The following is a 188,555-nucleotide window of genomic DNA, read 5'->3' on the forward strand; positions in this document are numbered from 1 at the left end:
ACGTATCGCAACCACAGCCGGTTCCCAGCATTTGGTTCAGAAGTCCTGCGGCATTTGCCTGGCTACACACAAACGCGAGCACCAGCGTTGCCAAGAGAGTGTTCAATTTCATCGAGTCATTTCTCCTTCTGAGTGGTGACTTTCAGATTCCAATATGCTTTGTCGCCAGGCCGGCGCTCTCGTGAACAATCACGGTATGCGACTACCACGCCGCGATTGCTCGCACCTCTGGGGCTGTCCATTTGGCGGGTTGGACAACATGGCCTCGGAAGATTGAGCGTGTAGTCGAACCTATTGATCAAAGCTTCTTGGTTTCTTTCGTCTCCACAGTCCTCTGCCTAAGTTTCGTCGAGCCAATCCTTGACCCGAATGTTCCCCATCAAAACTTGACAGCCCCTCGTGATCCGCCAGAGGGAATTCCGTTTGATAGACATCCATGTAGGTATGTCTGGAAATCGGTATCGGCGGATTAGATAGGTGGGCTTGATCGCTCAGAACCAATTTCAGCTACTTGGTTTACCTCTTCGATTGCGCGAACTTTTCCCACCACGAAAGACAGGCAAGCCTTGACGATTATGCAGCCAAGCCAGTCGTTACAGATTGCCACGCAAGGCCGGAGAGTCACCGCTAATCGCTACAACTTAACGCCATGCTATCGGTGGCCCCTCATCCACGTGGGAGGTAGAATATGCGGCATAAAGCGTCCAAATTTCTTCTTTCAGTCAGCCACTTAGCGGAAGCAATATGAACTCGACCCCATCAATTAAGGGATATGAAGTCGTTGATTTTGCCACTATCCCAGGCGTCCCCTGCCCCTGTGGAACCGCCAAACGTGGCTTGGCCGAGGTCGACGACTATCCCGGGACAATCCACGTCACCGAAATCTCTACGGATGCCAAGATCCACTACCACAAAAAGCTGACCGAAACCTACTTCTTTTTAGAATGCGGCGAAGACGCGCAGATGCAACTCGACGACGAAATCATTCCCGTTCACCCAGGAATGTGCATCATGATTCGCCCTGGCACTCGACATCGGGCCCTCGGAAAGATGAAGATCGTGAACATCGTGCTTCCCAAGTTCGACCCTGCAGATGAGTGGTTCGATTGACCTCCATCTGCGGCTTTTCCCTCCCCTTTTGCGATATCTAAGTGCCCTTGGTGCGTAAAATCGGCTGATTTTACGCTAGCAACCGCACGATTCCCCCCATTCACCTGGGCTATGTGACCGGGAGATTCCTTGCATAGACGTTTAAACAGGTATAAGCTTGAAGCTGCGTTATAACCCTCCCCCCAACGATTTAGAGATCCCTATGTTCCGGCCCTATGCACATCGGCTCCATCCAACGATGGCCTCGGCAACGTTGGTGTTCATCCTTTCGCTGACCATCTTTGCTGTTGGCTGCACGCCACCCCCGACCGGGCGGCCATCGACCAGCAACACGACCCTCAATCCAAATCCCAATACGACGGTCTCTGATTCGACCGTAACGACTCCGGCCAAGCTGCCGGAACCGGACGAAGTGCCTGTCGACGAAACCAAAATGGCCGTCGAAGCTTCCAACGTCGTTCCGGCCAAAACCAGTGAAGAACTGACCCCTGTCGTCACGCCGGATGAAAAGCCAGGCAAGACGCTGGTCGACACCGTCGAGACCACCCCCTCGAAGACTAGCGATGAACTCACGCCGCCAGCGGTGACCGACACGCCTGCCGATGCCGCCATGAAAGAAGAAGCGGTTAAAGAGGAAGTCACAACGGAAGCCAAAGAAGAGAAGCCGGTACCGAAAGAGATGACCAAACAGGAAGAGCCTGCCAAGCAAACTCCACCTGAAGAAGCTGCGGCGAAAAAAGAAGAGGCCAAACCGGTCGCGGAAGTCGCTTCGGCCAAGAAAACCACCACAGCCGCTTCCACCACGCAAAGCGAAGCCGATCCCCAAGACTGGCTCTTTTGGCGTGGTCCTGAGTTCAACGGCATCAGCCGTGCTACTGGACTGCCTGATAGCTGGGACCCTGAAGGTGGCGAAGGCAGCAACGTCTTGTGGAAGCGAGACGACCTGGGTACCCGCAGCACGCCAGTGGTCATGAACGGCAAGCTGTTCATGCTGGCCGCCGCCGAACAAGGCACGCCTCGTGAAGGCGAACGCGTTGTCTGCGTCGACGCCAAGACCGGCGAAACGATCTGGGAAAACCGCTTCAACGTTTATCTATCAGACGTTCCCGTCGAACGGGTTGGCTGGTCTTCCGTCACGGCGGATCCAACCACCAACACAGTGTTCGCACTGGGCGTATGCGGTCATTTTCAATGTATCGACGCCGATACGGGGAAAACGATCTGGACGCATAAGATGCATGAAGAGTTCGGTATGCTGACCACATACGGAGGTCGAACCAATTTTCCCTTGGTCTTTGAAGACCTGGTAATTATCAGCGGAATTGTTATCGGCTGGGGCGACTACGCCAAACCGGCCCACCGCTTTCTGGGCATCGACAAGGAAACGGGCGAAGTCGTTTGGTTCACCGAGACGACACCACTTCCTTACGACACCACCTACAGCACGCCGACCATCAAGATCGTCGATGGCATTCCCCAATACATCATTGGTGCCGGCGACGGAAAGATCTGGAGTATCCAGCCACGCACTGGCCAACACAATTGGAGCTTTTCGTTCGCCGCTCGTGGTTTGTTCAGCACGCCATTGATTGAAGGCGATCGGGTCTTCATGGCTCAAGGCGAAGAGAACGTAATCACCACCGAAGAGGATGGCAAAGTCAATGTCCAGGTCGACAACACCATGGGTGCGGTCGTTTCCGTAGATGCCACCAAGCGAGGCGATATTTCAGTCTCGGGCGAGAACTGGAAAATCGTCGAGCTGGTCGCCAACCGCAGTGCACCTGTCATTGTCGATGGCAAGATGTACCTGATCGACGACCGGGCCAAGATGTTTATCCTCGATCCCGAAACGGGCGAAGAGCTCTTTGATAAAGTCCGACTCGGCAGCAAGATGTTCGGCTCGCCGTTGTACGCCGACGGCAAGTTCTACCTGATGACCGAGAATGGCCGATACTACGTGCTTGGGCGACAAGACGATGGCAATATCGAGATCCTCTCGAAGGGACGCCTGCCTGACGGTGATGGGATCGCTTCGCCCATCTGTGCCCAGGGGCGACTCTACTTTCCGACTTCTGCGGCTCTTTACTGCGTAGGAACCGAAGATCAGAAAACGGGCTTCAGTGGCTTGCCGGAACAACCCACAGAAGACCCCGTCTCGGAAGATCCCAAGCCGGCCCACGCTCAATTGATTCCGGCCGAAACGTTGATCTACCCCGGTAAGGAAGTCGACTACCGCGTTAAGCTCTTCAATGCTCGTGGTCAGTTCGTCAAGGATGCCGAGAAGGTTGATTACAGCGTTGAAGGTCCCGCCAAAATCGACCAGACCGGTAAACTGACCGCCAACGAAGACGCCGGGCATGCCCCGGCCTACGTCACGGCGAAGGCCGGCGACCTGACCGGTAACTCTCGCTTACGAATCATCCCGGCACTGCCGTGGAGCTTCGACTTCGAGAACATCACCGTCGACGAGAAAACGGGCAAAGGTGAACCACCCATTACCTGGATTGGTGCTCGCTATCGCCACGTGGTTCGTGACGTTGACGGCAACAAAGTCATGGTCAAGATCACGACCATCCCCAAGGGTACCCGCAGCCAAGGTTGGATGGGCCACTCAGACTTGCATGACTACACGATCGAAGCCGACGTGATGGGTCACGAAAAAGATGGCCAACTTCCCGACATCGGCGTCACCGCCCAAGGCTATATCTTCATGCTGATGGGGAACGAGTCGAAGGCCCGTGCGTTGACCTGGATCACCCAGCAGCGGATCGCCAAAGATGTTGACTTTACCTTAGAACCAGGCGTCTGGTATCACATTAAGTTCAAAGTTTCCAATCAGGATGACGGAACCGCCAAAGCCCAAGGCAAGGCCTGGAAGAAGGACGAGCCGGAACCGGAAGCTTGGATGGTGGAAATTGTGGACGCCGTTCCTAACACGACCGGCAGCCCGGGCCTCTTCGGCAATGCGAAGACTGGCGAAATCTACCTGGACAATATCAAGGTGACCCCGAATAGTTAACTGTCGGGCTCCCTCCTCATTTCCCCCCTCAAATCAAACAGTTCACGTGCGAGCATAAAACCTATGAAATCGACGTATGCTTACTTGGCTATCGTAGGCTCAGCCTGCGTTGGCATGACAATCGCAGGCCTTTTGCCAGCAGGGCGCGCCGTCGCTCAGGATGAAGTGGCCAAGGCTGAAGTCACCAAGGATTGGCCCCAATGGGGTGGTGACTCGAAGCGAAACAATGTCCCGACTGCCGCCAATATCCCCACGACTTGGGATATCGGCGGCTTCGACCGCTCCTCCGGCGAGTGGCAAAAGGAAGATGCCGAGAACATTAAGTGGGTCGCTGCGCTGGGTAGCCAGTCGTATGGCAACCCGGTTGTCGCCGACGGCAAGATCTTTGTTGGCACCAACAATGGAAGCGGTTACATCGACCGTTATCCGTCGAAGGTCGACCTCGGTTGTTTGATCTGTTTCGACGAAGCCACCGGCGAATTCCTGTGGCAGCACTCGAGCGAAAAGCTACCCACCGGGCGCGTCCACGATTGGCCTCTGCAGGGTATCTGCTGTGCTCCATACATCGAAGGCAAACGCCTTTGGTTCGTCACCAGCCGCGGCGAAGTTCGCTGTCTGGATACCGAAGGCTTCCGCGACGGTGAAAACAATGGTCCTTACAAGGACGAAGAATTCACCGGCGAAAAAGAGGCCGACACGATCTGGATTTACGACATGATGAAAAACCTGGGCGTGTCGCAGCACAACATGTGCAGCTGCTCGGTGACTTGCCTGGGCGACATCCTGTTTGTGAACACCTCCAACGGTGTCGACGAGTCGCACATCGTGATTCCTTCGACGGAAGCTCCTAGCTTCATCGCCATGGACAAAAACACCGGCGAAGTCCTCTGGACCGATAAGTCACCCGGCACGAACATTCTGCATGGTCAATGGTCGAGCCCGACCGTAGCCGAGCTGGGCGGCGTCCCGCAAGTTATTTTCGCTGGCGGCGACGGCTGGGTATATTCCTTCAAGGCAGACAAAGGGACCGACGGCAAGCCGGAACTGCTGTGGAAGTTCGACGGCAACCCGAAGACCTCGAAGTGGGTTCTCGGCGGTCGTGGTACTCGTAACAACATCATCGCCACACCGGTTGTCTACGACGACAAGGTCTACGTCGCGGTTGGCCAAGACCCGGAACACGGCGAAGGGGAAGGTCACCTGTGGTGCTTAGACCCAACAAAACGCGGTGACGTCAGTGCTGAACTGGCCATGAAAATCGAAGGTAGCCAGCGTGTGCCGATCGAGCATCGCCGCATTCAAGCTGTGATCGAAGAAGATAGCGAAGTCGCCGTTCCCAATCCCAACAGCGCCGTCATCTGGCACTATTCGACCTTCGACCAGGACGAAGACGGCGAAATCGGATTCGAGGAAACGATGCACCGCAGCATCGGTACCTGTACCATCAAGGACGACATCCTGTACATCGCCGACTTCAGCGGACTGCTGCACTGCTTGAACGCCCAGACCGGTAAGCTGAACTGGACGTACGATATGTTCGCCGCTGCCTGGGGTTCAGCCTTGATTGTCAACGATCACGTTTACATCGGTGACGAAGATGGCGACGTCGCGGTCTTCAAGCTGTCGGCCGATCCCGACGATGCCGAACCGCTGGAAGAGATCAGCATGGGCAATTCGGTCTACTCGACACCCATCGTTGCCAATGGCGTCTTGTACATCGCCAATAAGACGCACCTCTTCGCAATCACCGAGGGTGGCGAGTAACCTTCGCACCCAATCACGCATCCAAAACGCAGGAGTGACTCCTTGTCGCCCCTGCGTTTTTTTATGTGAACAGCACCCACGGATTAACCCCAACCAGGGTGGCCCAAAGTTTCATCTCTGGGTGGCCGAAGGCCACAAGCGGCTAGTGAATGAATGTTGCCTAAGATGGAAACGTTCCACTTCGTACAAGCCTGATGCATTAGCCGCTTGTCGGCGATGCCGACCCAGAGATAAATCTCTGGGCCACCCATTGGATCGCGTGCTGAACCATCCTGTCTCCCTATTAGTGTTCATCCTTGTAATCCGTGGTTAACTCCGTTTTCCCTTAGGAACCCAGAACATGCCTAAACAAGTTCTCGATGTCGGCAACTGTGGTTACGACCATAGTTCGCTGAAGAACCTGATTGAACGAAACTTCGACGCAAAGGTCCTTCAATCGCACGGTCCGACCGACACGCTGAAGATGTTGCGCGAACAATCCTTCGCCCTGGTGGTCATTAATCGTAAGCTCGACCGCGATCACTCTGACGGGATGGATATCCTCAAGGACATGAAAGCGGACGAGCAGTTGCAGGATATCCCGGTCCTGCTACTCTCGAACTTCGAGGACGCCCAAGCCAACGCCCAGGAAGTGGGTGCCGTTCCCGGTTTTGGTAAGCGTGACCTGGGCAAGGAGACGACCCTGAAAAAGCTACAGCCCTATCTAGGATAGCCATGACAAAAATTACCTGGAACGACTTCGAGGCCGTCGAGCTACGCGTCGGTACAATCGTCGAGGTCGAAGATTTCCCCGAGGCTCGCCGTCCTGCTTATAAGCTGAAAGTCGACTTTGGCGAGCCGCTCGGCATTAAAAAGTCGAGCGCTCAGATCACGCAGCTCTATACGCGAGAAGAGCTGCTGGGCAAACAAGTCATCGCCGTCACTAACTTCCCTCCGAAACAAATCGGCCCCATCCGCAGCGAGGTCCTCGTCACCGGTTTCTACGGCGAAGACGGCGCCGTAACCCTTGCTGTGCCTGACAAGCCCACCCAAAACGGCAATCGTCTGGCTTGAGGCATCTACCAGGGGCATTGGCCGCCCCTGGCTATATTCGGTCGGGCCTTAAGAATTTTGTTCTAATTGTTTCGCCTACTTCATAATCTGCTGTGAAATGCAGTGGAAAGCCCCTAAGCCCCATACCAAATCGATCGCTTCGATTGGCACGACCTTGCGGTCGGGGAAGCACTTGTCGAGCGTCTCGCAGGCCTTCTCATCGGCATCGTCACCAAACTGCGGCACGATGACAATGTCGTTGGCGATGTAGAAGTTGCAGTAGCTGGCCGGCAAGCGCTGGTCGTCCTGGTATTTGGCCTTGGGCATAGCCAGCGGAATGACTTCCAATGGCTGCTCATTCAGGTCAGTCATCGCTTCCAGATCTTGGAAGTTCTGCCGAAGCGCTTCGTAGTTCTCGTCGCTCTTATCTTCTTCGTAGGCGGCAACGACGGTCCCTAGCCCCACGAACCGGGCCAGTTCGTCGATGTGACCATCGGTATCGTCCCCGGCGATCCCATGATGCAGCCACAATATTTTCTCGGCGCACAAGTAGTCGCACAAAAACTTCTCGGTCTCAGCCTGCGAAAGATGCGGGTTTCGGTTCGGGTTCAATAGGCACTCGGTCGTGCTCAAGACGAGCCCAGCCCCATTGCCATCGACGGCTCCTCCTTCCATGACAATGCCTGGCTGAAAGCGGCCAAAGCCCAGCTTCTCGGAAAGACGCTCCGGCACGGCTTGGTCGTCATCCCACGGCGGATACTTGCCACCCCAGGCATTGTAATTCCAGTCGACCGCCATCCACGGCTTACCTTGCGGTGCCTTCAGGAAGCTCGGCCCATGGTCGCGGGCCCAAGCATCGTTCGTGGGGATCGCATGAATAAACACGTTAGGAAGATGCCCTACCTGGTCTTCGGCCTGGGTTAGCACATCTCCGGCAGCCGCCAGAATATGAACGTCCTCGACCTCGCACAAGGCCGTCACTAGCTGCTTGTACACGCCAGGGACAGGCTCGAACTTCCCGGGCCACGACTCGCGGTTATGGGGCCACGAAAGGAGCGTTCCGACGTGCGGCTCCCACTCGGCTGGCCAGCGATACGCTTGTTGTTTGGGCGTCAGCCGATCGTTCATGAGGTGATATCCCCATCGATAAATCGCTTGGTCAGTCCGCTATAGGCATCAATGCGACGATCACGTAGGAAAGGCCAATGCGTTCTCGAGAATTCGATCTGAGCCAGGTTGCACTCGACGACTAAAATCTCTTCCTTATCGTGCGAGCCGACCTCCAGCAGCGTGCCGGTCGGGTCGACCACGAACGAGTGCCCCCAGAATTCGATGTTGTCTTCAATGCCCACGCGATTGGGTGCGGCCACAAACACACCGTTGGCGATTGCATGACTCCGCATCATCGTTTCCCAGGCAGACACCTGGGCGGGGCCGTACTCTTGCTTCTCGGGATGCAGCCAGCCGATCGCCGTAGGGTACACCAAAATCTGAGCCCCAGTCAGCGCCGTCAAGCGAGCCGCTTCGGGGAACCATTGATCCCAGCAAATACAAACGCCCACGCGGCCATACTTGGTGTCGAACGTGCGGAAGCCGATATCGCCCGGTGTGAAATAAAACTTCTCGTAATAGTGCGGATCGTCAGGGATGTGCATTTTGCGGTACATGCCCAGAAACGCTCCGTCGGCGTCGAAGACGGCAGCCGTGTTGTGGTAGACGCCTTCGGCACGCTTCTCGAACAACGAGGCCACTACGACCACGCTGTGCTCCTTTGCGGCGGCTTGAATGCGTTCGCTAGTCGGGCCGGGGATTGGTTCGGCCAGTTGAAACTGAATGTGGTCCTCGGTCTGGCAGAAGTAGAGACCGGGGAACAGTTCCTGCAGGCAAACGATGTTCGCTCCCTGTTGGGCGGCCTCGGCGATCTTGGCAACCGCCTTGTCGACGTTCTCTTGCTTATTGCCGCTGCACGTCATCTGCACAACGGCCACGTTGACCTTGTCCGGTTTGCTCATATTTCTGACTGCTTACTACCCTGAAGCGATGCTGGGATGCGAACTGGCAAAATGGTACTATTTCCCCTATGAACGGAAAAGCACCACGAGGACTCTTCATTACCGGAAATAATACAGGCGTCGGCAAGACCCACGTAGCCGGTTTGATCGCCCAGAGCCTGCAAAATGCGGGCCTCCGCGTCGGCACATACAAGCCGGCGGCGAGTGGATTGGTCGAAAAGGAGGGCCAGTGGATCTCGGAAGATGTCCAAACGTTGTGGGAAGCTTCCGGCAAAATGTGGGACGCCAAGCACATCTGCCCGCAAACGTTTCATGCTCCGTTGGCCCCCCATCTGTCGGCTCGGGCCGAAGGGAAGGATATCGACACGACCCTTTTGCGAACCGGCTTCGACCACTGGAAGCAGCAGCAAGCCGCCGGCAAATGCGACTTCATTCTGGTTGAAGGGGCCGGAGGTCTGCTATCGCCCATGTCGGACGAAGACTACGTCGCCGACCTGGCCTTGGAATTCGGCCTGCCGCTGATTGTTGTAGCGGCCAATCGGCTGGGCATGATCAACGAGACGCTACAAACGCTTCTCACGGCCCAATCTTACCAGGCAGGTGTTCTCGTTGCAGGCATCGTTTTGAACGACTTGGAAGCGGATACCAGCGACATCAGCCGAACCACCAACCGAGGCGAACTGGCCCGCCGCAGCCACGTGCCGATTTTGACGCACGTACCCTTCGGAGCGAAGCAACTGCCGGAAGAAGTCGACTGGCAATCGCTGGCCAGGGGATAGTCCACCGTCTGTTGGCTTCGTCCAACCACCTGGAGTGGCCCAGAGATTCATCTCTGGGTAGCAGCTGGCTACAAGCGGCTAGTGAATGGAGGTTACTAAGGTAGAAACATTCTACTTCGTACTGGCCTGATGCATTAGCCGCTTGTCGGCTACACCGACCCAGAGATAAATCTCTGGGCCAATCGTTACGTCTGCGATGATAGGCCACGAGTGACCCCCACGGGCAAAAAGTTGGAAAAAAACTGCCTTTCTGCAAATCGCTGGCGGAAAGTGTCTCGTCTCTCTGGGTGAGCTCAGCAGATAAGTAACACGCAAAACACTCATCTCCAACCGAAATGTGCGGGTCAAAAACGATGAAAAAAACATGGATTCTTACGCCACTGCTGCTAGGTGTGGCGATGATCGGATGTAGTGCCCAACCAGGCTCTGTTGCTGTTGAAAGCGAACGAGCCTCAGGGTCTGCGGATGCAACGCAAACCAAACTAAGTTCCGTCGACGAGTCACTCACCCAGGTTCCGCTGGAAGAATACGAACGTCCTACAGCTTCCACCATGACCGCGCCGGCCGAAGCCGTCGAAATGCAACTGGGTCTGCCTAGTCAGTCCAACGGATCGGGGGCTGCGTCTACGCCAGCGGACGCCTACGGCGGCAAAGCGATGCAGACCGAAGAAAGCGCTCCTGGCGTGGACAGCCTGAGCTCGAAGCTCGATGGCCAACCGATGTCGGGCGAAGGGGAAGAGCTTCAACAACGGGAAAAGAACGTTAAAGACAACATGTTCCGTGAGAACGCCCCTGTCTTGGATAGCAAGCGACAAGACGCCACCAAGAAGAAAGCCCTGCCAGCAACGCCTGGGATGCAAGGTCTGCCGGCCGCCGAGCCTGCGGCCCGGGTTGCCAGCAATCCAGCGCCGACGGCCAAGCCAGGCGATCATATGGATTTGCGTCGATCTCGAATGGCTACCGAACTCAAATTGGCTGAGCAGGACGACGTCGGTGGCCCCGGCGGCGTTGGACCTGGCGAAGGTGGCGATAAGTTTGAGCCGATCGAAGAGAACGACTTCATCGCGGTGGCTGATCAACCACTGTCGACATTCTCGATCGATGTCGACACGGCCAGCTACTCGAAGATTCGTTCGTACTTAAGCCAGTTCGGTTCGCTCCCACCGCGCGATGCGGTCCGTGTGGAAGAACTGGTCAACTACTTCACCTATGACTACGCGACCCCCACCGACGCGCACCCCTTCGCGGCCAACGTGGAAGTGGCTAGTTGCCCTTGGAACCCCACCAATCGCCTGGTTCGCGTCGGCATCAAGGGCAAAGAGGTCGCCACCGAAGACCGTCCTGCCAGTAACCTTGTGTTTCTGCTGGACGTGTCGGGCTCGATGAATAACGCCAACAAACTGCCTCTGCTGAAGAAGGGCATGAAGATGCTCGTCGATCAGTTGGGCGAAAATGATAAGGTTTCGATCGTCGTTTACGCCGGTGCCGCTGGCCTGGTTTTGGAGCCGACCTATGGCTACGAAAAAGCAACCATCCTGGCAGCGCTCGATCGCCTGCAAGCTGGCGGTTCGACCAATGGCGGCCAAGGCATTGAGTTGGCTTATAAAACGGCCACCGAGAACTACATCAAAGGGGGCACCAACCGCGTGATCCTGTGCACCGATGGCGACTTCAACGTTGGCCAAACGAGCACCGGCGGGCTGGTCGGTATGGCCGCCGAGCAAGCCAAGAAGAACATTTATATGAGCGTGATGGGCTTCGGTATCGGCAACCATAACGACTCGATGCTCGAACAGCTCTCGAACAAGGCCAACGGCAACTACTCGTTCATCGACAACGAGAAGGAAGCCAAAAAGGTTCTCGTCGAACAAATGAGCGGCACGCTGCTGACGATCGCCAAGGACGTGAAAATCCAGATCGAGTTCAACCCGAACAAGGTCGCTTCCTACCGCCTGGTGGGCTACGAAAACCGCTTGCTCGCTGCTCAGGATTTCAACGACGACAAAAAGGACGCAGGCGAAATCGGTGCCGGGCACACGGTCACGGCGTTCTATGAAGTTGTGCCTGCGACCGGCGATGGGGATACCGAAGTCGCTTCGGTCGATCCAAAAGTCGACGAGCTAAAGTATCAAACCAAACCGGAAACCACCGAAGCGGCCGACACCAACGAACTGATGACCTTGAAGCTGCGATACAAGCAGCCGGAAGAGGACGTCAGCACGCTGATGACCTACCCGGTGGTTGATAACGGCAACGCGTTCAACCAGTCGACCGGCGACTTCCAATTCGCCTCGGCGGTGGCCATGTTCGGCTTGAAGCTTCGCGGAAGCAATTTTCATCACGAAACCAACTTCGCCGAAATCGAAGAGCTAGTCGCGTCCAACGTCGACGGGCCTGGTTCTTCGTACCGCGAAGAATTTCTCGATATGGTTCGCCAGGTCGAAAAACTTCAGAAGTAAGCTGGCAAGGCAGTTAACCACCGGCACATGCCCAGGCGATTTCGCTTGGGCATGTTGCGTTTCGAAGGCACTCCCTACCCATCGTTCAATTCTTCAAGTTCCGAAGCTACAATCGAAACGCCTCACATCTTAATCACGGACCAAGGAATGTTCCTCCATGACCGATTCCACCCACGTCGTCGAATCCTCGCCCAATGCCGATACGATGCAGTTGATCGATCTAGTGGCAAGCGAGGCGGCAGAAATTTTAGGGGTGTCGCTCAGTGATCCGCCGCCAGTTATTCTCGCCGCCGTGAATGGGTGCATTCGTGATCTTCAACAAAGGGGAGGACCATCGCTAGATGGGGGCGAGGATATCGTCATGCTGCTGGGAAGCCTGTGGGGTGCTCAGGTCGTCAACGGCATGTCCTGGCAGTGGGCCAATATCGATATCAACGATCAAGAACCGCCCTTTAGCGCGATCGGCGTTGTTTCTCCTTCGCGCGAGATGGTGATCTACCCATTCAACTTCGTCGCATCTTGCCTGGAGAAAGACCTCCCCTCGACGATCTTGCTTGCGTACAACATGCTCAGCGAGAAAGCCGATTCGCTGGTATTTGAACCCCATGCATATGAAAACGTGATGAGCCACGTCCATCATATCGTCCCGCCTGAGTAAGCTTGGGACGCGCGGCACAGGTTCACGATACAGATGAAAAACGCCCGGCCCGCAAGCCAGGCGTTTTTAGTCATTCAATCTTTTGGAAGCGTCGCGATTACTTCTTCACGCGTTCCACGTACGAACCATCGCGGGTGTCGACCCGGATGATATCTCCTTGGTTCACAAACGCCGGGACCTGAAGCTCTGCGCCCGTTTCAATGGTCGCTGGCTTGGTCACGTTGGTGGCCGTGTTGCCTTTGGCACCAGGCTCGCAATAGGTGACTTCCATTTCGACTTGGGTCGGAGGAGTCATGTCCAACGGGTTGCCGTTGAACAGAGTCATCATGCATTTCATGCCGTCTTTGAGGAACTTCCAACCGTCACCCATGGCGTCGGCATCGAGTTCGTACTGCTCGAACGACTCGTTGTCCATGAAGACCCACGTGTCGGCTTGCTTGTAAAGGAACTGCACGTCGGTTTCCTCGACGTCCGCCGATTCCAGCGTTTCACCACCGCGGTAAGTACGGTCCAAGTTGCTTCCGCGGATCAGGTTTTTGAGTTTGCACTTGTACAATGCATTTCCCTTGCCCGGCTTCACGAAGTTGCACTCGGACATGACGTAGGGCTCGCCGTCGATCTGGACCTTCAAACCTTTACGAAAATCGCTGGTACTGTATTGCACGTGGGAACTCGCTGAAAAAAGATATCCGTCGTCTATCCAAGGGTTCAGGGCATCTACCGCCCCTAGCCATTTCGGTAAAATGGAAAGATGAACATTGTAACTACCGATTCGCAATCTGCGAGTAGCAATTGTATCGCGAACCCCGCCACGTCGCCTAGCGAGGGTTGGAAAGCATCGATGCGCGGTGCTTTTCGCCGCCTGGACGCGCTGGCCGACTACCTTCAGCTGCCCAAAAACAGCTGGCAAACCGGTCTGGCAGCCATCGACGACTTCCCGCTGTTCGTCCCCCGCGAGTTCGCCGCCAAGATGCGTCCCGGCGATCTTGCCGATCCGCTGCTACGCCAAGTGCTTCCAGTCGAGCAGGAAACCATTACTACCAAAGGCTTTACGTCGAACCCCGTCGGCGACGACGAAGCCACGCTCACGCCTGGGCTGCTGCAAAAGTACCACGGCAGGGCCCTGATGGTGACCACCGGGGCCTGTGCGGTGCATTGCCGATATTGCTTCCGGCGGCATTTCCCATATGGGGAAGGCCCCAAGGGCATCGATGCCTGGAACTCGGCCTTAAAGGCGATCGGCCAGGACAAAACGCTTCACGAAATCTTGTTATCTGGCGGCGATCCGCTGACCCTCACCGATGGCATTCTGGGACAATTGGCCGAAAAAATCGCTGCGGTGCAGCACATTCGAAGACTTCGCGTCCACACGCGGCTGCCGATGATGATCCCCAGCCGGGTGAACGAGCCGTTTTTGGCCTGGCTGACCGGCACGCGGCTGAAGCCGTTTGTCGTCATCCATGCGAACCATCCGAATGAGCTGGGCGAGGATGTCGCTGCAGCATTGGGTCGGCTGGTCGAAGCCAAGGTTCCGCTGCTCAATCAAAGTGTGCTCCTTCAAGGGGTGAACGACGACGCCGAGACGCTAATCGAACTGTCGGAAAAACTGCTTGACTTGAATGTGATGCCGTATTACCTGCACCAGTTAGACCGCGTGCAAGGCGCAGCCCACTTCGAGGTCCCGCGTAGCCGCGGACTTCAAATTCTGGAAACGATGCGTGGTCGCTTGCCAGGTTATGCAGTGCCGCGCTATGTCGAGGAAATCGCCGGCGATACGAGTAAGCGGGTAATCGTTTGATTTTCCGATGAGTAAACACACGCCCAAGAAGACTTGGGACGTGGCACACGATTCCTGGAAAACGAAGGGAATTCCTGCTGGTGTTTCGATGCTGCCGGTCAACAAAAAAAGGCCCGAGCCTATCGCATTGGATAGACTCGGGCCCCTCGTGTTTCAGCAGTAAGTCGGTGCTTACTCTGGTGCTGGCTCGGCCAATAATTTTTTGATCTCTTCTTCCAATGCTTTGGCTCGCGATTCACTGATGCCGCCGCTGACCTTGTGGATCTTGCCATCGCGGCCGATCAGCACGAAGTGCGGAATGGCGGAAACCGCGTAGTAGCTATAGAACTCGTCGGGGTCCGCGACCAACGCCGTCGGATGCTTCAGTTCAAACTCAGCCGTAAACTTGTCCAGCATGGCTTGCTCTTGAGCCGGCGGAACTTCACCTTCTGCTTGCCCAGGGCCTTCGGCACCTTCGGGCCAATCGAAATTGAAATAGCGAGTGATACCTATAATCTGCAGGCCCTCGTCACCGTACTTCTCTTGCCATTCGACCAGATGCGGAAAACTGGCAACGCAGGGACCACACCAAACGGCCCAAAAGTCGAGCAGGATCACTTTGCCTTTTAGCTCTTCAGAAGTGAAACCATCGCCGTTAACCCAGGCCTCGGCGTCGATCGGCTTCATCGGCTCGCCCACAATCTTCTCGTACGCTTTCAAACGCTCGATCTCTTGGGCTGCCGACTGCAGGACCACGGCGGCCTTCTGATAGGCGATTTTCACTTCCGACGCTTCGGCGTTCTCGGCACTGGAGACAATAAAATCCGCTTCCGTCTCGACCTGCGATTCCATCTTCTCGATATTGCCAACCAGGTCTTCCGAGAGCACCATGCCAATCTTGGTTGCGTACAAGCTGATCGCTTCCACGTCGTTAGGGCTGTCGGTCACTTTCGCTTTGACTTCGTCTAAGGTGAGCCCCTTGGCGAGCAAGCGAAACTCGAACATCTCGAGCGAGCGGTCGATACTGTTGAGTAGGCCAGCGGCTTGTTCGTTTTCGCCAGGGTCGACGTTAGCCAAACTTTCGCGGATGCCGTCGATATGTGTCTGAGCAACATCGCCGGCCTGGGACATCTCTTTCATCAAGGCCTCGAAATTGGCATTGGCGAAGTCCATCAGCGGTTGGGTGTTGGTCGAGTCATCGATGAAGGTCTGCAGGCTATCCTTGGCGAGCACTTCTCCCTTGGGGGCATCGGCGCTAGATTGAGGATTGTCTTCGGCGGCACGGCCACATGCCATGAACGAAAACAGCGACAAGACGATACATGTGGATAATACGGTTCGTTTCATCAACATTTAGGTTCCCAGAAAATCAGAGAGATTTTGGCGTGCGAAAAGTGGGGAGGTGAACGGGTCCGACAGGCAAGTGTCGGTCCCGCGTCGCTGGGCGACAAAAAGCGGGACAGTGTATTATGGGCCGTCAGAGGGTAGAAGAAAGATGTCTACCCTGGAATCCATTGGCAGATTTACACCGAACCACCCGACCGGCGATGGTAAGACTGGGTTGGGTTAGTCGGCCAATTTTTTCAGTGCTTCATCGATCAGTGCCTGGATGTCGAGATGCCCAGAATCGATACTGTCCATGATGGAATCGACCTGCGTTTCGGCCTCGTAATCCTGGACTTCGGCAAGGATGTGGTTAATTTCCACGTCCGAGTAGTTCTGACCTCGCAGATATTCACGAAGTTCCGGGTATTTGTCGTTCTCGGTCATCAATATCCCCCGTCGTCGCCCCTTCTCGTCTGCGCAAACCATTGGCAGACCATTGCTGTTAGAAATTCTCGATTTCGCTGCGGCCACGTGGTAAGTTAGAGCAAGCACTCCTCCTTTCCACTCCCCAATCTTACCCCACAAATCATGATGATCGAAATTTCTATTCCGGCTGTTCGCTTTTGCTGGACTCTTTTTCTCGTACTCTTCATCGTTCCTGCGGCCCTACAAGCGGACGAATCGGCCTGGAAACCGCTTCTGCAGGGCAGTCCCAGTGACTGGCCTGCCTGGCGTGGCCCAGAAGGAATCGGCTTCAGCCCGGCCACCACCGCACCGACTAAATGGGGCGAACAAGAGAACGTGGCCTGGAAGACTCCGCTGGGTGGCTGGGGCGATTCGACCCCGGCGATCGTGGGCGATCACGTCTTTGTCACGCTGCAGAACGAAGCCAACGAGCTGCGTCTGGTGCGACTCGATGCCAAAACCGGCCAGATCGAACTGAACATCCTGGTCGATCAAGCCGAAACGCCCAGAAAGGCCCCCAAGCGTAAAACGCAGAAGTTTCACAATCTGCACAACCTGGCCAGTCCCTCGCCGGTAGTCAGCGGCGAGCATGTCGTCGTGCACTTCGGCAATGGTTTGCTGGCGACCTACAACCTCGATGGCGAAGAGCTGTGGCGTCATAACCTGCAAGAAGAGTACGGAACCTATTCAATCTGGTGGGGTCACGCGAACAGCCCTGTGGTTTTCGACGGCCTGGTGATCTCGGTCTGCATGCAAGACTCGCTGTCCGATCTGCAAGACGAACCGGCCAAAAGCTACCTGATCGCCCACGACCTGAAGACCGGCGAAAAGAAGTGGATGACGCTACGCATGACCGGTGCCCCGGCTGAAGAGGCCGACGCCTACACGACCCCACTGCTGCTGAAAAAAGATGACCAGGTGCAAATGGTCGTTATGGGTGGTAACACGCTCGATGCTTACAATCCGCTGACCGGCAAGCGGCTGTGGAATTTGCCAGGTTTGGTCGGCGGCCGTACGGTGACCGGCCCGATTTCAGCTGAAGGAAAGATCTTCACTACCCGTGGCATGCGGAAGCCGCTGTTGTCGGTGAAGCTGGACGGCAACCAGGGGGAACTGACCGAAGACGCGATTGTGTGGGAAATCGAAAAGTCGACGCCTGATACCCCTTCGCCTGTGTATGCCAACGGCATGCTCTTCACGGTGACCGACGATGGCATTGCCCACTGCTACCGCACGCAAGATGGCGAACTGCTGTGGCGTGAACGCTTAGGCGGCAACTTCAAAGCTTCCCCAATTGTCGCTGGCGGCAACGTCTATTACACGAACATCGACGGCAACTGCAAGGTCGTCGCCGCGAAGGACATGTTCGAGCTGGTTAGCGAAAACGAAGTCAAAGACACAACGATCGCATCGCCGGCCATCGCCGGCGGCAAGCTGTTTTTGCGTGGGAAAGAGCATCTGTACTGCATCGAGAAGTGAGTCAGGCCGCGCGTTGCTCGCACTACTTCTTCTCGGTCCGTTTGATCTGAACCTGAATTGTGCCTAGGTTGTCGCCGAGTTGATCGGGGCTTTCGTTCACTTTCAGAAACAACACGCAAGGGCCTTCGGGATAGAGGGAAGTCCCCAGACCCACTTCGTTGGTTTGGGCCAGTGGCGTGATGGCCCCGCCTCGCCAAGGCTCGGCTCGCAAGGATCCGACGAGCTGGCCTAGCGGTTTTCCTTTCCAATAGTGGATGGTCACACCGTTGGGCTCGCACATCCATGGTTGGCCGTCGTTGCGGATGACATACTCGCCGTTAGCGGTGACCTCGAAGTGGGAATCGGTATCGAGCAGAATGCCGGTCGATTGCCAGCCGCGGTCGGTACTGATTTCGGCGGTCATCACTTCGCCGCTGAAGGGAACCGGCTCGCGGTACTCGACTTCGTTGCGCTGCCAGTTGTAGCCATATTCGGCATTGGTGACGAACAACTCCCAAGATTCGGCGAGCTGGGGAATCACGTCTCCCAGTTCGCTCATGAGTCTTTCGCTAAAACCGCCGGTCAGACGTGCCTGGGTGACCATGTCGCGAAACGATTCCTGCGACAGGCTGTGATTGTCTAAAAAGGCACATGCGCCCCAACACCACGCGTAGGGCCGGGTCTGGAGGAACTCTTTCTGGGACGTCCCCATGATGCGGGTCAGCGATAGGGCGCTACCACCGCTGACTTCGTCTTGAATGATCTTGATGCGTCCCCACATGGGGGTCGCTTCTTTGGATGCCGGCATCACGCGGGTTTCCAGCTGGCCGTTTACCCAGCGATGGGTACCGAAGTGCTCGGCCATACCTTCCATGTACCAGGGAGGTCCTGCCCCGCCTAACAGGTTGAACATGAACGCGTGCGTACCCTCGTGAATTAAGAGATGGCGGCGATAGTAATCGCTGGGCTGATCCAACAGCCAGATGGCGTCTCCTTGGTAATAGCCGTGCAGAAACTCAGGTAACGTCTCGGGAAAGAGGCCCGCTTCGCGGAAGGTCCGCTTGTTGGACATCAGCACGGCTTTGATCTTCCAGTCGTCGTTGGCGACTGGATCGACGCGGAAGTACTCGCACCACTGCAGATAGGCTGCGTCGAAGACCATCGGAAGTTCGTCGATCTCCGGCGAAGACGGCAAGTCGGTATACAGCGTGACGTGCTTCCCTTCGAGGGTGCGAATACCGTGGGCCTCGATTTGGGCTGGGTCGACTTCAAATTGAACTTCCGGTTCAACGCGGCCGACCTTCAACCGCTCGCGAAGCCCCGCCCCGCTGAAGAAGCTATCCCCCAACGCGTCAGCACCATCGGACGAGGGCTTACTGAAGGTCGTCTCGCCCGAGCGCATTTTGGGTGGTGGCGTTTTCTGCTTGGATGGCTGCTGCTTGGGAGGCTGGGCCTGGGCAGTTTCCGCAGGTGGTGGCGTAGTGGTAGGCTTGGCCGTCGGTTCGGACGAACCGCAGCCTGGCAGTAAAAATGCACCAACGATGATTGCAACGAAGAATCGAACCATGGGCCGCCTTTGGCCGAAGAGAAGACAAACAAACCATTTGGTGGTATTTTAGACGAAAAGTGATTTCACGTCTTTGTTCATGTTGCGATCCATGCAGGACCATACGTCCCCCGGAAAATCTGGTTTACCCAAAGCTCACGCCGCTTGTGCCCTGGTTTGCTTTGCTGGCGCCCTAGTGACAGGGCTCGACTGGCCTACACCGGCCCCACAGCATGCGGCGGTGATGATGCCGGCGCTGGTAATATGGGGCATTGCGGTACTTTATCAATTCTTGCTGGCGGCAGGTCATCTGCGAACGTCGATCTTGGATCATCAGCACCTGTTCAGCAGTAGCCATTACGAACGCCAGTCTGACCTGGGCTGGATTGTCGCCAACGTCGTGGTGCTGGTCGTTGTTGCTTTGTTTTATGTCCAGCGGTCGAATTCCATTCCCATTCTCACCGGCCAGACGACCACACTGGTCGCGCTGTTGGTCACGAGTCTCGTTTCTCTGGCCATTTGGAGCATTCGCTGGAAATTAACCCCTCGCAAGCCGAAAGCCGCTTCTTGAAATGCTTGTTCCTGCCCGGCGAAGCTGCCTGTCTTTACTCGTCCTTTCCCTTTGGATGGGCCTGACCGCGACCGCTTGCCGACCTGCGGCGCAGCAGGAGGTTGTCGTCTACACGGCGCTCGATCAGGAGTTCTCGGAGAGCCACTTCGATACCTTTCACAAGCAAACAGGCGTGGAGGTCGTCGCCAAGTACGATACCGAGGCCAACAAGACCGTCGGCCTGACCGAGGCGTTGCTGGCCGAGAAAGATCGTCCGCGATGCGATGTCTTCTGGAACAACGAGATCCTCAACACCTTGCGGCTGCAGAAAGCGGGCCTTCTCGCTGCGTATCAGCCCAAGCACCAGGACCAGTACCCTGCGTCGTTCCGTTCGGCCAACGGCTTCTGGTTTGGCTTCGCGGCTCGGGCACGCATTCTGCTTGTGAATACCGACCTTCTCGCCGAAGGAAAACGGCCCACGTCGGTCTTTGATCTTGCAGATGAAAAGTGGAAAGACCAAGGAGGCTACGCCAAGCCGATGTTCGGCACGACGGCCACCCATGCGGCTGTCTTGTTTGCAGAACTGGGGGAAGATCGCGCCAAGGAGTTCTTCACGCAGCTGCAGAGTTACGCCAAGATGCTGCCAGGCAACAAGCAAGTCGCTCAGGCAGTTTCCCGTGGCGAAATCGCTTTCGGCCTGACCGACACGGACGATGCGATGGTCGAAATTCAATCGGGGCGGCCGGTCACGATCGTATATCCCGATCAAGCAGACGACGGGCTCGGAACGCTCTTCATTCCCAACACGTTGGCCATCATCCAAGGTGGCCCCAACCCCGAGGCCGCCCGGCAGCTGGTCGATACGCTACTTTCAGCCGAAGTGGAAACCACGTTGGCGCGTGGGCCCAGCGCCCAGATCCCCTTGAACACGCAATTGGATATCCCACTTCAGGTCGAGTCCCCCAAGACCATTCGGGCGATGGAGGTCGACTGGGAAGCCTCGGTCGACCAATGGGATAATGCCGCCGAGTTTTTGCGTGAGAAGATCTTAACGAACTAGAGTGCCCGGCGGTGGCGACGACGAGGCGTCTTCTTGGGTGGCTCTTTCTTCTCTTCTTCGGCTTCCTTCTGCGCACCGTCCACATCGCGAGCGTGGGTCGGTCCGGTTTGTACCGACGTTTTGACGTACGGATCGAAACCTTCGATTTCGTCGCGAATGAGCAGCTTATCGATCCGAATTTCGATCCGCGTTAGCTGGTTGCCTTCCTCAGGGGTAACAAAGGTGTAAGCGACCCCTTCCTTGCCCATTCGACCGGTACGGCCTACGCGGTGGACGTAGTCATCGGAGTATTCCGGCACGTCATAGTTCACAATCAGCGTCACGTCCGAGATATCGATCCCGCGGCCCACCACGTCGGTGGCGATTAAGATGCGATACTTGTTGGCTTTAAAATCGCTGATGGTGCGGTTTCGGGCGCCTTGCTGCAAGTCACCGTGGATGCAGCGGACCATCTTGGTCTTTTTCTGCAGGCGTTGGAAAAGCTTTTCCGTGCCGCGTTTGGTGCGGCAGAAGACGATGCACTTGGTGGGCTGCTCGCGGCGAAGCAGCCGGACCAGCAGTTCCATCTTCTTGGGCCCATCGACGGTAAAGTAATGCTGCTCGATCGTGTCGGCCGAGATGTTTGTCGGTGAGAAGTCGACCTTCACCGGATCGTGCATGTAACGCGTGGCCAGACGTTCGATCGGAGGTGGCACGGTAGCACTAAGCAGCATCGTCTGGCGATCTTCGGGACAGCGCCGCAAGATCTTCTCGATGTCGGGCCGAAAACCGATATCGAGCATTCGATCGGCTTCGTCCAGCACGACCACGCTCAGGTTATCGAACGAGAGCGATTTCCGGGTCATATGATCGATGACTCGGCCTGGGGTTCCGACCACGATATCAGGGTTTCGCTTGAGCTTGTCCATTTGCCCTTTGATGGGCTTGCCGCCATAAATAGCGACCGTTTGAATGCTCATCCCTTTGGAAAGCTTGGCGATCTCGTCACGTACCTGGACGGCCAATTCACGGGTAGGCACCAGGATGAGCGCGTGCGGCCCTTTTCCGGAAGGGAGCGTTTCAATGATGGGGATACCAAACGCGGCCGTCTTGCCGGTACCGGTCCGGGCCTGACCGAGGATATCTTTCCCTTCTAAGGCCAGCGGAATGACCCCGGCTTGAATCGGCGAGGGGACCTCGTAACGGGCCTCTTTTAGCGCCGCGAGCATCTTTTCGGACAGATCGAGGTCGGTGAATCGTTTTTCGGGGGATTCTTCAGTGGTCGACAAGGCTCAGACCGTTTCTGGATAGGACGTCTAAGGAGGAGCAAGACGTCGTTGGTGTCGTCGGCGGTTTCTATCGCAGGTCCTAACCGACTGAGCATGGCTACCACTTGTCAGCCCCAAGGGGGCGACCGCTAATTGATAACGATCGCTCCATCGGGGCCGGCACCGGGTGATGCTATGCCGCTGGTTGGGAACAATAAGCTGCTGCTACCGCATGCTCTGCATTAAAACAATAAGCCCTAACGATAATGTACAAACGGCGATAGGACAATCGAGCGTGCCCCTCAGAAGTTCCGTATGCGCAAACAAATAGGCCGAACCTCTAGCTCGTAGGAAGATCCTACGGGACAAAGGTCCGGCCTTTCTCGTCGTTATATGCCAGGCCACCTCGGGGGGGACCTCGTCGAAAAAAACCAGATCGGCCGAGTAAGGACCTCGGCCGTCAGCCGTTAGGTGGCCGGAGTTGCCGGAGCAGCGGCAGTCTTCTTAGTGGTTCTTTTCTTAGCAGCTTTTTTAGGCGAAGCGGCTTTCTTAGGTGCTGCGGTCTTCTTGGCGGCCTTCTTAGGCGAAGCTTTCTTCGCGGCAGCCTTCTTTACCGTCTTCTTCGCGGCCTTCTTGGGGGAGGCCTTCTTGGCAGCAGCTTTTTTGACCGTCTTCTTAGCAGCCTTCTTAGGCGAAGCCTTTTTGGTGGTTGCTTTCTTGGCGGTCTTCTTCGGTGCAGCTTTCTTCTTGGTTGCCATCGTTAAGTGGGCTCCTCAAGATTCTATGCCCGGGGTTTTTATAGAAAGAACTTTCGGGGCATCACAAAAGTCCTCTCGAATCTGCTTAGGCAGCTATGCCGAACTCTCGCACGCATGCAAGAGATTGAACATCCATTTTCATCCGTCCGAATGCATGGCAGATTCGATTGGGACCATGGCGATCAGGTCGCTGTATCCCTTTTCGACTCGGCATCCTCGCGGGATTTTTCAAGCCGGAGTTTTTCAGTATGTCATCGCTTCAACGCGTCACCAAACTGCCTAAACGACGTGAGGCAATGACAGAAAAACTACATCTCGCAAATTGAATCAACTTTGCCTTTCTTTCGTCAAGGTGAATTATCGAACCTCGAATCGAAATTGTTCAGAAAAACTTCATCACCCATGGCACACTTCCTGGAAATACTTGCCTATCACCTTCGCGCGCTGATCCGATGCGAACCACCGCATCCTGCGTTGATGGTGGTCGCGACAGGACGCGTTGCCCTTTAAACTAGTAGATGGACCAGGTTGTTGTCCGCCGTTCATCTATGCGAAAGTGAAGTCCATGTCGGATCGATTGAATGCCGTCCTCAGTGGCTGGCTGGAAGGAGATCAAACACTCGAAGGATTGGTCGCCCATAAGGAAGCGTTGCTCTGGATCCTGAGCGCCGAAGAGCTAGAACTCTCGGGTATTTTGCGGTTTTTAGAGGCCGTGCCGCCTGAGATTACCGACGCTCAAAGGCGTTTTCTCGATCGCGTTTTGAACCTCCTGGCGATCCGCTTGCGCGACGTCGAAGACCTCGAAGCGGACGATCTCAATCGCATCGCCGCCGCCTATCGCAAGTGGGGCACGCCGCATCGCATGGGGCATCTACTGCTCGCGTTGTTATCGGCTACCGGCAGCGAGGCGTCGCTCGAAAGGTTCGCTGAGTTGATCGTTGAACAACCACCTTCCAATTCCAACGCTGCGGCAATTGCCTTTGTTCCCCTTTTGCGCCAAGACGATCTGCCGACCGAGACACTTTTTCCAAAATTGTTGGAAGCGCTGTCGCATCTCTCGGTCGCCTCGTTGGTGTTGGACCTGGCCAACTACGTCACCCGGCAAGGCATGGTCGACAAGCACCCAGCATCCGACCGCGTCGATGCGTTGGGCGAACTATTCTCGGGTTTGATCGCGCGGCTTTCCAAGTTTGAAGCCGAGCCGCCCAAAGATGCCAAAGACTTCGCCGCCGCTAAGGTAGCCGTCACCGAGGCAACCTCCATTGCATTGGCCATCTGCGATGCATTTGCCCTCATCGGCGATGACAAGGCCGTCGGTAAACTCAAGACAGCACTGGACTTAAAACATAGAAAACTTCGCGCGGACGCCGCCATTGCCTTGGCCAAACTGGGCAACGAAGAAGGCAAAGAGCTGCTGATCGAGTTGGCCGGAGAGCCTGTCTGCCGGCCCCGCGTGCTGGTCGTGGCGGAAGAACTGGACATGCTCGCAAAGATTCCGTCCGAGCATCAAACCGAGCAAGCCCAAGTCGAAGGAGAGCTCGCCGCGTGGTTGGCGATGGATACGCAGTTCGGCATGCCGCCGCATGAGGTACAGCAGGTCGATAGCCGCACGCTCGGCTGGCCTGGGTTTGAACAGGCTCAGCAATGTCACTTGATTCAGTACGCCTATCACATGCCTGGCGGAACATTTCAAAGCGTGGGCATTGTGGGACCAGTGATCCAAAGCTTCGCGGTCGATCTGGGCTCGCTCCCACTGCCGGACATCTACGCGGCATTTGCCGGCTGGCAGGCCGATCATCCGGAAGTCTTCGAGGTCGAGCCAGATAAGTGGCAGCCCAATCAACACGAACTGGCCAACAGTTTGCTGCAGCGTGTGGCCAGCGAAGGCTACGAAACGCCCCAACCGGCCATGCTAGGCTTCTTCTTCGGTGATGTGCGGCTGATAGCGGCCACCCGGCGTGACGGCCAGCCTGGTACAGCCATCGCAGACCTCCGCAACACGACCTTCTACCCTGCCGGAGAAAGCCGACACCCCATCAGCCCCCGCGAAGCGTACTACATCCACGCTGGCCGCGAATATTTACAGGCTTTTAACAAAGATCGACCTGAGTGGGTCTCGCTGCACGAGAGCTTGGGGGACAAGGAAGAAGCCGAGTAGGGTCCTCTTTGCAGTCGCGGCAGTACTTTTCTCTGGTCCCCTCGCCCCTGCGGGGAGAGGGTTTGGGGCGAACCCGGTACCTGCTTCTTCAACCCTCACTTGTTCCCTCTCCCTTGGGAAGGGAGAGGGAACAAGATGATCTAGCTCGTCACCTTCTTGATGCCTTCACAGAGGCGGTCGACGTTGGCTTCGCTGATGCCAGCCACGTTGATGCGACCGGAACCGACGATGTAAATGCTCATCTCGCTGCGGAGTTGGTCGACCTGCATCTGGTTTAGGCCTGAGAAGCTGAACATGCCGTTCTGCTGCTGGATGAAGGAAAAATCCTGGTCGATGCCGCAGGCCGAGATCTTGTCGACAAACAGCTTGCGAATGCCGTTGATGCGATTACGCATGTGGGCCAGCTCTTCTTCCCACATCGTGCGGAGCGAATCGTCGGTGAGAACCGTCTCGACAACCGCAGCACCATGCGTGGGCGGGTTCGAGTAGTTCGAGCGGATCACCTTCTTCATCTGGCTCAGCACTGCGATAGCTTCCGCCTGGCCAGGGGCAACCGCCGTCAAGGCACCTACACGTTCGTTATACAAGCCGAAATTCTTGCTAAAACTGCTGCAGATGAGCATCTCTTGCCCAGACCGGGCAATCTCGCGGAGGCCGGATGCGTCTTCGCTGAGACCTTCGCCGAAGCCTTGGTAGGCGAAGTCCAGCAGCGGCAGTAGTTCTTTTTCCTGGATCAGGTCGGCGATTGTTTTCCACTGCTGGGGCGTCGGATCGATGCCGGTCGGGTTGTGGCAGCAGCCATGCAGCAGGACCACGTCTCCCTTGTCGGCCCCCTTCAAAGCGCTGAGCATGCCGTCGAAATCGAGACCATTGGTCGCCTTGTTGAAGTAGGCATACGTTTTCAACGGAACGCCAGCGGCCGTGAAGATATTGGGGTGGTTAGGCCAGGTAGGTTGGCTGAGCCACAACGACGCACCGGGGAAGTTGGCCGCAATGAAGTCGCCGGCCACACGCAGCGCACCGGTACCGCCGGGCGTTTGCACGGTGACCGCACGATTGGTGGTGACCACTTCATGCTCGGTGCCAAAGAGCAACGATCGGACGGCGCTGTTGTAGCTGGCCCGACCATCGATTGGCAGGTAGCTTTTGGTGCTCTCCGTCTCCAGCAAGCGTTTCTCGGCTTCCTTCACGCACTTAAGGACCGGCGTTCCCCCTTTTTCGTCTTTGTAAACGCCCACGCTCAGGTTGATCTTTTCGGGGCTTGGATCGTTGCGGAAGGCTTCATTAAGACCCAAGATTGCGTCAGGGGGAGCCGTTTCGACGTGCTGGAACATACTCTTCCATGGGGTAAAAGGGGCAGAAGCAACCAAACGCGTTCATTTTACGAGATGCCAGGGCCGTCTAAAAGTTCGCCAAGGCGTCCGAAAAGTACCAAACATGAAAAAATGCAGCCGATTCTTCGCCGACCTGCCCCTTTAACGGGGTGAATTTCCAGCCCAAACCGATCATAATGGTAAGCTTCACCCTTCCTCGCGATGCCTGCCTGGTTTGTTCCCTCCTGAATTTGTGGAACTGGTCGTAGCGAATCAACGAGCCCATGCGGCCCGATGACGCTCCATTATTGCCAGGTCATTCATAGGCAGCGCGAAGAATTGATTATTTGCCTCTCGATTGGAAAGAAACTCAAAGATGGCAGGCTCGCGCACCGGGATCTGGCTGATTGGCGCTAAAGGCGGCGTCGCCACCACCACCATTGTTGGACTGCTCGCGCTGAAGAAGGGCCTGACCGAGAACGTCGGCCTGGTCAGCGAACTAAAGCAGTTTGATCATTTGGATTTGGCCGACTGGAATAACATCGTCATCGGCGGCCACGATATTCGCGACGTCAGCTTGCTCGACGAAGCCTACAAGATGGTCTTCGAGAGCCGGGCCATCGACGGCCGGCTGGTTGAAAAGCTCAAGGACGACCTGACCTCGCTCGATGCCAACATTCACGACGGCACGCTATATAACGCCGGCAAGAAGATCACCGAGTTCGCCCACGCCAAGTTGCAAGCACTTCAAGAAACGCCTCGCGAAGCGGTTGATCGTTTGAAGGGGCATATCGCCGACTTTGCAAAAGCCAACAGCCTGGACAATGTGGTTGTGGTGAACGTCTCTTCGACCGAGCCCTCGGTCGATGGCGAGTTGTTCCCGAAGACCTGGAAAGAGCTTGAGTCGCAGCTATCGACCAGCGATTGCAAGCTGCCAGCCAGTTCGCTGTATGGCATTATGGCGCTGGAACTCGGTTACCCGTTCATCAACTTCACGCCATCGCTGGGCACGGCGATTGATGCCCTGGACGACCTGGCCAAGTCGAACAGTACCTGTCACATGGGGCACGACGGCAAGACAGGCGAAACGCTCCTGAAAAGCACGCTCGCCCCCATGTTTGCTAACCGTAACTTCAAAGTGATGAGTTGGGTCGGGCACAACATCTTTGGCAACATGGACGCCAAGGTGCTAGACGATCCAGAGAACAAGAAGACCAAAGCGGTCAGCAAAGATCGCCTGCTCAGCAAGATCTTCGGCTACACGCCGCAAACGCTAGTCACCATCGAAAACATCGACAGCATGGGAGACTGGAAGACGGCCTGGGATCACATCCACTTCCAAGGCTTTTTGGGCACGCCGATGGTCATGCAGTTCATCTGGCAAGGAGCCGACTCACTGCTGGCCGCCCCGTTGGTGATCGACCTGGCCCGCTTCGGCGACTTGGCCAAACGCCAGGGATGCACCGGCCTGCAACCGCAACTCTCGTGCTTCTTCAAGTCGCCACTGGGGACCGAAGAAAACGACTTCGCCAAGCAGTTTCAGATGCTCGAAGCATGGACGGAGTCGATTAAGAGCTAACGACTCTAAAGCCCTGTAAGGGCGGTAGATAATAGCCAGGGGCGCGAAGCCCCTGGTAGAGAACTTAAGAACTTAGTACCAATCTTTTGAGGGTGAATGCCGCATTTGGTGCGATTCGCTGCACTGCTCGCCCCCTTCGTGGAATCTCTGGTACGAGACCTCCTCGACCTTGGGTTCCTCTTTCATTTCTGGTTCGCCTGTGGGACGGGTTAGCTGGTAGATGCCCCAAATCGACATCAGGCTTAATAGCACCACCAGCAAGGCGTCGGGCTCGATGATCGAGTACTTCTTTTCGGCCCGGTACAGGATGCCCATTGTCGCTACGCACGTCAGCAGAATAACCGCCACGCCTGTCATCGCGTGCACTGGGCTGGCATCGGCCAGCAGCGAGCCTTGGGTGTAGATCGCATCGACCGGCAGAAGGATCGCAATGTTAAACGTGTTGCTGCCAAGGATGTTGCCGATTGCCATATCGGCCGCGCCAATACGAACCGCCACAATCGTGGTGACGAACTCAGGCAGGCTGGTCGTAAGCGCGAGCAGCGTGCTGCCGATAAACGTTCCGCCCAGGCCGGTAATTTCCGCAATGCGATCGGCCGTCGGTGCGAGATAAGCAGCCGCGATGAAAATGACGACGGTCGTGGCCAGATAAATGCCAATCGCCACGGCCAACGACATTCCCTGCTTAGCCGGTTCTTCCTCGGGGCTCTGCTTCTCCTCCTCCAGCTTTGCAGCCATATGCTGATCGAGATAGATCAGTCGGATCGAGAAGAGATAAAACACGCCGCACGCGATCGTCCCGATGCCCATATGCCAGAAATGGAGCGGAATGCCTACGCCGTCGCGTTCCAGCAAAAGGAACAGCACCACGATGGCGATCAGCGCCATACTGACCATCGCCGACAAGGCATGGGCCGATGAAACGGACGAAAACATCCGGGCCTTCGAGTGAAAGATTAAGTCGACGATTCCCAGAATCAGAAGATTAAATAGCGAACTTCCCAGCACGTTGCCCAGCGCCAAGTCGACCCCCTGGGTGCTATCGGGCAGACGAACCGCGTTGATATTGATTGCAAACTCCGGCAAACTGGTTGCCGCCGCTAACAGCACCAGGCCGGCCAGCGAGGCCCCCATGCCTGACTTCTCGCCAATCACATCGGCGGCCTTGGCCATGAAATTGCCTGCAAAGACAATGACGATGGCGAGTCCCAGAAAGATCAAGCTTAACGTTGCCAGTTCGCCGCCCATGGTTCTCTATTCATAAATGGGAAAGAAGGTATTAAAGGCCGCCTCACAAAAATCGCCAGGGTCGTTGAAGCGGCGATTCTGGTTCAATGCCGACAGCCTGGTCATCTGGTCTTTCGTCAAATCGAAGTCAAATATTGCCGAGTTTTCCTGCAAATGTTGTTCGGAACTCGCCTTGGGAATGACGATCGTCCCGCGCTGCACGGCCCATCGTAGCAAGACCTGACCAGGCGTCTTCTCAGTTTCATGCGCGATGCCTTGGACGATCTCGTGATCGATCAACGATTCGCTTTCGTCTGCCATTCCTAGTTGATAGTAAGAACTGGGGCCGAACGAAGAGAACGCAGTCACCGCGATATTTTCCTGGGCGCAGAAACGCAGCAGCTTTTCCTGCGCGAGTCGCGGATGCAGTTCCACCTGAAGCACGCTCGGGCGAATTTTTGCGTAGGAAAGCAAGTCCCGAATGAGCGACACACCGAAGTTGCAGATGCCGATATTCTTCGTCAGGCCGGCATCGACGAGGGACTCCATCGCCGTCCATGTTTCGCGAATCGGAACCGGCTCGGTCACCAGTCCTGGCTTCTCGGCCTTAGGGTCGTGAACCCACTCCGGCGGATAGCGATCTTCGAACGCCACGAACTTCAGCGCGATCGGGAAGTGAACCAGATACAAGTCGACATAATCGAGCCCCAGATCGCTCAGCGTTTTCTCGCACGCCGGCCGCACGTGCTCTTTCGCGTGGTAGGTGTTCCACAGCTTCGAGGTAATCCACAATTCTTCTCGCGTGGCGATTCCCTCGTTGATGATTTGCTGAATACCCTGGCCGACCTCTATTTCGTTTCCGTAATCACAGGCGCAATCGAAATGGCGATACCCGGCTTTGCCTGCGGCGACAATCACATCGGCGCAGTGTAACTTGTCGATCTTCCAAGTACCCAGTCCCAGCATGGGCATAGGGGAACCGGTATTAAGCGTCTGCGAGGTCATGGGGCCAGCCTAGAGGAAAGGATCGTTGAGCGTGGGCCACTATAACACAATCAAATGCCCCTGTCGGCGAAGATCGAAAGGGATTGTCAGGGTGGGATAACTTCTGCGGATGAACCCGCGAACTTCATCGAGAACTCGCACGACCCGCGTAACAATCCTTCGTTCGATTGCGACTTTGCCGGGAATTCGCACTCCGGCTTGCATCTTGGCGTTTTACGAGCCAAAATCGTAATATCTCGCCCAAATTGCCAAAACTCGGAGAGCGTCTCGCTCGAAGGGTGCGGCCCTTCCCGATGTCGATCCCATCGCCAAACGTCACACGACGAGGTAGCCCATGTTTTCCCGAATTGTTTTGTCCGCTTGCTTTGCTTTGGTAGGCCTCGCTTACGTCGCCCAGCCTGCGTATGCCGTTCCGTTCTTCTGGGAAGTCTTCAACGAGAAGGTCGTCCCGGCCGATCCGAAGGAAGAGCCAGCGAAGAAGTTTGCTGCGACGGCCACCGAATCGAAGTGCAACGTGTGCCACATCGACGGTCAAAGCAAGAAAGAACGCAACGCCTACGGGGCAGCGCTCGACGAGCTTCTCGACAAGGCTAAATTCAGTAAAGACCGCCTGGAAAAAGAGAAGGACAAAGCCACGGCAGAAGTGGTCGCCGCGCTCGAAAAAGTAAAGACCATGAAGGTCAACAAGGACGATGAAAAGTCCCCGACCTTCGCCGCGAACATCAGTGCTGGCAAATTGCCATTCGAGATCGCTAAAGCCGAGCCGAAACCAGAACCCGCCCCAGAACCCATGCCAGCGGAAACGACCAGCGACAAAGCTACGGGCCTGGTTCTCGATCAAGCGGCGCTCAACAAATTGAAAGCGGACATCCGAAAAGAAGTCAAAGCGGAACTCTCGACCGCACTTCGTAAAGACATGGCCAATGCGATCAAGACCCAGCTGAAGGTCATCGAGATCGTCGAAGCTCATCCCCTGGCCCCGGTAGACGACGCCACCGAAGAGGAAGCGATCAAGCAGATCGCGGCCCGTGGCGGCCGTGTTAACTTGCTGGCGCAAAACTCGGACGAGAAGGTCGTCTCGTTTCATCTGAGCGATAAGCCAATCGACGACAAGGCGTTGGCGTTAGTTCGCAAGCTGCGAAATGTGGTGGAGATCAATGCCCAGGGAACGGACATTACCGACGAAGGGGTCAAGCAGTTGGTCGGTTTGCCTAAACTTCAGCGCTTGAATCTGGCCAAAACAGGCGTGACCGACGCCGCACTCATTTACCTGGTGCCGCACACAGGCCTGCAATACCTGAATCTCTACGGCACGAAGGTCACCGACCAGGGAATTGATGTCTTGGCGAATGTGACCAGCCTGAAGAACCTTTATCTCTGGCAAACGGGCGCTTCGCAGAAAGGTGCCGACGAATTGGAATCGCAGCTGACGGGTCTGGAAGTGAACCTGGGCAGTTAGAGTTCTGATTTAAAACAATGGGTTGCTCAGAGATTTATCTCTGAGTCACCCGATAGGAAGAATACAGGTCCTTCGGTTGACGCATTAGCACGAACCCAACGTTGAAGACTAATCCTCTTCTGGATTCAACCGGGCGTAGGCTTCGTCGGCCCATGGGGAATCGGGGTTCAGCTCTAGGCATTTTTGCCAGTGGCTGGTCGCTTCGCGTTGTCGTCCCAGTTCGTCCAGGGTTCGGGCCAGGTGATAGTGGGCATCGCAGTAGCCGTCGTATACCTCGATCGCATCCCGTAAGGCCGAGACCGCTTCGACCAGCTGCCCTGTTTCGGCTAGCACGCAGCCGAGATTGGCCCTGGCTTCGATCATGTCAGGATCGAGTTCAATCGCAGTGTGATAACGCTCGACGGCCCCATCGAAGTGGCCGGCCCGGTAAAGCAACTCTGCCAGACGAAATGAACGCTCGGCGCTGGCCCCGCCGATTGTCAGCGAGGACCTCAGGCAGCGGATCGCTTCTTCTAACTGCTCGTCATCTTCGTAATCGGCGGCCCGGGTATCCCACTGCTCGGCGGTCTCTGGCTCGTCACTTCCAGGATCGACGATATTAAACACATCCGAAAAGTCGTCGTCGCGATCGAAATCGAAACGCATCTGGCCGCCTGGCTCGACAAGCCCTTCCCCCTGCCGCAGCAGAATGTCTCGGCCTTCGACCATCACCGAGAGCTGCACCAGAGGCCGTTGCACGTCGGGCAGATACTCGGAAATCGCCGAGAGCTGACGCTCGATCCGATCAGGGGACAAGCCTGAGGCCAGCATCGCGGCCAACTGTTTGGCCGTGGCGACTTCGCGGTAGTCAAAGTAGGGCAGGCTCCGAACCTGGCGGGCCGGGACAATCAGTCCGCGACGATGCCAGCGACGAATAATGGATTTAGAGACCCCCAACAGGTCCGATAGCATCGCAGGCGTATAAAGCCGATGCAGCTTTTGATGGGGTTCGATCAGCCCGAGCCACTGCCAGAGGGTCGTTTCGCTAATGAATTTTAGATCGCCAGCGGCCGCTTTATCTTGCAGCTCGACGGTAACGCCTTGATCGCCGAGACTGCTAAGATCATTCTCGCCAAAGACGATGACATCGACTCGCTGGTCGACTTTTTCACTGGGGGTAGCGTCGGCTTTACGCAAGGCCGTAAAGACCTCGCGCCGCGTCATTCCGGCCAGTTTGCCGACAATCGCGACGCGTTTGCCCGACAGATCGCCGGCTTCGTTTCGATTGGCCCAGTCCGTTGCCACGTGCCACTATCCCAGAATGCGGGTCGACACTGCAGGCTCCCATCGCGGGAAATGCTTGAGCCAACCCTTTCGTTCTCTTCGGTTTAAGGTACTGCAACGAGGCCTGGCAGACTAGGCCTGAAAGCGCCGTAACCTTGTTTCCTCGCACAAGATCGATTACCTATGGAGGCTCTCCATTCACTTTCCTGCTCGCGAGTTAGCTATGCATCGGATCGGAATTCACGTCGTCTTATTGCTCTTCGCGTGGACGGCCAGCGCGTCGGCCGAGAACAATTACAACGTGTTGTTTATCGCAGTAGACGACCTTCGCCCAGAGTTGGGCTGCTACGGGCGATCTCCGACAGTGAGTCCCGCGCTGGATGAACTTGCCCAGGAGTCGGTCGTCTTTCGCAATCATTTCGTCCAAGTCCCCACTTGTGGTGCCTCGCGTTATGCCTTGCTTACCGGACGCAGCCCCGGCAAGACCGGCGCGTTAGGGAACGAAGCGCTGTATCGCGGTAAAGTGGCCTTATCCTCCCAACAATTGCCGGGGGCACAGTCACTGACAGAGATGTTTCGACGTAGCGGCTATCACACGACACTGATCGGCAAGATCTCGCACACGGCCGACGGCAAGGTGTACGCTTACAATGGTCAAGGAGACGGGCGAGACGAAGTGCCACATGCCTGGGATGAGCTGGCGACCCCCTATGGCCCGTGGAAGCGTGGCTGGGGGATCTTCTTCGCCTATGCCAACGGAAAACACCGCGAGGACGGGGACGGGCATCTAGACCTGATGGAGTTCACCGCCGAGCAGGACAACCAATTGCCGGACGGCATGCTAGCCGAAACGGCGATTGAAAAGCTGCAAGCCTACGGCAAAAGTGGCGAGCGTTTCTTTATGGGACTGGGGTTCTTTAAGCCCCATCTTCCTTTCGTGGCGACCAGGCAGGACTGGGAGGCAGTCGATTCGATGGACATTCAACCGGTACCTCACGGCACCAAACCCGAGACCGCCTATTGGCATTCGTCCGGCGAGTTCTACAAGTACAAAACCGAGTACCCCAAGACCAACCCGTTAGCCAAGGAAGACCAGATCACCGCTCGCAAAGCGTATCTGGCCTGCGTTCGCTATACCGATCGTCAAATCGGCAAGGTCTTAGCAGGGCTGAAAGAAAGCGGCCTGGAGGATTCGACGATCGTTGTTGTGTGGGGCGATCATGGTTGGCAGTTGGGCGAAAGTGCGTTGTGGGCCAAGCACGTTTCGCACGAACGCGCCCTAAACAGCCCTCTGCTGATCAAGGTGCCTGGTGTTACGAGCCAGGGACGGATGACCTCGGCACTCGCGGAAACGCTCGACATTTACCCGACACTCGTGCAGCTGTGCGATCCGAAGTTTCAACAGACCGAGTACCCGCTCGACGGCGTGAGTCTGGCTTCGATTCTAAACGGAACCTCCGATAAGGTTCGTGACATCGCCGTGAGCTACTGGCGGAACAATCAAGTCAGTATTCGCGACGATCAGCATCGGCTTATCGTGCAGATGCAAAAGGGAACCCCACACAAGATGGAACTGTACGACGTTCGCGATACGCCAGACCCGCTTAAGAACTTAGCGAAAGAGAAACCGGATGTTGTCTCGAAATTAATTCAATCCATGCAGGATGCCTCGCCGAAATGAAGTTACCTATTGATCTGCAGTTCCTGAGACGCCCGTTCGAGCGCCGCACGCCCCCGGGCTCGGCACCTGGGACGGCGGCAAAACCGGAAGAGGAAGTCGCCAGCCGCATGCACCTCGTTGCGTTCGGTCCCGAGGACTTCCAGGAAACGGTGATCGAGAATGCCGCCGAGGTTCGCGAATACCTCGGCAGCTACGACGTGACATGGATTCATGTGCATGGGCTGGGCAATACGGCGCAGCTACGGCAACTAGCCGATATGTTCGATCTGCACCCACTGGTATACGAAGATATCCTACATCCGCATCAGCGAGCCAAAGCCGAGGAATACGGCGACTACGCGTTCATTGTCGTGCGCATGGTAGAGCTAGAACCTCATTTAGATACGCGGCAGTTGAGCATGGTGGTGGGTGACAATTTCGTGCTGAGCATCGAGGAAGCCAGTAGCCAGGATCGACTGGAACCGGTACGCGAACGTCTACGAAAACGCGTCGGCCGCATTCGGCAGATGAATTCGGATTATCTCTCTTATGCGTTGATGGACTCGGTCATCGATCACTATTTTCCCGTAGTCGAATCATTTGGTGATCGGCTCGATACGCTCGACGATCCGCTGGCCGCCGGGTACACCAACGACATTATTCCCCAGATTCAGAAAATCAGTAGCGACCTGTTAACCATTCGCCGCAACTTGCTTCCGCACCGGGAAGCGATTCGCAATATGATGGGGGCCCGCTTCACGCGGTATACCGATAACACGACAGTCTTCCTGCGCGATGCGGACGACCATACGTCGCAGCTTCTCGACGCGATCGATGCGTACCGCCAGATTTGCTCGGACATGCGCGATTTCCACTTCGCGTTGACCAGTCAGCGAGCCAACGAGGTGACCAAGACACTGACAATTATTGCCACGGTTTTCATTCCGCTAAGCTTTATCGCAGGCGTTTACGGGATGAATTTTAATGATATGCCGGGACTCAAATGGGAGTGGGGCTACGAATTCGCTTGGCTCATGATGATCAGCATTGCCGGGGGAATGCTCGCATGGTTCTACAATCGCGGCTGGTTTAAGGGATAAGCTGCCCAAGCGAACCCATAGATAGCAGGGGAGCGTCCATTAAATCCGAGTTAATCTGCTGTCCGGTCCACTTTTTACGCGTAAGACATAGGGTTGAATTTGGGTTCACCTCTGTTGAGGGGGGTGAAAACTGATTAATCTGGGACGAGTCCTCGTCTTCGCGCAATGGGTTGCGGTAGACTGGCAGTAGCTCATCTGACGGCGAAAACGTATGAAGGCCGCACTTGCAAGGATAGAAAAGCTCCTCGATGGTAGCTCCGTGGAACACCGAGGCGATCGACTCGCAATTTAAAGTCGTGACGCCCGAAAACATCGCGTTCAACTACCAGGTCGGCGGACCATTCCGTCGCTTGCTTGCTTTTCTATTGGATCTGGCCATTCGCGGAGCTGTCATCCTAGCCTTCTTCCTCGCGCTGAGCATTGCCGGTCTGGGCAGCGCGTTCGCTAATGCGGGCCTCGAAGACCTGATGTTCGCCTTGATGACCTTGGCGGCATTTTTCTTCAATTGGTTCTACATGGCCGCGTTCGAGTATTGGTGGAACGGCACGACGCCGGGCAAGTGGCTGTTAAATCTGCGCGTGACTACCGACGAAGGCGAACCGATCAATCTATTTCAATCCGCCGTACGGAACTTGTTTCGGTATGTCGACATGTGGCCGATGGTACCGCTTCCCTTTGCCGTGATGCGCGAAGAGATGACGCCGGAGCCGATTGTGGTTACGTTTCTGTTCGCATTGATTGTCCCGATTTTCAATCAACGCTTTCAACGTATTGGCGATCTAATCGCTGGCACGATGGTCGTGATCGAGGACCGTTCGTGGCTGATGAAAATTGCCAAGATCGAAGACGATCGGGCACGATTGCTGGCCGACTACATACCTCCTAACTTCGTGGCTCCGCGCAGTATGGTCAAAGCGGTGGCCACGTATGTCGAGCGCAGGCGTTACTTCACGACCGCGCGACGACGCGAGATCGCTCGGCACTTAGCTGAACCACTGCTAGACCAGTTTGGCCTGCCGGCCGATACCAGCTACGATTTACTGCTCTGTGCGTTGTATTATCGAACGTTCCTGTCGAAGCAGTCGGTCGACGGCACCAAGGATGATGCCCAGCTTTTGGAGAACCCTACTCAACGCCCCCAAGATTATTCCGCCGCCGCAAATCCCGTGAACCGAAGTGAAACCGAAATAGAGGAAGCCCGCCGGTGAAAGTTGCTCAACTGATTGAAAAACGACGCGTCTATTGGCAAGAGCTAGAGAATCTCTGCGCTCAGATGGCCAACTCGCGCAAGAAATCGATCGGGGCCCGCAACATCGCTCGGTTTGCGATGCTGTACCGAGCAGCCTGTGCCGATCTGGCCCTGGCCGACAGCTATCAGTTGCCACCCAACATTGTCGATTACCTGCACAAACTGGTGGGTCGCGCCCATGGTCAACTCTACCGCAGCCGCCGCGTCGATTGGTCGAAGATCGGGGACATTCTCTTTCGACAAATCCCCCGCGAGATTTTTCAGGATCGGTGCGTTCAGTTGACGTTCTGGCTGTTTTGGATGGTCTTTCTGCTGGCCGGATTTATGGCGGCCAATCCCGATCGTTTTCCCAGCTTCGCTGCCGATATCGTGGGTGCCGAAAACATCGACATGTATGAGCAGATGTACGCCGAAGCCCCCAGCTCGCGTAACAATGGCCCGACAGCTTCCGGGGCCGCGTTCTATGTGAATCACAACACCGGCATCGGCATTAAGTGCTTCGTCGTGGGGATCACGGTGATTGGTGGTGTCTGTGTGTTGCTCTATAACGCCGCCGTGCTCGGTGCGACATTCGGACACATGGCGAGCCCGAACGTTCCGGAAGAAGTCAGTGAGCATTTTTTCGAGTTCGTCACGGCCCACGGTCCCTTTGAGTTGACGGCCATTGTCCTGGCCGCCGGAGCCGGACTACGCATCGGGTTCTCACTGATCAGCCCCTACCATAAAGAAGAATCACTTCAGCCCGACGAAATACTAGAAGGGGAAGAAAGCCTCTTCGACAAGTCTCGACAGGTCGCCTATGAACGAATCGATTCGCTCCGCATGGGTGCCAAGCGAGCCCTACCGGTGATGGGCGCTTCGGCGATACTCTTCATTCTGGCGGCGATGATCGAAGCGTGGATTTCTCCTTCCCCATTGCCTGAGCAAGCAAAGCAGGTGGTGGCCATCTTTTGCAGCGGTCTGCTGATGGTCTACTTCATTGTGCTCGGCTATCCGCGAAGGGACTCCGATGCAACTGGATAAAACGCGCATTGCCATCCGCGAACGCGAACTGCTCGAGATCTACGATCTGGCGCTGATCGTGATGCGCGTCTATTGGTGGAAGATCCTCCAGGCACTGGCCATCACGGCCGTCCCGCTGACGTTGATCAACGCAGGCCTGTTATGGGTGATGGAACCGGACTTGGTTGTCAATGAAACGGCTGGGGCATTCATTTTCTACATGATTGCACTCATCTTTCTGGAAGCTCCTTTAGCCGGTCTGCCGATCACGCTTCTCTTGGGAGATGCCTTGTTTCACGATAAGCCCAACTGGCGGCGGATGTGTACCGGGCTTTGGCCTGTGATTCCCCGGATCTTTTGGATTATCGTCGTGCTTCGGGCCATCTTGCCGGGCATGCTTCTGGCCCTCGCAGGCTCCTTCGACGAAGACTTCATCGCCGGGACACTGCTGTTCTTTATTTGCTGCTATGCGGCGATCCTCCGAGGGGTCCGGCCCTATATCGGCGAGATCCTGATCTTAGAAAAGAACCCTGTGTTTTCGCGGCAGAAAGAAGTCATCACCGTCGGCCGGCGCAGTTCGGCACTGCATCAACCAAATTTTGGCGACCTGATCATCCGTGCCATGGCCTCGAGCATCAGTATCTTGCTGGCAGCTAGTATCGTCATGAATGTGTTCGGCTTACGCGGCTTCGTTTTCGGTCAATGGAATTGGAACAGCGTCTTTCTGTTCATCTGGTTTCCCCTGGCCTTGTGGCTGGTGGTCGCGTTCATGACGGTGGTCCGATTTCTGTGCTACTTAGATCTACGCATCCGCCGAGAAGGATGGGAAGTCGAACTCGTTTTGCGGGCCGAAGCAACACGCATGAAGGAGGTCGTCGGATGATGCACAGCCTTCTCAGAATTATCGGTGCCGCGTGCGTGTTGCTGTTCGCCACGCTGTTACCCCCAGCCAACGCCCAAGATTGGGATGACCTAGGAAGCGGTACCCGTTCGCTTCAAGACCCCGTCGAACAAGGCCGCGAGGCACTGGCCAACCTCCCCCAAGCGAATTGGTACGACAGCGAGTCGGACGGGGTACGCACCATTCCGGTGCCGGGAGAAACCAAGATGCCCCGCACCCAACCAGGCACCGCCAAAAAGAAAAAGCCAGCCGCCGCACCAGCGGCACCTGGTAACTGGAACATTTTTCCGAGTCTTGGCGGACTATCGCTCGGCGCGCTGCTGATGTACTCGCTCCTGATCATCGTGCTCGGCTTCATTTCTTACTTGATCTATCGGGCTATAAGCGCCGGCGGCGCAACCGCTACCAGTTCCTACGTGCCTGAGCAGTATGAGGATGAAAAGTCGCGTCAGGTCGATCGTGTCGAACATCTTCCCTTTGAAGTCAAGAAGAAGGATGGCAATCTCCTCGAAGAGGCCCGTCGTTGTTACGAGTCGGGCAATTTTAACGAGGCGATCGTTTACCTTTTCAGCTTCCAGTTGCTGGAGTTGGACAAGGGGCACATCATTCGTTTGTCCAAAGGAAAGACGAACGGTCAGTACCTGCGAGAAGCAGGCCGAAACCGCGATCTACGACAGATTTTGCAAGGCACCATGAACGCGTTCGAGGACGTCTTTTTTGGCAATCGCGAATTGACACGCGATCGTTTCGAGCGCTGCTGGAATCAGCTTTCGCAGTTTAATCAGCATCTAGCGGGAGGTAGTGTATGAACCACATCCGTTCTTCCCGATCGATCGTCGCGTTGTTGCTGTTGGCCTGTGTGGTCGTGTTCGGCTGCGGCCAGCCGAGCGACAAGCTTCAAACGGCCTACGGCAAACGCACCGGAAATGGAGCTGGAAGCGTCAACGGCACCAAGGCTTTTTCCGAGATGTTCCGCGAGGCCGGCTACTACGTCCGCAGCTACGGTGTCGTCTCGCCGAGCTTGCTACGGCACGACGTGATCGTCTGGTTCCCCAATAGCTTCGATGGCCCGACGCCAGAATTTCGCAATACTATTTTGAATTGGCTGGACGAAGACGAAGGGCGAACGTTTGTCTACGTGGGACGTGACTTCGACGCTTCGATCGAATATTGGGGAGACGTGCTCGACAAGGTCGACCCTGCCGCAAAGCTCGATGTCATGCGTCAACGCAGCCTGGCGATTGAGTCTTTCGACCAGCTGCGGAACTATCAACCGGCGCAGGCCGACTATTATTTTTACAAGATCGAAAGAGATGCTCCGCAGCGTGTTGTCTCTTCCCTTATGGGGCCCTGGGCTGAAGGTGTCGATGCCGCCAAGACCCAGATCGAATTACGATCGCGGATGATTCCGGCCGACGAAGACTCGATCTACGATAGCTTCGATCCGATCGACGAAGACGATTCTTTACCGATTCATTTGGTGGAAGATCCCGAGGTCCTCCTCGGCACCGGCAAGGAAACGCTCGTCGCCCGGTTGGGTAGCGATTACAGCGACAATCAAATCATTTTAGTCAACAACGGTTCATTTCTGTTGAACCTTCCGTTGGTCAATCCCGAGCACCGCAAGTTGGCTGCCAAGCTAGTCAACCAGTGCGATCAGCCTTATTATGCCCCCGACAGTGTGGCCTTCCTGGAAACAGAAGGGGGCGTACGTATCATGAATGCGGACCAGTCCACCGACGGAAACAGCGGGTGGGAGTGGCTCTCAAAATGGCCGCTGAATTTGGTCGGCCTACAGATGGCCTGGTGGCTGATTGTGCTCTGCTTTGCGTTGTACCCCATTTTTGGCCGCGCCAAGCGGTTGCCATCGGCCGAGACATCCGACTTCAAGAAGCACATCGATTCCGTGGGCGACCTGCTGCAAGCAACCGATGACCACGGTTATGCTCAGCTACGCGTTCAGCAATATCATCAAGTCATGAAAGGAGACGCTGTCTACCGTCGGTCGAAGGTACGTCGAGGAGACGGGAAATAAGCCCTGCTCTCAATCGAGAAACCCCAGACACGAATTAACCAGGCGGCGTGCATTACGATAAGCGAGCATCCATGAGTAGTTCCACCCCAGAGATTATCGAGTTTCCTTGTAGCAGCTGCGGCAAAAGATTGCGTGTTGGCCTGGAAGCTGTTGGCAAGAAGGCACGCTGTCCACAGTGCGACAACGTGCAGGTCGTTCCCGCTGCAAGCGAAGCCAGCGGCACGAACCCACCAGCGCAGCAGTCGCCAGCCGAACAGCCGTTGACAGCGACTCCAGCAGAAGCAGAAAAGCCGAGTGGCACCTTAGGGGACGACTTGTTCTCTGGCAGCGGCCAACCCGGTTTGCCGCCCCTTTCGGAACAACCACCGGCTCAGGCAACGACACTGCCTGATGCCCCGGCCCAACCAATTCGCTCAACCACCACCTCTCTGCAAGGTCATCACACCGACGATTCGGCATTCTCCGAGACGCGCGACCTTTTCCAGAGCATCACCAACGAGATCTCGAAGATCTATGTCGGGCAGGAAGAGTTGGTCCTCGGTACGTTGGTCGCATTGTTCAGTGGTGGACACGTGTTGATCGAAAGTGCTCCAGGGCTCGGCAAGACTCTCTTTGTGCGAACCCTCGGCAGAGTACTGGGGTGCGACTTCGGTCGTGTGCAGTTCACCGCCGACCTGATGCCCTCGGACATCACCGGTGCTCCCTTCTTTGACATGAAGTCGAACGAGTTCCGCTTCCGCCCTGGTCCGATCTTCACGCAACTGCTGTTGGCCGACGAAATCAACCGTTCGCCTGCCAAGACGCACGCGGCACTTTTGGAAGTAATGCAGGAGTTCCGCGTAACCATCGATGGGACGAGCCACAAGATTGATCGCCCCTTTTTAGTCATGGCCACGCAAAACCCGATTGAGTCGGAAGGAACTTACAACCTACCGGAAGCCCAGCTCGACCGCTTCATGTTCAAGCTGAATCTCGACTACCCCAGCGAGTTGGAAGAAGCGGAAATCTTGAAGCAGCACAGCCAGCAGGTCGACATCAACAAGCGACTTGATGAAGAGCTGCAAGTGCTCACGTCACCAGCGAAGATCATGGAAGTCACCCGGCAAAACGGGGACGTGCTCATCGCCGACAAGCTTATTGACTACATCAACCAAATCGTACGACTGACGCGCAAGTGGCCGCAATTCCACTTGGGGGCATCTCCCCGAGCCGGAATCACATTGATGCAAGGAGCCCGCACCTTGGCTGCTTTCAATGGTCGTGACTATGCGGTGCCAGACGACGTGGTTCAGATTGCCTTGCCGGCCCTGCGACACCGTATTGTCCTTTCCGCCGAAGCCGAAGTGGAAGGACACACGACCGACGAACTACTGACTGAACTGATCCGCACGATCGAGGTGCCGCGTCTGTGATCTCGATCTTGCAAGACTTCTTCGTTGGGCTGTGGAGTAACGTCCTCAGCCAGCCCATGATGCAATTGCTGGCCATGGTTATCCCCTTGGCCATCTTTGCGCGTTGGATGCGGACCACGCCCACCATCTGGCTGGCCCTGGCCTTCGCAGCGCTCATGCCGGTGCCGGTGATTGCCATCCTTTTGGCCGACGCCGGCAGCCTGATGGGGCCCATCCTGTTCCTGCTGGTCGTGGCCCTAGCGGTAGGTATCTTTTCGTTGGTACAGTTTCTCGCGCACTCGCTCGACTGGAAGCGTTTTCAACTCTCGTTGGTGCCCTTTTCCTCGCACGTATGGTTGGGGATCACGTTTGTCGCGGCGCTGGCCATCTGCGTGCTGGTTACGTTCGCCACCGTTGGAAATTCGCTCGTGTGGGTTGCCTGGACGCTATTCGGTTTGAATGTCGCGATTGCGGCGATCGCCGTGATCGACATCACGAGCTTGCCAAGCGCGAAACACTTTTCGGTGGAACGCGATACCAGCCGGATTGCTTCGCTGCTGAAGAAACAAAAAGTGGTCCTGACTATCACCTACAAGGGCCCCCGCTATCTTCATTTGTCGGTTCGCGATGACGTCCCTCAGCAGTTCCAGGCCGTCCCCGAAGAGTTCAACATGGATGTCGAACCGCGCAGCCGCACAACGGTGCACTACGAAATGGAACCGACCAAGCGTGGGTCGTTTTCGATGGACACCGTTTTCATTCAAGTCGACAGCAAGCTTCGCTTTTGGAAGAAGATCGTCAAAGTCCCGGCGCATATTGCCATTAGTGTCTACCCCGACATGAAGCAGCTGGCCGAGTACGCGTTGCTGGCCCGCACCAATCGCTTGAGCCTGGTCGGTGTGCGACGTACCCGGAAGGTCGGCCAGGATCACGATTTCGAGCGTCTACGAGACTACACCCGCGACGACAACTACAAGCACATCGACTGGCGCAGCACGGCCAGGCGTCGTCGTTTGACGGTCCGCGAGTTTCAAACCAGCCAGAGTCAGCGGATCTTATTCATGATCGACTGCGGGCGAATGATGACCAACGAAGCAGACGGCATCAGCCTGCTCGATCATGCATTCAACGCCATGCTGATGCTCAGCTATGTCGCACTGCGGCAGGGAGACTCCGTTGGGGCGATCGCCTTCTCGGACCGGGTTCATAAGTACGTGCCGCCGAAGTCGGGCGCCAACCAGATGAATCATCTACTGCACGCCAGCTACGATCAATTCCCGCAATTGGTCGAATCACGCTATGACGAAGCATTTATGCACCTGCGGACGAACTGCCGGAAACGGTCTCTGGTCGTCCTGATTACCAACGTGATCGATGAGGTCAACTCGCATCAGATCGAGCAGTATTTGACAACGCTCGTAGGTCGGCATTTGCCGCTGGGGGTTCTGCTGCGGGACCATCGCTTGTTCGATGCAGCCGAGAACGAAAAGCCGTATGGAGCCGAGTTATTCCGAGCTGCAGCCGCCGCCGAGATTCTCACCTGGCGGCATCACGTCCTAACCGATCTCAGCCACAAAGGGGTCTTGGCTTTAGATGTCTTCCCGGAAGACCTCACCGCCAACCTGGTCAACCAGTACCTCGAGATCAAAGCGCGGCATTTGCTTTAAACGGCTACCGGTGCATGGTCCGTTGATCGGCCTGAATACTCTTAGCAACGGACCAACCGCGGAAGCCTTGCCCGCGATAGATGGTCACGGCATGTTTGCGGTCGGGACCGACTTCAACTTCCACATTTTCTAGTGGCTCGATCGATTGAAACGCGAGCCGCAGCGGTAGCGGGATCTCTTCGCCTTGGTGCGTGACCAGCAGAAAGTCCTGACTTTCGGTCTCTTCGGGGCCACCCCAAACGTCGTACTGCGAAAGCGGAAACTGGTTGTCTCCCCACAGGTAAACTTTCGGATGCTGTGGCATATAGAACGCCAGTTCCGAGGCAACCGCGCGGCCAGCGGTCACGATCATGGCCTGTGATTGGGCATCGTGGGTTTCTAAACGATTGCCGACCTGGTTGCCGAGTTCTTCCCAGCCTCGCAGCCGGACCAGCACATCGACTTTGCTTCCATTGAGCCCCAAAAGCGGCAATGCTAGCGGCATCGCGTAGGTGCCGGCCAGAAAGATCGCCCCAACGGTGGCCGCATAACGCAGCCGCCATTCAGCCGGTTTTAGAAACAAGCTGGGTAGAGGAACATGACCTAGTGCCCAAGCAGCAACCAATATAATCCCGGCACTGAAAAAAGGAGCGGGCCAATTTAGCTCCAAACGCTGCTTCATGCTCAATCCAAGCACCAGTAGCATGGGCAGTGCACTCAAGCAAAGTAGGTAACGTTCGCGACGCCCGAGCGTGCGAAACGCGAATAAACCGAATGCCGTCACGCAGCCGAACAGAAAGAAGGTTACCGGCGATACGACGCCGAACAATCCGCCGACGAATTCGAGCGAAATCACCATACGACGGAGTATCGATACCGGTTCGCCCTGGAAGTGTTCGCTGGTGTGATGCAGTGTGACCCAGTCGTGTTGGTAGTTCCAATAGAAGACCGGTGCGAGAAACATCAGGGCACCGAACGCACAGACATAAAGCGTCGGGCGCAACGCTTCGTGCCGGTCTTCTCTTGAAAGCAGGACGAACAAACCTCCAAAGACCAACATGCCAGCCATCGATTGCTTGGTCAAAAGCCCCAGGCCAATCACGACCGTCGTGGCCACCAACCACTTCCAACGATCTTCGCCTCGTTCCAACAGTCGCCAGAAGCAGTACATGGCGACGCTCCAGAAGAAGAGGAACGGCGCATCGATGGTCATCAACAGGCTCATCGCTGCGTTACCAGGCGTCATCGCTGCAAGCAGCATCGCCCAGAAACCAACTTTCGCGTCGTACATCCGGCGAGCCAGCAAAAAGACAAACGCGAGACCACCGGTCCCCAGTAGCGTGGCCGGTAAACGAACCGCAAACTCGTGATCGCCCAATAACCGCGTCGACAGACCAATGATCCAGGCAATCATCGGGGGCTTACTGAAGTAGCCGTAATCCAACTGCCGCGACCAATCCCAGTAATAGGCTTCGTCGTGGACCAGGTCGAATGGATCGAGCGCGAGATAAACAATTCGAAACAACCCCAGGCCCAATAGCAGCCAAATCGCTCGGTATGTCCAAAAGGAAGAATCGTCTGGATTGGCCTTCCTGGCCTCAAGAGATGTATTCATGCGTTTGTTGCTAGTTCCGATTCACTCGCCAAATGAGTGTAGCGCCAATCGATATCAACGCAGCGTTAGCGATCCACACCGGAGCCGCGCCAAAGGTTCCATCCCGGGCCGTCTGTTCACCAATGACCAGCAGGGGATAATACACCAACAAAATAGGCAGGAAGCAGGAAAAGAAGGTCGAAACGTTGTCTGACGATCTTCTCCAGATAGCGACCGGAATGCCCATGCAGACAAAACAAAAGACACCAAACCCGTTGGCTAAGCGTCGCTGCCGCTCGGCCTGCAGGCGAAACAATCGCTTTTGATGATGATCGAAGTGATTCTGGGCATCGCCGAGAAGTTCGGCATCGGTGCTCTCGGTCGAATCTGCCAGTCTTACTTTGGCTTCCTCAAGGATTGCCTTCTCTCGATCGATCTGTAGAGGAATCGCCTTCAAGGTCAGGTTGGCCGGAGACGCATTGTCTTCGTTCAGTTCAATCGAATTCAAATGGTCGAGATAAATGACACGCTCGTCCGGGAATTCGAATTTTCCTTCGTCCCCAAATTCGACCGTCCCGTCTCGACAAATCAGTTGCAAAATGCCGCTTTTGGGGTCGGTCTTCAGTTCGGCTTCTTCCACTTCCAGGAAAATCGACGGCTGCGAATCGGTCGCCGCGACCTGAAATGTGGGGCTGATCAACTTACGATTTTGCACCGACTTCACCGTCACCGAGAAGCCAGACATCTTGAAATTGCGCTGCGTCCGCAGCACGCCATAGACAGTATCGTCTAACGATTCGGCAACCACGCGGTGCAAATTTGGCCGCGACCAGGCCGCACACGCATCGTACATCCAGAAGGTAAAGAAACTAAGGAAGTACGCCAGCGTGAGCACCGGCCACATTAGTTCCATTGGATTGATGCCGGCCGACTTGATCGCCGTAATTTCGTTCGACGCGGCCATTCTTCCGTAGGCTGTACAAACAGCGAAGAGCATGCACCCGGGAATCGTATAACGCAGCATCTCGGGAATGAAGTAGGGCAGCATGTTCAGGATCACCCCAGGAGGCAATCCTTTCTTAAGCCCTTCGTTCACACCGCCACCGACGGTCATCAGGAGCACGGTGATTCCGAGGCAGAGCAGGAAGACCTTGGTGATCTCCCACAATACATACCTCTGGATCGTTGTCATGAGAAATCTTGTGTTTAACTTAAGCGGCGGAACTTTTACGAACTTCTTCGACGTTGTCTTTCACGCCCTCACGTGAAAACGGCACCGTTTCTGCCGTCGCAAGAGCTGAGATATCCGGCTGCTTCCAACCGTACATAGCTACGTATAAAGTGAGGCCGGTAAAGTAGACGATCGCGCCACTCCAGGCAATATCACTCAGGTAGTGCCCTCCTTCGGCAATGCGGGACCCACCCACACCGGCACCGCATGCAAACCCAACGACAAACACGCACATCGCCGCATTTGGGTTCTTTCGAAGCAACAGAAACGCTGGAATCAGAAACACGAATCCCATCGAAGCATGACCGCTGGGGAACGACTTGGCCATCTCATACGGGCCAATTGTTCCAGGCGGAACGTAGTTGTACGCACCACCGAAGACAACCGTATCGCACGGACGCGGACGTCCCCAGTTGGGCTTCAAAACAGTGTTGATCAATATCCCGGGACCAATCACGATTGCTAGCGAGCAGAACAACGCTTCTTTTCTCCAACTTCGCAGCGAAGTGAAGAGATAACTGCCCAGCCATACGGCCACGCTTCCCACGCCAAAGATGATCGCGGGAATTGGCCCGTAGTCGTAAATCAGGTTCGCCAAAAGTGTTTCGCCATAAGGAAACGGATCTCCCTGGGCACTGAAGAACTGATGCGTTGTCAGCAGATCGAGCTGTGTCAGATAACAGAGCCCTGTCAGCGTTACCAGCAATAAGAGCGGCACGACGGCCATCCAAATCAGGGTTAGCTGAAAAGAATGACTGCGCGGCCGATGTTGAGTTTGTTCCGAGTCAGGCATGGTCGACAAGTCCGCGGCCGATCGCGAGTGAGGCAGAATAGAATCCGTCTTCGTTTTCTGCATCGACGATCAGGCTCGAGGTGTTGAATGGATCTCCTTCGGATTTCCGCATCGCCCGCGGCGAAACCTGCGTCCGAATTTTGTAGCAAGGGGTACTACTACCCGAGATGAGGTATCCAATGCAAGACACATCTGCAGTCTTAGCACTCTAGCAACGTCTAGGCGATCAGGTTGTAAAGAAACAGACCCAAGCCTGCTAGCGAGATGGCAACTCCGATACCTCGCGACACCTGGGAGGTCGGTTCGACCCAGTGCCCGATCCAAATCCCAAGCCCCAACAGCAAAGTAGTGCCAAGCAAAAGACCAAACATAAATGCCAGCGGTAGCGACCCCGCCATGTTTTCTGCCCCATGGACGTAGCCATGAAAAATCCCGAAAAGGGCCACCGCGACTGCTAGCAAGAGTTCGGGATATCTTTGTCCGACAATCAGGGCCACACCTAACAGGATGACCGATATCGCCACGATCGGCTCTGCCCAAGGAAGCCAGATCCCACTTCCATGGAGCCCTGCCCCGGCCATCAAGCTGCTGAGAAAGACGATGGGAACTGCGATGATCGACCCTTTCTCGACATGCACCACTAGCATCCCAATAGCAAGCGTCGCCAGCAGGTGATCGATACCAAACCAGGGATGCAAGAGGCCTTCAAGAAACGTGTTCCCGCTCGGCAAGCCGCTGGCGGGACCTGCCCATGCTTGGCGGACCAGCACCAGGCCGAACAGGATGGCCCCGATATATCGGGCAAAGCTCATGGGGTGTTCTCGATTTGAGGAAGTGAGAAGGCCACCCATGTTATCGGCTATTCGCCACCCAAAAGTTTGCGAACTGCTGCTTGCACGTCGTCCTGCCGCATTAGGCTCTCGCCAACCAGAACGGCATCGACATCGTTCTCTTGCAGTAAACGAAGATCATCGTGCGAGAAAATGCCACTTTCTCCGACAAGCACACACTCGTTGGGGATTTGTCGACCCAGGCGAATTGTATGATTCAGATCGACGTCAAAGGTCCGCAGATCGCGATTATTGATCCCAATCAACTTGGCACCAATCTCTAGCACACGCGATACATTCGACTCGTCGTAAAGCTCGACCAACGGCGTCATGCCCAGTTCGCAAATCTGATCGTGCAACGACTTGAGTGCATCGTCGTTCAAACATTCAGCGATCAACAGCACCGCATCGGCACCTGCCGCCCTGGCTTCCACGACCTGGTAAGAATCGAGCACGAAGTCTTTCCGCAAGACCGGTAAGCCGACTTCGCTACGAATGGCAATCAGGTAATCCAGATGCCCTTGAAAGAACGATTCGTCGGTCAAACAGCTAATGCACGCAGCACCGGCAGCTTCGTAGTCCTTCGCGATTTGCACCGGATGAAAGTCAGGGCGAATCAATCCCTTGGAAGGACTTGCCTTCTTGACTTCGGCAATCAGCTTGACGGGACCTTCCGCCGAAAGAGCCCCCAGAAAGTCGCGAGGAGAGGGCGCGTCGGCCAGCCGGGCTTCGACTTCGGCGAGCGGGCGAACCGACTTCGCCGCGGCAATCTCTTCCCACTTTTTCGTGACGATCTTATCGAGGACAGTCGGCTCAGCCATGTTCTTCTTTTTGTGGCAGATTAATGTCGGAAGTGACGGACACCAGCAAAGATCATCGGCAGCTTGTGCTCGTTGCAAGCGTCGATCACTTCCTGATCACGCTTCGAGCCGCCTGGCTGAATGAATGCCTGGACGCCGGCTTTGGCGGCCTGGTGAATCGAATCAGGGAACGGGAAGAATGCGTCACTTGCCAGCACGCTGCCTGGTGCGCGGTCGCCGGCTTTCTCGATCGAGATTTGGACCGAGTCGACCCGACTCATTTGCCCTGCTCCGGCGCCTACCAAGGCGCGATCCTTGCACAAGACGATCGCGTTCGATTTAACGAACCGGCAAATCTCCCAGGCAAAAAGCAGTTCCTGCTTCATCGAGTCGTCGACCTGGGCTTCGGTCACAACTTGCCAGGTGCTGGGATCATCTTGGGCGAAGTCGGTGTTTTGCACGAGCAGTCCCCCTTCGATCCAACGCGATTGGAATTCCGGTCGCTGACCTTCCAGCGGCCCGACTTCCATCAAGCGAACGTTGCTCTTCCACTTAGGCTTGGTAGTCAGGATTTCAACCGCTTCTCTTGAGAAACTGGGGGCGGCAATCGCTTCAACAAACAAGCCAGGCTGCGAGAGGTACTCGGCCGTGGCCGCATCGACTTCCCGGTTCATGCCGATCACGCTTCCAAACGCACTGAGCGGGTCCCCCAGCATGGCCTTCTCGCAGGCCTGGGCCAGCGTCGACGCCGAGGCCGCTCCACAAGGATTGTTGTGCTTGATCACCGAGACAGCTACATCCGGAAGACCGCGGGCAATGGCCAGGGCGCTGTCGAGGTCGAGCAAGTTGTTGTACGAAAGTTCTTTGCCGTTGAGTTGCTTCGCATCGACCAGCGAAGCGCCGGCAAACTTAGGCACCGCGTACACGGCACCCTGCTGATGCGGGTTCTCGCCGTAACGCAGCACGGCCTTGCGCTGAAACGACTGACGCAGTGTTTCCGGGAAGGCGTTCTCGTCATCCTTCTCGAAGTAGTTGGCGATCGCCGCATCGTAGGCTGCCGTATGAGCAAAAGCGGCGGCGGCCAGTTGGCGACGCAGTCCGAGCGAAGTCTTACCACCACTTTTCAATTCGGCCAGAATCTCGGGGTACTGACTCGGCTTACAGGCAATCGTGGTGAACGCATGATTCTTCGCAGCGGCACGTACCAGGCTCGGCCCGCCAATATCGATTTGCTCGATTGCCTGGGCGTCGGTGACCCCTTGCTTAGCGATCGTTTCCTCGAAGGGATACAAGTTCACCACGACCAGCGGAATGGCAAAGATACCGTGCTCACCGATGGCACTCATGTCGTCTTCGCGATCATGTCGGCACAGAATTCCGCCGAAGATCTTCGGATGCAGGGTCTTCAGCCGGCCATCCATCATCTCGGGGAACTGGGTGTACTCGGTGACATCCTTGACCGGGATGCTGGCTTCTTCCAGATGCCGCCGGGTTCCACCGGTACTGTAGATGGTGACCCCAGCTTCGACCAACCCTTGGGCAAATTCGGTCAGGCCTTCCTTGTTGCTGACACTGATAATGGCATTTTGAATGACAGGGTCGAGAGACATCGCAGAACCAATCTAAATCTGTATACCAAGAACCAAGCCCAGGAGAGAAAATCAGCCCCCTTTGTAGGCTGGCGAGTAGGAAATCGTCAACCACCCGCACGCCCTCAGGGCGGTAGACCGAAGCAAATCGACCGCCCGATTGGCCAGTGCGTTGGCAAATGGCAATGGCTCGCCAATGAGAGGTTCGCTAGTCGATGGTTCCTTGCTCATCGGCCAGCATGTCGTGGATGTCTCGAACGTTGTCATTGATGGTGAAGAAGACCATCGCCACTTCCGCCGCGATACGAAAGATCACGATATAGACCAAAGTAACCGCAAGCGCGAACACGGCCCCACCTGCTGCCGAGGCGATAGTCAACGTATCGCCCGTCATGATCGCCGTCACTAGGAAGAGACCGGTTACGGCCAAGTATCCCAGAATCATTAGCCCGGATACCAGGAAGAAGAGAACTTTGATCACGGTCGGGGCGATCATCACATCGAAATTAAACAGCGAACCGAGTCCACCGGTACCTTTGCGACGCGATTTCGTTCGCCCAACCGGTGGCTCGCTGGCCTTGGGATTGGTTGCGCCATTTCTCGGTTTTGATATCGCAGGCGAAACAGCTGCCGGAGCAGAGACAGGCTCTGCCTTAGGCACGTCGATCTTCGGCGCTTCGGCCTTAGCTGCGTCCACTTTGGGGGTGTCAATCTTCGGAGCACTGACTTTGGGTGCCGCTGTCTTAGGTGCTTCTACCTTCGGCGTATCGACTTTGGGTGTTTCGAGTTTCGCTGGTTCAGCCTTTGGCGTTTCAACCTTGGGGGATTCGATCTTAGCAGCCGCCGGGGCGGGAGTTGTCTTTTTCGTCGCCGAGGCATTCCCCTTTTTGACGGGTTTGCCCCCGGCCTTTTTAGGAGTCAACACCAAAGAATCGAGCCCGGCAGGCACATCGGCAGCGGCCTTCGGTTGAGCAAGATCCGGAAAGCTCATTCCCCCGGCTTCTGCCGCCGGGGGAGCAACCGGAATCGCTTCCGGCGGGGCCGATGTTGTACCGGCTGCGGCAATCGGAGCTGCCGCGACCGGCGAGGCTGCGGGAGGCGCGACTGGGATTGCTTCCGGAGGACTTGCCGCAGTGCCATTTGGAAACAGGCCTTTCACGGTCGAAGCGGTCACCCACTCGCCGGTACCACGCCGGAGATGACTTTCGGGTTGAATCGCCCCACTACTGGCAAGCTGCTTCAAAGTTTTCGAATCAATCGGGCCTACTTCCGGCGCATCCGGATTGAACTTGTAGAAGAATTCATCGGCCATGAGGTATGATCTTTAAATTGTCACGAAGAGAAGCGCGCGGGACGAGGAAGAGTGTGGTCTTCATAATGTCTTAGTACGACCCTAATGTCAAACGCACCTGTCGTCACCGAAGAATTGATTTCTTTCCCACTTATTCAGCTGTAGGACCATTGGAATGGACGACTTTAGCAAGCTCGAACTTCCTGAGCCCAATCTCGCGGAACTCAAAACTCGCTATACCGAGATCGCGCAGGGCATTGAAGATCTCAACGGCATCGATGGCCGCGGAGAAGAGCTGTTTCAATGGCTGGAACGCTGGGACGACGTGCGCCGTGAGATCGATTCATGGTGCAATTTGACCGAAATCCGCTTCAATCAAGATACCAAAAACCCGGCCTACAAAGCCGCCATGGATCGCTTCGATGAGATCCATCCGAAGCTGACCGATCTGGATGTTCAAATCAAAAAGCTGCTCTTGGTCGAACATCGCCAAGAGAAAATCGTCGAACGTTTCGGTGCCCAGGCCGTCGCTTTGTGGCAGTGTCAGGTTCGCTCGTTCGATCCCAGCATCGAAGAGGACTTGGTCGAAGAAGCCAAACTTGTTTCCAAGTACAACGAGCTGATGGCCAGTGCGTCTTTCACTTTCCAGGGGAAGGAAACCAACCTTTCCGGTATCGTCGAATACGCCGAAGACAGCGACCGGAGCGTACGCTTTTCGGCCCTCTCGACCATGTGGGGTTGGTTCGCCGAGAACCGCGATGCGCTCGACGAGATTTACGACAAGATGGTCAAGCTTCGCGACCAACTGGCCAAGAAGCTGAAGTACGAGAACTTCGTTCAACTTGCTTACCAGCGGATGTCGCGTATCGATTACAACGAGCAAGATGTCCAACAGTATCGCCAGGAAGTGATCGACAAGATCGTTCCTCTTTGCACCGAAATTCGCAATCGGCAAGGCGAACTGCTGGGGCTCGATCCGCTGATGTACTGGGACGAAGCTATCCATGACCAAAACGGGAATCCTCGGCCACAAGGAACCTACGAGCATCAGATCGAACAAGCTCAGGCAATGTTCGACGGCATGGATCCACGTCTGGGCGAGTTCTTTCAGTTGATGCAAGATAAGAACCTGATGGACCTGAAGAACCGCCCCGGCAAAGCAGGCGGTGGGTTCTGTGCCAGTTTGCTGCAGCAGCGTGTGCCGTTCATCTTCGCCAACTTCAACGGCACACTCGGGGACGTGGAAGTCTTCACCCACGAAGTCGGTCATGCCTATCAGTGCTTTGCGAGCATGTCATTACCGCTGCTGGACAACGTGTGGCCGACCATGGAATCGTGCGAGATTCACTCGATGAGCCTCGAGTACCTGTGCTGGCCGCACATGGAGAAGTTCTTCGGCGACGCGGCCGATCGCTTCCGGAAGATTCATCTCACGTCGCGACTTCTGTTCCTGCCGTACGGCGTCGCAGTCGATCACTTTCAGCACGAAGTCTACAACCACCCAGAGATGACACCCGGCGAGCGTAACGCCAAGTGGCGTGAACTTGAAGAACTATATCTCCCGCACATGCAATTCGGCGAGCTTCCGCACTTGCCTGAAGGGGGACGCTGGCAGAAGCAACGACATATCTACATGTCGCCGTTTTACTACATCGACTACACGCTGGCTCAATGCTGTGCGTTGCAGTTCTGGGTGCGGTCCCAACAAAACTTCGATCAGGCCGTGGAAGATTACCTGGCCCTGTGCAGTCGCGGAGGAACGCTGCCGTTTCAGGAACTTGCCAAAAGTGCCGATCTGAAAAGTCCTTTCGAGCCAGGCTGCTTAAGTGAAGTGGCCGGCCAAGCCAGTAAGTTCCTTGGGCTGTAAGATCGAATGCCAAGTACCTCGACCCCCACAACAGCCGCCGTTCTGACTCCTCCCGCGCGAGGAGCCATCGCGACGGTCTCTGTACAAGGCCCCGAAGCGATCGCGCTGGCCGACCACTTCTTCACCAGCCTAGGCAAAGTTTCCCTGGACGAGGCAAATGTTGGCCGAATCCTGGTAGGTCACTGGCAGGCAGAAGAGGATTCGGTAGGCGAAGAACTGGTCGTCGCCAAGTTGTCACCCGAAGTGGTCGAAATTCATTGCCACGGGGGCGTTCAAGCGAGTCAGCGCATCTTGCAGCACCTGGCCTCGGCAGGCTGCGTCATCGAGTCCTGGCAAGAGCGAACGACCTCGCTGCACGCCGATGCAATCGTTGCCGAGGCGAAGCTGGAACTCCCCCGAGCCGTAACCTCTCAGGCCGCGTTGCATCTGCTCGATCAGGCCAATGGGGCCCTGACCCGTGAAATCGTTATCATTGGCAATCTTCTCGAACAGTCGAACTTCGAAGTTGCCGAGCAGAAGTTAGCCCATCTTCTGTCCCTGGCTTCTTTCGGCAGGCATTTAACACAGCCGTGGCTGATTGTCATTGCAGGTCCACCTAACGTCGGCAAGAGTAGCCTGCTGAATAAGATTGTTGGCTACGACCGCGCGATTGTGCTCGACATGCCGGGCACCACGCGGGACGTGCTGCACGCGACGACGGCCCTCGACGGGTGGCCGGTACAGTTCTCGGACACCGCTGGCATTCGTGTGTCTGACGACGAAATCGAACAGGCAGGCATTGCCAAAGCGAAAGCGGCGATCAAGACGGCCGATCTGGCAATCGTCATGCACGATGCCACCGACGTAAAGCCAGATGAATTAGATCAGTCGCTGCGTGAGCTTCCCTCGGCTCTGCATGTGGTCAACAAGATCGACTTGGCCGGCGACATTCGCGTACCCAATTCAGGCGAGATGCTGGCGACCAGTGCCGTTACCGGGCAAGGGGTGCCGGAATTGATCACGTCGATTGTCTCTCGCCTGATCCCCTACGTCCCTCAGACGCACCAGCCGCTACCATTCACCGATCGTCAGGTCGACGGTCTAAGACAATTGCACTGCCAAGTCCAACGTCGCCAATTCGACGACGCCCTTCAGTCTATCGAGAAGCTGCATAGCGCATGAACGAGCACGACCGCGCGAAGTATCAGACCGCTCAAGCCCCCGGTCCTCAGCACCATATGGATGCGGACGATGTCATCGTCAGCCGTGACACGTTCCGAGACAATCGCATTCCGCCGGGGCAATCGCGCACGAAAAAGTGGCCGGTGCTCCATGCGACGATTGTGCCAGAGGTAACCCCAGAGACATGGTCGCTGCAAGTGCTGGGACTCGTAGAACGCCGGCTGTCGTTCAACTGGGAACAGTTCCAGAGTTTGCCTCGAGTAAAGGTCTTCTCCGATTTCCACTGCGTGACACAGTGGTCGCGTTTAGGAAACTTGTGGGAAGGCGTTTCGACACGTTACCTTCTAGAGCAAGCCGGCATACGACCGGAAGCCAAGTTTGTCCTTTGCCATGGCTACGATAACGGCTGGACGACCAACATACCGCTCGAAGAATTTTTGAGTGAAGATGCTTTGCTGGCCGATACGCATGACGGCATGGCGATCAACGCCGATCACGGCGGGCCTGTGCGCGGTATTGTCCCGAAGCTGTACGCCTGGAAGAGTGCCAAGTGGATCAAAGCGATCGAACTTAGCGCGACCGACAAGCCTGGCTACTGGGAGCAAAGCGGATACCACAACGTAGGCGACCCTTGGAAAGAGCAGCGGTTCGGCGATAGCCAGCTTCCGCCTGGCTGGTCAGACGAGCCCGACGGGATTTAGCTTTCGCCCGATCGTTTGGCAAACAGAAGCGCCGTCGCGTAACCGAGCGGATCGCCTAGTTCTTTCGAGTGTTCGGCCAGCCGTTGGAAGTTCCCCGCATTCTCGCTCAGTTCGATCAAGCTTGGCGATATTCCAATGGTGTGTATGCCTGGCGGGATCATCTCCAGAGCAGTTTCGAGGGCTTGATCGTGATGCCCCAATCGCGAGAGAAGCTCGATGTAGGTTTCGATTGCCAGCGAACCTTCACGACGAATATCCGAGGCTTCGGCTTTTTCACGGAAGTAGGCCAGGCCACTCTCGGCGCTCTCGCCTAGCAGTGTTTGAAAATAGAGCTTGTGGCTTGGGTAAAGATCGGTGAACGGAGGTGTCTGCTCGTATTGAAACGCCTGATCCAATCGCGAGCCATAGTCGACCAGTTCCAACGCTTTGCGAAGATGTACCTCGTCGCGAAGCACCCGCGAAAAGCGAACCGTCGCGGCAAGGTGGCTGGTGTCGATGTGATAGGCCGAGTTGGCAAACAGCCAATCACGTGGGGCAATGATCTCGCTCAGCGTCTTCTCTTGTGGCTCGGTTCCTTCTTGGTGCGATACATCGGCACTGACGGTCCCCATCAGTTCGGTGTAAACGTGATCGAGAAGCAGAGCGGCCAGTGGCTGCTGGGCGGCCGGAGGCATGCCGGCCAGTTGTTGTTCATAGGTAGTGACTGAATTACACGTGCCGTAATGTTCCAACATCCAGCGGAAGCCGATCTCTGGCGCGACTCCTTCATACAGGGCCACTTCGATCAGGTCTTCCAGGTTTTCTTCATCAACTTCGATCTCGTTCAGGGCTTCAATGACGGGAGCCTTGTCGCCGACCGGACGCAGATAGTACCACCCTTCACGAATTTGTCCGGCGTCCAACAACAGACGTCCGACTTCGTCGCAGGCTTCGACCAGCGCGTCTTCTAGCTTCGTTCGCTGCTCTTCGGAGAGATCTTCCGAAACACCGGGAAACAGCAGTGGCAGGCCGAGCTTCGCTCTGGCGCGCAGCTTGTACATCTCGAATAGCTGAACATGCTGCTTCTCTTGACGAAAATACTCGATCATATTTTCGATCGCCGCCAAACTGCCCGATTCTTGGATATGTTGACGGAACTGGTCAAAGACTTCCTGCGAAACCACGGAAAACCCCATAGGACACGCGATGAAACGAACAAATCACACATCTCGTATCGTAACAAGCGGCACCGGCGATGAATAGCAACACGCGGCCGTTTAGAAATTCAAGCGATCGGCAGAGTTAGCGGTACCGCTGTGATCCATGCCATTAATGATGTTGCGGATTTGGCTCAGCGTGGCCGTTTCCAGTATTCCCGAGTCAATCACATCTGCCAACATGGTGGGGTCGCCAAGCCCCATCTCGACGTCGAGTTGATGGATCCAACGCAGGCAGTTCCCGCGACTGATCACGCCGGTGGGTCGTTCGTCCTTAACGACAATGACTCGGCGTATGGCAGCTTGGCTGAGATACTCGTAGACATGAATTGCCGGATCCGATTCCTCGAAACAGACGGCTTCGCTGCGTATCATTTCCGATACCTGCATGTCACCGGCTTCCGGTTGGCGAAACGCTTGCATCAGGTCCTTTTCAGAAATGACACCAACCAGGTAGCCTTGCTGGTCGACGACAGGGGCCGAATTGACCCCCTCTTCAATGAGCAGCCGCGTGGCGACCGAAATTGTATCGGACTGGGCTATGGTCAGGATTGGTGAAGTCATGATCTCGGACGCGGTCAGGTGCTCCATGCATTCTCGCACCTGATCGTCGGACGCCAGTATTCCGTCTGATTCCTCGCAGTTCCCCAAGCACACGATGCGACGCTTGCCGGCGCTCTTGGCAGCTTTCAAGGCGATCTCCGCGTTATCAATCAACGCTTCGAGTTTAGGAACATCGTTGTTTCGTTGGGCAATCCCCATGCTCACCGAACAGTAGATCGACTCTCCATCGGCTTCGACGCCCATTTTGTTGACTAGCATTTCGATACGCATTGCAAGACGATAGGCGTTTATCTCCGCACATTCTGGCAGAACCAAGAGCAAGCGATCGCTATCCAGACGACACAAGTAGTCGATTTGACGTCCTTGAACGGCGATTGTCTTGGCCAGCTTCTGTAAAACTTTGTCACCGACCTCGACGCCATACTGACGATTGATTTCGCTAAAGTCATCGATGTCGATCACAACGCACGACATCGGTAAGTGATAGTTTCGAGACCGAACCCATTCTCGTTTCAGCTGGTCGTTCAGATAGCGAAGCGTGGCCAAACCGGTTAGGGGATCGTTTCGCTCTATGGTGCGAAGATGGTTTTCCAGTTCGATAACTCGCCCCGCCGAATTAATTCGCGCCAGCAGTTCTTCTCGGCCAATCGAATGGGAAATCACATCGTCAATCCCCAGGCGATACGCCTGCGTGGGATCTTTTAGCACTCCTTGCTCGGCCAGCACCATCGTGAAGACATACCGAGGCAAACGTTCTTCTCGGATCCAGCGGCAGAAAATCTCGGCAGAGGCCTGACCCTTCCCCCAATCGCTGATCACCACCATGGGGCAATCTTCGCGAATAAGTTGTTGGGCCGAGATATACTCGCCGCAGACGCGTACTTTCATGCCGACACTTTGCAGCCACGCCGTTATGAGCCCGATGGACGGAGAGCCATCGTTGATCACCACCGCGCTCTCGCCGCTAAGCTCAGGGACTGCTTGATGCTTGCCCCAATGGTAATTGGTCGTATGCCCTTGGGCTGCGCTCAGAAAACGTACTATGCTGTGCTGCTCGGCAGATAACACTTTGAGCTTGTCAAAGGTTTCCTCGAATGCAGTGACGATTGCCGGATCGAACTGCGTGCCGCTGGCCTCGCATATCATGGCCCGTGCCTCGTCAAGACAGATCGCATCTTTGTAGACACGCTTGCTCGAGAGTGCATCGAAGACGTCGGCCACACTGACAATCCGCGCAGCCAGTGGTATCTCGACTCCCTTCAATCCTTCCAGGTAGCCACACCCATCCCAATGCTCGTGATGATACCGAGCGATCTCGGCAGCCATGTGAAAGAACGATCCGCTCGAGCTGCTCTTAGCCGCCTCTTGAAGTGTTTCCGCTCCGATGCGGACGTGCTGTTTCATCGCATTGAATTCTTCGGCGGTCAAACTCCCAGGCTTCAGCAGAATAGCGTCGGAGATGCCTACCTTGCCGATGTCATGCAGTGGGCTCGAACGAAAGAGGTCTTGCAGAAACGAATCGTCGATCGCGTCCTGGTAAGGCCCGCTAATCCGCAGTTGTTCGGCAATCATTTGCGAATAGGCACGCATTCGAACGAGGTGTTCGCCTGTTTCCGTATCGCGTGAGTCGGCCAACTTGGCCAGGGCAAAGACCGCAATATCTTGGGTTTCTTGAATGGCCATCGAGCGGTTTTCGACAATCCGTTCGAGTTCTCGAGAATAGCCTTCGAGCTTGCGTTCGGCCGTGGTTGCTCGCATTAGAGCGCTATGCAGCCGGATAAAGACGTCAATCTTTGCGGTTAATTCCAGCCATCCGATCGACTTGTCGATGACGTCATCGGCGCCGACCGCGAACATCTGCAACCGCTGCGTTTCGTTCAGCCCTTCCCCGAGGACCAGAAGTTGGATGGGTCGACTCGCAAGTTCGTGACGGATTGTTCGACAGATTTCAACGGCGGAGTCTTCGCGCAGATGGAAATCGAGCAATATCAACGCCGGCTGAACTTGCTCGATCGATTCGCGGATGCTTGCTCCGCTTTCCAATACGTGAATCTCATGATTTTCGCTTAGGACGTCGCGCAACTTCTGACGAATCGCGTCAGTGCGCTCGATCACCAGCAATCGACACAGCATGGCCTGCCACCGTACTTTGATCAGGCAATCGTTTCGCGCCTGAGGTCTGGTCGCTAAAAAAACGCTTGTTGTTCCCTAGTTACTTGAAAACATAGGAAACTTAGACTGCTCACCATACTCGGCAACAATGGTTACCCTAAAACCCCCCAACCACTGCCGACAACAATTGCCGCAACCAGCACTGCCCGCACAACCGATGCAATCGGCAGCAAACCTTTACGTTAGCTGCGAATATTACGTGGTACGACACGATGGAAATGCAGTTCCACTTCCCCGGCTACCACGCGACGAAGTCCTTCAACCAGGCACGCAGGCTCGTTGATTTCCTGGCCAATCCGGACAATCTCGTCAATCTTGGTGCCAGGTTCTACGGAAAAGGTCTCTTGATGGACGATCTGATTGCCCGCATCAAGTTCCGGCACGATGAAATGACATGTCGCCCCGAACGTAAGCATACGAGCCTCGTTGGCATCGTGATAAGGACGAATCCCTGGAAAGCTGGGCAGAAGCCCATGATGAAGGTTGATGATCCGTCCCCCCGCATATTTCCAACAACTGCTTGCCGGCAATACGCGCATGTAGCGAGCTAACAGGACATAGTCGACGTCGTACTGGTCGAGGATTTCGATCATCCTCTCGTCATTGGCTTCGCCTTTCTCGCCGCCGATGTTTTGCCAATCGACGCCGTGGCTTTCGGCCAGGCCCTTACAGTTGTCCCGGTTTCCGATCATGACCGCTGGAATCGCGTGGATATCCCCCGCCTTGATTGCGGCAAGCACGGCTTGGGCTGGCTCGGACCGGTACGTGGTACAGATTGCGATGCGGGGACAATTACGGCGGACGTCGGCGGACCAGACACGGATAGAAAGCTTTTTGAGACGGCCTATCTCGGTCAACGCCGTTCGAAGTGAGTTGTAGCGATCGGCGTCGATATGAACCCGCAGAAACATGGCAAAGACGGCTTCTTCGTCATGGTCGTACATTTGGATTTCAGCGATGTTTGCGCCTAAACCCGTCACATAGTGAATAATCGGATCGGCCAAACCCACATTATCGGGTCCGACTGCGGTGATCACAACGAGCATCGCCAACTACCTATAGAGTTCTTAGAAACAAGGATAGAGCCCGATTCGAATATCGACCCGAACTAGGCATTGTAGCATCGGTTTGCTACCTTGTCCGAATAAGCCATACATCTTACTTATGCCACCATTTCGCCGAGGATGGCCAAAATGATCCAAAAGAAGGTTCGCCGAGAAGATCTTGGCCCAGATGAAAATCTATGCGAACACTGCACCGCCAAGTGCTGCCGCTACTTCGCGCTGCCAATTGATACACCCACCGATTTCTCTGATTTCGAGTTCATCCGGTGGTACCTGTTGCACGATCGGGCCTCGGTCTTTTTCGACGAAGGCGTTTGGTATTTGTTGGTCCACACCACCTGCAAGCATTTGCAAGCGGATTATCGCTGCGGTATCTACCATACCCGCCCTCAGATCTGTCGTGACTACACCACAGACGCTTGCGAGTACGATGACGATTGGTGCTACGAGAAGTACTTCGAGACCCCAGAGCAAATCTGGGAGTACGCCGAGGCAACCACGCTTCGCCGCCCCGGCCAAAGCTTGCGAAGCACCAAGCCGCCAGCGCTTCCGATCTTGTCTTAGCAAACATAGTCAGCAAATGCTTTTAGCCCCGAAAGGGGCTGAACCGTGGCATTCCAGGCGAACAATTGCCAAATCGAACTGTCCCACTCTTAATCCAATCGCCCGAAATCTATCGAACCCAAACCTCATGTCCAGCAAGAAGAAGCTCATCCAACCCCGTACGCTCAAGGGTTTTCGCGACTATCTGCCAGACGTGATGATGCCGCGCGAGGAGCTGATCAACACGGCTCGCCGCGTTTATCGTTCGTATGGATTCGCCCCCATCGATACGCCGACGCTGGAATATGCCGAGATTTTATTGGGCAAAGGAAGCGATGAAACCGATCGGCAGATGTACCGCTTCGAGGATCATGGCAAACGGGACGTAGGGATGCGTTTCGACCTGACGGTGCCCCTGGCCCGCTTCGCCGCGCAGCACATCGGCGAACTGGGAACCCCCTTCAAACGTTATCACATCGCAACCGTCTGGCGGGGCGAGAATACCCAGCGAGGACGTTATCGCGAGTTCATGCAATGCGATTTCGACACTATCGGCACTAAAAGCATCGTGGCCGATATCGAAACGGCACTGGTCATTCATGACCTGATGTTGGCCATTGGCTTCGACGGTTTCACGGTTCGCGTAAACAATCGTCAGGTACTCTCCGGCCTACTCGAAAAGCTGCAACTGGTCGAGAATTCGACCGAGATCCTGCGTGCGCTCGACAAGCTGGCCAAGATTGGCGCCGAGAAGGTCGCCGCTGAAATGCAAGAGACCGCAGGCGCATCTGCCGAGCAGGCCGCTCAGGTATTGAAGCTGGCAGAAATTGGCGGCTCGACCGACGAGATTCTCTCGGCACTCGACCGCCTGGTCGCTGGCAGCGAGCAAGGCGAAATGGGCGTCGGCCAACTGCGTGAGTTGACCGCAGCAACGGCCGCAGCCGGCGTCCCCGCCGAACGGCTTCAAATTGACGTCTCGATTGCCCGCGGTTTGGACTACTACACCGGGACGATCTTCGAGACCTTCCTTGGCGAGCTACCTGGCATCGGCAGCGTCTGTAGCGGCGGCCGTTATAACGATCTGGCCAGCTTGTATACCAATCAAGAGCTGCCCGGCATCGGAGCATCGCTGGGTCTCGACCGACTTCTGGCCGCCATGGAAGAGCTTGGCAAGATCGAAGCCCGGACGACACCGGCGGAAGTGTTCATTCCCTACTTCGACCAGACCAGCTTGCCGCAATATCTGCAGATCGCCGCCACGCTTCGTGCAGCTGGATTCAACGTTGAACTTTATCCCGATGCCAAGAAGCTCGGTCAACAGTTGAAGTATGCGGACCGCCGAGGGTTCAAAGTGGCCATCGTTGCTGGCGACCGTGAACTGGCCGAGAACAAGTGCCAGGTAAAGGATCTGAAGACCGGCGACACGACCGAGGCCAGCCTCGCGGGGGGTGCCAAGGAACTGATTGCGGGTATTTCTCAAATTCTGCGGCCCACCGCATAACCCCCATGACAAGGTGTTGTCACCCCTAGTTGCGATATTGAAGCCATCCAAGATCTCCGGCTTCTCACCTCGCAACTTTCCCGAGGGCAACACCGATGACGATCCGCACGAACCACTATGAAGTCGCGCTCGAAGCCTTCTTGCGTGACGAAAAGATCCCCTACATCGCCGTCGATGAACGTCGCCGATCGTTGTACGGGGCTGGCTCGCTGAAAAACCTCGATTTCATCGTCACCCCCAGCGGCAGCGAGATGTCGTGGTTGGTCGATGTGAAGGGGCGCAGATTCCCATCCGGTCGCAAAAACTGCTACTGGAAGAACTGGACCACCACTGACGACCTGCAAAGCCTGTCGCAATGGCAGCGGCTATTGGGTCCGCAGTTTCGCGGCTTGCTCGTCTTTGTGTACGAGGTCGTCGGTGATATGGCCCCGGTGCCGCAGAACCTCTTGTATCCGCATCAAGACCGACTCTACGCGTTCATCGGGGTACGGCTCGACTTGTACGTCGCGTGGGCCCGCAAGATCTCGCCACGCTGGAAAACGATGTCGATGCCCACCAAGGCCTTTCGCCAACTGGCCGAACCGCTACAGGTCACCCTCCGCACGCCGGTTGTCTCGGGAGGTGACTTCGACCATCGCCGGGCCAGCAATACGGCCCCGGCCATCGCTTGAAGAGATCGGGGCCGCCGTAAGGATGGTCCTTCATCGGAATGAGCCGCGCAAGGGGCTGGGGATTATTTGCGCTGGCTCATTTCATGAACCATATCGACCAACGCCCTGGCATTGTCGACGGGCGTTTGTTGCATCACACCATGCCCCAGATTGAAGATATGCCCTGGCCGGCCGGCAGCCTGGTCGAGGACATCCTTCGCGCGGCGGCGAAGCTCCATCGGGTCGGCCAGTAGCGACACCGGATCGAGGTTCCCTTGCACGGCGATGTTGTGGCCTATCGTTTCCCAGGCAACATCCAAGCGAATTCGCCAATCGACTCCCACCACCGCTGCACCCGTTTCGGCCAGCATCGGCAACAGGGCCGGGTTGCCGGTAGCGAAGTTGATCACCGGCACGCCCGGGGCAATCTGCGCGATGATATCCTTCACGTACGGAAGCACATAACGTCGATAGTCATCCGGGCCCAGCGCTCCGGCCCACGAATCGAACAGTTGCACGGCTTGGGCACCGGCAGCGATCTGGGCATTCAAATAACGCGAGATCGCACGCACAAAGCGTTCCATCAGTTCTCGCCAAGCACCCGGGTCGCGGAACATGAGGGTCTTGGTATTCACGTAGTCGCGGCTACTACCCCCTTCGATCGCATAGCTGGCCAAGGTAAACGGGGCCCCGGCGAAACCAATCAACGGCATGTCAGCCGGCAAATCGGCCCGCGTTTGCTTAACCGTTTCCATCACGTAATGCAGTGAGTCGGTGCTTTCCAGTTCCAACACGCGATCGACATCGGCCGCTTCGCGAATGGGGTTATGAATCACCGGGCCTTCCCCCTTGGCGAATTCCAAATCCAAACCCATGGGCTGCAAGATCGGCAACAGGTCCGAGAAAATGATCGCCGCGTCGACGCCCAACTTCTCGACCGCCGTACACATCACCTCGCTACAAAGCTGAGGATTGGCACACAGTTCCAAGAACGAAGTTTTCGCCCGAACTTCGCGATACTCCTTCATGTATCTCCCAGCCTGACGCATCAGCCAGACAGGCGTGAAGTCGGTCGGCTCGCGGCGACAAGCTTTGAGGAACGCACTGTTGTACCACGGTGCTTCTTTGTTGAGCGCGGCCTTGGTGGTCTCTTGCAGGACGGCGCGAATCTGACGCTTTCGCACGAGGATATCCTGAGATCGCTCGGCCGCAGTCGCCACCAACGGCCCCATCTTGGGATGCTCTGGCTCGACATCCACCGGGTAGCCCAAGTCACGCAGGCGTTCGCTCATCGTGGGGCCGACGCTGCAGATAACCGTACCGCGCAGGGCCGCTGAAAAGGCCTCCATCTGCCCCTGTCGCTGAGCCAACTTCAAGACGTGATTTAACTGGTTGGCCGACGTGAACAGCGACACATCGATCTTGCCGTCGATCATCTTTTGAATGTTAGCCGCCAAGGGACCAATATCTTCTGGCAAGTCCCAGTCATAGACGTGCAGTGTCTCGACGTTCGCGCCGCGGGCCTCAAGCCCCGCAACCAGGCTGGCGTTGGCGATACCATATTCCTGCACCACCAGCGTTTGGTTGGCGATGTGAATTTCGGTGTCGATCGTCTGCAAAATCTCGCGCCACGTATTGGGCTCAGGCACTTTAATGGTCGGTGTGAGCTTCACTTCCCGCATCGCGGCCACGGGCTTTGGTCCCCGGCAGATCGTGATAATATCTGACAGGGAATCCAGAAATCGCTGCTTGTCGACTTTGCGGTCAATGGCCGCCAAGAGGTGGTTAAAGCCGACACCGGTCATGAAAATAACAATGTCGATCTGTCCGGTGATGACCCGATTGGCAAAGTCGATCGCCGGCTGATTGTCATCCAACGGCACTTCGCGCATCGAAGGACTCACGTGCGCGACGCCGCCAAACTTTTCAATAATCATCGCCATTTCTTTTCCGCGACGACTCTCGAACGAGGCAACATTCAGGCCTGCGAAGTTTTTTCCATTTTCTGGCATATCGTTCTATTCCGCGTCTAGCTCTATTGGGGTGGGCGGTCGACAGGTGGTCATTCCGAGTTGAATATTCACTCGGAAACACCCCCGGACGGTCAACTTCCTCGAAGAATGCTTCCAACATCAACGGCGGAGAGCCCTCCAATTCATTGACCGGCTTGTATTCTATTCCTACGATGATGATTGTGCAGTGTACACCACCTTAAGGTGCGCAACTGCCACGCTCTTCTGATTTTAGCAGTTTGCGGTCTCGGCCGGTGAACGAAGGCTTTTCGTGAGTTCCCCTAATGCAACTTTCCTGCTTCTACTGCAGCAAGAACCTAACGGCAACTGCCGAACAATTGGGTGGCGAAGTTGTATGTCCGCATTGCGGGAATGTCGTTCGTCTGCCCGATGCCGAGCAGTTGCATAAGACCGAAGAAGACCATCAACCACGCGCCCACCACTGGCTGACCGATAGCATCTCCGGCTTTGCTTCGCTGCTGATTCACATGGGCCTTTTGTTTGTTCTGGCTGCGGTCACTTGTGATTATCGCAGTGGACTCCCCGAAGGCGAGGAAGTCTCGATCGGGGAACTCCCCGGAATTGATCTGACCGACTCTGGAGGCGATGTTCTCGATACGAGCGACGTCGAGCAAACGTCCGACACGGCCAGTCTGGACGAGTTGGTCGCCGATATTGAGCCCCCCACGGCTGCCACATCCGAGATGGGCGCGGAAGTCAGTCTGTCACAGCTACTACCCAGCGGTGCCGCAGGCGGCGCGGCAGGATCGCTAAACACCATCGGCGGAGGCGGAGGAGCCGTCGGTGCCGGCACGACCTTCATGGGAGTCCGAGCCGAAGGTTCACGAATCTGCATTATCGCGGACTGTAGCGGAAGCATGAGTGGCCCGAAAATCGAATACTTGAAAGACGAAGTCCTGGAAGCCATCCGCAGTATGCCGCGAGAGAGTGAATTTCAAATCGTCTTTTTCAACAGTCAAGCCGTTCCCTACAACATGCGTGGATGGCGAAACCCAAAACGCGATCTCGACAACGTTAAGCGTTGGCTTAACACCGTCTCGGCCCAAGGTGGTACCAATCCGATTACAGCCTTTCAAGAAGCGTTTAAGCTGACCCCTGCCCCCGATGCCATCTTCTTCATGACCGACGGTCTGTTCGAACCCGATGTTGTCCCCGGCGTGAAAGCCCTGAATGTCGGTGGCAGCAACAGGACCAAAGTTCATTCCATTTCTTTCATCGACAAGTCAGCCGAACCATTCATGAGGCAGATTGCTAACGAATCCGGAGGATCGTACCGTCATGTCTCTGCGTTTTGAAAGCCCACGCGAAAACACGTGGCGCGGGCAATGCGTGGCGGTTCTGGTCGCCGTACTTTGGTTCGTCATTCCGGTCCACGTTCAGGCCGATCGGCTTATCCTCCGAGATCTCCGTTTGCTCAGCAACATCACCGTGATTGGCTTCGACGAAGAAGGGGTCAAGGTCACCGACAACAACCTCATCCCTTGGCACGAGATTGAACTGGGCACGATCAGTCCAGACAAGCAAGCCGACTTCGATCGACTGCGGAAGGAACTGGGCGATCCCCTCTTTCGTATCCACCAACGACTGAAAGTGGGAGACTACGCCGGAGCCCGCGAACCGGCCGAGGCTATCTTCGATCGCTACAAAAATCGTGACTCCAAAGTCGCATACATGGTATGCCAGGCCACCATGTGGGGGCGACTCGCCCAAGGTGAACGCGAAGCAGCGTTGGAACCTTACTTCTGTTGCTTGCGAATCATGAAGAAGTCAGCCCGTACCAGCGAAGTGACGCAGCTGCCCGGTAGCCGATCGCTCGACTACGACAAGCAGACCGGCCTGACATCCGACATGCTGCCGATCTTCTTCGATCGCGACAAAGCTGCCCAGGCATTGCCCTTGGCCAGCACGGCGGCCACATCGATCGGCTCGAGCGCCCCCGACGGTGTGCTAGTCTATATGGCGTCGTTGGCGATTGCCGCCGAGGACTTCGTCCAGGCTGAATCGTGGCAGAAACGCATCCGCAGCGGCAATCCTACCCTGAAACAATGGCCCATTATCCTGACGGCTCAAGCACGCATTCAAACCGGCGATCTGATCGGTGCTCGGGCTGACCTTGAGCCGCTGATCCATAGCTTCGAGACCTGGAACCAACCGGTTGCGTGGTACCTGTTGGGCATCTCCGGCGCTCGCTCGAGCGAGTTTTTGCGGATCGAAAATGGCGTGCTCGATTTACTGCACATCCCTGCCCTGTATGGCAACGACTATCCCGAACTCGCTGCGGCTGCCCTGTCAGAAACTTACTCGGCGTTCAACCGCGTCCAGCAACCGGAACAGGCCCAGGACATTCGTCGGCAGCTTTTGCTGTTTTACGGCGGAACGATCCACGCCCAACAACTTCGCGAAGCGACCCAGTCCAAAAGCAACCCTTGAGAGGCACCCTGATATGCGACACAAGACGACGCCCAAGACGGGCATCATCTATTGCCTGGTACTGCTGGTAGCAGTGTTTACCGTTCAGCTCTGGGCCCAAGATTCCTCAGGGCCCGCTCCAGACTCGCCCGACACGTTGACGCTCGACGGCAACGACGAGGCCACCATCGCGCCGCGTGCCGACTACGAAGAAAAGACGCTGCTCGACACGCTCATGGATGGTGGTACTGTCGGCGTTTTGATCGGCCTTTTGTCAATGGTTGCGATCGGCTTCATCGTCGAACACTTCCTAACCATTCGCAAAAGTGTACTCATGCCGGAAGGGGTCGCTTTTGAACTTGAAGAAATGATTGCTCAGGGACGCGTCGACGAAGCACTGGAAATCTGTAAGAACCCCGAGCACGAGTCGCTGCTGACCTACGTCGTGCAAGCAGGCCTCGAACGTTTCCGTGGGGCCGAGTTTGGTTTTGCCGAATACAAAGCGGCCGTTGAAGAAGCCGGCGAGGATCAAACGGCCAAGCTCTACCGCAAGACCGAAGTGCTCGGTTTGATTGGTTCGATCGCGCCGATGCTCGGGCTCACCGGTACGGTGCTCGGTATGATCAAGGCCTTCAATACGATTGCTTCGAGCGGCGGGGCCCCGAAACCTGAAGATCTGGCCGGTTCGATTGGTCAGGCATTAGTGACGACGCTGCTAGGCCTGGTCGTCGCGATTCCGGCAATGGTGGCCTATAGCTACTTTGGAAACCGCATCGATTCGTTGGTAGCAGAAGTCGGAAAACGAGTAGAACAAATTCTGACGCCGCTAGGTCGCCGTCGCTAATCGCTTAGGGAGAATGACATGAAGCTCTCTAAGAAGCGAGTGCGACACACCAAGGGGATGGACATCACGCCGATGATCGACATCGTCTTCTTGCTGCTGATCTTCTTCATTACGGTAAGCCAGGTCTCGGAAACCAATCGCGAGAAGCTGGAACTACCAGAGCTGAAGGGTGCGAAGGATCAAAAGAAGACTTCCCTGGTCGTCAACATTAACAAGGCCGGCGAGATCGTTGTGGCCGGCAACCCAGTCCAGCTAGCCGATATAGCGTTTTTGGTGGGGAATGAACTCGAAGCCAACGGAGGCGACGCTGCCATGGTAACGGTGGTGGTTCGCGTCGATCAGAAAGCAACCTGCGAAGTCCCTAATGCTTTGGTCAAGCAGTTGGCCAGCCAAGGGATCTCTAAAGTTCGCCTCGCCGTTCAGGTACCCAACTAAGCCATGAAACTTTCCAGCCATAAACGAGCCCATAAACGCCAGATCACGCTGGAGATGACCAGTATGATCGACGTCGTATTTCTGCTGCTGATCTTCTTTATTGTCACCGCCAGCTTCACAAAGACCGAACGTGACCTGGACGCTGTGACTAAAGTGAATGAGAAGTCCAGCAGCGCCGCCGAGACCGACTTAGAGCCAGCCGTCGTGCTATTGGCTCAGGTCGACGGCGGCTGGGTCTATCAGATCGGTTCTAATAACCTCACCACCTTCGCCGAGTTGCAGGAAGTGCTCGATAAGTTTCCTAACAAAACCGACGGAGCGTTCGTGCGTGCCCCCGATGCCGCACCTTACGGAATGGCAGCCTCGGCCATTCAAGCTTGCAAGAACGCCGATTTCCCCGGCGTTTCATATGTTCCCCTAGCCAATTAAAGAGTAATCAATCTCTCACGTGTTCCCTGTACTGAAATGGCGATTCGCGTTGACACTTCTCGGTTGCATCCCATGCACCGTGATGTGCCTGATGCCGCTGCGCGCTGTTTCTGCTCAAAACGCGTTGGTCAACGACACGCGTTCTCCGCAGCAAATGATTGAGGAATATCGCCGAGTCGATGGCTATCTAAGCAAAATGAAGCTGCCCCAACAGCGGCTGCTCTTGATCGAGCGATATCTGAAGGGTGCCCTGCCGGCCAACGAGCGTGAAGAACTGCTCGATCAAGGCTCGCAGTTGTACGCGTCCCAACTGATGCGATACGCCGATGACCCGGCTCGGTCGAAACACTACCTGGAAAAGGTCCAGCAGTTTCTCGCCGACCATCCCAGTGCCGACACGCCTGCAATTCAGGTGATGCTTCTGCAAGCCGACTACAACCGCGGCGAAGCAGCCGTCACGCGTTGGCTGAATGATCCGGCGGATAAAGAGTCTCTCGTCGAGGCACGCAGCGAATTTCAGCGGATCGCTCCGAAGCTGGTCGACTATCACAAGTCGATTCAAAAACGAATTGAAGAGCAATGGGACATCATCGACCGCATGCCCTCTGGCACCGGACGAGAAACTCGCGAAAAGGTCGTGCGCGAACTGGAAGGAGTCGTCGGCCGGGCCGCGTTCTTCGGCGCGTGGTCGAACTATTACCTTTCGCTGGTCGAGGATATGCGTGGGCCATCGAAATACTCGAAGATCGCCATTGGTCTCTTTCGCGAGCTATTGGACTTGAAGGTCGATCCGAAAGCGACCACGCCTTGGCATGAAGTGGCCGATCCGAATCGAATGGGACTCCAACAGGAATGGCGAGCCCGGGCGTTAATCGGTCTCGCCATGTCTGAGATCCTGGACGACAATGCTCTCGACGGGCAGCGCTGCTTTGCACTTCTAGAGGCAGGCCCAACCAGCGCCGCGATCGCCGATCAATCCGACTATTGGTACTGTCGAGGGCTTATCAATGCCGACAAGCTCGACGAGGCGGCCAACTTTGCCAAGACGACCATTCAAGACTTTCAAGGAAATTCGTCCCCCGGCAAGACAAGTCTATGCGTGCTGTTGGCAGACACCGGACTTCGGGAAGGTGCCAATGCTCCTAAAATCCACGAAATGGGCGTTCAGGGTTTGATTGGCTTGGCCAAGCTGGGCCATCACTCGGCGGCCATTCAGTTGGTCGAAAAGTACGAGCTTGATCTCGAGACCTCGCAGGGTTTCTACATGATGTGGCTCGTCGGCCAGCAGCAATTTGCCAACGCCGAAAAGTCGAAGTCCGACGACGACTACCGCACGGCGCAAGCCCAGCTTCGCGATGCCTTGGCGGCACCCGAAGCCAAGAAAGACCTCCTTTCAGCAAGCGAATGTCGATACACACTCGCCTGGTGCAGCTACCGCCTGAACGAACACGCTGAGGCGGGCATGAATTTTCAAGATGCCGTCTCGGGGCTGAAAGGTCCCAACCCAGGGAAAGCAGCCGAAGCGGCTTGGATGGCATTTGTGTCTTACCAGGCCCTCGCCAAAGAGGAACCCCGCTACGGTCTGCGTGCCATCGAAGTGCTAGAAGATTTGAAACGTGACTTTCCCAACCATCAGTACGCTCAAAAGGCCGACTACTTCATTGCCAAGCTGCAGCAGTCTCGTGGCTCGATGACTTCTTCGATTCGGCAGCTGCAAAGTATCGCCCCGAACGATCCGAATTATTGGTCGGCCAAGTTCGACTTGTGCAACCTGCTGCGACAACAAATCGATCAGGCCTCGTCGGAAGACGAAAAGAAAGAGCTGGCACGGCAACTCAAACAGGTCGCCGACGACCTTCAATCCCGCTTAAACCAAGACTCCGCCCAGGAGGATCGCATCTCGGGCGTGGTGCGATGCCTGTTAAATACAGCCGATTTAGCCCGTAAGAACATCTTGCCTTCCGCTGATTTGGCTAATTATGTTAGTGCGGCCAAGACGCTGGTCGCTTCCCTTCCGCCAAGCGACCGGGCCTGGGTCGACTACCACTACCAGGCCCTCATGCTGGCTCGCTCCCAAAAGAAAGATACCGAGGTCGTCGCTCATGCCAACTGGCTTCTAACAAATGCGGTCGGCACTCCGTACGAGCAATCGGCGTTGATTGTCCGGGCCCTGGAAATTGATCAGCAGGTCGCCGCCACATCGACCCCGGACATGCAGCTTCTGGAAGAAGGTTTCGACATCTATAGCCGCCTGGTGAAGCATCTCGGAGCAACGTCCGGAGCGGTGAAACAAAATAAGAACGCCAAAGTGGCCTGTTCGAAGACGGCCGATTTCGCCGAGCGGCTCCAGCGCTGGTCCGACGCGGCGACTTACCTGCGTGTGCTGGTCGCTGCCTATCCCAAGGAACAAGAGTACCTGCAACGGCTGGGAAGGGTCGAGTTCACGCTGCAGAACTACGTAGGAGCCCTTGGGCTCTGGCGCACCTTGCTGGTGGGGCTCGATCAGGGGGAAGAAGCGTGGTACGAGGCCAAGTACTACCAGCTGGCCTGTCTGCTTCAAACCGATCGTGCTCAAGCCCAAACGGTCTTAGAGCAGTTTCAATTGCTGCACCCCGATTGGGGTTTGCCCCCGTGGCGCGATAAAATAAAGAAACTTGCCCAGCAGGTCTCCGGACCTGATGGGTCATAACCTGTATGTAATTCCCGAACACGTCGAATGGAATGGCTCAAGGACCGTCTTCACACTCTGCCGACCAAAATCAATCGCAGCGAATTGACGAGTTCGTTCGCGAAGCGGAAGCTTTTCTTGCTTCCCGTGGCGGAGGACACGATCCGACCGTCTTGCCGGCGCTGGCCTATCAGTTCGGTCTCTCGCGGGAAGAGTACCAGCAGGCAATGCACATCCTGTACACGGCCCCTGCTTCACCCGAGGATGCTCCTCCTCCGGTTCCCCCCCAGCCAGAACCGGTCGCAGAAACAGCTCCTGGTTCCGTAACGCTTCCGGCGGATATTCTGGCGGATGAAGCCGAACCGCCCCTCGACGACGAACTTCTGATCGAATCGGAAATCGTAGCCGAGGACGACCAAGACTACCCCGGCGTGCGGCCTCAAGACCTTTACACGTTCACCCGTCAGGCACGCCTGATTTTGGCGGACGCACGCGGGTGGTCGGAACCCGCCTTGGCCAAAATCAACTTCCTGGCCGATCAGTTTCTGATACCGCACGCCATCCGCGGCAACCTTTACCGACGACTCGACGATACCGGCTTCAATCCCACGCCCCCAACAGAAGAGGCACCAACGCCCGATCCGATGCAGGCTTTCGCCGACCAGGCGGCACCCGAGACGGACGAGCAACTCACCCAAGAGCAGCGCGAAGCGGCCGAGCAGGAAAAGGCCGAGAAGAAGAAACGGCAATCACCGAGCAAACTCTTTAAAGTCTATCTGCGGAAGGCGATGGAAGCCCTGCCGGCCAAACGCGTGAACGAGCGACGCGAACAGAAGCTCATACGCGAGGGGACGACCAAGCTCGGTCTCAGCGAAGTACTAGCCCGTGACCTACTTTTGGAAGTTGCCAAAAGCAAAGGGTTCGTGGTCGCCTCGGAAGAAGAGAAACCCGAGGAACGCGACGTAAAACAAGCCAAAGCCGAACGGTTCACCACGTTTCAGCAGCGGGCCGCCACCATCATTGCCGGGCAAGGCGGAGTCAATTCACTAACCCGCATCATGATCGCCCAGGTAGCCACCGACCTAGGACTTTCCGACCAAGAGCGTGACGCCGCGCTCGCTTCGATTCAAAAGCAAAGCGAGAAAAACGAATCGGATACACGCCAGCAACAACGTGCCGACTCGTTCCGGCAATTCGTGCGGGAACGACTCGACAACATGAGTCACGGCATCGTGATCGCGACGCTGGCCCAGCAGTTGGTGCAGATTGGCGTCGACATGCATGGCATTCATGAAGACCTGGCATGGATCGCGCTCAGAGAAGTTCTGCAAGAGGAAGACCTGCGTCTGGTGACCGTTGGTCAGGCCGAATCTCACATCAAATCTCTCGTCGATGAGTTGATGCAGGAACAAGGATTCCTCTCAATTCAAAGTCGCCAGCGTTTGTTGGCCGAGGGGGAACAGTGGGGACTCGATCACGGCAAATGCCAACAATTGCTCGAAGACCTGGTCGTTGAATACACGCGCAAGCAAAACCGTGGACATCGCCAGGTCGCCCTGATCTTTGGGGCGTTTTTTGCCCTGCTTATTTTCGGTGGCGGTTATATCATTTACCTCGGCTCGATCCCTCCGATCGGTTCGCCAACAGCCCACCATTCTCCGGGAAAGCCCGCAACCGATCTCGCCGACCCTGACCTTCCGACCCCAGCTGAAGACGACGAGCCGGAAGAACTCGTTTGGCAGCGGCAACCATGGTGGGGTGAACCGCTTTCTATCAAACTTGAGAGTCTCTTTCGAAACGAGACCTCGTTACGCCCACGTTTGACGGCCATTTGCACCGAGGACCCCAACCGCCGCAGTAATGCCTATCGAGCACTACTGCCGCAGCTGGTAACGAAGTCCGTCGCCCAAGAGGGAGAGTCGCGAGAAGCCATCCGGGATGTGGTTATGGGGCTCGTTTATGACGAACCAAGCGGCGAAGCCGTCGATGTGATCGCCCAGACGCTGACCGAAGGAATCTCGCTGAAGGATGCTCCGATCTCGGCCGCAACGCCGTTGTCGCAATTGCTAGAGAAAGCCTACCTCAGCGTAAAAACGGCTCAGCAGCCTGGCTTGCCGGAAGATCGTCGAGAGCTTTTCCTTAAGGAACTAGAGCAACAACTGGGTATCACTTACTCTGGATCGGCAGACCCCGTCGAACTCACCATGAGTGAGATGACCCGCGAGCAGTATCGCAAGATTCGCGATCTTGCCGCCAGTGATCCGAATGCGGCGGCCCGTTTACATGCCGATCTTTCCAAAATGGCACAAAGCTACCTGCCAGCGGATCAGGTGCTGGCCAAAGACAGCTTTTTGATTGCTGATATTGCCAGCCGAATGACCGAAAACTGGACGGCCTACCAGCCGGTCGTGCAGCGGGTAATTAGTTCTCAGAAGGTCGATCGCCTGCTGCCGATACTCGATGCGTTCGAGCAGGGACTCAAAAGCTCTTCCGTTCAACAGGAACTCTCTCGAATGCTGTCGCGACGGGTCAGTCGCGGATTAGATTCAGACGATCCGGTTCAATCGGCAGCGATCGTTCGTACCGAATTGGGCCTCGATGCGGTCGTTGTTCGCGACGGTGAAATGTACCGTATGTTCACGCGAAGATCCTCCTCTTTCAACGAGCAAATGCCATCCGATATCGCACCGGACGAACTTGCTCAGGAGGTGACCCAGCTAAGTTTTCTGTCGGTTCTGGGTCATGCGGCCAGCCAAGGAGATATGGGACAGCGAATCTTCGAGGAGACGCTCAAGAAGGGGGCACCGGAACTTGAGGCCGACGCGGCAAATAGTGCGAATGCCAAATCTTCGTCCACGAAGTCGCTGGCTGCGTTGTCCAAGATCGAATCGCTCGTCGAGCGACTATATCGCGCGAGCAATCCTCTGGGCCGGATTGATATCTACAAGGAATTATGTTCGCTTTCCGGCGATGTCGAGGATGTCGACTACGCCACGTCGGCTCAGTTGGCCGAATACTTGCTGGCACCCAAACCCCGCGCCGAACAAAGCCAGATCCAAAGCGGAATCCGAGCGTTCTCGCACTGGACGAACATCAAGCTGGCCATTGCCGATCAGGTACATACGGCCCGCCGCGCCGCCGACGACATGGCCGAGATCGTGAGTGGTTTGCTTGGGGAAACAGTGGTCGTTAATAACGTGCGTACCGCTCGAGAAGAACTGCGCGAACGTTTGCTACGTAGCGGGCTCGAGGGTCTCGGCAATCAGCCTGCCCAATCCGGAGAGCTTTCGCCGCAGATGGCCAACGATATGGCCGCTTTCCTCGCCGGTCACTATCGGCAGCATGCACGGTTGAGCGGCATTTCTTCTGACCAACTCGGTCCTTCCGAACTGCCGGATGCGATCGTAGCGAGATTGATCGAGATCGAACGAGCCCAACTCGAGCAGATGTCCCTTTCCGATGCCGAAGCAGCCAAGCTCCAGGATATTACTCGCCGTGAAATTGCCCTTAATTACCTGAGCGATTCGCCCATCGCATCGATGGTGGCCAAGCAGCGGGTTTGGCTACGACTGCTGGCGCTGCGTTACGCCCAAGAGCGGCCGCAATTCCACGGGCAGTTGGAACAGATTATCGACAATTTGGAACAACAAGATGCCGCCGCGACCAGCTTGATCGAACAACTACGCCATGGCGAAATGGCGTTGGTCAACGTTTGGGAACTAACCGGAGGATCGGCATGATGGTTTTCCGTACAGGCTGGAAGCGATGGTTGATGCTCTGGGCAGTCTTGCTATTTTGCGGCGATGCTTTGGGAGCCGTTGTTTATGTTAAAGGACAAAAGGAGCCAATCTCAGGCTTCGTCGAGTCTACTGACGACACGAGCATCCGCCTGCGAATAACAACGCCTGACGGTGACGAGCTACATCGCCAGATCCTGCGCAGCGAGATCGATTTGCTGCTTCAGCCGGTCAGCCCTGGCCGTTTGAGCCAACTCTCGCCAGAGAACCCCAAGGCCTACCGCGAATACGCCGAAGAACTGGCCGAAAAGAAGACCGACCCTGAAGCAGTTGAAACGGCCAAGCGTCTGTTCATGATTGCCGCCCATCTCGATCCTAAAACCGAGGGACGAAGCGCACTTCTGGGAATGACCCTGCTCATGAACGATGCCCAAGGCGTGAAACAGTTGCGAGCGATGGCCTACCTGATCGATCCGTCGCACGACGCCGCTTTGCTGGAAGGTCAGCAGCAGGAAGTCACCACCGGGGCAGCGTTGGATGAGTCTATGCGACAAGAGGTCACCAAAGTCTTGCGAATGCTACGCCAGGGCGAGCGAGCTGACGCACGGCAACAACTGCAACGAGAAGAACTACGCAGCGCCATGCGACAAGGGACAAGCAAGATTACACCCGACGAGTGCCTGGCGCTTGTGCAAGGCCTTTGTCCTGGCTGCGGACAAGGGAAGATCCCGCCGTATATGCTCCAGAAACTCGTCGCCGCAGAGCTCGAACTTAATACCAGTCAGGCAGCCAACGACGTTCAGCCAAAGTGGGGATTCTATCTCAGCGAAACGTTTCAAAAACCGTTGCCGGTCTTATCTCTGGCCAAGGCGATCGGCTTCGACCCTCGGCAGTGTGTCTACCGCGACGGAGCGTGGGTGGAGCCCAAAAAGTAACCGCGCGGAACTAGGGAGCGATGAATTCGTCGCTGAAACGACGGACATACGAAGGATCGATTTCCGAACCTTCTTCTTCGCCGAAGTAATAAACGTTCGAGTCGGAAATGTGACGATCAGCCACATGGGCAAACAGGTACGCGGCCGCTGCGGTGCGAATGTCGTCGATCATGTCTTTCCAATTCGTTTCGCCACGCTTCTCTTGGTGGACTTTCATCAGATGGATACCGAACTTGGTTTGGATCGGTCCGACGAGTTCACCAACCGGGCGAGCAAACGCAGCTTCATGGATACGCGGATCGAGCGGCCCATGATGCTTGATCCAGCCCATGTCCCCGCCGTCAGCGGCGCTGGGTGCTTGCGAATGCTTCTTGACTGCGTCCTCGAATGAGATTTCGCCTTGTTGGATACGATCGCGAAGGAACACGGCTTCACGAAAAGCGACATCCCAGTCGAAATCCTCGAGGTTCTCTGGATTCCCAAAATAGACTTGCGAGACGTGCCGGGACGTACCGTCGAACCGTTCGTAATTCCGTTCGAAGTAGCGTCGCAGATTCGCTTCGGTCAGATAGCTTTTCAAGTAGCGTGTCCAGGCGATTTTCCAGGCCAGATTGCGACGAAGCATGGCCTGATCGACCTTGCCAGAAGCGAGGAACTCGTCGAGTGACTGACCACGTGCGGCAAGCGACTGCTTGACCTCAGCGAGGGCCAAATTAATATCTTGCTCGGAAGCGCGGAAATCGGTCGTTTGTAGATAGGAAAGGATAACCTGGCGGCGTACCAGTTGCGACATTACCGTCGAGCGATAGACGTGCAGCGCGGTATCCGGCATTTCGTCGAACACATTCAACCGCTCTAAATAACGTTCGATTTCGACATCGTAGATCGGTACGTCGTTGACGCTGGCTACTACCATCGCCCCGGTGGAAGGATGAATGAGCGTCTCTTCTGGCAGATAGGGCCCGATCGACGACTCAAGATCGCCCGACAAGCTCCATTGGTTCGCAACTTCTGGCAAGACAATCAAGCAGATCATCACTAAAAGGAACGTTGGCGATCCGATCCAAGGTTTTGACGACATGGCTTGTTCTCAATTCTTTCGGATTCTGGTACCACGTGTCGGGAAGCCCCGCCAACTTGGCTTCCCGTTGAAATTACGGCAGTGGAATATCGGTCAACTCAAAGGATACCGGCAACGAAATAATCGACGCCGGAGACCGATACACAAATTGGAAATCGCCTACTTCTCGTTCTAATACAAACTTGTACGACATCCCCACGGTATCGACGTCGCGGTAGGTTTCTTCAAACCCGGCGATATCGATACGTTCCCCGTCGGGGCCCTGCAAATATGCTTCGTTGTTGTAGACCCAACCGCGATGCGATTCGAGCGCGCCCTGCTCGTTCAACAATCGCAGCAGGATACTTGCCTCCCAAACGTCGCCATTACGTCGAAACGATTCCAGGACAACCTCGATCGTTCCTCTTGAGTCCTTCACATTCCGTGCGGTCTCTAGCTTATCGAACATGAACGTTTCGACCCGACCCGGCATCAAGGCCACCATCTGTCCGCTAAGGGTCGAAATCTTCTGCGATCCTCGTTCGACACCTCCGAGGGGAAGCTGAATATCCACGGCCGAAACGCCTTGCAGCACTTCCGTATCGAGCGAACCGGTCTGGTCTCCGGAGGTCAGGCTCTTGCCTTGCTCGTCTTCGATCTTCAATTGATCTAGCGGTAACTTAATGACAATCGGCTCGACGCGAGGTTCCCAGGCAACCTGCAAATTCAAAAACGTCCCACGCTGCGAGCGATCTGAAAGATTCAGAAACGACTCGACGCGGGTTGGTTCAAAGCGAAAGATCTCGCTCGTTCGCACCAAGGGGTTCGGCTCGCCAGAGGACGACTGCCGCGTGACAAAGGCCAGCACATTGGGCTGCCCTGCGTAGTGATAGGCCTCGAGGTTTGTTTTGGCGAACAGCTCTTCAACCGCCTGCCAGAAGGGAACTTCCTTCCAGTCGACGCTGACTATGGTGGTTTCCGCGCGCTGCCCAAAGTTGGAACGATAATCGACTAGCTTGTTCTCGGTCTGCTCCTGAATCGCCCCCAAGATATCGGCCAGCGGCTTATCCTCGACGGCGAGCGTGATGTGAGATGCCTTAGCGGCGCTATCAGCACGGGCCTTTTCCAAAATGGTTCGAATCCGCTGGAGCCGGGCCTTGGCCTCGGCCGGCGTGCTTGGCTTGACCTGCGGAAGATACTCGATCGCTTGATGACCAAGCTCGATAATCTTCCGTTCAGCGCGATCGCGATCCTCTAGCGTGTCAGAGTCTAGCCGACGTGCCCAAGCTTTGACTTGGTCCGACAAACTAGGCTCTGCATCTTGAGAATGAAGCGGTAGCGCGAGCGCAAGCACAAGGCCCACCCACATGATGGTTCGAAGCGCGTCCATGAATAGAGTTAGGAATTTCTTCCAGAAAAGGGTCCATTTGAGATGAGGTGAGCAATCATTCTAGGGATTGTGGCGACAAGTTTCCAGCGAATTCCCTGAAACTTTCCCCCTCATTTGTAGGGGTTTTTAGTCGCGCGTAACCTACGCTTGTAAGGTATTTACTATTCCCCTGACATAAACACCGGGATTGGACATGAAGTTCCTAAAGATTGCTCTGCTGAGCGCAACTTTATCCTGCCTGACATTCGGACCGTTTTTTCTGGCCGAAACTGCTGCCCAGCAAACGACTTACCCGGTAATGATCCAGCTTGATCTGAAAGACGAAACCATTCAAGCCACCCCGGTGCTCGCGACCGAACAAAGGGTCATCATGCTCGGCCGTGATGGTCGCATGTGGGATTTTGCTCCCCAGAGTGCTTCCAACTTCGTGCAGCTAGCAACCTCTTTTCGTCCTTTGCCGCAATTCGAGATGCGCGGCGATCTGTTGGCCGAGTTCGGCAACGGATACGACGTCACCGGAACAGGCAACTACCTGGTCGTGCATCCAGCCGGCCAGAAAGACGCGTGGGCCAGCCAGTTTGAGAAGCTGTTTCGATCGTTCCATCGATACTTCGCAGCACGAGGCATTCATCTGCAGCGGAACGAATTCCCCTTGGTCGCGGTCGTGTTCCCGGACTTTCGTTCGTATCAAGAGTATGCCGCCAAGGATGGGATGCGAGTTTCGCCGGGACTGGTCGGGTACTACTCTTCGCTCACCAATCGCGTGGCCCTGTACGACGTGACCCACGGCAACCACGATAACCCGGCATGGTCCGACAATATGGCCACAATCATTCACGAGGCCACCCACCAAACGGCCTTCAACACCGGTGTTCACAGCCGCTATGCACCGCAGCCGAAGTGGATGGTGGAAGGACTCGCAACCATGTTTGAAGCACCCGGCGTGTGGGATTCGCACAACCATGCAACCCTCCGCGACCGCGTCAACAAAACTCGGATGCTCGAGTTTCTGGAGTATGCCAAGACTCGTCGGCCTGCGAATTCCATGGCCCAGTTCATTGCTACCGACGACGCCTACTACAAACGCCCAGCGACTGCCTATGGCGAAGGCTGGGCAATGGTCTTCTACCTCATCGAAACACGTCCCCGCGAATTCGCTGCGTATGTCCGAAAGGTTGCCGCGCGCTCAGCCGACCAAGACTACACGGCAGAAGAGCGTCTGCGCGACTTCCAAAGTGCGTTCGGAAGTAACTTCGATCAGTTGGAAGCACACTTTCTGCGGTATATCACCGACCTGCCTAATAAGATGTAAGCCAGGCAGCTTTCTGTCATTACGCTTCTTGCTCGAGCTCGGCCTGCTCGCGCTGGGCTTGCAGCTGTTTATCGACCGCTTTATGGTGATCCCAGTTGCCCGTCGATCCGGCGCGGCGTTCATCGAGGTTTGTCAGAATATCACGCGGGCCGTACAGAATGACCGTGTCGTCGGCTTGCAGTTGCGTGTGACCGCGGGGAACTCCGATATAGTCGACCCCGGGGCGTTCGATACCCAAGACTAAGACTCCTTCTTCTGAAAGCCGCAGGCCGGACAGGTCGCCTTTGACGAGCCAGTCATCTTCCTGGACGATCATTTCCACCACCATAAAACCGTTGCCCAGGTGCAATAGATTCGAGTAGTCGGCCACTTCCAAATCGGTCCAACGACGCAAGGCCCATTCGACCAGGTTATTCAAACGCTTATCGAGCCACTCGCTTTGAGTGATGAACCATAAGATCCCTAAGCCGATACCCAATGAACCGAAGCGAATCCAGATGCTTACGGGGTGTTCGTCGCCGGTGTTCACAAACGAAAGCATCAGCGAGCTAACGGCCGTCACGATCCCGGCGTTCCCCAGAAGCATCAGCAGCATGATGATCTTTCGTCGCACCGGATGCTGCGTCACTTTGTCCGATTCCGATGTCGTAAAGCCTGCCCCGGTGAATGCGGATCGAGCTTGAAATTGCGCCAACTGGTGCGAGATGCCTGTCAGCACCAAAGCGATGGTCGCAATGCGAACGACCATTAATGAGATCACAATGACCAGAAAGAGTGAGATGATGGGCAGAAACGATGCCATTAAACCGTATTTATCCCCCGAAAACGTTTTGCTTGGAATGTGGACGTTGTGATATCGTAAGTATGCAAATCACGCGCCGATGTTCTGCTGCGTCAATACGCGTACCGCGATACAGAAACCCTAGTTAACCTCTGGCAGCTTCCCTTCTGGCAACCGGAAGTCACTATGTTCGATCCCTTCGAACCATCGTCCTGCTATATCGGAACCACCAGTTTCCTCTCAAGCGAAAATCACCACGATGCAACAACTGGCCCTGTGGACCTTTCGAGGCGACATCCTTCACCCGAATAATATCAGTGCGATCGTGGTCATCGACGACGGCCAGTATTTGGCAATCGCCGGCGACGAAGGCGCGTCGGTTCAAATCCTCCGCCGTCGTGCTCCCGGCGACTACGATGTCGATGGGATCATCGACTTGAAGGACCAACTGGAAGACAAAAAATCGGAAATAGATATCGAAGGATTAGCGTTTAGCGACTTCCGCTTGTACGTGCTGGGGTCTCACTCGAAGAAGCGAGAGAAACTCAATCCAAAACGAACACAGAAGCACAACCGCGATCGTTTGAAACAGCGCGACAAGCAGCCAGACCGGCAAGGATTGTTCGAGATCAAATACCTGGGCAGGGGGAAGTTCTCTGACAAGGTGAAGCCGTGCGACTTGCTGCCCACGCTGAAGGAAAACGATCTGCTCGCTCCTTTCCTGGCGATCCCCAGCAAAGAGAACGGCATCGACCTAGAAGGACTCGCTGCCGAGGGCGACGACCTGCTGGTCGGGTTTCGGGGGCCTGTCTTACGAGAAGGCCTGGTACCTATTCTTAAGCTTGACTTCGACAAACCGGAAAAAGCCGACGTCCTGCTGGTCGATCTCGGCGGACGTGGTATTCGCGACCTGGTGCGAACCAACAGCGACTATCTTATTCTGGCGGGTCCAATGCGGGACGAACCCCTTTCTTACAGGATCTACCAATGGAATGGTAAGGATGCGATCCCAGGCCGTGACTGCGATCAAGCGAACCTTCCACGAAACCTGGGTGAAGTCCCCTTGCCGCATTTTGGTGCCAAGCCGGAAGGGCTCGGACTGGTCGAAGAGACCGAGGCCTACTTCGATGTCGTTCTGGTCTGCGATAGCTCTTCCAATGGTAGCCCGACGGTGCTGCGAATCGCGAAACCCATTCTTGTTTCGCCGTAGCCATGCGCACGAAAAAGCTGCGTTGGGGTGGGAAAGGGTGAGAGACCTTTCCGCTTGGTGTCCCCGCGGCAGCTATTATTTCGGGCGCAAGCGCGTTTGCCAGCGCGATGGTTGACGGTAAGTTACTCTTCGTCGGTTTCCGCTTTGGCCAAACGCCCCGAGAGCTGCTCAGGCTGACTCAACTCGCTCCGCTGTTCTATGGGAAACATATTGCGTTCGAGTACTTCCGGGTCGTAGGTTGTCCACGTTTCACGAACGTTGTCTGCGTAAACCTTGCGATGGACGTTCATGTCACGCCAATGGCAGATGAATTGATCCTGATTCCACGACTTGCGCGGAAGCTGATCGTCGGTCTTAAGCAGCCGCCAGGCGCGGACCTGAAATCTTTGGGATGCACTATCCCATTGGTAGAAAATAAGTTGATTGATTACGAGACGGCCTTGTAGGTCGTACAAGTGATTAATTTCGACGAGGTCGACACGGTCGACCACGTGGGTTTCGATAGGGGAAGCCCCCATCGACGCCATCGTAAGGATGGACGCGACTACGAACGAGGTCATGCTCGTCTCCCTAGTGCCAGTCGTTGGAAATGGAGAGTTCCGCGATCCATCGGCGGAGCTACTGTGCGCAAGGCTGTCGTTCGCATTCCGGAATGCTAAAGCGCTTCTCAGTCGAGAAGTGCTCTTAAAACTCGGTACGCGAAACATGTGCCAAAACACGATGTTGGTTACCGCCAACCGACCGTAACTCTAAAAGCCAATTGACTTTTAAAAAAGCCAAAACAAGCCGAGCGACAGGCCGCTACCCAGGCATATCATTAACAATGCTCAAGTGAGGTGCACGTACCTTTATGGATGCTTATTTCTTCAACATGTTCACGGGGCGCCCATATTATGCGTTTGATTCAATCCCTAACTCGCAACCAACTCACCCTAAACCCCCACAACTCGCAGTAAGATAGATAAACCCAACTGGGGCCAGATCACGCGTATTTGGTAAGAAGTGATCCTAAGCGATACGATAGAAGTGCTTTTCGGAGATCAACTTAGGGGGAATCAAAACCAGATGAGATGGACCGTTCTGCAATGGATTGCCCTAATGTGGATTCTGGCTGTCGTCGTCGGGGCTTTTGGTTCACTCTTCGAACCCCCTTGGGTCTTGGACGGGTTCTGGTTCATTTTGGTGCCCCCTTTTGTAATGGCTTCGCTGCTGGGCATTTGGCTGACGGCAGGCATCGGGCCTGTGTGGCTGCGAATGCTCGGGATGATCGTAGGGCAAAGCTTGCTTGTTTTGATCATGGCGCTGATAAGCTATGAAAGCCCCGTCGACTTTACTCCGGGGCTCGCGGCCACGACCGCTTTCACAGCCCTGGCGATGCTTGGCCTGGGCTGTCTTGGTTCGATGTTACCGATCCACACTACCTGGAAAGTCCGCATCGCCTTGTGGGAAATTGTGGTCAGCGTGGGTTTGATCGGCGTGACGTTCGCCATCATTCGCTTGGTCTCAGAAATCTTCGTGTGGGATTGGCTGGCATGGGCATCCCAGGCAGGCGTTCACTTTCTGGTGTTTTCACTGTTCTCCGGCACGCTCATGACAATCGTTCTGCTGCCGCTCATCGTTCGAGGTCGCCGGCCACGCTCGATTGCGGCGATCCTGTTGCTTGTTGCCGTCGCCCTCATTCCGCTCATCGAAGCACGGACCTTCGAGTTGTTAGACTTAACCGGCGGACATCTCGAACTGTTTTATGCCGCCCACGCCGGCCAAACGGTGATGGCCCTGGCAATCATGATTCCTCTGATCACCATCTTCCCTGGCGTGCTCGTCAAGCATATGCGACCCGAGGTTAAGCCGCTGGATCGAGTCGACGAAAAACCGCATCACCCCCATGGCGAACAAGACTTCGCAGACATGCAATGAACCTACTTCCTAAAGTTGTCGCCCATTGGAAATGGCCCTCGCGGTGGCAGTGGTTGGTCCTAACTTGGTTGGTTGCGTTGAATGCTACACCCTATGTCATTGTGGCATTAACCTCCGGCAGCTTCAGCATTTTGCACTGGGTCATCTGGACGATGCTATCAAGTCCCTTTGCTTTGATCGGCATGTTCAGTTTCCTGAGCGTCGCCGGCGGATGGCCAGTCATGGCCCGGCGACTGACAGGGGTAACCGGGTCGCTGTTGGTCATTGGCTTGCTGATGTTCCTACTCAACGAAGAGGCGGTGGGTGTCAGTGCCTGGTTACTGCTGGAAGCCGTGGTCATTGTTGTCATGACGCTGTTGTCCTGCCGTTTTTTCGGAATCCCGGCACGACCCAACCGCTGGTCGCTGCAGTTCTCGCTGGCCGAGATCATCTTGCTCAGTGGATTGGCCGGTGTGTTTCTCTTCATGCTACGTTTGGCAGACGCAACCGATCTTCAGTTTTGGAAACAGGCGCAAGAGATGATCTTTGTCATCTTCGCGTTTGTCTCCGGCGTTTACCTGGTGCCAATTTGCCTGTCTACCGTGGCCACGTCGCGCCGCGCAGTGACCTGGTGGATTGTCTCCTGCTTGGCGTTATGGGCCGTTGTCCCGCTGATCTTTCTGGCTGCCTTGATGCCATTTGAATCCTGGTCGGGGAACCTCGCTTTGATCCTTGCCGTTCTCTATCCGGTCCTGGGCGTTCAAGCACTGATGGTATGGGGAACGCTTTTCCCCATACGCATCTTCTTTCCAAATGTGTTGTTTGCGAAAGAAGACTCGCCGGCTACTGCTGTTCAAGACAAATCAGATACTCTTGCCGACGCCCCTGCGAGCTATCCGCATAGCGAGCATACAGACGTCCCTGACTAACGATCGGGGTGGCGAAGACCTCGTCTCCCAGCCGGTTTTCTGCGACCAGATCGTAGCTTTGCGGGTTCGCTTTGATCACCCACACGTTTCCTTTCTCGTTGGCGACAAAGATATTCTCGCCACTCAATAGGGGCGACGCACTAACGGGGCCGCCCAGGCGGGTCTTCCATTTCTCTTCGCCGGTCTGGCCATCCCAACAGAAGAAGATCCCTCCGTCGTTGAACGCGTAGAGGTAACCATCGTGAGCGAGCATCGACTGCTCGTAGCATTTCTCGTTGTTGGTCCACAGCACCTGACCCGAGCCGCCTGCTTTCACGGCAATCGTCTGAGGGTCGGGAAATCCACCACTGGCAAAGACCGTGTCCCCTTCCCACACCATCGTGCCACAGGTGGCATTGGTGGTACCTGGGACTGCCCACAACGGCTCGCCTGTTTTTGGATCGTAGGAAGAGACCGCCTTCAACCCACTGATGAGCATCTGATCCTTGCCGCCTATCTTGGCCACAACTGGGGAGCTAAACGAGATTCCACTGCGCGGCTGCTTCCAACGCGACTGGCCATTGCTCTGCGAAAACGCGGCCAACCAACCTTTCTCGAATTCCGACGCCACGATCACCATATCGTCGTACAGCATGGGGGACGGCCCATAGCCGAACTTGTATTGCTGCGGCACGTAGGGGCCAGCGTTGACCTGCCATTGCAGCTTTCCCTGGATATCGAGCGCCACCAACTGCACCGTTTGGTTCTGAATGAAAACGACAAACAGCTGCTTTCCATTGGATGCCACCGTCGACGTCGCGTGCGTGTTCTTGGCATGCAATTCCCCTTGGAAGCCTCCCTGCGTGATCGGTGTTTTCCAGACCGGCTTTCCGGTCATCTTGTCGTAGGCAAACACACCGGTCGTTTGACGGTTTTCGTCGGCGGAAGTCAGAATCACGTAGTCCCCCACGATGATCGGTGACGAGTGACCGCGACCAGGCACCTCGACCTTCCACTTCACGTTCTGCGTATCATTCCACTGCGTCGGAGCGGCTGGGCCGGGGGCGATGTTGTTGGAATCGGGGCCTCGCCATTGCAGCCAATCGCCCGGGGCACCCCGGTTGGTCGCCGGGCGAGCATCCCTTTGGCCTGACTCCCTGTCGTCTGATTTCATGTTGCCGCGTGTCGGTCGATTCTTATTCGATCGCATTTCGCGAAGTCGAGCCCGGACCCAGGTTTGATCGGTCCGGCTGAGCTTGGTCATCGGAACGGTGACCGTTTCGCCATCGGCCTTCAAAAGGGTGACGCTCCCTCCGGAATACTCCTGAAATTCCGCTTCAATGTTGAACTGCCCGGTCGAATCGGTCCAACTCCGTGATTCGGCCCAAGCCAGTGCAGCAAACAATCCTACGGAAACAACAAGCGCAGAAATTGCACGAAACATATAAGAAACCTTGAGAGTAGAGAACGCAGCAAGAGTGAATGCCTGGGCAGGTCACTTTATTGTGCTTGTTTTCTTCGGAGATTTCAACAAAGGACCTCGCTCTTGTCCCCTCTCTCTCGAAGGGTGAGGGATTCTGCAGCAATATCAACTTGTCCCTGCGGGTCTTGGGCTCGCCATGGTTACGCAGACCATGGCGGCCATGTCCTCAACGATTTCAGAAGACCCCCTCACCCTAACCCTCTTTCCGGAGTACCGGGGCGAAGGGACTAGAAGGGAAAGCGCATAAAAAAAATCGCTCCGACCAGGGCGGTCCGAGCGATTGGGTAGGTCGACGGTGGGGTGGGTGGGAAACTGCCCAAGTTCGGAGGGAAAGAGGATAAGCATCCGGAGAAGATTAAGAGGTCGTGTTAATCTTCCCACTCACCAAAGTATTGCATAAGAAAGTCGATGTCGCCGACATAACTTTTGTCAGAACCTGCAGTTGAGTAGGCATTCACAACGTCAAAACCGGCAGCGTAACTCGAGAAATTGTCTCCTTGTAAGGAGGCATAGTTTGACCGAGCGATAAGTTGGTCATCGGCTTGGGTATCGAACAGATACGCCACGTCATGACCCCCGGCAGAAGCGATCGCATTGACACGATCGAACCCTCGCGCTGTGTTGGAGAAGCCTTGTCCAGCCATCGAGCTTTCGACCGTGCGGCTGTAAAACGCATCGTTGCCGACGGTATCGTAAAAGAAGGCTTGATCGTTGCCGCCCTTGGTCGAGATGGCCGACGTACGATCGAAACCTTGGGCCAATACGTAATAGCTCGCACCATACATGGTCGCGTGATTTCCGCGAGCAATGTAAACGTCGTTGCCGGCCGTATCGTGGAAGGTTGCCGTATCGTTGCCGCCGTTCATCGCGATCGCCGAAACACGATCGTAATTGTAAACGGTGTTCGTGTAACCCGAACCGCTCAGGACACTCGACGAACCATAGGCAACGAACGTGTCGTTCCCTTTCGAGTCGTACAAGTACGCCTGATCGTTTCCGCCGGTGCTGTAAACGTTGGTTCGCTCGAAGCCATAAGTTGAAATCGACGAGTTCGACGTCAGCATATAGCTGTCGGTTCCGCGGCCAATGAAGTAATCGTTTCCGCTCGAATCGTATAGCATGGCCGTATCGATACCACCATGAGTGGCCCGGGCCGTAACCGACCTAGCTCCGGTAACTTCGTTCTTATAGCCACTGCTAGACATCGACGACTTGGTCGGGCTGCTCGTGAACGAGTCGTTGGCAATCGTATCGTAGAAAGTCACCGAGTCGTTGCTGCTCGCCGCGCCATAGTTGTACTCGACGTTGTCGGTGCTCCAGGTAAAACCACTTCCCTGGACAGTCATCGTATCAGCCCGGAAAACCCACGTTTCCTTACCGCTGGTTCCATAGAACCGAGCCGAATCGGTGCCGGCTCCGCCATCGAAGGTGATCTTCTTTACTTGTGAAGCATTGAAGCTCGACGACTTCCCGTTCATCGTCACCGTCACGGTGGAACCGGTGTGATTGACCGAGATGCTGTCGTTACCGTCGGTTCCCAGGATGGCCAGGGTCCCGCTCTTCAGCTCAAACGGAGACGACTCGGCAATCTTCAGTATGTAGTCGCCGGTATGCGAACTGGTGGCACCCTTCACGGCAAGATAAACGATGCCTGAGGTGCTGGCCGTCCACACAATTTTGGAACCCGAAGTACTTGAATCCTGCGCCCACTGCGACGCGCCGCTGTTGCCATACAAAGTCAGCTCGGACCCGGCCAACGAACTGTGACTGGTATCGATCACATAGGTGGTTCCGGCGACCGCACTAAAGCGGAAGTAGTCGACGTCGCCCGCATAGTTCAGTTTGCCGGCCTTAGAACTGCCCACCGAAATCAGCGTCGCACCCGAGGCTGTGTTCGCGTAATCGTCCGACTGCACAATCGTGACCGAGGTCGCCACCAGGTTGCTCTTCGCACCTTCGTTGTCGGTGGCTTGAGCAAAGATCAATTGGCTTCCGGCCGAGGTAAACGGATTGCTGATCGTCAAGCTGGCCAGACCACCGCTGATGGTCGAATCACTGCCGAGAACCGAATCGGTCGCGTCCCACTTCCCGTTGCCGTTCGAGTCGCGGTAGAACGTGACCTTCGAGACGCTGCCGTCCGCGTCCGACACGTTCTTGGCCGAAATGGTGATCGCGCCTGTCTCGCCCAGGAACACCGTGCTGGGGTTGGTCGAGACGCTACCAAGTGTCGGGGCTTTGTTCGGTTCAGGTACGGGCTCTGGTTCTGGTTCCGGATCAGGCGTCGGGTCGTTGCTGTTGGGCGACAACAAGTCAAGTGTACCCGCCGCGTTCAACCGCATGCCGGTCGAGACATCTCCGTTGAGCCCCGAAATCAGATCGCCACCACCTAAGATCGCATCTTTCACTTCCGCCGCAGTCGCATCCGGATCGTAGGCGAAAGCCAGTGCGGCGACGCCTGCGACATGCGGAGCCGCCATGCTGGTGCCGGAAAACGAAGCATAGTAGCCGCCGGCGATGGTGCTGTAGATACCCACGCCGGGGGCCGCAATGTCGACGGTGCTTGCTCCGTAATTGCTGAAGCTGGCCAGGTTGTCGTTCTTGTCGGTGGCCGCCACCGAGATCACATTGCTGACGTCGTAGTTGGATGGATAGTGAGGATTCGAGTCGTTGTTCGTACCGTCGTTTCCTGCTGCGGCGACAAACAAAATGTCGGCTTGCTCGCTGGCCTGGATGGCCGCTTCCAGCGAACCACTGAATCCACCACCACCCCAGCTGTTGTTGAGCACCCGAATGTTCACATCGTACTGGGTGCGCATCATGGTGGCGTAGTTGATCGCCCGGACCGCGTCGGAAGTGTATCCGGCACCACTTGCCGAGAGAAACTTCAGCGCCATGATCGACGTATTCCAAGCGACGCCACTCACACCGCGTCCGTTGTTGCCTTGTGCGGCAATCGTTCCGGCGACGTGCGTGCCGTGGTGGTTGTCGTCCATCGGGTCGCCATCGTTGTTCACGAAGTCGTACCCATGCACGTCGTCGATAAAGCCGTTGTTATCGTCGTCGATTCCGTTGCCAGCGATCTCGCCGGGGTTGGTCCAGATGTTTCCGGCCAGGTCAGGGTGTGTATAGTCGACGCCCGTATCAATCACACCGACCACCACGCTGTCGGAACCGGTTGTCTTGTTCCAGGCCTCAGGTGCGTCGATCTGATTCATGCCGTAGGTCGACGAATAGCTGGCGTCGTTGGGCGTGATGTTGAAGACCGAAGCCACGTCCAGTTCGTACCCGCTAATTACATCGAGCGACGAGAACCAGGCACCCACGTCCTGGGCGCTTGCCCCTTCGCTGCGAACCAATAGCTGACCGACCAGCCCCAGTCCGCGGACGACCTCGACGTTGAAACCACTTCCGGCCAGCAGTGAACCAACTTGCGAGACCGACGTAAGAGAACTAGCCACGCCGCTGGAAATCTGCACGATCCAGTCGTTGGTGTTGGGATCTTGGGTCGACTGCTCGATCACGCCGTTGGCATCGGTCGTGTAGCCGCCGCCGTTGCGTTGATAGTCGTCGCCGGCGACGTCCTCGAACCAGATCGAAGAGATCGTATCGCCTGCCATCATGCTGCGCACTTCCAGCGTTTCGATGGCGTTGGCGGTCGAGTGTTTCGAAGACCAGTGCTTGCTGCGGCGCGAGCTGTCGGCCGCACGATTGGTATTCGCACCACCACCGATCAGCCATTGTGCTAGCCCGGAACGTACCTCGGGATTGTCACTATCGAAACTTCCCACCTTCGCTGCTCCTAATGTCACCTCAGAGCTCGATTCCGACCGAGCCGATGGTTTGGATAAGTGCTTGCTGGCCGCTGCTAGCCGTCCCGTTACTTGCCTGGGAGCTCGGTTGCATGCATGTCAGCAGGAACATGGCCGTCGTGCGGTTGAGTGCGCGAAGGCCGAATTAAGCAGTGCGTGACGTGGGTCACCTTGCTGCCGATAGCTGGCTGCCCGGTCACGCTGGGGAGTAGAGAGACTTCCTAGGTAGCGATAGCGAGCATTCCTTGCGTGCTATCAACTTCCTCCGCAAAGTCCTGCGGAAATGTCGGTCGCGCCTTCCCTGGCGTCAAATCGAGCGGGCAGGGATTCTGGAAAAATCTCCAGAATGGCTCAAGTCCAAGTAGCCTGAATCCGACATTTGTGGCGAAAAGAAAACAAACCGTGCGGCTAGCTGCTTCTGTTATGCACCGATGTTGATTTTTTGATTCATGGGGTCCTGTGCGAAGAGGATTTGTTTTACCTCCAATGGAAATGCCCAGGTGCTCGGCCCACGCTCACTTGGGCCTGGCTTGAACTTCTTCCTAAATCACACATTCCAAGCGTATCCAACCTTGAAAACTCGCCCCCAAAAAAAATTTTGCGCAAGCACTAGCAAAAGACTACACCTGGCTGGTATACCTAACTCTTGCACGGGGACTCTCCCCAATGACCATCACCTTCTCGATGGTTTGTTTTTCATAACTTTCCCAGCCATGCCCACGCAGATGTGCGCATGTAGCCCAACACCCTAGCGAGTTTCACCATGTCATCGACCCACGTACAGCCTGAAAAGAACGGAGCGCTCTCTCGCGAGAACGTTCCGCAGGTTGCCGTGCGCGCAGGCAAGGTCTTCCTTTGCTCGGCCTGTGAAACGCTGGTCGAAGTGCCGGCCCAGGTGGTAGGGCGAATGATGGTTGTGACCAATCAATCATCGCAGCAAGAGCCTGTCGGTGAATCGCTTGCCCAGGAGAAACCCCCGCAGAAAGAGTCGCCAAAGACGCGGCCGCCGCAGCCCAAGCGACCGACACAACCTGTGCCGGCCCGAAGTGAGCCTCGGCGAATCGACGGGATCAGGGTCCCTTCAACCGGCGAATTGGAACGCGCGTTCGCGTGGGTTTCGTTTCACCTCAAACTGCTCGGCCTGCAAGGGACCGAAGCCAAACGGCTGAAGAGGCTGCGCAAGCAATACAAACAGCGGCAGCAACCCGCTTCACCACAAAACCAACCCGTGAAAGTACCGTCTTCGCGTCCCCAGAGACCGTCGAAGAAGGTCCCTGCACGAGGACCGATGGGCCTTCGCAAGCCAGCCGAGGAAAGTCATTCCGGCGCGGATGTGAGCGTGCCGACCGGCCAAAATCCGCCCAGTTCACAAGCAGCCAACAGCGTCCCGAAGTTCCTTACTCGTCATGGGTTGCGCCGATCGCGAAAGGCCAAAGATCGCGGACCGCCCTGACCCAGCGGCAGACAGGGCGAACGAAAGCAACAACGGCTTGAATAAGCCTCCGTGGCCGCATTTTCGTAGCTTGAAAGCAGCTACACCACGCAATTTTCACCATTATTACCGATGCAAGTCATTCCAGAAGAACAAGAGCGAGCTAAGTTTCAGCGACACATAACAACCACTTCCTACATTCGAGGCCACGGATTATGGGTAATACCAACCCAACTTCGCGACGTACTTTTGTTCAGAATATCGCCTTGGCGGCAGGTGCCGTCAGTCTTTATCCCACCTCGTCGCTGTTGGCCGCCAACGAATCGGACTCGCGCAGCCCCGACGATATTCTCGCGGAGTTGGTTGCCGGCAATCGTCGTTTTGCCAGTGGCAAGACTCACCTTTCGCCTCGCACGCCAGCCGATTTTGCCCGCGACGCCAAAGGGCAAGCCCCACCGGCGATCATCCTAGGCTGTGCCGATTCACGCGTTCCGCCAGAGATGGTCTTCGATCAACCGATCGGCGGGCTGTTCGTGCTGCGCGTGGCCGGCAACATGGTCGGCTCGGGCCCAATCCTGCTAGGCAGCATCGAATTCGCCGTGGCCGAACTGGGCGCTCGCGCGGTGGTTGTCATGGGCCACAGCTCGTGCGGTGCCTGCAGCGCGGCCATCGACCACATCGATAACAACGATGCCCTCCCTGGCGCCATCGAAGGCATGGTCGATTACATCCGCCCCGTCGTTCGCGAAGTCAAAGGCAAGCCCGGCAACAAGCTGGTCAACGTCACCAAAGCCAACGCCGTCTACAACGCCAAGAAGCTCAGCCAAACCGGCACGATCCTGCCCGAGTTCGTGCAAAGCGGCAAAGTGAAGATGGTCGGAGCGTTCTACAACCTCTCGACCGGCGTCGTCGAGTTCCTCGACAGCTAAACGCCCAATCACCAAAAAGAATCCAGGTGCCACGCCCAAGTTTGTTTGGGCGTATGGGCTTTGCGTAAGTGTGCGCCATCATTGCCAGCCCCAAGGGGGCGACCGTTAATAGCCAGGGGCGGAAGCCCCTGGTACGGTTCTAAAACTCAAAAGCAACCCGCGCCGTAAGCCCTTGCAATAGCAAATCGTTATTCTGCGGGCCGGTGGCGTCGGTGAAGATTTGGCATTGGTTGAGCCAGTCGTTTAGTTCGTAACCAATCGTCCCCGACCATGGCCCGCGGCGGATGTTCATGCCGACCATCGTTTGAAATGCCAGCGAGGCGAAGTCGCGTGAATCGACTTGGATGGTTTGCGAAGTGGTGGTGGTGACGCCGTTGTCGGTTTGCGTGATGTGCGTTTCATCGGGAACGCTCCAGTCGCCCAGCAAGTACGACGCAAAGAAGCCCGCGGTCAGGCTCACCTCGCATTGGGGCGAGCACACCAACGCATACTCGCCATCGATGCCCACCTTCGGGCCGATTCCCCAGAAATTGCTTTCCGCTTTTTCGACAACCTGGCGAGTCGACGTTGTTCCGCCGATCACGTAGTCGGCCTGAAACGAGGTGTTAAACGATTGGCGGATCATGCCGCCACGCAGGCCGATCACGGGACGAATTCGCAGCGCATGGCCCAGGTCGACGTGGCTGCTCCAGTCGAGGTCGATCACGTCGTAGTCGATCGACGCTTCGATCTGCCCGGTGTCGAAGTAAAGCTTCGGCGTGGGGGGCTGCGATTCCTTACCACCGAGAAACGCGGCCGTCAGATGCCCGCTCGTGGTCTCTTCGGTTTGGGTATGAAAATGGGTCCACTGCAAGTTCGTATTCCACTGACCATCAAGCGCCATCCCCAGGCGAAAGCCGGGGGCGAAGTCGTACACCGTCGACTCGTAGTTGACGTATTGGCTGGCCGGATTGCGGTTGGTGTCGAGCACCCAGTCGACCGGTTCGGTGGCCTTCCAGTACAAGAACTCGCCGAAGAACTCGGCCCCTTGCACCGGAGCCGCCCAGCCCAGGCAACACATTAGTAAGAGACAGCAATACCGCATACACCACCCTGGAACGTCAAATCGCCATGCATTGGCAATTGCTGGAAAGTAAGCAGCCGCTGCTGATTGGCCCACCACTGCATCTCGTAACCCAGCCGGCCAACGACCTTCATACGGCAAGGCAAACTCCACTCGGCTCCGAAGAAGGAACGCAACATCACCGTCCCCAGTTTAGAATCGTTCAAGCTCGTCGAGAACGCTTCGTACGACGACCCAGCAGCGCCCCCATCGGTTCGCTGGAAGTTGTCCTCAACATTCCACGCTCCATACAGCAATGCTCCCGAGAAATCGCCGATCAGGCAGCAATGCCCCTGCCCGGGTGCCCAACGCACGCCCAGCCCAACGCTGGGACCAAAACCGAAGAACTCGTGGTCTACGTTTTCCACCGCCGTGACTCCCAGGAAGTCCGACCAGTGAGAACGAATATCTTGATCGATGACGGCCGCCTTGAGGCCGAACGTCGGTCGGATGAGGCATGTCTCAGACACTTCGATATCGTGTCCGAAGTCGAGATCGAAGGTTGTGTACTTGATCGACCAATCGACCGACGCGGCGGTGAAGTCGAACGAGTCACCACTTACGAAACCGCTGAAGAACTCGGGGATTACCAGGTTCAAGCCGTCGTCGATGGCCGCATCTTGCGAGGTCGAAAAGTGCGTGACCGTGAACCGCACGTCCCACAACCACTGCGGCGGCTCAATCTGCAGGCCAGCGCGAAGGCCTGCGTTCCAGCCGAACTCGATGTTGGTCGCCTCGAACTCCCGAGCGGTCAGCGGAACTTCGCTCGCCCAAACCGACGAAGTTTCAGCCGATGCATGCCACACGATCGCCTCGGCGAACGGCGTAATTCCCTCGGCGGCAGCCGAAGCCCCGCTGGCAAGAAGGAAGAACAGACATACGAGCGTACGAATCATCAACGATTTTCTAAGGAGGAACTAAAAACTAAAACCGACCTCGAGCACGCCGCCTTGCAGCGACATGAGATTGTTCAAACGACCCATGTTGTAGGAATAAAACTGCATCTGATTCAACCAAACCTGGGCCTCGTATCCCAACCGCACACGCGTCGTCACCCGCTCGCCTGGCTGCTCCCACTGAGCACCCAGCGCCAGCCGCAACATGGTCGCCGCGCCGTGGATGGGATCGGAATTGATCTCGATGTTCGAGGGAGTTGGAATGGTCGTCGAAGTCGGCCCGTCAGTTCGGTAGACTTCGCTGAAATTCCAGTTGCCGTACATCAAAGCTGCCGACGGCGTGACATAGGCCTGCAGCGAATGTGTGGGCGTCATTGATAGAGGAATGAGCGCGTTGACGCCGATCGATGGCCCGATTCCCCAGAAGTCTTGCGTGAGTGTTTCGGCGGCCGAGTTGAACTGGTAATCGTGCGAAGACGAATCGATCGGGCTGTACCAGCGTGAGTCGATATCTTGCCGAATGATTGCCGATTTCACGCCCACAAACGGACGCAAAGTCAGCGCGGGGCTGATCATGAACGTGCGATGGATTTCGAGATCGATGGTGTGAAACTGAACGTTCCAGTCGAGATCGGCGCTCCGATATTTGGGGCCGAAGCTGCTGCCGTCGGGATTGTCGGCGAAGAAGTTTCCGAGAAAGGCCGAATAGACTTCGCCGGCCGCGTGGTTGGTGGCCTGGGTGCTAAAATAGGTGTAGCTCAATCGAACGCCGCTGCCTTGCTCGGGCCAGGCTCGTTCCACGCCTGCACGAATGCCGGCGTTCCATCCGAAGGGAGCATCCACCAGCTGGGCCGTCCCGGCCAAACTGCCGGTCCCCTTGGGTGTAATCACTTGGGCCCAGTTCTCGGCGCTGCCTTCGGTGAGCTTAAGCGTCAGCAACTCGGCAAACGGTGTAAGTGTTGCTCGCGGGGCGGACGAAGCATCGAGCCAGTCGGCTTCCACGAAGACCTGCTGGCTGGCATCCATCATCACCGTGTCGAGCGTTTCGACAGGGTAAGCATGGTCTACTTCCGCCAGCCCGACCGAAGCGAAGGTCATTCCGCACAGCAAAAACATCGGCGGAAAGACGCGAACAAACGATCGACAAGAAAACGCCTGCCTGAGACATCGGATGTACTCAAACAGATTGTCGAACCGGTTGTGCATCGTTGACAAACACTAGCAGGCAAGTTGATTCACGCCAGAAGTGCGAGCAATGCTGGCATCCCTCTTTAAGAGGCAACCAAAGAATCCCGCCCGCTACACTTCGCTTAACCGTTAAAGTCGGCCAAGGCGACAGCGTTCCTGCAGCATGATTTACCGATTAGCCAGGAAAGGCCTCGTAAATCAACATGAGATTTGCATTGCGGGGCAAGAGGGATTGCTAGCGTTTGAGTTCGGTCCTCGTTTGCGAAGACTTGAGTGGGGCATGGTGGGGAATCGACGAGTGGGATGGCATTAGGATGCTTTCTCGTTGAGACTAAGGGCATGCCCATCGTTGCGGGGCAACAAGAAACGCGGAACAATAAATTGCACTGGAGCCGGCGGCCGGGCTAGTTTCACACGGAGAGTCATCACCACCGGCCCAGTGATGCTGGTCGTTCTGCCGCCGACGAGTCGAATGAATACGCTGAAAGTTGACAATGGAAACGACGAATACGATCTAATGTTCTCCGATCGCGACTTTGCGATTTTGGGTGGCCCCAGCATGCTCATGCCGGAAGGTGGTCGATTCATTAACGCGCTGGGCGTTTTCGAGAACACTAGCGTCGCGCAGAATATGAGGATTCCAGCAGGATCGCATGTGCGTCGCCGCAGAGGCAATCTTCTATTGCATGCGCGAGCCGCGCTGAATTACCTCGAACGCGATGCTGACCTTTTGGCTTACGATTACAGTTTTCGCCTAAGCAAGGGTGAAGATCGCCACAAACTAAAGGGGCATCTCGGGGATTTTAAGATTCGTGGTCTGTTCGGAGGCGTCGATGGGCAACCACGTGGATTCTGCACACTAACGCTTTCGGAACTGTCGCCGAATGGTCTCGGGCGCGACGTTGAACTGATTGACCTTCGAAAGCGTGACGAAATGGAAACTGACGACTGTGGGCTTTTAAAGATTTATCGCACCGAAGCTGAATTCGGCTGGCTCTCGCCTATTCGTGGCATGATAGATTTCCTGGAAGCATCGGACGCGGATGAAATCGTGATTTACCATTCCTAGATTGGTAAAATTGAATGGCAGATCTCGGCAGAACAAAGGAATGAACGCCATGCCGCCGACCCCGCGTTTACAAATGAAGCAGCAACCCGGTTTTGCCAAGCGTTCAATGAAACAAAGAAATATAGTCCATAATTAGTTGCAATACATATGCCTAAGAAGCAAGTCATTTTTTTACGTGTAAGTGCATTCATCTTGTCGGTGTATGCAGTTATTTTTTTGATCAACCCGCAACTTCTGGGGCGGCTTGTTGGATTCACTCATCACAGTCCTAACACTCTCGTTGAGGTGACCGCGTTTTATGGAGGTCTTGAGTTAGGTTTAGCTGTATTCTTGGTATGGGCATCGAATGCATACGATCGCATAAACATGGGGTTGAAGATGCTCTTCATTGTGTTTCTGGCAGCTGGCCTTGCGAGGCTATTGGGAATCATCCGGTTTGGATTTGAAGATCCGTCTCAGCCGATCGTAACGGGGCTTGAGATCGGTTGGGCATTCATAGCGAACTGGTTGACTATCAAAATGATCGACCAAGAGCATGCAGCCGAAGCGTCAACGCCGCGCTGAATTCCATTGATTCTAAAAATGGTAAGTCAGTTGAGTATCGAAGTGTCGGTGCCACGCGACGAACGTTTGATGTTCTCCCAAATACAGCTCCAATGAGAACTACGCAACTCATCGTCTTGACGCTTGCCGTGCTCAGAACGCAACGCCTCGATCGTTAATCGTGCCGACCCGCATGCGATGTGTTCGTTTAAAGGCTTGGTCGTGGTGTTTCAGAAGACGGCTCCGATGTTTCGCTGCGAGCCGTACGTCCACGGGCTGTCACTGGTTAGGTTGCATTCAGCTGAACCTAATGGGTCATTTGATAGAGGAAACTTGCTTTCCCCATCCAGACCAGATAGCCAGTGGCTACGACGTTTATGGTGACCATGATCCAAAATACGGAGAGGAATTGTTGCTTGCTCGATTTGTGCCTTAACAGGCGTTGGGCTGCCAGGCCGCCGGGCCAGCCACCGACGAGCGCCAGCCAATGCAACGTCGATTCGGCCGTACGCCATTTACCTAGCTGGGCCGAACCTTTGTCCCAGGCGTAGACGAAAAACGTTGCCACGCTCATCACCCCGTAAGCACCCACCACGAGCCAAGGTATTCGGTTGAAGTAGGCCGAAGCGATCAAGAAGCACACGAACAGCCAAGCAAAATTCACCGGCCTTAATCTGTTCTGAAGCCGACCTGTCGATCGCTTGGGTGGTTTAGGCTCATCGGTGAAACGCACTCTCTCGGCCTGTGACTTACCGTTTTTACCTTTGCCGATTTCAAAGTAAACGACATCCCCATCTGCCGGCCGCCGCGAGGTCCCCGAGAACGATGTGATGTGCACAAAGACGGAACCTTCATCTCCATTGCAGGAGATAAAGCCAAAGCCCCGTTCATCATCCCAACGAGTAATTTTTCCCTGCGTTCGCATACAACGACTTTTCAATTGCGGGCTATCTTGTCCATTAAATGACCATTGTATTACCAACTGAACGCAAGTTTGTCAGCATCAACCAACCGCAATGCCATGAAAAGTGTGGCACAGGCAGAACGCCATTACAGCACTGAGAAGCTGTCTGAGAAGTCCTATTTAGCCAGCCTTCTGACCATCACCCGGATCATGGCCAGTTGCAACCACTTGGTGGTTGCGACGTTTTAAGCTGAATCGCAAGCTGTGCGGCATCTCTCCCTTAAAGCAGGCCAGTCGATTTTTTCCGGGTGTTTGCAATCATAAAGAGAATCGGCCAATACATACCAGATGGCTGCCTCAAGATCCTGGTCCCTTTCTGCATATTGCTCCTGCGATGCAAATGCCTTTGTAATCTCCGGACACACCCAGAACCATGGCTCTTCATGAAATACGAAACTGTCTTTGGCCGTGAGCAGTGGTAGACCACGAGAATTTAGCCATTCGTGTATATGCGAATCAGGCCATAGAAGCACATGCCGTAGCATTAGGATCCATGTATCTTTATAGTATGTCTGATCGTCATTAAGTGGATTCATGGCATAGAGCTACGCAATTTGGGGCACAAAGAGATCGACTGCTGAAAGAAAAACCGTGGATCGCAATTCGCGAATCTCACCTGCCTCAGACTTATATTGGTTACTAAGATCTAGGTCGGCAACCCAAACGACGGGCGGCACTGTTAACGAATGCTTTTCAGGCATGCCACTGCCGCCCTCGGCAGTGTGAAGGGGCAAGTCGGATTGAGCAGTCTTCAAGGCAATCTGTCGAAGAGTGTGTACTTGTTACATTGGATCGAGCCTATCAAGCATTCGCACTGCTAAGGGCAGCAGTGGCACACCTTGAGATGGCGAGCAGCTTGGCCGTGCCGCCGTGGCGAGTTTTATCTCTTTGCCTTATCTTCTTTCAGATACTGCGAAAGTTCCTCACTAAGAAACTGAATATCCGCCGCACTGAGTTTGGAGATAGCTACCTCTACTGTTTCCCCGTCTTTCTTTCGAAGCACGACGTGAGTTGTTGACTTTTCAACAAGCTTCGCCTCAACACTGAATTTGCCTGATGAATCCCGCCAAGTACGAAAAACAATCGCATTTGCTTTTGACTGCTCCTTAGCACTTAAATAGTGCGAATAACTGATCGTTTCTTTCAGTTCGCCGAGCATCTGACGCGTGTAGTCCGTTTCGCTGTTACGCAAGTATTTCATCCCCAGCATCAATAAATCACCTGGTGCTGTTCGTACGATAAATGGGATTGGATGTTGTCCTGTCGGGGTTGTGTCACGAAGATCTTCGACGCTTTTGAGCCATTTGTGATACGGTCCGCCTGTTCCAAACCCAAATTCCCTGAATTTGGGTTTGTCCTTGAATTCCAGCAATTCCTCTAGAAGCACACAAACGTTTTTCTTAATCGCTGCAGTGGCCGCGATTACACTGTCTCTCCGTGAAGCCTGAGCGACATCTGGTTCTTCTCCGATAAAGAATTCCGTTTGCTGCGAGACGGTTATTCCGAAACGCCCTTTGTCTACGAGCGGACCTGTTAGTTTTTCTCCTTTGCCACCGATAATACTCTTGACATCAGCAGTTTGAACAGCCGGTATGGGCATTGTTACCTGCGCGATATATCGCCCGTCCTTGAGTCCGTCCTCTGGCCCGAATGTTTCAGAAATTAATTTGCCATCGCTCGAAACAAAACCGCTTGATTGACCCAAAAAGCCATTCTCCATCTTTTCGTTGACGCTCAACATCAACTTGGTTCCAGGCGGCAAATTAGTTGCTACATTCAGTTGGACCCGATTGTCCGATTGCTTCACAACGGCAAGCGATATTGCCACATCTTTATCCATCGCAAACACATTGAGCGTTGGAATCAGCAACAAGATCAACGTAAGGATGGTAACAAAACGAGTCATAGGGGATTCTCCCATTTCAAATTGTTATGCACGACTGTCCTTTCACTTCAATGATGGCCGAACTTGTGTAGGACAATTCAAAATTCGTTATCGCTTCAAAAGCGTAATAACAGGGAAGTCGGCTGGCAGGGTCACTACCCTGCCTACGAAACCCAAGTGGTTTATTCATACAACAAAAAAAACGGCACCCAGGTAACCCAGGTGCCGTTTGATTATCAACCTCAATCAACCGCGAAGCAAATCAAACTTCCTTCGCGTCGATCCAGCTCATCAGGCGGCGGAGGCGTTTGCCGACTTCTTCGACCTGGTGGGTCCGTTCGCGGCGGCGGATGGCTTTGAAGCGAGCAGCGCCGGCTTTGTTTTCCAGGATCCAGTTGCGGGCAAACGTGCCGTCTTGGATCTCGGTCAGGACCTTCTTCATCTCGACCTTGGTTTCAGGCGTGATGATGCGTGGGCCGGTAGAGTAGTCGCCGAATTCGGCCGTGTTGCTCACGCTGTAACGCATGTAGTTCAGGCCGCCTTCGTAGAACAGGTCGACGATCAGCTTCACTTCGTGCATGCACTCGAAGTAAGCCATTTCTTCCTGGTAGCCTGCTTCGACCAGGGTTTCGAAGCCGGCCTTGATCAGTTCGCTGAGGCCACCGCACAGCACGACTTGTTCGCCGAACAGGTCGGTTTCGGTTTCTTCGGCGAAGGTCGTTTCGATCACGCCACCGCGGGTGGCACCGATGCCTTTGGCATAGGCCAAACCGATTTGACGCGTTTCGTCGGAAGCACCTTCTTCCAAAGCGATCAGGCCTGGGACGCCGCCGCCCTTTTCGTATTCGCTACGAACCAGATGGCCTGGACCCTTAGGGGCAACCAGCAGCGCGTCGACACCTTCTGGCGGAGCAACCTGGTTGAAGTGGATGTTGAACCCGTGCGAGCACATCAGGACGTTACCTGGCTGCAGATTCGGCTTGACGCAGCTGGCGTAGACGTCGGCTTGTACTTCGTCAGGCAGCAGCATGTTGACGATGTCGGCCTTCTTGGTCGCGTCGGCGGCGCTCATGGGCTCGAAGCCGTGCGACTTGGCCAGGTCGTAGTTGGCACTACCGGGACGCTGGCCAATGATGACGGTGCAACCGCTGTCTCGCAGGTTCTGAGCTTGGGCATGTCCCTGGGAACCATAACCCAGGATAGCAATTGTCTTGCCCTTCAAAACGGACAGGTCAGCATCGTTGTCGTAATAGATTTTGGCGGTCATAGGTTTGTTACTAGTTTCTAAACGGATGGGTAAATGGACGGTTTGAACTGCTAGGGGGAAGAGTTTTCGGTGTTCAGTTTTCAGTGCTCAGTCGGAAAGAGAAAACGAAATAGGAACCGCCGCTCCTGTTTCTCTTCTTACTGAAAACTGAAAACTGAACACCTCCAACTGCCGCGAGGTTTATGCCTCGACGGCGTGCGGATCGTTGACTTGTTCTTCCAACGATGTTCCGCTGCGAACCATGGCGATTCGTCCCGTCCTCACCAGCTCGCAGATTCCGTAGGGTCGCATCAGGTCGATGAATGCGACGATCTTGTTTTCGGTACCAGAGATCTCGATGATCATTTCGTGCCGGCTTACGTCGACGACGCGGCCGCGGAAGATGTCGACCAGCTCGTTGATTTCCGAGCGGGTACCGCCTGGTTCGGCGCTCACCTTGATCAACATAAGATCGCGTTCGACGAAGTCTTGCGAGCTGACATCCAGCACGCGTACGACGGTGACGATCTTTTCCAACTGCTTGCGTACTTGCTCTAGGACATGATCATCGCCGACGACGACAAACGTCATCCGCGAAAGATGTGGATCCTCGGTCTCCCCTACCGCGAGCGAATCGATATTGTATCCGCGAGAGGCGAGCATCCCGGAAATGTGGGCGAGTACCCCGGGTACATTCTGTACCACCGCCGAGAGCACGTGACGCATTGTTTTCTCCCAGTACCGTAAATTGAAACCCGCATGATAGTTGGCCCCCCTTGCACCGACAAGAGGCAGGCCTTTTCCGCCGATTAACGCGAAACAAACAACCCTTGACCCCACCCTAACGCGGGCAGAAATTGCTGAAGCAGATGAGGCCGACCGATCTCGTTAAGACACCGCAAGTTACGACAAGTTCAGGCCCCTCGGCTGAGGTTTTGCCGGAGGCGATCTGGGGTGCCCTGGGCATGTCTTTGTAAGCAGCTTTTAGTGTGTGCTACTGCCGCCCTCGGCAGTGTGAAGCGGCACGTCGGATTGAAGATATTCTGCCGAAGAGCATGTGCCTGCTGCGTTGGATCGAGCCTATCAAGCATTCGCACTGCTGAGGGCAGCAGTGGCACATGGAAATGTCATTCGCTGTCAGTGTCACCCGTCGTTGTTATCTGGTTCCAACCGCATTTCGTGTCCTCACCTCAGATCGTACTTACTCTTTGATGAGGTCGAAATCGAAGGTGTTGCTCGTGCCTTTCACGTCTACCCGCAAGATGGAGTCTTTGTTGTACATGGCGGGGACCACGGGTTTGCGGACCTGTCTTTCCTTCTCGACATCTTTCCGAGCGGCAATTCGCACAACGTAAGAGCCCTGGATGGCACCTGACTTGTCGCTGGTAAATCTCAGTACGTACTTCCCGTTACTATCGGTCGTGCCCATCGAGGGATTCTTCCTAGCCTCTTGCGGGTAGAAGCTGACGATGGCGTCCGGTAGCGGTTCCCCGTTCATCGTCACCACTCCTGAAACGGGGAAGAGGCCGGGCCCGTCGTTTTGCCAACAACCGGTCAAACCAAGACTGACTACACCAACGAACAACCAACGGACACGTGAAAAATAGGTGATCATAGCAATTCCGAAAAAACAATCGACAATGAAGCATTAACCACTGCGAATCATCGAGCGTACGATGTTCGGTAACAGAATTGAGGCACGGGCCGTTCGTGATTCAACGTCGAACCTAATGACAACGGTCGTTCAACCTGTCAGGCGATTTGCCTAACAGGTTGAATGAACGTGGCTTGCAGCGGAACGATTCTAGGGAAGCGTGACGGTCCGTAGGTCGTCTCGGCACGCGAGACGATCCACGACCCCTGCCCAGACATAGTCGACACTCGTCGGATCATCGGTTTCATCGCCGATGGAAACGGATGTCGTTTCCGAGAGGAAGTGAACCGATCCGTCACAAAACAGGAATTGCGCGCCGCCCGGGTGTTCGCTCGAGCAGGCATTGCTATAGGTGCCGTTGATCTTTTGATCGCGACCGGACTGCGTGTAGCCAACCGCGGTCGTCGTGTAGTGGCGATTCAAGGTTCCCGGGTTTTTAGTTCCCCTGTCGGTAACGGACGCCCAAACCGATGCTTTATGATTGCGGTACCCTCGCTCGCAGATCAACATGGTATTGCTGGTTCCGTCCACCACCGACGCCATGTTATGGCTGCTTCCCCAGTAAAGCATCCCATTGCCGCCAGTCGTTTTATCTACCGCAATCGAATTGGTGGGGTCACTGAGGCTTCCTAGAACGGCTACATAATTGGAAGACGCGAGGAGCATCGCGTACGAACGGTCGCATTTATCATTGTAGTCTGGCACCGTATCAGAAGGGCAGCGATATACCGACAAGATGGTTCGCGCCAGTTCTAAGGTGTCCGTGTCATCGACATCAAACGGGCCCCATTCGCCGTTGGTGCCGCCACTAACGACCTTGAGCTGATCGTAGAGCGTCCCTTGCTCCAAATAAGGGAGAATCAAGGTGCCCCAGCTCCACGACTTGTGATAGATGATCCCCGGCGGGAATTCGCGAAACGTATCGTGATGATTGTGAAGGGCCAGCCCCATTTGCTTTAAGTTGTTCTGACAGTGCATCCTCCGAGCGGCCTCTCGGGCTTGTTGCACCGCCGGCAAAAGCAAGGCAATCAGAACGCCGATAATTGCGATAACGACCAAGAGCTCCACCAGGGTGAAGCCACCCCGGGCGCTTAGAGAAGATTCCTTCATGACACATCCATTTTAAAAACAGTAATAAAGAGAGAAAGCGATCTAAATGTGCATAGTGGGGGATGGAAATAGTAATAACTCGCATTTAGCGGAAAGCCTGCGGGGTCCCAACGGAACTGCCTACGTCATTGGGCAAACAACCGGCTCATATCGGTAAAACCCTTGATCTCAATCGCATTGCCTGACGGGTCGTAGAAGAACATGGTCCCTTGTTCGCCTGGCTCGCAGGCAAAGCGGACATAAGGAGCGATTACAAATTTGATTCCTTCTTCCTGAAGCCGGTCGACAAGCGTTTCCCAACGTTTCATGTCCAGGACGATCCCAAAGTGAGGAACGGGAACGCCGTGACCGTCGACTTCGTTGACGTGAAGGGAGTCGACCGACTTGCTTTCGTTCAGATGACAGACGAACTGATGCCCGAAGAAATCGAAGTCGACCCACGTACTCGCGCTGCGTCCCTCAGGACAACGCAGCACGCCGCCGTAAAACTCGCGGGCAGCTGCCAAGTCGTGAACTTGAACTGCCAAGTGAAACGGGCTCAGGGTCTCAATGGTGGAAGTCATCTCGCGGGAACTTTCCAAAGGTAGATTTACTACGATGCATTGCTGGGAAGTACGTCATCTTGCGCGCAATAAGCGCCTACGATGTGTTCAATTGCCATCCGGGTTCACGGACGCGATAGACGTGCGTTAGAAGTCGGTCACTCCCACACGGATGACGGTTCTGCGATAGGAAAGCACGGCGGGCAATCGCCAACTCGAACGGGATTTCGTGTTGGCTCCTTGGAGAAAACGGCCCTGCTGGAACTTGGACGGTCACGAAAGTGCTTCATAAATAGGCAAGTTTGCGATTGAGGTATAACCAAATATCTGCGTATGTAGCGATGGTCACAACGTCATTCCGCGCAGAAAACTAGTCAGTTTTCCCCAAATATTGTGGTGCAAGATCGTTTCATTGAGGGGAAAAACGTTTGCCCTCGGTCTCCTCGCCCGAATTGGTCCACAAGTTGCGTTTGCTATTTCACGCCTATATTGTGGGAATAGTGTAGTATCCCCTTTGCAAGTCAAGTTCAACACAAATACATAAGATTACCATGATCCAGCGAGTATCCGCCTACTCCGACCGCCTGCGCATCGCGTTGCTGATTCTCAATGAAAGTTACTGGAGTCGTCGTATCCTGCATGGAATCGCCCGTTATGCAGATGTGAATGGGGGATGGGATTTTTGGTTGCATCCCCGCGGAATGGAGCAGCCTCGCCGATTGCCAGCCGACTGGAGAGGTCAGGGGGTCATTTCCCGCATTTCGAACGAACCGCTGCGTCAATCGATCGCCCTGCACAACCTTCCCACGATCAACGTTTCCTGGTTGGGTGATCATTGCGCTCGTTTTCCCAAGGTGATCGCCGATCCCCTAGCCGCCGGTCAGTTGGCAAGTTCGTTTTTTGTGGAACGAGGGTTCGAACACATCGGCTACGTCGGGCCGCCTCTGTACTACGGCTACCAGGATGTCATCCTGCCGGAACTAACCAAAACGGCTGAAAACGCAGGATGCCGGGCCTATCAGTTCGTTCCCGATCCAGACGTCAAGCAGGCAGACTTCGACTTCCAGCGCGTGCGACTCGTGGATTGGGTTCGCTCGTTGCCAAAACCGGTCGGAATTGTTGCTTGGCACATGATTCAAGCGCGCGAGATCATGCTGACGTGCAGCGCCGAGGGAATCAACGTTCCCAACGAGGTGGCCGTCCTGGCGGTCGAAAACGATCCGTTAGTCTCCCAGCTATCACCCATACCAGTTTCCTACGTCGAGCAGCGCATCGAACGAGTTGGCTTCGAGTCGGCGCAGGAACTTCAGAGATTAATTTCCGGCGGCAAGCCACGTGACAAGCCTCTGTTGATTCCGCCAGAAGGGGTCGTCGAAATGGCTTCCACCGATACGGTGTTCGCCAACGATACCCTCGTTCAAGATGCGGTCGCATTCATCAAACAAAATTGCGATGTCGCGATCAACGTGTCGGACTTGGTTCAACATCTGGATGTCTCGCGGAGGTCGCTGGAAGACCGCTTCCGCAAAGTGCTAAAACGATCACCTGCTGAGGAAATACGATTTACTCGCGTGAGAATTCTAAAGAACCTCCTCAAGACTACCGATCTCACTCTTGTCGAAATAAGTCGACAAACCGGACACAGTTGCGAGAAATCGATGCTCCGCTTTTTCAAAAGAATGACCGGATTAACGCCAGGCGCGTATCGCCAAAGTCATCCTCAAGTTCCTCGGGACAATGACCAGGAAGATTCCTGGGATTGATTCGCAAGCTGGGTCTCGGCCTCAATCGTTGCCCACAATTTACACGTCCCAGGTTACAACTGCGGAGGATCAGAAAAAGTTCTTCAGGTCGCACCAGAGGATTTTGCCAGCCGGAGCGACCGTCACATTTTCGCCCGAGGTGACCTCTCAAGCCGGGTGACATGCCCACGCGGACTTGGACATGGCTTCCGGGCTCGTTGGATACGGTGGCACACGCCATTATCATCGTATGCCAACCGCATTGCAGCTTCCGCATAGCGGACCCTACTGAAGCGGCTCTTTGGCTTCCTTCATGAAGTCACCCATCATCTGCACGATGGTTGGGTGGTCGGCGGCGATGTCGGTTGTTTCGCCGATGTCTTCCTGCAGGTTGTATAGCTCGATGGGCTTGTCCGGGGACAGACGGACGGCTTTGAATTTGCCCATGCGGGCCGCTTCCATTTTCGCGAACGACGAATACGAGATGCGGCTTTTGGGGTCTGGCTTGCGGTTGCCGACGACGACCTTTTGTTGTTGGTCGAGCAAGGTCGGTAGGAAGCTGAGGCCGTCGTTGAGCGGGACCTGCTTCGCATTGGTCAGGTCGGCGTAGGTGGCCATCACGTCGTAGGCGTTGAAGGTGATGCCAGACTCGGTGCCGGCGGGGATCTTGCCGGGCCAGACGGCAATGAACGGCACGCGGATGCCTCCTTCGTAGACGGTTCGCTTGAAGCCACGCAGCGGGCCGTTGCTATCGAAGAAGCCGTGCTTGTGGCCCCCTTCGCTGTGCGGGCCATTGTCGGAGGTGAAGATCAGCAGCGTGTTGTCTTCGATCTTCAGTTCTTTCAACAGGTCGCGCAGCTTGCCAACGTCGCCATCCATGCGAGTAATCATGGCGGCGAAACCTTTTTCGGGATTGGGCCAATCCTTGTCGGCGTACTGGCCGTAGTCTGGCACTTCCTGACCGTCGCCGGTCACGCGGCCCCCTTCGTTGTTGGCGTGCGGGATGGTCCAGTGAAGGTGAAGCAGAAACGGCTTGTCGGCGTTGCGGCGAACGAAGTCGAACGCTTCCTGCGTCATCACGTCGTAGGAGTATGTCTTACGAGCATCCGGCTTCGATACGCGGCCGCGGGCATGGGGGTTGTCGTCGATCAGGACGTTGCCTTCGAGGGGAAGCTTTTCGACCTTGTCCCCTTCGCAGCGCCAGATGTGCGGAGGGTAATAGTTATGAGCGTTGCCTTGGTCGAGATAGCCGCACCAAAAATCGAACCCGTGATAGATCGGTTCGCCGCCGCTGCCAGGCGTGCCCATGGCCCACTTGCCGACGCCGCCGGTGGTGTAGCCTTGGTCTTTCATCAGCTGGGCGATGGTGTGATCGGTCGACTTCATCGTGTACGGCTTGTTGTCGTTGATCGGCTGATGCCCCAGGCTACGACCGGTCCACAACACCAACCGCGAAGGCCGACAGACGGTGCAACCGGCGTAGAAGCTGGTGAGCTTGATCCCATCGTCGGCCATTTGATCGAGCTTGGGCGTGGCGATCTTCTTCTGTCCGAACGACCCAAGGTCGCCGTAACCAAGGTCATCGACGTAGATGAAAATGACATTCGGCTTGGTTTCATCCGCCGCACGGACAACCGAAGGAACTACCGACAGCAGACCGATAGCGAGCAGAAAACACAGGCGTTGCATGGGAGGCGACCTTACATGCGAGACAGAGGCGATTGGGGGATTTTCAGAAGATGGCAGTCTAGTATTGCTTGCTATTAGGACCGGGTCAAATTTGTCGCATTCGACGCCAAACATAGCGAGTACTGCATCGCGATTGTCTTAGTGCGAACCAGGCAACGTCACGTTGCAGCGGTACTCAAACTCTCGACAATACTTGTCCTTTTAAAGGGTCCTAATTTCTTATCAGTTCTGCAATCACTCGTCATTTATTGTTCCCGGATTCCGCGACAGCAGGAGATACTCTGCACGCCGAATTGAAACGAACCGAGTCGCCTGAATCTCTCCCCAATGCTGCCCAATGGCATGACACTCTTAAATCCCGGTTTTTTGAATACTATTTCATTGCACCTGTAGCAGGGCTTGTTACACTACCAAATGAGTACGCTTACTGGATCAGAAAATGTGTTCGGCGGTTTGAAAAAAGCATCTTTTAACTCTTGTCTTATTCTTCTTTCTTCGGATCTGATTTATGGCGTAGGAGCAGTAAGTCTATGGACATCTCTCGTCAAAACACGCTAACGCGGTATGGGTTCACGCTGGTGGAACTCTTGGTGGTGATCGCGATTATCGGAATGTTGATTGCGTTGCTCTTACCAGCGGTTCAGCAAGCACGGGAGGCCGCTCGTCGAAGCGCGTGCCGCAATAACTTGAAGCAACTCGGGCTCGCGATTCACAACTACGAGAGCACCTTCAAACAATTTCCACCTGGGGCGGTTCGCATCAGCTTCGAGCAAGGCTCTAGCTATCGGATGCCATTTGTCGCCCAGATTCTTCCTTTCATCGAGCAAGGCAATGTCTACGATTTGCTCAATTTCAAACAATCGTGGCATCACTCCTCGAATGCAGACGCTAAGAATTCGCCGCTTCCCGTCTATCTCTGTCCTAGTGATCCAACCTCTGACGCTCAGGTGATGCTCCCAGAAGAAGCTTTCGGGAACTACGGATTAAACTGGGGGATGCATCGCTTTCTCGATATCGATGGTCAAGGACCGAGCACGAACGAACCGGGTGGTAAGACGAACTTCGCTTCGCCCTTTGGCAACAACTATGGAGCTCGATTCGCAGATATTACTGATGGAACTAGCAACACGCTCGCGATGATGGAAATGCTAAAAGGCATTGGAGCGGGTGCTATCGATCGTCGCGGACGCATTTGGAATGAAGATTCAAACTGCTATCAGATTATGACGCGTCTCTCGCCCAACTCGATCGCTCCCGATTATTGCGAAACGGGAAAGTGTGTTGATCATCCCGAGCAAAACCTGCCGTACGAGCCACCACCCGGGGCCACAGGTGCCGGTAAGGGGCAGTCACAAATGGCTTCTCGCAGCGCGCATCCTGGCGGGGTCCAGGTTTTGTTGTGTGATGGCTCTGGACGGTTCGTGAGCGATACGATCGATCTCACATCCTGGCAGGCACTCAGCACGCAATGGAATGGAGAAGTGATTAGCGAGTAATAGGACCGACCATCCGGGCCAGAAGCCCTTGGGCTTGTTCTGAACACGTCACCTGCTTTTCAATAAGGATTCTCTATATGAGCGTCAGTAACCCATGGAACCAAGGACGTAAGATTCGATCCGTTGGGTTGACGCTTCTCTTGGCCGTGGGTCTGATCGGTTGTGGTTCGAGCGACGGGCTCGACCGCCGGGCAGTTCGCGGAACTGCAACCTATGAAGGCGAGCCGATCGAGAAGGGAACGATCACCCTATTTCCCTTGGCCAACGGGATTATGGCTGCTGGCAAGATTGTCGATGGGCACTACGAAATTCCTGCCCACGAAGGGCCGATTCCTGGGGAATACCGCGTGGAGGTGACCGCGTTGAAAGAAACCGGTCGGATGTTACGCAACGAGGAACCCGGCATGGAGACGATAGAAATTCCTGAGGTCCTCTCCTTTATTCCAGCCAAGTACAACGACCTTTCCGAATTGACGATAGAAATCAGCCAGGAAGAGATCGCTACCCAGGCTGACTTCCGGTTAGAAGAATAGAGATTGGGCATCCGCCTGATTCTCTTATTGATCAGCCACCTGCGGTTCGATTCCCAAGAGGCCAGAGAACTCTAACAGCAGCCGCTGCGGGGTGCTCATTTCGGCGCGTTGCCGTAGAACCGACCTGGCCAGCTCAGGCTTGTCGGTCAGGATGCCGTCGACGCCTCGGCTGATCATGGTCGACATGGTGGCGGCGTCGTTGACAGTCCAGACGTATACCTGTTTGCCGTTGTCGTGGGCTTGATCGATCAGCAGCGCGTTGGCGAACGAAGCGTTGACGGCCATGAAGTCGGCTTCCAGCTTGTTCAAATTGCCGGCCGCGACCGACATGAGCAGCCCGACTTTCCACTGGGGGCGGATCGCTTTCATCTTCTCGACGCCGGTTCGCTTGAGCGACATGGCCATGACCTGCTCGTTCATCCCTTGCTGGTCGACGACATCAGCCACACGCTGCTCGAGCTTTTGATCGTGGCCGTAATACTTCAGTTCGATGTTGACCCCGATTTTGTCTTTGCACAGGGCCAGCACTTCGGCCAGCGTGGCTACCCGTTGGTCGGCGAAGTCAGGCCCGTACCACGTACCGATGTCGATCTCGCTCAGGTCGCTGGACGTGGCGTCCCAGATTTTGAGCGGGTTCTTACTCAGCTTCATGAAGTCGCTATCGTGCATGACGACAACTTGCCCGTCGGCCGTTTCCTGCACGTCGAGTTCGATCCAGTCGGCCCCGTCGTCGATGGCCTGTTGAAACGAGGCGAGCGTGTTCTCGGGGGCTTTGCTGGAAGCACCCCGGTGGGCCATGATCTGCACGTTGTCTTCCAGCTGAACCGACTCGAGCGCGGCGGTGCCGATGAGGATCGCGATCAGGATACCAATCACCGCGACGGCGGCCAGCCTGGCCCGTGTGATTTGCGGACCGGTGTAATTGGCCACTTCTCGTTCGAACTGGGCGGCTAGATCAACCTGCGAGCCTTGGCCGGGCGTTTGATAAAGCGTGAACAACATCGTCGCGAATGTCGTCGCCCCGAGAAGGTTACTCGCCAGATTCACCAGCGTCAGGGTCACCATCGAAGCACCGATCGCGACGACCAACCACTGCAGAGAAGTCGTCGAATCAGGCATCAGTTGCTGAGAGCACCATGTCACGATTGCAGTGGCAACAGCTGAGACGAGCAGGATTACCGCGATCCAACCGACCAGCCAGGCCAAGATAATGCGTCGATGCCCGTGGGCTCTGCGACGGCTTTCTTTTAACGCCTGGGTCGGACTGAGCTGCTCGAACAACAGCAGCGGCAGCGCGAAGAAGTAACTAGTAATTAGCCATAACAGCACAGCCATTAGGCCCAATACCAGCAGCACACCAATCCCCACGGCAATCCGAAAGATGGGCGGGCTCTCTTGCAGATAGTAGTTGATGTCGTACTCGGTGAGCAGTGCCAGGTAGATGCTGCCTGCTACGACCAGAAACGGCACCACAGCGAGTAAGACAAGCACGATGATTCGTAGCGTTAAGCGAACAACATGCACTGCATGAGCTGCCGCAAAACGTAAGGCACCAATCGGTGTTACCGTGCGCCCTGTATGCTTCGCCGCGACAACCCCCAGCAGCGAAGTTTGTTCGAGAAACACAATCCCCAACCACAGCGAGCCTGCGACCAGCAAGCACAACCATCCGGCCGGTCCGAGAAAGAACAGAGCGATATCGACGTCAGAGAGGACTTCGTTACCAAAGGCCGCCAGCAGAAATCGAAACAGGCTGCCCACCAGCGGCGTGAGAAGAATGAATGCGAGAATCTTATAGAGCAGGTCGGTCGCGACGAGCGTTTTCCAACACGAAGAGAATGCCTGCGAAGCAGTGGTGAGCCGTGAGTTCATTAAGTTCGAGAGTTCATTAAAAGGGCGAAATAGGAGCGTCCGTGGTTTACCAAGATACCTGAAGTTCGTATGCGAGACGAAGGTTAGATTCTCTTATGGTGATTACGGCGCGCTCACCCCGACGGCCAGTGGCGGTCACGCCTTACCTTTGGGAGGGTTAATGGAAAGGGTTTTTCCATAGCTGAAAGGGGCTTGTTCGTTACTGTTTTCCCAGGATATAGACGGCAAACGACCCCCTTTGATATATCGTAATTATTAGAAGATTCCACGTGACATCACGAAGTCGACTTTCTATATTGCGCTCAGTGCTCAAAAGCTACCTGATAGGCCGCGTGCCTGTCGTGAATAGCAAGCCCCATCATGGCAAATATTATTCCCCTCCTGTTTATCTTCTTTCCTTAAACGTCGGAGAACGGTTCCATGAAGACCACAAAACCTACAGTCGTGCGGCATGGTTTTACTCTGGTAGAGCTGCTGGTGGTCATTGCGATTATCGGCGTACTGATCGCCCTGCTTCTTCCGGCCGTTCAGCAAGCGCGCGAAGCGGCACGACGGATGAGTTGCTCGAACAACCTCCGCCAGTTGGGCCTGGCAATGCACAACTATCACGACACCAACAATTCTTTTCCCTATGGCGGTCGTTATTACATAACCAAGGCCGGATCGAGCTGGCGGTTTGCCATCCTTCCTTACTTGGAACAGAAAGCACTCTTCGATTTAGACCGAGCCACGGGGTATGACCTCGATACGTACGAAGGTGGCGGCAACAACACCGACATCTCGGTGTATCGCGACGAGACCCGACAGCTGTTTGGTTTGGTGCTGGATGCCTACGTTTGCCCGTCAAGCTCGCAAGAGCTTCTCTTTGCGGCCAACAATAGCGCTTCGTTGATCTCGATCGGTGCCGTCACTCAGGCTCATCATTACGTCGGTATCATGGGGGCTTACCCGGATCCGGCTGGTCGATCCGATTCCTTCTACGCCGTCTCAAGGGGAAGCTTTGCCTCGGACAACGGCATTCTGACGATCGGCGAAACAAAGAAGATGCGCGACGTAACTGACGGCACTTCGAATACGATCATTGTTTCCGAGCAGTCAGGCAACACGAATCCGAACGCGTTGTATCGCAAGCTGGCGAACTACCACACCGGCTGGGGCGGCATTTCCACCGAAGGCACCGTCGACTCTTGGCGTGCCCAGGGCCCTGATCTGCATCGCTATGGTAGCGGGCTGACTTCGGTCTATCATTCGCCTAATCCACGTTCGGTAGGTGCTGAAGGCACAGCTGACTATGACTTCAACACGCCGCTGACCTCCTTTCATCCTGGCGGCCTTCAGGTGGTGCTGGCCGATGGCTCGGCGCGATTCATCAGCGAGACCATCCCGTTGACCACCTTACAGCAGCTGTCGGCTCGTGACGACGGACAAGTGATCAGCGGCTTGTAGAGTCTGTTTCCAAGCGGTTATCGCGGGCGTGATGATGCCCGGCCATCAGCAAGGTGGAAGACGGGCGATCATCACGGACCTTGTTTTTGGACAGGCTTTGTAACTTCGTAGGAAAGAATGAATCATGTTCCGCTATGCTCTCTTCACGCTGGCCGTTTTCACTTGGGTTGCCTGCTTGGGATGCAACCAGCGCAGCGCGCGTCCTTCGGTCACCATTGAAGGAACCGTGACTGTCGATGAAACGCCGCTGCCCCAGGGAAGCATTCACTTTACCTCGCCACTCACGGGTGAATCGGCCTATGTCAACTTGCAACCAGACGGTACGTACGCTGTCAGTTTCCCGGAAGCCGACCTCGGCGAGGCCTACGAGGTTTCGATTCAGAAACCACAAATCGAGCTAGAAGATGCTCACGCCAAAGCCGAAAGGATCAAGATGGACGTTAAGATTCCTCCTAAGTACGCCCATCGAACCACCAGCGGTTTGACATTCACGGTGCAAGAAGGGGGAACCCAAACCTTCGATGTCGAACTGAGCAGTAAATAGCCGTAAGTGCTCTCTCAAGAAAAGAGACAAGCGTCACCCAACGAGGCGACGCTTGTCTTTTCAACATGACTTCACTCGGGCAATCTCTTAGTGATGCGTCTGCTCGCCGCCCACGCATAGCACTTTGGTCGGCATGCCACCGACTTCGTACTCGCCGCGAAACTCGAGATCGTTCAGCGACAACAGTTGCAGCTTGCCGCTGCCAGGGTTGGTAACCACGGCCCAGCGACCGTCGGCGTCGAAGTCGATTTCATGATGGCCGTAATGCCCGGTGACCTGACTTGGTCCGACCGGCAGGTGCTTTACCACCTTGGCGTCACTCAAGTCGCGATCTGCGTTGGGATCGAGATCGACCACAACCAACTGTTCGGCGACGTCGCCTTCTTTCCGGTCCTGAAACAGAAACGCATAGCGCTTACCGGCCGAGGTGACTACCGTCGCCGGCGTCGTTAGCGAAAGACCATCGGGCGTGTCGATCGGAAGCTTGATAACCGATGGTTGCTGGGCAGCTGCATCGATCAGGCAAAGTGCGGCCTTATCGTGCTTGCCGGTGTTGCACAAAACCCAGTTGCGATGCGTGGTGAACGCGCCGGTTCGGTTAGGTCGTTCCGAGTCTTCGGCTTTCCCGAAGGAAAGATGCTGCGGCTCGACGCTTTCCGGCGACTGCTTCAGGTTCACGTCGGCATCCACGTAATAGATACCATCAGACGGGGCGAAGAAGACGCGTCCCTCGTTGGCCGTCGCGCCGTGCAGACCACCGACCGGTAGCTGAAACGAGTAAGCGATCGCGTCCTCGCCGGTCTTGCTGAGGTCGCTTACGTCGATGAGACCGCTTTTCTTTTCATCGCGCGAGCTCCAAGTCGAGTAGGCAACTTTGCCGTCGATCGCAGCCAAGGTGATGTGCCCTCCTCCACCGCGACGAAATTGCCCGTGCTTTTTGTCGTCCTGTCGCAGCAGGTGCAGCGGCGACAATTGCGTGAAGCCGTCGCGTTTGTCGTTGGCCAGAAAGAATTCGCCATCGTATTGATACAGATGGGCCGGGTTTCCTTGCGACTGGTCGACGACGCTGGCAATCACATGAGGTGGTTCGCGATAGTCGTGGTCGTCGTGATCGCCGTGGGAATGACTGCGAACGCCCATATCCAGTGCAGCCCACCCACTTTGATATTTGCCTTGGTCATCGTCTCGAATGCCCACAACTACGACTCGGCCGATGCGTTCCATCTGGACCAATTCGTTGCGCTCGGCGTCGAGTTGGGGGAAACCTTCGACGGCGTCGTGCTTGGTGAATTCGATCTGCGAATCGACCTTAGAGAACTGGCCCCAACGTAGCGTCTTGCCTTCGCGGTCCTGCCAGAGGATTCGCATGACTGGGGTGCCATCGGTAGACGCTTCTTCGGCCTGCATCGGCACAGCCAAGGCGAAACCCATCAGGAGCGTCGTGAAGTGCCAAAGTGACAATTTGTGGTTCATGGATGCGGTCTTTCTTGATAGGGAGATGTAAAACATGGATTGAGCGTAGGATGCTAAAGCGCTAACTTTGGCTCCGGCACGTTGAGATCGATCTCGGTTTGCTCGGCTGTCCAATCAATTTCCAAGGGAGACTTTTCTGGCGAGCGATACGCTCTGGGCCAAATCATGGGGAACTCGCCGGTCGATTCAATCGTCAGGCGATAGCTTCCCGGCGTCAGGTGAACCCCTTCCAACGTCGCCTCCTTGCGAAGTTGGAAGTTCCCCTGGTTATCGCTCACGGCGAATGCCTGGGGGTGGCCGTCGTGGTCGAAGACGGTTAGACGAACCTCGCGCAGCGGCTGACCGTCGGCGTGCAGCTTGCCAGGCGTGCCACCTGGAATTGCAGGCGGTGGCCCGCAACCGATCAGCACGCAGGCCAGCAACGTTAACTGGATAGGTAGTAGGCGATGCATAGTCGTTCTTTGCTTAGAAAGGCTGCGGAACTTCACCACCACCGCGACTAAACAACGCTCGCCAGGTGGATAGTTCGATCGTCTCAGGCACGAAACGGACGCTACCATCGGCAAGCACGATTTGCGTACCACCGGGGTGATTGCTGCGGCTGCTGGAAACGACGTACCCGTGATGCGATGCATCGGGGCTGCGGCTGTTAGGCGAATAGAAACCATTGATGGTGATGTGATATCCGGTGGTGCGAATCCAGGAACCGGCTCGTGCTCCGGTATAGCCGGAGGCCGATGCGGCATCGATGTCTTCGCCGGTCTTCGAGCCGGGAGCACCGCCGCTCACCTTTTTGATCTGCCGCTGCGGGTCGGTCAGAACGGTAGTCGAAACCTGGTCGCGTCCGCCAAACAGCGTTTCTGCCATCAAAATGGTGTGGCTGGTGCCGTCGGTAATATCGCGAAACGCCGTATCGCTACCTCGCCAAAAGAGTCCGTTCGGATCGCAGGCTTCGCAGAAGTTCAGCCCGTCGCCACTTCCCACGTTGACCATGTAATTGGTTCCGGCCCACGTATCGGCGCCGTCGTTATACAGCGGGTCGCCGCTGTCGGACGGGCATAGAAACATATCCAAAGGACGATCCTGAATGCCGGCATGCACGGGGTTCAGAGTGACCGAGGGCCCACTGCCGAGCATGAGCGGCTCGCTGAAGTCGATTAGGTCGTGCAGGTTGCCTTGCTCGAGGAACGGCAAGATCTGGGCCTGGGCCGAGAAACCAGTACTGCTAGAGGAAATGAGCGGGAACTTCCTATGGGTATCGTGATAGTTGTGCATGGCCAGTCCCAACTGCTTGAGGTTGTTCTGGCACTGCATTCGGCGAGCAGCCTCGCGGGCTTGCTGTACGGCCGGCAGCAATAAGGCAATCAAAATACCGATGATGGCGATAACCACCAACAGCTCGACGAGCGTGAACGCATGTCGTGAACGCATTGGAAAACTTCCCTCTTCGCGGACAACGTAGGCCGTGCATAACTAAACACGGCGAGATACCACATGCGACTTTATTTGTTTTGCAATTCACTTGCAAGTACTCTCTTGGGACGTTTATCGGAAGAGGCCTTTTGGTGGCCAAAGTATAGCCAGAAACGACATCCAAGAACGAAATAAGCCCCAGCGGATAGACCGCAGGGGCTTTTGGCGTTTCGAGCTTTGCGCGAACTTAGCAGTTATTGGCCGGCTAACGCTTCGGGATCTTCAACCACCAGATAATGACCATGATCGGCCGTTAAGATTAGGCACGTATCGTCCCAACCACCGTGCTTCTCGATCCACTGCGTGACCTGGTGAAATGCTTCGTCACCGCTGAGTACAGCCCCGATCGAATCGTCGATGTTGTTCGAATGGTTGGCCCAGTCGACGTCGCCTGCTTCGATCATCAGCCACCACGGCTGGCCTTTCGCTTCCAAGACATCGAGGGCCGCCATGCTCATATCGGCCAGCGTGACGTTTTCGCGGATATCCTCTTGGGTATACTCTGCGGCCGCCGTCGGACCCGAGCTTTTCGCGCCGGCAACTGGATCGTACTTGCCATCGGCGGTTTGGTAAGGCAAATGACCGCCTGAGACACCAAAGAAACCGAAGAGCCGGTGTTCTTCCTTTATCGCCGTGGCGACACCTTCTTCCAAGACCTTCTTGCCGGTTTGGCCAGGGGTGCGCTGAGCAACCACATATTTGCCGCCGTGGGTCACATCGATCGCTTGCTGGTCCTCAGCAGTCAGATAAGGATTGCCAGGGACGAAGTTCTTACCTTGCTTTCCGTCCTTCTTCTTTTCGTCTCCCCAGCCACCGGCGAGCAAGACATCGACGCCAGAAAGGGCACCTGGATGATAAATCGAAGGACGTCCTATCAGGTCGCGGGTGATGTCCTGATAGTCGTAGCGGTGAACATTGTTGGCATAGGCTGCCGCCGGCGTGGCGTGGCAAATGGGGACACTCGAAACGACGCCCACCTTCCATCCATCGGCTTGAAGTTGTCGTGCGATCGGCAAGACTTCGCGGCCCATGTAGTCGACGTTGATCGCGTTGTTGTATGTTTTGACACCTGCAGTCATCGAAGTGGCCGTCGAGGCCGAATCGGCATACGCGTGAACCGTGTTCTCTCCTTTGGCAATCCAATAGTTAGCATCGGCCGGGACGCTCCAAGGGAACTCGCCGCCTGCGGTGGGGTCGTATCCTCCTGGGGTGCTACCGCCGGGTGAGGTCACCATCTGGCTATTGACATTCACATCGGTTCCGCTGTTATGCGGGGTTGTCACGAAATATCCGAAGTCGGTCTTCGCGCCTCGATAGTCTTGAAAATGAAGCCCCGTTCCGCGACCCTCGCGATAGGGCACGTTCCCATTCTTATAGATGGCTGCCGCCCAAGTCGTTTGCCAATCCATGCCATCGCAGACGAACAGAATGACTCGCTTCTTGCCACTCTCGACGGCCTGCTTCTGCAAACGATAGACGTCGGTCTGATCGAAGTATTCGGCCTGGGGATTGACGGTTTGCGTAGGAACGAACCCGAACAACTTCTCTAGCTTCTCTTCACTTCGATAGATGCTGTTACCGCCATCGAAAGCGCCCAAGTCGATGCCGAAGGTGTAGACCGGAATCAAGCGGTTGGAATGCGTAGTCCAGCTTGAATACTTCTCACGATTAGGTCCCCAATGAATCGCTTTAGGACGATTTGTCTCGGCATTGCTTTGTTGCAGCGAAGAGATCGAAACGCGTTCCAGGGTCTCAGCGAATGTGGCGTTTGCCAGCAGCAGACTCAGAACAACAGCACCAATCGCAGGGAAGATCTTCATCACAGGGTAGGTCTCGGCAATAAACACAGGGGGGGGAACTCGGCCAGGACTCTTCATTGAACCTACGGCGTGACTGGAGTTAAACCCCTCCTTGCGAAGGTAATGCACTTTTTTGCGCAAGTAGAACGAAACTACATTTCGATCAATTCTCGGAAAAAACAAATGACATTCCGCGCCACGCTCTGCGCGACCGTGATGTGGTACCCCGGCATGAGTCGATTCACTGCCTTTGGTATGACCCGCTCAGCACTACGGAAGGGTTCTCAATCGAATCGACCTTCAACGCTGTCGGCGCCGAGGAAGATTAGGCTGTCGGTCTTCTATGCATCTCTGCCAGAAGATTGTGCAGAAAAAATTAGTGGTGGATATAAATTTTCCACCCCTAAGGAGGATATTCGAGAGAGCTTTAAAACGTACGGTAAAACGCAGAATCGCATAAATGCCAGAAAAACAAGGGAATTTTCCTCTTCATAGGGCTTGCGAACGAAAACGTTTTTTCTGGATGGCACGCTCTTTGCCAACTTGATTCAATTACGATATCCCGATATATCTGAGTGATATCGCGGAATAGTCGGAATAAGCATTTTTTCCATTTAATTCTTTCTGATGCGGAGATCCTCCTGATGAAGTGCCCGATTCCCTCACGACGTGGCTTTACGCTTGTCGAACTACTTGTCGTGATTGCCATTATTGGAGTCCTCATTGCCCTGCTGTTGCCGGCCGTTCAACAGGCACGTGAAGCGGCTCGCAAAATCCAATGCCGAAACAATCTCAAGCAAAGCGTGTTGGCCATGCACAACTATCACGACACGTTTTTGAGCTTGCCTGCCTATCGCCGAGACAACAACTTTTGGGGCTGGGCTGCTCAGTTACTGCCGTTTATGGAAGAGGACAATCTGAGCGAAGCGGTTGGCGTTAGTTCCAATACGTTCCCGGAAGCGGTTGATGGAACGGCCGGCGCGAATGCGACAGAAGTCTTATCGACGGTGATCTCCAACTTGCGATGCCCTTCTTCCACGGCCCCAGAGACTTTCGAGCACGATTCGATCGAGTATGGCGTGATCAGCTACGCGGCCAGTCGAGGCTACGGCCAAGCCGGTTGGGACTCGGACAAAGCTGCCAATACAGGCGCCGTCAATAAAGAAGGCTTGGAGTTCTCGGCCATTACCGACGGCCTTTCCAACACGTTTGCCATCGGCGAAGCTTCGGCCAAGTATGGCGGCTGGGACTCGGGTCCGCGCGGTTGGGCTTTCTGGGCTGGAACGCCAGGCAACAACTACTTGGAACGCCAGAACACCCTCTCGCGCTGTGTTGCTTTCCCCATGAACTCGACGGCACATTGGGGCTTCACCAGTGCCCATACCGAAGGTGCCTATTTCGCTTTTTGCGACGGATCGGTGCAGTTCATTTCCGAGCATATCGAGTTCGACAAGAATGGCGTGTCCAATGGCTGGTTCGGTGGTGATTCGGTGCATGCAGATATCTACTCCAATGCTGCCGGCATGGGCGTGTATCAATTGCTGGGCATTCGTGACGACGGACAAACGGTGCAATTGCCGTAGTCGCAAACCCTTCTCCTGCTTCTTATCGCTGATACGTAGTTTCCGTTGAGAGTGAATCATGTGTGATCAAAGATGGATGGCCCCTGGCCTTTTACTGATTCTGCTGATTGCGGTCGGATGCAGCAGCGGCCAAAACCAAGTCGAGATGGGACATGTTACCGGCCAGGTTTTCGTCGATGGCGAGCCTGCCGGGGCAGGTCTTCAGTTGGAGTTTGCCCCCGTCACCAAAGGAGTGCGGGGTAGCACCGCAGTCACCGACGATTCGGGATACTACGAAGCCATCTATTCGCTCTCGAGCAATGGAGTCCGTGTGGGGCCGTGCGTTGTCAAACTCGTGCCCCCAGCGACCGCTCCTCCGGTTCCTGGTAAGAAGCGGAACCTTCCCTTTCCAGAGCCGTATTACGATGAGATTCGCCAAATTACGGTCAGCCCCGGACAAAATACGATCGACCTAGAGATCTCGAAGAAGTAGCTCCTATGGGCTGCTTTGTTTCTTGGCAGCGTTTCGCTTGCTTCTTAGACAGACAGGCTGGGAGGGCCTCTCTCAGGAAACTTTTCCCTCGCAGACCGGATAAACCGCAATTTGAATTATGAAACCAGTATTAGCTGCAAACGTGCATTAAGTGGCCGTATTCTTCCTTTAGGTAACTAGACGCCTCGTTTGCTACATTCCTGCCCATTTCGTCCTTGAACTGCACGTCAAATGGCCTGAGCTTTGCTGATATCCCGGTATAGCACCGTTGCGAGCCTGCTCTGTACGCTCGCGATAGTAATTTTCCTTCTATCTTCCTGCCTGATTTTGAGAGCCTAGTGACATGAAGACGAAACGATCGTGTTCCACTCGTGCGGCATTTACGTTGGTCGAACTGCTTGTCGTGATTGCCATTATTGGTGTGCTTATTGCCCTACTACTGCCGGCCGTGCAACAGGCCCGCGAGGCCGCTCGCCGTATGCAGTGCAGCAATAACCTGAAACAACTTGGCCTGGCCCTGCACAATTATCACGACACCAACGGTGCGTTTCCGATGGTTTCGTACGTCGATAACACGAACCGCCCGGCCAGTTGGTTGGTGCGGATCTGGCCCTTCATCGAACAATCGGCCGCCTACGACCAGTGCACCTTCAACAGCGACTGGACTGGTATCGGCTTCGATCGTAACTGGCGCGTCACCACGAATGTCGTTGTCGACTCGCTCAACTGCCCGTCCAATCCGATGGAACGTTTCCTGACGCAAGCTTCTAGCAGTGCAATGCAAAGTGATGGGGCACCGGCGGAGGTTCAGTATCAACGTGCCGACTATGTGGGCGTGGGCGGCGGTTACAACATGACCGGCGCGACCCCTTCTCACTGGTACGGTTTTCACGGGATGAATGACTACAACGGGATCTTTGTGGCCTTGGATAGCTATAACAAGCAGACCACATCTTTCCGAGACATCACCGACGGTACAAGCAACACGCTGGCTGTGGGCGAACAGTCGAACTTCATTCGTTCCCTTAACACGTCGACCGGCGAAGTGACCTTCCATGACTCGCGCGAGTACGGACACCGTGGCGGTGCTTGGAGCGGCGGCGGTGGCCACAACGGAAACGGTTCGTGGTACGGCAACTGGGAAGGGCATTCGTCCATCCGCAGCGGGATCAACTTTGCTCATACCAGCGGATACAACAACCCCCTGGGAACTGGAAACGACCCCGGCAAAGGAGGTCGCTCTGGCCACCATACGATCTTCACTTCTGCCCACCCAGGCGGCGCGTTGTTTGTCCTAGGCGACGGATCGACGCGATTTGTCAGCGAGAACATCACGATTGAAACGCTACGTAACTTAGCCAACCGCGCCGACGGCAATGTCGTTGGCGAGTACTAAGTTGGTTCGGCCTAACTCCTGGCTTTATTTCAAGGTGAACGTGATGAATCGATATCTATTATCTACTAGCGTGCTATTGGCACTGGCCGCGACTGGTTGTTTTTCAGACTCGGGTCAGCAGCTGCATACCGTCGACGGGACGATCACCCAGGACGGCGTTCCTTTTGTGGATGCACAACTGGAGTTCGAGCCGCAAACGGCCGGCGCACCTTCGTATGGCAAGTCGGACGAGAACGGCGACTTCAAGCTGTATTACTCGACCGGCAAGCCGGGCGCAGCCCCAGGGCAACACATCGTGAAAGTTCTGGGCGGACGCAAAGCGAGCGATGCCAAGCCAAGCGAGCCCACATCCATCGAGGCCCCGGCAGCACAACGGAAAGAATACCGGGGCAAAGAGATCGTCGTGACCGTCGACCCAAACGCCGAGAATCACGTCGAGATCGAACTATAGGTTTCCACCTCTTCGGAACAGAGAGGGTGGTACCTGAAAAGGACTCTCGCGGTTGCTTCTCCGCGTGGGTCCTTTTTCTATGCGCGGGGACAGAATTTGACTGCTGAAGCCTTAAGCACCACCTGCTAGGGATAGGACGTGGTCTTCTTGTAACCTCATTTTTATGTGGGAATTTCATTTTTCTTTCGGAATACCACAATATTCAAGTACACACTCTTGAGATCCATCAAGGCACCATTAGGGTAATCCATTACTCACTAAGAGCGATGCCGCTGTGAGCTACCGAGATGACTGCACTGAAGATAGGCCTGCCTGATGAGATTGGTCTCGGGTTTGCTTACTCGGGATATCATCGAGGCGTTGGTCTCGAGTGGCTTTCCTAATTTTTCTTCCTACTACGGATCGAGCTATGACCAATTCTTCCCTTCGGCAACGGGGTTTCACGCTGGTTGAGTTACTTGTGGTGATCGCGATCATCGGCGTGTTAATCGCGTTGCTGCTGCCTGCGGTGCAACAAGCTCGCGAAGCGGCCCGACGGATGCAGTGCAGTAACCATTTAAAGCAGTTGGGACTGTCGCTCCACAATTATCACGATACGCATGGGTGCTTTCCGATCTCGTCGCACCTTTCTCCCACCAACCGAAAGCCAGCCAGCTGGTTGGTTCGCGTTATGCCGTTTATGGATCAAGCGGCTGCTTTCAGCCAGCTGACCTTCGACGATACCGATTTCGCCGGAGCAAACGTCGATCGTAACTGGCAGATCACTCAAAACTTGTACATGGAATCGGTTCGTTGCCCATCCAACCCGATGCCGGCCATGTGGACCCAAGACGTCCCCCAGGCAACTCAAGACTTAGGGGCACCTTCGGAAACTGCCGAATATCAGATTGCAGACTATACCGGTGTTGCCGGCGATTATAACGGGTCGACGCCCAGCTTTTGGAACGGCTACCGCGGCCGCAAGGACTACTGCGGGATCTTCGTCGCATTGGATGACTTCAACACCAACACGTGTTCGTTCCGCGATGTGACCGACGGAACGAGCAATACGCTCGCGATCGGCGAGCAATCTGATTACTTCCGCTACCTCGATGGCAACGGCGAAGTGCAGCAGGCCGATCACCGTAGCTGGATCAACGAAGCTGGTCTCTTCTGTGGTGGAGGTGGCGGCACCAAGTCGCAATCCCGCAGTTATTGGAAAGGCGTGTCATCCCTTCGTGCTGGCATTAATGTTCTCGCCCCGGGGGTTAACAATCCGTTTGGTGTTGGCCTCTTTTACACACGTGCTCGTCATCATACACCGTTTGTGTCAGCTCACCCTGGTGGTGCGATGTTCGCAATGGCGGATGGATCAGTTCGATTCGTGTCCGAGCACATCGTCTTTGAGACACTCGAACATATGGCGGATCGATCTGATGGCGAGGTGCTCGGCGAATTCTAATGGCGCTGCGTGAAACACAACAACAACCACGAACCCACAAACGTAGTATGAATCGATATTCCTATTACCTATTTCTGCTGGCCCTGGCGGCAATCATTGGATGCAATGCTTACGATGGCCCGCCGCTGGATCAGGTCACCGGCACGGTGACCTCCGGAGGCAAACCTTTGGTCGGAGCAACGCTTGAGTTCTATCCCGATGCGGGCGGGGCACAATCGTATGGCAAAACGAACGAGAACGGTGAGTTCACCCTTCGCTATTCCACCGGCGAGTTCGGCGCCGTTTCGGGAAGGCATCGCGTGAGTGTTATTGGAGGGCATGCTCAAGGCCAATCCTCGGCGGTTAAAGTCGATAAGGATGGCGTCGAATTGGCCGCCGACCCTGACTCCGCTCCTAAACGCGGCGCGAAACCGAGACATGGCATTGAAATCCAAGTCAACTCAGGTGAGCCCACGTTTGTTGAGATCGAGCTTTAACACGTTGGTATGTCCGCGACGTTATTACACATTAAAAGGCTCCTGCGAACGACCATCGCAGGAGCCTTTTTCTGTTGTTTCAGCAGGTCACGGAATCATCCGCAGAGGCCATGTCGCCGGTTTCTATTTCGGTCCGCTGGCGTTGATCTTGTCGGCGTGATGTTCGGTGCCAGACCAATCACCGTAGGGGCGATCCCCTTTAATGCGTTTGCCGGTCTTACTGTCGGTGTAGCCAGAGACGCGATCGTAGAAGTCGACGGTGTAGTCCGCCGGGGCACTGTCGCCCGTTTCCTTCTGCCATTGGTCCATTTTCTGACGCATGACGACCAACTGCTTGGCGTACTCTTGGTTGCCGATCAGGTTGTTAGTTTGCAGAGGGTCTTCGCTGGTGTCGTACAGTTCTTCGGCCGGTCGTGGTACGAGCAGAACGTCGGCCTGGGCAGGCGTTAGTTTCTCTTTTGCATCGACCAGATCTTTATGCGAAGGAGAACTGACCGAGTCAGCCGGGCCGAGCCAGGCTTTTTCGGGACGAGCATTGCGAACGTAGAGAATCCCGAACGGGTTACGCACCGCGCGGCCGTGGGCTTCGTAGTCGTGCCAGTTGTGTTCGCTGAACGCGTAGTTGCGAGTCGCTTCGCCAACAGGGTCTTTCAGTAGCTTGGCGAAACTAACCCCTTGGGCCTGCTCAGGCACGTTCACACCCGCCAGACTGAGAAAGGTCGGGCAGATATCAATGACGCTAACCAACTTGTTGCATGTTACGCCGGAATCTTTGAGTCCCTTAGGCCAGCTGACGACAAACGGGGTCTTCATGCCGCTATCGTGCACGCGCGTTTTGCCGCGTGGAAAGGGCCGACCGTTGTCGGCCATCACGATGATCATTGTGTTGTCGAACGCGTCTTGGGCCTTCAACTCTTCGCAGACCTGGCCGATGTAGTAATCGAAGCGAGTAATCTCGTTGTGATAGGAAGCGAGGTCATCTCGTGTTGCCGGCTCGTTCCGCATGTACGGCGAGACCTTCACGTCGTCTGGATTGTGCTTCGGTCCGTAGTTGTCTTTCTGCCACTGCGTGTCGGCATCCCAGCCGCGGTGGGCGTCGGTCGCGGCGAACCAGAAGAAGAAGGGTTTATCTTTAGGGCGCTTCTGCACCACATCGACCCAGTGCCCTTCCCCGCCGGAATTGCCCGGCACGCGTACGCCCCGTTTGTCGTCCCAAACGGCGTTCTCGTTGGCGTCGTCCTGCGGCATGTGGTCTTTGCCGGCCAGGGCCGTGTAGTAGCCTGCTTCTTTAAGCAGCTTAGGAAACTTGATCAGATGCGCCGGCAGCGGTCGATGCAGTTCGCTGGCCGCCCCGTTGTTGTGCGGGTACCGACCCGTAATGATGCTGCACCGACTCGGGCTACAACTGCTGGCCGTCAGATACGCATTGGTGAACTTCATCCCGTCGGCCGCCAAGGCATCGATATTAGGCGTCCGAGCCGTTTCGCTGCCGTAACAGCCGAAGTCGTTCCAGCTGACATCGTCGGCAATGAACACAATGAAGTTAGGACGATCGTCCGCCACGGCAGGCATCGCCAAAGCGAACAGCAGCAAGACCGGTAGTACGAAGTGAATGCGATGCATGAGATTTTCCGCGCTGGGTAGAGGAATGAGGTGGGTGGTGGAACTCAGGATCAGTATCCTTGATGACGTTTACTGGGTCAAATTACGGCGGAGTGGGCCCCCGCAGTTAAACCGCATTGGTATTTTTGCACGGCTCGTCATTTTCGCTAAGCATTCGAACGTCCTTTCGCCTATTGGTTTGCCGGCTGCCAAGGCACATTGCCTGCCGCTTGAATCTGCAGTCGCATGGCCCCTTGTAGCTGGAGGAACTTCTTACGGTTGGTCTTGGCCAGGTCGTTTTGTTCCTGCGGGTCTTCGTTCAGGTTGTATAGCTGCAATGGCGAGTAAGGGTCGTTCTGCATTAGTTTCCAGCCGTCGCGGATGATGGCCTGGTACGATTTGCCGCCGTAGCGTGGGCCTCCTTCGCGGCGGACAAAATACAGGTCACGCGTGTGCGGCGGCATCGGTTTGCCCTCGAAAAGCGGGACCAGGCTCATCGCGTTCAGATCATCCGCCGGTGTGCCGCCGGCCAGCTGGACGAACGTGGGGAAGACATCAAAGTTCATCCCTTGGTAGTCGCTAATGCTGCCTGGCGGAATATGTCCGGGCCAGCGAACGAAGAACGGGACCTTCAAGCCGCCGTCGTAGTGGCTTTGCTTGCCGTCGCGCCAAGGGTCGTTGTTCTGGGCATGTGGCAAACTGCCGCCGTTATCGCTGCCGAAGTAGACGACGGTGTTCTCGGCGAGCCCCAACGTTTCCAGCGAATCCAAAACCTTGCCGACGGCGTCGTCCAGATGCTGCACGAAGGCGACGTTCATGGCTCGCTTGTCCGAAAGCTCTGGCTGCGACTTCTTCACCGCGTCGAGGTATGCCTGGGGTGGTTCGATCGGGAAGTGAGGAGCGTTGTAGGCTAGGTAAAGGAAGAACGGTTCGTCCTTCACTTGCGAGCGGCCTTGCAGGTAATCCGTCGCGAACTGAGTGAACAAGTCGGTCGCGTGCCCCTGGGGGTCGATCTCTTTCTGGTTCAGCCGCATGTAGTTGAACCCCTCGCGGCGATGCGTGATGTAGCTATCCATCATGTCGCCCAGGAACCCGTGGAAATGATCGAAGCCGCGCTCGTTGGGTGTATTAGGAGACTCAAGTCCAAGGTGCCACTTGCCGATGCACGCGGTCGCATAGCCTTGCTGCTTGAGCGCGTCGGCCAGCGTCGGCACGCCTGGTTTCAGAAAGCCCCACGAGTTGGCGGGATAGGTCCGAATCACCCCCGGCACACCAACCAGGTCCGGATACTTACCAGTCAGCAGCGCTGCCCGCGAAGGAGAGCAAACGGTGCAATTAGCCCGCATCTGCGTGAAGGTCATTCCGTCGGCGGCCAGCTGGTCGATGTTGGGCGTGGCCACGTCCGAGTCGTGATAGGTTGAAACGTCGCCATAGCCGAGGTCATCGGTATAGATGATCAAAAAGTTCGGCCGCTTGGTTTCGGCGGCGAAGAGGGACGCAGTCAGAAGGAACAGTGTAAGCAGCGAGAGGGATGTCTTCATGGTGGGACACTTGGACTGTGGTAGATGGGAATGACAAGCGATTGCTTCTCAGGATAACAACCCAGTGGTGGCAATGCGAGTTATCCGAACGTGGCGCTATGATTTGGCGCGCGTTGTGCACCTAGGACACTCGCTTTGCCGATTTGTCCCCGCAGCCAGGAGTTTTTCATGATTTCACGTCTTAACGTCGTGATGGTAGCCGTGTGCCTTGGTGGTTGGATGACCAGCTTTGTCGCCGCTCAGTCAGCTAACCAATCGCAATCTGGAACTCAGCAGATTCCGCAAGACTTTTCCGCTGTTGATACCAGCCATTTGATGCAATCGCCAGACCCGGTTCCCTTGGAGAAAGAACGCATTTTTCCAAATTTGAAATTTCAGCGGCCCGTCGAGGTGACTTCTCCGGAAGACGGCACGAACCGGCTGTTTGTCGTGGAACAAGAGGGAACGATCCGCGTTTTCGAGTACCGTGACGATGTCGAAAACGCAGAACTTTTCCTCGATCTTCACGATGTCACCTTGCGTAAGGGAAACGAAGAGGGGCTGCTGGGTTTGGCATTTCACCCAAAGTTCCAAGAGAACGGGCAGTTCTTTGTTTACTATTCCACCCAACCACGAACGAGTGTGGTCTCGCGGTTCACGGTTTCAAAAGACAACCCAAACCAAGCAGATCGACAGTCGGAAGAGATTGTCTTCAAGCTAGATCAGCCATTTAGCAATCACAACGGGGGCAGCATTCGTTTTGGTCCTGATGGCTATTTGTATGTCGGCCTCGGCGATGGCGGCGACGCGCACGATCCCTTTGCAAATGGGCAAAACCTGGAAACACTACTCGGATCGATTCTACGCATCGATGTCGATCGCAAAGATAAAGGACGCGGTTACGCAATTCCCCAAGACAACCCTTTTGTCGAACGTGAGGATGCTCGCGGCGAGATCTGGGCGTACGGCTTACGCAACCCCTGGCGGATTTCGTTCGATCGCGAAAACGGCGACTTATGGACAGGAGACGTCGGACAGAACCGTTTCGAGGAAGTTAATCGGATCGTCAAGGGTGGCAACTACGGTTGGAACAAGCGAGAAGGAATGCACAGCTTTGAACCGCAGTCGCCTGCCAAAGAAACGGAACTGATCGATCCGCTTGCCGAGTACTTTCGGAATGAAGGAATCTCGGTAACCGGCGGTGTCGTTTACCGTGGACCAACTTTAAAAGAGTACGACGGTGCCTATTTTTATGCCGACTACGTTTCTGGCAATGTTTGGGACTTGCGTGCCGATGGAAATACAACCACCAGCAACCGCCGAGTCGCGGAAACAGGCCTGCAGATTTCCGCGTTCGGAGAAGATCAAAATGGAGAGATGCTGCTGTGCTCTTTCGATGGCCATTTGTATCGTCTGACAAAGCGGGACATCGATTTCAAGGCGGCCAAAAAGAACTTTCCACAAAAGCTGTCAGAGACCGGCTTGTTTGACTCGGTCGCGAAGAACATTCCTGCCCAAGGAGTTATTCCTTACGAACTGAACATGCCGTTCTGGTCGGACTACACCGTGAAAGACCGTTACGTTGCCTTGCCGAAAGACAAATCGGTTGTCTATCACGAGCGCGACCAATGGGAGTTTCCGGTGGGAACGGTTTTCGTAAAAACGTTCTGGATGCATCAAGATCGAGCTCAGCTCGAAGACCCGCGTCGGTTGGAAACACGATTACTTGTGCACTCACCCGACGGCTGGCAGGGTTATACCTACGTCTACCACGATGACCAAAGCGAGGCCACACTGCTGGAAGGATCGGCTTTGAAGCCCCTGCCTATCAAGACGGCAGAAGGAAGCTTCGAGCAGCGTTACTACTTCCCTTCGCGGAGCGACTGCATGGCGTGTCATACAAAGGAAGCTGGCTTCGTATTGGGGCTCAACTCGCGGCAGATGAACCACCCGCTCGACTACCACGGCCAGCGTGAAAATCAATTGGCGATGCTTAACCGACTGAATGTTTTCACACAACCACTATCGAACAATGCAGAAGAAATCGAGCGATTCCCCGAGTGGCAGTTCGGCAATCTAGACCGCAGCAATGATCCGCAACATGTCGAAAGTGCACTCGAAACACCCCAAGGAGAAACGACGGCGTTGGCTCGTGCCTGGCTCGATGTCAACTGCGCCGTGTGCCATCGCCCTGATGGGATCGCACCTGGCAAGCGTCACCTGCAATTCCACGCCGATCTGGCCAAAATGAACCTGCTAAACCAGCAGCCGCTGCAAGGCCAGATGACCCCGCCGGGCGGAACCGTTGTTAAACCGGGTCAGCCTTACTTGAGCGAACTGCTGATTCGTGCTGCTCACCGAGGAGTCCGCCAGATGCCACCGCTGGCAAGCAATGTGGCCGACCCACGGGGAATCGAAGTCTTGCGGAAATGGATCGAACAGATGGAGCAGCCAACGGAGTAAGCAGCATCGAGACCGACGTGCCACCGACGGGTTACTTCGCGAACTCTTCCTCGTGCAGTTTCGTCAGCCGCTTGACTACGTCGGGATGCTGACCGGCGAGGTTGGTCTTTTCGCCTGGGTCTTCGGTAATGTTGGCCAGGAAGAGTTTGAATGAGGCATTTTGTGCATCTTCGTGGGTATCGCGGGTATTGGCGATCAGCTTCCAATCGCCCGCCCGGACTGCCCAGGCGGCCTTGGGGCCATTGCCAACTTGCCAGTGCAGCGGATGGTTGAAGTGGGGTGATTGGGCCTGAGGATCTTGGAGCATCCGTACCATCGAGCGGCCATCGAGATGGGTCTCCGGCAGCTTGACGCCGGTTAGCTCGGCCAGAGTTGGCATCCAGTCGCAGGCATGCACCATTTGATCGCGGACTTCCCCCTTAGGCAACTGACCAGGCCAGCTGATGATACCTGGCAGGCGAATGCCCCCTTCAAACATGCTGAACTTAGCACCCCGGTATGGCCCGCTTCTGCCGCCGCCGAAGTGAGCGCGTTCTTCGGTCGAGTACCCGTTGTCGGACTGGTAGATGATGATCGTCTTCTTCCGCAGGTCGAGCTTATCGAGTTTGGCCAATACCTGACCGACGCGTTCGTCCTGCGAGGCGATAAATGCCGCGTACAGATTCCGCGGGTACTCTACCTCTTTGAAATGCTCCAACCACTTCGCTTCGCCTTGATAAGGGTAGTGCGGGGTGTTCATTGCGTAGTAGATGAAGAACGGCTTGTCTTGGTTCTTTTCGATGAACGTACATGCCTCGTCGGCCATTAGCTGCGGGAAGTAGGTACCGTCGTGATAAACCTCTTCCCCGTTGCGCCACAGGTCGTGACGGTTGGGTCCGTTCCAGTAGAAGAAGTGCGAGTAGTTGTCGATGCAGCCACCCATGTGCCCGATCGAGGTATCGAAGCCTTGGGCCAGCGGCATCGTCTCGGGCGTATAGCCGATATGCCATTTGCCGATGTGGGCGGTCGTGTAGCCGGCAGCTTTAAACATCTCGGCGAGGGTGATCTCTTCATTAGGAAGCGCACCGCCGCCTCCCTTTTTCGACGAGCAGTTGTTGGGCACCCCAGCTCGCAACGGCCAACGCCCCGTAAGGGCCCCGGCCCGCGATGGCGAACAAACGGGCGCCGCCGAGTAAAACTGAGTCAAGCGAACCCCATGCACGGCCAGCGAGTCCATATGAGGCGTGTGCAGGTCCTTCGATCCGTAACACCCGGCGTCGACCGAACCTTGGTCGTCGGCAAGAATGTAGAGGACGTTCGGCTTCTCGTTCGCAAACGCGGAAGAACAATTCGCCAGCAGCAGACAAGCCGTGAACAGCGAGTAGACTCGATTCATGGAACGTGGAACCTAGGGGGAAACGGAAGGACGTTGGTAGCCTTTTAGTATCCTCGACGGGAAAAGGCCGGTCAAATCGCATTCCTTGTTTCGCCAATTCAACGAAGATTAGAATAGGGGCAACTCAACAGCCACCGCACGAGGACCCACGGCTATGTTCGACCCGGAAGCCAAAGCTGTCACCGCCCAGTCCTTGGAGCAGATCGAAGCAGAGGGTTCAGACCTGTCTCAGCCGATCGAGATCGACTTCTTCGTCGCCGTGCCGAGCCAGGAAGCAGGCGAACAGGTTGCCGACGAGGCTCGCAAGATTGGGTTTGAAACCAATGTCGAACAAGACGAAGAATCAGGCGAGTGGACTTGCTACTGCACCAAGACCATTTTAGCGACCGTCGACACCGTGTTTGATATCGAAGAAAGCCTGGACGATCTGGCCGATCCGTTCGGAGGCTATAGCGATGGCTTCGGCACGTTTGGAAATCAGGAAGGCTGATTAGGCGACGCGGCGAGTTCTATGGATTCCGCTGCTTCTGAATCATCTTCTGAACCGTCTCGGGAAAGAGATTCAAGATGTCGTCCACATCGCGCGGCAAGCGTCGCTGGTAGTCGAGCGTTTCGGCCTTGTAGGTGTACCGAGCGCCTTGTTTTACCGGCACTTGCAGCTGCTGCCGTTTGACAGGCGTCTCGAAGTCGGCCTGATCGAAGTGATACATCGTCACGTGGCAGACATCGTCGGGCAGCAAACCAAAATTGAGAATCAGCCTGGGCATCGGAAAGCGGCACTTCTCGTTGGGCTGCTGCAAATACAAAAACAACGTGCAGCCGACTACCTGATTATTCTTTTTATCGACCGAGGCGATGGCCAGGACCGCGTCTTGCTTGGGATCGACCAGCAGCCAGTTTTCGTACCGCTGGAACTCGACCACATGAAACGTTTGCCCCGCTGCTTGCCGCAGCACATAAGGACGTTCGAGCGAACGCTTGTTGCGTGCTAGGACTTCATCGGGGACAAAGTTGCCTGGTCGCTGTGGCTGAGGTGCACTATGAATGATCGTCTGAGAGTCGCCACTTTGGTGGAGGGAAACCTCTGAGACCGGCGAGCGGGCATAGATGTGCTCGGTTGTGTCGTATGAGGTGCGATCGACGAACGTTTCCTGAGTGTAATCGTAAATGGTGGTCGTCCATGCGGGCCCTTGGATCAACTCGATCTTCACACCTGGCGGTGAGGGCGGAATCTCGTGCTTGACGACCGAAAAGCCCAGTTGATCGAGGAAGTTCCACTTTAGGATTGCCTGGCGGTCGTAAGCAAAGGCCTCTAATTGATCGCGCATCTGCACGACATCGGCCACCGTTTGCAGCTGGACTCCGTCGAGATCGGCGATGATGGCCCGTTGAAGTTCAAGATGCCCTTGCCTGGGGACCGTCAAACGGTCGCGCAGTTTAGGCTCTTCAGCTAACACAAGCTCGGTGGAAGCGAGCGCGAGCAGAACCAGCAACAATAATCTTCGACCGAACATAGGCCGTTCTCCGGGTGACAGTCAGGACATTCAATAGCGTAATTCAAATCGCTGCTTGAATCACGCCCATCCCCCCGGAAGCGAATAGAGAGAACTCAGAGCTTGTAGATCGGGTGCTCGCCATGCTCTTTGCGCATGATGGCCTTCATCTTTTTGACCAACTCGGGGTGCTGCGAGGCAACGTCTTGCTGTTCACCAATATCCGCATAAAGGTTGTACAGTTCCAACTTGCCATCCCAGCCACCCTTGCGGTAGGCCTTCCATTTGCCCATGCGGACCGACTGCTGTTTGGCCCCTTCATAAAACTCGAAGTAGATGTACTCTCGTGACGACTGCTTGGCTGACTCTCCGGCTAAGGTCGGCAGAATTGAGATCCCATCCATTTCCTTAGTTATCGGCTGGCCACCGGCATTGGCCAGGGTAGGCATCAGGTCGATTTGCGTTGTGATCACGTCCGACGTGCTGCCGGCCTCGATCGTGCCGGGCCACGCGGCAAACATAGGTGCACGGATGCCCCCTTCGTACAACGACCGCTTCATCATGCGAAACGGGCCGTTGCCATCGAACGTATCGGTTCGCTTGTAGTAGCTGTCTTCATCGCCGTTGTCTGAGGTCCAAATGACGATTGTGTTCTCGGTCAAACCCAGTTCTTCAAGTGCCTGTCGAATGCGTCCGACGTTTCGATCGTGTCGCGTTAGCAGCGCGCAGTAGACCTGCTCGTGAGGCGTGAGGCCTTCGACATGGTCGTAACCTTCGAGAGAAGGAACACGCATGCCGCCAGGAGGGCCTCCGTGCGGAACCGTTGAAGCGAGGTAGGCGAAGAACGGCTTATCCTGGTTCGTCTTGATGAATTCGATGAGCTTATCGGTGTAGAGATCTTCGATGAAGGTCCCCTGCCCTTCGCCGACCACACCATTGCCGTTGTCTCGGAGCGAGGTCCCTTTCAGAACTTCCGGCGTGTTGGCCGACAGGTCGATCTGCTTGCCGTTTTCCCAAATCTTGGCGGCGTAATAGTCGCGACAATCGATGTGCCCCAGAAAGCCAAGCCAGTAGTCCCAGCCACACTCGGTGATCTCTTCAGGCGTGCTCGTTCCACCAGCGCTCAACTTGCCAAAGCCGGCCGTCGTATAACCGGCGTCACGAGCGACCTGACCAAGCTGAGGATACTTGGGGGGCCACAAATCGGCCGGCATCTTCATGCGGTTGGCTCGCCAAATCGCATTGCCGGGGTGCTTGCCGGTCAGCAGAGAACAACGCGATGGCCCACACACGGCGTTGCCACAATAGGCATTGGTGAAGGTCATGCCGTCGGCGGCCAGCTGGTCGAGATGGGGAGTCTTGATGATTCGCTCGCTGGCAGGGTCCATCTTCAATGCCGGAACCTTGCCGATGCCCCAGTCGTCGGTATTGATGTAAATGATGTTCGGCGGCTGAGAAGGCGCTTCTGCCTGCACGAAAGCTGGTTGAGCCAACACAAAGACACACGTAACAAGCAGCAGCAATACTTTAATCAGCGAACTCATAAGGAAACCCGGTCTGCGCGAAAGTATAGATATCGAACCGAACCTTATCTTAAACGGTTCGACCTAGCGCCAATACGGTATTTCTGGGAAATCTGCGGGGATCAACCGTATTTCAGGCAAGAAGAATCCTCGACTTAGCGACCTGTTCGGCTCAACGACACTGGTCGAGCCGAACATCGGATCTATCGACGTACGCGCCCCCAAAGCAATGGGACGACGTAAGCCGCAGTTTCAAGATTGCCGCTTAGACGCCGTCATAGCTTTCGACGGCCTTGGTGATTTCTGCAAGTTCGCCGTCGCTCAGTTCAATACTGCCGGACTTAGCGTTGTCGACTGCTTGTTGCGGCGTACGGGCACCACACAGCACGTGCGAACATCCGCGTTGGGCCAAGGTCCAGGCCATGGTGAGCTGCGCAAGGGTGGCGTCGTGCTTTTCGGCGATCGACCGCATGGGCTCGAGCATCGCTTGCACCTTACGCACGTTTTCAGCCTCGAAGCGAGGCTTGAAGTTGCGCTGGTCCCCTTCGTCGTACTTGCGCTCGGGAGTAACCTTGCCGGTCAGCAGGCCCTGGCTCAAAGGGCTGTAGGCCAGGAACGCGAGCTCCTGCTTGGCGCAGTAATCGAGATTGGTCTTTTCCAGATCGCGGTCGATCATCGAGTACTTTTCCTGATCGGTATCCAACTGACCGAACTGGCGATACGCGTTCATTTCTTCCTGGGTCGCGTTGCAAACACCGATCGCGCGGATTTTGCCTTCCTTCTTAAGTTCCATCAGCGTTTCCATCCGCTCGGCGATTGGCGTGTCGTCCATTTGCCAGTGCGTTTGGTAAAGGTCGATCACGTCGGTTTGCAGAAGTTTCAGGCTCCGTTCGACTTCTTCGCGGATTCCATCCTTCCCGCTGTAGATATAAACGTCGAAGCTCTCTTCGGTCTTTTCACCGCTCCAGTCGACATTGTGCTTCGTGGTGCTGAACCGCTTGGTGGCCCGCTTCTTCTGGGCGTCGCTCAAGTCCCATCGCATGCTGCACTTGGTGGCGACGAGCACCTTTTCGCGGCGATCGGCGATTGCCTTACCGACGATTTCTTCGCTGACGCCGAAGCCATACATCGGGGCGGTATCAATCAGATTGCCGCCCGCATCAAGGTAGGCGTGAATCGCCGCGATCGATTCTTTCTCGTCGGCTCCACCCCAAGTCCAGCCACCGATTGCCCAGGCTCCAAAAGCGACAACGGATGCGTCGATACCTGATTTTCCGAGAGGACGTGTCTTCATGATGCTCTTTCTGTTTCGGGGATGGGTGGCTGGGTGGAACGTAAGCGTGAATGCCAGGAAGCATTACACTCGCAGAACGATCTTACCGAATTGTTCGCCTTGTTCCATCCGGGCCAACGCTTCGTTACCTTGGGCCAAGCTGAAGACCTGGTCGATCACTGGGCGAATCTCGTGTTTGTCGATCAGGTTTAACATGCCGCGGAAGTCGGCTGGGGAACCCATGGTCGAGCCGATCAGCTTCAATTGATTCCAGAAGACTTTGAACATATCAATTGTTTCAGGTGGTCCCGTCGTTGCGCCGTAGTTCACGATACGTCCACCGGGTGCGGCCACCGAGATCAGGTTGGCATATCCTTTGCCGGCGGCGCTGTCGATAATCAAATTCGGTCGACCAAACTCTTCAGCCGCTTTTTTGTGCCAGCCTTCTTCGCGGTAGTTGAAACCAGCGACCGCGCCCAGTTCTTTGGCCTTGGCTATTTTCTCGGCACTCGATGACGTGACAGCCACTTCTGCCCCGATCGCGACGGCAAACTGCAGCGCGAACGTGGCTACTCCACCGCCGATGCCGCTGACCAGGACCTTTTCGCCTGGGCGTAGTTGCCCCTGAGACATGGTTGCCCGGAACGCCGTGACGCCAGCCAGCGGTATCGCGGCGGCTTCTTCCCAGCTGAGGTGCTTGGGCTTGGCCCGAAGGGTATCGACCGGAACGTGCATGTGGCTGGTGAACGTTCCGTTGTGGGGCATCCCGGCAATGGTGAACTCGGCCGATTGGGCCGCTTCGTTAGGCCCCCAATCCCAGCCAGGATTGACGATCACTTCCTGATTGAGCCAGCTTTTGTCGTCGTCGCTACCAACGTGCGTGACGATACCGGCCCCGTCCGATCCAAGGACCTTAGGCAACTCGATCCCGGGGTACATTCCCTGCGTGATCCAGTAGTCGCGATGATTCAGAGACGCCGCTTTAATCTCGACTTTAGCGTAGCCTGGTTTCAACTCGCCTAAATCATAATCAGACATCTCGAGCGGGGACTTAAGCTCTTTAATCATTAATCCAGGCATGGGTGTCCTCTTCGGTTCAATGGTCAGCGGTATGGGTAGGTCAAACTTTGACTGCATCCTTAACGCTCGGATGCTTGAGGGCAAGTTTGGTTACCGAGTGAGCGGAATTGAACGGGTGTCGCCCTGCAATTCCCGACGGAAGTCTTTTTCCATTCTCGACGAATATGGCCTCGACTTCCAGATGACCGGTGTCTCGTAAGAATTTCGATCACGATACCAACCAAGTGGTACTGGTCACTTGGGCTGTGCGTTAACGCTACGGCTAACCGAAGCTTTCAATCGCCATTAGACATTCGCCCCCAGCCGCTTGCTCAAACGATGCAGCGTTGGGCTGGCGTCGTCATCTGGCAGGTGGACGTGGATGATGCTCATTGCCTCGCGATCGTCCCAGGCCTGGTGCAGCGCTTCGTGGAACTCTTTTTCGGTACTCACTTCGTAGCCTGTGCCGCCGCAGAGGACTTCCGGCAGCTTACTGTAAGACCAAGGGTGAATGTCGTTGTACTTCCACTCGCCGGGGTGTAGCCAGCGTTCGGTCCCGTAGCCGTGATTGTCCAGCACGATAATCACCGGGTCGTAACCGAGCCGGACGATGGTTGAAAGTTCCATGCCGGTCATCTGGAAAGCACCATCCCCAATCACCGCCACGATGCGAGCCTTGCGATTGGCTGTCTGGGCGCCGAGCGTTGCCGGCACGGCGAATCCCATCGACGTGTAATAAGCAGGGGACAAGAATTCGCTGCGTCCCTGGGTGACCAATTCTGTCGCGGCGAATAGAGAGTCGCCGATATCTGCGATCACGATCGTTTCGTCATCCAGCAGCGGATTGATCATTTGCATCATCCGCTGCGTCGTGATCGGTTGTTCGGTTACTTCACCCACCGGAGGCATCTGCATGCGAATCCCTTCCGGCAACGAGCGTTTGGCACAGGGGATGTTTCGCTGGGCCAGCTGCCGCACAAAGTCTGGCAGCGTGATGCCGTGGTAGTGATGATGCTTCAGGCGAAGTTGCTCGCTGGTAGCGTAAATGCACTTCGAAGGGTCGAGGTTCGCCGTGAAGACGCCCATGTTGATATCGGTCATGAACGTCCCTAGAAGCAGCACCAGGTCGCTCTCTTCAACGAACCGGGTAACCTCTTCCCGGCCGATCGCCCCTTCATAAAGACCAACATAGAGGGGATGCGTTTCCCGAATGACACTCTTGCCAAGCACGGTGGCAGCGACCGGAATTTGGGTATGTTCGGCCAGTGCGACCAGTTCGTCCTGCAAATGAAACCGGTGCAGCTCGACGCCGGCCAAGATAACTGGCTTCTCCGCGCTTTGGATCAACTGCGCCGCTTCGCCGACCGCTTCGGTCAACGCTTGCGGGTCGCTGGTGTTTTCCTGCGAAGGGAAGACGTGACTGATGTGCGGGATGACGTTCACCATGTCGCGCGGCAGTTCGATATAGCCAGGCCGCTTGAACCGCACGATGGCATCCAACACACGATCGATCTCGCGGAAGGCGCTAACGGGATCGGAAAGTTCTGCGCCGGCGATGCATAATTTTTCAAAGACATCTTTCTGCGTGTTGAAGTCACGCACCATGTGATGCAAAAGGGGATTGTTGGTCCGTTCTCGCAGGCCCGGCGAACCAGTGAGGATGACCACCGGAGACTTCTCGGCGTACGCCCCGGCAATGCTGTTACAAATGCTGAGCCCTCCGACGCAGTAAGTGACGCAGACCGCCCCTAACCCTTTCACGCGAGCATAGGAATCGGCCGCGAATCCCGCGCAGTCTTCTCGCGTGCAGCCCACCACGTTGATGGGGCTCTTTTCGAGCATGCCGTAGAAGGAAAGGATGTAATCGCCGGGGATGCCAAAGATGTCTTCCAGGCCATGCTCTTGCAGGCGTCGAATAAGGTACTGGCCGATCGAAACCCCGCTCACGGTCTGCGAGACAGGCACACTGGGGGAAGGGGCGGAACGATTCATCCTGGTCGACTCCCAATCAAAGAAAACAAGTGCGAAATGCCAGCTACCTACATTCTAGAAATTCGGAGGCACCGAGGCAGCAAATTCTTGGCCGTGATAGCAAGTGGTAAGTTTACCCCCCACGGTGAACCCTTGCTTTGCCAATACAAGGACTTCACCAGTTAGGTGTTATATCGGGGGCTCAAAACATCCACGACCTTTTATGGATGGAGTGTCACAATTGCTCTTAGATAGGCTGTTTAGGCGTCACCTAAATTACAATTGTTCTAATTTATCTCCCTCTTTTCTTTCGAGATCGACTGCTGGCGCATCGTTTGCACCTTACTACTCATGAGAAACTCGGTGAGCAAAGCCGCTCGCGCAAGATTCTCTATTCTGACATTCGAGGAGCATATCATGAGCGAACAGCAAGAACTTGACCGGGGATATCCCCAAACCGACCCCCAGTCCAAGTCTCCCCCACAGGGCGTCTCCTGGCTGGCCATCGTTATGGTTGGCTTAGGACTGATCGCCGGGCTCATTGTTTTAGGGCCGGCGTTGCAGATGTTCCAGGCAAACTGATTTAATGGGCATAGATGTTGATGTTTAGCCCATTCATTGGTTGTCACACCCTATGCCCGATCCACACTCTGATACCGATCCAACGCTCGCAGAAGTCAACGACCAGCGTGATCGATCACGAACACCTCTGATTGTCGGAGGTGTTCTCTTTTTGGCCCTGCTTGCCGGTTGCGTTCTTGTTGGCCCGATGGTTTCGGCCATGCTACAAGCACGCGAAAATGCCCGGCGCACGACCTGTATGAATAATCTGCGCGCGATTGGTGTTCAGATCGAAGACTATTACGTTGTCCACGAAGCGTTTCCGCCTGGGTGGGAAGTGCCAGCGGACGAACAACCGACGCTACCGACCTGGGGATGGACATCCAAGCTGATCAGTCTGACCGGCGTCACTTACCCCACACCGGAAGATTTGCAGCAACCACTGGCGGAGGTTCTGATCGCCGATGATCAACGCATGGAGTTCGTGCAATCGTACTTTCCAGAATACTTGTGCCCCTCGGACGACGGACTTGCTTACGATGGTGAAAACCACCCTGACCGGCGCTGGATCCACGATGGGAACCCGGTGCCTTTCGGGCTGAGCATGTATGTGGGCAACGCGGGACATCTGCACGATGCCGTCGGCGACCAACCGAACACAGGCATCTTCTTTGGCAACTCGACCGTGACCCTCGCCGATGTGTCGGATGGCGTCAGTCACACGATCATGACCGGCGAGCGTGACTTAACTAATTGCCGCGCCGGCAGTTGGCCTGGCGTGCCTGACCCGATGAAGCATGATGGTGGCCCGTCGATCTGGAATGTTGTCGCAGGGGCCAAGCCGAAGATCAACGCACCACCTTGGGACGGCGATACGCTATGCGGCGAGGGCTTTTCCAGCTTGCACCCCGGCGGAGCGAATGTGATGCTGGTCGATGGCTCGGTGAAATTTCTGGCAACCGATACCGACTCGCAGTGGCAGGCAGAGGCCACCAGCGGCGAGATCGGTGTGCTTCAGCAGATGATGATTCGCAACGATGGCGAAAAAAGCAGTCCTTAGTGGGTCTGCGTAATCATTTTCAACCACTCGATGGCCATTGGAATACCGGGGTCGAGCATCGGCTCGAAGTGCCCGCCTTTGGGGACCCGTACGACGGTGACATCGCTTCCCAATTCGCGAAGCTTCTTGCCGAAGGTATCGGCCGGCCCGGTAATGTCGGGTCGATCGTCACCGGCGATGAACAGAAAAGTTGGCTGGCTTAAACGATGAATGTGCGTGATCGGCGAGATCTCGTTAACATAGACGCCGGCCTCTGGCACGATCTTGGAATTCTGCACATAGGTGATGCCATCGATCCCCAAAGACGCGCGGATGTCGACCGCCGGCATAAAGGCGATGGCCCCTTTTACTTGCGGTTCCATTTCAGCGACATATAAGGCCATCGTTCCGGCAGAACTGTGCCCGGCGGTGTAAAATTGCCGGGGATCGACAAACGAGACTTTCTCTCTCGCGTAGGCCATTGCCGTTTGTGCGTTGAGAAGCCCTGACTTGGCTTGGCGGAATTTCTCGGCGGCCATCTTCAATTGGACATCGGACGAAGTCTCAGCGTCTGCATTGCCGCTAAGCTCGTAGGCAACGACCGCAAAGCCGGCTTTCACCCACGGCAAATGCTCGGCAGCATCTCCCTCGGCAAGCCCCAAGCCATGGATCATCATCGTCCCGGCTGGGGCAATAAAGATGCACGGCACCTTCGACTGCGGCAATGGATCAGGCTGGTAGATCCACAGCGTCATCGATTGACCGTCAGGAAGTTTCGTCTGCACAACCGCCTTACGGACACCATCTGCCTGACTCTGAAACGCGGCGTCAGGAGCCTGCTTGGCAATGTTGCCTAAGTAATTCAAGGGGGCGAACAGTTTGTCGGCGAACTCGGTTTCGACGAGCGTATCGGTCACCGGTTGGTTATTGGAACAACCCAAGCCGGAACCTACGGCGACCGAAAATCCAACAAGCACTAGTAGCGAGCGATACAACATTGGGGAAAACCTGCTAATCCAATTGGGGGAACGCACCTATTGTAACTCGGGGGAGAGCGAGAATGAAACAGCAGCTGCTACCTCTCGGGCGACTGGTTGTCAGGCTTAACGAAACGGCTACCCTTGGGGTTTTCGCCCATCTGAAGTTTCCCATGGCACGTACGAAGTTGAAATCTCGCTCAGAACCAGAGAATTCTTCGCCGGTCCGCGGGTCGCTGGCAGCTTTTCAATCGCATGTATTTGCCTGGTTCGCGACCCATCAACGGGATTTACCGTGGCGAAAATCGCAAGATCCTTATCGCGTCTGGATCAGCGAAATCATGCTTCAGCAGACCCAAGTAGCGACCGTCAAAGAGTACTTTCGTCGATTTACAGCCGAGTTTCCCCAAGTTAGCGATCTGGCCGCAGCCAACGAGCAAAAAGTCTTACGACTATGGGAAGGGCTTGGCTACTATCGACGGGCTCGCCAATTGCATGCCGCTGCGAAAGAGATTGTCGAGCGTTTTCACGGGAAGTTTCCCCAAACGGTCGACGAGATCCAAAGCCTGCCAGGGGTCGGTAGGTACACGGCCGGCGCGATCGCATCGATCGCATATGGGCACAAAGTACCGATTCTCGAGGCGAACACGCAGCGGCTGTTCGCCAGGCTGACCGGGTGGGATCAGGTTCTTACGACGTCGGCTAGTCAAAAAAGACTTTGGCAATTCGCGGAAGATATTCTCCCCGATCAAGACGTTGGTATCTTCAATCAGGCCTTGATGGAGATTGGCAGTCTTGTCTGTACGCCGAAAAATCAGAGTTGTTCGCAGTGCCCACTGGCGGCACATTGCGAGGCCTATCAGCAAGACCGGCAAGACGAGATCCCGCAACCGAAGAAGAAGATCGAGTTCATTCCCATCACAGAGATTGCCCTGGTAGTGCGTCGCAAGAATGAAGTCCTGGTTCGACAATGTGGCCAGGACGAACGTTGGGCAGGGCTATGGGATTTTCCCCGGTTCGCCGTTGCCGACGTAAATGAACTAAGTGCCGCCGAAGCCCAACTGAAGGAAGCCTCCGGGATTCAGGCCTCGCTGGGGCCGCATCTGACGACGATCAAGCATGGCGTGACCAAATATCGAATCACTTTGCTTTGCCACGAGATGAGCCACGAAAAAGGTCGTCTGCGGCCAGCCCCCGGTCCCGATGGTCAGCCTCGCGTGTGGCAGTGGCGCGAGGCTTCGCACCTGGCCGATCTGCCGTTATCGACAACCGGTCGCAAGCTGGCCAAGCTGGTGTGATCTATCGCCGGCCGCTGGCGTCTTCTGTCTTGATAAACTCGTCCCACAATTGTTCCACGTGCTTTCCGGTGGCCTCGCGAATCATGGCGTTTTGAAACTCCTGCTTGCGGATCGCTTCATTGATCTTCTGCACGATACCGGGGTGCGTCTTTTCCAACCAGGCAACAAATTGGGCACTGGTGCGATAGCCATCGCGATAGCTTTGCCGCTGGGGATTAATGCCGCGAAGACGTGTCTGGGGTTCGTACTTGTAGAACCGGATATAGTCGGCGATCCCTTCGACCAACCAGAAAGGTCCGCCGCGGGGATAGGCCTGAATCACGTGAACCAGTTCGTGCACCACCATGCCGGTATCGTCGGGATGCTGCTTGACCCAATTGCCCGCGATCACAATTTGATTGCCAATCGTATGAGCGACTCCGTCCATGTCTTTCTTGAAGACCACACGAACTTCATGGGGCGGTGCGAAGCCCTCTTGCTGTAGCATCTGGGTAATCTTGGGATGCCACTGTTTGATCAATTTGGCCGAGTTGTCGCCCCACTCTTTCAGCTCGGGGACTTCGCTGACATCGACAATTACCTTCACCTCAGGCTGGGCAGACGCCCGTGTATTGTCGTGGGCGAAGACCCCCGCAGGAGCGAAGAACAACCCAGTGAGAATCAAGAGCGTGAGTCGCATCGAATGGCCTCTTCGGTAGCGAAATGAGAAGGATTAAGACGTGATCTATGTCCCCATCGTAGCTCACTGAAATCTCTATCGCATTGAGGTCCATTCCGGATTTGTATATTTTTCCGCAACTAACTGAGCGGTCAATTCACTGGGCCAGTCGAGCATCGGTCCGGTAGTTTCCCAAGCTTCGATCAGCTGCTGGCGGATCATTTCGCGAGGGATCGGCACGTTGGTGACGAATGACTCGTGAGGACGATGCTCGCGATAGTCAGGCATTCGCGGCGGCGTACGAAGTAGCTCCGGAATCAGATCTAAGTCAAAGTCATACAGAAGCGTACCGTGGTAGATGAGATGCGAGCGTTTGCAGCGAAGGCTATTGCCGGAGAACTTTCGCCCGTCGAGCGTCAGATCGCACGTCCCTTGGAAATCGACCTCGGGAACCTGGCCGGCGAGCGTTTTTTGTAGACGCCCCATCACGTATTGATGGCAGAGATCGAGGGCCGTCAGTTGGGGGTGCAACTCGTAACTAAGGACGACGGCATACATCAGACAGCCGCGGCCTGTTACCACAGCGGCACCACCACTGGCCCGGCGAAGAAATCGAACGCCCCGCGACTGACAGGCCTCGACATTGACTTCCTCGTGCAGCTTAGAAGCACGACCAATGACGACCAACGGCTCGATCGGCTCCCAAAGTCGCAAGACTTCCAGAGGTCGCCCGCTCGACTCGGCGTTATTAAGCAGAGCCTCGTCCAAGGCGAGATTCTCTTCGGGTGACGGCAGCGTAAGATCAAGAAGTTGCATAGACCAACTTGTTCCAGCCTAGCTGCGACTTTTGCCCGGAAACGCGAATGCACCGCCCATCAGAACCAGCCCCAAAACGACGCCGATTACTGAAAGCAACAAAAAGGTTTGCCGCGACTCGTAAACACCGAGTACGTAACGATCGCCAACCGCATTTCCGCGCATGTCATTCAACGCACCCCCACTGGAAGCAAACGCCCAGAAGTCGAGCGTGTTTTGCATCGTCCATTGCTGGACATCGCCTTCGATGAGTTCGATGGGGACCTCGCGTGCTTTGTCCAGCGATTCTAAAGGAGTGATCCGGTACAGAAACACGGAAGCGACCAAACAGCCCATCAGGAGGAGCAACCCCACGACAAACATGACCGATTGACCCACCGACCACTCACGGCGTACCGGTACCTCTTCCTTCTCGACCAGCGGCAGCTTCTTTAATTCGCGAAGCGTAGGGACTTCGACCGTCTTGCCGTCGGCAGTGGTAATCGTTTCACCGGCTTGCGAGGACTCGACGTGAACCTCTTCGCCATCGGGGGTTGTCAGTAGATAAGTTTGAGCCATAGCGTGTTTGGTGTCGCAAGTGATCTAACTAAACGGGAAACGTATTGGTCGAAACCACTTAGTCTACTCCCCCAACCGCCCGGTGTGAAAACGACATGCAGGAATGAGGCCGTTTTTTGAAAATCTTTACTGTTCTTGCACTTTCGGTGCGTTAGCTAGGAGCCGCTCGGCCGGTCTTGCCCCACCAGGGGAGTGAAATCCCGCCGTCGACCAATAGCGTGGCTCCGGTCGTGTAACTGTTCCGGGGACTGCTCATGTAGCAAATCGCATTGGCCATTTCTTCCGGCGTACCAAGCCGACCGGCTGGGATTTTCGCGCCTCCTTCGTCGAGAACCTCATCCGTGGCGAACTTGCGTTCCCCAGGGGTATCGGTCCAGCCAGGCTGCACGATATTCACGCGGATCTTGAAATCCGAAAGTTCAATGGCTGCTGTTTTGGCCATATGCTCGATCGCGGCCTTCGACATGTTGTAGGCCATGGCCTTGGGCGCCGGAATGAACGCATGAGGCGAACTGACGATGGTGACAGCGCCAGGCGTTTTTTGGGCGATCATTTGCCGCGAGGAAGCCCTGAGAAGATGAAACGCACCCCACATGGTGACCTCGATCGTACGGCGAAATCCGTCCATATTGGCTTCGTAGAAGAACTCGCGGTCGCTGTAGACCGCGTTCGAGACGGCCACGTCCAGCTTGCCGAAACGCTCGACACTTTGGGCAACCATGGCTTCGACCGCCTCATAGCTCGAGACATCACATTTGACCGCGATTGCTTCGCTGCCCAACTCTTCGACTTCGGCGACTACCTGTTCGGCCTTCTCGGGGCTGTTGTGGTAATTGACGATGACCTTGGCGCCTTGCTTTGCAAATTCAAGTATGGCCGCTTTGCCAATACCCTGGCTGGAACCGGTCACCAGGACCACTTGTCCTTCGAAATCTCGCTGCGTCATGGTTTTGCTTTTCCGGGCTAATCGAGGTGGGATAGTTCGCAGAACAAGTCTCTGCCTGACGGCTAATGCTAACGGGGCAATCATGGGGCTGCAATTCAAGGGTTGGCCAGGAAGGGGCCGTCGCCGGGATTCCTCTCAAATTCGATCGAACATTCTTACCCCCGGTTGGCGATTCGGCCTGAAAATGAGGTGTTCACGCGGCATCTCAGGTGTGTCCGATGGTGCAATGAAGAAACAAACCACCAGTAAAAAATGCACGTGTGTTGCAAGAATGCATCGCACTGGGGCAATCCTCCCCCAGGAACAAGGCTAAGGGAAAAGAATTCCCAGCACTTAGAGAATGCTGAGATAGACTGTGGTTGTCCGTAGATCGAAAAGGAGCGGAAACTCCTATTTTCCCGTATGAAAGTCTGGACCCTGGTTAGTGTCTAGTTAGAATTGGGTGAATTCAATCGATCAACGGATGCTCGATAACGTAGATTCAAATTTTGTATCCTCCAAACCCTCCACCTCTAGCACGAACATCTTGCCCCCACGGTCGTAAGTTCCGTGGTCCGAAGACGGAATTCTTTTTGTCGTGAAACGAGTTGAGGTTTGGTTGACATAGTTATTGCCCCGTAGCAACCCGAATCGCAAGATGGAGACACTTTGATCCATAAGGGAACTTAAGTGGCATAGACTACCTCCTACTACAAAGATCACGATCGATCGAAAGCCAGACGGAGCCAGTCGATCATTACTTTGGGTAGGTTGCAAAATTTAGGAAATTGATAGCACACATCCGAGTGTTTTTCCAGACCTGCAACCTCACGTATAAGCGGTAAAGTTCATGGAAATACGGCATTCCGGTTGATTACAATAGGTACTGAGGCCGATTTTTAGGGAATTGAAAGTCTGGTCGTAAACAAGGGTTAGAGTGATTCTTCGACACAGCAAGATGCTGGGTCGCTTGGTAGCAAGATAGGACTTGCTACTGAAGGAAAGGGGCACGGATTTCCAACTGACACGTTGCACGTTGCTGCCGGCCATGTCCGTTGACTGCTTCGATGCCGCGAGAGGATCGCAAGATTGGCGTGACTCCGCTGGGCTCAGCACAGTACTTTCGGGATTGGGCAAGCTACGCAGGCCGCAAGCACGCGTCAAAGGTAATCTCTTTCCAAATATCCACGGAAGGCAGTCATCCGCGTCTTAGGTGGTAGACTTGCGAAGTTTTTCATCGCAAAGAATACCGCTGAATAACGTGCGGATTGGGCGGGACGACCGCATAATTTTTCCCGTCACCCATGGGTTAACTCAGAAGAATACGAGCCTCACTTTGGCGAGTGAAGGAGTGATATGTTGTACGATTCGTTGATTGACGATTTCGAAGATGATGATGCACGAGCACGTCCGCGTAGCTTCGACGATGCTGCCGTCGATGTGATCGATGACTCCGATGATGATCGCATGATGACCACGGAGGATATGTCGAATGATTCGGCAGACGATTCATCCGATGAATTCACCGAGGACAGCGAAACCTGGTCCGACGACCCGGTTCGTATGTACTTGACGCAGATGGGCGAGATTCCCTTGTTGACCCGCCAACAGGAAATCTATCTCGCTCGTAAGATCGAACAAACCCGAGCCAAGTTCCGCCGCTTGCTCTTGGAGTGCGACTATGTCGCCCAAGATTCTTTTAAGATTTTGCAGCGCGTGCAGGATGGCGAATTACCGTTCGATCGTACTGTTCAAGTTTCAGTGACCGATCGCTTGGAAAAAGAACAGATCATGGGCCGCATGCCGATGAATCTGGTCACCGTTGATCGCTTGCTGAAGCGAAATCGCCGTGACTACGTCACCGCGCTAAGCAAGTCGGTTTCGGCCGATAAGCGTGCCGCAGCATGGCGTCGACTGAGCCACCGCCGTCAGCGCGTGGTGAACCTGATCGAAGAGTTGGGTCTGCGTACTCAGCGAATCGAGTCGAAGATCGGCGTGTTGGAAGAATTCTGCCGCCGCATCAATGAACTCAAAGCCCGTTTGGACGATCACAAAGCGGCGAACACGCCGATGGAAGATCGCCAACCGCTGCTGGCCGAGTACCGCAACCTGTTGATGGCTACGCAAGAGACTCCCAAAAGTCTCAACCGTCGCTGTCAGGCCGTCAAAGCGATCTACTCGGAATATCAGCAAGCCAAACGCGAGCTGTCCGAAGGGAACTTGCGTCTGGTGGTCTCGATCGCCAAGAAGTATCGTAACCGCGGTTTGAGCTTCCTCGATCTCATCCAGGAAGGCAACGCCGGTTTGATGCGTGCAGTCGACAAGTTTGAATACCGTCGTGGTTTCAAGTTTTGTACGTACGCTACCTGGTGGATTCGTCAGGCCATTACTCGGGCCGTAGCCGACCAAAGCCGAACCATTCGCATCCCGGTTCACATGGTCGAAACCATGTCCCGCGTTCGCAATGTGGCTCGTCAGCTGCTGCAAGAAAAAGGCCGCGAACCAACGATCGAAGAAACGGCCCGTCGTGCCGGCACTACCGTCGAGGAAGCTCGCCGCGTGCTGGCCATGAGCCGCTATCCGATCTCGCTCGACCGCCCTGTCGGTAACAGCGAAGACAGCCAGTTTGGCGATTTGCTTCCCGATGGCGAAGCCGAAAGCCCAGCCAACGGTGCTGCTCAGGAAATGCTGCGTGGTCGGATCGGTCGCGTGCTGAAGACCCTCAGCTACCGCGAACGCGAGATCATCAAGCTGCGTTACGGTTTGGGCGATGGCTACAGCTACACCCTGGAGGAAGTTGGTCACATCTTCAAAGTGACCCGCGAACGTATCCGCCAGATCGAAGCCAAAGCCGTCCGCAAACTGCAGCAACCCAGCCGCAGCCAAGACCTAGTCGGTTTCCTCGACTAAGTCGAACCTGCCACAACTTTCGAAATTCAAGAGCCGGACTCACATGGGTCCGGCTTTTTTTGTTGGTGCTTTTCAGTAAGCGATTCGGGGGTGTGCCCATGCTTGTTGACGCACTTGCTGAAAACTTCCCACTCCATCCTGTGGAAAACCGTTCAATAACCTGTCAGTATGCTGTCTCTATCCTGTCGGTAACCTCTCGATAGCCGTTTGATACGATGTCGATACTTGTCGATAACCTCCCTAACTAACTGACATGACCGAACCTCCGGAATCCAATCCGTTTACTTCTCCGCATGGCGACGATCAGCCGTCGTCGCCGGAGTTGTCTTCGATGCCGGGCCCTTTGGCGGTGGCGGTATTGTTGGGACTGTTGCTGACGGCCTGGCAGATTGGCGAGTTCCTGGTCATTGGCTACTCCGATACTTCACAGCAGTTCAGTTTGCTCATTGGGGCCACGCTCTCTTTTTTGATCTCGCTGGGCCTGATCGCGCGGAGCAGTCCGACGTGGGCGGTTGCGCGGTATTACTTTCTGTTTCATGGAATGATGTCCGTCATTTTTTGCGTGATGGCTTTCGTCTTTTCGAAGTCCCCGCTGGCAATCGTCTCAGGACTAGTGCAAGCTGGATTCTGCCTGGCGATCTTCTCGGCCCTGGGGAGAGAGACGGTGCGCAAGTTTCATCGCCTTCAATGTCCCCACTGCGACTTTGTGAACTCTGGTGGGGATGACCTGTTATGCTTCCAGCGGCGCTGCTCCCGATGCGGGTTTCGCTGGTAAACAAAATGCCCGACTCCTCGCACGACAATCCGTTTCAATCCCCTACCGCCGCGACCGACCCAATTGCGACGCCTTCTCGCAATATCCGGAACCTTGTCTCGCTGACGTGGGGATTGTTTCTCATGGTCGGCCTGATCCATGCCGTCGCCGGTCTGCTTGCCGGCAATCGCGTTCAACTGTTGGTTGGTTTTTTAAGCCTGGCTACCGGGTTTAGTATCTTGATACCGTCGGTCTTTACATGGCTATTCGGACTGGCTTTTGCGACACTGATGGCCGTTCTTTCGGTCGGGGTTCTGACCACAGGTATCGCGGAAGATCGCCCGCTCGTGATCGTGGGTCTCGCCCCGCTTATCCTGTACATCATCATCATGGTGCTGCTGATTCAAACGGCCAGCAAATACTACTGGCGACGAAGGGCCAACGAGTGAATCGGATAACTAACAATCCGTTTGAATCGCCGGGCATTCTAGAAGAGGCTCCCGACGCCACGCTGCTCGATGAAGAACCGACCCACCAGATGTCGGTCCTGGTTTTCGTCGCTTGGTGTCTGTTCATGCTGATCGCCATGATTCACTTCGGCATGTGCTGGGTGCTGCAAGATTTCTTCAATGGCATCCTGTTTTGCATGACCGGCGTGGTTGGGTTTATTCTGATCATTCCTACCCGCGGCACAGTCACCCTCGCCACCATGTATGCGGTCAGCGCGTGCGTCTGCTGCGGAACGTTCGCGGCGATTCACGAGAAAGGATTCCCAACGGTTATCCTGCTCGGCTTTGTTCTGGCGTATGCGATCATCGCTGCCATCCTGGGTTATATTGAATACCAGGAAAGGATGAAGCCGTATGGATGAAAATCCATTTGAATCCCACGATACGATCGACGAACCACCGATTGAGCCGGAAGTCATCGAAGTCCCCAGCGCCTTCCGCGTGCCGGGCCCGGTCGCTGTGGCGTGGCTGTTCAGCTTAGCGCTAGCCGCCGCTCTGGTCGCTTTGGTGGAAAGTCCTATCGGCCCGATCACCGGGCTGTTAGCCATCGCCGCCGGCTTTCTCCTGTTCTGCAAACAGTTGTGGGCCTACCGCGTGTCGGCCAACTACTTTGCGGTCCTCTTTCTGATCATGATCGCCGGATCCGCCTTGGCGATGCTCGAACAAGAATGGTGGCGTGCAGGGCGGGGAACATTGATCTTGCTGGTTACCACGCTCATTCTGCTGCTGCTGATGCATCCCAAGTCGCGGAGATTTTACTATCACAGCCCTGAGTGATCATCGGTTGGGGTTCCTCCGGCCAAAGACGATCTGACGTTTCATTGATAAACTAACGTCATCGAGTGACTTCATTTCACAGCTACCTCAGGATCAAGCCGTTGACCGACGCACAAGAAAACTCCCCCGCCAAGAAGCACAATCAGGGTGCCTGGGATCGGATGGCTCGGGGTGGGCATCGGTTTGCTCAGCCAGCGAAGGACGACGAATTTAAGAACCCGCTCAAGACGCTCGACCGTTGGGGCTGGCTCGGCAAAAGCATTTACGGGCAGCGCGTGTTGTGCCTGGCTGCCGGGGGTGGTCGCCAAGGGCCCCTGTATGCCGCGGCCGGTGCGGTGGTTACGGTGGTCGATATTAGCGGCGCCCAGTTAGAGATCGATCGCAAGGTGGCCGCCGATCGCGGACTGCAGCTGCGTACGGTGGAAGCTTCGATGGACGACCTCTCGATGTTCGCCCCGGCCGACTTCGATATCGTCATTCACCCGGTTGCGACGTGCTATGTGCCGGATGTGGCACCCGTCTTCCGCGAAGTCGCCAACGTGCTATGCGCGGGTGGAATCTATATCAGCCAGCATAAGACGCCCACCAGCCTGCAAGCGGAAGTCCGCCGCAGCGAAAACGGCTATGAACTAACCGAGCCCTACTATCGTAGCGGCCCCCTGCCCGAGGTCCGCGGCAGCCGTCACCGCGAAGAAGGGACGCTCGAGTATCTGCACCGCTGGGACCAACTACTGGGCGGCATGTGCCGAGCAGGCCTGGTGATCGAAGACCTGGTCGAGCCGCTGCACGCCAAAGAAGACGCCGAGCCCAACTCATTCGAAGACCGTAGTAAATACATCGCCCCGTACGTACGAATCAAGGCTCGTCGAGTGGGTCAGGAGCAAGCTCGGACCGAAGCGGGTTCGTTGTGGCTGCCTAGCTAGATGTTTTCGGCACTTCTCGGCCACTTACCGGCAACCACTTCGTCATTCGCAATTGCCTGAAGCGCCACAATCCCAGCGATCAGCAGGTAAAAGCTTTCCCAGGCGATCACCAGCGGCATTCGATTCCACAGCGCCGGCAGCATCCACGCTGCCGTTAGCGAGATGGCCAAGATCGCACCCAGACCGATCACCAATTGACGTTGACGGTCCTCTTTTATTTCTGAAATCGTCAGCGCAACAACCATCGTCGGGCAGCTCCACACCATCAGGCCTGGCAGCGCCACCGGCAGTTCCTGCCAGGGGAAGTCGCTTTGCAATATGGCAAAGCATACCAGGGTGGCCGCAGTCGTTAATGCGAAGATCGCGGCTAACGAGAACTGCGACTTGGCTTCGCGGCAACCCATGCGATAGATGGTGGGAAGGGCCACGCATAGCAGCCCGAACACGCTTAGGATGATCGCCCAGTGCAGCAGAGGAATCTTCTCGATGGCACCTAGTAGCATGCTTCCCAGCCCGATACTTGCCAGCATAGCGATCGACCACAACGGCCAGGCTTCCGGGCGACGTATCCACCCGGCGGCGATCAGGCCAATCTGACCGAGCATCAGCCCCAACATGCAGCCAAACAAGGCCTCCGACGGCTGCCCGCTATGCAGGTTGGCCGCCAACGAAATGTCAACGCAGATGCTGGCCGCAGCTAACAGGGAAAGCAGAAATCGTCCGGGAGTAATCATCCCTTTATCGTGATTGGCGGCCGCGGCAATTGCACACCGAACTGCCCTCACGCACTGACGAAATCAGATCTCGCGATAACGATTGTATCGATTATCGCCATTAATCGACCGCAATCGGGTCTCCGCTGGGTTGTAGTAATTCTGATTGCTGAGGCGGCCTTTGCGATTTAGCTTCACGCAAGATCACGACTCCACCTCCAAGCAGATAGAGCGACATAAAGCCGGCGATTTGTGCTACCAAGCTAATGTCTCCCGTCGAGCGCTCGGTAGAAGCCGCCATGATCACAGAGATCACTACCAGTAGCGACATGATCGTGACATACCGTCGCATCGAAATCGTACGCCGAGCGACAAGCATGAACCCAGCCAAGGGAATCGGAACGGCAGTGCCAAGGAAGTAAAAGATAAATGTAAGGAACCATCCCCAATCGAGGTTAACTTGAATGGCCACCGCGCAAGCAATGGTCACCAGCGTCATCAGGCCGAAGAGAAGCGACAGTGAAAATTGCACCTGCATACCGACGAATACCACGCGGTAGATCGCGACCGGCGCGATTCCGAAAAACAACGTCGCCAATAAAATGACAAGCACTCGATCGAACGGCGCGCCCCATGACGATAATGTGACGGTCAGCCCAAAAAGAAGCGAAACGATAAAGCCCGCGCTGGGCAACTTCCAGGAACTTGCATCTTGCATCAGCAGAATTAGGCAAAGCGTCATCTGCCCCAGAGAGAGCCCCAAGATGCACATGGTCAAGAATACCGTTGCAGGACCTTGCTCTAAGTTAATGACGCTTGTTGACAGCGCGAAGTTTAAGAATGCCGTCAATAACACGAAGTAGAATGAGACTCGGTCATAACGTTTATCGTTCATTCTTGAAGCATCGCATTTTCTTGAGCCGGATGCACGTAGTTGCCGCACGATCACGTTGCAAAACGATCCTCGGCCCGGCAAAATTGAGCCTGACGATTCTTTATTCAGCACTTTCCGTCGCACAAGTACAATGACTCACGAATCACTTCAAGAAATCGTTTGCTGCATGGGCCAGCCGGTAGCCGGTAACCCGTCCCAGTTCATGATGGAACGGGCCTTTGCTGCGGCCGGTTTGGATTGGCGATACCTCACCTTAGAAGTTACCCCGGAAGACTTACCGGCTGCCGTGGCCGGTATGAAAGCGATGGGATTCAGCGGTGGGAACTTCACCATCCCGCACAAGGTGGCCGTCATTGCCCACCTGAATCGACTGACCGAGGCGGCCGAACTGATGGGAGCGGTCAATTGCGTGTTCGCCGAAGAAGATGGTTTCGTCGGCGAGAACACCGACGGCAAAGGCTTCGTCGCCGCGCTGAAAGAAGTCGTTGAGCCAGAAGGAAAGAAGGTCGTCCTCTTTGGTGCCGGGGGAGCAGCCCGGGCCATCGCAGTCGAACTCGGATTGAACAAGGTGGCTAGTATCGACGTGGTGAATCGCGACGCTGGTCGGGGCCGCGATCTGGCGAACCTTCTCACTGAACGCGTGGGGATCGCAGCGAGGTGGATTCCCTGGAATGGAAAACACACGCTGCCGGAAGATGCCGATCTGGTCATAAACGGCACAAGTATCGGCTTAAGCGATGCCGCTGCAATGCTGCCGGTCGACCTCGACACTTTTCGCGAGTCGATGCTTGTCGCCGACGTGAGTTTCAACCCACCTCAAACGGCATTTCTGCAAGCGGCCGAAGATGCCGGGTGCCAAGCGATTGACGGCCTGGGAATGCTGGTTAACCAAGGCGCGATCGGTTTCAAAATCTGGACCGGCATCGAGCCTGATCGGGCTGTTATGCGAGAAGCGCTGGAAGAGTACCTGGGGATCTAGTCTGAGGGAAAATGGAGTTGTGCCGTCGGTGGCTCAACAAAAAAACGAGGCCCATGCATTCGCTAGGGCCTCGCTCGAATCATTCCGAACAATCACGGTCGTTCGGTCTATTTCCATAGTCGCTTACTCGCCAGCTTTGGCAATCCCGATCACACCAACGCCCACGCGCGGGCCGGCGTCGCCGGATGGTTGGCTCTTCAGGTCGTCGGCTTTGGCATGCACGACAATCGAGCGACCCAGCACGATGTGCAGCTTCAAACCTTTGGCTTTGATATCGATCTTGGCTACGCCGCTGTCGTCGGCGGTGATGTTGCCCAGGTCACCAACGTGGCTTTCGGCGCTTGGGGCACCATGTTCGTGGCCATCTGGATTGAAGTGACCACCAGCGGCCGAGCCGTCGGCTTTGGTCAGGTCACCGAATTCGTGAATGTGGAAACCGTGTTCGCCTGGTTCCAGGTTGATAATTTTGCCGGTCAGGTGCACGTAGCCGTCTTCCTGCTTCAGCATAATGATGCCCTTCACGTCGCTACCGCTGGTGGAAGCCAACACGGCAACCGCGGCTTTGGGCATTTCCACCATTTCAGCGGTATGCTCGTGGTCTTTCTCAGGTGCGTCTTCCTTTGCACCTTCGTCTTGGGCCAGGACTAGGCCGGGAATTGCCAATAGTAGAATGCTTAGTGTTAGGATGGTCGATTTCATGTTGCTGCGTTCTCCTGCAGAAGGGTGAAAATATGGTATTCGGCCGGCAAGAACTGTTCTTCCGACGTCATCACTCGGGAGCAAGTTCCTTGCGCTCATTGTTACGCATTGCGTGGCCCCATTCCACCAAGGGCGAAAACTTTGTCGGTCCTGACCCGACAACACCAATTGCTCATACACGACACTTGGGCAGGTGAAACATCATGCCGTTTGGTGGATATTTTCACTTACCAGCGTTTTCATGCGAGCGGCAGAATCGCGAGCAAACTGTTTCTGAAGTTTTCGCATATACGGATGGAGCAACCAGACGATCCAACGTTTAGGGCGAGAGAATGCTAGAATGTCGTACCATACGTCTCCGCTTTGGTCCATTTCCACCAGGAAACGTTCTTCGCCCGTCTCCATATGAGCCGGAAGTGTCCCGTAGGCGAATCCGAACTTGGGCGTATTCATGGGATCGTCAATCACGTACACAATGCGTGCTGCATTGAGCCAGTACATGCCAGCCGCTTTACCAATCACACACACCGCTTCCCCTTCACGGATCGTCGTGGAGGTTGGTCTTGCCGAGACCCAGCCCAGTTCAAACTGCCGCCATTTTCCCAGGGCATCTTTGGCCCTGTTAAATGTTTCGATCCCATGACCAAGCTTCACACGGGTATGATCGACTTGAAAACCTTTGGGCGGGGTGCTGGCCGTTTTGCCTTGATGACAGTAAGAATACTTCCGCTCTCGCTGGTTTTTCAAAAACCGCTCGACGGTCGCAGCAGCAGGTGAATGAAAGCGAAACATTGCGGTTTCAAATCGTCTTAAAGAAAATGCTTGGGATGAAATGAGCTGAACCGTAAAATCATAGCCAAGACAACCTTGATCGGCCCGATTTAATGATTCGACGAAATGACCGCTGACGATCACCCTAATAACAACCGACAGAAAACAGTTCTCGTAACCGGTGCGACCGGGTATGTGGGAAGCCGCCTCGTTCCCCAAATCTTACCGCATTACAACGTACGCTGCATGGTTCGTGATCCTGAACGTCTCGACGCTGCGATTCGCGATCAAGTCGAAGTCGCGCAAGGAGACGTGATGCATTCCCATTCGCTGCGCGAGTGTATGCAGGGAGTCGACGTTGCGATTTATCTCATTCACGGCTTGGGCTACGGGCCCGACTTTCAGAAGAAAGATCGCATCGCGGCAGAGAACTTTTTAAATGCGGCCCAAGAGGCAGGCGTCTCTCGCATCATTTATCTGGGTGGCTTAGGAGACGATGAGGACCCTGGTCTTTCACCGCACCTCAAGAGCCGTCACGAGGTGGGCGAAGTATTTCAGGCCAGCGAAGTCCTTACTATCGAGCTTCGTGCTTCGGTCGTCCTGGGTCCGGGAAGTCTTTCGTACGAACTGATCCGTTCGCTGACACAGCGGTTGCCGGTCATGATTTGTCCGAAATGGCTCTCGACCCCTACGCAACCAATCGCCACCGAAGACGTGCTGGCTTACCTGCAGGAATCGATCGAACTGCCGGTAGAGAAGAGCGAGGTCTTCGAGATCGGCAGCCAAGATGTGGTCACCTATGGCGGGCTCATTCAGATGTACGCCCAAGAACGAAACCTGAAGCGATACTTAATTAGCGTACCACTGCTGACGCCTTATCTTTCGAGTCTTTGGCTAGGATTGGTCACGCCCACCAGCGCCCAGGTCGGACGGCATTTGATCGAAGGGCTCAAAAATCCAACTGTCGTGCGTGACGACCGAGCACGCAAAATCTTTTCTCATCAGGCAATGACAACCCAAGAGGCTGTCCGTCAGGCTGTTGAGCAAGAAGCTTAGCTGGCTGTGGTATCAACGCTTCTGAGTAAAATCTGATCGGTTCCGACTGAAAACGTCTTCGAATGTTTCGATTTCGCAACACGCGTGGTGGTTGGGCATCGCTCAGTTAGGCTCGACGTTGGATTTGGGCAACTTTTCCTTCTGGTTAAGCTAGCTGGTAGCAACCTTTCCTAATGCGGTCACTTTGCCAAAAAAGCGGATTAGTTCGTCGGCAATTAGCAACGAAATCTTGAAAGATTTTCGTTTGCTGTAAGACTAGATGAGGTATGCTTTTCCAGCGGAAAACGATCATGGTGGTAAACTTTTATGTTTGCCAGGCAGCACGATTTTTGCGAGTCTATAAGACTCAACACGCGTGGAAGAGGCGCCCCGTTTAAGGGAGTAGAACCGATCTGGAGCGAGATGGATTTCGTCGGCGGATAGGCCTCGGTGGTCGTATTCGATAACCAACTTGGTCAGGAACTTGAACCATGAAACTCGCTCATCTTAAAAAGGTACTTGTTGCCCCGGCGCTGCTTAGCGTGGTGGGTATGAGTATCGCGCCAACGCCTTCGCTTGCTCAGTGCGGCGGTTGCGGACCGTCGTACAAGGTCGTCACTCAGACCGTCTATGAAGAACAACCTGTTACCGCCTACCGGACGGAATACGAACGGGTCGAAGTTCCTAAAGAGGTCACCACCTATCGCCCCGTTTGGGAAACCGAACGTCGTGAGCGAACCGTGACCGTGGCCAAACCAGTTACCGAGACATCCGAGCGTGAAGAACGCTACACCGTGATGAAGCCGGTCTGGAAGGAACGCGTAGAAGACCGCAGCTACAATCAAACGCGCTACGTCACCGAGACTGAAGTGCGCGAAAAGGTGAACACGGTTCTCCGCCCCGTCACCGAAACCCAGTACTACGATCAGCAAAGGGTCGTGCGTCGCCCTGTGACTGAAACGGTGATTCAAAACCAAACGGTCACGATGTACCAGCCGCAGACCGTCTGCAAGACTCAGTACGTCGACCAAGGCGGCTATCAGACCACCCAGGTCTATACGCCTGGTCCGACTCGTAACCGTTTGCGTTGGACCCAAGGTCAAACGTACCTAGATCCGGCAACGGGTCAGTACCAATACGACCGCGGTGGTTTGCACTGGATTCCAGAGCAGCGTCCTGGCTCGGTGAGCAACGTCACCAACTACGTGCCCAATGTTGTGGCCCAGCAGGTTCCCGTTACTCAGTACGTTCCGACCCAAGTCACGCAACAGGTTCCCGTTCAACGCGTTCGCTACGAAGACGAAGTCCAGGTTAGTCGCATTCCTTACAACGTGACTCGCTACGAACAAGTCCAGCAAGTCGAACAGATTCCCGTTACGGTTCAGAAGCCTGTCACGGAACGGGTCGAGAACATGGTGACGGTGAAGTACTGCGACTGGGTTCAGGAAGAAGTCGTCCGCAAGGTTCCGATCAGCACAACCAAAATGGTTTACGAACAGCGCGTCGAGCCCTACGAGGTGAAGGTCCAGAAGTGGGTCACCGAAACCAGCACGGTTACCGAAACCAAGCTGGTTCCTAAGAAGGTTCAGTACAACTATACCCGCCGCGTTCCGCGTACGGTGACTATGCGTGTTCCGCTCGATTCCTATGGCAACCCGGTTTATGCTGCCCCGGCGACTTCACAACGTGTGGTCCTTCCGCCGGCCACGCCTTCGCCGACCCCGGCGGTTCAAAACAGCGTGGTGGAGAAGCCGCCAACCATTATCGAACGTCGCATCATAAGTCCTTCGGAACCGCCACCGGCTCCGAACAAGGAAAATGAAGCTGCTGCTGATAGCCAGGCCACCAAGGACGAAACGAACTCGTCCCCCAGCGACGAAGACCCAACGGGTCAACCGATGCTGTAAAGATCAGGCTCAACTTGATGATCCCAAAAAGGCCCGTCGCAAGACTGGGCCTTTTTTTGTGCACTAGCCGCAAATCCGATCTTTCGAGATCCATTCCGCGAGTAACGACTGTTTTAAGTTACCTAGCGTACGTAGAATGAGAGCTCACTCCTGCCTCATCTATCTCGGGGAAAACATGAGCAGGAGACGCTTCTTTCCCGCGACGACCGTTCGTCGTTCCACTTTGATGGTCAGGCATGAACTTCTTCTTGAATCTGTTGGACACGTCCGACTTTCCTAAGCGTTGGCATTGTGGAGACTGGTCCGCCGGTCACGGTTGGTTGCATATCCTCTCGGATGTTGGCATTTGGGGGGCCTACTTTGCTATTCCCGCAATACTCGCTTACTTTCTGTTTCAGCGGAAAGACCTACCGTTTCGACGCGTGTTCATCCTGTTTGTGGCGTTCATCCTACTGTGCGGCCTGACGCATCTGATGGAGGCGATCATTTTCTGGTGGCCCGCCTATCGACTGGCTGGTCTTCTAAAATTGGCGACCGCGATCGTTTCCTGGGCAACGTTAGTGGCGCTTGTTTACAACATTCCTAAGGTCTTACGACTACGAAGCTCGAAAGAGCTAGAAAAAGAAATTGAAGCTCGCAAGGAAGCCGAACAAGCGCTGCTCCTCTCGAATGAAGTGTTAGAACAACGCGTTCACCAACGTGTCGAGCAACTCAACAAAGCGAATGCGGAACTGAAAGAGCGCGAAGCACGTTGGCGAAGATTCGTCGGCTCGAATATCGTCGGCGTCGGTGTGGCAAATGCCGAAGGAAAATGGCTGGAGGTCAACGGAGAACTGCTACGCATGCTCCGCTGCTCGGAAGAAGACTGGCAAAGGGAAGGCATGCGTTGGTACGACATGACCCCGCCAGAGTATTTGCCGCGGGACATCGAAGGAATCGAAACCGCGGACAAACATGGGGCATGTCTCCCCTACGACAAAGAGTATATCGCCAAAGATGGGACTCGCGTGCCGATTACGCTGGGGTATACGCCGGTTGAAGATCGCCCCGGGCAATACATTTGCTTCGTACTCGACCAGTCGCGCCTCCGCGAAATGGAACAAGCGCTCAAACAAAGCCAGGCCGAGTTCTTCCAACTCGCCGATGCCATTCCGCAGATGGCCTGGATGACCCGCGCCGACGGTTACGTCGATTGGTTCAATCATCGTTGGTACGAATACACCGGCCTCTCGCAGGAAGATTGCCTCGGTTGGAGTTGGACCCAGTGTATTCAATCGGAAAAATTACCGCAGGTAAAAGCAGCCTGGGACAAGAGCATCGAGACAGGCCAGCAAGTCGACATTGTCGCTCCGATTCGCGGTGCTGACGGTGTGGTCCGACCTTTCCTAACCCGTGCCCTTCCCTTGAAAGATGCGGACGGTGAAATCGTGCGTTGGTTTGGCACCAACACCGATATCAGCGAGCAGCAGTTAATTCAGGAAGAACTACGAACCGTCGCCGCTCAGCTTTCCGACGCCGATCGCAGGAAGGACGAGTTTCTGGCGACCCTGGCTCATGAACTCCGCAATCCGCTTGCACCCATCCGCATGGGCTTAGAGCTGATGAAAATGGCCAGCGACGATCGAGAGCTATTGAATGAAACCCGCGAGACGATGGAGCGACAGACCAAGCAGCTGATCTCGCTCGTCGACGACCTGTTGGATGTTTCTCGAGTAACGCGCGGCAGGCTTAATCTACGCAAAGCCGACATCAAGATATCCGACATCCTCGAGAGCGCGGTGGAAACCTCTCAACCGCTGATCGATGACTCGAAACATAGGCTGGAGGTAATCAATAACAACGACATCACGATCCACGTCGATCCTAATCGACTCGCTCAGGTCGTATCGAATCTCTTGAACAATGCTGCTAAATACACACCTGACGGAGGTAAGATCACCCTTTCGGTCGAGCAAGCGGATCCCCATCACGTAGCCATCGAGGTCCGGGATACGGGAATTGGGATACCGGCCGACATGGTAGAGAGCATCTTCATGATGTTCACTCAGGTCGATCGTTCCATAGAACGTCGCTACTCAGGCTTAGGGATCGGCCTTACCCTGGTCAAATCCCTGGTAGAAATGCACGGAGGAACCGTCTCGGTAACCAGCGAGGGAAAAGGAAAGGGGAGCCAGTTCACGGTTATCCTACCCATACGAGAAGAAGACCAGCCGACGCAACAAATCGAGCTACCGATCGAAGGTCTTTCGCCGGCAAAAGTAAAGTCTCGTGTGTTAGTGGTCGACGACAATAAAGCCGCCGCCGATATGCTCAGCAAAGTGGTTAAGATGCTGGGCAACACCGTCGAAACCGCCGAAGACGGGCAGCAAGCAATCGAAATGGCCCAGGAGTTTCAGCCAGAGATCATCCTGATGGATCTCGGCATGCCCAAAATGAATGGCTATGAAGCGGCACGGTATATCCGCCAACAAGACTGGGGCAAGAACATCCTCCTGATTGCCCTGACAGGCTGGGGACAACAGGAAGATCGCGAGCGCACCAAAGATGCCGGCTTCGATCATCACCTGGTCAAACCAGCCGATCCTGCGGAACTGCAGCGGATGATTAATCAGTATCGCAGCGAATAAAAAAAGGAGTCGACTAGGTCGACTCCTATGAATCTCATTCGAGAAAGTGGCAACAAAGCGTTCCGCACTAAACGTCCAAGTTTCGCACATCCAAAGCATGCTTCTCGATGAACTCGCGGCGAGGTTCGACCTTGTCGCCCATCAAGATGCGGAACATATCGTCGGCGGCGGTCGCGTCGCTCATGGTGACCTGCATCAAGGTTCGGTTTTGTGGGTCGAGGGTCGTTTCGCGAAGTTCTTCCGCGTTCATTTCGCCCAGACCTTTAAAGCGAGTTACCTGCATGCCGCGTTCACCGGCCGATCGGACGGCGGCTAGAAGACCTCGCAGGTCTTCCAGGCCCGTTTCTGTTTCACCGCGACGCAGCTTATAGCGCGACTCGGTACTGCCGGTGCGTTCTTGCGGGATGAGGGCCTGGATATCGAAGCCCAGTTCGGCGATCTCTCCCAGCTTGATGTTGATCGTCCGCACTTCATGCAGTTCGGCGATGTGGGGTGCTTCGATCTCGGGTTCTTCTTCCTTCGGCTGACCGTTGGTATCTGGTTCTGCGCTGAGCACTTCCCCGTCGACCACTTCGCCTTCGTCAGGAATCTTCGTGTCCGGTTCGACATCAAGACCGCGCTCGTTCAGGAAAGCATCAAGGTCTTTCTTCGACGAGAACCAATGTTCTTCACGACCCATCACCAAGTGGAAGACCGGCAACTTCTGGCTGACCGGGTCTTGACGCACCGCGTGAATCTTGAGGCCGATGCCGCGTCGTTCCAACGCAACGATCGCTTCTTCCAGCGGAGCAAGTGAGCGGCAAAGCTTTTCCATCTTTTCGCCTTCGATGACGTCGCCGTTATCGTCCACGAAAGCACAGTCGGCCAGACCATTGTCCAGCAGCTGGTTCTTCATTTCCTCTTCGGTCTGGACGTACCAAATGTTCTTCTTATGCACCACGCGGAACAGCGGCGGCTGGGCGACATAGACGTGCCCGCCGGCGACCAGTTCGTTCATCTGGCGATAGAAGAACGACAACAACAGCGTGCGAATATGCGAGCCGTCGACGTCGGCATCGGTCATGATCACCACTTTGTTGTACCGACGCTTGTTGATGTCCTGGTCGATCCCAATGCCCACGCCGATGGCTTGGATCATGCTGCGGACTTCTTCGTTGGCCAGCACTTTATCTTCGCGGGCCTTGTAGGTGTTGATGATCTTACCTCGCAGCGGCAAGATGGCCTGAAAGTCTCGCAGGCGTCCCCCTTCGGCCGAACCACCGGCCGAGTCACCTTCCACCAGGTACAGTTCGCATCGCTCCATCTCTTTGCTGATGCAATCGCGAAGCTTGCCTGGCAGACCGCCACCGCTGAGGGCGTCCTTTCGGTTTCGCAGCAGATCGCGTGCTTTACGAGCCGCTTCGCGTGCTTGCCCGGCCAGAAGCGCCTTGCGAACGATGATCTTGGCAACCTTCGGATTCTCTTCCAGGTACTTCGCGAAGAACTCGCCGAATCCAGAGTTGATATAGCTTTCGACTTCGCTGTTGCCCAGTTTGGTTTTAGTTTGTCCTTCAAACTGCGGCTCTGGCACGCGAGTATTGATGATCCCTGTCAAACCTTCCCGGAAGTCATCGCCGGACAAGGCCAGGTCCTTGATCATGTTCTCCTTCTTCGCGTAGTTGTTCAGCGTCCGCGTCAGGGCCGTCTTGAAACCCGACACATGCGTACCCCCTTCGTGCGTGTTGATGTTATTCACGTACGAATGGAGATTCTCGGTGTACTCTTCGCTGTACTGCAAAGCGATTTCGTAGCCGACCCCTGAGGTCACTCCGTTCAGGTAAATCACATCAGGATGCAGCGCGTTGGTCGACCGGTTGAGATGCGCGATGTATTCGATGATGCCTTGCTCGTAGAGGAACTCGTCTTTTTCCTGCGTGCGTTCATCGATGAAGATGATTTTGACGCCCTTGTTCAGGAAGGCCAGTTCCTGCAGGCGTTTGGCCAACATATCGTGATTGAACTTGCTGACATTAAAGATCTGGCTGTCAGGCTTGAACGTCGTTTTAGTGCCGCGTTTCTTAGTCGGCTGGCCTTTTTGAACGGGCCCCTGAGGCACGCCACGCTCGTATTCCTGCTGCCAGACGAAGCCATCGCGGTAGACTTCCACTTCGCACCACTCGGACAGGAAGTTCACCACCGTCACGCCCACGCCGTGCAAACCACCCGAGGTTTGGTAGGCACCCTTGCTGAACTTGCCGCCGAACTTCAGCACCGTCATCACCCCTTCCAGGGTCGAGACGTCGCGGCCGACTTGTTCGGAAAGCTGCGGGTGACGGTCGACCGGAATGCCGCGACCGTCATCTTCTGCCGTGACCGAGTTATCGTTGTGAATCGTCACGATCACGCTGGTAGCGAATTCGGCCATCGCTTCGTCGATCGAGTTATCGACCACTTCGTACACCAGGTGATGGAAACCACGCGTCGAGCGGTCGCCGATGTACATACTCGGGCGTTCACGAACGTGTTCCAAGTCGGAAAGGTGCTCGAGATCGCTCGCGCCGTATTCCGATTTGGCCTTGGCCTGTTCGGCCTGCTTTGCGGCTTCCTTGTTTTCGATGTCCCCAGGCGGCTGATCTTGAGGTTCGTTCGATTCGGTCATATTGGCTTTTCGTTTCTCTTTCCTGTCCCCTCTCTCCTGAAGGGAGAGGGTTAGGGTGAGGGGTTAACTGTATCGGTTAACTAGGTGAATTGTTATTGGTTAACTTGTGTTAGGCGGGGAGTTGTTCGCAAAGTCGTTCCTCTTTCCTCTCCCCCAAGGGGCGAGGGGACAGGAGCGGAACTAATCAATCCGCCCTACTTTAATTTTCAAATCGGTAATGCCGTGATCGGGCAGTTGTTCCTGCAAGGACTTGAGGATCTTTGGCTTCTGGAAACTAATCATCTGGCTGATTGTCGAGTTGGCGACCATCACCAACAGGGTGCCACGCTGCACATTGCCGGCCACGCTATGCTCGGCCAGTCGCTGGCCAGCAGCCACGTCCCAGGCCTTTTGCGTGGCATCGGCCGTCTGAACCTGGGCGTAACCCTTCTGGACCATCAACTGGGCCAAGGTTCCTTTGATCGATTGCAATTTGCCGGGCTGGCGTTGGCTCATGATTGGGTCATTCCGTTTGTCTCACTGTAGGCTGCTCTACCAGTCACCCCTTTGGGACTGATGAGGTACGTCGAGCGAACCCTAAATTCCTGCTAACCAGAACTCATTAATCGTTAAAGCATTACCGATCGCGTGCCAACGGCATGACGACGTAGTCGTAGTTGTCGTCTGTACTGAACAGGGCAGCACTTTCGGCGTTCTGGATGTTGAGGGTGAAGTTGTTTTCGCCACCCAGCACTTTATAGAAGTCTTGCACGAAGCGGTGGTCCATCGTGATCTCGACATTCTCGCCGTCGTAAGGGATCGGAATCTCGACGCGAGAATCTCCCACCTCGGCCGTGTTGCTAGAAAGGATCATCGAGCCGTGACCGAACGTGAAGTCGATCCCACGGCTCTCGTCGGACGTCACAATAGCTGCCTGGCGAAGCGCGGCGAACGCTGGGCCAACCGACATCTCGATTAGGGCCGCTTCGCGCTTCTCGGGAAGCACATCGCGCCACTTGGGGAAACGTCCTTCCACCAGGCGGGCATAAATCGTGGCTGGGCCAACTTTGACGAGCACGTCGTTGGTGCGGCTTGCAATCTGCACCGTAGCGTCCAAGTCGGTCAGACTGCGCTCGATCAACTGCATGGCCCGCGAAGGGATGATTGTCATCGCATCGCTATTACCATGACCATCAACCTGCGTGGCAGGGCCTTCCATCTTGGCCAGGCGGCGGCCATCGGTTGCTACCGCGGTGATGCTCTTTTCGCCTAGTTCCAGCAAGATACCACCCAGGGCGTAACGGCCGCTTTCGGTATCGGTGGCAAAGAGGGTCCGGCGAATCAGTTCTTTGAGAACCCGAGCCGATACTTCATGGTATTTACCCTCGGCGAACGTTTGCACGGTGGGAAACTCGTCGGGGTCTTCGCTCGACAGGGTGAACTTGCTGTGCTGGGCTTGCACGACAGTTCGTGATTCTTCCCGCTGCACGCTGAGTCGCTCATCGCGAACCTCCTTCAAGATAGAACCAAACCGAGCCACTGGCAAAACGATGCTGCCGGGTTGCTCGACTTCGATGCCTTCGACCTCGATACGCACCCCGATCTCCATGTCGGTGGCCATCAAAATGGTGGCCTTCTCGGTGGCATCGAGTTTAACGCTTTGCAGAATTGGCTTAGGACTGCGGCTAGGTGCCACCATGGCCGCCGTCTGGAATGCTGTTTGAAACTTCTCGCGATCGAACGTGATTTTCATGGAGTTCGTTAATCCAACAAATGTCTTCTTAGTAGTATTTCGAAAGAGTAGTAGTAGTAAGGCGACCCTTCGAGCTGTCGATAAGTAACGTCCTAGGTGCGTTTCGCTCGGGCATCTTCGGGGTAAACGAAGTCGACAGCTGTGTGAAAAACCTGGCGCTAGGCCGTTGTTTTCCTGTCAGTTGGCCGTCGACAAGTTCGCTAGCGGCGTCGGTCGTTTCTTCAGGCATTGAAAAGCGACTTGCTGTCGACATTCGTGCACATGAAACCAACACCTTTTCCACTACTTCTCCTGCAGGGTCCGCTGGGCGGACGCGATAATACGAATTACGTAATGCTTAAATCTTCGTTTATTCTTCGAGTCGACGCGATCGGTTGATAACAACTCGAACCGAGCGATGTTGTCTCGATTTCAACTCCCGCTTCGAAATTCACCCCGCACTGCGCTGCAAGATGCTCTCTCGCAGTTCGTGCACGGCTTCTCTCAGAGCGATATCCTTCTTGAGTTTGGCTTCCATACTGCTCACCGCATGCATCACGGTGGTATGGTCGCGGCCGCCGAAATGTTTTCCGACTGCCTTTAAGCTTTCTTCGGTGAGCTGCCGAGCCAGCAGCATGGCGACGCTGCGGGCTTGGACAATACTTTGCCGCCGTGAACTCCCCTTCATGTCGGCCGCTTTCACACGGAAGTACTTGGCCGTCATGCTGGCAATATTACGCAGGCTAACCTTGGCCGTGTTGTGCTCGCTTTGCAGCAATGCGTCGACGATCGCCGTATCGATGACTTGGTTTACCTGGGTTCGGGCGATCAGTCGGTTCACGATCCCACTGAGCTGAAGCAGGCCATGCGGAAAAGCGGCGGCCAGTTTCTGTGCGGCCATCTTCGTGATTTGTCGATTATGCCGAGTCGCGATCCCCTGAATCAGCACCTCGCGGGTCCCCTGCTCTGGCAGCACCACAGGCACCAGCAAACCGGCCGATAGGCGGCTGCGAAGTTCGACCGAAAACCCTTCCATGCCAATTGGGTTTTCTCGGCACGAAACCAAGACCGCTGCACCACGCCGCTCGAGTTCGTCGAGCAAATGCAGAAGCACCTGTTGCATGGACGGGAAGTGCAAAAGTTCGTGCAGGTCTTCGATCACCAACACATCGGTCCCGAAGAACTCGGTTCGCGTGCTGCTGGCCGTCTCTTGACGTAGGGCGTTGCCATATTCGCGGGCAAAATCACTGCCGGTTACCGAGAGAACACGCAAGTCGGGCTCTTTTTCGACCAGCACCCCAGTCAGGCCCTGCAGCAAGTGTGACTTGCCAGAACCACTGGGACCGTAAATGATGACCGGAGAGAACTGCGAAGCGTCGTGCTTCAATGCCTCGACCGCCGATTGAATCATGCGGTTTTCCGGCCCTGCCACAAAGGGACGCAGCCCCTCAATAGATCGTTTTACCGACCCATTGTAGGCGGAATCCTCCTGGCGGACCCAAGGCAAGGCAATGGTGATGATCTCCGTAACCACCGAAACTCCGTCTATGTCTGTCAGACAACGTGGAAAAGCTCTATCGGCAGAGCCGCATTCGTCGTTAACGTGGCAACGAATGAAAACTCCTAAGCCCTGTAAGGGCGACCGAATGGACCCATTGGAACTTCGGTCGCCCTTACAGGGCTATCGCAAGGTTGGAACCCTCGCCTACGAAGCACCGATTATAGAGGTTTTCCACAGGGAAAACTAGCCACGGCAGGCATTTATCGGCCGTTTTAGCGTCGACGTAACCTTTTGACACAATTAGAGATACGACTTGCCACTTCGTCGACCTCCGGCTCCGTCGTGAAGCGGCTCAAACTTAAACGAATTGAGCCCGAAATTACATCTTCCGCAAGGCCCATCGCGATCAGCGTAGGAGACGGCTCGGACGACCCGCTCGCACATGCCGAGCCGGTGCTGCAGGCGACCCCGGCCATGTCCAAGGCCATCACCAAGGCCTGGCGATCAATGCCTGGAAAGGCGACGTTCGAGGTGTGCGGAAGACGTGGGGAATCTTGGCCGATGATGACCATCTCATTCGCGCCGACCAGATCCAACAGCAGCGTTTCCAGGCGATCTCTCAGGGCCTGCATACGTGGTCCGGCTTCCGGCAAGGTTTCGATTGCCAGTTGCAGCGATCTTTCAAAGCCGATCGCCAGTTCCACGCTCTCGGTCCCAGGCCGCATTGCCAACTGCTGCGAACCGCCGAACATGCTGGGGTTCAGCGTCACGTTGTCGTCGAGCAGCAGTGCCCCGACCCCCCGCGGACCGTGGAATTTATGAGGAGTCAGGGTCATCGCCGAGGCCCCTAAATCGCGGAAATTCACGGGTATTTTGCCAATTCCCTGCACCGCATCGACATGCAGGGGGACTTTCCGCTGACGACAAAGGGCCGAAATCTCTGGGATCGGCTGCAGGACGCCCGTTTCGTTGTTCCCGAGCATCACACTCACCAGCCGGGTAGGTTCGGCAAGCCAGGCTTCCAACTCAGAGAAAACGACCACCCCGCGATCGTCTACCGGCAGCACGCGAACTTTCACCCCGCGTGAGGTTAACTGGTCGGCCGCTTCGAGAATCGAAGGATGTTCGATGGCGGAGACGATGACCTGACCAGCCGTTTGCTTCCCCAATCCGAACACGGCCAGGTTGTTGGCTTCAGTTCCACCGCTGGTAAACACCAGGCGATCGCTGGCAAAACGGGTCGTTTCGGCACCGAGGTTATTGAGAATTGTTTCGCGTGCATCATCGAGCCGACGATGCGCCTTTTGGCCCGCTTGATGTTGGCTGGCCGGATTGAAGAAGGCCGACTCATAGGCCTGATTCATGGCCTGAGCGACTTCCACGGCCATGGGCGTTGTCGCATTGTTGTCGACGTAAATCACTTTTCTGGTGTATCTTCCGACGAGTCTTCGTCTTCGGAAGCCTCCTCTTCAGCGGGTTCTTCTTTCTCGGTTGCGGGAAGCTTATCGAGCTGCTGCTGTGCTTCTTTCGTTTCCGGAGCCAATCTCAGAACTTGCTCGTAGCAGAATCTTGCACGCGCTGTCTGTTCAGAATCTTGAGCTGCTTTGCCAGCTGTTAGATACAACTCAGTCAGAAATGCGTCGAGGCTTTGCTGCCCAATGGTTTTCTGCTGAGCTTCGCCGGCGTCTTTTTCGGTTTGCGTAAGATCATCGTGCGGTGGTCCGGTTTGATCTTCTTGCTCGAGCCAAGTTTGGGGCAGCGGGTTATTTTTCTGCCGGCTTAAATCGAGCATGTGATGCAGGATATCGGGGATCAAAATGTACATGTTCCCTTGGGCCGCTTTTTGGATCTCTGGCCACATCACGGCGGCGTAGCCTGGGTTAGCTTTGCTCCAACGATTGAGATTGATGGCCCCGTTCGCTTGGGACATGTCGAGATAAGCGATCAAAATCGCGGCGTCACTTTTATAGATGGTGCCTTGGGTGAGAAGCCTTACCGTCACCCAGTCTTTGTCCTTTGGTTTCTTGCCGGATGCGGTGATCCACTTGTTCGTGACCAGGTTGAGCTCGAGATTGCCGGTGTTGTTGAAGTAGTCGGTCGCCGTCAGACGCGTGCCGAATGCTTCGTAATAGCTGAAAGTCCGTCGCTGAAAACCATCGGGCGAAAACTGCTCGCCGGAATGACTCGACGTGCCGAGAACGATGGTCCCTCCGATCACTAGGACGACTAGCAAAATCAGCACGACGATAAAGACGCGCAGCGTCGTCTGATTCGCAGGGGGAGCAGGAGCAGAATTACGAGGTGCCGGACTCACAGGGAATCGCCGTAAATGGAGAGAGAGGGTCGTAAAAAAGGGGATCCGGTTCCAAGGACCCGATCCCCTTAGTTTAGTGTCTGCCGACGGCGTTGACGAGATTCTTAGCAATGCTGCGTGAACGGGTTGGCCTATTTCATGTTCTGCATGAAGCCAAAGCCGATCAATCCTAGTCCTGAAAACCCGATAATCGCGAAGACAAGGCTCATCATCATGTCCCCTTGCCCGAGGAAAAACCAAAGACCAGCGGCCATCACAATATCCATGACGCCGGCCATCATCAGGATGGTTCCGGTGGGAATTTGACCGCGACGGGTACCTAAACCAAGTTGACGTTTCATGCGGTAAAATCCAATGCGTAAGAGAATCTGTCGATCAGTTACTTATAAAGAAACAGCGGACAATTGGCCGTTTCCAGCATCTTGTTGGTGGACGAACCAAACAAGGTTTCCTTGAATCCACCACGGCCATAGGCCCCCAAAACCACCATTCGAGGACTCAATTCCAGAACCTTTTCTGCCAGCATTTCGACGACGCGACGTTCTTTCGGAACGTAATGCAACTGGGCACTGAGTCCATGGAACTTCAGGAACTGAGCCGCTTCTTCCAGGCGTGGCATGGCTTTCGATTCCTGGTCGGAAATACTCACCACGTGAATCTCGGTTTGCGGGCTTCTGATTTCTAAGAGGGTCCACATTTGCAGCGCATGCGCCGCGGTGGCACTGCCGTCGTAGGCGATGACGACTCGATGGTTGTCAGGCAGCTTCTGCGGATAAACGATGACAGGTCGGGCATTGTCGACTAACAGTTTGCGGACTGTCGCCCCGACATCCTCGCTGGTTTCGTAGTGAAAATTCGTGTCTCTGCCGATCAAGATTACGTCGTGACGTAACGCATGATGTTCGATCTGTTCGTACGGCAGGCCTTCACTACGGATGGAAGTGTGAGGGATCTTGGCTTCGTTGCAACGCGCTTCAAACGTGCGCAAGATCTCTTCCGCACGTTCCTTCGCTTCGGAAATGAGCGTTTCATCGCGATGCTTCTTGTAGGCCCCGGCACCGATGGGCAAACTAGTCGGCGTTTTAATTCCGGGGATGTCTACCACGGCGACGCCTGACAGATGGATACAGTCGATCCGATTTTCGTTGTTGGCCGCATAGCGCTGGCAGAAGGAGATCGCCATATCTAAAGCGATCTTGCTGGAGGGGGAATTGTCCAGGGCAATAAGTGTGCTGCGAATCATGATCCTGTTTCCTTACCCAATGGTCGGCATAGACCGGTGTAAGATCCCGAAGCGGATGGTCGCTTCCATCGACCTACTGTCCTCCGCCACCATCTATCTATTGTAGCATTGCGGGCGAACTCTCGAAGCGATTTTCAGGCGGGAAATTCAGGAGCCAATCGGGGCGATACGTCGAAGCGAATCTCGTAGACTTAGCCCATCGAGATACTTCGGATCAACTCGGGATCTCCCCCTTGAATCAGGAGGATCATACCCGAAATTCCGACCGTAGCGGCCAGCCACATCGTACCCATGGCCAACCGGCTGAACGCCCCTCCGTCGATGCCGGGAATGAGCGTGCTTTTCTCGGGACGAAGAGGGTCATAATAAACGTTCAAACTTGGTATGCACCTCAACGCGTCAAGCAGTGACTCGTGCTCGTCCCGTTCACTGGTTGCGATATAGCTTTGGGTAATGTTATTCCCCTGAAAAGGGCGTCCGCCAACGTCGTAATCGTAGGTCGCTTTGACTTCAAACACACGACGCTTGGCCTTGCTGCTTTTTTGCACGGTCTCTTCAATGGTGGCCTCGGTCAGACGCCCTGAAGTTTTCTCCCACGCGGTGGTTCGCCAAGCGTTGATCAAGTCTCGCAAGCCGTAGCCAACGATCAGAAGTCCAATCAAATTCAAGCCGCCCATCACCAGTACCACGATCGTTTCTTTTAACATCGATTCTCTCTTAGTGAACGGAACTCAGGGATCGGAGATTCACTCGTGCCAGACGCTCTGGTAGTTTCTTGACCGAACTGTCGAGGAAGATCAACGAGAAGATCCCGCCACAAAACGCCAGCCAGGCACCACCAAAGACCACCGGTAGGTAGCCACTGCGATGGATGCCGGTCGCCAAGCTACTTTCGCTTGGGTTTTGCGGGTTGTAATGGACGGAAACGTATCGTGATCGACTGAGCTTCTTCTGCAAACTCGAATGCATGCTCTTGTTGTTCGTGCCGCTATAGCCATAGGCGATGCGGTCCCCTTCGTAGAACTGCCCATCGACATCGTAGGCGTACTTCACCGAGCAGGCCCACGTCTCTTTATGGTCGCTGGTGTGCGAGCGCAGTTTGCATTCAAGGATTTCACCGCGGACAGACGGCCACTGGGTGGTTCGACTGGCCTGGTCAAGTTGATAGATCCCATAGCCCAGGATGCCAACGCCAAAACCGACGAAGACCAACACAAACAGGGACGTGAATAATCTAGACATGAAACCACTCGAAGAAAGCTAACAGGAAGGGAGCCGGTTGGCTCTCTTGGTAAAGTTCGCTCGTAACACGAAAAGGTTGCCTAAATTTCGAAGTTCCTCTCGCAGCAACCGCCACTTATCGGACAGAAGGTGACGATTATGGCGAATATGGCGGCCATCCCCCAGCGGTGGCAGGCGTGGATCCAGTTTGTCAATAAAGGACGGGTACAGGCCCTTCTTCGCAGAAATTCTTGTCACCTAACCCGGGTGAACTTGTCTCCAAGGAGCATCGGCGAGTCCCCCAACTCGTCGCGATTCGCGCTTCCCCCCAATCATGCCGTGAGGTTATTCGATGGTCTTAACCATGCTTTCTACCAGCATCTGCTGTGTCTACGCGTTTACATCCGTTGTAATGACCGGGTACTGGGCCTGGCGAGTCTGGGGGAAGTAGCGATGCCTATTCCTTACCAGAAACGAAGCAAGGCGGCCTGATAGCCGCCCCGATGTGAGTTAACTCGACCCAAACCGTCGCGTTAATAAAGAGATCGCTGCAGCGACGTAAGTAAGTCGCGATGGCGCGATTCGCATTCGCGCATTTGTTGTTCGATCGCCGCTTCTTCTTCTGCCGAGGTGGCGCGAACTAGGGACTTTTTCAGACGACTCATTTCTGAATCGAACGTCTCGTTCGCGGCTGCGATTGCACTGCTGCATCCTAATGCATGAAGACCGTCCATCACGTATCTCCTTTTAAGGAATACCACGAATGATGCCTCTACTTTTCTGGTTTAATCCATCAAGGGTTCTTTCGCAAAGCCCCTAGTTCAAATAAGCAAGGATATCGCGAGTAAAAGGTGCAAAGTCACGGAAATTTTACTCGCCCGAATTGCCGAATTGCTTTAAATTCAAACGCAACACGCCTGCTCTTCTCGACCCCCAAACCCCCTGCTAGCTCGCCCCATGAGCGCTTATCTCATCTTGCTTGGTCTAATCACGAGTGCTTGGGCAATCGTCGGTTTCAGCGTCGCGATGCTCTTGTTGAAGCTCCGCTGGAATTTGATCGGTGGTGTCTTGCTGGCGTTTATCGGCTTCATTTTGCCAATGTGCGTTGGAGTAAACGCGCTCGATCAAAGTGGGAATCACTCTGGAATGCGGCTTCGTGACGCCACGACGATCTTCGGCATGTTAGAGTTTTCGTACGAAGTATTGCTGCTCGTTTCGGTTGCCGGGATGATCACGGGGGTCCTTGCCGGAACGATCGTTGGTTTGTGCCCCCGAACCAATGACGAAGGTGCCCGGCAGCGAAATGCTCGAAGTTGGACGACCTGGAAACTGATCGTCGCCGGCCCTTTGGCAATGACGGTTGTATCGACGCTTTTCTTTCTGGCAGACATTCGGGCCAAAGATCGTCTCGCGCAATTTCGAGACAAACATGAGACCTTTCTTGACGTGCAGGAAGAGGTAGCTCCCCGCCAACAAAACGGTGCAGCGATTGTTCATGACGCGCTACTGCTGGCGTTGCTGGAAGACGAATCGCCTGATTGGATTTTGCACGACTATCGTCAAATGAAGAACCAACCTCAACCGGTTCTCGCGACTATACGCCGTAACGACTTCGACCTGCTGAAAATCTTCCTGCCCAGTTTTCCGCACACGCAACAAGTTCTGGATTATGCCAAGCGTCACGAAGCATCGTTTCTGAACCTACGCAGCAAGGTACTTGAAGAGGGACTCGAGTACCGTCACTGGGATGAAGAAGTAGCACGTTTCACGGCCGTCCATGCGCTGGCCCAACTTCAACAAGGGGATGTTGATTCCGCATTAAACGACCTAAAGCTGTTACGCGTCATGGCCGCGCAGACGCTCGATCGTCGTATTGAGGATTCGTTTTCTTTTGTCCAAATCGAAGAGTTTCGCTATCTCGTTTTTCAGGGCATGCTCGGAAAGACCACTCCGGTACCTGACCAGGCCTACGACGAAATGCTGACCGATGTCGGCGATATCGACGCCAGTTTGCGCCGCAGCTTAAAGCGAAACACGAGCCAGGAGATCGTACGCTCGATTGACAATCTGCTCCACGAGCACCCCGATGAACGCCTCGACTTTGCGGCCATCTATCAGCGGGTAACGGAACGAATCATCTACCAAGAGCACATTCCCGACTGTACCCATCGACTCGAAAACGAGATCAATCAAACCTTTCAATCAACCACAGATCCATTTGTTGTCACTCCTGGTGTCGCATTTCCGATGCTCTGGAACATGAATGAAGCCTGGCTGTTGACGTCCCAATTATCTAGTCACGCTTACCAGGCAATTCAATATCGTTTCAAACATCACACGCGTTTGGAACTCGTGAAAGCGGTTCGCATGTTGCAGCGCGAACGTTCCCAAAAGAACCGGTTTCTCACGCAGCAGGAGTTCGTCATCGGCGCGACTTCATCGCAGCTGACTTCGGCAATACCGCTGGAGTATCTCACGCTGCATAATCCGACCACTGGAAAAGCGGAAGGAGCCATCGTCGCAAGTCCGCTTCACGCTCAACTCGACGATTATCTAGGTCTCTATTTCGGTCCGGCGATCTTCCCCATCGTCGATGCCAAGTCCCCCTCGATGAAAATACGCGACACTCAGTTCAACGGAACTTGGGAACTTGCCTCGGTAAAGAGTGCCCCGATGCGTCTCATGATCCCAACGCCCAAGGCTAGCACCTCGAATCCATCGCCGCCGATGCGATAAACAATCATCCAGCCATGCCGAACCGTTTCTCTCAGCGAACGTAGTGAGCGTTCAAAGGATTCGCTGCACACGTTTCCGATGCGTCTGTAAGACACAGCGCTTTAGGAGAAAAGATTCTGTGAGAAAGATCATCTATTTCGTTACGGCCAGCCTGGATGGATTCATCGCGCGGCCCAATGGAGCCATTGATTGGCTCATTCAAGCCGAGGGAACCGAGGACTTCGGGTTCTCGACGTTCCTTGAATCGATCGATACGGTCGTCCAGGGCCGCAACACGTACGAACACGTTCTGACCTTTGGTCCCTACCCTTATGCCGAGAAGCGGAACTTCGTCTTCTCGCGCAAATTGCTGCAATGCCAGCACGCGGAAGTGGTTCGCCAACCGGTGTCCGATTTCGTCCGCTGGATCCATTCGCAGCCGGGCAAGGATGTCTGGTTGGTGGGTGGCGGTCAGCTGGCCGCGTCGTTTCTGCACGTCGGTGCGATCGATGAAATCAAGGTCTTCATCCAACCCATACTGTTGGGCGAAGGCTTACCATTGGTTGCCCATATTGGTCGTGACACGCGGCTGAAAGTGAAGCATTCGCACACGTTCGGCCAGGGATTACTTCAAATCGACTACGACGTTTTGCGATAGATGCTGCCACATCGCATCGTTACAGCTTAACGCAACCTGCCTACCGATCCTCGCTTGCCAGAAACATTCCTTGATTAGGTTACCCACCCCATGCCGACCTTCCTATTACAAGGTTTAAGCCGGTTCTTTGGAATGAGATGGTGCTGGCACTGCTAGTAGCAAAGGTATCACATGGCGGTCGGGAAGCTTAACGTTTGGCAATGGTCCCTGTTCTTGGCAGTTCCTTCCTTTGCCGGCTGTGTACTCCCTTACGAAAAGCCGGCGACTTATTCGGAAGAGATCATTCCGCTGAACCCGGCACCGATCTCTCAGGCTCAGCCGCAGTCCAAGGTTCAATTGGTTGATTATCAAGAGCCGTTCTCGGTGATCGAGCCGCCGATGCTCGAACCCACCGAGATTCTTCCCCCCGAATTCGCCCCGGCGAATGTGCCGGCGTTGGAAGTTGCTCAAGCGACCAAGCTGCCGGCATTGCCGGTGGTTGAAGGGGAAGGACTCACGTTATCGCAGCTGCAAGACCTGGCCCTGGCAAACAACCCTACGATTCGGCAAAGCTCGGCCTCAGCTCAAGCGGCCGCCGATTATCGCTACCAGGTAGGTCTCTCGGCCAATCCGGTTGTTGGGTACTCGGCCATGCAGTTAGCCGATCAGGGAACCGACCAACACGTGGTGACTGTCGAGCGCGAGTTCGTCACCGCTGGTAAGTTAGACCTTAACCGCAACGTCCTTGGTCACGCCGTCGAAGCGCAAAAATGGGATGTCGAGTCGCAGCGTTACCGCGTGCTGACCGATGTTCGTCTGTCCTTTGTCGACGCGTTGGTTGCCCAGCAACGGATTGATGTGATCGACGACTTTCATCAAGTCGTTTCCCATGGCGTTTCCGTCGCCCAGCAGCAGTTCAAAGCAGGCGAAGCGGCCCAATCGGATCAGCTTCAAGCTGAAATCGAGTTGAACGAAGTCGAAGTCCTTCGTCAACAAGCCCAGTTTGCTTGGGACGCGGCCTGGCAAGAGATGGCGGCCACCGCCGGTGTGCCGGATATGGCGCGATCTCAACTGTTGGGCCAGCTAAATCCCCAGGTAGGAAACCTCGAGTGGGATGCGATCACCAGCGATTTGCTAGGTAACAGCCCTGAACTGCACGCCAGTGCCAGCCGGGTCCACCAGGCTCGCTCGAACATGACCCGGCAAGAGGTCCAACACATTCCTAACATCATTGCCGCCATCGAAGCTGGACACGACAACAGCACCGGCAGCGGGATGATCAATCTTTTTGTAGGCGCCCCGATCCCAGTCTTTAACGACAACAGCGGCAACGTCTCGGCCGCCTATCGCGAGTACTGCCGAGCGACGCATGACGTGAAGCGCATCGAAATGTCGCTCAAGGCCCGTTTAGCCGGCGTTGCCAAGCAGTACGACTCGGCCCTGGTCGCCGTCGAGCGATATGAAGGTCAAATCTTACCCAAGGCCAAGCAAACGCTCGACTTGGCCGAACAAGCTTACACGGCTGGTGAGTTCTCATTTATTCAGGTGTTGATTGTCCGGCGAACCTACTTCGATACGAACCTGCAGTACATCGACGCATTGGGTGAACTTGCCAAAGCTCATGCCAAGATCGACGGCCTGCTTCTTACCGGCGGCTTGGACGAGCCCAACGACTTCCGAGGAGGCGACAGCCTGCGAGGTCAGACGTTTAGCCAGCAGTAGTGATGAGCCGTATCATGCGTTCCTCGGTACGGCTCCGCGCTCTAGTCCCCTGGCCCCTGTACCCGGTGGAGAGGACAAGAGAAGAGAGGCCAGTTCTGCCGTAGGGTGCTGAGCAGCGCAGCGAATCGCACCATGCACAACGTCTTCGCGTTGCCACGGGGTGGAGACCGCATTTGGTGCGATACGTTCCGCTTCGCGTCTCTGCTCACACCCTACCCTGGGTTGGGGGGCCGCGTTCTTTGGCTTGATACTGGTTCGGTTTAACATTGGCGGGTGCCATGCTCACGTCTTCGTGGGCATGGCTTTCCTTTGTTCGACTTACCTGTTCGATCCAGCACAGAAGGTCGAACTCTTGGACTACGACGTGAGGTCGTACCTTCGGCAGATTATCGCCGGATAAGTGTGCTTTGTGCTTAGCCTTTTCGGGCTGGTTGTAGGCCTCCCAGGCGGCTTCTTTAAGGGCAGCCTGCGAACCGTGCGCGGAGGCGCTCGGTTCGTGTTTTTCAGATTGTGCGTGGTGATGGGACATAATGGTGCTCTTAAGTGGTGTTGGGTTTAGTAGGGCCCGCGTGTCGCGGGTCGCAAAGCGGGTACCAGACGTTCGACCCGCGACACGCGGGCCCTACGGTTTGCTGCTTGTCTAGCAGCGAATTGGGTACGGGTTTCGTATGCCTAAAAAGAAAATAGGCATGGTGCCGGGGAAGCGTCCCCTGGGCATGATTTAGGTATATCAGCCTGGTGTAGCATATGTATAGTGCTCAAATGAAAATTTTTTGGGATTCGCGTGCGCGGGGCGTGAAGCGGGTACCAGGCGTCCGACCCGCGTTCGTGCGAGGCCTTGCGGATCTTGGTGCCTTCGGACTTTCTCGAACGAGTGGGGCCGAGGAAAGCTGACAAAATATCGGAGCATTACTACGCGTTTTCGGATTGCCGTTGTTGTCGTAGCCCTTGGATAATGCACAGCGACGAGCATTCAAACCTTGTTTGCCGTCATCCCTCCATCTTCTATTCTCTTCAAGGGCTTCTCGTATGATATCCGCACGTTCCTATCGTCGCGCGTTTACGCTCGTAGAATTACTCGTGGTCATTGCGATCATCGGCGTGCTCATAGCGCTCTTGTTGCCAGCGGTTCAGCAGGCTCGCGAAGCAGCCCGGCGAATGCAGTGCACCAATAACCTGAAGCAGTTTGGTTTGGGGCTGCACAACTTTCACGATACGTTCGGCAATCTGCCGGCAGGCGGTTACGGTCCCAATACGCCGGCGATGCACGACCGGATGAGTGGCTTCGTGCCGATGATGCCGTTCTTCGAGCAAGGCGCCGCATTCGAGCTGTTTAACATTGATGAGTCGGTCGATCATGCCAGTAACGCCGACGCGATCGTGACGCTGATGGATATGATGTTCTGCCCTTCTCGCAGAAGCCCCACGCCTGGTCCTTCGTCTAGCTATTATATGCAGACCTGTTCGCGTGGTGACTACGCGTTTTCCTCCGGCGGAGAAGGCAGCCACTGCAATACAATTGACCCGAAGCTGTTCGACGGCATGTTCAGCCAGTACACCAAGATGCAGTTTGCACAAGTCACCGACGGTCTTTCCAACACGATCGCAATCGGAGAGAAGCGAGTCGAACGACGATCGGACGCCGAAGCTGAATCGACGTTAATCAACATGGATGGCCCTGCCTATCGTTGGGGTTTTCACTCGACACGAAACTTCAAGTCTCCACTGAGTTCCCCCCTGCTCACCTCGTTGAGCGATCTCGATGCCAACTTCGGCAGCTCGCATGCTGGTCGCGGTGTGAACTTTCTTTTCGGAGATGGCTCGGTGCATTACATTCCGCAAACGGTTAACTGGACCGTGATGCAGAACCTGGCCAACCGGGCCGATGGAAACCCGGTCGCGCTTCCGTAGCTCGACCATCTTCTTCGATTCGCTCTAGCAGATATCCATAGGTCCGGGGGACATCGCCATGATTATTCGCACTCACGAAGCTTGTCTTCGTTTCACACAATTTGGTTTCACGCTTGCATTGCTGATTCCTCTTGTTGCCGCCGTTGGATGCGGCAACGAAAAGGAGTCGGTCGTCCGCGGTAAAGTGAGCTATCAGGGAAAGAACCTGACCGGCGGGACCATCTTGTTCAATCCGATGGACGAAACCCAGCCGTCAGCCCACACAGCCATTGGTGCCGATGGTAGCTACGAGATCCGTGCGATTGCGGGAGAAAACAAAGTCATCATCAACTGGTACTCGGAAGTCGACCCGACCCTCGAACCGGGCGACCCAGGCTATACGATTCCCAAACCGTTGATCCCGCCCAAGTATTCCAACATCGATACCACGCCGCTGGTTCACATCGTCGAGCAGAAGGAAGCGGTGATCGACTTTGAACTGGAGTAAATACAGTTTGGTCGTGGCAGAGCGCTACGAGTTGACATCCTTCATCCCGGCTTTTTCATCTGCGGTGGCAGGCACAAGCCATCCGATTTGGCCTGCGGATTCGTTCTTACCGCGTGCGATCAGAAATTTGCCGGAAGTCAGCGGGACGATGCCATAGCATGCGAAATAGGGAAACCGCTTAGGCTGTTGGAAGTCGGCGGTCGTTCGTAGCAGTTCGTTCGGTTTGCCATAGCAGCCGAACCACCAGTGGCCGTCGTGAAACGCGGCCGTTTGAATGCCCAGGTAGGTCTGCCCGCTTTCAATGACATGCTTATCAAGCAGCTTGAACTCAGGGCTGTATTCATAGACATAGTTCACTTCGATATCGGCTGGCAATCCACCGACAACGAAAAATCTTCCGTCGCGATATTCCATGCCCCCGGCTCCATGCACTGCTTCCTGGACAGGATGCTTGGCAAGCAGTTCTAGCGATTGGGCATCGTAGACGTAAATCCACGAATCGGCCTGACCAGCTGGCTTATTGAACTGGCCGAGATTAGTCGCGACATAGATTTTCCCAGCATGGTGGCATAAGTCGCCATGATGCGTGGGTACTTCGATACGTTGGAGGGTCTTTCCGTCTGCGCTGGTTTTGACCAGTTGCGTGGTGAATGACCAGTAGAGATTCGCCTCGTCATCTGCACAGACACCTTGCAGGTGCCCGTCGTAGTTTCCTTCGCAGTTGATCTTCTCGAAAGGAAGCTGCTTCAAAGTCGGGGACTGAGCGAAGAGCGATTCGCTTAGTCCGAACATGGCCGAGAAGGTAAGGGTTTGTTTCAGGAGCGTACGACGGGTCAGCCCAGATGGCTGGGAGATTGGGTGGTTCATTAATACGATAAGGCCAGGTAGGTAGTTGGTCGGAGGGAGGAGCGATTCGTAAGATTATCTCTTATTCGAGCTCGAAACGAAAGAAGTTTTCGCCATCTTCGGTCACCGAGGCCGTTAGTCCCGAGGACTTGGCATTGCTGTAGCGCTTAGGAATCAGGCTTTTGAGCGGCGGGGTGACGCCATCGGGAAGCTCGCTGTCGTGCTGTGCATACTTCACGATTTGTACCTGGTACTGATCGACCTGGGCGCCATCGTTGGGGATGAACGTCGACAATTGAAAGTGCCCTGCGGCATCGGTACGGCCAACGGCACCTTTACCGTTGTCACGAAGAAGCATAATCATGGCTCCTTCTAAGGGTTGTCCTTCGTAAAGGACTTCCCCTTCGACAGGCACGGTCGGCGGATAATTAGACTTCTCACTGGCACACCCCATCATTGCCAGCGCGAGTCCGGCCAATAAAAGAGGCGTGCAGCATGCGTGAATCGTCATCGTTAAAGTTCCTTCGACAATTTTCATTTCAGACGGATACGTTAGCAACAACGATTAGAACTGCGTGACTTCGCCACCGGAGATCGATCCCATCGAACCGAACACGCCATAGGGGCTCGGACCAGAGAAGCCGTGGCTGCGAGTCGCCGTCGTATCGCCGGTATCGATCGTATCGGCGATGAAACGCACCGACCCATCACCGAATACGCCATTGACGCCGCCTGGGTGCTCGCTACTAGGTGCGAACACGCCATATTCCCCGTCGCGTGCATTGGGCGTGTTGGGGGCGAGAACCGTGTTGAAGCCGACGAAATGGACGTGTCCGCGTGTTCCCCACGAACCGAATCGAGCGTTGATCCCTTGTCCGGCAATGAAGTACTTTCCGTCCGAAACCGTCATCGCCAACGATGGGTTACTACGCAGACCCGACAGGGCAGCCATGGCGCGGCGATGATCGGTCGTTTGTGCCTGGCTTGTATAGTTCGTGTAGGGTGAACGAAGGCGTTCGCTCATGGCCAGCGTATTGCTGAGGCCGTCGGTCACATGAGAAAACGGGACCCATTGCAAATGGCTAAACATGCCGCGAGACTTCGTCGAGAGGGGAGCGGTTGTCGCCGAACCGTCGTTGGTCTCAGTCATGTCATCCCCTTTGCTGAACGCGTAATTCACTAACCGCTCAGGGTTTGTCCCCGTTAGATCGCCACCCGGATCGGAAGGGCAACGCATCATTTCCGGAAAGCCGTTGTAGCCTTCCCAAGGATCGAGGGCATCTGGGCCAAACGCAGGAATTCCATTGCTCGGATCACCGGCAGCGATACGGTCATACATCGGTTTCTGTTCGATGAATGGCAGCAAGCCGATGAAACCGCTCAACCTCTTGAAGGTTTTTCGAGCTGGCAGTGCACCGTGGGTGTCGTGGTAATTGTGGAGTGCCAAACCCATTTGCTTCAGGTTGTTGGTGCACTGCATTCGTCGCGCGGCTTCACGTGCTTGCTGAACCGCAGGCAATAGCAACGCAATGAGAATACCAATAATGGCAATGACAACGAGCAGTTCCACCAGGGTGAAACCGCGGGCTCGGACGGTTTGGGTAGGCATAGTTCTTGGCAGGTTAAAGATTCGCAACAAACGTCGATTGCACGACAACGTAGCAAGTAAGAAACGAATCGAACGTGGCGTTCGATCCAGTTGTCGCCGAGTTTATCAACCCATCTGCCGAAGCTTCAAGGGAAACTATGTGAAGCTACTGGGTATTCACGGCAACTTAACAGCTCAAGAATTATGAAAGAATAATTCGACAAGAAGTTACCGAATCTTCTCTACGGTATAAATAAAGAAGAGGTTAAGGCTGGTCGACGTTTACCGTTAAGCCGGCGGCCCTCAGTACGGTTTCGTGCACCGCCAAGTCATGCTTGCGGTCCCAGGTCAGTTGCTTCTCGCCACGGATGACCTTGGCCAGGTCGGTGAATTCGCCGTCGTATCGACCTCCGGTACGCTTCAAGCTGAGATGCTGCGTTCCCTTTTTGAATTGGCCGTGAGCTTGGGTCAGCGACAGGTCGACTTCACCAGACTCGAGGGGTTTGATCTCGATCGCTCCGCCCGATCCGGCGACTTGGAAGCGACGGCGGGGGAAGCCGAACGGGTCGAGGTGGTTGCAGCGGACTGTGGCCGTGGCTTTAGGGTAATCGAGCACGGCCAACTGGTTATCCGCGAAGGTATCTTGCGGCGCTTGGGTTCGCTTGGTCAGCGCGATCACTTCATCTGGCTTGCCCAAGATGGTTACGACCGCATCGATTAAGTGGCAGGCCAACTCGAACATGCCGCCCCCTTCATACTGGGCAAGGTCTCGTCGTAGTGCCGGTGAGGCCAGCTTGCCCATCATGGCATCGACCTCGTAGATCTCGCCCAACCAACCTTCGTGTGCTGCTTGAAAGAGAAGCTCGAACGCGGGGTTGTACCGCAGCATGTAACCCATTTGAATCGTTCGCTGCTTTTCGTCGGCCGCGGCGCATAGTTCAGCGAATGCCGAAAGCGACTCGCCGGCCGGTTTGTCGAGATGAATATGCATGCCCGCATCGATGCATTGTTTGGCCGTCGGGACAAGCTGCTGCACGTGGGTCTCTACCGCCACTGCTTGCAGGCCCGGCGTGTTAAGCAACTGCTCGATCGACATCACCGAAAGTCCCTCGTACGGCTTCCGCTGCACGGCTTTGTTTGCCAGGTCGATATCGACGTCGGCCAGGCCCACCACTTCGTACATATCCGGCAGTGACCGAATGGCTTGCATCTTTCCTGCGGCATGCGAATGGGAAGTCCCAATCTGCCCAATCTTAATTTTAGAACCCGCGGCTGGCGGTGCCGCATGCACGTTGGCGGCCAGGGAGGCGACAGCAGCAGCGGTGGTAGTGGTGAATTGGCGTCGAGTTAGTTTCGTCACGATTGAATTGCCTTTGCTAAGCCGGTACGTTTGCTTGTGACCAGTTTAAACTCTAGCTTAGCGGAATTCGAGGTAACGATTAAATTGACGCAGTACCCAACGAGCGTTTTAGATGAGAGAACTGTCGGATGGATCACTCAGGTATTTTGGTTCTCACCGCCACCTGGCGGATTCTTTTTGTCGCTGTCTAGCTGGTGATTGTCTTGGTCTGGGGTACTTCCAGGAGGTTGATTGCCCAGCATTAGGCATTGTCGAAATTCGCTTAGGTAGGGCTCGATCCGTACGCCCAAGGGATGCTCTATCGACACCATCTCAGTTGCCTGCGGTTGCCTAAAAGCTGACTGGCCACATCACTGCCTGGTTCTCTTCCAGCAATTTGCTTGCGCAGCTTTCATCGCCTAGCGGAGCGGCTTTTCTCGTAGCCAGCGAAACTTCAGCCCGGTTCAGTGGTTGAATGTAGTAGGGAACGAGCAACTCTCGTTCTCTACGCTTCGATTCTCGTCCCGATGGAGAGATTTCCATGCATCGCAGCACGCATTTTGGTAGTGGTCGACGGGCCTTTTTAGGGCTGATGGGATCGGCGTTTTTTACCACGCCAGGTCTGTTTGCCGAGGAGCTGCTCAAACCAACGCCGTTTTTAACGGAAGGGCCGTTTTACCCCGATAAGTTGCCGTTGGATCAGGATAACGACCTGATCGTCATCCAAGATAGCACGACACCTGCGGTGGGGCAGATTACCCACTTAACAGGTCGAATTTTCGATAAGAGCGGTAGTCCACTGAAAGACGCCACCATCGAGATCTGGCAGTGCGATGCCAACGCGGTCTATTTGCACACGCGTGACAGCAGCAAAAAACAAGATCAACAAGACCGAAACTTTCAAGGCTTTGGTCGGTTTACTACCGGAAGCAAAGGCGAATATCGCTTTCGCACGATTAAACCTGTCCCCTACCCCGGCCGACCGGCGCCGCACATTCACATCAAGGTGAAGCAAGGGGACCAAGAGTTGTTAACCACTCAGCTGATGATTCGCGGCTTTGGCGGCAACAAGCGTGACGGAGTATTCTCGCAAGTCCGAGAGCCTGAAAAACGCGAGCTGTTGATGACCGATTTCAAGCCGCTTCCGGACTCTAAGATGAACGAATTAGCGGCATCGTTTGATATCGTTTTAGGGGCAACTCCTGATGAACGCGAGATACGACGTTTTAGCCGACCTCCGGGAGGTCGCCGGCCAGGACCACCACCGCGTAACTCGTAAAGTACGAAGTCACCAGCGCGGTGCTTATTTGAAAATTACTCACAAACTTGTCTCCCCATTACTGCAAAGAGTGAACAGAACTATGAAGAACGTTTGGAAACAATCCCTCGTTATGCTTTCGCTGTTGATGGTTGGCGTAGCTTTCAGCACGGCCAATGCCCAAGACGGCGAACGCGGCCCGCGTGGTCCTCGCGATGGTGAACGTCGCGGAGGCGATCGTGGCTCCCGCGATTTCAACCCAGAACAATTGGTCGAGCGGCTGATGAATGCCCTTGATAAAGACAAAGATGGCAAGATCACCAAGGAAGAAGCAGGCGAAGGCCGTGGTGCCGAAATGGCAAAACGTGCCGATGCCGATAAAGATGGTGTCACCACCAAGGAAGAACTGACGAAGGCTTTCAGCCGAGGTCGTGGCGATCGTCCTGGTCCTCCTCGCGATGGCGACCGTCCTGAAATGCGTCGTGGCGAAGGCGACCGACCCGGTCCTCCGCGTGATGGCGAACGTGGTCCGCGTGGTCCTCGTGATGGTGAACGACGTGACGGAGACCGTGGCCCACGTGACGGTGGTCGACCTGGCCCGCGCGGCGAAATGTCTGGCGGCCCAGGTGGTCCTGGCGGTCCGATGATGATGCCTGGTGCCATGATGGAACGTCTGGAACTTTCCGAAGAACAACGCCGTGACCTTCGCGCTTTGCAAGAAGAGATGAAGAAGAAGTTCATGTCGATCTTGAACGAAGAGCAGCGTGAAATGATGAAGGAAATGCACAAGAATCGCCCTCAGGGTGATCGTCCTGAAGGTCGTCCTCAGTTCCGCGGCCCAGGCGGCGGCGACCGACCTGAAGGTGCTCGTGGTCCGCGTGGCGGCGAACGTGGGCCTCGCGGTCCTCGCGATGGAGATCGTGACGGCAAGCGTCCTGAACGTAATAAAGACAAGGATAGCGACGACGACGCCTAAGCTTCCCCCCCCTGCGAATCGTCGTGCCACTTTAATTAGAGTACGATTCGCACAAGACTCCGTTCCGGAGGCCGGTCACCTGAATTCAGGTGACCGGTTTTTTTATGCGCGGTGGCAAGCAACCGGGATGCTCTAAATCCCTATTTCCCAGATTGCCAGAGTGGTTTAGGATTGAGGGCTTCTGTAGATGGACCTACGCGAAAGAAGTACTTGTGAATTCAGAGTTTACAACCATCCGCTCCCTGATTGTTCTCACGTTTTTAGTGGGCCTTCCGGTCGTTGCTATCATGCCTGAAGGGGTTCAAGGAGCGATCCGAGGAATTTGGCCGGAAGAACAAGCTGCCTCGGAATCTCCTTCCTTGCCGGTGTTGCAGTCATCGACCGGTCTGTCGAGCTTCCCCCTTACAGCGCCTGCACAACACCAACCAGCGGCGGCCCCAACCTTGGCGCCGGTGACGAAGCTGGCCGAATTCCAACAGCCGACGATGTCGAGCGAGCCTGAGTTTCGGCCTTCCCAATTCGAGGTCCCTGCCGAGGTTGTCTCGCATGAAGAACGTGCTTCCGCGTTTGCTACTACTCCTAGCAACCCGATTCAAGATCTTCCGCTGCCCAGCGATCGCCTAACGGCCCCTAGCCGTCAGCCGTCCGGGTTGATCACGCAGGGAACGCAAGACATTCAGACCGAACTGGACAATCTCGGGGCGAACTACTATCGACTAGAATCGTGGGGCAATTCGCCACGTGTTTATCGCTTTAACTGTACCGTCGCGATCAAGATTGGTCAGTCCGACTATTCGCAGCGGTTCGAGGCCACGGCCGAAAGCTCAGAGGCCGCCATGCGACAAGTTCATACCGACGTGCAGTCCTGGCACGAAAGGTTCTCGAGCTTGTCGCTGGGCAGCGAGTTTCACGAAAGCATGAATGGCCCGGCGAGGCCTTAGTAGATTGTTGGCCGCTTGAATCACTTTTCAAGTTCAATCACGAAGTCGTTGGCCCCGTCTCGAGTCACGGTCTGGTGAAGTTTTGACGTCCCGTTGTATTTGTCAGGGATGTACGACTCGGTGATCGGTTCGCCGTACTGGTCTTTCCTTTCTAACGTACGTACGGCACTGACCCGCACGATTTTCTCGCCAGCGGTAACCTCGGCCTGGATGTTTCCGTTCTCGATTCCTCCCATGGCCGAAGGGCCTTCGCCGTTGACAGGATCGAACACAATCGTTCCGACTTCAATGGGTTCACCTGCGTAGGTGACCGTTCCCTTCACGGGGTATTTGGGGTTGTCTTCAGACGTTGTGCATCCCAACAGAGACATCCCTGAGGTAATGCAGAGAAAGGCAATAATCGAAGCGCGCATGCTAAGTACTCTCTTGCATTTTGGGTAGAAAAGAGCGCCAGGCCAACGAACAACCGTTGGCCCAGCCTGATGACAGAAACAGATACCACTAGGGCATTTGGAAGACTTCACTGCCGTTGCGGGAACCGATCGCTTGAAAGACAGTTTGACTGACCGTCTCGGGGATGAAGCGAATGGAGCCATCGGCTAAAGCAATGTGCCCACCACCTGGGTGATAACTTCGTATGTGCGTTTCCATATTGGAACTGCTGCACTGACGGCACGGAGCGTTTTCCGTTCCATTGCAGTACTGCAGAACGTCACCAACCTCGGTATTGGGTGCTCGGAGGGTCGTGAAATAGATGTTGCCGTGATAGGGGTTATGGTATCGACCCCGCAGGTCATGGGTGCTGCCACAAACGACATTGCCTGTCCCTGAGGCGGTGGCATGGTCGGCCTGAAGGCGAATTTCACCCAACATCGCCGTGTTGGACGATCCGTCGGTGATGTCCTCGAAGCCGGTATTGTTGCGCGGATAGAAGATACCATCGCTCTGATGCGCGCCGCTGCCGGTGTGGCTTGATCCATTGCAGACGAGATAGGTCCCATGAAAACCTTGCTGCTCGACTTTGTCGCCTAAGGGTTCCGAGGGACAAACAAAAGCGTCGAACACAATGTTTCGGACGCTTTCTGGCCAACTGCCAGGAAACGTGTCGGCCTCGATGCGAGGCATGATCTCGTCGTAATACGCCGTTTGCTCGATAAAGGGCATGATCAGATGGAAAAAGGAAACGCGGCGATTGCTCGAGTGGCCTGGGTCTAACGCATTGATGTTGCAGTTGGTCGCCATGGGAAACCTCTGAAACGTGTCGTGATAGTTATGAAAGGCCAGCGCAAGCTGTTTCATGTTGTTGGTGCACGACATCCGACGAGCTGCTTCACGTGCCTGCTGGACCGCCGGCAGCAAGAGGGCGATCAATACGCCAATAATGGCAATGACAACCAGCAATTCAACCAAGGTAAAGCCACGCCGTGTTTCACGGCTAACGCATACTAAGTCGTTGGCAGGCCTATGATTTCCGCTAGGAAGTTCACGTTCCAGCCTGCCATACGCCGCCGCATCACGATGCTTTCCTTGCTTTTCTGCTGTTTGATCAAGCTGATC

At 55.4% G+C, this 188,555-nt stretch carries 161 protein-coding genes (1 of these 161 cut by a window edge); 80 read left to right on the top strand and 81 right to left on the bottom strand.

Going from position 1 to position 188,555, the window contains the following annotated elements; translation table 11 throughout:
• Window positions 1–112, bottom strand: the 5' portion of a protein-coding gene (locus tag HOV93_RS02500) for a hypothetical protein (RefSeq protein WP_207394850.1). The gene continues 791 nt to the left of window position 1, outside the view; only the first 112 of its 903 coding nucleotides appear in the window; it begins with the start codon at window positions 110–112; its stop codon lies off the left edge, out of view.
• Window positions 113–744: 632 nt separating this feature from the next.
• Here HOV93_RS02500 and HOV93_RS02505 point away from each other — a divergent pair.
• The 5 genes from HOV93_RS02505 (at window position 745) to HOV93_RS02525 (ending at window position 6,946) form a co-directional block, all read left to right on the top strand.
• Window positions 745–1,110 carry a cupin domain-containing protein gene (locus HOV93_RS02505; protein WP_207394851.1) on the top strand — a complete coding sequence of 122 codons (366 nt, stop codon included), beginning with the start codon at window positions 745–747 and terminating at the stop codon, window positions 1,108–1,110.
• A gap of 202 nt (window positions 1,111–1,312) precedes the next feature.
• The gene (locus tag HOV93_RS02510) at window positions 1,313–4,129 is read left to right on the top strand and encodes an outer membrane protein assembly factor BamB family protein (protein ID WP_235989697.1); all 2,817 of its coding nucleotides are present in this window, start codon (window positions 1,313–1,315) and stop codon (window positions 4,127–4,129) included.
• A gap of 63 nt (window positions 4,130–4,192) precedes the next feature.
• A complete protein-coding gene (locus HOV93_RS02515) occupies window positions 4,193–5,893 on the top strand; it encodes an outer membrane protein assembly factor BamB family protein (RefSeq protein ID WP_207394852.1) in 1,701 nt (566 codons plus the stop codon).
• A 340-nt stretch (window positions 5,894–6,233) separates the two neighbouring features.
• A complete protein-coding gene (locus HOV93_RS02520) occupies window positions 6,234–6,605 on the top strand; it encodes a response regulator (RefSeq protein ID WP_207394853.1) in 372 nt (123 codons plus the stop codon).
• 2 nt (window positions 6,606–6,607) lie between these two features.
• Window positions 6,608–6,946 carry a tRNA-binding protein gene (locus HOV93_RS02525; RefSeq protein WP_207394854.1) on the top strand — a complete coding sequence of 113 codons (339 nt, stop codon included), beginning with the start codon at window positions 6,608–6,610 and terminating at the stop codon, window positions 6,944–6,946.
• Between the two features lie 75 nt (window positions 6,947–7,021).
• Here HOV93_RS02525 and HOV93_RS02530 read toward each other — a convergent pair whose 3' ends face one another.
• Together HOV93_RS02530 and HOV93_RS02535 are read right to left on the bottom strand one after the other, a co-directional pair.
• Window positions 7,022–8,053 (bottom strand): agmatine deiminase family protein, encoded by a 1,032-nt coding sequence (locus tag HOV93_RS02530; RefSeq protein ID WP_207394855.1) that lies wholly within the window; start codon window positions 8,051–8,053, stop codon window positions 7,022–7,024.
• The gene (locus HOV93_RS02535; RefSeq protein ID WP_207394856.1) at window positions 8,050–8,937 is read right to left on the bottom strand and encodes a carbon-nitrogen hydrolase; all 888 of its coding nucleotides are present in this window, start codon (window positions 8,935–8,937) and stop codon (window positions 8,050–8,052) included. The genes HOV93_RS02530 and HOV93_RS02535 overlap by 4 nt, the downstream gene beginning before the upstream one ends.
• A gap of 68 nt (window positions 8,938–9,005) precedes the next feature.
• Between HOV93_RS02535 and bioD the strand changes: the two genes are divergently transcribed.
• From bioD to HOV93_RS02550, 3 genes are all read left to right on the top strand, one after another.
• Window positions 9,006–9,716, top strand: a complete 711-nt coding sequence (gene bioD, locus HOV93_RS02540) for a dethiobiotin synthase (protein ID WP_207394857.1) — start codon at window positions 9,006–9,008, stop codon at window positions 9,714–9,716.
• Window positions 9,717–10,069: 353 nt separating this feature from the next.
• Window positions 10,070–12,175 carry a vWA domain-containing protein gene (locus tag HOV93_RS02545; protein ID WP_235989698.1) on the top strand — a complete coding sequence of 702 codons (2,106 nt, stop codon included), beginning with the start codon at window positions 10,070–10,072 and terminating at the stop codon, window positions 12,173–12,175.
• 157 nt (window positions 12,176–12,332) lie between these two features.
• Window positions 12,333–12,833 carry a hypothetical protein gene (locus tag HOV93_RS02550; RefSeq protein WP_207394858.1) on the top strand — a complete coding sequence of 167 codons (501 nt, stop codon included), beginning with the start codon at window positions 12,333–12,335 and terminating at the stop codon, window positions 12,831–12,833.
• Between the two features lie 97 nt (window positions 12,834–12,930).
• Here HOV93_RS02550 and efp read toward each other — a convergent pair whose 3' ends face one another.
• Window positions 12,931–13,497 carry an elongation factor P gene (gene efp / locus HOV93_RS02555; RefSeq protein WP_207394859.1) on the bottom strand — a complete coding sequence of 189 codons (567 nt, stop codon included), beginning with the start codon at window positions 13,495–13,497 and terminating at the stop codon, window positions 12,931–12,933.
• An 87-nt stretch (window positions 13,498–13,584) separates the two neighbouring features.
• Between efp and epmB the strand changes: the two genes are divergently transcribed.
• Complete coding sequence (epmB, locus tag HOV93_RS02560; protein WP_261358550.1) at window positions 13,585–14,631, top strand: EF-P beta-lysylation protein EpmB; 1,047 nt, start codon at window positions 13,585–13,587, stop codon at window positions 14,629–14,631.
• A gap of 171 nt (window positions 14,632–14,802) precedes the next feature.
• Here epmB and HOV93_RS02565 read toward each other — a convergent pair whose 3' ends face one another.
• Both HOV93_RS02565 and HOV93_RS02570 read right to left on the bottom strand, forming a co-directional pair.
• Window positions 14,803–15,957, bottom strand: a complete 1,155-nt coding sequence (locus HOV93_RS02565; RefSeq protein WP_207394861.1) for a TlpA family protein disulfide reductase — start codon at window positions 15,955–15,957, stop codon at window positions 14,803–14,805.
• Window positions 15,958–16,176: 219 nt separating this feature from the next.
• Entirely contained in the window at window positions 16,177–16,488 is a 312-nt protein-coding gene (locus tag HOV93_RS02570; RefSeq protein ID WP_207394862.1) for a hypothetical protein, read from the bottom strand.
• Between the two features lie 36 nt (window positions 16,489–16,524).
• Between HOV93_RS02570 and HOV93_RS02575 the strand changes: the two genes are divergently transcribed.
• A complete protein-coding gene (locus tag HOV93_RS02575; RefSeq protein ID WP_207394863.1) occupies window positions 16,525–17,880 on the top strand; it encodes an outer membrane protein assembly factor BamB family protein in 1,356 nt (451 codons plus the stop codon).
• A gap of 22 nt (window positions 17,881–17,902) precedes the next feature.
• Here HOV93_RS02575 and HOV93_RS02580 read toward each other — a convergent pair whose 3' ends face one another.
• Window positions 17,903–19,426 carry a hypothetical protein gene (locus tag HOV93_RS02580; RefSeq protein ID WP_207394864.1) on the bottom strand — a complete coding sequence of 508 codons (1,524 nt, stop codon included), beginning with the start codon at window positions 19,424–19,426 and terminating at the stop codon, window positions 17,903–17,905.
• Between the two features lie 79 nt (window positions 19,427–19,505).
• Between HOV93_RS02580 and HOV93_RS02585 the strand changes: the two genes are divergently transcribed.
• On the top strand, window positions 19,506–19,976 hold the full coding sequence (locus HOV93_RS02585) for a hypothetical protein (RefSeq protein WP_207394865.1): 471 nt from the start codon (window positions 19,506–19,508) through the stop codon (window positions 19,974–19,976).
• A gap of 1 nt (window position 19,977) precedes the next feature.
• The gene (locus tag HOV93_RS02590; RefSeq protein ID WP_207394866.1) at window positions 19,978–21,015 is read left to right on the top strand and encodes an extracellular solute-binding protein; all 1,038 of its coding nucleotides are present in this window, start codon (window positions 19,978–19,980) and stop codon (window positions 21,013–21,015) included.
• Here HOV93_RS02590 and HOV93_RS02595 read toward each other — a convergent pair.
• Window positions 21,012–22,283, bottom strand: a complete 1,272-nt coding sequence (locus HOV93_RS02595) for a DEAD/DEAH box helicase (protein ID WP_235989699.1) — start codon at window positions 22,281–22,283, stop codon at window positions 21,012–21,014. The two genes, HOV93_RS02590 and HOV93_RS02595, sit on opposite strands and share 4 nt — an antisense overlap.
• Before the next feature lie 446 nt (window positions 22,284–22,729).
• Window positions 22,730–23,020, bottom strand: coding sequence for a hypothetical protein (locus HOV93_RS02600; RefSeq protein WP_207394867.1), 291 nt, complete (start codon window positions 23,018–23,020; stop codon window positions 22,730–22,732).
• Window positions 23,021–23,585: 565 nt separating this feature from the next.
• Here HOV93_RS02600 and HOV93_RS02605 point away from each other — a divergent pair.
• A complete protein-coding gene (locus tag HOV93_RS02605) occupies window positions 23,586–25,178 on the top strand; it encodes a hypothetical protein (RefSeq protein WP_207394868.1) in 1,593 nt (530 codons plus the stop codon).
• 140 nt (window positions 25,179–25,318) lie between these two features.
• On the opposite strand, the gene HOV93_RS02610 is transcribed toward HOV93_RS02605, so the two are convergent.
• On the bottom strand, window positions 25,319–26,512 hold the full coding sequence (locus HOV93_RS02610) for an amino acid aminotransferase (RefSeq protein ID WP_207394869.1): 1,194 nt from the start codon (window positions 26,510–26,512) through the stop codon (window positions 25,319–25,321).
• A 355-nt stretch (window positions 26,513–26,867) separates the two neighbouring features.
• On the opposite strand from HOV93_RS02610, the gene HOV93_RS02615 reads away from it, so the two are divergent.
• Window positions 26,868–28,070, top strand: coding sequence for an inositol-3-phosphate synthase (locus HOV93_RS02615; protein ID WP_207394870.1), 1,203 nt, complete (start codon window positions 26,868–26,870; stop codon window positions 28,068–28,070).
• A gap of 72 nt (window positions 28,071–28,142) precedes the next feature.
• Here the strand turns inward: HOV93_RS02615 and HOV93_RS02620 are convergent, their stop codons facing one another.
• Together HOV93_RS02620 and HOV93_RS02625 are read right to left on the bottom strand one after the other, a co-directional pair.
• A complete protein-coding gene (locus tag HOV93_RS02620) occupies window positions 28,143–29,318 on the bottom strand; it encodes a sodium:calcium antiporter (RefSeq protein ID WP_207394871.1) in 1,176 nt (391 codons plus the stop codon).
• 6 nt (window positions 29,319–29,324) lie between these two features.
• Window positions 29,325–30,302, bottom strand: coding sequence for an aldo/keto reductase (locus HOV93_RS02625; protein ID WP_207394872.1), 978 nt, complete (start codon window positions 30,300–30,302; stop codon window positions 29,325–29,327).
• A 334-nt stretch (window positions 30,303–30,636) separates the two neighbouring features.
• Between HOV93_RS02625 and HOV93_RS02630 the strand changes: the two genes are divergently transcribed.
• Window positions 30,637–31,761: a hypothetical protein gene (locus tag HOV93_RS02630; RefSeq protein ID WP_207394873.1), complete on the top strand. Its 1,125-nt coding sequence runs from the start codon at window positions 30,637–30,639 to the stop codon at window positions 31,759–31,761.
• A 108-nt stretch (window positions 31,762–31,869) separates the two neighbouring features.
• On the opposite strand, the gene HOV93_RS02635 is transcribed toward HOV93_RS02630, so the two are convergent.
• On the bottom strand, window positions 31,870–33,045 hold the full coding sequence (locus HOV93_RS02635) for a tetratricopeptide repeat protein (RefSeq protein ID WP_207394874.1): 1,176 nt from the start codon (window positions 33,043–33,045) through the stop codon (window positions 31,870–31,872).
• A gap of 202 nt (window positions 33,046–33,247) precedes the next feature.
• On the opposite strand from HOV93_RS02635, the gene HOV93_RS02640 reads away from it, so the two are divergent.
• The 9 genes from HOV93_RS02640 (at window position 33,248) to HOV93_RS02680 (ending at window position 44,029) form a co-directional block, all read left to right on the top strand.
• Window positions 33,248–34,705, top strand: coding sequence for a sulfatase (locus tag HOV93_RS02640; RefSeq protein WP_207394875.1), 1,458 nt, complete (start codon window positions 33,248–33,250; stop codon window positions 34,703–34,705).
• Complete coding sequence (gene corA / locus HOV93_RS02645; RefSeq protein WP_207394876.1) at window positions 34,702–35,784, top strand: magnesium/cobalt transporter CorA; 1,083 nt, start codon at window positions 34,702–34,704, stop codon at window positions 35,782–35,784. Before HOV93_RS02640 ends, corA begins: the two co-directional genes overlap by 4 nt.
• 248 nt (window positions 35,785–36,032) lie before the next feature.
• Entirely contained in the window at window positions 36,033–36,992 is a 960-nt protein-coding gene (locus HOV93_RS02650) for an RDD family protein (protein ID WP_207394877.1), read from the top strand.
• Window positions 36,989–38,056 (top strand): stage II sporulation protein M, encoded by a 1,068-nt coding sequence (locus HOV93_RS02655; RefSeq protein ID WP_207394878.1) that lies wholly within the window; start codon window positions 36,989–36,991, stop codon window positions 38,054–38,056. The genes HOV93_RS02650 and HOV93_RS02655 overlap by 4 nt, the downstream gene beginning before the upstream one ends.
• The gene (locus HOV93_RS02660) at window positions 38,043–38,918 is read left to right on the top strand and encodes a hypothetical protein (RefSeq protein ID WP_207394879.1); all 876 of its coding nucleotides are present in this window, start codon (window positions 38,043–38,045) and stop codon (window positions 38,916–38,918) included. Before HOV93_RS02655 ends, HOV93_RS02660 begins: the two co-directional genes overlap by 14 nt.
• Window positions 38,915–39,745, top strand: a complete 831-nt coding sequence (locus HOV93_RS02665) for a DUF4129 domain-containing protein (protein ID WP_207394880.1) — start codon at window positions 38,915–38,917, stop codon at window positions 39,743–39,745. Before HOV93_RS02660 ends, HOV93_RS02665 begins: the two co-directional genes overlap by 4 nt.
• Window positions 39,742–40,971 carry a DUF4350 domain-containing protein gene (locus HOV93_RS02670; protein WP_207394881.1) on the top strand — a complete coding sequence of 410 codons (1,230 nt, stop codon included), beginning with the start codon at window positions 39,742–39,744 and terminating at the stop codon, window positions 40,969–40,971. Before HOV93_RS02665 ends, HOV93_RS02670 begins: the two co-directional genes overlap by 4 nt.
• A gap of 71 nt (window positions 40,972–41,042) precedes the next feature.
• Window positions 41,043–42,383: an AAA family ATPase gene (locus HOV93_RS02675; RefSeq protein WP_235989700.1), complete on the top strand. Its 1,341-nt coding sequence runs from the start codon at window positions 41,043–41,045 to the stop codon at window positions 42,381–42,383.
• Entirely contained in the window at window positions 42,380–44,029 is a 1,650-nt protein-coding gene (locus tag HOV93_RS02680) for a DUF58 domain-containing protein (RefSeq protein WP_315853333.1), read from the top strand. Before HOV93_RS02675 ends, HOV93_RS02680 begins: the two co-directional genes overlap by 4 nt.
• A 4-nt stretch (window positions 44,030–44,033) precedes the next feature.
• On the opposite strand, the gene HOV93_RS02685 is transcribed toward HOV93_RS02680, so the two are convergent.
• The 7 genes from HOV93_RS02685 to HOV93_RS02715 form a co-directional block, all read right to left on the bottom strand.
• Entirely contained in the window at window positions 44,034–45,623 is a 1,590-nt protein-coding gene (locus HOV93_RS02685; protein WP_207394882.1) for an ArnT family glycosyltransferase, read from the bottom strand.
• 10 nt (window positions 45,624–45,633) lie between these two features.
• Window positions 45,634–46,794, bottom strand: coding sequence for an LptF/LptG family permease (locus HOV93_RS02690; protein ID WP_207394883.1), 1,161 nt, complete (start codon window positions 46,792–46,794; stop codon window positions 45,634–45,636).
• 19 nt (window positions 46,795–46,813) lie between these two features.
• Window positions 46,814–47,626 (bottom strand): phosphatase PAP2 family protein, encoded by an 813-nt coding sequence (locus HOV93_RS02695; RefSeq protein WP_207394884.1) that lies wholly within the window; start codon window positions 47,624–47,626, stop codon window positions 46,814–46,816.
• Between the two features lie 218 nt (window positions 47,627–47,844).
• Entirely contained in the window at window positions 47,845–48,438 is a 594-nt protein-coding gene (locus HOV93_RS02700) for a HupE/UreJ family protein (RefSeq protein WP_207394885.1), read from the bottom strand.
• 47 nt (window positions 48,439–48,485) lie between these two features.
• Complete coding sequence (gene trpC, locus HOV93_RS02705; RefSeq protein ID WP_207394886.1) at window positions 48,486–49,277, bottom strand: indole-3-glycerol phosphate synthase TrpC; 792 nt, start codon at window positions 49,275–49,277, stop codon at window positions 48,486–48,488.
• A gap of 20 nt (window positions 49,278–49,297) precedes the next feature.
• On the bottom strand, window positions 49,298–50,866 hold the full coding sequence (gene purH, locus HOV93_RS02710; RefSeq protein WP_207394887.1) for a bifunctional phosphoribosylaminoimidazolecarboxamide formyltransferase/IMP cyclohydrolase: 1,569 nt from the start codon (window positions 50,864–50,866) through the stop codon (window positions 49,298–49,300).
• 187 nt (window positions 50,867–51,053) lie between these two features.
• Entirely contained in the window at window positions 51,054–52,157 is a 1,104-nt protein-coding gene (locus HOV93_RS02715) for a DUF4282 domain-containing protein (protein ID WP_207394888.1), read from the bottom strand.
• Between the two features lie 154 nt (window positions 52,158–52,311).
• On the opposite strand from HOV93_RS02715, the gene HOV93_RS02720 reads away from it, so the two are divergent.
• The 3 genes from HOV93_RS02720 to HOV93_RS02730 are packed head-to-tail and all read left to right on the top strand — an operon-like array spanning window position 52,312 to window position 55,865.
• Entirely contained in the window at window positions 52,312–54,003 is a 1,692-nt protein-coding gene (locus HOV93_RS02720; RefSeq protein WP_207394889.1) for a M3 family oligoendopeptidase, read from the top strand.
• A 6-nt stretch (window positions 54,004–54,009) separates the two neighbouring features.
• Window positions 54,010–55,164, top strand: coding sequence for a GTPase (locus HOV93_RS02725; protein ID WP_207394890.1), 1,155 nt, complete (start codon window positions 54,010–54,012; stop codon window positions 55,162–55,164).
• Window positions 55,161–55,865, top strand: coding sequence for a sulfite oxidase-like oxidoreductase (locus tag HOV93_RS02730; RefSeq protein ID WP_207394891.1), 705 nt, complete (start codon window positions 55,161–55,163; stop codon window positions 55,863–55,865). The genes HOV93_RS02725 and HOV93_RS02730 overlap by 4 nt, the downstream gene beginning before the upstream one ends.
• Here the strand turns inward: HOV93_RS02730 and HOV93_RS02735 are convergent.
• From HOV93_RS02735 to HOV93_RS02745, 3 genes are all read right to left on the bottom strand, one after another.
• Window positions 55,862–57,040, bottom strand: a complete 1,179-nt coding sequence (locus HOV93_RS02735) for a hypothetical protein (RefSeq protein WP_207394892.1) — start codon at window positions 57,038–57,040, stop codon at window positions 55,862–55,864. The two genes, HOV93_RS02730 and HOV93_RS02735, sit on opposite strands and share 4 nt — an antisense overlap.
• A gap of 81 nt (window positions 57,041–57,121) precedes the next feature.
• Complete coding sequence (locus tag HOV93_RS02740) at window positions 57,122–59,758, bottom strand: diguanylate cyclase domain-containing protein (protein ID WP_207394893.1); 2,637 nt, start codon at window positions 59,756–59,758, stop codon at window positions 57,122–57,124.
• Window positions 59,759–59,979: 221 nt separating this feature from the next.
• Complete coding sequence (locus tag HOV93_RS02745; RefSeq protein WP_207394894.1) at window positions 59,980–60,843, bottom strand: formyltetrahydrofolate deformylase; 864 nt, start codon at window positions 60,841–60,843, stop codon at window positions 59,980–59,982.
• A 147-nt stretch (window positions 60,844–60,990) separates the two neighbouring features.
• Between HOV93_RS02745 and HOV93_RS02750 the strand changes: the two genes are divergently transcribed.
• The 3 genes from HOV93_RS02750 to HOV93_RS02760 all read left to right on the top strand — a co-directional run bounded on the left by HOV93_RS02750 (window position 60,991) and on the right by HOV93_RS02760 (window position 63,576).
• Window positions 60,991–61,425 carry a YkgJ family cysteine cluster protein gene (locus HOV93_RS02750; protein ID WP_235989701.1) on the top strand — a complete coding sequence of 145 codons (435 nt, stop codon included), beginning with the start codon at window positions 60,991–60,993 and terminating at the stop codon, window positions 61,423–61,425.
• A 127-nt stretch (window positions 61,426–61,552) separates the two neighbouring features.
• On the top strand, window positions 61,553–62,905 hold the full coding sequence (gene hisS, locus HOV93_RS02755; RefSeq protein ID WP_207394896.1) for a histidine--tRNA ligase: 1,353 nt from the start codon (window positions 61,553–61,555) through the stop codon (window positions 62,903–62,905).
• 95 nt (window positions 62,906–63,000) lie between these two features.
• A complete protein-coding gene (locus HOV93_RS02760; protein WP_207394897.1) occupies window positions 63,001–63,576 on the top strand; it encodes an HYExAFE family protein in 576 nt (191 codons plus the stop codon).
• Window positions 63,577–63,638: 62 nt separating this feature from the next.
• Here the strand turns inward: HOV93_RS02760 and hemE are convergent, their stop codons facing one another.
• On the bottom strand, window positions 63,639–65,567 hold the full coding sequence (gene hemE / locus HOV93_RS02765; protein ID WP_207394898.1) for a uroporphyrinogen decarboxylase: 1,929 nt from the start codon (window positions 65,565–65,567) through the stop codon (window positions 63,639–63,641).
• 284 nt (window positions 65,568–65,851) lie between these two features.
• Here hemE and HOV93_RS02770 point away from each other — a divergent pair, with 284 nt between their 5' ends.
• From HOV93_RS02770 to HOV93_RS02805, 8 genes are all read left to right on the top strand, one after another.
• Window positions 65,852–66,883: a vWA domain-containing protein gene (locus HOV93_RS02770; protein WP_207394899.1), complete on the top strand. Its 1,032-nt coding sequence runs from the start codon at window positions 65,852–65,854 to the stop codon at window positions 66,881–66,883.
• A complete protein-coding gene (locus HOV93_RS02775; RefSeq protein WP_207394900.1) occupies window positions 66,867–68,018 on the top strand; it encodes a hypothetical protein in 1,152 nt (383 codons plus the stop codon). Before HOV93_RS02770 ends, HOV93_RS02775 begins: the two co-directional genes overlap by 17 nt.
• A gap of 13 nt (window positions 68,019–68,031) precedes the next feature.
• Window positions 68,032–68,841, top strand: a complete 810-nt coding sequence (locus tag HOV93_RS02780) for a MotA/TolQ/ExbB proton channel family protein (protein WP_207394901.1) — start codon at window positions 68,032–68,034, stop codon at window positions 68,839–68,841.
• Between the two features lie 18 nt (window positions 68,842–68,859).
• Window positions 68,860–69,276: an ExbD/TolR family protein gene (locus tag HOV93_RS02785; RefSeq protein ID WP_207394902.1), complete on the top strand. Its 417-nt coding sequence runs from the start codon at window positions 68,860–68,862 to the stop codon at window positions 69,274–69,276.
• 3 nt (window positions 69,277–69,279) lie between these two features.
• A complete protein-coding gene (locus tag HOV93_RS02790; RefSeq protein WP_207394903.1) occupies window positions 69,280–69,705 on the top strand; it encodes an ExbD/TolR family protein in 426 nt (141 codons plus the stop codon).
• 91 nt (window positions 69,706–69,796) lie between these two features.
• The gene (locus HOV93_RS02795; RefSeq protein WP_207394904.1) at window positions 69,797–72,394 is read left to right on the top strand and encodes a hypothetical protein; all 2,598 of its coding nucleotides are present in this window, start codon (window positions 69,797–69,799) and stop codon (window positions 72,392–72,394) included.
• A gap of 32 nt (window positions 72,395–72,426) precedes the next feature.
• Window positions 72,427–76,113, top strand: a complete 3,687-nt coding sequence (locus tag HOV93_RS02800) for a hypothetical protein (RefSeq protein WP_207394905.1) — start codon at window positions 72,427–72,429, stop codon at window positions 76,111–76,113.
• Window positions 76,110–77,045 (top strand): hypothetical protein, encoded by a 936-nt coding sequence (locus HOV93_RS02805; protein WP_207394906.1) that lies wholly within the window; start codon window positions 76,110–76,112, stop codon window positions 77,043–77,045. The genes HOV93_RS02800 and HOV93_RS02805 overlap by 4 nt, the downstream gene beginning before the upstream one ends.
• A gap of 10 nt (window positions 77,046–77,055) precedes the next feature.
• Here the strand turns inward: HOV93_RS02805 and HOV93_RS02810 are convergent, their stop codons facing one another.
• Both HOV93_RS02810 and HOV93_RS02815 read right to left on the bottom strand, forming a co-directional pair.
• Window positions 77,056–78,126: a peptidylprolyl isomerase gene (locus HOV93_RS02810; RefSeq protein WP_207394907.1), complete on the bottom strand. Its 1,071-nt coding sequence runs from the start codon at window positions 78,124–78,126 to the stop codon at window positions 77,056–77,058.
• A gap of 73 nt (window positions 78,127–78,199) precedes the next feature.
• Entirely contained in the window at window positions 78,200–79,495 is a 1,296-nt protein-coding gene (locus HOV93_RS02815) for a hypothetical protein (protein ID WP_207394908.1), read from the bottom strand.
• 193 nt (window positions 79,496–79,688) lie between these two features.
• Here HOV93_RS02815 and HOV93_RS02820 point away from each other — a divergent pair, with 193 nt between their 5' ends.
• Window positions 79,689–80,807 carry a DUF1570 domain-containing protein gene (locus HOV93_RS02820; protein ID WP_207394909.1) on the top strand — a complete coding sequence of 373 codons (1,119 nt, stop codon included), beginning with the start codon at window positions 79,689–79,691 and terminating at the stop codon, window positions 80,805–80,807.
• A gap of 19 nt (window positions 80,808–80,826) precedes the next feature.
• Here HOV93_RS02820 and HOV93_RS02825 read toward each other — a convergent pair whose 3' ends face one another.
• Entirely contained in the window at window positions 80,827–81,609 is a 783-nt protein-coding gene (locus HOV93_RS02825) for a TrkA C-terminal domain-containing protein (protein WP_207394910.1), read from the bottom strand.
• 238 nt (window positions 81,610–81,847) lie between these two features.
• Here HOV93_RS02825 and HOV93_RS02830 point away from each other — a divergent pair, with 238 nt between their 5' ends.
• Window positions 81,848–82,798: a DUF3616 domain-containing protein gene (locus HOV93_RS02830; protein WP_207394911.1), complete on the top strand. Its 951-nt coding sequence runs from the start codon at window positions 81,848–81,850 to the stop codon at window positions 82,796–82,798.
• A gap of 122 nt (window positions 82,799–82,920) precedes the next feature.
• On the opposite strand, the gene HOV93_RS02835 is transcribed toward HOV93_RS02830, so the two are convergent.
• Window positions 82,921–83,358 carry a hypothetical protein gene (locus HOV93_RS02835; RefSeq protein ID WP_207394912.1) on the bottom strand — a complete coding sequence of 146 codons (438 nt, stop codon included), beginning with the start codon at window positions 83,356–83,358 and terminating at the stop codon, window positions 82,921–82,923.
• A gap of 505 nt (window positions 83,359–83,863) precedes the next feature.
• Between HOV93_RS02835 and HOV93_RS02840 the strand changes: the two genes are divergently transcribed.
• Window positions 83,864–84,715, top strand: a complete 852-nt coding sequence (locus HOV93_RS02840; RefSeq protein WP_207394913.1) for a hypothetical protein — start codon at window positions 83,864–83,866, stop codon at window positions 84,713–84,715.
• Window positions 84,712–85,623 (top strand): hypothetical protein, encoded by a 912-nt coding sequence (locus tag HOV93_RS02845; protein WP_207394914.1) that lies wholly within the window; start codon window positions 84,712–84,714, stop codon window positions 85,621–85,623. The genes HOV93_RS02840 and HOV93_RS02845 overlap by 4 nt, the downstream gene beginning before the upstream one ends.
• Here the strand turns inward: HOV93_RS02845 and HOV93_RS02850 are convergent.
• Window positions 85,538–87,046, bottom strand: coding sequence for an outer membrane protein assembly factor BamB family protein (locus HOV93_RS02850; RefSeq protein WP_207394915.1), 1,509 nt, complete (start codon window positions 87,044–87,046; stop codon window positions 85,538–85,540). The two genes, HOV93_RS02845 and HOV93_RS02850, sit on opposite strands and share 86 nt — an antisense overlap.
• A 407-nt stretch (window positions 87,047–87,453) precedes the next feature.
• Window positions 87,454–90,873 (bottom strand): S8 family peptidase, encoded by a 3,420-nt coding sequence (locus HOV93_RS02855; RefSeq protein WP_207394916.1) that lies wholly within the window; start codon window positions 90,871–90,873, stop codon window positions 87,454–87,456.
• Window positions 90,874–91,657: 784 nt separating this feature from the next.
• On the opposite strand from HOV93_RS02855, the gene HOV93_RS02860 reads away from it, so the two are divergent.
• Both HOV93_RS02860 and HOV93_RS02865 read left to right on the top strand, forming a co-directional pair.
• On the top strand, window positions 91,658–92,347 hold the full coding sequence (locus HOV93_RS02860; protein WP_207394917.1) for a hypothetical protein: 690 nt from the start codon (window positions 91,658–91,660) through the stop codon (window positions 92,345–92,347).
• 194 nt (window positions 92,348–92,541) lie between these two features.
• On the top strand, window positions 92,542–93,255 hold the full coding sequence (locus HOV93_RS02865; RefSeq protein WP_207394918.1) for a carbonic anhydrase: 714 nt from the start codon (window positions 92,542–92,544) through the stop codon (window positions 93,253–93,255).
• A gap of 139 nt (window positions 93,256–93,394) precedes the next feature.
• On the opposite strand, the gene HOV93_RS02870 is transcribed toward HOV93_RS02865, so the two are convergent.
• The 3 genes from HOV93_RS02870 to HOV93_RS02880 are packed head-to-tail and all read right to left on the bottom strand — an operon-like array spanning window position 93,395 to window position 96,369.
• Window positions 93,395–94,339: an Lpg1974 family pore-forming outer membrane protein gene (locus HOV93_RS02870; protein WP_207394919.1), complete on the bottom strand. Its 945-nt coding sequence runs from the start codon at window positions 94,337–94,339 to the stop codon at window positions 93,395–93,397.
• On the bottom strand, window positions 94,315–95,253 hold the full coding sequence (locus HOV93_RS02875) for an Lpg1974 family pore-forming outer membrane protein (protein ID WP_207394920.1): 939 nt from the start codon (window positions 95,251–95,253) through the stop codon (window positions 94,315–94,317). Before HOV93_RS02875 ends, HOV93_RS02870 begins: the two co-directional genes overlap by 25 nt.
• A 21-nt stretch (window positions 95,254–95,274) precedes the next feature.
• A complete protein-coding gene (locus HOV93_RS02880; RefSeq protein ID WP_207394921.1) occupies window positions 95,275–96,369 on the bottom strand; it encodes an Lpg1974 family pore-forming outer membrane protein in 1,095 nt (364 codons plus the stop codon).
• A gap of 544 nt (window positions 96,370–96,913) precedes the next feature.
• Here HOV93_RS02880 and HOV93_RS02885 point away from each other — a divergent pair.
• A complete protein-coding gene (locus tag HOV93_RS02885; protein WP_207394922.1) occupies window positions 96,914–97,510 on the top strand; it encodes a hypothetical protein in 597 nt (198 codons plus the stop codon).
• 147 nt (window positions 97,511–97,657) lie between these two features.
• The gene (locus HOV93_RS02890; RefSeq protein WP_207394923.1) at window positions 97,658–98,074 is read left to right on the top strand and encodes a DUF4345 family protein; all 417 of its coding nucleotides are present in this window, start codon (window positions 97,658–97,660) and stop codon (window positions 98,072–98,074) included.
• A 286-nt stretch (window positions 98,075–98,360) separates the two neighbouring features.
• Here HOV93_RS02890 and HOV93_RS02895 read toward each other — a convergent pair whose 3' ends face one another.
• The 7 genes from HOV93_RS02895 to HOV93_RS02925 all read right to left on the bottom strand — a co-directional run bounded on the left by HOV93_RS02895 (window position 98,361) and on the right by HOV93_RS02925 (window position 105,475).
• A complete protein-coding gene (locus tag HOV93_RS02895; RefSeq protein WP_207394924.1) occupies window positions 98,361–98,993 on the bottom strand; it encodes a DUF1294 domain-containing protein in 633 nt (210 codons plus the stop codon).
• Window positions 98,994–99,897: 904 nt separating this feature from the next.
• The gene (locus HOV93_RS02900) at window positions 99,898–100,923 is read right to left on the bottom strand and encodes an SHD1 domain-containing protein (protein WP_207394925.1); all 1,026 of its coding nucleotides are present in this window, start codon (window positions 100,921–100,923) and stop codon (window positions 99,898–99,900) included.
• Between the two features lie 241 nt (window positions 100,924–101,164).
• The gene (gene ilvC / locus HOV93_RS02905; protein ID WP_207394926.1) at window positions 101,165–102,169 is read right to left on the bottom strand and encodes a ketol-acid reductoisomerase; all 1,005 of its coding nucleotides are present in this window, start codon (window positions 102,167–102,169) and stop codon (window positions 101,165–101,167) included.
• Between the two features lie 180 nt (window positions 102,170–102,349).
• Window positions 102,350–102,874 (bottom strand): acetolactate synthase small subunit, encoded by a 525-nt coding sequence (gene ilvN / locus HOV93_RS02910; protein ID WP_207394927.1) that lies wholly within the window; start codon window positions 102,872–102,874, stop codon window positions 102,350–102,352.
• A gap of 475 nt (window positions 102,875–103,349) precedes the next feature.
• Complete coding sequence (locus HOV93_RS02915) at window positions 103,350–103,646, bottom strand: Ig-like domain-containing protein (protein WP_207394928.1); 297 nt, start codon at window positions 103,644–103,646, stop codon at window positions 103,350–103,352.
• 306 nt (window positions 103,647–103,952) lie between these two features.
• Window positions 103,953–104,912 carry a DUF1559 domain-containing protein gene (locus HOV93_RS02920; RefSeq protein WP_207394929.1) on the bottom strand — a complete coding sequence of 320 codons (960 nt, stop codon included), beginning with the start codon at window positions 104,910–104,912 and terminating at the stop codon, window positions 103,953–103,955.
• Between the two features lie 125 nt (window positions 104,913–105,037).
• Window positions 105,038–105,475 carry a VOC family protein gene (locus HOV93_RS02925; protein WP_207394930.1) on the bottom strand — a complete coding sequence of 146 codons (438 nt, stop codon included), beginning with the start codon at window positions 105,473–105,475 and terminating at the stop codon, window positions 105,038–105,040.
• Window positions 105,476–106,005: 530 nt separating this feature from the next.
• Between HOV93_RS02925 and HOV93_RS02930 the strand changes: the two genes are divergently transcribed.
• Window positions 106,006–107,217 (top strand): AraC family transcriptional regulator, encoded by a 1,212-nt coding sequence (locus HOV93_RS02930; protein WP_207394931.1) that lies wholly within the window; start codon window positions 106,006–106,008, stop codon window positions 107,215–107,217.
• Window positions 107,218–107,481: 264 nt separating this feature from the next.
• Here the strand turns inward: HOV93_RS02930 and HOV93_RS02935 are convergent, their stop codons facing one another.
• Window positions 107,482–108,885 carry an arylsulfatase gene (locus tag HOV93_RS02935; protein ID WP_207394932.1) on the bottom strand — a complete coding sequence of 468 codons (1,404 nt, stop codon included), beginning with the start codon at window positions 108,883–108,885 and terminating at the stop codon, window positions 107,482–107,484.
• A gap of 530 nt (window positions 108,886–109,415) precedes the next feature.
• Between HOV93_RS02935 and HOV93_RS02940 the strand changes: the two genes are divergently transcribed.
• Both HOV93_RS02940 and HOV93_RS02945 read left to right on the top strand, forming a co-directional pair.
• A complete protein-coding gene (locus HOV93_RS02940) occupies window positions 109,416–110,381 on the top strand; it encodes a DUF1559 domain-containing protein (protein WP_207394933.1) in 966 nt (321 codons plus the stop codon).
• 77 nt (window positions 110,382–110,458) lie between these two features.
• The gene (locus HOV93_RS02945) at window positions 110,459–110,914 is read left to right on the top strand and encodes a carboxypeptidase-like regulatory domain-containing protein (protein WP_207394934.1); all 456 of its coding nucleotides are present in this window, start codon (window positions 110,459–110,461) and stop codon (window positions 110,912–110,914) included.
• 24 nt (window positions 110,915–110,938) lie between these two features.
• On the opposite strand, the gene HOV93_RS02950 is transcribed toward HOV93_RS02945, so the two are convergent.
• Window positions 110,939–112,786: a glycerophosphodiester phosphodiesterase gene (locus HOV93_RS02950; protein ID WP_207394935.1), complete on the bottom strand. Its 1,848-nt coding sequence runs from the start codon at window positions 112,784–112,786 to the stop codon at window positions 110,939–110,941.
• A gap of 420 nt (window positions 112,787–113,206) precedes the next feature.
• On the opposite strand from HOV93_RS02950, the gene HOV93_RS02955 reads away from it, so the two are divergent.
• A complete protein-coding gene (locus HOV93_RS02955; protein WP_207394936.1) occupies window positions 113,207–114,232 on the top strand; it encodes a DUF1559 domain-containing protein in 1,026 nt (341 codons plus the stop codon).
• Between the two features lie 124 nt (window positions 114,233–114,356).
• Window positions 114,357–114,776 carry a hypothetical protein gene (locus tag HOV93_RS02960; protein ID WP_207394937.1) on the top strand — a complete coding sequence of 140 codons (420 nt, stop codon included), beginning with the start codon at window positions 114,357–114,359 and terminating at the stop codon, window positions 114,774–114,776.
• Window positions 114,777–114,863: 87 nt separating this feature from the next.
• Here the strand turns inward: HOV93_RS02960 and HOV93_RS02965 are convergent, their stop codons facing one another.
• The 4 genes from HOV93_RS02965 to HOV93_RS02980 all read right to left on the bottom strand — a co-directional run bounded on the left by HOV93_RS02965 (window position 114,864) and on the right by HOV93_RS02980 (window position 119,542).
• Window positions 114,864–116,249: a YncE family protein gene (locus HOV93_RS02965; protein ID WP_207394938.1), complete on the bottom strand. Its 1,386-nt coding sequence runs from the start codon at window positions 116,247–116,249 to the stop codon at window positions 114,864–114,866.
• 53 nt (window positions 116,250–116,302) lie between these two features.
• Complete coding sequence (locus HOV93_RS02970; RefSeq protein ID WP_207394939.1) at window positions 116,303–116,701, bottom strand: carboxypeptidase-like regulatory domain-containing protein; 399 nt, start codon at window positions 116,699–116,701, stop codon at window positions 116,303–116,305.
• Between the two features lie 13 nt (window positions 116,702–116,714).
• Window positions 116,715–117,680 carry a DUF1559 domain-containing protein gene (locus HOV93_RS02975; protein ID WP_207394940.1) on the bottom strand — a complete coding sequence of 322 codons (966 nt, stop codon included), beginning with the start codon at window positions 117,678–117,680 and terminating at the stop codon, window positions 116,715–116,717.
• A gap of 236 nt (window positions 117,681–117,916) precedes the next feature.
• Entirely contained in the window at window positions 117,917–119,542 is a 1,626-nt protein-coding gene (locus tag HOV93_RS02980; protein ID WP_207394941.1) for an alkaline phosphatase, read from the bottom strand.
• A 623-nt stretch (window positions 119,543–120,165) separates the two neighbouring features.
• Between HOV93_RS02980 and HOV93_RS25595 the strand changes: the two genes are divergently transcribed.
• The 6 genes from HOV93_RS25595 (at window position 120,166) to HOV93_RS03010 (ending at window position 125,340) form a co-directional block, all read left to right on the top strand.
• Window positions 120,166–121,104: a DUF1559 domain-containing protein gene (locus tag HOV93_RS25595; RefSeq protein ID WP_235989702.1), complete on the top strand. Its 939-nt coding sequence runs from the start codon at window positions 120,166–120,168 to the stop codon at window positions 121,102–121,104.
• Between the two features lie 58 nt (window positions 121,105–121,162).
• Window positions 121,163–121,576, top strand: coding sequence for a hypothetical protein (locus tag HOV93_RS02990; protein ID WP_207394942.1), 414 nt, complete (start codon window positions 121,163–121,165; stop codon window positions 121,574–121,576).
• A gap of 343 nt (window positions 121,577–121,919) precedes the next feature.
• Entirely contained in the window at window positions 121,920–122,972 is a 1,053-nt protein-coding gene (locus HOV93_RS02995; protein ID WP_207394943.1) for a DUF1559 domain-containing protein, read from the top strand.
• A gap of 43 nt (window positions 122,973–123,015) precedes the next feature.
• Window positions 123,016–123,423, top strand: coding sequence for a hypothetical protein (locus HOV93_RS03000; RefSeq protein WP_207394944.1), 408 nt, complete (start codon window positions 123,016–123,018; stop codon window positions 123,421–123,423).
• Window positions 123,424–123,832: 409 nt separating this feature from the next.
• Window positions 123,833–124,864 (top strand): DUF1559 domain-containing protein, encoded by a 1,032-nt coding sequence (locus HOV93_RS03005; protein ID WP_207394945.1) that lies wholly within the window; start codon window positions 123,833–123,835, stop codon window positions 124,862–124,864.
• A gap of 47 nt (window positions 124,865–124,911) precedes the next feature.
• Window positions 124,912–125,340, top strand: a complete 429-nt coding sequence (locus tag HOV93_RS03010; protein ID WP_207394946.1) for a carboxypeptidase-like regulatory domain-containing protein — start codon at window positions 124,912–124,914, stop codon at window positions 125,338–125,340.
• 123 nt (window positions 125,341–125,463) lie between these two features.
• Here the strand turns inward: HOV93_RS03010 and HOV93_RS03015 are convergent, their stop codons facing one another.
• On the bottom strand, window positions 125,464–126,963 hold the full coding sequence (locus HOV93_RS03015; RefSeq protein ID WP_207394947.1) for a sulfatase family protein: 1,500 nt from the start codon (window positions 126,961–126,963) through the stop codon (window positions 125,464–125,466).
• Window positions 126,964–127,133: 170 nt separating this feature from the next.
• Window positions 127,134–128,483 carry a sulfatase-like hydrolase/transferase gene (locus tag HOV93_RS03020; protein ID WP_207394948.1) on the bottom strand — a complete coding sequence of 450 codons (1,350 nt, stop codon included), beginning with the start codon at window positions 128,481–128,483 and terminating at the stop codon, window positions 127,134–127,136.
• Window positions 128,484–128,651: 168 nt separating this feature from the next.
• On the opposite strand from HOV93_RS03020, the gene HOV93_RS03025 reads away from it, so the two are divergent.
• On the top strand, window positions 128,652–130,925 hold the full coding sequence (locus HOV93_RS03025; RefSeq protein ID WP_207394949.1) for a PQQ-dependent sugar dehydrogenase: 2,274 nt from the start codon (window positions 128,652–128,654) through the stop codon (window positions 130,923–130,925).
• Between the two features lie 31 nt (window positions 130,926–130,956).
• Here the strand turns inward: HOV93_RS03025 and HOV93_RS03030 are convergent, their stop codons facing one another.
• Window positions 130,957–132,300: a sulfatase-like hydrolase/transferase gene (locus HOV93_RS03030; RefSeq protein ID WP_207394950.1), complete on the bottom strand. Its 1,344-nt coding sequence runs from the start codon at window positions 132,298–132,300 to the stop codon at window positions 130,957–130,959.
• 154 nt (window positions 132,301–132,454) lie between these two features.
• On the opposite strand from HOV93_RS03030, the gene HOV93_RS03035 reads away from it, so the two are divergent.
• On the top strand, window positions 132,455–132,790 hold the full coding sequence (locus tag HOV93_RS03035) for a ribonuclease E inhibitor RraB (RefSeq protein WP_207394951.1): 336 nt from the start codon (window positions 132,455–132,457) through the stop codon (window positions 132,788–132,790).
• A gap of 19 nt (window positions 132,791–132,809) precedes the next feature.
• On the opposite strand, the gene HOV93_RS03040 is transcribed toward HOV93_RS03035, so the two are convergent.
• The 5 genes from HOV93_RS03040 to HOV93_RS03060 form a co-directional block, all read right to left on the bottom strand.
• Complete coding sequence (locus HOV93_RS03040) at window positions 132,810–133,814, bottom strand: hypothetical protein (protein WP_207394952.1); 1,005 nt, start codon at window positions 133,812–133,814, stop codon at window positions 132,810–132,812.
• 95 nt (window positions 133,815–133,909) lie between these two features.
• Window positions 133,910–135,337 carry an arylsulfatase gene (locus tag HOV93_RS03045; protein ID WP_207394953.1) on the bottom strand — a complete coding sequence of 476 codons (1,428 nt, stop codon included), beginning with the start codon at window positions 135,335–135,337 and terminating at the stop codon, window positions 133,910–133,912.
• Between the two features lie 244 nt (window positions 135,338–135,581).
• Window positions 135,582–136,610, bottom strand: a complete 1,029-nt coding sequence (locus tag HOV93_RS03050) for an aldo/keto reductase (protein WP_207394954.1) — start codon at window positions 136,608–136,610, stop codon at window positions 135,582–135,584.
• Between the two features lie 63 nt (window positions 136,611–136,673).
• The gene (locus HOV93_RS03055) at window positions 136,674–137,669 is read right to left on the bottom strand and encodes a zinc-binding dehydrogenase (RefSeq protein ID WP_207394955.1); all 996 of its coding nucleotides are present in this window, start codon (window positions 137,667–137,669) and stop codon (window positions 136,674–136,676) included.
• A 285-nt stretch (window positions 137,670–137,954) separates the two neighbouring features.
• Window positions 137,955–139,640, bottom strand: coding sequence for an alpha-keto acid decarboxylase family protein (locus HOV93_RS03060; RefSeq protein WP_207394956.1), 1,686 nt, complete (start codon window positions 139,638–139,640; stop codon window positions 137,955–137,957).
• A gap of 396 nt (window positions 139,641–140,036) precedes the next feature.
• On the opposite strand from HOV93_RS03060, the gene HOV93_RS03065 reads away from it, so the two are divergent.
• Both HOV93_RS03065 and HOV93_RS03070 read left to right on the top strand, forming a co-directional pair.
• Window positions 140,037–140,201 (top strand): hypothetical protein, encoded by a 165-nt coding sequence (locus tag HOV93_RS03065; protein WP_207394957.1) that lies wholly within the window; start codon window positions 140,037–140,039, stop codon window positions 140,199–140,201.
• A 52-nt stretch (window positions 140,202–140,253) separates the two neighbouring features.
• On the top strand, window positions 140,254–141,240 hold the full coding sequence (locus tag HOV93_RS03070; protein ID WP_207394958.1) for a DUF1559 family PulG-like putative transporter: 987 nt from the start codon (window positions 140,254–140,256) through the stop codon (window positions 141,238–141,240).
• Here HOV93_RS03070 and HOV93_RS03075 read toward each other — a convergent pair.
• Window positions 141,237–142,217: an alpha/beta hydrolase family protein gene (locus HOV93_RS03075; protein WP_207394959.1), complete on the bottom strand. Its 981-nt coding sequence runs from the start codon at window positions 142,215–142,217 to the stop codon at window positions 141,237–141,239. The genes HOV93_RS03070 and HOV93_RS03075 overlap by 4 nt on opposite strands.
• Window positions 142,218–142,369: 152 nt before the next feature.
• Between HOV93_RS03075 and mutY the strand changes: the two genes are divergently transcribed.
• Window positions 142,370–143,494, top strand: a complete 1,125-nt coding sequence (mutY, locus tag HOV93_RS03080) for an A/G-specific adenine glycosylase (RefSeq protein WP_207394960.1) — start codon at window positions 142,370–142,372, stop codon at window positions 143,492–143,494.
• A 1-nt stretch (window position 143,495) separates the two neighbouring features.
• Here the strand turns inward: mutY and HOV93_RS03085 are convergent, their stop codons facing one another.
• The 4 genes from HOV93_RS03085 to HOV93_RS03100 form a co-directional block, all read right to left on the bottom strand.
• Entirely contained in the window at window positions 143,496–144,173 is a 678-nt protein-coding gene (locus HOV93_RS03085; protein WP_207394961.1) for a basic secretory protein-like protein, read from the bottom strand.
• A gap of 75 nt (window positions 144,174–144,248) precedes the next feature.
• Entirely contained in the window at window positions 144,249–144,968 is a 720-nt protein-coding gene (locus tag HOV93_RS03090) for a lipoate--protein ligase family protein (RefSeq protein WP_207394962.1), read from the bottom strand.
• Window positions 144,969–144,986: 18 nt separating this feature from the next.
• Window positions 144,987–145,526 carry a hypothetical protein gene (locus tag HOV93_RS03095; RefSeq protein WP_207394963.1) on the bottom strand — a complete coding sequence of 180 codons (540 nt, stop codon included), beginning with the start codon at window positions 145,524–145,526 and terminating at the stop codon, window positions 144,987–144,989.
• Between the two features lie 151 nt (window positions 145,527–145,677).
• Window positions 145,678–146,472: an SDR family NAD(P)-dependent oxidoreductase gene (locus HOV93_RS03100; protein ID WP_207394964.1), complete on the bottom strand. Its 795-nt coding sequence runs from the start codon at window positions 146,470–146,472 to the stop codon at window positions 145,678–145,680.
• Between the two features lie 1,338 nt (window positions 146,473–147,810).
• On the opposite strand from HOV93_RS03100, the gene HOV93_RS03105 reads away from it, so the two are divergent.
• The 6 genes from HOV93_RS03105 (at window position 147,811) to HOV93_RS03130 (ending at window position 152,324) form a co-directional block, all read left to right on the top strand.
• A complete protein-coding gene (locus HOV93_RS03105; RefSeq protein ID WP_390813721.1) occupies window positions 147,811–149,361 on the top strand; it encodes a sigma-70 family RNA polymerase sigma factor in 1,551 nt (516 codons plus the stop codon).
• Window positions 149,362–149,614: 253 nt separating this feature from the next.
• On the top strand, window positions 149,615–150,136 hold the full coding sequence (locus HOV93_RS03110; protein WP_207394966.1) for a hypothetical protein: 522 nt from the start codon (window positions 149,615–149,617) through the stop codon (window positions 150,134–150,136).
• Window positions 150,137–150,141: 5 nt separating this feature from the next.
• A complete protein-coding gene (locus HOV93_RS03115; protein WP_207394967.1) occupies window positions 150,142–150,564 on the top strand; it encodes a hypothetical protein in 423 nt (140 codons plus the stop codon).
• Window positions 150,561–150,986: a hypothetical protein gene (locus tag HOV93_RS03120; protein ID WP_207394968.1), complete on the top strand. Its 426-nt coding sequence runs from the start codon at window positions 150,561–150,563 to the stop codon at window positions 150,984–150,986. Before HOV93_RS03115 ends, HOV93_RS03120 begins: the two co-directional genes overlap by 4 nt.
• Complete coding sequence (locus tag HOV93_RS03125; RefSeq protein ID WP_207394969.1) at window positions 150,979–151,401, top strand: hypothetical protein; 423 nt, start codon at window positions 150,979–150,981, stop codon at window positions 151,399–151,401. The genes HOV93_RS03120 and HOV93_RS03125 overlap by 8 nt, the downstream gene beginning before the upstream one ends.
• A 101-nt stretch (window positions 151,402–151,502) precedes the next feature.
• Window positions 151,503–152,324 carry a class I SAM-dependent methyltransferase gene (locus HOV93_RS03130; protein ID WP_315853334.1) on the top strand — a complete coding sequence of 274 codons (822 nt, stop codon included), beginning with the start codon at window positions 151,503–151,505 and terminating at the stop codon, window positions 152,322–152,324.
• Here HOV93_RS03130 and HOV93_RS03135 read toward each other — a convergent pair.
• Together HOV93_RS03135 and HOV93_RS03140 are read right to left on the bottom strand one after the other, a co-directional pair.
• Window positions 152,321–153,058: a hypothetical protein gene (locus HOV93_RS03135; RefSeq protein ID WP_207394970.1), complete on the bottom strand. Its 738-nt coding sequence runs from the start codon at window positions 153,056–153,058 to the stop codon at window positions 152,321–152,323. The genes HOV93_RS03130 and HOV93_RS03135 overlap by 4 nt on opposite strands.
• Before the next feature lie 100 nt (window positions 153,059–153,158).
• Window positions 153,159–153,932 carry a hypothetical protein gene (locus tag HOV93_RS03140; RefSeq protein WP_207394971.1) on the bottom strand — a complete coding sequence of 258 codons (774 nt, stop codon included), beginning with the start codon at window positions 153,930–153,932 and terminating at the stop codon, window positions 153,159–153,161.
• Between the two features lie 130 nt (window positions 153,933–154,062).
• Here HOV93_RS03140 and aroE point away from each other — a divergent pair, with 130 nt between their 5' ends.
• Window positions 154,063–154,911 (top strand): shikimate dehydrogenase, encoded by an 849-nt coding sequence (gene aroE / locus HOV93_RS03145; protein WP_235989704.1) that lies wholly within the window; start codon window positions 154,063–154,065, stop codon window positions 154,909–154,911.
• Between the two features lie 123 nt (window positions 154,912–155,034).
• Here aroE and HOV93_RS03150 read toward each other — a convergent pair whose 3' ends face one another.
• On the bottom strand, window positions 155,035–155,610 hold the full coding sequence (locus HOV93_RS03150; protein WP_207394972.1) for a superoxide dismutase family protein: 576 nt from the start codon (window positions 155,608–155,610) through the stop codon (window positions 155,035–155,037).
• Window positions 155,611–155,811: 201 nt separating this feature from the next.
• A complete protein-coding gene (locus HOV93_RS03155; protein ID WP_207394973.1) occupies window positions 155,812–156,402 on the bottom strand; it encodes a DUF1990 family protein in 591 nt (196 codons plus the stop codon).
• 105 nt (window positions 156,403–156,507) lie between these two features.
• Between HOV93_RS03155 and HOV93_RS03160 the strand changes: the two genes are divergently transcribed.
• The 3 genes from HOV93_RS03160 (at window position 156,508) to HOV93_RS03170 (ending at window position 161,950) form a co-directional block, all read left to right on the top strand.
• Window positions 156,508–157,437, top strand: coding sequence for an NAD(P)H-binding protein (locus HOV93_RS03160; RefSeq protein WP_207394974.1), 930 nt, complete (start codon window positions 156,508–156,510; stop codon window positions 157,435–157,437).
• Between the two features lie 470 nt (window positions 157,438–157,907).
• Window positions 157,908–159,323 (top strand): hypothetical protein, encoded by a 1,416-nt coding sequence (locus HOV93_RS03165; RefSeq protein ID WP_207394975.1) that lies wholly within the window; start codon window positions 157,908–157,910, stop codon window positions 159,321–159,323.
• A 236-nt stretch (window positions 159,324–159,559) separates the two neighbouring features.
• The gene (locus HOV93_RS03170) at window positions 159,560–161,950 is read left to right on the top strand and encodes a PAS domain-containing hybrid sensor histidine kinase/response regulator (protein ID WP_207394976.1); all 2,391 of its coding nucleotides are present in this window, start codon (window positions 159,560–159,562) and stop codon (window positions 161,948–161,950) included.
• A gap of 67 nt (window positions 161,951–162,017) precedes the next feature.
• Here the strand turns inward: HOV93_RS03170 and HOV93_RS03175 are convergent, their stop codons facing one another.
• The 11 genes from HOV93_RS03175 to HOV93_RS03225 form a co-directional block, all read right to left on the bottom strand.
• Complete coding sequence (locus HOV93_RS03175; protein ID WP_207394977.1) at window positions 162,018–164,588, bottom strand: DNA gyrase subunit B; 2,571 nt, start codon at window positions 164,586–164,588, stop codon at window positions 162,018–162,020.
• A 180-nt stretch (window positions 164,589–164,768) separates the two neighbouring features.
• On the bottom strand, window positions 164,769–165,083 hold the full coding sequence (locus tag HOV93_RS03180) for a DUF721 domain-containing protein (RefSeq protein ID WP_207394978.1): 315 nt from the start codon (window positions 165,081–165,083) through the stop codon (window positions 164,769–164,771).
• A gap of 121 nt (window positions 165,084–165,204) precedes the next feature.
• On the bottom strand, window positions 165,205–166,320 hold the full coding sequence (gene dnaN, locus HOV93_RS03185; RefSeq protein WP_207394979.1) for a DNA polymerase III subunit beta: 1,116 nt from the start codon (window positions 166,318–166,320) through the stop codon (window positions 165,205–165,207).
• A gap of 430 nt (window positions 166,321–166,750) precedes the next feature.
• Window positions 166,751–167,833 carry a DnaA/Hda family protein gene (locus tag HOV93_RS03190; RefSeq protein ID WP_207394980.1) on the bottom strand — a complete coding sequence of 361 codons (1,083 nt, stop codon included), beginning with the start codon at window positions 167,831–167,833 and terminating at the stop codon, window positions 166,751–166,753.
• A 239-nt stretch (window positions 167,834–168,072) separates the two neighbouring features.
• Window positions 168,073–169,221, bottom strand: a complete 1,149-nt coding sequence (locus tag HOV93_RS03195; protein WP_207394981.1) for a cysteine desulfurase family protein — start codon at window positions 169,219–169,221, stop codon at window positions 168,073–168,075.
• Window positions 169,218–170,114: a hypothetical protein gene (locus HOV93_RS03200; protein WP_207394982.1), complete on the bottom strand. Its 897-nt coding sequence runs from the start codon at window positions 170,112–170,114 to the stop codon at window positions 169,218–169,220. The genes HOV93_RS03195 and HOV93_RS03200 overlap by 4 nt, the downstream gene beginning before the upstream one ends.
• 131 nt (window positions 170,115–170,245) lie before the next feature.
• Window positions 170,246–170,455, bottom strand: coding sequence for a hypothetical protein (locus HOV93_RS03205; RefSeq protein WP_207394983.1), 210 nt, complete (start codon window positions 170,453–170,455; stop codon window positions 170,246–170,248).
• A gap of 38 nt (window positions 170,456–170,493) precedes the next feature.
• Window positions 170,494–171,357, bottom strand: coding sequence for a universal stress protein (locus tag HOV93_RS03210; protein WP_207394984.1), 864 nt, complete (start codon window positions 171,355–171,357; stop codon window positions 170,494–170,496).
• A gap of 191 nt (window positions 171,358–171,548) precedes the next feature.
• Window positions 171,549–172,064 carry a DUF3592 domain-containing protein gene (locus HOV93_RS03215; RefSeq protein ID WP_207394985.1) on the bottom strand — a complete coding sequence of 172 codons (516 nt, stop codon included), beginning with the start codon at window positions 172,062–172,064 and terminating at the stop codon, window positions 171,549–171,551.
• 10 nt (window positions 172,065–172,074) lie between these two features.
• The gene (locus HOV93_RS03220; protein WP_207394986.1) at window positions 172,075–172,599 is read right to left on the bottom strand and encodes a DUF3592 domain-containing protein; all 525 of its coding nucleotides are present in this window, start codon (window positions 172,597–172,599) and stop codon (window positions 172,075–172,077) included.
• Between the two features lie 512 nt (window positions 172,600–173,111).
• Window positions 173,112–173,312, bottom strand: a complete 201-nt coding sequence (locus tag HOV93_RS03225) for a hypothetical protein (protein WP_207394987.1) — start codon at window positions 173,310–173,312, stop codon at window positions 173,112–173,114.
• Between the two features lie 223 nt (window positions 173,313–173,535).
• Here HOV93_RS03225 and HOV93_RS03230 point away from each other — a divergent pair, with 223 nt between their 5' ends.
• The 3 genes from HOV93_RS03230 (at window position 173,536) to HOV93_RS03240 (ending at window position 177,652) form a co-directional block, all read left to right on the top strand.
• Window positions 173,536–175,314 carry a hypothetical protein gene (locus HOV93_RS03230; RefSeq protein WP_207394988.1) on the top strand — a complete coding sequence of 593 codons (1,779 nt, stop codon included), beginning with the start codon at window positions 173,536–173,538 and terminating at the stop codon, window positions 175,312–175,314.
• A gap of 118 nt (window positions 175,315–175,432) precedes the next feature.
• Entirely contained in the window at window positions 175,433–175,951 is a 519-nt protein-coding gene (locus HOV93_RS03235; RefSeq protein ID WP_207394989.1) for a dihydrofolate reductase family protein, read from the top strand.
• 213 nt (window positions 175,952–176,164) lie between these two features.
• On the top strand, window positions 176,165–177,652 hold the full coding sequence (locus HOV93_RS03240) for a TolC family protein (protein ID WP_207394990.1): 1,488 nt from the start codon (window positions 176,165–176,167) through the stop codon (window positions 177,650–177,652).
• A gap of 205 nt (window positions 177,653–177,857) precedes the next feature.
• Here HOV93_RS03240 and HOV93_RS03245 read toward each other — a convergent pair whose 3' ends face one another.
• Window positions 177,858–178,181 (bottom strand): hypothetical protein, encoded by a 324-nt coding sequence (locus tag HOV93_RS03245; RefSeq protein ID WP_207394991.1) that lies wholly within the window; start codon window positions 178,179–178,181, stop codon window positions 177,858–177,860.
• Window positions 178,182–178,681: 500 nt separating this feature from the next.
• Here HOV93_RS03245 and HOV93_RS03250 point away from each other — a divergent pair, with 500 nt between their 5' ends.
• Together HOV93_RS03250 and HOV93_RS03255 are read left to right on the top strand one after the other, a co-directional pair.
• Window positions 178,682–179,563 carry a DUF1559 family PulG-like putative transporter gene (locus HOV93_RS03250; RefSeq protein WP_207394992.1) on the top strand — a complete coding sequence of 294 codons (882 nt, stop codon included), beginning with the start codon at window positions 178,682–178,684 and terminating at the stop codon, window positions 179,561–179,563.
• Between the two features lie 58 nt (window positions 179,564–179,621).
• The gene (locus HOV93_RS03255) at window positions 179,622–180,050 is read left to right on the top strand and encodes a hypothetical protein (RefSeq protein ID WP_207394993.1); all 429 of its coding nucleotides are present in this window, start codon (window positions 179,622–179,624) and stop codon (window positions 180,048–180,050) included.
• Window positions 180,051–180,074: 24 nt separating this feature from the next.
• Here the strand turns inward: HOV93_RS03255 and HOV93_RS03260 are convergent, their stop codons facing one another.
• From HOV93_RS03260 to HOV93_RS03275, 4 genes are all read right to left on the bottom strand, one after another.
• Window positions 180,075–180,917 carry a hypothetical protein gene (locus tag HOV93_RS03260; RefSeq protein WP_207394994.1) on the bottom strand — a complete coding sequence of 281 codons (843 nt, stop codon included), beginning with the start codon at window positions 180,915–180,917 and terminating at the stop codon, window positions 180,075–180,077.
• 61 nt (window positions 180,918–180,978) lie between these two features.
• Entirely contained in the window at window positions 180,979–181,407 is a 429-nt protein-coding gene (locus tag HOV93_RS03265; RefSeq protein ID WP_207394995.1) for a hypothetical protein, read from the bottom strand.
• A 54-nt stretch (window positions 181,408–181,461) separates the two neighbouring features.
• The gene (locus tag HOV93_RS03270; RefSeq protein WP_207394996.1) at window positions 181,462–182,505 is read right to left on the bottom strand and encodes a DUF1559 domain-containing protein; all 1,044 of its coding nucleotides are present in this window, start codon (window positions 182,503–182,505) and stop codon (window positions 181,462–181,464) included.
• A 244-nt stretch (window positions 182,506–182,749) separates the two neighbouring features.
• Window positions 182,750–183,844, bottom strand: coding sequence for a Gfo/Idh/MocA family protein (locus HOV93_RS03275; protein WP_207394997.1), 1,095 nt, complete (start codon window positions 183,842–183,844; stop codon window positions 182,750–182,752).
• Between the two features lie 520 nt (window positions 183,845–184,364).
• Between HOV93_RS03275 and HOV93_RS03280 the strand changes: the two genes are divergently transcribed.
• The 3 genes from HOV93_RS03280 (at window position 184,365) to HOV93_RS03290 (ending at window position 186,998) form a co-directional block, all read left to right on the top strand.
• The gene (locus HOV93_RS03280; protein WP_207394998.1) at window positions 184,365–185,102 is read left to right on the top strand and encodes a dioxygenase family protein; all 738 of its coding nucleotides are present in this window, start codon (window positions 184,365–184,367) and stop codon (window positions 185,100–185,102) included.
• A gap of 82 nt (window positions 185,103–185,184) precedes the next feature.
• Window positions 185,185–186,057: an EF-hand domain-containing protein gene (locus HOV93_RS03285; RefSeq protein WP_235989706.1), complete on the top strand. Its 873-nt coding sequence runs from the start codon at window positions 185,185–185,187 to the stop codon at window positions 186,055–186,057.
• A gap of 212 nt (window positions 186,058–186,269) precedes the next feature.
• A complete protein-coding gene (locus HOV93_RS03290) occupies window positions 186,270–186,998 on the top strand; it encodes a hypothetical protein (protein WP_207395000.1) in 729 nt (242 codons plus the stop codon).
• 20 nt (window positions 186,999–187,018) lie between these two features.
• Here the strand turns inward: HOV93_RS03290 and HOV93_RS03295 are convergent, their stop codons facing one another.
• Entirely contained in the window at window positions 187,019–187,411 is a 393-nt protein-coding gene (locus tag HOV93_RS03295; protein WP_207395001.1) for a hypothetical protein, read from the bottom strand.
• Window positions 187,412–187,499: 88 nt separating this feature from the next.
• A complete protein-coding gene (locus tag HOV93_RS03300) occupies window positions 187,500–188,492 on the bottom strand; it encodes a DUF1559 domain-containing protein (RefSeq protein ID WP_261358561.1) in 993 nt (330 codons plus the stop codon).
• Window positions 188,493–188,555: the final 63 nt, after the last annotated feature.

The organism is Bremerella alba (assembly GCF_013618625.1).
GTDB lineage: Bacteria > Planctomycetota > Planctomycetia > Pirellulales > Pirellulaceae > Bremerella > Bremerella alba.

Coding starts and splice junctions, on each gene's coding strand:
- HOV93_RS02505 (WP_207394851.1), top strand. CDS start 745: ATGAACTCGACCCCATCAATTAAGGGATATGAAGTCGTTGATTTTGCC.
- HOV93_RS02510 (WP_235989697.1), top strand. CDS start 1,313: ATGTTCCGGCCCTATGCACATCGGCTCCATCCAACGATGGCCTCGGCA.
- HOV93_RS02515 (WP_207394852.1), top strand. CDS start 4,193: ATGAAATCGACGTATGCTTACTTGGCTATCGTAGGCTCAGCCTGCGTT.
- HOV93_RS02520 (WP_207394853.1), top strand. CDS start 6,234: ATGCCTAAACAAGTTCTCGATGTCGGCAACTGTGGTTACGACCATAGT.
- HOV93_RS02525 (WP_207394854.1), top strand. CDS start 6,608: ATGACAAAAATTACCTGGAACGACTTCGAGGCCGTCGAGCTACGCGTC.
- HOV93_RS02530 (WP_207394855.1), bottom strand. CDS start 8,053: ATGAACGATCGGCTGACGCCCAAACAACAAGCGTATCGCTGGCCAGCC.
- HOV93_RS02535 (WP_207394856.1), bottom strand. CDS start 8,937: ATGAGCAAACCGGACAAGGTCAACGTGGCCGTTGTGCAGATGACGTGC.
- bioD (WP_207394857.1), top strand. CDS start 9,006: ATGAACGGAAAAGCACCACGAGGACTCTTCATTACCGGAAATAATACA.
- HOV93_RS02545 (WP_235989698.1), top strand. CDS start 10,070: ATGAAAAAAACATGGATTCTTACGCCACTGCTGCTAGGTGTGGCGATG.
- HOV93_RS02550 (WP_207394858.1), top strand. CDS start 12,333: ATGACCGATTCCACCCACGTCGTCGAATCCTCGCCCAATGCCGATACG.
- epmB (WP_261358550.1), top strand. CDS start 13,585: ATGAACATTGTAACTACCGATTCGCAATCTGCGAGTAGCAATTGTATC.
- HOV93_RS02565 (WP_207394861.1), bottom strand. CDS start 15,957: ATGAAACGAACCGTATTATCCACATGTATCGTCTTGTCGCTGTTTTCG.
- HOV93_RS02575 (WP_207394863.1), top strand. CDS start 16,525: ATGATGATCGAAATTTCTATTCCGGCTGTTCGCTTTTGCTGGACTCTT.
- HOV93_RS02580 (WP_207394864.1), bottom strand. CDS start 19,426: ATGGTTCGATTCTTCGTTGCAATCATCGTTGGTGCATTTTTACTGCCA.
- HOV93_RS02585 (WP_207394865.1), top strand. CDS start 19,506: ATGTTGCGATCCATGCAGGACCATACGTCCCCCGGAAAATCTGGTTTA.
- HOV93_RS02590 (WP_207394866.1), top strand. CDS start 19,978: ATGCTTGTTCCTGCCCGGCGAAGCTGCCTGTCTTTACTCGTCCTTTCC.
- HOV93_RS02600 (WP_207394867.1), bottom strand. CDS start 23,020: ATGGCAACCAAGAAGAAAGCTGCACCGAAGAAGACCGCCAAGAAAGCA.
- HOV93_RS02605 (WP_207394868.1), top strand. CDS start 23,586: ATGTCGGATCGATTGAATGCCGTCCTCAGTGGCTGGCTGGAAGGAGAT.
- HOV93_RS02610 (WP_207394869.1), bottom strand. CDS start 26,512: ATGTTCCAGCACGTCGAAACGGCTCCCCCTGACGCAATCTTGGGTCTT.
- HOV93_RS02615 (WP_207394870.1), top strand. CDS start 26,868: ATGGCAGGCTCGCGCACCGGGATCTGGCTGATTGGCGCTAAAGGCGGC.
- HOV93_RS02620 (WP_207394871.1), bottom strand. CDS start 29,318: ATGGGCGGCGAACTGGCAACGTTAAGCTTGATCTTTCTGGGACTCGCC.
- HOV93_RS02625 (WP_207394872.1), bottom strand. CDS start 30,302: ATGACCTCGCAGACGCTTAATACCGGTTCCCCTATGCCCATGCTGGGA.
- HOV93_RS02630 (WP_207394873.1), top strand. CDS start 30,637: ATGTTTTCCCGAATTGTTTTGTCCGCTTGCTTTGCTTTGGTAGGCCTC.
- HOV93_RS02640 (WP_207394875.1), top strand. CDS start 33,248: ATGCATCGGATCGGAATTCACGTCGTCTTATTGCTCTTCGCGTGGACG.
- corA (WP_207394876.1), top strand. CDS start 34,702: ATGAAGTTACCTATTGATCTGCAGTTCCTGAGACGCCCGTTCGAGCGC.
- HOV93_RS02650 (WP_207394877.1), top strand. CDS start 36,033: ATGGTAGCTCCGTGGAACACCGAGGCGATCGACTCGCAATTTAAAGTC.
- HOV93_RS02660 (WP_207394879.1), top strand. CDS start 38,043: ATGCAACTGGATAAAACGCGCATTGCCATCCGCGAACGCGAACTGCTC.
- HOV93_RS02665 (WP_207394880.1), top strand. CDS start 38,915: ATGATGCACAGCCTTCTCAGAATTATCGGTGCCGCGTGCGTGTTGCTG.
- HOV93_RS02670 (WP_207394881.1), top strand. CDS start 39,742: ATGAACCACATCCGTTCTTCCCGATCGATCGTCGCGTTGTTGCTGTTG.
- HOV93_RS02675 (WP_235989700.1), top strand. CDS start 41,043: ATGAGTAGTTCCACCCCAGAGATTATCGAGTTTCCTTGTAGCAGCTGC.
- HOV93_RS02685 (WP_207394882.1), bottom strand. CDS start 45,623: ATGAATACATCTCTTGAGGCCAGGAAGGCCAATCCAGACGATTCTTCC.
- HOV93_RS02690 (WP_207394883.1), bottom strand. CDS start 46,794: ATGACAACGATCCAGAGGTATGTATTGTGGGAGATCACCAAGGTCTTC.
- HOV93_RS02695 (WP_207394884.1), bottom strand. CDS start 47,626: ATGCCTGACTCGGAACAAACTCAACATCGGCCGCGCAGTCATTCTTTT.
- HOV93_RS02700 (WP_207394885.1), bottom strand. CDS start 48,438: ATGAGCTTTGCCCGATATATCGGGGCCATCCTGTTCGGCCTGGTGCTG.
- trpC (WP_207394886.1), bottom strand. CDS start 49,277: ATGGCTGAGCCGACTGTCCTCGATAAGATCGTCACGAAAAAGTGGGAA.
- purH (WP_207394887.1), bottom strand. CDS start 50,866: ATGTCTCTCGACCCTGTCATTCAAAATGCCATTATCAGTGTCAGCAAC.
- HOV93_RS02715 (WP_207394888.1), bottom strand. CDS start 52,157: ATGGCCGATGAATTCTTCTACAAGTTCAATCCGGATGCGCCGGAAGTA.
- HOV93_RS02720 (WP_207394889.1), top strand. CDS start 52,312: ATGGACGACTTTAGCAAGCTCGAACTTCCTGAGCCCAATCTCGCGGAA.
- HOV93_RS02725 (WP_207394890.1), top strand. CDS start 54,010: ATGCCAAGTACCTCGACCCCCACAACAGCCGCCGTTCTGACTCCTCCC.
- HOV93_RS02730 (WP_207394891.1), top strand. CDS start 55,161: ATGAACGAGCACGACCGCGCGAAGTATCAGACCGCTCAAGCCCCCGGT.
- HOV93_RS02735 (WP_207394892.1), bottom strand. CDS start 57,040: ATGGGGTTTTCCGTGGTTTCGCAGGAAGTCTTTGACCAGTTCCGTCAA.
- HOV93_RS02740 (WP_207394893.1), bottom strand. CDS start 59,758: ATGCTGTGTCGATTGCTGGTGATCGAGCGCACTGACGCGATTCGTCAG.
- HOV93_RS02745 (WP_207394894.1), bottom strand. CDS start 60,843: ATGCTCGTTGTGATCACCGCAGTCGGACCCGATAATGTGGGTTTGGCC.
- HOV93_RS02750 (WP_235989701.1), top strand. CDS start 60,991: ATGATCCAAAAGAAGGTTCGCCGAGAAGATCTTGGCCCAGATGAAAAT.
- hisS (WP_207394896.1), top strand. CDS start 61,553: ATGTCCAGCAAGAAGAAGCTCATCCAACCCCGTACGCTCAAGGGTTTT.
- HOV93_RS02760 (WP_207394897.1), top strand. CDS start 63,001: ATGACGATCCGCACGAACCACTATGAAGTCGCGCTCGAAGCCTTCTTG.
- hemE (WP_207394898.1), bottom strand. CDS start 65,567: ATGCCAGAAAATGGAAAAAACTTCGCAGGCCTGAATGTTGCCTCGTTC.
- HOV93_RS02770 (WP_207394899.1), top strand. CDS start 65,852: ATGCAACTTTCCTGCTTCTACTGCAGCAAGAACCTAACGGCAACTGCC.
- HOV93_RS02775 (WP_207394900.1), top strand. CDS start 66,867: ATGTCTCTGCGTTTTGAAAGCCCACGCGAAAACACGTGGCGCGGGCAA.
- HOV93_RS02780 (WP_207394901.1), top strand. CDS start 68,032: ATGCGACACAAGACGACGCCCAAGACGGGCATCATCTATTGCCTGGTA.
- HOV93_RS02785 (WP_207394902.1), top strand. CDS start 68,860: ATGAAGCTCTCTAAGAAGCGAGTGCGACACACCAAGGGGATGGACATC.
- HOV93_RS02790 (WP_207394903.1), top strand. CDS start 69,280: ATGAAACTTTCCAGCCATAAACGAGCCCATAAACGCCAGATCACGCTG.
- HOV93_RS02795 (WP_207394904.1), top strand. CDS start 69,797: ATGCCGCTGCGCGCTGTTTCTGCTCAAAACGCGTTGGTCAACGACACG.
- HOV93_RS02800 (WP_207394905.1), top strand. CDS start 72,427: ATGGCTCAAGGACCGTCTTCACACTCTGCCGACCAAAATCAATCGCAG.
- HOV93_RS02805 (WP_207394906.1), top strand. CDS start 76,110: ATGATGGTTTTCCGTACAGGCTGGAAGCGATGGTTGATGCTCTGGGCA.
- HOV93_RS02810 (WP_207394907.1), bottom strand. CDS start 78,126: ATGTCGTCAAAACCTTGGATCGGATCGCCAACGTTCCTTTTAGTGATG.
- HOV93_RS02815 (WP_207394908.1), bottom strand. CDS start 79,495: ATGGACGCGCTTCGAACCATCATGTGGGTGGGCCTTGTGCTTGCGCTC.
- HOV93_RS02820 (WP_207394909.1), top strand. CDS start 79,689: ATGAAGTTCCTAAAGATTGCTCTGCTGAGCGCAACTTTATCCTGCCTG.
- HOV93_RS02825 (WP_207394910.1), bottom strand. CDS start 81,609: ATGGCATCGTTTCTGCCCATCATCTCACTCTTTCTGGTCATTGTGATC.
- HOV93_RS02830 (WP_207394911.1), top strand. CDS start 81,848: ATGCAACAACTGGCCCTGTGGACCTTTCGAGGCGACATCCTTCACCCG.
- HOV93_RS02835 (WP_207394912.1), bottom strand. CDS start 83,358: ATGACCTCGTTCGTAGTCGCGTCCATCCTTACGATGGCGTCGATGGGG.
- HOV93_RS02840 (WP_207394913.1), top strand. CDS start 83,864: ATGAGATGGACCGTTCTGCAATGGATTGCCCTAATGTGGATTCTGGCT.
- HOV93_RS02845 (WP_207394914.1), top strand. CDS start 84,712: ATGAACCTACTTCCTAAAGTTGTCGCCCATTGGAAATGGCCCTCGCGG.
- HOV93_RS02850 (WP_207394915.1), bottom strand. CDS start 87,046: ATGTTTCGTGCAATTTCTGCGCTTGTTGTTTCCGTAGGATTGTTTGCT.
- HOV93_RS02860 (WP_207394917.1), top strand. CDS start 91,658: ATGTCATCGACCCACGTACAGCCTGAAAAGAACGGAGCGCTCTCTCGC.
- HOV93_RS02865 (WP_207394918.1), top strand. CDS start 92,542: ATGGGTAATACCAACCCAACTTCGCGACGTACTTTTGTTCAGAATATC.
- HOV93_RS02870 (WP_207394919.1), bottom strand. CDS start 94,339: ATGCGGTATTGCTGTCTCTTACTAATGTGTTGCCTGGGCTGGGCGGCT.
- HOV93_RS02875 (WP_207394920.1), bottom strand. CDS start 95,253: ATGATTCGTACGCTCGTATGTCTGTTCTTCCTTCTTGCCAGCGGGGCT.
- HOV93_RS02880 (WP_207394921.1), bottom strand. CDS start 96,369: ATGTTTTTGCTGTGCGGAATGACCTTCGCTTCGGTCGGGCTGGCGGAA.
- HOV93_RS02885 (WP_207394922.1), top strand. CDS start 96,914: ATGAATACGCTGAAAGTTGACAATGGAAACGACGAATACGATCTAATG.
- HOV93_RS02890 (WP_207394923.1), top strand. CDS start 97,658: ATGCCTAAGAAGCAAGTCATTTTTTTACGTGTAAGTGCATTCATCTTG.
- HOV93_RS02900 (WP_207394925.1), bottom strand. CDS start 100,923: ATGACTCGTTTTGTTACCATCCTTACGTTGATCTTGTTGCTGATTCCA.
- ilvC (WP_207394926.1), bottom strand. CDS start 102,169: ATGACCGCCAAAATCTATTACGACAACGATGCTGACCTGTCCGTTTTG.
- ilvN (WP_207394927.1), bottom strand. CDS start 102,874: ATGCGTCACGTGCTCTCGGCGGTGGTACAGAATGTACCCGGGGTACTC.
- HOV93_RS02915 (WP_207394928.1), bottom strand. CDS start 103,646: ATGAACGGGGAACCGCTACCGGACGCCATCGTCAGCTTCTACCCGCAA.
- HOV93_RS02920 (WP_207394929.1), bottom strand. CDS start 104,912: ATGAAGGAATCTTCTCTAAGCGCCCGGGGTGGCTTCACCCTGGTGGAG.
- HOV93_RS02925 (WP_207394930.1), bottom strand. CDS start 105,475: ATGACTTCCACCATTGAGACCCTGAGCCCGTTTCACTTGGCAGTTCAA.
- HOV93_RS02930 (WP_207394931.1), top strand. CDS start 106,006: ATGATCCAGCGAGTATCCGCCTACTCCGACCGCCTGCGCATCGCGTTG.
- HOV93_RS02935 (WP_207394932.1), bottom strand. CDS start 108,885: ATGCAACGCCTGTGTTTTCTGCTCGCTATCGGTCTGCTGTCGGTAGTT.
- HOV93_RS02940 (WP_207394933.1), top strand. CDS start 109,416: ATGGACATCTCTCGTCAAAACACGCTAACGCGGTATGGGTTCACGCTG.
- HOV93_RS02945 (WP_207394934.1), top strand. CDS start 110,459: ATGAGCGTCAGTAACCCATGGAACCAAGGACGTAAGATTCGATCCGTT.
- HOV93_RS02950 (WP_207394935.1), bottom strand. CDS start 112,786: ATGAACTCACGGCTCACCACTGCTTCGCAGGCATTCTCTTCGTGTTGG.
- HOV93_RS02955 (WP_207394936.1), top strand. CDS start 113,207: ATGAAGACCACAAAACCTACAGTCGTGCGGCATGGTTTTACTCTGGTA.
- HOV93_RS02960 (WP_207394937.1), top strand. CDS start 114,357: ATGTTCCGCTATGCTCTCTTCACGCTGGCCGTTTTCACTTGGGTTGCC.
- HOV93_RS02965 (WP_207394938.1), bottom strand. CDS start 116,249: ATGAACCACAAATTGTCACTTTGGCACTTCACGACGCTCCTGATGGGT.
- HOV93_RS02970 (WP_207394939.1), bottom strand. CDS start 116,701: ATGCATCGCCTACTACCTATCCAGTTAACGTTGCTGGCCTGCGTGCTG.
- HOV93_RS02975 (WP_207394940.1), bottom strand. CDS start 117,680: ATGCGTTCACGACATGCGTTCACGCTCGTCGAGCTGTTGGTGGTTATC.
- HOV93_RS02980 (WP_207394941.1), bottom strand. CDS start 119,542: ATGAAGATCTTCCCTGCGATTGGTGCTGTTGTTCTGAGTCTGCTGCTG.
- HOV93_RS25595 (WP_235989702.1), top strand. CDS start 120,166: ATGAAGTGCCCGATTCCCTCACGACGTGGCTTTACGCTTGTCGAACTA.
- HOV93_RS02990 (WP_207394942.1), top strand. CDS start 121,163: ATGTGTGATCAAAGATGGATGGCCCCTGGCCTTTTACTGATTCTGCTG.
- HOV93_RS02995 (WP_207394943.1), top strand. CDS start 121,920: ATGAAGACGAAACGATCGTGTTCCACTCGTGCGGCATTTACGTTGGTC.
- HOV93_RS03000 (WP_207394944.1), top strand. CDS start 123,016: ATGAATCGATATCTATTATCTACTAGCGTGCTATTGGCACTGGCCGCG.
- HOV93_RS03005 (WP_207394945.1), top strand. CDS start 123,833: ATGACCAATTCTTCCCTTCGGCAACGGGGTTTCACGCTGGTTGAGTTA.
- HOV93_RS03010 (WP_207394946.1), top strand. CDS start 124,912: ATGAATCGATATTCCTATTACCTATTTCTGCTGGCCCTGGCGGCAATC.
- HOV93_RS03015 (WP_207394947.1), bottom strand. CDS start 126,963: ATGCATCGCATTCACTTCGTACTACCGGTCTTGCTGCTGTTCGCTTTG.
- HOV93_RS03020 (WP_207394948.1), bottom strand. CDS start 128,483: ATGAAGACATCCCTCTCGCTGCTTACACTGTTCCTTCTGACTGCGTCC.
- HOV93_RS03025 (WP_207394949.1), top strand. CDS start 128,652: ATGATTTCACGTCTTAACGTCGTGATGGTAGCCGTGTGCCTTGGTGGT.
- HOV93_RS03030 (WP_207394950.1), bottom strand. CDS start 132,300: ATGAATCGAGTCTACTCGCTGTTCACGGCTTGTCTGCTGCTGGCGAAT.
- HOV93_RS03035 (WP_207394951.1), top strand. CDS start 132,455: ATGTTCGACCCGGAAGCCAAAGCTGTCACCGCCCAGTCCTTGGAGCAG.
- HOV93_RS03040 (WP_207394952.1), bottom strand. CDS start 133,814: ATGTTCGGTCGAAGATTATTGTTGCTGGTTCTGCTCGCGCTCGCTTCC.
- HOV93_RS03045 (WP_207394953.1), bottom strand. CDS start 135,337: ATGAGTTCGCTGATTAAAGTATTGCTGCTGCTTGTTACGTGTGTCTTT.
- HOV93_RS03050 (WP_207394954.1), bottom strand. CDS start 136,610: ATGAAGACACGTCCTCTCGGAAAATCAGGTATCGACGCATCCGTTGTC.
- HOV93_RS03055 (WP_207394955.1), bottom strand. CDS start 137,669: ATGCCTGGATTAATGATTAAAGAGCTTAAGTCCCCGCTCGAGATGTCT.
- HOV93_RS03060 (WP_207394956.1), bottom strand. CDS start 139,640: ATGAATCGTTCCGCCCCTTCCCCCAGTGTGCCTGTCTCGCAGACCGTG.
- HOV93_RS03065 (WP_207394957.1), top strand. CDS start 140,037: ATGAGCGAACAGCAAGAACTTGACCGGGGATATCCCCAAACCGACCCC.
- HOV93_RS03070 (WP_207394958.1), top strand. CDS start 140,254: ATGCCCGATCCACACTCTGATACCGATCCAACGCTCGCAGAAGTCAAC.
- HOV93_RS03075 (WP_207394959.1), bottom strand. CDS start 142,217: ATGTTGTATCGCTCGCTACTAGTGCTTGTTGGATTTTCGGTCGCCGTA.
- mutY (WP_207394960.1), top strand. CDS start 142,370: ATGGCACGTACGAAGTTGAAATCTCGCTCAGAACCAGAGAATTCTTCG.
- HOV93_RS03085 (WP_207394961.1), bottom strand. CDS start 144,173: ATGCGACTCACGCTCTTGATTCTCACTGGGTTGTTCTTCGCTCCTGCG.
- HOV93_RS03090 (WP_207394962.1), bottom strand. CDS start 144,968: ATGCAACTTCTTGATCTTACGCTGCCGTCACCCGAAGAGAATCTCGCC.
- HOV93_RS03095 (WP_207394963.1), bottom strand. CDS start 145,526: ATGGCTCAAACTTATCTACTGACAACCCCCGATGGCGAAGAGGTTCAC.
- HOV93_RS03100 (WP_207394964.1), bottom strand. CDS start 146,472: ATGACGCAGCGAGATTTCGAAGGACAAGTGGTCCTGGTGACCGGTTCC.
- HOV93_RS03110 (WP_207394966.1), top strand. CDS start 149,615: ATGACCGAACCTCCGGAATCCAATCCGTTTACTTCTCCGCATGGCGAC.
- HOV93_RS03115 (WP_207394967.1), top strand. CDS start 150,142: ATGCCCGACTCCTCGCACGACAATCCGTTTCAATCCCCTACCGCCGCG.
- HOV93_RS03125 (WP_207394969.1), top strand. CDS start 150,979: ATGGATGAAAATCCATTTGAATCCCACGATACGATCGACGAACCACCG.
- HOV93_RS03135 (WP_207394970.1), bottom strand. CDS start 153,058: ATGATTACTCCCGGACGATTTCTGCTTTCCCTGTTAGCTGCGGCCAGC.
- HOV93_RS03140 (WP_207394971.1), bottom strand. CDS start 153,932: ATGAACGATAAACGTTATGACCGAGTCTCATTCTACTTCGTGTTATTG.
- aroE (WP_235989704.1), top strand. CDS start 154,063: ATGACTCACGAATCACTTCAAGAAATCGTTTGCTGCATGGGCCAGCCG.
- HOV93_RS03150 (WP_207394972.1), bottom strand. CDS start 155,610: ATGAAATCGACCATCCTAACACTAAGCATTCTACTATTGGCAATTCCC.
- HOV93_RS03155 (WP_207394973.1), bottom strand. CDS start 156,402: ATGTTTCGCTTTCATTCACCTGCTGCTGCGACCGTCGAGCGGTTTTTG.
- HOV93_RS03160 (WP_207394974.1), top strand. CDS start 156,508: ATGACCGCTGACGATCACCCTAATAACAACCGACAGAAAACAGTTCTC.
- HOV93_RS03165 (WP_207394975.1), top strand. CDS start 157,908: ATGAAACTCGCTCATCTTAAAAAGGTACTTGTTGCCCCGGCGCTGCTT.
- HOV93_RS03170 (WP_207394976.1), top strand. CDS start 159,560: ATGAACTTCTTCTTGAATCTGTTGGACACGTCCGACTTTCCTAAGCGT.
- HOV93_RS03175 (WP_207394977.1), bottom strand. CDS start 164,588: ATGACCGAATCGAACGAACCTCAAGATCAGCCGCCTGGGGACATCGAA.
- HOV93_RS03180 (WP_207394978.1), bottom strand. CDS start 165,083: ATGAGCCAACGCCAGCCCGGCAAATTGCAATCGATCAAAGGAACCTTG.
- dnaN (WP_207394979.1), bottom strand. CDS start 166,320: ATGAAAATCACGTTCGATCGCGAGAAGTTTCAAACAGCATTCCAGACG.
- HOV93_RS03205 (WP_207394983.1), bottom strand. CDS start 170,455: ATGAAACGTCAACTTGGTTTAGGTACCCGTCGCGGTCAAATTCCCACC.
- HOV93_RS03210 (WP_207394984.1), bottom strand. CDS start 171,357: ATGATTCGCAGCACACTTATTGCCCTGGACAATTCCCCCTCCAGCAAG.
- HOV93_RS03215 (WP_207394985.1), bottom strand. CDS start 172,064: ATGTTAAAAGAAACGATCGTGGTACTGGTGATGGGCGGCTTGAATTTG.
- HOV93_RS03220 (WP_207394986.1), bottom strand. CDS start 172,599: ATGTCTAGATTATTCACGTCCCTGTTTGTGTTGGTCTTCGTCGGTTTT.
- HOV93_RS03225 (WP_207394987.1), bottom strand. CDS start 173,312: ATGGACGGTCTTCATGCATTAGGATGCAGCAGTGCAATCGCAGCCGCG.
- HOV93_RS03230 (WP_207394988.1), top strand. CDS start 173,536: ATGAGCGCTTATCTCATCTTGCTTGGTCTAATCACGAGTGCTTGGGCA.
- HOV93_RS03245 (WP_207394991.1), bottom strand. CDS start 178,181: ATGTCCCATCACCACGCACAATCTGAAAAACACGAACCGAGCGCCTCC.
- HOV93_RS03250 (WP_207394992.1), top strand. CDS start 178,682: ATGATATCCGCACGTTCCTATCGTCGCGCGTTTACGCTCGTAGAATTA.
- HOV93_RS03255 (WP_207394993.1), top strand. CDS start 179,622: ATGATTATTCGCACTCACGAAGCTTGTCTTCGTTTCACACAATTTGGT.
- HOV93_RS03260 (WP_207394994.1), bottom strand. CDS start 180,917: ATGAACCACCCAATCTCCCAGCCATCTGGGCTGACCCGTCGTACGCTC.
- HOV93_RS03265 (WP_207394995.1), bottom strand. CDS start 181,407: ATGACGATTCACGCATGCTGCACGCCTCTTTTATTGGCCGGACTCGCG.
- HOV93_RS03270 (WP_207394996.1), bottom strand. CDS start 182,505: ATGCCTACCCAAACCGTCCGAGCCCGCGGTTTCACCCTGGTGGAACTG.
- HOV93_RS03280 (WP_207394998.1), top strand. CDS start 184,365: ATGCATCGCAGCACGCATTTTGGTAGTGGTCGACGGGCCTTTTTAGGG.
- HOV93_RS03285 (WP_235989706.1), top strand. CDS start 185,185: ATGAAGAACGTTTGGAAACAATCCCTCGTTATGCTTTCGCTGTTGATG.
- HOV93_RS03295 (WP_207395001.1), bottom strand. CDS start 187,411: ATGCGCGCTTCGATTATTGCCTTTCTCTGCATTACCTCAGGGATGTCT.